At 67.7% G+C, this 225,248-nt stretch carries 228 protein-coding genes, 1 tRNA gene and 2 pseudogenes (2 of these 231 running past the window's edge); 131 read left to right on the top strand and 100 right to left on the bottom strand.

Translation table 11 applies throughout. From position 1 onward, the window contains the following. The 3 genes from lysS to clpC1 form a co-directional block, all read left to right on the top strand. A protein-coding gene (gene lysS, locus AWB94_RS14600; protein ID WP_062655966.1) for a lysine--tRNA ligase crosses the window boundary here: on the top strand, positions 1-337 show its end. It extends 1,199 nt beyond the left edge of the window; 337 of the gene's 1,536 nt are visible here — the last part of the coding sequence; its start codon lies beyond the left edge, outside the window; its stop codon occupies positions 335-337. Between the two features lie 128 nt (positions 338-465). After that, positions 466-807: a histone-like nucleoid-structuring protein Lsr2 gene (lsr2, locus tag AWB94_RS14595; protein WP_024455717.1), complete on the top strand. Its 342-nt coding sequence runs from the start codon at positions 466-468 to the stop codon at positions 805-807. 303 nt (positions 808-1,110) lie between these two features. Continuing rightward, positions 1,111-3,627, top strand: coding sequence for an ATP-dependent protease ATP-binding subunit ClpC (gene clpC1, locus AWB94_RS14590; protein WP_062655965.1), 2,517 nt, complete (start codon positions 1,111-1,113; stop codon positions 3,625-3,627). Between the two features lie 111 nt (positions 3,628-3,738). Here clpC1 and AWB94_RS14585 read toward each other — a convergent pair whose 3' ends face one another. Beyond that, positions 3,739-4,719 (bottom strand): alpha/beta hydrolase, encoded by a 981-nt coding sequence (locus AWB94_RS14585; protein WP_131805238.1) that lies wholly within the window; start codon positions 4,717-4,719, stop codon positions 3,739-3,741. Between the two features lie 264 nt (positions 4,720-4,983). Between AWB94_RS14585 and AWB94_RS14580 the strand changes: the two genes are divergently transcribed. From AWB94_RS14580 to AWB94_RS14570, 3 genes are read left to right on the top strand one after another with little or no spacing between them, the layout of a single operon-like run. Beyond that, positions 4,984-5,199 carry a CbtB domain-containing protein gene (locus AWB94_RS14580; protein ID WP_024451616.1) on the top strand — a complete coding sequence of 72 codons (216 nt, stop codon included), beginning with the start codon at positions 4,984-4,986 and terminating at the stop codon, positions 5,197-5,199. A gap of 3 nt (positions 5,200-5,202) precedes the next feature. Then, positions 5,203-5,997 carry a CbtA family protein gene (locus AWB94_RS14575; protein WP_062655963.1) on the top strand — a complete coding sequence of 265 codons (795 nt, stop codon included), beginning with the start codon at positions 5,203-5,205 and terminating at the stop codon, positions 5,995-5,997. Then, positions 5,994-6,545: a histidine phosphatase family protein gene (locus AWB94_RS14570; protein ID WP_062655962.1), complete on the top strand. Its 552-nt coding sequence runs from the start codon at positions 5,994-5,996 to the stop codon at positions 6,543-6,545. The genes AWB94_RS14575 and AWB94_RS14570 overlap by 4 nt, the downstream gene beginning before the upstream one ends. Here AWB94_RS14570 and AWB94_RS14565 read toward each other — a convergent pair. Continuing rightward, a complete protein-coding gene (locus AWB94_RS14565) occupies positions 6,542-7,906 on the bottom strand; it encodes a serine hydrolase (protein ID WP_084395063.1) in 1,365 nt (454 codons plus the stop codon). The two genes, AWB94_RS14570 and AWB94_RS14565, sit on opposite strands and share 4 nt — an antisense overlap. Beyond that, positions 7,881-8,198: a mycobilin-forming heme oxygenase MhuD gene (gene mhuD, locus AWB94_RS14560; RefSeq protein ID WP_024451612.1), complete on the bottom strand. Its 318-nt coding sequence runs from the start codon at positions 8,196-8,198 to the stop codon at positions 7,881-7,883. Before mhuD ends, AWB94_RS14565 begins: the two co-directional genes overlap by 26 nt. A 42-nt stretch (positions 8,199-8,240) precedes the next feature. Between mhuD and AWB94_RS14555 the strand changes: the two genes are divergently transcribed. Next, positions 8,241-9,023: an alpha/beta fold hydrolase gene (locus AWB94_RS14555; RefSeq protein ID WP_062656153.1), complete on the top strand. Its 783-nt coding sequence runs from the start codon at positions 8,241-8,243 to the stop codon at positions 9,021-9,023. Here the strand turns inward: AWB94_RS14555 and AWB94_RS14550 are convergent. Beyond that, positions 8,997-9,257, bottom strand: coding sequence for a hypothetical protein (locus tag AWB94_RS14550; RefSeq protein ID WP_062655961.1), 261 nt, complete (start codon positions 9,255-9,257; stop codon positions 8,997-8,999). The two genes, AWB94_RS14555 and AWB94_RS14550, sit on opposite strands and share 27 nt — an antisense overlap. A gap of 72 nt (positions 9,258-9,329) precedes the next feature. On the opposite strand from AWB94_RS14550, the gene AWB94_RS14545 reads away from it, so the two are divergent. Continuing rightward, positions 9,330-10,286: a GlxA family transcriptional regulator gene (locus tag AWB94_RS14545; RefSeq protein WP_062655960.1), complete on the top strand. Its 957-nt coding sequence runs from the start codon at positions 9,330-9,332 to the stop codon at positions 10,284-10,286. Here the strand turns inward: AWB94_RS14545 and AWB94_RS14540 are convergent. Beyond that, positions 10,256-11,206 (bottom strand): iron-sulfur binding domain-containing protein, encoded by a 951-nt coding sequence (locus tag AWB94_RS14540; protein ID WP_062655959.1) that lies wholly within the window; start codon positions 11,204-11,206, stop codon positions 10,256-10,258. The two genes, AWB94_RS14545 and AWB94_RS14540, sit on opposite strands and share 31 nt — an antisense overlap. Here AWB94_RS14540 and AWB94_RS14535 point away from each other — a divergent pair. Both AWB94_RS14535 and AWB94_RS14530 read left to right on the top strand, forming a co-directional pair. Continuing rightward, positions 11,205-11,825 (top strand): carbonic anhydrase, encoded by a 621-nt coding sequence (locus AWB94_RS14535; protein ID WP_062656152.1) that lies wholly within the window; start codon positions 11,205-11,207, stop codon positions 11,823-11,825. The genes AWB94_RS14540 and AWB94_RS14535 overlap by 2 nt on opposite strands. A gap of 71 nt (positions 11,826-11,896) precedes the next feature. Then, a complete protein-coding gene (locus AWB94_RS14530) occupies positions 11,897-12,706 on the top strand; it encodes a hypothetical protein (RefSeq protein ID WP_062655958.1) in 810 nt (269 codons plus the stop codon). A 1-nt stretch (position 12,707) separates the two neighbouring features. On the opposite strand, the gene disA is transcribed toward AWB94_RS14530, so the two are convergent. The 3 genes from disA to AWB94_RS14515 are packed head-to-tail and all read right to left on the bottom strand — an operon-like array spanning position 12,708 to position 15,859. After that, entirely contained in the window at positions 12,708-13,820 is a 1,113-nt protein-coding gene (disA, locus tag AWB94_RS14525; RefSeq protein ID WP_062655957.1) for a DNA integrity scanning diadenylate cyclase DisA, read from the bottom strand. Beyond that, complete coding sequence (gene radA / locus AWB94_RS14520) at positions 13,811-15,223, bottom strand: DNA repair protein RadA (RefSeq protein ID WP_201029517.1); 1,413 nt, start codon at positions 15,221-15,223, stop codon at positions 13,811-13,813. The genes disA and radA overlap by 10 nt, the downstream gene beginning before the upstream one ends. A gap of 42 nt (positions 15,224-15,265) precedes the next feature. Then, positions 15,266-15,859, bottom strand: a complete 594-nt coding sequence (locus tag AWB94_RS14515) for a copper chaperone PCu(A)C domain-containing protein (RefSeq protein ID WP_062655955.1) — start codon at positions 15,857-15,859, stop codon at positions 15,266-15,268. A 271-nt stretch (positions 15,860-16,130) separates the two neighbouring features. Here AWB94_RS14515 and carD point away from each other — a divergent pair, with 271 nt between their 5' ends. From carD to rlmB, 4 genes are all read left to right on the top strand, one after another. Continuing rightward, positions 16,131-16,619, top strand: coding sequence for an RNA polymerase-binding transcription factor CarD (carD, locus tag AWB94_RS14510; protein WP_024451602.1), 489 nt, complete (start codon positions 16,131-16,133; stop codon positions 16,617-16,619). 42 nt (positions 16,620-16,661) lie between these two features. Then, positions 16,662-17,138 carry a 2-C-methyl-D-erythritol 2,4-cyclodiphosphate synthase gene (ispF, locus tag AWB94_RS14505; RefSeq protein WP_062655954.1) on the top strand — a complete coding sequence of 159 codons (477 nt, stop codon included), beginning with the start codon at positions 16,662-16,664 and terminating at the stop codon, positions 17,136-17,138. A 61-nt stretch (positions 17,139-17,199) separates the two neighbouring features. After that, positions 17,200-18,633: a cysteine--tRNA ligase gene (cysS, locus tag AWB94_RS14500; RefSeq protein ID WP_109762092.1), complete on the top strand. Its 1,434-nt coding sequence runs from the start codon at positions 17,200-17,202 to the stop codon at positions 18,631-18,633. Beyond that, positions 18,633-19,574, top strand: coding sequence for a 23S rRNA (guanosine(2251)-2'-O)-methyltransferase RlmB (gene rlmB / locus AWB94_RS14495; RefSeq protein WP_062655953.1), 942 nt, complete (start codon positions 18,633-18,635; stop codon positions 19,572-19,574). Before cysS ends, rlmB begins: the two co-directional genes overlap by 1 nt. On the opposite strand, the gene AWB94_RS14490 is transcribed toward rlmB, so the two are convergent. From AWB94_RS14490 to mrf, 4 genes are read right to left on the bottom strand one after another with little or no spacing between them, the layout of a single operon-like run. Further along, positions 19,571-20,830, bottom strand: coding sequence for an SLC13 family permease (locus tag AWB94_RS14490; RefSeq protein WP_409365962.1), 1,260 nt, complete (start codon positions 20,828-20,830; stop codon positions 19,571-19,573). The genes rlmB and AWB94_RS14490 overlap by 4 nt on opposite strands. 7 nt (positions 20,831-20,837) lie before the next feature. Beyond that, a complete protein-coding gene (locus AWB94_RS34170; RefSeq protein WP_062655952.1) occupies positions 20,838-21,737 on the bottom strand; it encodes an MBL fold metallo-hydrolase in 900 nt (299 codons plus the stop codon). A 9-nt stretch (positions 21,738-21,746) separates the two neighbouring features. After that, entirely contained in the window at positions 21,747-21,998 is a 252-nt protein-coding gene (locus AWB94_RS14485) for a type B 50S ribosomal protein L31 (protein WP_062655951.1), read from the bottom strand. Next, positions 21,988-23,154: a ribosome hibernation factor-recruiting GTPase MRF gene (gene mrf, locus AWB94_RS14480; RefSeq protein WP_084395061.1), complete on the bottom strand. Its 1,167-nt coding sequence runs from the start codon at positions 23,152-23,154 to the stop codon at positions 21,988-21,990. Before mrf ends, AWB94_RS14485 begins: the two co-directional genes overlap by 11 nt. A gap of 105 nt (positions 23,155-23,259) precedes the next feature. Here mrf and rpmB point away from each other — a divergent pair, with 105 nt between their 5' ends. Genes rpmB through rpsR form a run of 4 tightly spaced genes read left to right on the top strand, consistent with a single transcriptional unit; the run spans position 23,260 to position 24,198 of the window. Further along, entirely contained in the window at positions 23,260-23,496 is a 237-nt protein-coding gene (gene rpmB, locus AWB94_RS14475; RefSeq protein ID WP_062655950.1) for a 50S ribosomal protein L28, read from the top strand. Further along, positions 23,496-23,660 carry a 50S ribosomal protein L33 gene (gene rpmG / locus AWB94_RS14470; RefSeq protein WP_024451593.1) on the top strand — a complete coding sequence of 55 codons (165 nt, stop codon included), beginning with the start codon at positions 23,496-23,498 and terminating at the stop codon, positions 23,658-23,660. The genes rpmB and rpmG overlap by 1 nt, the downstream gene beginning before the upstream one ends. Next, positions 23,660-23,965 carry a 30S ribosomal protein S14 gene (rpsN, locus tag AWB94_RS14465; protein ID WP_062655949.1) on the top strand — a complete coding sequence of 102 codons (306 nt, stop codon included), beginning with the start codon at positions 23,660-23,662 and terminating at the stop codon, positions 23,963-23,965. Before rpmG ends, rpsN begins: the two co-directional genes overlap by 1 nt. Continuing rightward, entirely contained in the window at positions 23,965-24,198 is a 234-nt protein-coding gene (gene rpsR / locus AWB94_RS14460) for a 30S ribosomal protein S18 (RefSeq protein ID WP_062655948.1), read from the top strand. The genes rpsN and rpsR overlap by 1 nt, the downstream gene beginning before the upstream one ends. On the opposite strand, the gene AWB94_RS14455 is transcribed toward rpsR, so the two are convergent. Both AWB94_RS14455 and bluB read right to left on the bottom strand, forming a co-directional pair. After that, on the bottom strand, positions 24,195-24,953 hold the full coding sequence (locus tag AWB94_RS14455) for a LamB/YcsF family protein (RefSeq protein ID WP_062655947.1): 759 nt from the start codon (positions 24,951-24,953) through the stop codon (positions 24,195-24,197). The genes rpsR and AWB94_RS14455 overlap by 4 nt on opposite strands. Beyond that, a complete protein-coding gene (gene bluB / locus AWB94_RS14450; protein ID WP_062656148.1) occupies positions 24,950-25,612 on the bottom strand; it encodes a 5,6-dimethylbenzimidazole synthase in 663 nt (220 codons plus the stop codon). The genes AWB94_RS14455 and bluB overlap by 4 nt, the downstream gene beginning before the upstream one ends. 22 nt (positions 25,613-25,634) lie before the next feature. Here bluB and AWB94_RS14445 point away from each other — a divergent pair, with 22 nt between their 5' ends. Further along, positions 25,635-26,447 carry a sulfurtransferase gene (locus tag AWB94_RS14445; RefSeq protein ID WP_084395060.1) on the top strand — a complete coding sequence of 271 codons (813 nt, stop codon included), beginning with the start codon at positions 25,635-25,637 and terminating at the stop codon, positions 26,445-26,447. Positions 26,448-26,458: 11 nt separating this feature from the next. Here the strand turns inward: AWB94_RS14445 and AWB94_RS14440 are convergent, their stop codons facing one another. Next, positions 26,459-27,613 carry a GTP-binding protein gene (locus AWB94_RS14440; protein ID WP_062655945.1) on the bottom strand — a complete coding sequence of 385 codons (1,155 nt, stop codon included), beginning with the start codon at positions 27,611-27,613 and terminating at the stop codon, positions 26,459-26,461. 80 nt (positions 27,614-27,693) lie between these two features. Here AWB94_RS14440 and AWB94_RS14435 point away from each other — a divergent pair, with 80 nt between their 5' ends. The 4 genes from AWB94_RS14435 to AWB94_RS14420 are packed head-to-tail and all read left to right on the top strand — an operon-like array spanning position 27,694 to position 31,466. Further along, a complete protein-coding gene (locus AWB94_RS14435) occupies positions 27,694-28,689 on the top strand; it encodes a metal ABC transporter solute-binding protein, Zn/Mn family (protein WP_234811739.1) in 996 nt (331 codons plus the stop codon). After that, positions 28,676-29,464 (top strand): metal ABC transporter ATP-binding protein, encoded by a 789-nt coding sequence (locus AWB94_RS14430; RefSeq protein ID WP_062655943.1) that lies wholly within the window; start codon positions 28,676-28,678, stop codon positions 29,462-29,464. Before AWB94_RS14435 ends, AWB94_RS14430 begins: the two co-directional genes overlap by 14 nt. Next, the gene (locus tag AWB94_RS14425; RefSeq protein ID WP_062655942.1) at positions 29,464-30,354 is read left to right on the top strand and encodes a metal ABC transporter permease; all 891 of its coding nucleotides are present in this window, start codon (positions 29,464-29,466) and stop codon (positions 30,352-30,354) included. The genes AWB94_RS14430 and AWB94_RS14425 overlap by 1 nt, the downstream gene beginning before the upstream one ends. Before the next feature lie 11 nt (positions 30,355-30,365). Beyond that, on the top strand, positions 30,366-31,466 hold the full coding sequence (locus AWB94_RS14420; RefSeq protein WP_062655941.1) for an Rv3575c family transcriptional regulator: 1,101 nt from the start codon (positions 30,366-30,368) through the stop codon (positions 31,464-31,466). Here the strand turns inward: AWB94_RS14420 and otsB are convergent, their stop codons facing one another. Together otsB and kstR are read right to left on the bottom strand one after the other, a co-directional pair. Then, positions 31,467-32,201 (bottom strand): trehalose-phosphatase, encoded by a 735-nt coding sequence (gene otsB, locus AWB94_RS14415; protein WP_062655940.1) that lies wholly within the window; start codon positions 32,199-32,201, stop codon positions 31,467-31,469. A 3-nt stretch (positions 32,202-32,204) separates the two neighbouring features. Next, complete coding sequence (kstR, locus tag AWB94_RS14410) at positions 32,205-32,867, bottom strand: cholesterol catabolism transcriptional regulator KstR (RefSeq protein WP_024451583.1); 663 nt, start codon at positions 32,865-32,867, stop codon at positions 32,205-32,207. 197 nt (positions 32,868-33,064) lie between these two features. On the opposite strand from kstR, the gene AWB94_RS14405 reads away from it, so the two are divergent. After that, positions 33,065-35,197: an acyl-CoA dehydrogenase family protein gene (locus AWB94_RS14405; RefSeq protein WP_062655939.1), complete on the top strand. Its 2,133-nt coding sequence runs from the start codon at positions 33,065-33,067 to the stop codon at positions 35,195-35,197. Here the strand turns inward: AWB94_RS14405 and AWB94_RS35800 are convergent. Beyond that, positions 35,192-35,794, bottom strand: a pseudogene (locus tag AWB94_RS35800) (TetR/AcrR family transcriptional regulator); the annotation flags it as partial. The gene AWB94_RS14405 and the pseudogene AWB94_RS35800 overlap by 6 nt on opposite strands. Before the next feature lie 70 nt (positions 35,795-35,864). Here AWB94_RS35800 and AWB94_RS14395 point away from each other — a divergent pair. After that, entirely contained in the window at positions 35,865-36,329 is a 465-nt protein-coding gene (locus AWB94_RS14395; protein ID WP_062655938.1) for an Rv1443c family protein, read from the top strand. Here the strand turns inward: AWB94_RS14395 and AWB94_RS14390 are convergent. Both AWB94_RS14390 and AWB94_RS14385 read right to left on the bottom strand, forming a co-directional pair. Beyond that, the gene (locus AWB94_RS14390; RefSeq protein ID WP_062655937.1) at positions 36,322-36,903 is read right to left on the bottom strand and encodes a hypothetical protein; all 582 of its coding nucleotides are present in this window, start codon (positions 36,901-36,903) and stop codon (positions 36,322-36,324) included. The two genes, AWB94_RS14395 and AWB94_RS14390, sit on opposite strands and share 8 nt — an antisense overlap. 37 nt (positions 36,904-36,940) lie before the next feature. Beyond that, positions 36,941-38,017 (bottom strand): ferredoxin--NADP reductase, encoded by a 1,077-nt coding sequence (locus AWB94_RS14385; RefSeq protein ID WP_272937614.1) that lies wholly within the window; start codon positions 38,015-38,017, stop codon positions 36,941-36,943. A 151-nt stretch (positions 38,018-38,168) separates the two neighbouring features. On the opposite strand from AWB94_RS14385, the gene hsaA reads away from it, so the two are divergent. From hsaA to hsaB, 4 genes are read left to right on the top strand one after another with little or no spacing between them, the layout of a single operon-like run. Then, positions 38,169-39,353, top strand: a complete 1,185-nt coding sequence (gene hsaA, locus AWB94_RS14380; RefSeq protein WP_024451577.1) for a 3-hydroxy-9,10-secoandrosta-1,3,5(10)-triene-9,17-dione monooxygenase oxygenase subunit — start codon at positions 38,169-38,171, stop codon at positions 39,351-39,353. Then, positions 39,353-40,228 carry a 4,5:9,10-diseco-3-hydroxy-5,9,17-trioxoandrosta-1(10),2-diene-4-oate hydrolase gene (hsaD, locus tag AWB94_RS14375; protein WP_062655936.1) on the top strand — a complete coding sequence of 292 codons (876 nt, stop codon included), beginning with the start codon at positions 39,353-39,355 and terminating at the stop codon, positions 40,226-40,228. The genes hsaA and hsaD overlap by 1 nt, the downstream gene beginning before the upstream one ends. A gap of 3 nt (positions 40,229-40,231) precedes the next feature. Beyond that, the gene (hsaC, locus tag AWB94_RS14370) at positions 40,232-41,140 is read left to right on the top strand and encodes an iron-dependent extradiol dioxygenase HsaC (protein ID WP_062655935.1); all 909 of its coding nucleotides are present in this window, start codon (positions 40,232-40,234) and stop codon (positions 41,138-41,140) included. Between the two features lie 7 nt (positions 41,141-41,147). Beyond that, positions 41,148-41,741: a 3-hydroxy-9,10-secoandrosta-1,3,5(10)-triene-9,17-dione monooxygenase reductase subunit gene (hsaB, locus tag AWB94_RS14365; RefSeq protein WP_062655934.1), complete on the top strand. Its 594-nt coding sequence runs from the start codon at positions 41,148-41,150 to the stop codon at positions 41,739-41,741. Between the two features lie 10 nt (positions 41,742-41,751). Here hsaB and AWB94_RS14360 read toward each other — a convergent pair whose 3' ends face one another. Further along, entirely contained in the window at positions 41,752-42,738 is a 987-nt protein-coding gene (locus AWB94_RS14360) for a hypothetical protein (protein WP_062655933.1), read from the bottom strand. Between the two features lie 131 nt (positions 42,739-42,869). After that, positions 42,870-43,769, bottom strand: coding sequence for a LysR family transcriptional regulator (locus tag AWB94_RS14355; RefSeq protein WP_109762086.1), 900 nt, complete (start codon positions 43,767-43,769; stop codon positions 42,870-42,872). A 74-nt stretch (positions 43,770-43,843) separates the two neighbouring features. Here AWB94_RS14355 and AWB94_RS14350 point away from each other — a divergent pair, with 74 nt between their 5' ends. From AWB94_RS14350 to AWB94_RS14340, 3 genes are read left to right on the top strand one after another with little or no spacing between them, the layout of a single operon-like run. After that, positions 43,844-45,187 (top strand): MFS transporter, encoded by a 1,344-nt coding sequence (locus tag AWB94_RS14350; RefSeq protein WP_062655932.1) that lies wholly within the window; start codon positions 43,844-43,846, stop codon positions 45,185-45,187. Further along, the gene (locus AWB94_RS14345; protein ID WP_062655931.1) at positions 45,184-45,930 is read left to right on the top strand and encodes a 3-hydroxybutyrate dehydrogenase; all 747 of its coding nucleotides are present in this window, start codon (positions 45,184-45,186) and stop codon (positions 45,928-45,930) included. The genes AWB94_RS14350 and AWB94_RS14345 overlap by 4 nt, the downstream gene beginning before the upstream one ends. Continuing rightward, positions 45,915-47,885, top strand: coding sequence for an acetoacetate--CoA ligase (locus tag AWB94_RS14340; RefSeq protein WP_201029516.1), 1,971 nt, complete (start codon positions 45,915-45,917; stop codon positions 47,883-47,885). The genes AWB94_RS14345 and AWB94_RS14340 overlap by 16 nt, the downstream gene beginning before the upstream one ends. Here the strand turns inward: AWB94_RS14340 and AWB94_RS14335 are convergent. Both AWB94_RS14335 and AWB94_RS14330 read right to left on the bottom strand, forming a co-directional pair. Beyond that, complete coding sequence (locus AWB94_RS14335; protein ID WP_062655929.1) at positions 47,866-49,185, bottom strand: DUF222 domain-containing protein; 1,320 nt, start codon at positions 49,183-49,185, stop codon at positions 47,866-47,868. The two genes, AWB94_RS14340 and AWB94_RS14335, sit on opposite strands and share 20 nt — an antisense overlap. A 30-nt stretch (positions 49,186-49,215) precedes the next feature. Then, positions 49,216-50,376: a pyridoxal phosphate-dependent aminotransferase gene (locus AWB94_RS14330; protein WP_062655928.1), complete on the bottom strand. Its 1,161-nt coding sequence runs from the start codon at positions 50,374-50,376 to the stop codon at positions 49,216-49,218. Between the two features lie 68 nt (positions 50,377-50,444). On the opposite strand from AWB94_RS14330, the gene hutH reads away from it, so the two are divergent. Further along, entirely contained in the window at positions 50,445-51,983 is a 1,539-nt protein-coding gene (hutH, locus tag AWB94_RS14325; RefSeq protein ID WP_109762135.1) for a histidine ammonia-lyase, read from the top strand. Here the strand turns inward: hutH and AWB94_RS14320 are convergent. After that, positions 51,976-53,433, bottom strand: a complete 1,458-nt coding sequence (locus AWB94_RS14320; RefSeq protein WP_062655926.1) for an aromatic amino acid lyase — start codon at positions 53,431-53,433, stop codon at positions 51,976-51,978. The genes hutH and AWB94_RS14320 overlap by 8 nt on opposite strands. 178 nt (positions 53,434-53,611) lie before the next feature. Here AWB94_RS14320 and AWB94_RS14315 point away from each other — a divergent pair, with 178 nt between their 5' ends. The 9 genes from AWB94_RS14315 to hutI are packed head-to-tail and all read left to right on the top strand — an operon-like array spanning position 53,612 to position 63,167. Next, positions 53,612-54,292: an IclR family transcriptional regulator gene (locus AWB94_RS14315; protein WP_036397624.1), complete on the top strand. Its 681-nt coding sequence runs from the start codon at positions 53,612-53,614 to the stop codon at positions 54,290-54,292. Next, positions 54,289-55,398, top strand: a complete 1,110-nt coding sequence (locus AWB94_RS14310) for an ABC transporter ATP-binding protein (protein WP_062655925.1) — start codon at positions 54,289-54,291, stop codon at positions 55,396-55,398. The genes AWB94_RS14315 and AWB94_RS14310 overlap by 4 nt, the downstream gene beginning before the upstream one ends. Next, positions 55,395-56,039 (top strand): ABC transporter permease, encoded by a 645-nt coding sequence (locus tag AWB94_RS14305; RefSeq protein WP_036397622.1) that lies wholly within the window; start codon positions 55,395-55,397, stop codon positions 56,037-56,039. Before AWB94_RS14310 ends, AWB94_RS14305 begins: the two co-directional genes overlap by 4 nt. Further along, a complete protein-coding gene (locus tag AWB94_RS14300) occupies positions 56,036-56,773 on the top strand; it encodes an ABC transporter permease (protein WP_062655924.1) in 738 nt (245 codons plus the stop codon). The genes AWB94_RS14305 and AWB94_RS14300 overlap by 4 nt, the downstream gene beginning before the upstream one ends. Further along, positions 56,770-57,693, top strand: coding sequence for an ABC transporter substrate-binding protein (locus AWB94_RS14295; protein ID WP_024451558.1), 924 nt, complete (start codon positions 56,770-56,772; stop codon positions 57,691-57,693). The genes AWB94_RS14300 and AWB94_RS14295 overlap by 4 nt, the downstream gene beginning before the upstream one ends. A gap of 26 nt (positions 57,694-57,719) precedes the next feature. Beyond that, positions 57,720-59,426, top strand: a complete 1,707-nt coding sequence (hutU, locus tag AWB94_RS14290) for a urocanate hydratase (RefSeq protein ID WP_024451557.1) — start codon at positions 57,720-57,722, stop codon at positions 59,424-59,426. Beyond that, positions 59,423-60,661, top strand: coding sequence for an allantoate amidohydrolase (locus AWB94_RS14285; RefSeq protein WP_024451556.1), 1,239 nt, complete (start codon positions 59,423-59,425; stop codon positions 60,659-60,661). Before hutU ends, AWB94_RS14285 begins: the two co-directional genes overlap by 4 nt. Then, positions 60,658-62,004 carry a formimidoylglutamate deiminase gene (locus AWB94_RS14280; protein WP_234811738.1) on the top strand — a complete coding sequence of 449 codons (1,347 nt, stop codon included), beginning with the start codon at positions 60,658-60,660 and terminating at the stop codon, positions 62,002-62,004. Before AWB94_RS14285 ends, AWB94_RS14280 begins: the two co-directional genes overlap by 4 nt. Further along, on the top strand, positions 62,001-63,167 hold the full coding sequence (gene hutI, locus AWB94_RS14275; protein WP_062655923.1) for an imidazolonepropionase: 1,167 nt from the start codon (positions 62,001-62,003) through the stop codon (positions 63,165-63,167). Before AWB94_RS14280 ends, hutI begins: the two co-directional genes overlap by 4 nt. Here the strand turns inward: hutI and ipdE2 are convergent. Genes ipdE2 through fadD3 form a run of 4 tightly spaced genes read right to left on the bottom strand, consistent with a single transcriptional unit; the run spans position 63,164 to position 67,738 of the window. Further along, positions 63,164-64,099 (bottom strand): acyl-CoA dehydrogenase IpdE2, encoded by a 936-nt coding sequence (gene ipdE2, locus AWB94_RS14270; RefSeq protein WP_062655922.1) that lies wholly within the window; start codon positions 64,097-64,099, stop codon positions 63,164-63,166. The two genes, hutI and ipdE2, sit on opposite strands and share 4 nt — an antisense overlap. A 3-nt stretch (positions 64,100-64,102) precedes the next feature. Beyond that, a complete protein-coding gene (locus AWB94_RS14265) occupies positions 64,103-65,056 on the bottom strand; it encodes an acyl-CoA dehydrogenase family protein (protein WP_062655921.1) in 954 nt (317 codons plus the stop codon). Next, positions 65,053-66,198: an acyl-CoA dehydrogenase family protein gene (locus tag AWB94_RS14260; RefSeq protein ID WP_062655920.1), complete on the bottom strand. Its 1,146-nt coding sequence runs from the start codon at positions 66,196-66,198 to the stop codon at positions 65,053-65,055. The genes AWB94_RS14265 and AWB94_RS14260 overlap by 4 nt, the downstream gene beginning before the upstream one ends. A gap of 1 nt (position 66,199) precedes the next feature. Then, positions 66,200-67,738 (bottom strand): 3-((3aS,4S,7aS)-7a-methyl-1,5-dioxo-octahydro-1H-inden-4-yl)propanoate--CoA ligase FadD3, encoded by a 1,539-nt coding sequence (gene fadD3, locus AWB94_RS14255; RefSeq protein ID WP_062655919.1) that lies wholly within the window; start codon positions 67,736-67,738, stop codon positions 66,200-66,202. 47 nt (positions 67,739-67,785) lie between these two features. Here fadD3 and ipdE1 point away from each other — a divergent pair, with 47 nt between their 5' ends. From ipdE1 to fadA6, 5 genes are read left to right on the top strand one after another with little or no spacing between them, the layout of a single operon-like run. Further along, the gene (gene ipdE1 / locus AWB94_RS14250; protein WP_062655918.1) at positions 67,786-68,934 is read left to right on the top strand and encodes an acyl-CoA dehydrogenase IpdE1; all 1,149 of its coding nucleotides are present in this window, start codon (positions 67,786-67,788) and stop codon (positions 68,932-68,934) included. Then, entirely contained in the window at positions 68,931-69,722 is a 792-nt protein-coding gene (ipdF, locus tag AWB94_RS14245; protein WP_062655917.1) for a (5R,7aS)-5-hydroxy-7a-methyl-1-oxo-2,3,5,6,7,7a-hexahydro-1H-indene-carboxyl-CoA reductase, read from the top strand. Before ipdE1 ends, ipdF begins: the two co-directional genes overlap by 4 nt. A gap of 45 nt (positions 69,723-69,767) precedes the next feature. Continuing rightward, entirely contained in the window at positions 69,768-72,398 is a 2,631-nt protein-coding gene (locus AWB94_RS36280; RefSeq protein ID WP_062655916.1) for a cellulase family glycosylhydrolase, read from the top strand. 57 nt (positions 72,399-72,455) lie between these two features. Next, complete coding sequence (gene kstR2, locus AWB94_RS14235) at positions 72,456-73,070, top strand: TetR family transcriptional regulator KstR2 (RefSeq protein ID WP_024451546.1); 615 nt, start codon at positions 72,456-72,458, stop codon at positions 73,068-73,070. Continuing rightward, complete coding sequence (fadA6, locus tag AWB94_RS14230) at positions 73,063-74,211, top strand: steroid 3-ketoacyl-CoA thiolase FadA6 (RefSeq protein ID WP_062655915.1); 1,149 nt, start codon at positions 73,063-73,065, stop codon at positions 74,209-74,211. The genes kstR2 and fadA6 overlap by 8 nt, the downstream gene beginning before the upstream one ends. 15 nt (positions 74,212-74,226) lie before the next feature. Here fadA6 and AWB94_RS14225 read toward each other — a convergent pair whose 3' ends face one another. The 3 genes from AWB94_RS14225 to AWB94_RS14215 all read right to left on the bottom strand — a co-directional run bounded on the left by AWB94_RS14225 (position 74,227) and on the right by AWB94_RS14215 (position 76,696). After that, complete coding sequence (locus AWB94_RS14225; protein WP_064961261.1) at positions 74,227-74,601, bottom strand: cupin domain-containing protein; 375 nt, start codon at positions 74,599-74,601, stop codon at positions 74,227-74,229. A 14-nt stretch (positions 74,602-74,615) separates the two neighbouring features. Next, positions 74,616-76,016: an NAD(P)/FAD-dependent oxidoreductase gene (locus AWB94_RS14220; protein ID WP_062655914.1), complete on the bottom strand. Its 1,401-nt coding sequence runs from the start codon at positions 76,014-76,016 to the stop codon at positions 74,616-74,618. Positions 76,017-76,108: 92 nt separating this feature from the next. Beyond that, positions 76,109-76,696 carry a type II toxin-antitoxin system RelB family anti-toxin gene (locus AWB94_RS14215; protein ID WP_062655913.1) on the bottom strand — a complete coding sequence of 196 codons (588 nt, stop codon included), beginning with the start codon at positions 76,694-76,696 and terminating at the stop codon, positions 76,109-76,111. Between the two features lie 348 nt (positions 76,697-77,044). Here AWB94_RS14215 and AWB94_RS14205 point away from each other — a divergent pair, with 348 nt between their 5' ends. After that, positions 77,045-78,034: a cation diffusion facilitator family transporter gene (locus tag AWB94_RS14205; RefSeq protein WP_036397608.1), complete on the top strand. Its 990-nt coding sequence runs from the start codon at positions 77,045-77,047 to the stop codon at positions 78,032-78,034. Positions 78,035-78,094: 60 nt separating this feature from the next. Then, positions 78,095-80,386 (top strand): FdhF/YdeP family oxidoreductase, encoded by a 2,292-nt coding sequence (locus AWB94_RS14200; protein WP_062655911.1) that lies wholly within the window; start codon positions 78,095-78,097, stop codon positions 80,384-80,386. 24 nt (positions 80,387-80,410) lie between these two features. Here AWB94_RS14200 and ipdC read toward each other — a convergent pair whose 3' ends face one another. Genes ipdC through echA20 form a run of 4 tightly spaced genes read right to left on the bottom strand, consistent with a single transcriptional unit; the run spans position 80,411 to position 83,839 of the window. Further along, a complete protein-coding gene (gene ipdC / locus AWB94_RS14195; protein ID WP_036397606.1) occupies positions 80,411-81,484 on the bottom strand; it encodes a (3aS,4S,5R,7aS)-5-hydroxy-7a-methyl-1-oxo-octahydro-1H-indene-4-carboxyl-CoA dehydrogenase in 1,074 nt (357 codons plus the stop codon). Next, complete coding sequence (gene ipdB / locus AWB94_RS14190) at positions 81,481-82,227, bottom strand: cholesterol ring-cleaving hydrolase subunit IpdB (protein ID WP_062655910.1); 747 nt, start codon at positions 82,225-82,227, stop codon at positions 81,481-81,483. The genes ipdC and ipdB overlap by 4 nt, the downstream gene beginning before the upstream one ends. Further along, entirely contained in the window at positions 82,224-83,093 is an 870-nt protein-coding gene (ipdA, locus tag AWB94_RS14185; protein WP_062655909.1) for a cholesterol ring-cleaving hydrolase subunit IpdA, read from the bottom strand. The genes ipdB and ipdA overlap by 4 nt, the downstream gene beginning before the upstream one ends. Further along, the gene (echA20, locus tag AWB94_RS14180) at positions 83,090-83,839 is read right to left on the bottom strand and encodes a (7aS)-7a-methyl-1,5-dioxo-2,3,5,6,7,7a-hexahydro-1H-indene-carboxyl-CoA hydrolase (protein WP_337349931.1); all 750 of its coding nucleotides are present in this window, start codon (positions 83,837-83,839) and stop codon (positions 83,090-83,092) included. The genes ipdA and echA20 overlap by 4 nt, the downstream gene beginning before the upstream one ends. Positions 83,840-83,917: 78 nt before the next feature. Here echA20 and AWB94_RS14175 point away from each other — a divergent pair, with 78 nt between their 5' ends. Together AWB94_RS14175 and AWB94_RS14170 are read left to right on the top strand one after the other, a co-directional pair. Continuing rightward, the gene (locus tag AWB94_RS14175) at positions 83,918-84,688 is read left to right on the top strand and encodes an SDR family oxidoreductase (RefSeq protein ID WP_036397603.1); all 771 of its coding nucleotides are present in this window, start codon (positions 83,918-83,920) and stop codon (positions 84,686-84,688) included. A gap of 15 nt (positions 84,689-84,703) precedes the next feature. Continuing rightward, positions 84,704-85,609, top strand: a complete 906-nt coding sequence (locus tag AWB94_RS14170; RefSeq protein WP_036397602.1) for an SDR family oxidoreductase — start codon at positions 84,704-84,706, stop codon at positions 85,607-85,609. 37 nt (positions 85,610-85,646) lie between these two features. Here AWB94_RS14170 and AWB94_RS14165 read toward each other — a convergent pair whose 3' ends face one another. Genes AWB94_RS14165 through AWB94_RS14155 form a run of 3 tightly spaced genes read right to left on the bottom strand, consistent with a single transcriptional unit; the run spans position 85,647 to position 87,685 of the window. Then, positions 85,647-86,126 (bottom strand): nitroreductase family deazaflavin-dependent oxidoreductase, encoded by a 480-nt coding sequence (locus AWB94_RS14165; protein ID WP_024451533.1) that lies wholly within the window; start codon positions 86,124-86,126, stop codon positions 85,647-85,649. A gap of 11 nt (positions 86,127-86,137) precedes the next feature. Beyond that, positions 86,138-86,512 carry a DUF8021 domain-containing protein gene (locus AWB94_RS14160; protein WP_062655908.1) on the bottom strand — a complete coding sequence of 125 codons (375 nt, stop codon included), beginning with the start codon at positions 86,510-86,512 and terminating at the stop codon, positions 86,138-86,140. Between the two features lie 9 nt (positions 86,513-86,521). Continuing rightward, entirely contained in the window at positions 86,522-87,685 is a 1,164-nt protein-coding gene (locus AWB94_RS14155) for a steroid 3-ketoacyl-CoA thiolase (protein WP_036397600.1), read from the bottom strand. Between the two features lie 122 nt (positions 87,686-87,807). Here AWB94_RS14155 and AWB94_RS14150 point away from each other — a divergent pair, with 122 nt between their 5' ends. The 8 genes from AWB94_RS14150 to AWB94_RS14115 all read left to right on the top strand — a co-directional run bounded on the left by AWB94_RS14150 (position 87,808) and on the right by AWB94_RS14115 (position 95,753). Further along, complete coding sequence (locus tag AWB94_RS14150; RefSeq protein ID WP_024451530.1) at positions 87,808-89,055, top strand: cytochrome P450; 1,248 nt, start codon at positions 87,808-87,810, stop codon at positions 89,053-89,055. 15 nt (positions 89,056-89,070) lie between these two features. Beyond that, positions 89,071-90,075 carry an acyl-CoA dehydrogenase family protein gene (locus tag AWB94_RS14145; protein WP_062655907.1) on the top strand — a complete coding sequence of 335 codons (1,005 nt, stop codon included), beginning with the start codon at positions 89,071-89,073 and terminating at the stop codon, positions 90,073-90,075. A 5-nt stretch (positions 90,076-90,080) separates the two neighbouring features. Next, entirely contained in the window at positions 90,081-91,244 is a 1,164-nt protein-coding gene (gene fadE29, locus AWB94_RS14140) for an acyl-CoA dehydrogenase FadE29 (protein WP_024451528.1), read from the top strand. Beyond that, on the top strand, positions 91,241-92,200 hold the full coding sequence (locus AWB94_RS14135) for a bifunctional MaoC family dehydratase N-terminal/OB-fold nucleic acid binding domain-containing protein (RefSeq protein WP_062655906.1): 960 nt from the start codon (positions 91,241-91,243) through the stop codon (positions 92,198-92,200). Before fadE29 ends, AWB94_RS14135 begins: the two co-directional genes overlap by 4 nt. After that, a complete protein-coding gene (locus AWB94_RS14130; protein WP_024451526.1) occupies positions 92,197-92,607 on the top strand; it encodes a MaoC family dehydratase in 411 nt (136 codons plus the stop codon). Before AWB94_RS14135 ends, AWB94_RS14130 begins: the two co-directional genes overlap by 4 nt. Further along, positions 92,604-93,764, top strand: coding sequence for a 17-hydroxy-3-oxo-4-pregnene-20-carboxyl-CoA lyase (locus tag AWB94_RS14125; protein ID WP_024451525.1), 1,161 nt, complete (start codon positions 92,604-92,606; stop codon positions 93,762-93,764). The genes AWB94_RS14130 and AWB94_RS14125 overlap by 4 nt, the downstream gene beginning before the upstream one ends. Positions 93,765-93,899: 135 nt before the next feature. After that, positions 93,900-94,994, top strand: a complete 1,095-nt coding sequence (locus AWB94_RS14120) for a hypothetical protein (RefSeq protein ID WP_062655905.1) — start codon at positions 93,900-93,902, stop codon at positions 94,992-94,994. Between the two features lie 6 nt (positions 94,995-95,000). Beyond that, positions 95,001-95,753, top strand: a complete 753-nt coding sequence (locus tag AWB94_RS14115; protein ID WP_062655904.1) for a hypothetical protein — start codon at positions 95,001-95,003, stop codon at positions 95,751-95,753. Here AWB94_RS14115 and AWB94_RS14110 read toward each other — a convergent pair whose 3' ends face one another. Continuing rightward, positions 95,754-96,614 carry an enoyl-CoA hydratase ChsH3 gene (locus AWB94_RS14110; RefSeq protein WP_062655903.1) on the bottom strand — a complete coding sequence of 287 codons (861 nt, stop codon included), beginning with the start codon at positions 96,612-96,614 and terminating at the stop codon, positions 95,754-95,756. Beyond that, positions 96,614-98,308, bottom strand: a complete 1,695-nt coding sequence (kstD, locus tag AWB94_RS14105) for a 3-oxosteroid 1-dehydrogenase (protein WP_062656143.1) — start codon at positions 98,306-98,308, stop codon at positions 96,614-96,616. The genes AWB94_RS14110 and kstD overlap by 1 nt, the downstream gene beginning before the upstream one ends. 73 nt (positions 98,309-98,381) lie before the next feature. Between kstD and AWB94_RS14100 the strand changes: the two genes are divergently transcribed. From AWB94_RS14100 to AWB94_RS14080, 5 genes are all read left to right on the top strand, one after another. Next, entirely contained in the window at positions 98,382-99,167 is a 786-nt protein-coding gene (locus AWB94_RS14100; RefSeq protein WP_062655902.1) for a 2-keto-4-pentenoate hydratase, read from the top strand. Between the two features lie 12 nt (positions 99,168-99,179). Beyond that, positions 99,180-100,097, top strand: coding sequence for an acetaldehyde dehydrogenase (acetylating) (locus AWB94_RS14095; protein WP_062655901.1), 918 nt, complete (start codon positions 99,180-99,182; stop codon positions 100,095-100,097). Continuing rightward, positions 100,094-101,149 (top strand): 4-hydroxy-2-oxovalerate aldolase, encoded by a 1,056-nt coding sequence (gene dmpG / locus AWB94_RS14090; protein ID WP_062655900.1) that lies wholly within the window; start codon positions 100,094-100,096, stop codon positions 101,147-101,149. Before AWB94_RS14095 ends, dmpG begins: the two co-directional genes overlap by 4 nt. 103 nt (positions 101,150-101,252) lie before the next feature. After that, a complete protein-coding gene (locus tag AWB94_RS14085) occupies positions 101,253-102,236 on the top strand; it encodes a permease (protein ID WP_062656142.1) in 984 nt (327 codons plus the stop codon). Continuing rightward, entirely contained in the window at positions 102,233-102,898 is a 666-nt protein-coding gene (locus AWB94_RS14080; protein ID WP_062655899.1) for a TIGR03943 family putative permease subunit, read from the top strand. Before AWB94_RS14085 ends, AWB94_RS14080 begins: the two co-directional genes overlap by 4 nt. Before the next feature lie 8 nt (positions 102,899-102,906). Here AWB94_RS14080 and AWB94_RS14075 read toward each other — a convergent pair whose 3' ends face one another. Beyond that, complete coding sequence (locus AWB94_RS14075) at positions 102,907-103,953, bottom strand: alpha/beta fold hydrolase (RefSeq protein WP_062655898.1); 1,047 nt, start codon at positions 103,951-103,953, stop codon at positions 102,907-102,909. Positions 103,954-104,124: 171 nt separating this feature from the next. On the opposite strand from AWB94_RS14075, the gene AWB94_RS14070 reads away from it, so the two are divergent. Next, complete coding sequence (locus AWB94_RS14070) at positions 104,125-106,230, top strand: RecQ family ATP-dependent DNA helicase (protein WP_062655897.1); 2,106 nt, start codon at positions 104,125-104,127, stop codon at positions 106,228-106,230. Here AWB94_RS14070 and AWB94_RS14065 read toward each other — a convergent pair. From AWB94_RS14065 to AWB94_RS14055, 3 genes are all read right to left on the bottom strand, one after another. Next, positions 106,192-106,869, bottom strand: a complete 678-nt coding sequence (locus AWB94_RS14065) for a GNAT family N-acetyltransferase (RefSeq protein WP_062656141.1) — start codon at positions 106,867-106,869, stop codon at positions 106,192-106,194. The genes AWB94_RS14070 and AWB94_RS14065 overlap by 39 nt on opposite strands. A gap of 53 nt (positions 106,870-106,922) precedes the next feature. Then, entirely contained in the window at positions 106,923-107,300 is a 378-nt protein-coding gene (locus tag AWB94_RS14060) for a nuclear transport factor 2 family protein (protein WP_234811737.1), read from the bottom strand. Between the two features lie 78 nt (positions 107,301-107,378). Next, complete coding sequence (locus AWB94_RS14055) at positions 107,379-108,344, bottom strand: IclR family transcriptional regulator (protein ID WP_062655895.1); 966 nt, start codon at positions 108,342-108,344, stop codon at positions 107,379-107,381. Positions 108,345-108,442: 98 nt separating this feature from the next. Here AWB94_RS14055 and AWB94_RS14050 point away from each other — a divergent pair, with 98 nt between their 5' ends. From AWB94_RS14050 to AWB94_RS13965, 19 genes and pseudogenes are all read left to right on the top strand, one after another. Next, the gene (locus AWB94_RS14050) at positions 108,443-109,570 is read left to right on the top strand and encodes a hypothetical protein (RefSeq protein ID WP_062656140.1); all 1,128 of its coding nucleotides are present in this window, start codon (positions 108,443-108,445) and stop codon (positions 109,568-109,570) included. Continuing rightward, positions 109,571-110,353, top strand: a complete 783-nt coding sequence (locus tag AWB94_RS14045; protein ID WP_024451492.1) for an SDR family oxidoreductase — start codon at positions 109,571-109,573, stop codon at positions 110,351-110,353. Positions 110,354-110,355: 2 nt separating this feature from the next. Continuing rightward, on the top strand, positions 110,356-111,501 hold the full coding sequence (locus AWB94_RS14040) for a sulfotransferase family protein (protein ID WP_062655894.1): 1,146 nt from the start codon (positions 110,356-110,358) through the stop codon (positions 111,499-111,501). A 143-nt stretch (positions 111,502-111,644) separates the two neighbouring features. Continuing rightward, complete coding sequence (locus tag AWB94_RS14035; RefSeq protein WP_234811736.1) at positions 111,645-112,394, top strand: response regulator transcription factor; 750 nt, start codon at positions 111,645-111,647, stop codon at positions 112,392-112,394. Positions 112,395-112,603: 209 nt separating this feature from the next. Continuing rightward, positions 112,604-114,226, top strand: a complete 1,623-nt coding sequence (locus AWB94_RS14030) for an ABC transporter substrate-binding protein (RefSeq protein ID WP_234811735.1) — start codon at positions 112,604-112,606, stop codon at positions 114,224-114,226. Next, positions 114,223-115,182 (top strand): ABC transporter permease, encoded by a 960-nt coding sequence (locus AWB94_RS14025; RefSeq protein ID WP_062655892.1) that lies wholly within the window; start codon positions 114,223-114,225, stop codon positions 115,180-115,182. The genes AWB94_RS14030 and AWB94_RS14025 overlap by 4 nt, the downstream gene beginning before the upstream one ends. Beyond that, positions 115,183-116,130, top strand: a complete 948-nt coding sequence (locus AWB94_RS14020) for an ABC transporter permease (RefSeq protein WP_062655891.1) — start codon at positions 115,183-115,185, stop codon at positions 116,128-116,130. Further along, a pseudogene (locus tag AWB94_RS36425) lies at positions 116,130-116,696 on the top strand (ABC transporter ATP-binding protein); the annotation flags it as partial. The gene AWB94_RS14020 and the pseudogene AWB94_RS36425, both read left to right, overlap by 1 nt. Before the next feature lie 123 nt (positions 116,697-116,819). Beyond that, on the top strand, positions 116,820-117,029 hold the full coding sequence (locus AWB94_RS36420; protein ID WP_432443933.1) for an ABC transporter ATP-binding protein: 210 nt from the start codon (positions 116,820-116,822) through the stop codon (positions 117,027-117,029). Next, entirely contained in the window at positions 117,019-117,828 is an 810-nt protein-coding gene (locus AWB94_RS14010; RefSeq protein ID WP_062655890.1) for an ATP-binding cassette domain-containing protein, read from the top strand. Before AWB94_RS36420 ends, AWB94_RS14010 begins: the two co-directional genes overlap by 11 nt. A 7-nt stretch (positions 117,829-117,835) precedes the next feature. Next, on the top strand, positions 117,836-119,224 hold the full coding sequence (locus AWB94_RS14005; protein ID WP_062655889.1) for an amidase: 1,389 nt from the start codon (positions 117,836-117,838) through the stop codon (positions 119,222-119,224). 18 nt (positions 119,225-119,242) lie between these two features. Further along, positions 119,243-119,437, top strand: coding sequence for a hypothetical protein (locus tag AWB94_RS14000; RefSeq protein WP_062655888.1), 195 nt, complete (start codon positions 119,243-119,245; stop codon positions 119,435-119,437). Positions 119,438-119,472: 35 nt separating this feature from the next. After that, complete coding sequence (locus AWB94_RS13995; RefSeq protein WP_062655887.1) at positions 119,473-120,879, top strand: Asp-tRNA(Asn)/Glu-tRNA(Gln) amidotransferase GatCAB subunit A; 1,407 nt, start codon at positions 119,473-119,475, stop codon at positions 120,877-120,879. After that, positions 120,879-121,346, top strand: coding sequence for an urease accessory protein UreE (gene ureE, locus AWB94_RS13990; protein WP_062655886.1), 468 nt, complete (start codon positions 120,879-120,881; stop codon positions 121,344-121,346). Before AWB94_RS13995 ends, ureE begins: the two co-directional genes overlap by 1 nt. Then, positions 121,339-121,989: an urease accessory protein UreF gene (locus tag AWB94_RS13985; protein WP_062655885.1), complete on the top strand. Its 651-nt coding sequence runs from the start codon at positions 121,339-121,341 to the stop codon at positions 121,987-121,989. Before ureE ends, AWB94_RS13985 begins: the two co-directional genes overlap by 8 nt. A gap of 22 nt (positions 121,990-122,011) precedes the next feature. Continuing rightward, positions 122,012-122,653 carry an urease subunit beta gene (ureB, locus tag AWB94_RS13980; protein WP_064961260.1) on the top strand — a complete coding sequence of 214 codons (642 nt, stop codon included), beginning with the start codon at positions 122,012-122,014 and terminating at the stop codon, positions 122,651-122,653. Continuing rightward, positions 122,650-124,356 carry an urease subunit alpha gene (ureC, locus tag AWB94_RS13975; RefSeq protein ID WP_062655884.1) on the top strand — a complete coding sequence of 569 codons (1,707 nt, stop codon included), beginning with the start codon at positions 122,650-122,652 and terminating at the stop codon, positions 124,354-124,356. Before ureB ends, ureC begins: the two co-directional genes overlap by 4 nt. Continuing rightward, the gene (gene ureG / locus AWB94_RS13970) at positions 124,353-124,958 is read left to right on the top strand and encodes an urease accessory protein UreG (RefSeq protein WP_062655883.1); all 606 of its coding nucleotides are present in this window, start codon (positions 124,353-124,355) and stop codon (positions 124,956-124,958) included. The genes ureC and ureG overlap by 4 nt, the downstream gene beginning before the upstream one ends. After that, positions 124,955-125,707, top strand: coding sequence for an urease accessory protein UreD (locus AWB94_RS13965; protein ID WP_062655882.1), 753 nt, complete (start codon positions 124,955-124,957; stop codon positions 125,705-125,707). The genes ureG and AWB94_RS13965 overlap by 4 nt, the downstream gene beginning before the upstream one ends. Before the next feature lie 2 nt (positions 125,708-125,709). Here the strand turns inward: AWB94_RS13965 and AWB94_RS13960 are convergent, their stop codons facing one another. The 3 genes from AWB94_RS13960 to AWB94_RS13950 are packed head-to-tail and all read right to left on the bottom strand — an operon-like array spanning position 125,710 to position 127,962. Continuing rightward, positions 125,710-126,405, bottom strand: a complete 696-nt coding sequence (locus tag AWB94_RS13960) for a sensor domain-containing protein (protein WP_084395057.1) — start codon at positions 126,403-126,405, stop codon at positions 125,710-125,712. Next, a complete protein-coding gene (locus tag AWB94_RS13955) occupies positions 126,344-126,814 on the bottom strand; it encodes a hypothetical protein (protein ID WP_062655881.1) in 471 nt (156 codons plus the stop codon). The genes AWB94_RS13960 and AWB94_RS13955 overlap by 62 nt, the downstream gene beginning before the upstream one ends. After that, on the bottom strand, positions 126,811-127,962 hold the full coding sequence (locus tag AWB94_RS13950; protein WP_062655880.1) for a 3-ketosteroid-9-alpha-monooxygenase, oxygenase component: 1,152 nt from the start codon (positions 127,960-127,962) through the stop codon (positions 126,811-126,813). Before AWB94_RS13950 ends, AWB94_RS13955 begins: the two co-directional genes overlap by 4 nt. Positions 127,963-128,060: 98 nt before the next feature. Here AWB94_RS13950 and AWB94_RS13945 point away from each other — a divergent pair, with 98 nt between their 5' ends. Next, entirely contained in the window at positions 128,061-128,597 is a 537-nt protein-coding gene (locus tag AWB94_RS13945) for a gamma carbonic anhydrase family protein (RefSeq protein ID WP_062655879.1), read from the top strand. Here the strand turns inward: AWB94_RS13945 and AWB94_RS13940 are convergent. From AWB94_RS13940 to AWB94_RS13920, 5 genes are all read right to left on the bottom strand, one after another. Further along, the gene (locus tag AWB94_RS13940) at positions 128,584-129,198 is read right to left on the bottom strand and encodes a hypothetical protein (protein ID WP_062655878.1); all 615 of its coding nucleotides are present in this window, start codon (positions 129,196-129,198) and stop codon (positions 128,584-128,586) included. The two genes, AWB94_RS13945 and AWB94_RS13940, sit on opposite strands and share 14 nt — an antisense overlap. Positions 129,199-129,270: 72 nt before the next feature. Continuing rightward, positions 129,271-129,702: a nuclear transport factor 2 family protein gene (locus tag AWB94_RS13935; protein WP_062655877.1), complete on the bottom strand. Its 432-nt coding sequence runs from the start codon at positions 129,700-129,702 to the stop codon at positions 129,271-129,273. 1 nt (position 129,703) lies between these two features. Next, on the bottom strand, positions 129,704-130,885 hold the full coding sequence (locus AWB94_RS13930; RefSeq protein ID WP_062655876.1) for a thiolase family protein: 1,182 nt from the start codon (positions 130,883-130,885) through the stop codon (positions 129,704-129,706). Continuing rightward, positions 130,885-131,943 carry a thiolase family protein gene (locus AWB94_RS13925; protein WP_062655875.1) on the bottom strand — a complete coding sequence of 353 codons (1,059 nt, stop codon included), beginning with the start codon at positions 131,941-131,943 and terminating at the stop codon, positions 130,885-130,887. The genes AWB94_RS13930 and AWB94_RS13925 overlap by 1 nt, the downstream gene beginning before the upstream one ends. 14 nt (positions 131,944-131,957) lie before the next feature. Then, on the bottom strand, positions 131,958-132,962 hold the full coding sequence (locus AWB94_RS13920) for a Zn-ribbon domain-containing OB-fold protein (RefSeq protein ID WP_062655874.1): 1,005 nt from the start codon (positions 132,960-132,962) through the stop codon (positions 131,958-131,960). Between the two features lie 59 nt (positions 132,963-133,021). Here AWB94_RS13920 and AWB94_RS13915 point away from each other — a divergent pair, with 59 nt between their 5' ends. Genes AWB94_RS13915 through AWB94_RS13905 form a run of 3 tightly spaced genes read left to right on the top strand, consistent with a single transcriptional unit; the run spans position 133,022 to position 136,018 of the window. Beyond that, entirely contained in the window at positions 133,022-134,053 is a 1,032-nt protein-coding gene (locus AWB94_RS13915; protein WP_062655873.1) for an LLM class F420-dependent oxidoreductase, read from the top strand. Between the two features lie 43 nt (positions 134,054-134,096). Beyond that, entirely contained in the window at positions 134,097-134,813 is a 717-nt protein-coding gene (locus AWB94_RS13910; RefSeq protein ID WP_062655872.1) for an acetoacetate decarboxylase family protein, read from the top strand. Further along, on the top strand, positions 134,810-136,018 hold the full coding sequence (locus AWB94_RS13905; protein WP_062655871.1) for a cytochrome P450: 1,209 nt from the start codon (positions 134,810-134,812) through the stop codon (positions 136,016-136,018). Before AWB94_RS13910 ends, AWB94_RS13905 begins: the two co-directional genes overlap by 4 nt. On the opposite strand, the gene AWB94_RS13900 is transcribed toward AWB94_RS13905, so the two are convergent. Then, on the bottom strand, positions 135,990-137,033 hold the full coding sequence (locus AWB94_RS13900; protein WP_062655870.1) for an NAD-dependent epimerase/dehydratase family protein: 1,044 nt from the start codon (positions 137,031-137,033) through the stop codon (positions 135,990-135,992). The genes AWB94_RS13905 and AWB94_RS13900 overlap by 29 nt on opposite strands. A gap of 118 nt (positions 137,034-137,151) precedes the next feature. On the opposite strand from AWB94_RS13900, the gene AWB94_RS13895 reads away from it, so the two are divergent. Further along, entirely contained in the window at positions 137,152-137,610 is a 459-nt protein-coding gene (locus tag AWB94_RS13895; protein ID WP_062655869.1) for a MarR family winged helix-turn-helix transcriptional regulator, read from the top strand. A gap of 87 nt (positions 137,611-137,697) precedes the next feature. Further along, a complete protein-coding gene (locus AWB94_RS13890) occupies positions 137,698-139,083 on the top strand; it encodes an MFS transporter (protein ID WP_109762082.1) in 1,386 nt (461 codons plus the stop codon). Here the strand turns inward: AWB94_RS13890 and AWB94_RS13885 are convergent. Further along, a complete protein-coding gene (locus tag AWB94_RS13885) occupies positions 139,058-139,537 on the bottom strand; it encodes a MarR family winged helix-turn-helix transcriptional regulator (protein WP_062655867.1) in 480 nt (159 codons plus the stop codon). The two genes, AWB94_RS13890 and AWB94_RS13885, sit on opposite strands and share 26 nt — an antisense overlap. Before the next feature lie 82 nt (positions 139,538-139,619). Here AWB94_RS13885 and AWB94_RS13880 point away from each other — a divergent pair, with 82 nt between their 5' ends. Further along, complete coding sequence (locus AWB94_RS13880; RefSeq protein ID WP_062655866.1) at positions 139,620-140,207, top strand: FMN-dependent NADH-azoreductase; 588 nt, start codon at positions 139,620-139,622, stop codon at positions 140,205-140,207. A gap of 3 nt (positions 140,208-140,210) precedes the next feature. On the opposite strand, the gene AWB94_RS13875 is transcribed toward AWB94_RS13880, so the two are convergent. Next, entirely contained in the window at positions 140,211-141,011 is an 801-nt protein-coding gene (locus AWB94_RS13875) for a crotonase/enoyl-CoA hydratase family protein (protein WP_062655865.1), read from the bottom strand. Between the two features lie 69 nt (positions 141,012-141,080). On the opposite strand from AWB94_RS13875, the gene AWB94_RS13870 reads away from it, so the two are divergent. Together AWB94_RS13870 and AWB94_RS13865 are read left to right on the top strand one after the other, a co-directional pair. Then, complete coding sequence (locus AWB94_RS13870; protein WP_062655864.1) at positions 141,081-142,739, top strand: medium/long-chain-fatty-acid--CoA/3-oxocholest-4-en-26-oate--CoA ligase; 1,659 nt, start codon at positions 141,081-141,083, stop codon at positions 142,737-142,739. Further along, positions 142,736-143,857, top strand: a complete 1,122-nt coding sequence (locus AWB94_RS13865; RefSeq protein ID WP_062655863.1) for an NAD(P)H-dependent flavin oxidoreductase — start codon at positions 142,736-142,738, stop codon at positions 143,855-143,857. Before AWB94_RS13870 ends, AWB94_RS13865 begins: the two co-directional genes overlap by 4 nt. A 3-nt stretch (positions 143,858-143,860) precedes the next feature. On the opposite strand, the gene AWB94_RS13860 is transcribed toward AWB94_RS13865, so the two are convergent. The 7 genes from AWB94_RS13860 to AWB94_RS13835 all read right to left on the bottom strand — a co-directional run bounded on the left by AWB94_RS13860 (position 143,861) and on the right by AWB94_RS13835 (position 150,919). Next, positions 143,861-144,370, bottom strand: a complete 510-nt coding sequence (locus AWB94_RS13860) for a DinB family protein (RefSeq protein WP_062655862.1) — start codon at positions 144,368-144,370, stop codon at positions 143,861-143,863. Next, a complete protein-coding gene (locus AWB94_RS13855; protein WP_062655861.1) occupies positions 144,367-145,920 on the bottom strand; it encodes a succinic semialdehyde dehydrogenase in 1,554 nt (517 codons plus the stop codon). The genes AWB94_RS13860 and AWB94_RS13855 overlap by 4 nt, the downstream gene beginning before the upstream one ends. Positions 145,921-146,079: 159 nt before the next feature. Further along, positions 146,080-146,799, bottom strand: coding sequence for an envelope biogenesis lipoprotein LpqN (gene lpqN, locus AWB94_RS13850; protein ID WP_062655860.1), 720 nt, complete (start codon positions 146,797-146,799; stop codon positions 146,080-146,082). A gap of 115 nt (positions 146,800-146,914) precedes the next feature. Then, a complete protein-coding gene (locus AWB94_RS34165) occupies positions 146,915-147,082 on the bottom strand; it encodes a hypothetical protein (protein WP_234811733.1) in 168 nt (55 codons plus the stop codon). 26 nt (positions 147,083-147,108) lie between these two features. Continuing rightward, positions 147,109-148,617 carry a long-chain-fatty-acid--CoA ligase FadD17 gene (fadD17, locus tag AWB94_RS13845; protein ID WP_062655859.1) on the bottom strand — a complete coding sequence of 503 codons (1,509 nt, stop codon included), beginning with the start codon at positions 148,615-148,617 and terminating at the stop codon, positions 147,109-147,111. Further along, a complete protein-coding gene (locus AWB94_RS13840) occupies positions 148,618-149,724 on the bottom strand; it encodes an acyl-CoA dehydrogenase family protein (RefSeq protein ID WP_062655858.1) in 1,107 nt (368 codons plus the stop codon). Positions 149,725-149,737: 13 nt separating this feature from the next. Beyond that, positions 149,738-150,919, bottom strand: a complete 1,182-nt coding sequence (locus tag AWB94_RS13835) for an acyl-CoA dehydrogenase family protein (RefSeq protein WP_062655857.1) — start codon at positions 150,917-150,919, stop codon at positions 149,738-149,740. A 198-nt stretch (positions 150,920-151,117) separates the two neighbouring features. On the opposite strand from AWB94_RS13835, the gene AWB94_RS13830 reads away from it, so the two are divergent. From AWB94_RS13830 to AWB94_RS13815, 4 genes are all read left to right on the top strand, one after another. Next, entirely contained in the window at positions 151,118-151,309 is a 192-nt protein-coding gene (locus tag AWB94_RS13830; RefSeq protein WP_062655856.1) for a ferredoxin, read from the top strand. 13 nt (positions 151,310-151,322) lie between these two features. Next, the gene (locus AWB94_RS13825; RefSeq protein ID WP_062655855.1) at positions 151,323-152,249 is read left to right on the top strand and encodes a 3-oxoacyl-ACP reductase; all 927 of its coding nucleotides are present in this window, start codon (positions 151,323-151,325) and stop codon (positions 152,247-152,249) included. A gap of 274 nt (positions 152,250-152,523) precedes the next feature. Next, positions 152,524-153,288 carry an MlaE family ABC transporter permease gene (locus tag AWB94_RS13820; protein WP_062655854.1) on the top strand — a complete coding sequence of 255 codons (765 nt, stop codon included), beginning with the start codon at positions 152,524-152,526 and terminating at the stop codon, positions 153,286-153,288. A 6-nt stretch (positions 153,289-153,294) separates the two neighbouring features. After that, positions 153,295-154,137 carry an MlaE family ABC transporter permease gene (locus AWB94_RS13815; RefSeq protein ID WP_062655853.1) on the top strand — a complete coding sequence of 281 codons (843 nt, stop codon included), beginning with the start codon at positions 153,295-153,297 and terminating at the stop codon, positions 154,135-154,137. Between the two features lie 7 nt (positions 154,138-154,144). Here the strand turns inward: AWB94_RS13815 and AWB94_RS13810 are convergent, their stop codons facing one another. From AWB94_RS13810 to AWB94_RS13800, 3 genes are read right to left on the bottom strand one after another with little or no spacing between them, the layout of a single operon-like run. Then, positions 154,145-155,308 (bottom strand): hypothetical protein, encoded by a 1,164-nt coding sequence (locus AWB94_RS13810; RefSeq protein WP_062656136.1) that lies wholly within the window; start codon positions 155,306-155,308, stop codon positions 154,145-154,147. Positions 155,309-155,315: 7 nt separating this feature from the next. Further along, entirely contained in the window at positions 155,316-156,551 is a 1,236-nt protein-coding gene (locus tag AWB94_RS13805) for a sulfotransferase family protein (RefSeq protein ID WP_062655852.1), read from the bottom strand. 11 nt (positions 156,552-156,562) lie between these two features. Continuing rightward, the gene (locus AWB94_RS13800; protein WP_062656135.1) at positions 156,563-158,014 is read right to left on the bottom strand and encodes a flavin-containing monooxygenase; all 1,452 of its coding nucleotides are present in this window, start codon (positions 158,012-158,014) and stop codon (positions 156,563-156,565) included. 47 nt (positions 158,015-158,061) lie between these two features. Between AWB94_RS13800 and AWB94_RS13795 the strand changes: the two genes are divergently transcribed. Beyond that, a complete protein-coding gene (locus AWB94_RS13795; RefSeq protein WP_062655851.1) occupies positions 158,062-159,009 on the top strand; it encodes an SDR family NAD(P)-dependent oxidoreductase in 948 nt (315 codons plus the stop codon). Between the two features lie 11 nt (positions 159,010-159,020). Here AWB94_RS13795 and AWB94_RS13790 read toward each other — a convergent pair whose 3' ends face one another. Next, the gene (locus AWB94_RS13790; RefSeq protein ID WP_062656134.1) at positions 159,021-161,153 is read right to left on the bottom strand and encodes an aminotransferase class III-fold pyridoxal phosphate-dependent enzyme; all 2,133 of its coding nucleotides are present in this window, start codon (positions 161,151-161,153) and stop codon (positions 159,021-159,023) included. A 17-nt stretch (positions 161,154-161,170) separates the two neighbouring features. Next, positions 161,171-162,556, bottom strand: coding sequence for a wax ester/triacylglycerol synthase family O-acyltransferase (locus AWB94_RS13785; RefSeq protein WP_062655850.1), 1,386 nt, complete (start codon positions 162,554-162,556; stop codon positions 161,171-161,173). Between the two features lie 91 nt (positions 162,557-162,647). Here AWB94_RS13785 and AWB94_RS13780 point away from each other — a divergent pair, with 91 nt between their 5' ends. Further along, complete coding sequence (locus AWB94_RS13780) at positions 162,648-163,178, top strand: nitroreductase/quinone reductase family protein (RefSeq protein ID WP_062655849.1); 531 nt, start codon at positions 162,648-162,650, stop codon at positions 163,176-163,178. On the opposite strand, the gene AWB94_RS13775 is transcribed toward AWB94_RS13780, so the two are convergent. Next, entirely contained in the window at positions 163,153-164,436 is a 1,284-nt protein-coding gene (locus AWB94_RS13775; protein WP_062656133.1) for a cytochrome P450, read from the bottom strand. The genes AWB94_RS13780 and AWB94_RS13775 overlap by 26 nt on opposite strands. Before the next feature lie 483 nt (positions 164,437-164,919). Between AWB94_RS13775 and AWB94_RS13770 the strand changes: the two genes are divergently transcribed. Then, positions 164,920-166,110: a cytochrome P450 gene (locus AWB94_RS13770; RefSeq protein ID WP_062655848.1), complete on the top strand. Its 1,191-nt coding sequence runs from the start codon at positions 164,920-164,922 to the stop codon at positions 166,108-166,110. A 1-nt stretch (position 166,111) separates the two neighbouring features. Here AWB94_RS13770 and car read toward each other — a convergent pair whose 3' ends face one another. Then, positions 166,112-169,591, bottom strand: a complete 3,480-nt coding sequence (gene car, locus AWB94_RS13765; RefSeq protein ID WP_062656132.1) for a carboxylic acid reductase — start codon at positions 169,589-169,591, stop codon at positions 166,112-166,114. A 582-nt stretch (positions 169,592-170,173) separates the two neighbouring features. On the opposite strand from car, the gene AWB94_RS13760 reads away from it, so the two are divergent. The 8 genes from AWB94_RS13760 (at position 170,174) to AWB94_RS13725 (ending at position 178,965) form a co-directional block, all read left to right on the top strand. Further along, positions 170,174-171,376 (top strand): MCE family protein, encoded by a 1,203-nt coding sequence (locus tag AWB94_RS13760; RefSeq protein WP_062655847.1) that lies wholly within the window; start codon positions 170,174-170,176, stop codon positions 171,374-171,376. Positions 171,377-171,440: 64 nt separating this feature from the next. Then, complete coding sequence (locus tag AWB94_RS13755) at positions 171,441-172,478, top strand: MCE family protein (protein ID WP_062655846.1); 1,038 nt, start codon at positions 171,441-171,443, stop codon at positions 172,476-172,478. After that, positions 172,471-173,529, top strand: a complete 1,059-nt coding sequence (locus AWB94_RS13750) for an MCE family protein (RefSeq protein ID WP_062655845.1) — start codon at positions 172,471-172,473, stop codon at positions 173,527-173,529. Before AWB94_RS13755 ends, AWB94_RS13750 begins: the two co-directional genes overlap by 8 nt. Beyond that, the gene (locus tag AWB94_RS13745) at positions 173,526-174,926 is read left to right on the top strand and encodes an MCE family protein (protein ID WP_062655844.1); all 1,401 of its coding nucleotides are present in this window, start codon (positions 173,526-173,528) and stop codon (positions 174,924-174,926) included. Before AWB94_RS13750 ends, AWB94_RS13745 begins: the two co-directional genes overlap by 4 nt. Further along, positions 174,923-176,095: an MCE family protein gene (locus AWB94_RS13740; RefSeq protein ID WP_062655843.1), complete on the top strand. Its 1,173-nt coding sequence runs from the start codon at positions 174,923-174,925 to the stop codon at positions 176,093-176,095. The genes AWB94_RS13745 and AWB94_RS13740 overlap by 4 nt, the downstream gene beginning before the upstream one ends. Next, positions 176,095-177,777: an MCE family protein gene (locus AWB94_RS13735; protein ID WP_062655842.1), complete on the top strand. Its 1,683-nt coding sequence runs from the start codon at positions 176,095-176,097 to the stop codon at positions 177,775-177,777. Before AWB94_RS13740 ends, AWB94_RS13735 begins: the two co-directional genes overlap by 1 nt. A 10-nt stretch (positions 177,778-177,787) precedes the next feature. Further along, entirely contained in the window at positions 177,788-178,480 is a 693-nt protein-coding gene (locus AWB94_RS13730) for an Rv1363c family protein (protein ID WP_062655841.1), read from the top strand. Then, positions 178,480-178,965 (top strand): Cas5 family CRISPR-associated protein, encoded by a 486-nt coding sequence (locus AWB94_RS13725; protein WP_062655840.1) that lies wholly within the window; start codon positions 178,480-178,482, stop codon positions 178,963-178,965. Before AWB94_RS13730 ends, AWB94_RS13725 begins: the two co-directional genes overlap by 1 nt. Positions 178,966-178,969: 4 nt before the next feature. Here the strand turns inward: AWB94_RS13725 and AWB94_RS13720 are convergent, their stop codons facing one another. The 4 genes from AWB94_RS13720 to AWB94_RS13710 all read right to left on the bottom strand — a co-directional run bounded on the left by AWB94_RS13720 (position 178,970) and on the right by AWB94_RS13710 (position 181,557). Next, entirely contained in the window at positions 178,970-180,412 is a 1,443-nt protein-coding gene (locus AWB94_RS13720; protein WP_201029515.1) for an alpha,alpha-trehalose-phosphate synthase (UDP-forming), read from the bottom strand. Between the two features lie 21 nt (positions 180,413-180,433). Beyond that, the gene (locus AWB94_RS34160) at positions 180,434-180,598 is read right to left on the bottom strand and encodes a hypothetical protein (RefSeq protein WP_109762076.1); all 165 of its coding nucleotides are present in this window, start codon (positions 180,596-180,598) and stop codon (positions 180,434-180,436) included. Positions 180,599-180,690: 92 nt separating this feature from the next. Then, positions 180,691-181,038 carry a hypothetical protein gene (locus tag AWB94_RS13715; RefSeq protein ID WP_062655839.1) on the bottom strand — a complete coding sequence of 116 codons (348 nt, stop codon included), beginning with the start codon at positions 181,036-181,038 and terminating at the stop codon, positions 180,691-180,693. A gap of 180 nt (positions 181,039-181,218) precedes the next feature. Continuing rightward, positions 181,219-181,557 carry a hypothetical protein gene (locus AWB94_RS13710; RefSeq protein WP_062655838.1) on the bottom strand — a complete coding sequence of 113 codons (339 nt, stop codon included), beginning with the start codon at positions 181,555-181,557 and terminating at the stop codon, positions 181,219-181,221. A 293-nt stretch (positions 181,558-181,850) separates the two neighbouring features. Here AWB94_RS13710 and AWB94_RS13705 point away from each other — a divergent pair, with 293 nt between their 5' ends. Then, positions 181,851-182,684, top strand: coding sequence for an SDR family oxidoreductase (locus AWB94_RS13705; RefSeq protein ID WP_062655837.1), 834 nt, complete (start codon positions 181,851-181,853; stop codon positions 182,682-182,684). A gap of 10 nt (positions 182,685-182,694) precedes the next feature. Here AWB94_RS13705 and AWB94_RS13700 read toward each other — a convergent pair whose 3' ends face one another. Both AWB94_RS13700 and AWB94_RS13695 read right to left on the bottom strand, forming a co-directional pair. Beyond that, positions 182,695-183,006, bottom strand: a complete 312-nt coding sequence (locus tag AWB94_RS13700; protein WP_062655836.1) for a DUF732 domain-containing protein — start codon at positions 183,004-183,006, stop codon at positions 182,695-182,697. Between the two features lie 120 nt (positions 183,007-183,126). Then, positions 183,127-184,299, bottom strand: a complete 1,173-nt coding sequence (locus AWB94_RS13695) for an XdhC family protein (protein WP_062656130.1) — start codon at positions 184,297-184,299, stop codon at positions 183,127-183,129. 133 nt (positions 184,300-184,432) lie between these two features. Between AWB94_RS13695 and AWB94_RS13690 the strand changes: the two genes are divergently transcribed. After that, positions 184,433-184,705 (top strand): hypothetical protein, encoded by a 273-nt coding sequence (locus AWB94_RS13690; protein WP_131805237.1) that lies wholly within the window; start codon positions 184,433-184,435, stop codon positions 184,703-184,705. Here AWB94_RS13690 and AWB94_RS13685 read toward each other — a convergent pair. The 3 genes from AWB94_RS13685 to AWB94_RS13675 all read right to left on the bottom strand — a co-directional run bounded on the left by AWB94_RS13685 (position 184,702) and on the right by AWB94_RS13675 (position 187,738). Further along, positions 184,702-185,169: a hypothetical protein gene (locus AWB94_RS13685; protein ID WP_062656129.1), complete on the bottom strand. Its 468-nt coding sequence runs from the start codon at positions 185,167-185,169 to the stop codon at positions 184,702-184,704. The two genes, AWB94_RS13690 and AWB94_RS13685, sit on opposite strands and share 4 nt — an antisense overlap. 2 nt (positions 185,170-185,171) lie before the next feature. Then, positions 185,172-187,277: a DUF4185 domain-containing protein gene (locus AWB94_RS13680; RefSeq protein WP_062655834.1), complete on the bottom strand. Its 2,106-nt coding sequence runs from the start codon at positions 187,275-187,277 to the stop codon at positions 185,172-185,174. Between the two features lie 95 nt (positions 187,278-187,372). Continuing rightward, a complete protein-coding gene (locus AWB94_RS13675; protein WP_062655833.1) occupies positions 187,373-187,738 on the bottom strand; it encodes a hypothetical protein in 366 nt (121 codons plus the stop codon). 72 nt (positions 187,739-187,810) lie between these two features. Here AWB94_RS13675 and AWB94_RS13670 point away from each other — a divergent pair, with 72 nt between their 5' ends. Both AWB94_RS13670 and adhP read left to right on the top strand, forming a co-directional pair. After that, a complete protein-coding gene (locus tag AWB94_RS13670; RefSeq protein ID WP_062655832.1) occupies positions 187,811-188,110 on the top strand; it encodes a type VII secretion target in 300 nt (99 codons plus the stop codon). 70 nt (positions 188,111-188,180) lie between these two features. Beyond that, entirely contained in the window at positions 188,181-189,242 is a 1,062-nt protein-coding gene (gene adhP, locus AWB94_RS13665; RefSeq protein WP_062655831.1) for an alcohol dehydrogenase AdhP, read from the top strand. On the opposite strand, the gene AWB94_RS13660 is transcribed toward adhP, so the two are convergent. The 3 genes from AWB94_RS13660 to AWB94_RS13650 form a co-directional block, all read right to left on the bottom strand. Further along, a complete protein-coding gene (locus AWB94_RS13660) occupies positions 189,239-189,643 on the bottom strand; it encodes an HNH endonuclease (RefSeq protein ID WP_062655830.1) in 405 nt (134 codons plus the stop codon). The genes adhP and AWB94_RS13660 overlap by 4 nt on opposite strands. A 42-nt stretch (positions 189,644-189,685) precedes the next feature. Beyond that, a tRNA-Thr gene (locus AWB94_RS13655) sits at positions 189,686-189,760 on the bottom strand. Positions 189,761-189,786: 26 nt separating this feature from the next. After that, the gene (locus AWB94_RS13650; RefSeq protein WP_062655829.1) at positions 189,787-190,815 is read right to left on the bottom strand and encodes a hypothetical protein; all 1,029 of its coding nucleotides are present in this window, start codon (positions 190,813-190,815) and stop codon (positions 189,787-189,789) included. 136 nt (positions 190,816-190,951) lie between these two features. Between AWB94_RS13650 and AWB94_RS13645 the strand changes: the two genes are divergently transcribed. Beyond that, a complete protein-coding gene (locus AWB94_RS13645; RefSeq protein ID WP_024453738.1) occupies positions 190,952-191,671 on the top strand; it encodes a response regulator transcription factor in 720 nt (239 codons plus the stop codon). Between the two features lie 59 nt (positions 191,672-191,730). Beyond that, complete coding sequence (locus AWB94_RS13640; protein ID WP_062655828.1) at positions 191,731-193,203, top strand: sensor histidine kinase; 1,473 nt, start codon at positions 191,731-191,733, stop codon at positions 193,201-193,203. Here the strand turns inward: AWB94_RS13640 and AWB94_RS13635 are convergent. Continuing rightward, positions 193,191-193,595, bottom strand: coding sequence for an HIT family protein (locus AWB94_RS13635; RefSeq protein WP_062655827.1), 405 nt, complete (start codon positions 193,593-193,595; stop codon positions 193,191-193,193). The two genes, AWB94_RS13640 and AWB94_RS13635, sit on opposite strands and share 13 nt — an antisense overlap. A gap of 82 nt (positions 193,596-193,677) precedes the next feature. Here AWB94_RS13635 and AWB94_RS13630 point away from each other — a divergent pair, with 82 nt between their 5' ends. Continuing rightward, complete coding sequence (locus AWB94_RS13630; RefSeq protein ID WP_062655826.1) at positions 193,678-194,901, top strand: bifunctional glycosyltransferase family 2/GtrA family protein; 1,224 nt, start codon at positions 193,678-193,680, stop codon at positions 194,899-194,901. On the opposite strand, the gene AWB94_RS13625 is transcribed toward AWB94_RS13630, so the two are convergent. Both AWB94_RS13625 and AWB94_RS36110 read right to left on the bottom strand, forming a co-directional pair. After that, positions 194,898-195,746: an LLM class flavin-dependent oxidoreductase gene (locus tag AWB94_RS13625; RefSeq protein ID WP_062655825.1), complete on the bottom strand. Its 849-nt coding sequence runs from the start codon at positions 195,744-195,746 to the stop codon at positions 194,898-194,900. The two genes, AWB94_RS13630 and AWB94_RS13625, sit on opposite strands and share 4 nt — an antisense overlap. After that, positions 195,743-195,874, bottom strand: coding sequence for a hypothetical protein (locus AWB94_RS36110; RefSeq protein WP_264021025.1), 132 nt, complete (start codon positions 195,872-195,874; stop codon positions 195,743-195,745). The genes AWB94_RS13625 and AWB94_RS36110 overlap by 4 nt, the downstream gene beginning before the upstream one ends. Positions 195,875-195,901: 27 nt before the next feature. Here AWB94_RS36110 and AWB94_RS13615 point away from each other — a divergent pair, with 27 nt between their 5' ends. Further along, entirely contained in the window at positions 195,902-196,882 is a 981-nt protein-coding gene (locus AWB94_RS13615; RefSeq protein WP_062655824.1) for an Lrp/AsnC family transcriptional regulator, read from the top strand. Here the strand turns inward: AWB94_RS13615 and AWB94_RS13610 are convergent. The 9 genes from AWB94_RS13610 to AWB94_RS13570 form a co-directional block, all read right to left on the bottom strand. Then, a complete protein-coding gene (locus AWB94_RS13610) occupies positions 196,879-197,724 on the bottom strand; it encodes an SDR family NAD(P)-dependent oxidoreductase (protein WP_109762124.1) in 846 nt (281 codons plus the stop codon). The genes AWB94_RS13615 and AWB94_RS13610 overlap by 4 nt on opposite strands. A 4-nt stretch (positions 197,725-197,728) precedes the next feature. After that, on the bottom strand, positions 197,729-198,145 hold the full coding sequence (locus tag AWB94_RS13605; protein WP_062655823.1) for a nuclear transport factor 2 family protein: 417 nt from the start codon (positions 198,143-198,145) through the stop codon (positions 197,729-197,731). A 26-nt stretch (positions 198,146-198,171) separates the two neighbouring features. Next, positions 198,172-199,305, bottom strand: a complete 1,134-nt coding sequence (locus AWB94_RS13600; RefSeq protein ID WP_062655822.1) for an NDMA-dependent alcohol dehydrogenase — start codon at positions 199,303-199,305, stop codon at positions 198,172-198,174. Between the two features lie 91 nt (positions 199,306-199,396). Next, positions 199,397-199,936, bottom strand: coding sequence for a nuclear transport factor 2 family protein (locus AWB94_RS13595; protein WP_062655821.1), 540 nt, complete (start codon positions 199,934-199,936; stop codon positions 199,397-199,399). 12 nt (positions 199,937-199,948) lie between these two features. After that, on the bottom strand, positions 199,949-200,155 hold the full coding sequence (locus tag AWB94_RS13590; RefSeq protein WP_062655820.1) for a ferredoxin: 207 nt from the start codon (positions 200,153-200,155) through the stop codon (positions 199,949-199,951). 5 nt (positions 200,156-200,160) lie between these two features. Next, positions 200,161-201,519, bottom strand: a complete 1,359-nt coding sequence (locus AWB94_RS13585; protein ID WP_062655819.1) for a lanosterol 14-alpha demethylase — start codon at positions 201,517-201,519, stop codon at positions 200,161-200,163. Continuing rightward, positions 201,516-202,376 carry an SDR family oxidoreductase gene (locus tag AWB94_RS13580; RefSeq protein WP_062655818.1) on the bottom strand — a complete coding sequence of 287 codons (861 nt, stop codon included), beginning with the start codon at positions 202,374-202,376 and terminating at the stop codon, positions 201,516-201,518. Before AWB94_RS13580 ends, AWB94_RS13585 begins: the two co-directional genes overlap by 4 nt. Positions 202,377-202,400: 24 nt before the next feature. Beyond that, positions 202,401-203,615, bottom strand: coding sequence for a cytochrome P450 (locus tag AWB94_RS13575; protein WP_062655817.1), 1,215 nt, complete (start codon positions 203,613-203,615; stop codon positions 202,401-202,403). Continuing rightward, positions 203,612-204,211, bottom strand: a complete 600-nt coding sequence (locus AWB94_RS13570) for a TetR family transcriptional regulator (protein WP_062655816.1) — start codon at positions 204,209-204,211, stop codon at positions 203,612-203,614. Before AWB94_RS13570 ends, AWB94_RS13575 begins: the two co-directional genes overlap by 4 nt. Before the next feature lie 201 nt (positions 204,212-204,412). On the opposite strand from AWB94_RS13570, the gene AWB94_RS13565 reads away from it, so the two are divergent. Genes AWB94_RS13565 through AWB94_RS13545 form a run of 5 tightly spaced genes read left to right on the top strand, consistent with a single transcriptional unit; the run spans position 204,413 to position 209,183 of the window. After that, the gene (locus AWB94_RS13565) at positions 204,413-205,882 is read left to right on the top strand and encodes an aldehyde dehydrogenase (RefSeq protein ID WP_062655815.1); all 1,470 of its coding nucleotides are present in this window, start codon (positions 204,413-204,415) and stop codon (positions 205,880-205,882) included. 12 nt (positions 205,883-205,894) lie between these two features. After that, positions 205,895-206,644 carry an SDR family oxidoreductase gene (locus AWB94_RS13560; RefSeq protein ID WP_062655814.1) on the top strand — a complete coding sequence of 250 codons (750 nt, stop codon included), beginning with the start codon at positions 205,895-205,897 and terminating at the stop codon, positions 206,642-206,644. A 31-nt stretch (positions 206,645-206,675) separates the two neighbouring features. Then, entirely contained in the window at positions 206,676-207,521 is an 846-nt protein-coding gene (locus AWB94_RS13555; RefSeq protein ID WP_062655813.1) for an NAD(P)-dependent oxidoreductase, read from the top strand. Further along, on the top strand, positions 207,518-207,967 hold the full coding sequence (locus AWB94_RS13550) for a carboxymuconolactone decarboxylase family protein (protein ID WP_062655812.1): 450 nt from the start codon (positions 207,518-207,520) through the stop codon (positions 207,965-207,967). Before AWB94_RS13555 ends, AWB94_RS13550 begins: the two co-directional genes overlap by 4 nt. Further along, positions 207,957-209,183, top strand: a complete 1,227-nt coding sequence (locus tag AWB94_RS13545; RefSeq protein WP_062655811.1) for a hypothetical protein — start codon at positions 207,957-207,959, stop codon at positions 209,181-209,183. The genes AWB94_RS13550 and AWB94_RS13545 overlap by 11 nt, the downstream gene beginning before the upstream one ends. Before the next feature lie 52 nt (positions 209,184-209,235). Here the strand turns inward: AWB94_RS13545 and AWB94_RS13540 are convergent, their stop codons facing one another. Then, on the bottom strand, positions 209,236-209,829 hold the full coding sequence (locus tag AWB94_RS13540; protein WP_062655810.1) for a TetR/AcrR family transcriptional regulator: 594 nt from the start codon (positions 209,827-209,829) through the stop codon (positions 209,236-209,238). A gap of 9 nt (positions 209,830-209,838) precedes the next feature. Next, on the bottom strand, positions 209,839-211,068 hold the full coding sequence (locus AWB94_RS13535; protein WP_062655809.1) for a cytochrome P450: 1,230 nt from the start codon (positions 211,066-211,068) through the stop codon (positions 209,839-209,841). A gap of 114 nt (positions 211,069-211,182) precedes the next feature. Between AWB94_RS13535 and purD the strand changes: the two genes are divergently transcribed. Next, complete coding sequence (gene purD, locus AWB94_RS13530) at positions 211,183-212,451, top strand: phosphoribosylamine--glycine ligase (protein WP_062655808.1); 1,269 nt, start codon at positions 211,183-211,185, stop codon at positions 212,449-212,451. A gap of 16 nt (positions 212,452-212,467) precedes the next feature. On the opposite strand, the gene AWB94_RS13525 is transcribed toward purD, so the two are convergent. Beyond that, positions 212,468-213,364 carry an alpha/beta hydrolase gene (locus tag AWB94_RS13525; protein ID WP_201029514.1) on the bottom strand — a complete coding sequence of 299 codons (897 nt, stop codon included), beginning with the start codon at positions 213,362-213,364 and terminating at the stop codon, positions 212,468-212,470. A gap of 80 nt (positions 213,365-213,444) precedes the next feature. Here AWB94_RS13525 and AWB94_RS13520 point away from each other — a divergent pair, with 80 nt between their 5' ends. Genes AWB94_RS13520 through AWB94_RS13510 form a run of 3 tightly spaced genes read left to right on the top strand, consistent with a single transcriptional unit; the run spans position 213,445 to position 216,698 of the window. Then, positions 213,445-214,053 (top strand): TetR/AcrR family transcriptional regulator, encoded by a 609-nt coding sequence (locus AWB94_RS13520; protein WP_024455013.1) that lies wholly within the window; start codon positions 213,445-213,447, stop codon positions 214,051-214,053. Positions 214,054-214,071: 18 nt separating this feature from the next. Then, the gene (gene purB / locus AWB94_RS13515; RefSeq protein WP_062656126.1) at positions 214,072-215,490 is read left to right on the top strand and encodes an adenylosuccinate lyase; all 1,419 of its coding nucleotides are present in this window, start codon (positions 214,072-214,074) and stop codon (positions 215,488-215,490) included. Beyond that, on the top strand, positions 215,487-216,698 hold the full coding sequence (locus AWB94_RS13510; RefSeq protein ID WP_062655807.1) for a cytochrome P450: 1,212 nt from the start codon (positions 215,487-215,489) through the stop codon (positions 216,696-216,698). The genes purB and AWB94_RS13510 overlap by 4 nt, the downstream gene beginning before the upstream one ends. 30 nt (positions 216,699-216,728) lie before the next feature. On the opposite strand, the gene AWB94_RS13505 is transcribed toward AWB94_RS13510, so the two are convergent. Both AWB94_RS13505 and AWB94_RS13500 read right to left on the bottom strand, forming a co-directional pair. Then, positions 216,729-217,589, bottom strand: a complete 861-nt coding sequence (locus AWB94_RS13505) for a type IV toxin-antitoxin system AbiEi family antitoxin domain-containing protein (RefSeq protein WP_062655806.1) — start codon at positions 217,587-217,589, stop codon at positions 216,729-216,731. A 95-nt stretch (positions 217,590-217,684) separates the two neighbouring features. Beyond that, positions 217,685-218,296, bottom strand: a complete 612-nt coding sequence (locus AWB94_RS13500) for a hypothetical protein (protein ID WP_062655805.1) — start codon at positions 218,294-218,296, stop codon at positions 217,685-217,687. 31 nt (positions 218,297-218,327) lie between these two features. Here AWB94_RS13500 and AWB94_RS13495 point away from each other — a divergent pair, with 31 nt between their 5' ends. From AWB94_RS13495 to AWB94_RS13470, 6 genes are read left to right on the top strand one after another with little or no spacing between them, the layout of a single operon-like run. Beyond that, positions 218,328-219,215 carry a phosphoribosylaminoimidazolesuccinocarboxamide synthase gene (locus AWB94_RS13495; protein ID WP_062655804.1) on the top strand — a complete coding sequence of 296 codons (888 nt, stop codon included), beginning with the start codon at positions 218,328-218,330 and terminating at the stop codon, positions 219,213-219,215. Next, positions 219,212-221,344: a S9 family peptidase gene (locus tag AWB94_RS13490; protein WP_062655803.1), complete on the top strand. Its 2,133-nt coding sequence runs from the start codon at positions 219,212-219,214 to the stop codon at positions 221,342-221,344. Before AWB94_RS13495 ends, AWB94_RS13490 begins: the two co-directional genes overlap by 4 nt. A gap of 48 nt (positions 221,345-221,392) precedes the next feature. Beyond that, a complete protein-coding gene (locus AWB94_RS13485) occupies positions 221,393-221,956 on the top strand; it encodes a TetR/AcrR family transcriptional regulator (protein ID WP_062655802.1) in 564 nt (187 codons plus the stop codon). A 26-nt stretch (positions 221,957-221,982) separates the two neighbouring features. Beyond that, positions 221,983-222,465, top strand: coding sequence for a glutathione peroxidase (locus AWB94_RS13480; protein WP_409365966.1), 483 nt, complete (start codon positions 221,983-221,985; stop codon positions 222,463-222,465). 59 nt (positions 222,466-222,524) lie between these two features. Next, positions 222,525-223,235, top strand: coding sequence for a DUF2334 domain-containing protein (locus AWB94_RS13475; protein ID WP_062655800.1), 711 nt, complete (start codon positions 222,525-222,527; stop codon positions 223,233-223,235). A gap of 30 nt (positions 223,236-223,265) precedes the next feature. Beyond that, the gene (locus tag AWB94_RS13470; RefSeq protein ID WP_062655799.1) at positions 223,266-224,906 is read left to right on the top strand and encodes an FAD-binding dehydrogenase; all 1,641 of its coding nucleotides are present in this window, start codon (positions 223,266-223,268) and stop codon (positions 224,904-224,906) included. Here AWB94_RS13470 and AWB94_RS13465 read toward each other — a convergent pair. Beyond that, positions 224,819-225,248, bottom strand: the 3' portion of a protein-coding gene (locus AWB94_RS13465) for a phosphatase PAP2 family protein (RefSeq protein ID WP_062655798.1). The gene runs 164 nt beyond the window's last position; the window shows 430 of its 594 coding nt (coding positions 165-594); its start codon lies beyond the right edge, outside the window — the gene reads right to left on this strand; its stop codon occupies positions 224,819-224,821. The genes AWB94_RS13470 and AWB94_RS13465 overlap by 88 nt on opposite strands.

Below are 225,248 nucleotides of genomic sequence, written 5' to 3'. Positions count from 1 at the left end.
GGTCGAGACGACCCCGCTGACCCGCGCTCACCGCAGCATTCCCGGTGTCACGGAGAAATGGGACCTGTATGTCCGTAAATTCGAATTGGCCACGGGTTATTCCGAACTCATCGACCCGGTGATCCAGCGCGCGCGGTTCGAAGACCAGGCCCGGGCGGCGGCCGCCGGTGATGACGAGGCAATGCGTCTGGATGAGGACTTTCTCGCCGCACTGGAGTATGCGATGCCGCCCACAACGGGCACCGGAATGGGTATTGACCGGCTGTTGATGGCATTGACGGGGCTGTCGATTCGGGAGACCGTTTTGTTCCCCATTGTGCGTAGGCACGGTAACTGATTGTGCGTAGGCACGGTAACTGAATCCCGGCCCTGCCGGCGTTGTTGAATGAATTCCGATCGTATGCAAATATTGGTTTGGGGTTCGGGGCACAACCGAGGCGGCCACAGAAGGGTCAGTGTGAGCTAATGGCGAAGAAAGTAACCGTCACGTTGGTCGACGATTTCGACGGCGAAGCGGCCGCGGATGAGACCGTTGAATTCGCTCTCGACGGCGTGAGCTACGAGATCGATCTTTCTTCGAAGAACGCGGCGAAGCTTCGTAACGACCTCAAGCAGTGGGTGGAGGCCGGCCGGCGCGTCGGCGGTCGGCGTCGTGGCCGTTCGGCCGGGTCGGGCCGGGGTCGCGCCGCGATCGACCGGGAACAGAGTGCCGCCATCCGGGAGTGGGCACGCCGTAACGGCCACAATGTGTCGACCCGCGGCCGCATTCCCGCCGAAGTCATCGACGCATTCCACGCGGCAACCTAATCGGTCGTTGCCAGGGCGGTTCGCGGGCCGAACCGCGCCCGGTCGTCCCGGCGCCGTCCGCGCGCCGAAGCTCTTTCGCTACCGGCGAACCGAAATCGGTATCGCGCGGGAAACGCTGGGTACTCCCTGCGCGTTACAGATGTGCACCACGGATGTGAGTCGCCGGCATTCTGCCCAAGCGCAACCAAGGCAACGCACCCGTCGGCACCGCCCATTAGAGTGGACGGCAGGCGCCATGTGTCGAGCAGCGCAAGCCGCGCCCCTCGTAGATAAGGCCCCAGCAGGAAGAGCAGGTAAGCACCGATGTTTGAGAGATTTACCGACCGTGCCCGCAGGGTCGTCGTCCTGGCACAAGAAGAAGCCCGGATGCTCAACCACAACTACATCGGCACCGAGCACATCCTCTTGGGCCTCATCCACGAGGGTGAAGGCGTGGCGGCCAAGTCGCTGGAGTCGCTGGGCATCTCCCTGGAAGGGGTGCGCAGCCAGGTCGAGGAGATCATCGGCCAGGGCCAGCAGGCGCCGTCCGGGCACATCCCGTTCACCCCGCGCGCCAAGAAGGTACTGGAGCTGTCCCTGCGTGAGGCGCTGCAGCTCGGCCACAACTACATCGGCACCGAGCACATCCTGCTCGGCCTGATCCGCGAGGGCGAGGGTGTCGCCGCGCAGGTGCTGGTGAAGCTCGGCGCCGAACTGACCCGGGTGCGTCAGCAGGTCATCCAGCTGCTCAGCGGCTACCAGGGCAAGGAAGCCGCCGAGGCGGGTACCGGAGGCCGGGGTGGCGAGTCGGGCAACCCGTCCACCTCGCTGGTGCTCGACCAGTTCGGTCGCAACCTGACCGCCGCCGCGATGGAGGGCAAGCTCGATCCGGTCATCGGCCGCGAGAAGGAAATCGAGCGGGTCATGCAGGTGCTGAGCCGCCGCACCAAGAACAACCCGGTGCTGATCGGTGAGCCCGGTGTCGGCAAGACCGCCGTGGTCGAGGGTCTGGCCCAGGCCATCGTGCACGGCGAGGTCCCCGAGACGCTCAAGGACAAGCAGCTCTACACGCTGGACCTGGGCTCGCTGGTCGCCGGCAGCCGCTACCGCGGTGATTTCGAGGAGCGCCTGAAGAAGGTGCTCAAGGAGATCAACACCCGCGGCGACATCATCCTGTTCATCGACGAGCTGCACACGCTCGTGGGTGCCGGTGCCGCCGAGGGCGCGATCGACGCGGCCAGCATCCTGAAGCCGAAGCTCGCTCGTGGTGAACTCCAGACGATCGGCGCCACCACCCTCGACGAGTACCGCAAGTACATCGAGAAGGACGCCGCCCTGGAGCGTCGTTTCCAGCCGGTCCAGGTGGGTGAGCCGACCGTCGAGCACACCATCGAGATCCTCAAGGGTCTGCGCGACCGGTACGAGGCGCACCACCGCGTCTCCATCACCGACGGCGCCCTGGTGGCCGCGGCGACGCTGGCCGACCGCTACATCAACGACCGGTTCCTGCCGGACAAGGCGATCGACCTGATCGACGAGGCGGGCGCGCGCATGCGCATCCGCCGGATGACGGCGCCGCCGGACCTGCGCGAGTTCGACGAGAAGATCGCCGACGCGCGCCGGGAGAAGGAATCCGCGATCGACGCGCAGGACTTCGAGAAGGCAGCGCGGCTGCGCGACTCGGAGAAGCAGCTCGTCGCCCAGCGGGCCGAGCGTGAGAAGCAGTGGCGTTCGGGTGATCTGGACGTGGTCGCCGAGGTCGACGACGAGCAGATCGCCGAGGTCCTCGGCAACTGGACCGGCATCCCGGTGTTCAAGTTGACCGAGGCCGAGACCACCCGCCTGCTGCGCATGGAGGACGAGCTGCACAAGCGGATCATCGGTCAGGTCGATGCCGTCCGCGCCGTTTCCAAGGCCATCCGGCGTACCCGTGCCGGCCTCAAGGACCCGAAGCGTCCGTCGGGCTCGTTCATCTTCGCCGGGCCGTCCGGTGTGGGTAAGACCGAGCTGTCCAAGGCGCTGGCGGAGTTCCTGTTCGGCGACGACGACGCGCTCATCCAGATCGACATGGGCGAGTTCCACGACCGCTTCACCGCGTCGCGGCTGTTCGGTGCCCCTCCGGGCTACGTCGGCTACGAAGAGGGCGGCCAGCTCACCGAGAAGGTGCGTCGCAAGCCGTTCAGCGTGGTGCTGTTCGACGAGATCGAGAAGGCGCACCAGGAGATCTACAACACCCTGCTGCAGGTGCTGGAAGACGGTCGACTGACCGACGGACAGGGCCGCACGGTGGACTTCAAGAACACCGTGCTGATCTTCACGTCGAACCTGGGCACCTCCGACATCTCCAAGGCGGTGGGGCTGGGCTTCTCCTCCGGTGGCGGCGAGAACAACTACGAGCGGATGAAGCTCAAGGTCAACGACGAGCTGAAGAAGCACTTCCGCCCGGAGTTCCTCAACCGTATCGACGACATCATCGTGTTCCACCAGCTGACGCAGGACGAGATCATCCAGATGGTCGACCTCATGGTCGGCCGGGTCTCCAAGCAGCTGGCGGCCAAGGACATGACGATGGAGCTGACCGACAACGCCAAGGCCCTGCTGGCCAAGCGCGGATTCGACCCGGTGCTGGGTGCCCGGCCGCTGCGCCGCACCATCCAGCGCGAGATCGAGGACGCCTTGAGCGAGAAGATCCTCTTCGACGAGGTGGGTCCGGGTCAGCTGGTGACCGTCGACGTCGAGGGCTGGGACGGCGAAGGTCAGGGCGAGAACGCCAAGTTCACGTTCTCGGGCAAGCCCAGGGCGTCCGCCGACGCCGACCTGGCCGCCACGGCAGCCGAATAGTCACAACGAAGATGCCCCCGGCAATGCCGGGGGCATTTTCGTTGTCGGGTGTGCGGTTTCATCCGCGACGCGCCGGCGCCGGCGGATGGAACCGCACAAACGGGTGTCGGATCAGCGGGCCCCGAGGGCCGGGCCGACCGTGGTGTTCCAGGACTCCTGCATCTCGGACTCGAACAGGCCCCAGGTGTGCGATCCGTCGGGCCGGACCACGTAGGTGACCGGCACGCCGGCGGCCTTCGCGGCGTCGGCGAAGGCCCGGGTGCTGTCGGCGACGATGCGCTCGATCAGACCGCCGGTGAAGTTCGGCCCGAACCCTTCCGGCAGCCGGTCCACGGCGCCGACATTGCCCGACCCCGACGCGGCCACGTAGACGGCGGTGCCCTTCAGCGCGGCCGCGTTGCGCGTCGGATCGTGTTGGATCCACAGCGGTCCGCCGCCGGGGCCCCACATGTTGTCCGCGCTCAGGCCGCCGCCCATCAGGGTGATGCCGACCTGGCCGGGATCGGCCGACGGATTGAGCATGCCGCTGTAGGAGGCGACGGCCCGGAACAGGCCGGGGGCCTGCACGGCGTAGTCGACCGCGGTGCCGCCGGTGCTGGACAGGCCGCCGACGGCGTTGCGCCCGTTGGTGTTGTACTGCTTGTTGATCAGCGGCGGCAGTTCGGAGGTCATGTAGGTCTGGTACTGCTTGTCGCCGTCGTTGACCCAGTTGGTCCACCAGCTGAACTGACCCCCCAGCGGGGACACCACGTTCACGTTCTTGTTGGCGAAGAAGCCCTGGATATCGGTCATGCCGAACCAGGACTTGGACCCGGGCGCGAAGTTGCCGCCGGGGTCGAGGTTGTCGCCGCCGTCGATGCCGGGCAGCAGGTAGAAGGTCGGGGCGCCCGAGGACCGCGCCTTGAACACGTCGTTGACGATCACCTTGTTCATCGCGGGCGAGTACACCGAGACCTTGTCCCAACGGTCGTTGACATGCTGGATATCGGTGATGTGCGGAGCATCGGCTGCCGCGGTGGGTGCGGCGACGAAGGGCAGGACGATGAAAAGTGCGAAGGCGCACACGCGGACTCGGCGTATGAGTTGGGTCACGGGGGTGAGACTAATGCATAGGAAACACTCAGGTTTGCCACGCTGACCAGGTATTTGCGTGCTCAACGAGTCCGTGCTAACGCAGGCCGGTAGGGATTTCCCGTACTGGGTGCGCCGAACAGGGCCGCTGTGCTTACTATGCGTGATGTACTCGACGGACGAGGAATCTGGTGTAAGTCCAGAACGGTCGCGCCACTGTGAAAGTCAGACCCGACTCCGTCACCAGCTTGGCGACTGGGACGCGAGATCCCGAAAGGACTGGACATGACTTCTGCTGAGGCACCCAAGACGAGGGTTCCCGCAATCGACCTCTCGGCCGCCCGCGCCGTGGTGTGGCTGACGGCGACCGCTTTCCTGGCACTGCTGGTGCTGTACTTCGTCGGGATGGACCAGGGCGCGACCTCGGTGTTCGGCAACAACACCTACGTGCACGAGTTCGTGCACGACGCGCGCCATCTGCTCGGCTTCCCCTGCCACTGAGCCATGGAAAAACACATCATCGGGCGCGGCCTGCTGGCCGGCGCCCTGGCCGGTGTGCTCGCCTTCGTCTTCGCGAAGATCTTCATCGAACCGGTGATCGGCCGGGCCATCGACTTCGAGGACGGGGCCGGCGCCGCCCATGAGGCCATGGCGGGGCACGCGGACGGCGGCCACGAGCACGGCGTCGAGGTGTTCACCCGCGGCGTTCAGTCCAATATCGGCATGGGCTTCGGCGTGCTGGCGTTCAGCGTGGCGATGGGTGCCCTGTTGGCCGTCGTGTTCTGTGTGCTCTACGGCCGGGTGAACCTGTCGGCTCGGGCCACCTCGGTCTTGATCGCGGGCGGCATGCTGGTGGCGCTGTGGGTGGTGCCGGCGTTGAAGTATCCGCCGAGCCCGCCGGCGACCAGCCTGGACGAGACGATCAAACAGCGCACCCTGCTGTACCTGTTGGTCGTGGTGCTCTCGGCCGCCCTGTTCGTCGGCGCGGTACTGCTGGGCCGACGGTTGGTGCCCCGCTTCGGTGCCTGGAACGCCACCTTGCTCGGCGCCGCCGGCTACATCGTCTCGATGGCCGTGGTGTTCCTCATCCTGCCTGGCATCCACGAGGTGCCCGGACCGATCACCGATGCCAGCGGGACGATCGTCTTCCCCGGATTCGCTGCCGAAGACCTGTACCAGTTCCGGCTGTATTCGTTGGGGACGCAGGTGGTCATGTGGGCCACCATCGGGCTGGTGTTCGGGGCGCTGGCTTCGCGGTTGCTGGAAGGCAAGCGCGCGCAGCGCACCGTCGCGGTGTGAGTGAGATCGTCCGGCTGACCCTGGTGTCGCATGCCATGACGGGCGCCATGGCGGCCGGGCGATTCCCCACCGACGAACCGCTCAACACGCTGGGGCAGCGTCAGGCAACCGACACCACGATCGATGTCGGTCCGACCGATATCGCGCTGAGTGGCCCGGAACAACGTGCGGTGCGGACCGCCGAACTGCTGGGTCTGCGGCCCCGGACCGAACCGGCGCTGGCCGACCTGGATCACGGTCGGTGGCGTGGCAGCGCCCTCGACGGTGTGGATCCCGCGGAACTGGCCCTCTGGCTCACCGATCCGGCCCGGGCGCCGCACGGCGGCGAGACGATCGTGGACCTGATCGGCCGGGTTGGTGCCTGGCTGGGCACCCTCACCGATCGGCCGGCCAGAGTGGTCGCCGTGACGCATCCGGCCGTGATCCGCGCGGCCGTCCTGACCGCCCTCGACGCGCCACCGAAGTCGTTCTGGCGCATCGATATCGGGCCGGTGAGCCGCACCGTGATGCACTTTCGCGGGCAGGCCTGGACGGTGCGCCGGCTCTAGCTGGGGTGTCCCAGCGCCCACATCTGCTTGATCACCGTCATCAACCAGCCGGCGGTCCGGACGCTGTAGAAGCGCGGCCAGTTGGTCTGCAGGCTCAGCACCCAGGCCTGGCCGGCGCGGTCCACCGCGTACCAGCTGAAGGTGAGTTCACCGGGCAGGTTTCCGGCTTTGGCGGCGATATAGGGCCATTGGTCGCGGTCCAGGTCGATCCCGGGGATGGCCGACAGGATGTCGCGTACCGGCGCGGCGGGCCCCACGGCCGCCGTTTGCAGTGCCGCGTGTACCCGGCAGATGTCCTCGGCGCTGCCGTACCACTCGGCGCCGTAAGCCGACGCGGGGGAGTGGGTACGCAGCGGATCCGGTTCGTAGGGGCGGGCACTGGTCTGCTTCAGCAGTTCGATCCGGCCGGCGGCGTCGGCATGCTGCCATTGCGTGCGCAGATCCGGCTCGCCCCAACCGATCGAGAACATCTCGTGCATCGTCGGGAACGGTGTCATGCTGGCCGGGTCGTGATGTCCGGCCTCGGCCAGCGCACGTTCCACCGCACCGGGCCCGAGCCGCTCGATCAGCAGATCGGTGGCCATGTTGTCGCTCGTGGCGATCATCTTGTCGGCCGCCTGCCGCACCGAGATGTGGGCGCCGGCGGGCAGCTTGTCGAATCCCGAGGATCCCAGCTTCTTGCCTTCGGTGGTGATGGTCAGCTGGTCGTCCCACCGCACGGTGCCCGCCTTGACGGCATCGGCGACCGCATAGAGCACGTACAGTTTGAAAATCGAAGCCAGCGGCAGGGATTCGGTGGTGTTGGTGCCGGCCACCTTCACGCATCTGCCGTTGTCGATCCTGGACAACTGGTAGGCGTACCGGGCGCCGGTCTTGGCCAGCACCGCATCGACGTCGGCCCAACTGTGCAGTGCCAGAGGCTGATTGGTCACCGTCATGCGGTCGACCAAGGTGGTGGTGTCGTCGGTGCGCAGCTCGATGTCCTGGCGTGCACCGTAGGACGTCACCACGTGCAGGGTGGCCGCCCCGGCGCCGATGTCCACACCGGCCAGGGTGTAGGGCCGGTCCCACCACATCATGTCCATCGTGGTACCGATGTCGTCGACCTGAGCAGGCACGGCAAGGGTTTTGACGCCGACCGGACCGATCGGCCAGTCCGAGTTGAGCATGTCCATCAGCTGTTTGGCCCGCACACCCGGCGGGGTGTTGGTGCTTATGACGGCGCGGCCCGCATTGGCGGGCGGCGTACTGCTGGGTGCGCAGCCACCCAGCGTCGCGGTGGCCAGGGCGAGGGTGCCGATCAGTGCCGTGAACCGGCGAACCGCCCCGGCACCGTCAGGACTGGGTGCCGGTCCCCGCAACGTCCAACACAACCTCGAACTCCAGCAGTGACGCCCCGGTGGCGACCGGGTTCTTCTGCTGGCCGGCGTGCGCTTCGACGGCCGGGCCGCTGGCCCAGGCCTGGAACGCCTCCTCGGACTCCCACTGGGTCACCACGAAGTAGCGGTTCTCGCCCTTCACCGGGCGCAGCAGTTGGAAGCCGAGAAAGCCGGGCTGGTTGTCCACGGCGTGTGCGCGGTGCGCGAAACGCTTCTCCAGTTCCGGGCCTGCGTCGGGCGGGACCTCGATGGCATTGATCTTCACGACGGGCATGCGACTCAGGTTACCCCGGTGCCCGCGCGGCAGGATGGCGGCATGCGCACCGCACTGCTGACCCCCAGAGGTGGTCCGGCCGAGCCGGCCGGACCACCGTTGGTGCTGGTTCACGGACTGATGGGACGCGGCAGCACGTGGTCGCGGCAGCTGCCGTGGCTGAGCCGGTGGGGCGCGGTGTACACCTACGACGCGCCGTGGCACCGGGGCCGCGATGTGGCCGACCCGTACCCGGTCAGCACCGAGCGTTTCGTCGCGGACCTGGGCGATGCGGTGGCCGAGCTGGGCCGGCCGGCCACCCTGGTGGGCCATTCGATGGGGGCGCTGCACTCCTGGTGTCTGGCCGCGGCCCGCCCGGAACTGGTGCACGCGGTGGTGGTGGAGGACATGGCGCCGGACTTCAAGGGCCGCACCACCGGGGCCTGGGAGCCGTGGCTGCATGCGCTTCCGGTCGAATTCACTTCGGCGCAGCAGGTTTACGACGAGTTCGGCCCGGTGGCAGGCCGGTACTTTCTCGATGCTTTCGACCGGACCGAGACCGGCTGGCGCCTGCACGGCCACCCCGCGCGGTGGATCGAGATCGCGGGCCAATGGGGCCTGCGGGACTACTGGGAACAGTGGCAGGCGGTCCGGGTCCCGGCGCTGCTGATCGAGGCCGGCGGCACGGTGGCCCCGCCGGGACAGATGGAGCGGATGGCCGAAATCGGTTACCGCACCACCTATCTGCGCGTGCCCGGCGCCGGTCACCTGATCCACGACGACGCTCCGGCGGAGTACCGCGGTGCCGTGGAATCGTTCCTAGCGACGTTCGCCGAGCACGCCTGAGGTGGGCCAGGACGGGGCCTGCTCGAACCGGGTGCGGATGGCGTCCAGGTCGTGATGCAGCCGGCTGGCGTCGGGGTCGGGGTCGGTGTCGAAGAGCCGGTCCCATGCCGAGGTGGGAACCCGGAACTGGTCGAGGTGCAGTCGCAGGATCCGCGACCGGTTGGCCAGCCAGCCGAGGGCGATGGCGAGCGCGAACGGAGCCAGCAGGATGAGGATGGCGAGTGCAACGGTCATGGCAGTAATTCTTCGACAGTCGATATCCAGCCGAACAGTGGCAGCGCTGCCCCGGTTGGATAAGATGCTGCCATGATTAAAAGCGTATCGGCGATGGTGCTGGACGGGCTAGCGGTTTTCGAGTTCGGCGTCATCTGCGAGGTCTTCGGGATCGACCGATCCGCCGATGGTGTGCCCAATTTCGACTTCAAGGTGTGCGGGCCGGTGGCCGGTCAGCCGGTGCGCACGTCGGTGGGCGCGCAGGTCACGCCGGATCACGACTTCTCCGCGCTGGTCGGTGCCGACCTGGTGGCCGTCCCGGCGGTCAGCACCCGGTACGGCGCCTATCCGGAGGTGGCGCTGGAGGCGCTGCGCGCCGCGTCGGCCGCCGGGTCGATCATCCTGACCGTCTGCTCCGGTGCCTTCGTCGTCGGCGCGGCCGGGCTGCTCGACGGGCGACCATGCACCACCCACTGGATGCATGCCGACGAACTCGCCATGATGTATCCCACCGCGCGGGTGGATCGCAATGTGCTCTTCGTCGACGACGGCAACCTGATCACCAGTGCGGGGACCGCCGCCGGGATCGACGCCTGCCTGCATCTGGTCCGGCGCGAACTCGGCAGCGAGGTGACCAACAAGATCGCGCGCCGGATGGTGGTCCCACCGCAGCGCGACGGGGGTCAGCGTCAGTACATCGACCAGCCGATCCCGATCCGGTGTTCGGAAGGTTTTGCCCCCCAGTTGGATTGGATCCTCGCCAACCTCAAGGAACCGCACACGGTGGCCACCCTGGCCGCCCGGGCCAGCATGTCGGCGCGCACCTTCGCCCGGCGCTTCGTCGAGGAGACCGGGACCACGCCCATGCAATGGGTCACCGACCAACGGGTGCTCTACGCGCGGCGCCTGCTCGAGGAAACCGATCTGGACATCGACCGGGTCGCCGACCGCTCGGGTTTCGGCACCGCCACGTTGTTGCGCCACCACTTCCGCCGGGTCATCGGCGTGACCCCCTCGGACTACCGGCGCCGGTTCGCGCGGGCCTCCTGAGGTTCGCCCTCGCCCGCCAGGGCGAACAGCCCGTCGGGCGTCTGCTCCACCAACCCGTCGACCAGCAGCGAGTGCAGCGCCCGGTCACGCTGCGCGGTATCCGACAGCCACGCGACGTCCAGCGCTCCCCGCGTCACCGGCGTCGCGCTGGCCCGCAGCACGTCGAGCAGCCGGCCCCGCACCTGCCGATCGGTGCCGGCGTACTTCTGCACCTTGCGCGCCGGCGCATCGGCAGGGTCTCTGGTGGGGTAGCCCGCCGCGCGCCATCCGCAACTGCTCAGCGGGCACAGCCCGCACTTGGGTGCCCGGGCCGTGCACACGATGGCGCCCAGCTCCATCAGGGCAGCGGAAAAGCGTTGTGCCACGACGTCGTCATCCGGCAGCAGGGCGGCCACGTCGTCGAGGTCGCGGGCCCGGGCGGGGGCTTCGTCGCGGCCGTGCACGGCCCGGGACAGCACCCGCCGCACATTGGTGTCCACCACCGGGACGCGCTTGCCGTAGGCGAAGCACGCCACCGCTCGCGCGGTGTAGGCGCCGACACCGGGCAGGGTCAGCAGGGTGTCCACGTCGTCGGGCACCACATCGTCATGCTCGGCGGCGATCGTCACCGCGCACTCGTGCAGGCGCTTGGCCCGGCGCGGGTACCCGAGCTTGCCCCAGGCGCGCAGCACGTCGGCGGGACCGGCGGCGGCGGTGGCCGACGGGGTGGGCCAGCGTGCGATCCAGTCCAGCCAGATCGGCTCGACCCGCGATACCGGTGTCTGCTGCAGCATGAACTCGCTGACCAGGATCTGCCACGCCGAAACGCCTGGTTGGCGCCATGGCAGCGGGCGCTGGGCGGCGCCGAACCAGGCGACCAGTTCGCCGGAGTCGATCGCCGGCCCGACGATATCCGTAGGTTCGGGCAGAATGTCGGTCATGCCCAACTCGAACCCGATATCCGCATGGAAGGCACTCAAGGAGGGTAACGAGCGCTTCGTTGCCGGGAAGCCCGAGCATCCCAGCCAGGGCGTCGCGCACCGCGCCAGCCTGACCGCCGCGCAGAAGCCGACCGCGGTCGTGTTCGGCTGCGGTGACAGCCGGGTGGCCGCCGAACTGATCTTCGACCAGGGCCTCGGCGACATGTTCGTGGTCCGCACCGCCGGGCACGTCATCGACTCGGCCGTGCTCGGGTCGATCGAGTACGCGGTGGCGGTGCTCAATGTCCCGCTGATCGCCGTGCTGGGCCACGACAGCTGCGGCGCGGTCAAGGCGACGCTGTCGGCGCTGGACGAGGGCGTGGTCCCCGGCGGCTATATCCGCGACATCGTGGAACGCGTCACCCCGTCGATCCTGCTGGGCCGCCGCGACGGACTGACCAGGGTCGACGAGTTCGAGGCCCGCCACGTCACCGAGACCGGCGCCCAGCTGATGGCGCGCTCGACCGCCATCTCCGACCGGGTGAACTCCGGCTCGTTGGCCATCGTCGGTCTGACCTACCACCTGGCCGACGGTCGCGTGGTGTTGCGCGACCACCTGGGCGACATCGGCGAAGTCTGAGAGCAAGCCGGAAACCGACACGCCGGGCCGCCTCGGACGGCACGGCGTGACACCGGCTTACCGTTGAGTTCGTGCTAGACGTAGAACCGCATGGTGGCCCCACACCGAGCCAGATCTACCGGCGCCGCCGGATCGCGGCGCTCGGTATCGCGGTCGTCGTCGTCGCCCTGATCGCCGGCATCATCGCGATCGTGGTGGCCAACAGCACCAGCTCGGGAACACCGACTCCGGACAAGACGGCGGCCAGCGGCGACAGCCCGGCCGCCGCCCCGACGCCGCTGCCGGGCGAGACGCCCGGCGTGAAGACACCCGTCGTGCCCGCCCAGCAGCCGCCAGCCCCGACGCCCACCCCGACCGCGGCGGTCACCCCGCCGCCGGTGCTCAAGGAGGGGGACGACTGCCCCGACTCCACGCTGGCGGTCAAGGGCATCACCAGCGCGCCCGACTACGTGATGGGCGACCAGCCCAAGTTCACCATGGTCGTCACCAACATCGGTCTGGTGGCCTGCAAGCGTGACGTCGGCGCGGCCGTGCTCTCTGCCTACGTCTACTCGCTGGACAACAAGCGGCTCTGGTCCAACCTGGACTGCGCCCCGTCCAACGAGACGCTGGTGAAGACCTTCAACCCGGGTGAGCAGGTGACCACCGAGGTCACCTGGACCGGGATGAGTTCGGCCCCGAACTGCCCGTTGCCGCGGGAACCGATCGGTCCGGGCACCTACAACCTGATCGTGCAGTTGGGCAATCTTCGGTCGGCACCGGTGCCGTTCATCCTGGCCGAGTCCAAGCCCGCCGATCCCGCCGCGCCGCCGGCCGATCCGGCGGCGCCCCCGGCCGAGCCCGCGCCCGCCGGGGATCCGGCGCCGGCACCGGCGGGATAGCTCAGGCCAGCTGGTCGGCGATCGTCGACTCGGCCAGCTGGGAAAGGCCCTCACGGATGTGCCGGGCCCACATCGAGCCGATACCGTCCACCGACTGCAGATCGCTGGCGCTGGCCGCCAGCACGCCCTGCAGCGAACCGAACGACCGCACCAGCAGGTCGACGTGTGCGAACTGCAGCCGCGGGATGCCGGCCATCGCCCGGTATCCCCGTGAGCTCATCGCCGAATCCTGTGCCTCGACCGTCGATGGATACCCGAAAACCCTTGCCAGCGCGGTGAAGTCGAGCAACTCATTGTCCGACAGCCCGTCCAGTTCCTCCAGCGTCGCGGTGACCTGGGCGGCGCTCGGCGGATCCGGGTTGGCGTGGTAGTCCCGCACGATCAGCTCCCGGGCGGTGTCGTTGTCACCGACCAGTTCTTCCAGCTGCAGTTGCAGCTGCCTGCCGTCGGTGCCCAGTTCCACCACGTCGGCGTCGATCTCCAGGCTGATGCGGCGCACCATCTCCATGCGCTGCACCACGGTCATGACATCGCGCAGCGTGACGAAGTCCTCGATCTCGGCCGTCGACAGCTGCCGGTTCACCTCGTCCAGGCGGGACTTGTAGCGCTCCAGGGTCGCGATGGTCTGGTTGGCCCGCGACAGGATGGTCGGGGTGTCCGGGACGACGTGCCGTTCTCCGGCGACGTACACGGTGACGATGCTCATCGAGTGGCTGACCGAGATCACCGGGTAGCCGGTCTGCACGGCGGTGCGCTCGGCCGAGCGGTGCCGGGTGCCGGACTCCTCGGTGGGAATGGACGGATCGGGCACCAGTTGGACGTTGGCGCGCAGGATGCGGGTGCCGTCACTGGACAGCACGACGGCACCGTCCATCTTGGACAGTTCGCGCAGCCGGGTCGGCGCGTACCGGACGTCGAGGGAGAATCCGCCGTCGCAGATCGCCTCGACGCTGTCGTCGTAGCCCAGCACGATCAGGGCGCCGGTGCGGCCGCGCAGGATGCGTTCCAGGCCGTCGCGCAGGTCGGTGCCCGGCGCCAGCCGACCCAGCGTTTCGCGCAGGGTGGGGCGCGCCAGATGCACCACCGTGCGGCCGGCCCTGGATTTCACCGCCATCGCGCCTCCTTGGACTGGCCGCCATTGTCCGTGATGGACTTCAGAACCTGCAATGCCTCCCCGATGTTGCCCGCGGTGGTGATGCGCAGGCCGGCGGGCACGTCGGTGACACCGGGCGGCACCACGGCATGCCGGAAGCCCAGCCGGGCCGCCTCGGCCAGCCGGCGCTCCATACCGGTGACCCGGCGCAGATCACCGGCCAGGCCGACCTCGCCGATGGCTACCACGGTGGCCGGGACGGGCAGGTTGGTCTGGGCCGACGCGACGGCCAGTGCCACGGCCAGGTCCGAGGACGGGTCGGTGAGCCGCATCCCGCCGACGGTGGACAGGTAGATGTCGTTACCGGCCAACCGCAGCCCGGCCCGCTTCTCCAGGACCGCGGTGATCATCGCGGCCCGCGCCGAGTCGATACCGCTGACCGCGCGACGCGGGGTGCCCTGCGCGGCGCTGCCGATCAACGCCTGCACCTCGCCGAGCAGCGGTCGTTTGCCGTCCATCGTCACCGTCACCGCGGTGCCCGGCACCGGGGCCGGCCGCTCATCCCGGAACAACCCCGACGGGTCGGCGACGCATTCGATCCCGCTGTCGCGCAACAGGAAACAGCCGACCTCATCGGAGGCGCCGAACCGGTTCTTGACGCCGCGCACCATCCGCAGCGAGGACGCGCGGTCGCCCTCGAAGTGCAGCACGACATCCACCAGGTGCTCCAGCGAGCGGGGGCCGGCGATGGCCCCGTCCTTGGTGACGTGGCCGACCAGCAGCAGCGACAGGCCCTCCGGTCCGGCGGCCTTGGCGTAGGACGTCAGCGCCGTGGTGACGGCGCGGACCTGGGTGACACCGCCGGTCACGCCGTCGGTCTCGGTGGTCGACATGGTCTGCACCGAATCGACCACGACCAGACTGGGCCGCACCGCCTCGATATGTCCCAGTGAGGTCTGCAGATCGGATTCCGATGCCAGGTACATCTCGTCGTGTGTGCAGCCGGTGCGCTCGGCGCGCAGCCGGATCTGGCCGGCCGACTCCTCACCGGACAGGTAGAGCGCGCGTTTGCCGGTGCGGGCCCACCGATGCGCGACCTCCAGCAGCAAGGTGGACTTCCCCACGCCGGGATCGCCGGCCAGCAGGGTGACCGAGCCGGGTACCAGACCGCCGCCGAGCACGCGGTCCAGCTCGCTGACCCCGGTCGGGAGATGTCGCGTCACCCCGGGGTCGATGGAGGTGATCGGGACCGCGGGTGAGGCCGGTGCGACGGCCCGCCGGATGGATTTCCCGTCGAGGGCGGTCAGCGTGGCCACCTCGTCGACGGTGCCCCACGTTCCGCAATCCGGGCAGCGTCCGACCCACTTCGGAGTGGCGTGGTTGCACTCGGAACAACGGAATTGCGAACGTACTTTCGAAGCCACGCTCAAACGGTAGCCGCCGGGGACGACAGAACCGTCAGATCGTCAGTGGGCGCCGTCCGTGTCGCTCTCGGCCTTCTCGACGCCCGCATTCGGCTCGCCGTCGCGGCGCGGGGTCTCGCCCGCCGAGATCGGCACGTTGACCGTGGTCTGGCCGGACTTCTCGAAGTTGAACGTGAACGGATAGGTCAGCCCGTTGGTGATCGGCTTGGTCAACGCGACCTCGGCCTTGACCGCGTCGGCGCGCTCGGCGGCGTCGAGTGCCTTCAGCTGGCCGTCCGGTTCGCCGACCACGAGCACGCCGCCGGCCGGGACGGTGCTGTCACCGGTCAGGGTGACGTTGCCGATATCGGAGGTGATGGACACCAACTTGTCGTTGACGTCGGCCGAGTTGTTGGCGGCGACCAGCAGCAGTTCGGCGCCCTCGCCGGGCTGCACGTAGTCGGTGACCTGGGGGGCGCGCAGATGCACATTGCGTAGCGCGATATTGCCGGCGGTCGCGGCCGCGCCGTTGACCGCAGGCTCCTGGTTGGCCGTCTGGGACACCTGGCCGGCGCCGCAACCCGTCAGGGCGACGCTGACGACCGCCGCACAAGCGGCGAGTCCGATGACGGACGCCTTGAAAGCTTTTGCAGCCACTGGAGCCTCCTGCTCGCCTTTGCGGTTCAGCCGTGCAATTCAACTATGCACAGTAGTAGGTCGCCATTGGGGGCGGTAGCGGAGGGCCTGGGACGGTGGAACCGGGGTGGATCACGGCCCCGTGCGACGCCGACAAAACGTTGCTGTGTTGCACGTAAAGGTCGCCGTGTCAACCCCTAGTATTCACTTGCTATGCCCCTGACCTGCATAGTTGGCACACGCACCCAGGCGCCCCGTGCTAAGATTGAGAAGTGAAAGGGGCTCTAATCTGATGATTTTCAAGGTCGGAGACACCGTCGTCTATCCACACCACGGTGCTGCGTTGATCGAGGCGATCGAAACCCGGACCATCAAAGGCGAGCAGAAAGAGTACCTCGTCTTGAAGGTGGCCCAGGGAGATCTCACAGTTCGAGTCCCCGCCGAGAACGCCGAATACGTGGGTGTGCGCGACGTTGTGGGCCAGGAAGGTCTTGACAAGGTGTTCCAGGTGCTGCGTGCACCGCACACCGAGGAGCCGACCAACTGGTCGCGCCGGTACAAGGCAAACCTGGAGAAGCTTGCATCGGGGGATGTGAACAAGGTGGCCGAGGTCGTCCGCGATCTGTGGCGCCGGGATCAGGAGCGCGGCCTGTCCGCCGGTGAGAAGCGAATGCTCGCCAAGGCGCGTCAGATCCTCGTCGGTGAGCTCGCGCTCGCCGAGAACACCGATGACGAGAAGGCCGAGACCATTCTCGACGAGGTGTTGGCCGCGGCTTCCTAAGTCGTTGATCTCGATGTCGTTGATTTCGATCAACAACTAGGCATGGAGTTGCCGCGCGTCGGTCTCGGTACCGACGTACATCCCATCCAGTCCGGACGACCGTGTTGGCTGTTGGGTTTGTTGTTCGAAGGGGCCGACGGCTGCGCCGGGCACTCCGACGGTGATGTCGCTGCTCACGCATTGTGCGACGCGCTGCTCAGTGCCGCCGGTCTCGGCGATCTGGGCAGCGTGTTCGGCACCGATCAGCCCCAGTGGCGTGGTGTCACGGGGTCCGACATGCTCCGTCATGTGCGTGGCCTGCTGCAGGCCGAGGGTTTCCGGGTGGGCAATGCCGTGGTGCAGGTGGTCGGCAACCGGCCGAAGATCGGGCCCCGGCGGGCCGAGGCCCAGGACTTGCTGTCGGGTCTGCTCGGCGCCCCGGTGTCGGTCTCGGCGACCACCACCGACGGGCTGGGGCTGACCGGCCGGGGCGAAGGGCTGGCAGCGATTGCGACGGCGTTGCTCGTTCCGGTCGAATAGGCCGGTAAGCTGGCCCGTCGTGAACGGAACGGACGGTGTGCCGAAGTGAGCGGTGCGAACGGTGTACCGAAGTGAGCGGTGCGAACGGTGTGCCGAAGTGAGCGGACTGCGGCTGTACGACACCCTGTCGGGTGGCGTTCGTGATTTCGTACCGCTGCGTCCCGGCCACGCGTCCATTTACCTGTGCGGTGCGACGGTGCAGGGGCTGCCCCATATCGGGCACGTGCGCAGCGGTGTCGCCTTCGACGTGTTGCGGCGCTGGCTGACCGCAAAAGGGTTCGACGTCGCGTTCATCCGCAACGTCACCGATATCGACGACAAGATCCTGAACAAGGCCGCCGACGCGGGCCGGCCGTGGTGGGAGTGGGCGGCCACTTTCGAGCGGGCGTTCACCGCCGCCTATGACGCGCTCGGCGTACTGCCGCCGTCGGCCGAACCGCGGGCCACCGGACATATCACCCAGATGGTGGAGTTGATCGAGCGGCTCATCGAGCGTGGCCACGCGTACGCCGCCGCCGGCGACGTCTACTTCGACGTGCTGAGCTACCCCGAGTACGGGGCACTGTCCGGGCACCGGATCGACGATGTGCATCAGGGTGAAGGCGCGGCCACGGGTAAGCGTGATCAGCGTGATTTCACGCTGTGGAAGGGCGCCAAGCCGGGTGAGCCGTCATGGCCGACGCCGTGGGGCCGCGGACGTCCCGGCTGGCACACCGAATGCGTGGCGATGTGCGAGTCCTACCTGGGGCCGCAGTTCGACATCCATGCCGGCGGCATGGATCTGGTGTTCCCGCACCACGAGAACGAGATCGCCCAGGCCAAGGCCGCAGGTGACGGGTTCGCCCAGTATTGGCTGCACAACGGCTGGGTCACCATGGGCGGCGAGAAGATGAGCAAGTCGCTGGGCAACGTGCTTGCGATTCCCGCTGTGCTGCAACGGGTTCGGGCCGCCGAGCTGCGCTACTACCTGGGCAGTGCGCATTACCGGTCGATGCTGGAGTTCTCCGAGAACGCGCTCACCGACGCCGCCAAGGCCTACACCGGCGTGGAGGAGTTCCTGCACCGGGTCCGCAATCGGGTCGGCGCAGTGGCGCCCGGCACCTGGACCGAGAAGTTCGGGGCCGCACTCGACGACGATCTGTCGGTGCCGATCGCGCTGGCCGAGGTGCACGCCGCCAGGGCCGAGGGTAATCGCGCGCTGGACAGCGGGGACCACGACGCCGCGATGGCGACGGCAGAGTCGATCCGGGCCATGATGGGCATCCTGGGCTGCGACCCGCTCGACCAGCGCTGGGAATCCCGGGACGAGACGTCGGCCGCGCTTGCCGCCGTCGACGAGTTGGTGCAGTGGGCGCTGGCCGGGCGGGCCGAGGCCAGGGAGAAGAAGGACTGGGCCGCCGCCGACGCGATCCGGGACCGACTGAAGGCGGCCGGTATCGAGGTCACCGACACCGCCGATGGACCGCAGTGGTCACTGCTGGAGGGAAGCAACTGATGGCCGGCAATTCGCAGCGCCGCGGCGCGGTCCGCAAGGCCGGCACCAAGAAGGGGCCGACGGTCGGCTCCGGCGGTGTCCGCCGGCGCGGTCTGGAAGGCAAGGGTGCCACCCCACCCGCGCACATGCGCCCGCACCATCCGGCCGGCAAGAAAGCGGCCAAGGCGGCACGGCAGGCCCAGGGCAGGCAGCGCAAGACCGACGAGGTGGAGGTGGTCCTCGGCCGTAACCCGGTGGTGGAGTGCCTGCGCGCGGGCGTGCCGGCAACCGCGCTGTACGTGATGCTCGGGGTGGACTCCGACGAGCGCATCACCGAATCGGTGCAGCGCGCAGCCGATTCCGGCATCGCCATCATGGAGGTCCAGAAGCACGACCTGGACCGGATCGCCAGCAACGGACTGCATCAGGGCTTGGCGCTGCAGGTGCCCCCCTATGCCTACGCCCACCCGGACGATCTGCTCAAGACGGCCCAGAGTGACAGCATGCCGGCCCTTCTGGTGGCGCTGGACAATATCTCCGACCCACGCAACCTGGGCGCGATCGTGCGTTCGGTGGCCGCGTTCGGCGGTCATGGTGTGGTGATCCCGCAACGGCGTTCGGCGTCGGTGAGCGCGGTGGCTTGGCGCACCAGTGCCGGTGCCGCCGCCCGGTTGCCGGTGGCCAGGGCGACCAATCTCAATCGCACGCTGAAAAGCTGGGCCGACGCCGGCCTGCAGATCGTCGGTCTGGATGCCGGTGGTGACACCCAGCTCGACGAATGGGATGCCTCCGGGCCCACGGTCGTGGTGGTGGGGTCCGAGGGCAAGGGCCTGTCGCGACTGGTCCGGGAGAACTGCGACGCCATCGTCTCCATCCCGATGGCCGGGCCGACGGAGTCGCTGAACGCCTCGGTGGCGGCCGGCGTGGTGCTGGCCGAGATCGCCCGCCAGCGCCGGGTTTAGAGTCCCAGCACCCGGGCTGCCGCCCACAGCGCCAGCACCCCGGCAACCAGGCACAGCGGGGTGGTCAGCACACCGACGCGGCTGAATTCCAGGAAGCTCGCCGACATACCTTCCCGTCGGATGATGTTGCGCCACAACAGGTTGGCCAACGACCCCGGATAGGTGGCGTTGGGTCCGATGTTGACGCCGAGCAGCACGGCCAGCACCGCGACCGGGCCGGCGACCGGGCTGGCGGCGACCACCGGCAGCAGCACCAGCACCGCGGGCAGGTTGTTCACCACGTTGGCCAACACCGCCGCCACGGCGGCGATCACCAGCAGGGCGGGCAACGACGTTCCCAGTGGCATATGGGCTTTCATGAAATCGCCAAGACCTTGCCGCATCACGGCGTCGACCACGACACCCAGGCACAGCACGAAGACCAGGAACGGCACGTCCAGGGCTTTCACGATGCCGGCCACGCTGGTGTGCCCGCGGGTCAGGCTGCGCACCCCGAGCACGACGGCACCGGCCAGCGCCGCCCAGGCGGGTGCGATATCGAGGGCGGAGGTGACGGCGAACCCGGCCAGCGTGAGCCCGAGGACGACGAGCGCGAACACCGGAACGCCGACGGTCTGTGGTGGATCGTCGGGGGGTGGCGGCGCGGTCAGTTCGCGCCGGAAGAGCAGGCGCAGCACCAGATATTCGACGGCGATGACCGCCAGCCAGGGCAGCACCATGACGGCGGCGAACATGCCGAACGAGATCCCGGCGGCGCCGAAGGCCAGCAGGTTGGTCAGATTCGACACCGGCAGCAGCAGCGACGCGGTGTTGGACAGGTGCGCCGTGGCGTAGGCATGCGGTTTGGGTGATACCGACATCGTGCGCGCGGTGGCCAGCACCACCGGCGTCAGCAGCACCACAGTGGCGTCCAGGCTGAGTACCGCCGTCGTCGCCGCGGCCAGCATGAACACCCCGCCCAGCAGGCGGCGCGGGTCGCCGCGGCTGAACCGTGCCATCACCGCACCGGCCGCACGGAACAATCCCTCGTCGTCGCAGAGCTTGCCGAGTACCAGCACCGCGGCCAGAAAACCGGTGACCGGCAACAACTCCCGGACTTCGGTCGTCGCCGACTCGGTCGTCGTCACCCCCGTCAGGAGCAGCAGCCCGGCGGCCGGGGCGGCCACGGCCACCTCGGGCCAGCGGTGCGGTCGCACCATGGTGAAGATCAGGACGAGCGCGAGCAGCGCGGCAGCGAACAGCAATGGGACGTTCAACGCGCGGTCAGCTCCAGGGATCCGTCGGCTGCCACAACGTCGGCAGGTGCAGACCGACGCCGTCCTGTTCGGCCAGCCCGCGCAGCACCCGCATGGACACGTCCAGGTCGTCACCGGCGTAGGGCAGCGCGCGCAGCGGGGCATCGAGTGGACGGAAGAAGTCATCCCAGTGGATCAGCACCACCCGGCGCGCCCCGACGGTGCGCACGGTCTCGGTCCAGTAGTCGATCAGATACCGCTCGGGCTGCAGTCCCAACTGCCCGACCCCGAGGTAGACGACCTCGGCGCGCTGCCCGGCCAGCGCGCCAGGGACGAAGCCGGCGCTGCCGACGATCAGCAGCCGGCGGTCCGACGGCCGGTGGTGCACCAGGGTGGACCAGGCCTCTCCGCAGCGGTAGGCCGATGCGCGCACCGGCGGGCGAACGGGTGCGGTGATCGGGCCGGGGAACCGGTCCGGCGGGCAGTGTTTGCCGGGGACGAGGGTGATGTCAAAAGCGCCGAGGCGCTCGGGTTTTCCGGGCACGGCGACCACGGTGCGGTCGTGGCCCAGGTGTGTCACCGACGCACCGCCGACCAACGCGGCCCCGGTGCGTTCGGCCACCACCGCGGAGTCCATCGCGTGGTCGAAATGCGTGTGCACCGGCAGGACGGCGGCCAGTGTGCGCACTCCCAGTCTGGCCAGGCAGCCGTCGATGCGCGGAGCGGACGGGGCGATGCGGCCCAGGCCCACCCGCAGCAGCGACGGCCTGCTGAAGAAGCCATCGGTCATGATCGCGGCGGCGCCGTCGTCGACCAGCAGCGTGGTGACACCGGCCCAGGTGACGGTCAGGGACGCCCGGCCGGCCGCGGGCAGATCGAAGAACCGCGCGTAGTCCGCGAGGTCCGGGCGGCCGGATTTGAGGCGCATGCCCCCACCCTAGGGGGTGGGGCGCACCCCATAGCGGCGGCGGAACTTCTCGACCTGGCCGGCGGCGTCGATGTGCCGGCTCGTGCCGGTCCAGAACGGGTGTGAATCGGCGCTGACGTCGACGACGATCAGCGGATAGGTGCCGCCCTGGAAATCGACTGTGCGATCGCTGATTGCCGTCGAGCGGGTCAGGAACATGGCGCCCGTGTTGGCGTCGGCGAACACCACGGGGTGGTAGTCCGGGTGGATGTCAGGTTTCATTGCGTGCCTCCTCGCTGGTGTCGGCGTCGGACGTCTCGCGCCAGTCGCCGAAGGGATCCGGGTAATGCGGCCAGTCCTGCGGGCTGGCCAGCTCGTCGTCGGTCAGGAGTGCCCGGTTCAGTGCGCCGGTGATGACATCGGGGTCGGCGCCACACACCAGGGCCGTCATCGCGATGTGCCGGTCGCCGAACCGGTCGTCCCAGATCGAGGCGGCCAGCGCGATACGCTCCGGGTCCACGTAGGCGCGCTCGCCGGGTTCCATATCGGCCAGCCAGGTGCCGCAGTGCCCCACCCCGAGGCCGCCGCCCGCCGATTCGATCCACACGACCGCATCGGGCTGGCTGGCCAGCCAGGCCCGGCCGCGAATGCGTACCACGCCGTCGAGGAGTTCGTCGATGGCGTGGTGCAGCCGTAACGGGTGAAAGGGCTTGCGGGAGTTGAACTCCAGCAGATGGACCGATCCCTCGGGGCGCAACGGTGGTTGGCCGGCCAACAGTGGGTCGTGCGGATCGTCGGAGCGGCCGCGCCGGGCACCGGAATCCAGGTTGGCCAGCGCCAACTCGACGTTGTCGGTGCCCACCGTGATCCGGGCCCGCGGGGTCAGCCGGCGCAGCACCGCGAGGGTCTGCGCATCGGGCTCGGTGAGTACCAGCACGTCGGCGAATTCGGCCTGGCCCACCACCACCTGCGCCACCGGGCGGTCGTCGTCGAGGTCGTCATCGCCCAGCGCGTCGGTCAGCCAGTTGCCGGTGTCGATCCCGGTCACCACGGCGGTGACGACCACGTCGCGGGCTGCGGGTCCGTCGATGTAGCCGGGACCGATGTGCAGCGGGGTGTGTTCGATCGCGTTGCAAAGTGATTCGGGGTCGGCCCATTTCGGCAGCTGGACGGCGATTCGGGTGACTTCTTGGCGCCGGTGCAGGCGACGCAGCAGCGGCAGCAGATCGGCGCGGATGGCGCAGTTCAGGCAGCCGGTCACCTCGATCGGCCATACCGAGATGAGCCGCCGCTGCGCGCGCATCTCGGTGATCTGCCGGATCGCGACGTGCCCTTCGATCGCATAGCCGACGCTGATCGTGCCCGGGGTCTGGATCAACGTGGCGGTCACGTCGTCCGCCGTCCCTTGACCCGCCACCAGCACCACTGGGGTCCGCATCCCGCCTCCACACTATTGATAATGATTGCCATTAACGTGTCTCGTACGTTACCGTGCCGAAGTCGACTTGTCGAAAATCATTTTCAATAGCCAGAGGAGGTTGAGGTGTCGGCGCACTGCCAAGTCACCGGCCGCGCACCGGGTTTCGGTAATCGGGTGTCCCATTCCAACCGGCGCACCCGCCGGCGCTGGAATCCCAATATCCAGCTCAAGACGTACTACCTGCCATCCGAGGACCGCCGGATCCGGCTGCGCGTCAGCGCCAAGGGCATCAAGGTCATCGACCGGGACGGTATCGAGGCCGTCGTTGCGCGGCTTCGCCGCAACGGGGCGAAGATCTGATGGCCCGCAACGAGATCCGCCCGATCGTCAAACTCCGGTCCACCGCGGGAACCGGCTACACCTACGTCACCCGCAAGAACCGGCGCAATGATCCGGATCGGCTGGTGCTGCGCAAGTACGACCCGGTGGTACGCCGCCACGTCGATTTCAGGGAGGAACGCTGATGGCCAAGACTTCAAAGATCGTGCGCAACGAGCGGCGCCGGGTACTGGTGGAGCGTCATGCGCAACGCCGCGCCGAACTCAAGGAGATCATCCGGCGGCCGTCCAGCAGCCCACAGGAACGGGCGCAGGCGCAGGCGCAGTTGCAGCGGATGCCGCGAGACGCCAGCCCGGTGCGGGTGCGTAACCGGGATTCCGTCGACGGCAGGCCGCGCGGGCATCTGCGGAAGTTCGGGCTGTCCCGGGTTCGGGTGCGCGAGCTGGCACACCGCGGTGAACTGCCCGGTGTACGCAAGGCGAGTTGGTGATGGCGAAGCAGCGAAAGCGGGTCGCAGCACCGGAGATCAAGCGGCCCAGGGTGAATCGGCTGAAGGCACTCGGTATCACCCATGTCGACTACAAGGACGTGGCGGTGCTGCGCACCTTCCTGTCCGAACGGGGCAAGATCAGGTCGCGCCGGGTCACCGGGCTCACCCCGCAGCAGCAGCGTCAGGTGGCGACCGCCATCAAGAATGCGCGCGAGATGGCGTTGCTGCCCTAATCGGTGAAGGCGGCCAGCGCGGTGCCGTCCTCGCTCAGGCGGTCGCGCACCGCCTGGGCGATGCGCACGGCATCCGGCGAATCGCCGTGCACACAGACCGATTCCACGGTGATCGGGATGGTCGATCCGTCGACGGCGGTGACCTGTCCGCGCTGCACCATCGAGGCCACCCGGTCGGCGATCCGGGCCGGGTCGTCCAGCACCGCGTTGGGTAACCGGCGCGACACCAGCTGACCGTCGGCGCGGTACGCCCGGTCCGCGAAAGCCTCCGGCACCGTGCGCAGGCCCAGCTCGGCCGCCGCGGCGAAGAATGCCGAGCCGGCCAGGCCGAGTACCGGTAGACCCGGATCGACGGCGTGCACCGCCGCGGCCACCGCGGCCGCCTGTTCCCGGTGCGTGACGATCGAGTTGTACAGCGCACCATGCGGTTTCACATAGGACACCGTGGCGCCGACGCTGTGTGCGATGGCCGACAAGGCCCCGATCTGGTAGATCACCTCGGCGCGCAGCTCCTCGGGCTCGGCGTCGATGAAGCGGCGCCCGAAGCCGGCGAGGTCGCGGTAACTGACCTGCGCACCGATGCGGACCCCGCGTTCGGCGGCGGCACGGCACGTGTGCACCAGCCGGGCCGGGTCGCCGGCGTGGAAGCCGCAGGCCACGTTCGCGCTGGTGACGATGTCCAGCATGGCGTCGTCATCGCCCAAGTGCCAGACCCCGAAGCCCTCGCCGAGATCGGCGTTGAGATCCACGCTCACGTCAGAAGTCCCGCTCGGCCCCAACGGTTTTCCGACACGAACTCCGGCAGCGGCCGCCCGTAGGCCCAGTCGTCGATCTCCAGGGACGGCCGCGGCGGGAAGTCGGGCACGGGGCCCAGGCACAGGATGGCCACCGGCTCGGCATCAGAGGGCATGTCCAGCAGCGCGGCCAGCCGGGCCGGATCGAAGAGCGACACCCAGCCCATGCCCAGACCTTCGGCGCGGGCGGCCAGCCACAGATTCTGGATCGCACAGGACACCGAGGCCAGATCCATGTGCGGCATGGTACGGCGGCCGAAGACGTGCGCCTGCCTGCCTTCACCGAGGGCCACCACGAACAGCTCCGCACACTCCAGGATGCCCTCGACCTTGAGCTCGAGGAACTCCTCGCCGCGGGCGCCCAGTGCGGCCGCGGTCTCCCGGCGCTCCTCGTCCACCAGGTCGTGCAGCTGCCCGCGCAGCGTTCGATCGGTGATCCGGATGAACCGCCACGGCTGCATCAACCCGACGCTGGGTGCGGCATGCGCCGCGGCCAGCAGCCGCGCCAGCACCTCGGCCGGCACGTCGGTGCCGGGGACGAACCGGCGCATGTCGCGGCGCTCTGCGATGGCCCGGTACACGGCCTGACGTTCGGTGTCGCTGAACGCGTGATCGGTCACCACCGCAGCCTAGGCTGGTCGGGTGAGCACGCGTGCGCAGGTTCTGATATCCGCGGCGGAACTAGCCGAAATGATTGAATCCGGTTCCCCGGTGGCCATTCTGGACGTCCGCTGGGAGCTGGCCGAGCCGGACGGCCGCGCGGCCTTCGAGCGCGGCCATCTGCCGGGGGCGGTGTACGTATCGCTGGAAGACGAGCTGTCCGACCACGGCGTCGCCGGTCGCGGCAGGCACCCGCTGCCCTCGGGTGCGGCCGTGCAGGCTGCCGCGCGTCGCTGGGGTGTGCGCACCGGGGTGCCGGTCGTCGTCTACGACGACTGGAACCGGGCGGGTTCGGCGCGCGCCTGGTGGGTGCTGACCGCCGCCGGTATCGGTGACGTCCGGATCCTCGACGGCGGTCTCGGCGCGTGGGGCGGCGAACTCGTCACCGGGCCGTCGTCGGCCGAACCCGGTGACGTGACCGTGCTGCACGAGGATCTCTATGCCGGTGCGCTCCCGACATTGACCGCCGCACAGGCCGCCACCGCCCCGGTCCTGCTCGACGCACGGGCGCCCGAACGGTTCCGCGGTGAGGTGGAGCCGGTCGACCCGGTGGCCGGCCACATCCCGGGCGCCCGCAATCTGCCGAGCACCGCGCTGCTGGCCCCCGACGGCACCTTCGCGTTGGACGCGCTGCCGCGTTTCGACGGGCCGGTCGGTGCCTATTGCGGATCCGGGGTGACGGCCGCCGTGCTGGTCGCGGCGTTGGCGGCGACGGGAGCCGACGCAGCGCTGTTCCCGGGATCGTGGTCGCAGTGGAGCTCCGACCCGGCCCTGCCCGTGCACACGGGGGACTGACCGGCGCCGGTTCAATGCGTATGCGTGACACCCCAGGCCGGCAGCGGATCGGGGAAGCGCAGCCAGCTCGGTTCACCTGCGGCCACCTCGTCGTCGGTCAGCAGGGCCGAATCGAGTAGGTCGCCGATCCGGTCCCGGTCCAGGCGCACGCCGATGAACACGATCTCCTGGCCCGGGGTGACGTCGGTGGACGACCAGTACTGTGCCGGTTCGATCACCAGATTGGGGCCCGCCTGCGACCAGATCGCGGCGATGGCCGGACGGCTGGCGATCCAGCAGAAGCCCTTGCTGCGCAGCAGCCCCCGCATCTGGTCCAGCGCCGCGGCCAACCGGTCGGGGTGGAAGGGACGGTCGGCGCGGAAGGTCATGGAGCCGATGCCGTACTCGTCGGTTTCCGGGGTGTGGCCGTTGGCGATCTCTTCGTCCCAACCCGGAACCTTCGCGGCCGCGTCGGGATCGAAGCGGCCGGTGTCCAGCACCTCGTCGAGTGCCACCACGCCGTGATCGGTGTGCAGCAGCCGTGCGGTGGGGTTGAGCCGGCGCACCACGGCTTGGACGGCGCCCAGCTGCTGGGCGCTGACCAGGTCGGTCTTGTTGAGCAGGATGACGTCGGCGAACTCCACCTGGTCGGTGAGCAGGTCGGCGATGTTGCGGCCGTCGCCGGGGCCGGCGACCATGTCGCGGTCGGCCAGCGACTGGCCGCGGGCCAGTTCGGTCAGGAAGGTGGACGCGTCCACCACGGTCACCATGGTGTCCAGCCGGGCCAGCCGGCCGAGGCTGAAGCCGTCGCCCGGGGCGAGCGAAGCGACGGGGGAACTTTCGAATTCCCAGCCGAACGTGGCCGCGACCGGCATGGGCTCGGAGATGCCGGTGGATTCGATGACCAGTTGGTCGAACCGGTTCTGTCTGGCCAGGGTGGCCACCGCCTCGACCAGGTCCTCCCGCAGTGTGCAGCAGATGCACCCGTTGGTGAGCTCGACCAGTTTCTCCTCCGTCCTGTCGAGGTGGCCCTGGCCGGCGATGAGGGCCGCATCGATGTTCACCTCGCTCATGTCATTGACGATCACTGCGACCCGCCGGCCCTCGCGGTTGGCCAGGATGTGGTTGAGCAGGGTGGTCTTCCCGGCGCCGAGGAAGCCGGACAGCACGGTGACGGGCAGCAGCATATGACTCCTTAATGAAAACGATTTTCAAGAAACATGATCCGATTGTGCGATGGTTAATGCAAACGGTTATCGTTATCGCCATGACCGCCCCGAAGACCCTCCGCACCGTGGCCACCGGCCTGGTGCTCGCCGTTCCGTTCGCCCTTGCCGCCTGCTCGGGCGGCGGCACCACCACGGCGACGACCTCGACCGCCGCCGCCTCCGGGGACTGCCCGACCACCCCGGTGAACGTCGTGGTCAGCGTCGACCAGTGGGGGCAAATCGTGAACAGCCTCGGCGGGGCCTGCGCGAAGGTGACGACGATCCTGGCCGGGTCGTCGGTGGACCCGCACGATTTCGAGCCGTCCCCGTCGGACGCCGCCACCTTCACCGGCGCCCAGCTCGTCGTCGTCAACGGCGGCCACTACGACGAATGGGCCAGCAAGCTGGCGGCCAGCTCCGCGCCCAACGCGCCCGTGATCAACGCCCTGGAGGCCGGCGGCATCGAACACGACGACTCGCACCCCGATCACGACGATCAGGACGGCCATGACCACGGCGACGGGGTGAATCCGCACGCCTGGTACAACCCGACCGCCGTGACCGCGGTCGCCGACGCGGTCACCGCCAAGCTCGGCGAGCTGGCCCCGCAGGCCAAGGACTACTTCGCGGCCCAGCGCAGCGCGTTCACCACCGCACTGCAGCCCTACGACGAACTGATCGCCAAGATCAAGGCCGGCGCGGCCGGCAAGACCTACGGCGCCACCGAATCCGTCTTCGACTACATGGCCGCGGCGGTCGGCTTGCAGAACAAGACCCCTGCGGGCTTCCAGGCGGCCGCGAGCAACGAGACCGATCCCTCCCCGGCCGACCTGGACGCCTTCCTGAAGCTGTTGAATGGCAAGGGTGTCGACGTTCTCATCTACAACACCCAGACCGAGGGATCGGTGCCCGAACAGATCCGCACCGCGGCGCAGAATGCCGGGATTCCGGTGGTGAACGTGACCGAAACGGTGGCGCCGGGCGCGAAATCATTCGAGGCTTGGCAGGTGGACCAACTCACCGCACTCGCCAAGGCCCTTGGTGTCCAGCCCTGACCCATCCGAATCCGAACCGCCCGCGCTCTCGTTCCAGGACGTCAGCGTCGTTCGCGGCGGCCGGCTGATCTGGTCGGAGGGCACGTTCGACGTGCCGGCCGGCGGCATCGTCGCCGTCATCGGCTCCAGCGGGTCGGGCAAGACCACCCTGCTGCACGCCGTGCTGGGCACGATTCCGGTCGGGTCGGGCACCATCCGGGTGCTCGGCAAGCCGCCCGGCGCCGCCACCGGGTTGATCGGTTATGTGCCGCAGAACTACGCCGTCGCCGCGGGTAACGCGATCCGGGCCTGTGACGCGGTGCTGCTCGGGTTGACCGGGAATCGGTGGGGGTTCGGGCGGGCCAGCGCCGCCGAGCGTGCCAGGGTCGCCGACGTGCTCGCCGCCGTCGACGCCTCGGAGTTCGCGCACCGCAGGCTGTCCCAGCTGTCCGGCGGGCAGCGGCAGCGCATCGCGATCGCCGAGGCGCTGGTGGCCCGCCCCCGGCTGCTCATCCTGGACGAGCCGCTGACCGCGCTGGACGTCCGCAATCAGCGCGATATCGTGCGGCTGCTGGCCAAGATCCGCGACGAACTCGGGGTGACCATCCTGGTGGTCGCCCACGATCTGAACCCACTGCTTGCCGTGCTGGACGGCGCGATCTACCTGCTCGACGGGCACGCGCATTTCGACACCACCGACGAGGTCGTCGACGCCGACCTGCTGAGCCACCTGTACGGCACCTCCATCCAAGTGGTGCACACCCCACAGGGCGACCTGTACGTCCGGAGTATCTGATGCAAACCACCGTGCTGGCGCTGGGCTACCAGGAGAACTGGTGGCAGATCCTCACGTCGGCGTTCATGCGCAATGCCCTGATCGGCGGCACCCTGGTGGCCCTGGCCGCCGGGCTGATCGGCTATTTCATCGTGGTGCGCAACAGTGCCTTCGCCGCACATGCGTTGGCGCACATCGGTTTTCCCGGTGCCACCGGAGCGGTGCTGCTCGGCCTGCCCGTCACCATCGGGCTGGCGACGTTCTGCATCGGGGGTGCGCTGGTGATCGGTGCGCTGGGCAAACGCGCCGACGAGCGGGAGGTGGCGACCGGCACGGTGCTGGCCGCCGCCACCGGGCTGGGCCTGTTCTTCAGTTCGCAGGCCACCAAGAGCAGCAGCACCGTCACCAACGTGCTGTTCGGGAATCTGCTCGCGGTGACCCATGAGCAGCTGGTGTCGTTCGGGCTGGCGGTGCTGGTGCTGGCCGTCGTCGTCGCGTTCGTCTACCGGCCGTTGTTGTTCGCCTCGATCAATGCCGAGGTCGCCGAGGCCAAGGGCGTCCCGGTGCGGGTGCTGTCGGTGGTGTTCATGGCGCTGCTCGGGCTGGCGGTGACGATGGCGGTCCAGGCGGTCGGCACCCTGCTGCTGTTCGCCCTGGTGGTCACGCCCGCGGCCACGGCGATCATGCTGGTGGCCCGGCCGGGACTGGCCATGCTGGCCTCCACGCTGCTGGCGGTGTTCTCCGTGTGGGCAGGGCTGGCGCTGTCGGCGATGTTCAACGTTCCGCCCAGCTTCGTCATCGTCACGATCGTCAGCATCATCTGGCTGGTGGTGTGGGCGATCGCCCAACGAACCGGAACGGATCGGCGAATCGCGCCGCCACACGGCCCTTCCGGGCTGCACGTCCACTAATCTCGGAGAGCATGTCCAGAAGCCCGGCGCCCAGGCGACGGGCCACCCTGGCCTCGTTGGCCGCCGAACTGAAGGTTTCGCGCACCACGATCTCCAACGCGTACAACCGTCCCGACCAGCTGTCCACCGAACTCCGGGAACGGGTGCTGGCCGCCGCCAAGGAGATGGGCTACCCCGGGCCCGACCCGGTGGCGCGGTCGCTGCGCACCCGCAAGGCCGGTGCCGTCGGCCTCATGATCACCGAACCGCTGCACTATTCGTTCAGCGATCCGGCCGCCCTGGATTTCGTTGCCGGGCTTGCCGAGTCATGTGAAGAGGCGGGGCAGGGCCTGCTGCTGGTGGCCGCCGGCCCCAACCGCAGCGTCGCCGACGGCACGGCCGCGGTGCTGTCGGCGGGGGTGGACGGATTCGTCATCTATTCGGCCTCCGACGACGACCCCTATCTGCCGGTGGTGCTGCAGCGGCACCTGCCGGTCGTCGTCGTCGACCAACCCAAGGATGTGCCGGGCAGTTCCCGGGTGTGCATCGACGACCGCGCCGCCATGCGCCAGCTCGCCGAACACGTTGTCGGACTTGGCCACCGCGAGATCGGCCTGCTGACCATGCGGCTGGGCCGGGACTGGCCGCACGACCATCCCACCCCCGCGGTGGCCCCACCCGAGCGGCTGAACTCGCCCCACTTCCACGTGCAGCGCGAACGCGCGCACGGACTCTTCGACGCGATGAAGGCGGCCGGACTGGACCCGGCGTCGGTCACCGTGGTGGAAAGCTACGACCACGGGCCCGCTTCCGGCGGGCAGGCCGCCGAGGTGGCGCTGGCCCGCAATCCGCGCATCACGGCGTTGATGTGCACTGCCGATGTGCTGGCGCTGTCGGCGATGGATGCCCTGCGGTCGCGCGGAATCTACGTGCCCGGCCAGATGACGGTGACGGGTTTCGACGGGGTGCCCGAGGCGTTGCGCCGTGGCCTGACCACGGTCGCGCAGCCCAGCATGGAGAAGGGCCGGCGCGCGGGTCGGTTGTTGCACAACCCGCCGCGTTCGGGCCTGCCGGTCATCGACATGCTGGCCACCGAACTGATGCGGGGGCGGACCGCGGGGCCGCCCGCCTGATCAGCGCCGCGCGGCAACCAGGAAGCGCAGCACCTCGGCGACGTCCTCCGGGGCCGGGACGCGGTAGCGGGCCAGGGTGTCGCCCGGCCCGACCTTGACCCCGATATCGGTCTCCCGCAGCCGGCGGAACGCCTTCTCGTCGGTGACGTCGTCACCGAGGAACACCACCGCGGTGGCATCGTGTCGCCGGCGTAGCTCATCCACCGCCTCGCCCTTGTCGGTGACGATCACCGCGAATTCCAGCACCGCCTTGCCGCTGGTGAGGTGCGCGTCCCAGGACCGGGCGGCGGCCCGGGCCGCCGCGAGCGCCGCGTCGCCGTCGGCCGGGTCGGCATTGCGGACGTGCAGGGCGACGCTGGCCGGTTTCGTCTCGACGGTCACCCCGGGCCGGTCGGCGGCGATGTCGCGCAGCGTGGCCGTGATGGTGGCCAGCAGGCCGGTGTCGATGTCGCGGACGAAGCCGGTGTCGAACTCCGCGCCGTGGCTACCGACGAGTGCCACACTGTCCGGCATCCCGGACAATTCCCGCAGCACGTCGCGCGCGCGCCCGGAGATCAGCGCGGCGGTGGTATCGGGCAGCGCCGACAGGGCGACCAGGGCCTCGGCCGCCGCGGGCAGCGGCCGGGCGTCGGCCGGGTTGTTGACGATCGGCGCCAGCGTGCCGTCGAAATCGGAGGTGACCAGCAGGCGCGGGGTCCGGGCGATAGCAGTCAGCGCGTGCTGCAGATCATCCACCCGTCAAACCTTAGATTGTTCCCCGTCGCCGATGAGCAACCGGACCGCCAGGTCCAGGCGTTTGCTGACGTCGGTCGCCGAAGCGCGCCGGGTCAGCCAGGCCAGCAGGTTCGACAGCCACACGTCGGAGATGACGCGGGCGATGTGGTACTGGTCTTCGGTCGGTTCGCCGTCGCTCATGGCGCGGGCGAACATCGAGTCCATCAACTTGCCGACGTGATCGACTTCACCCGCGGCCGACGCGTCGGCGAACACGAACGCGCGCGTCATGGCCTCGGTGAGCAACGGGTTGCGCTGCATCGACCGGTTGAGCCGGCCGACCATCATGTTCAGCCGCTGGTACGGCGTGCCGCCGGTGAGCGAGGCCCGGTCGGTCTTGGCGTCGATGCGCTCGAATTCCCGGCCCAGCGCCGACACCAGCAGATGCACCTTGGACGGGAAGTACCGGTACAGGGTCCCGACGGCGACATCGGCACGTTCGGCGACGGCGCGCATCTGGACCGCCTCGTAACCGCCCTTGGAGGCGATGGCCAGGGTGGCATCCAGGATGCGCTTGCGGCGCTCGCGCTGCGCTTCGGATCCCAGTTCGGATTCGGCGAGGACGGCCACCGTCGTCACCTGACGTGGTGAGTCAGAACCCGATCCGGGCTGTGCTGGTGACGACATTCGGTGAGCTGCTCCTTGGTAGTGCGATCTTGACAAAAAAGATACGCATGTCGACAGCTAATTTCCCACCTCCGAGCACCCTGCACAAGCGGCGTGTCCTGCCGTGATGGCGGTCGACTTGACGTTCGAACGCTGGCACTATTAGAACACGTTCTAGTGGGAAGCGTGGCCTTCCCGCCCAATGCGAGGAGTCGCCGGTGTCCGTGTTGTCGTCCAGGGCCGACACGTCCGAACAGTTTGCCGCCCGGGAACTCGTCCGGAGCTGGGCGGCCAGTTCCAACTCGATCACCGCGGTGCGCAATGTGGAACTCGGCGACCCGGCCGCCTGGCGGGGCCCCTACGACGCTTTCGCGCAACTAGGGGCCTTCGGTGTCGCGGTCCCCGAGGAGCACGGCGGCGCCGGCAGCGGTGTCGAGGATCTGCTGGGCATGGTCGACGAGGCGGCCGCCGCCCTGGTGCCCGGCCCCGTCGCGACGACGGCGCTGGCGACCCTGGTGGTCGACGACCCGGCGGTGCTGGAGTCGCTCGCCGCCGGCGAACGCAGCGCCGGCCTGGCCCTGGAATCGGACATCACGTACGACGGCGGCACGGCGTCGGGATCGGCGAAATGGGTGCTCGGCGCGGACGCATCGGGTGTGTTGGTGCTGCCGGCCGGTGCGGTCTGGATCCTGGTCGACGCCGCCGCCGACGGGGTGTGCATCGAGTCCCTGCAGGCCACCGACTTCTCCCGCCCGCTGGCCCGCGTCACGCTGACCGCCGCGCCGGCCCAACAGGTGTCCGCGCCCGCGCAGCGCGTGCGGGACCTGGCGGCCACCGTGTTGGCCACCGAGGCGGCCGGGCTGGCCCGTTGGTTGTTGCAGACCGCGACCGAGTACGCCAAGGTGCGCGAACAGTTCGGCAAGCCGATCGGCAGCTTCCAGGCCGTCAAGCACATGTGCGCCGAGATGCTGCTGCGCAGCCAGCAGGCCGCCGTCGCCGCCGCCGACGCGGCCGCCGCCGCCGCCGACGATCCCGACGGCAGCCAGCTCTCGATCGCCGCCGCTGTCGCCGCCGCGGTCGGTATCGAGGCCGCCAAGGAGAACGCCCGGGATTGCATCCAGGTGCTCGGCGGGATCGGCATCACCTGGGAGCACGACGCGCACCTGTATCTGCGTCGCGCCTACGCGTTGTCCCAGTTCCTCGGCGGCCGGTCGCGCTGGTTGCGCCGCACCGCCGAGCTGACCCGGGCCGGCGTCCGGCGCCAGCTGCACGTCGACGTGACCGAAGCCGAGGCGGTGCGTCCCGAGATCACCGCCGCCGTGGCCGATATCGCGGCACTGCCCGAGGATCAGCGCCAGCGTGCGCTGGCCGAGGCCGGCCTGCTGGCCCCGCACTGGCCCACGCCGTACGGCCGCAACGCCACGCCCGCAGAGCAGTTGGTCATCGATCAGGAACTGGCCGCGGCCCACGTGGCGCGTCCCGACATCTCCATCGGGTGGTGGGCGGCGCCGACCATCCTGGCGCACGGCACACCCGAGCAGATCGAGAAGTTCATCCCCGGCACCCTGACCGGTGACATCTACTGGTGCCAGCTGTTCTCGGAGCCGGGCGCGGGTTCTGACCTGGCTGCGTTGCGTACCAAGGCCGTTCGCGCGGAGGTCGACGGCACGAGCGGCTGGAAGCTCACCGGTCAGAAGGTGTGGACGTCCAACGCGCACCGCTCCAATTGGGGTATCTGCCTGGCGCGCACCAACCCGGACGCGCCGAAACACAAGGGCATCACCTACTTCCTGGTGGACATGAGCGCCCCCGGCATCGATATCCGGCCGCTGCGCGAGATCACCGGCGAGGCCCTGTTCAACGAGGTGTTCTTCGACGACCTCTTCGTCCCCGACGAGCAGGTCGTCGGCCCGGTCGACGGCGGCTGGCCGTTGGCCCGCACCACGCTGGCCAACGAGCGGGTGGCCATCGCCACCGGCGGCGCGCTGGACAAGGGCATGGAACATCTGCTCGGCGTGATCGGTGACCGCGAGCTCGACGGCGCCGAGGCCGACCGGCTGGGGACGTTGATCGTTGCGGCACAAGTGGGTTCGCTGCTGGACCAACTCATCGCCCGAATGGCGGTCGGCGGGCACGATCCGGGTGCGCCGTCCAGCGTGCGCAAGCTGATCGGGGTGCGCTACCGGCAGGGCCTGTCCGAGACCATCATGGATTCACTCGACGGTGCGGGCATCGTCGACAGCCCCGATGTGCGCTACTTCCTCAACACCCGCTGCCTGTCCATCGCCGGGGGCACCGAGCAGATTCTGCTCACCCTGGCCGGTGAGCGGTTGCTGGGGTTGCCGCGTTAGATACGCCACCAGCAGCCCGACGATCTCGTCCTCCAGTTGTGCAGGGTCGACGGGTTGGGCGATGAGCCGGTGCACCAGCGACTCGATGGCCGCGATCGTCATCCTGGCGGCCAGCACCGGATCGGCGACGGTCACCTCCGGGTGATGGCGCAGCAATTCGGCGGTGGCTGCCACCGCGTGCTGCTCGGCCTCGCGCAGCCGGGTCAGCAGCGCGGGGGAGCGCGGCGCCTCCTCGAACAACACCCGGTGCAGCGCGGGGTCGCCGCGATGGTTGTCGATGGTGGCCCGGACGAACAGCCGCAGCGTGTCCGACAGCCCGGCGGGCAACCCGGCGGCCGCCCGCTGCGCCAGTAGCGCCGCGCCGGCATCGATGTGGGCATCGGTCAGCGCGGCCAGGATGGCGTCCTTGTTCGGGAAGTACTGATACAGCGATCCGATCGACATATCCGCCGCGGCGGCAATGCGATTGGTGGTGCCCGCGGCATACCCGTGCGTGCCGAAAACATGAGCAGCCGCGTCCAGCACCCGCTGCCGGGTCTCGACCGAGCGGGCCTGTCGTGGCTGCTTGCGCGCTCGGAAGCGATCGGTCGGGGCCATGAAACCTCCTTGCTGCCTCCAGGACAAAAGCGAGTAGTCAGGCACCGCAGCGGCTTCCGAGAATGGAGGCATGCAGCGCGTACATGTCGAGACCATTCTGCCCACCGATGCCGATGCGGTGTGGCGCGCCATGCACTACCCGGTGACGTTCCGCTATGTGTGCCGGGGCCTGTTCGGCATGCCGGCCCTGGCCGGGCGCAGCGCACCGCTTCAGGTGGGTGAGCGCGGCACCGGCTGGTTGTTCGCCTTCCATGTGTTTCCCGCCTACCGGCACACCCTGGAGATCCGCAGTGTCGATCCGGACAGCCGCACCATCACCACCCACGAATTCGGCGGCGTACTCAAGAGCTGGGACCACACCCTGCATGTCGAACCCGTCACCGAATTGACTTGCCGCTACACCGATACCGTCGATATCGACGCCGGTGTGCTGACGCCGGTGGCGGTGCGCATCGCACGGGGGTTGTTCGCCTACCGGCAGCGACGCTGGCACCGGCTGGTGGCCCGGCACCTGAGGTCGGGACGGATCAGCTGACGGTGGTCTGTGCGCAGGCGCTCGGGGTGGTCACGTTCACCCCGCCGAACACCACCTGGATGTCGGAGCAGGCGATGAAGCCGCCCTTCAGGTTCGGCTGTCCCGTCTGCCAGTCCGTTTGCACCGAATCACCATCCACGGCAAAGCGTTCCATCGGTCCACCGCCGAAATAGGTCACCGAGACCTGGTAGTCGGAGATGGACTTGTACGCCTTGGACAGCACGTTGTCGTGGTTGGCGCCCTTGAGTTCGCGGGGCATCCCGGCCGGTGCGCTGTACCACGCGTTCTGGTAGACGTCGCGGTTGGTGCTGCGGATGGTGATGGTCTGCCGGGCCCAGGTGTCGCCGGGCAATCCGACGGGTCCGTCCGGGGTCAGCAGGTTGGCCTGGGTGTTGAAGAAACACCGCCCTTCCGGCCCCGCACAATTGGCCGTGACGTGCATTTCGACGGTCCCGTTCGGCGTCGGTATCGACGTGGTGGCGGTGTTCACCCCGGCGGCTGCCGTCGGGGCCTCGAGAACGCCGAGCGCGGCGACCGAGCATGCGGCCGCGAGCGCTCCCAGAAACTTCTTCACGGCTCTCCCTCCGGTCCGCCGAATGTTAGCCCGGGCGCTATTCGTCGTAGGTGACTTCCACGGAATCGGAGGTGGGCAGTGCCTGGCAGGCCAGGATCAGCCCCTCCTCCAGATCCGACGGTTCCAGCACGTCGTTGATCTCCATCTCGACATCACCGGACTTCTTGAGCACGGCGCAGGCGCCGCAGTGGCCCTCTCGGCAGGAGAACGGTGCGTCCAGGCCCTTGTCCAGCAGCACGTCGAGCAGCTTTGCCCGGCGCGGCCAGGTGACCTCCTGGGTCGTGCCGTCGAGGGTCACGATGGCGGTGGCCGGTCCTTCGTCGCTGTCGTCTTCTTGGATCACGACCGCAGCGAACGGGTCGGAGTCCAGCGATTTGAACACCTCGATGTGGATCCGGTCGGCGCCCACGGCCTTGAGGGCTTCCTCGGCGGCCGCCATGAACGGGCCGGGCCCGCAGATGAAGGCGTCGTGTCCGGCGTAGGGGCCCGCCAGGGCGGCCAGTGTCGCCGCGCTGGGCAGGCCCTGCACCGTTTCCAGCCAATGGATCACCGTCAACCGGTCCGGATACTTGGCCGACAGCTCGCGCAGGGTGGCGCCGAAGATCACCGAGTTCTCGTCCCGGTTGGCATACACCAGCACCACCCGCCCGTTGCCTTCGGACAGCGCGGATTTGCAGATGGCCAGCATCGGCGTGATACCGCTGCCGGCGGCCAGCAGCAGGAAATCGGTGTCCAAGGTCTTGGGCACGAAGGTGCCCGAGGGGGCCAGCACGTGCATACGCATGCCGGGGTGAGCGTTGTCGCACAACCAGTTCGACGCGTAGCCATCGGCGGTGCGCTTGACGGTGACGGTCAGCTGGTCGTCGGTGGACGGCGAACTGGACAGCGAATAGCAGCGGGCCACCGAGCCGGTGCGCTCACTGGGCACGCGCAGGGTGAGGAACTGGCCGGGGGAGTAGCGCAACCGGTCGGTCGGGATCGTGCTGCCTTCGGGCACCGTAAACACCAGTGAACGCGCGTCCGCGGTCTCCTCGACGACCCGGGCCACCTGCAGTTCGAGCACATGGCCGCCGAGCGGCTCATCGATCTGCGTGCCGAGCGGCTCATCGGTCACCCTGGGACCCCTTCCGTTGCCCAATAACTAGAACATGTTACAAAAACGAACTTGCGCAGGTCCAGCCGCTGAAAGAATGCCCTGCTCGACACAAATCGTAACGTGTTCTAACCTCTGTCTAGTGGTGGATCTCGATCCGGGAGGCATTTCAGTGACGTCCATTGAACAGCGTGACGTGCAGGCGGTCCTCGCCGGCATCGACGATCTGCTGCCGAAGCTGCGTGAACGCGCCCAACTGGCCGAAGATCAGCGCCAGGTTCCGTACGAAACCGTCAACGAATTGGACGAGATCGGCTTCTTCAAACTGCTGCAGCCCGAGCAGTGGGGCGGCCTGCAGGCCGACCCGACGTACTTCTACGAGGCGGTCCGCCGGCTCGCCAGCGCCTGCGGCTCGACCGGTTGGATCAGCTCGATCATCGGCGTGCACAACTGGCATCTGGCGCTGTTCGACCAGAAGGCCCAAGACGAGGTGTGGGGCGATGACCCGACCGTCCGGGTGTCCTCGTCCTACGCCCCGATGGGTGCCGGCACCGTCGTCGACGGCGGCTACCTGGTCAGCGGCGCCTGGCAGTGGTCCTCCGGCAGTGAGCACGCGACGTGGGCGTTCCTCGGCGGACCGGTGATCAAGGACGGCCGCCCCGTCGACTTCGGCAGCTTCCTGATCCCGCGCACCGAATACACCATCGACGACGTGTGGCATGTCGTCGGCCTGAAGGGCACCGGCAGCAACACCGTCGTCGTCAAGGACGTGTTCGTGCCGACGCACCGCTTCCTGTCCTACAAGGCGATGAACGACGGCACCGCGGGTGGCTACCAGAACAACACCGCGCCGGTGTACAAGATGCCTTGGGGCACCATGCATCCCACCACCATCTCCGCGCCGATCGTCGGGATGGCCTACGGCGCCTACGCCGCCCATGTGGAGCATCAGGGCAAGCGGGTGCGCGCGGCGTTCGCCGGCGAGAAGTCCAAGGACGACCCGTTCGCCAAGGTGCGCATCGCCGAGGCGGCCAGTGATATCGACGCGGCCTGGCGTCAGCTGATCGGCAATGTCGGTGACGAGTACGCGCTCCTGCAGGCGGGCAAGGAGATTCCGTTCGAGTTGCGGGCCCGCGCCCGTCGCGACCAGGTGCGCGCCACCGCGCGCTCCATCGCCTCGATCGATCTGCTGTTCGAGTCGGCGGGGGCCACCGCGCTGGTGACCGGTGCTCCGCTGCAGCGGTTCTGGCGTGACGCGCACGCCGGCCGGGTGCACGCCGCCAACGAGCCCGAACGCGCCTACCTGATCTTCGGGAACAACGAGTTCGGTCTGCCGCCCGCGGACACGATGGTCTGATGACTGCCATCTCGGAGATCACGTTCGAGTCGACGTCGCGGTACGCCGACGTCCAGGCCGGCGATCTGGCCATGCGACTGCACTATCACGAGGCCGGTGACCCGACGTCGCAGACCGTCGTGCTGTTGCACGGCGGTGGCCCCGGTGCATCGAGCTGGTCCAATTTCGGTCGCAACATCGCCGTGCTCGCGCAGACCTACCGTGTGCTGGCGATCGACCAACCCGGTTACGGCCTGTCCGACAAGCACACCGAACACGAGCAGTACAACCGGTACAGCGCCAAGGCGGTGCTCGGCCTGCTCGACAAGCTGCAGATCACGGGCCGGGTTCCGCTGCTGGGCAATTCGCTCGGTGGCGGCACCGCGGTGCGATTCGCGCTGGACTACCCGGACCGCGCGGGCAAGTTGGTGTTGATGGGGCCCGGCGGCCTGTCGGTCAATCTGTTCGCCCCCGATCCGACCGAGGGCGTCAAGGCGCTGGCCAAGTTCAACTACGAGCCGACGCGCGAGAACCTGGAAGCCTTCATCCGCATCATGGTGTTCGACCAGAAGCTGGTCACCCCGGAACTGGTCGAAGAACGCTTCAAGATGGCCAGCACACCCGAATCGCTGGCCGCCACCCGCGCGATGGGAAAGTCTTTCGCGGGACCGGATTTCGAGCTCGGCATGATGTGGCGCGAGGTGTACAAGCTACGCCAGCCGGTGCTGCTGATCTGGGGTCGCGAAGACCGGGTCAACCCGCTCGACGGCGCACTGGTGGCGGTGAAACAAATCCCGCGCGTGCAGTTGCACGTCTTCGGTCAGTGCGGACACTGGGCACAGGTGGAGAAGTTCGACGAGTTCAACAAGCTCACCATCGATTTCCTTGGGGGTTAGCGCATGAGCATCAAGTCGCTGGGGTACATGCGAATCGAGTCGACCGATGTGGCGGCATGGCGCGAGTTCGGGCTCAAGGTCCTCGGCATGGTCGAGGGCTCCGCCCCCGCCAACGCCACCCCGGGCGCGCTGTACCTGAGGATGGATGAGGTCGCGGCCCGGCTGGTCATCGTGCCAGGAGAGCACGACCGGTTGCTCATCTCCGGGTGGGAAGTGGCCGACGCACCCGCCCTGCAGAACTTGCGCGAAACGCTGTCGAAGGCCGGCGTCAGCTTCACCGAAGGCACCCGCGAGGAGAAGTCCGAACGTCGCGTCGAGGGCCTGATCCGGTTCACCGATCCGGCCGGCAACGTGCTGGAGGCCTTCCACGGCGCCCAGTACCTGGGCCGCCGGTTCGTCAGCCCGTACGGCCACAAGTTCGTCACCGATCAACAGGGTTTGGGGCATGTGGTGCTCACCTGTGACGATGACGCCGCGGCGCAGGCGTTCTACCAAGATGTGCTCGGCTTCCGGCTGCGGGACTCGATGAGCCTGCCGCCGCAGCTGGCCGGCCGCCCGGCCGACGGTGACCCCATCTGGTTGCGGTTCTACGGCTGCAACCCGCGCCACCACGCGCTGGCATTCATGCCGATGCCCAACCCGACCGGCATCGTGCACCTGATGGTCGAGGTGGAGAACGCCGATGATGTCGGCCTGTGCCTGGACCGTGCGTTGCGTCGCAACGTCAAGATGTCGGCGACGCTGGGCCGGCATACCAACGACAAGATGCTGTCCTTCTACATGAAGACCCCCGGCGGCTTCGACATCGAATTCGGTTGCGAGGGCCTGGAAGTCGAGGACGCGAATTGGGTCGCCAGGGAGAGCACCGCGGTCTCGCTGTGGGGCCACGACTTCAGCGTCGGTTTCAAGTAGCGGCCCGATGGCTCAGCCGATCGATCCGCGCACATTCCGTAATGTGCTCGGCCAGTTCTGTACCGGTGTCACCGTGATCACGACCACGCTCGACGACGTGCCGATCGGGTTCGCCTGTCAGTCGTTCGCAGCGTTGTCGCTCGATCCGCCCCTGGTGCTGTTCTGCCCCACCAAGCAGTCCCGGGCCTGGCAGGCCATCGAGGCCAGTGGCCGGTTCTGTGTCAACGTGCTGCACGAGAACCAGCAGCACGTGTCGGCCCAGTTCGGGTCCAAGGCGCCGGACAAGTTCGCCGGAATCGACTGGCGCCCATCCGAACTCGGCTCTCCGGTGATCGACGGCTCGCTGGCGCACATTGACTGTTCGGTGCACTCTGTCGTCGATGGCGGCGACCATTTCGTGGTGTTCGGTGCGGTCCAGTCGATGTCGGAACCGGCCGACGAGCGCTCGCGCGAGAAGCATGGGTCGCGGATCAAACCACGCCCTCTCCTGTTCTACCGCGGTGAATACACCGGTATCGAACCGGACAAGAACACCCCGGCGCAGTGGCGGGACGATCTGGAGGCGTTCCTCACCACGACGACCTCGGACACCTGGTTGTGACGGACTCGCACTAGTCCCCGGTGCGCTCCAGCTTGACGTCGAGCTCCACCTTCGCCGGGCAGTCGCCGGTGTAGTCCTGATACGACTTGCCCGCCAGCCCCAGCAGCGGGTCCTGGGGGCCTTGCGGCAGCGGAAGGTCGTCGCGCGAGGACTGCCGCACCTTGCCCACCCCGTCGGTGCAGTGCGCGTCACCGTCGGGGAAGTTGGCGGTGAAATGCCCGTCGCCGTAGATCATCACGAACAGGTTGTGGGTGTCGGGGCTCGCCATCAGCGAGACGCACCGGTCACCGGTGCGCAGGCAGAACGTCGTCGCATCGTAGGTGTGTGACGGGAACACCTCTCCGGTCTCGGGGTAGGTCTGGGTGTAGACGTAGGTACCGCGCAGTGCCGCACCGCGCGACGTCTTCAGCGGTGGCTGGGTAGCCGGGTCCGGCGGCTGGGTGCTGTTGTCGGTGCCGCGGGTGGGCGTCAGGTTGATGGCCCGTTTGTTGGCGCACAGTGCCGGCGCGGTGGCCCAGGTGTATTCACCGCCAAGTGAACCATCGATCCGGGACTGCAGTTCCATGATGGTCCAGCCCTGCACGTCGATGTCGGCGTCGCCGACCTTGCACTTGTCCGGCGCCTCGCGGACCATCAGCCAGTCGCCGCCGACGTAGTCGAACACCAGGGTGTCCCGGGCCGGCTCGCCGGGCTTGCGCGGGTCGACGACGGCCACCGTGGCGACGCAACCGCCGCCGTCGTGACATACCGAGCGCGCCACCCACGTCTCGGTGCGCGCGGTGCCGGGCACCGGTTTTCCGTCCGGCGTGGCGGTCGGGCCGATATCGACCTTGAATGTGCCGTCGAGCGCCGGGCCGCTCTTCGGTGCGGCGGTCTGCTTACCCGGCATGCCCACCGTGAACAGACACGCGGCGAAACCGCCGAGCACGGTGGCGACCAAGGCCGCGGCGGCCAACAACTTCACCAACGTGCGTTGTGCACTCTTGCTCAATGCCATCGCGCTACAGGATGCCATCCCGGAACGCCGTCAGTTGCCGATATGTGTTCCCGCGAAGTCGATGACGGTGGCGGCCACCCCGCAGTGCGCTCCGGCGAACCCGGGGATGCTCGACGATCGCGGTCAACTGCTCACCGCGCACCCAGCAGGACGTCGCGCTGGGCTGTCACCTGTTCGCGCAGTGCCTCCACCACGGCGGATACCTCGGGCCTGCGCAGGGTTTCGGCCCTGGTGACCAGCCAGTAGGTCAGGCGCGCGGAGATGGTGTCGGGCAGCACCCGGACCAGGTCGGGCCAGCGGTCGGCCATGAAGCACGGCAGCAGGCCCAGCCCGGCGGCGGCCCGCGTCGCCTCGACGTGGACGAAGACGTTCGTCGAGGAGACCGATTCGCGCATGGCCGGCGCGAAGTTGGTGGCCAGGTCCAGGTCGTCCACCTGCAGCATCGAATCGATGAAATAGACCAGTGGGTGTTCGGCCAGTTCGTCGGCCGAGGCCGGTGTGCCGTGGGCGGCGAGGTAGGACCGCGAACCGTACAGACCCAGGCAGTAGTCGCCGAGCCGGATCGGCAGCGCGCGGCGGACGGTGGGTTCGCCGACCACGATCTCGATGTCGACGCTGGAGCGCTGCAGGCTGGCCCGCCGGGTGGTGGCGACGATCTCGACGGCCACGTCGGGATGCCGGCGCTGCACCTGCGCGGCGGCCGGCGCCGCGATATAGGCGCTGAATCCGTCGGTCGCCGAGATGCGCACCACGCCGGCGAGGCTGGGTGAGCGGTCCGGTCCGCCGCCGACCGAGTGCACCGCCGCTTCGACGGCTTCGGCGGCGGCGAGGACCTCACGACCGCGGTCGGTGAGTTCCCAGGTGTCGCCGACCCGCACCAGTACCCGCGCTCCGATGGCTTGTTCGAGCGCGGCGATACGCCGGGAGATGGTGGTGTGGTTGATGCCCAGCTGCTCGGCCGCGGTGACATAGCGCCCGGTGCGGCCGACGGCCAGCAGGATCAGCATGTCGTCGGCGCTCGGCGCGGTCATATCTGCATATTTGCAGACCCGCCCTGCGGATATGGGCATTGTGCCCGTCTCTGCGTGCATGAATACTCGCCACCATGTGTGCTGCCGATCACAATCCGTATACGCCGACCGGGCTCAAACGTGTCGTCACCGCGTCCATGGCGGGCACCGTCGTGGAGTGGTACGAGTTCTTCCTGTACGGCACCGCGGCCACCCTGGTGTTCAACAAGTTGTTCTTCCCTCAGGGCGGCAACGACCTGGATGCCATCATGGCCGCGTTCGCCACGTACGCCATCGGCTTCCTGGCCCGGCCGCTCGGCGGCGTCGTGTTCGGGCATTACGGCGACAAGTTCGGCCGCAAGAAGCTGCTGCAGTTCAGCCTGATCCTGGTCGGCCTGTCTACCTTCCTGATGGGCTGCCTACCGACCTTCGCCCAGATCGGTTACGGCGCACCGGTCCTGCTGGTGACGCTGCGCTTCATCCAGGGTTTCGCGGTCGGTGGCGAGTGGGGTGGCGCGGTGCTGCTGGTCGCCGAGCACAGCCCCGCCCGTAGCCGCGGATTCTGGGCCAGCTGGCCACAGGCCGGTGTGCCGGCGGGCAATATGCTCGCCACCGTCGTGCTGCTGGTGCTCTACGGCACGCTGACCGACACGGCCTTCCTGTCGTGGGGCTGGCGGGTGGCGTTCTGGTTGTCGGCCGTGGTGGTGCTCGTCGGCTACTACATCCGTACCAAGGTCACCGACGCCCCGATCTTCCTTGCGGCTCAACAGGAGGCCGAGGAGATCAAGGCCCGCTCGTTCAGTGCCATCGAGGTACTCAAGAGGTACCCGCGCGGTGTCTTCACCGCGATGGGGCTGCGGTTCGGTGAGAACATCATGTACTACCTGGTGGTCACCTTCTCGATCACCTATCTGAAGGAGCACGTCCACGCCAACACCAGCGACATCCTGTGGTGGTTGCTGGCCGCCCACGCGGTGCACTTCGCCGTGATTCCCACCGTGGGCGCGCTCTCGGACCGGTACGGCCGGCGCCCGGTGTATTTCGCGGGAGCCGTCGGGGCGGCCTGCTGGGGCTTCTTTGCCTATCCGATGATGGACAGCGGCAGGTTCCTACCCGTGGTCGTGGCGATCACGTTGGGCCTGGTGATCCATGCCTTCATGTACGCGCCGCAACCCGCCATCATGTCCGAGATGTTCCCGACCCGGATGCGGTACTCCGGTGTCTCCCTGGGTTATCAGGTCACCTCGATCGTCGCCGGCTCGCTGGCCCCGATCATCGCGGTGTGGCTGCTCAAGACCTATGGGTCCTCGGTGCCGATCGCCATCTACCTCGCCGGCGCCGCGGCGATCACCCTGGTGGCCGTGTACTTCGCCAGGGAGACCAAGGGCATCGACCTGGCCGAGGTGGATCGCGCCGATGCGAAAGCGGTTGCCGCGTGAGCGATCTGACCGGGCGCACCGCTCTGGTCACCGGCGGAGCGAGCGGTATCGGCGCGGCGTGTGCGCGTGCGCTCGCGGCCCGTGGGGCGCATGTCACCGTCGCCGACCGCGATGGCGAGGGCGCCGCCGAACTGGCCCGTGAGATCGGCGGGACGGCCTGGGGCGTGGATCTGCTGGACGTGGCCGCCCTGGAAGACCTGCGGCTGCAGACCGACATCCTGGTCAACAATGCCGGGGTACAACGGGTGGCGCCGATCCAGGATTTCGCACCGGCGGATTTCCGCGCCATCCTCACCCTGATGGCCGAGGTGCCGTTCCTGCTCGTCCGCGCCGCGCTGCCGCACATGTACGCCAACGGATTCGGCAGGGTGATCAACCTGTCGTCGGTGCACGGGCTGCGTGCCTCGGAGTACAAGGTGGCCTATGTGACGGCCAAGCACGCGCTGGAGGGGCTGTCCAAGGTCACCGCGCTCGAAGGTGGCCCGCACGGCGTCACGAGCAACTGCGTCAACCCCGGCTACGTGCGTACCGCCTTGGTGGACAAGCAGATCGCCGATCAGGCCCGCACGCACGGAGTGGACGAACGACAGGTGCTCGAGCAGATCCTGCTGAAGGAGAGCGCCATCAAACGCCTGGTGGAGCCGGCGGAGGTGGCCGATCTGGTGGCGTGGCTGGCCTCACCGAGCGCCGGCATGGTGACCGGGGCGTCCTACACCATGGACGGCGGATGGAGCGCACGGTAACCGGAGCGACGCCCGCGTGTCATAGGCTCGCCCATGTGACGACGCCGCAGTGGGAACCGACGCCGGCCGGCATCGAGGCCGCCCGGATCACCGATTTCGCGCGGTTCGCCGGCCGGCCCCGCGATTATCCCGCGCTGTGGCAGTGGTCGGTCGACGAGCCCGCTGAGTTCTGGGGCACGCTCTGGCGGTACTTCGAGCTGGGCGATATCGCCGGCGAGGTGCTGGCGGGCTCCGATATGCCCGGCGCGCAGTGGTTCCCGGGCACCACGCTGAACTACGTCGACCAGATCGCCCGGCAGGCGCGCACCGACCGGCCGGCCATCCTGTGTATCGGCGAGGACGCCCCCGACGTCGAACTGTCCTGGACCGAGTTGCTGGGCCGCACCGCCGCCTTCGCGGCGACTCTGCGCGGCCTGGGTGTCCGCCCCGGCGAACGGGTGGCCGGGTATCTGCCCAATATCGCCGAGGCCGTCATCGCCTTCCTGGGCGCGGCCAGCATCGGGGCGGTATGGAGTGCGTGCGGCCAGGACTACTCGGCCAAGGCCGCACTGGACCGGCTGGGCCAGCTGGAGCCGGTGGTGCTGGTGACGGCCGACGGTTACCGGTTCGGCGGCAAGGTGCACGACAAGAGTGCCGATGTGGCCGAGCTGCGGGCCGGCCTGCCCGGTCTCAAGGCGACCGTGGCCGTATCGCGGTTGGCCCCGGTGCCCGCCGGGTGCCTGGACTGGGCGCAGGCCAGCGCGCCGGGCGCCGACGAGCTGGAGACCACCGCCGTGGACTTCGACCATCCGCTGTGGATCCTGTTCTCCTCCGGAACGACCGGCTTGCCCAAGGGCATCATCCACGGGCACGGTGGGGTGCTCGTCGAGCACCTCAAAGCCGTTGCCCTGCAGAGTGATATCGGCCCCGAAGACACCTTCCTCTGGTTCACCAGCCCCAGCTGGATGATGTGGAACTTCCAGGTCGCCGGCCTGTTGGCCGGCGCCACCATCGTCTGTTATGACGGCAGTCCGGCGCATCCTGCACCGGATGCGTTGTGGCAGATCGCCGCCCGGCTCGGGGTCACCGTGCTGGGCACCAGCCCCGGGTATGTGCTCGGCTGCGCCAAGGCCGCGGCGGTACCGCGCACCGATCATGATCTGTCCGCGTTGCGCACCGTGGGCATCACCGGTTCTTCCCTGCCGCCGTCGACGTCATTGTGGTTGCGCGACAACGTGGGTGAGCGGGTCCAGGTGGCCTCGATCAGCGGTGGCACCGACGTGGTGTCGGCGTTCGCCGGCGGCGTCCCGACGGTGCCGGTGTGGCCGGGCGAGCTGTCCGCGCCGTATCTGGGGGTGGCGCTGGACGCGTGGGACGAAGCCGGCCGGTCGGTGCGCGGAGAGGTGGGGGAGCTGGTGGTCACCAAACCCCTGCCGTCCATGCCGGTGGCGTTCTGGAACGACCCGGACGGCAGCAGGTACCGCGACGCCTATTTCACGATGTATCCCGGGGTGTGGCGACATGGCGACTGGATCACCATCACCGACCACGGCAGCGTCATCGTGCACGGCCGGTCGGATTCCACGCTCAATCGGCACGGCATCCGGATGGGCAGTGCCGACATCTATCAGTCGGTGGAGCGGCTGCCCGAGATCGCCGAAGCCCTGGTGATCGGTGTGGAGCAACCCGATGGCGGCTACTGGATGCCGCTGTTCGTGGTGCTCGCCGAGGGTGCCGGCCTCGACGATGCCCTGGTGCGCAAGGTGAACGAGACCATCCGCTCGGAGGTGTCGCCCCGGCATGTACCCGACGAGATCATCGTGGCTCCCGGTATTCCACACACCCGGACCGGCAAGAAACTCGAAGTGCCCGTCAAGAAGCTGTTCCAGGGAGCGGACGCGGCTCGGGTGGTGGAACGCAGCGCCGTCGACAATCCCGATCTGCTGGATTGGTATGTCACGCAGCGTCGAACATGACCAGATCGATACTGAGCCGGCCCTCGGTGATGCTGATCCGTCTTCGGATCGGTGGCCCCGGTAGTGGCGGGGCGATCGACCGGTAGACGGCTCCGGTCGGAGTGGTGAAGTCCGCTCGGTGGCGACCGTCTCGCTCCGTCGTCCGGACCCGCCAGCCAGGGGCTTCCTTGGCATAGTTGCAGGCCTCGCATTCACCGAGTCCGTTGAGCGCGCTCGTGCGGCCGGACTCACGGTGAGGTTGCGCGTGATCGTGGTGACGGATCGGGGCGTCGCAATACGGGGTGCGGCAGGTCTGATCACGCAGCCCGATGAGGGTGGCCAGCCCTTTGGGGAAGATCCGCGAGCGCGATTCCATCGCGACGAGCTGCCCACTGTCGGGGTGCCGGTAGAGGCGCCGCAGGGTGGTCTTGACGGTTTCGTCCATCGCCGCGTCGCCGACGATCTTGCACGCGAATCCGGCTGGCACCGGGCCGTAGCCGTCCAACCAACCGGGCTCGTCGTCGTCCCCGGCCAAGGTGGTATCCGCCATCACCAGATTGAGGGCAACCGGAACGGGCGCATCGGCGGGGCGCCCGGTGACGCGCTCGACCACCGTGTCGGCCATCACCTGGCCGCGGGAGCGCCCGTCGAACGTGGTATCCGCCTCTCGTTTGAGGCTGGCGTACACCGCCACTCCTTGCGCGACGGGCAACAACACCGTCACATAGGTCATCGTGTCGGGTGCGGGACGGATCCACACGCAGCGCTCCTCGGCCGCCTTGGCATTGCGTTCGACCACGGCTTCCGTGTCCAGCCGCACGGTGATCTTCTTCGCCTCGGCCGCGATCCGCTTGTCGCCCCAGCCTTCGAGCTTGGATGCATCACTGCACAACTCGGCGTCGAGCTGTCTGCGGTGCTCGACGGACAGACACGCAGATTCACGCACGATCAGCGTCGCACGCCATTCGGTGAGCACCCCGCGTTCCAGTGCCGCCAAGGTATGCGGCATCTCGCGCACCAGCGCCGTCGCCAGACCGAGATGCTGGCCACCACGTTTGGGAGCGACGCGGCGGGCCAGGGCCACTTCGCTCGCCAGCCCGCGACCGCGCTTCTTCTTCGGTATGCCCGCGGCCATCTCCGCCGCATGGCGCTTCGTTGCCCAGGCCTCCGTTGCGCGTGCCTGCGCCGCGGCGGCGGCCGCTTTCAGCCGTTCGAACTGCTCGACGAGCCCGCGCAGCGTCGCCTCGTCGGCGTCGGCGTATGCATCGACATCGGTATCAACACCGGCACCGATACCGAAATCGAACACACTTTCGAACATGGTTTGACTGTACGCCCACCGTCCGACAAGTCAGGTCAGCCAGGACCCCATCCGGGTCAGGGCCTCGGTGATCTCGTCGGCAGCCCCTGCAAAGGACAGCCGGACGAACGACCCGCCGTGCACGGTGTCGAAATCGACCCCTGGGGCGATGGCGACCCCGGTGTCGGCCAGCAACCGCGCGCAGAAGTCCAGTGAGTCGTGCGAGTACCGCGAGATGTCGGCGTACACATAGAACGCGCCATCGGCGGGGGCCAACCGGTCCAGCCCGATCTCGGGCAACCCGCGCAACAACAGGTCCCGGTTCACCGCGTAGTCCTGGACCAGGGCGTCGGCGGTGGCCAGCGACTCGGGATCGAAGGCGGCAACGGCGGCCAACTGCGGCAGGGTGGGTGGGCAGATGGAGAAGTTCCCGGTCAGACAGTCGACGGCGCGGCGCAGCGGTTCGGGCACCAGCAGCCAACCCAAGCGCCAGCCCGTCATCGCGAAGTACTTCGAAAAACTGTTCACCACAATGGCATTGCGCGACGTCTCCCACGCGCAGCTGGTGGCCGGGGCACCGGGATAGACCAGGCCGTGGTAGATCTCGTCGCTGACCAGTTGCACCCGGTTGGCGTCACACCAGCGGGCGATCGCCGCGAGATCGGCCGGGGCGATGACGGTCCCGGTCGGATTCGCCGGGCTGGCGATGATCAGCCCCTTCACCGGCGGGTCCAGCGCCTCGAGCATGGCCACCGTCGGCTGGAACCGGGTCTCCGGTCCGCACGGCACCTCGACCACCTCGCAGCCCAACGCCGACAGGATGTTGCGATAGCAGGGGTAGCCGGGACTGGTGACCGCCACCCGGTCGCCGACGTCGAAGCACGACAGGAATGCCAGCAGGAAACCGCCGGTGGAGCCGGTGGTCACCACCACCGCATCGGGTTCCACATGCAGGCCGTACCGGTGCTCATACGACGCGGCGATGGCCGCGCGCAGCTCCGGAATGCCCAGGGCGACCGTGTATCCGAGATTGTGGTGGGTCAGCGCCTCGGCGGCGGCCGCACGCACCGGTGCCGGCGCCTGCGCGCTGGGCTGACCCGCCGACAAATTGACCAAGTCCCCGTGCGTGCGCTGCCGCTCGGCGGCCGCCAGCCACACGTCCATCACATAGAACGGCGGGATACCGGCGCGCAGTGCCACGGGGTTGGTCATCTGAGCCAGGCTAGAACACCTGGCCCCCATATCGGCCGGCCGGTCGGTGGTGCATGCACAATCATCGGATGGTTCAGGTTGTGGTGGGTGTCGGCCCCGTCAGTGCCGACGACGTCGTGCGGGTGGCGCGTGATGACGCGGCTACGGTGCTCGCCGACGATGCGGTGGCCGCGATCGCCGCGAGTCGGGCGCGCATCGAAGCGCTGGCGAACAATCCCGTCCCGGCGTACGGCATCTCCACCGGCTTCGGGGCGCTGGCCACCCGGCACATCCCACCAGAATTGCGAACGAAGCTGCAGCGCAGCCTGATTCGCTCGCATGCCGCAGGATCGGGGCCGGAAGTCGAACGCGAGGTCATCAGGGCGATGATGTTGCTGCGGCTCTCGACGCTGGCCACCGGTCGCACCGGGGTCCGACCGCATGTCGCCCAGACGTACGCCGCGCTGTTGTCCGCCGGGCTGACGCCGGTGGTCTACGAATACGGCAGCCTCGGCTGCTCCGGTGACCTGGCGCCGCTGTCGCACGTCGCGCTCGCGGTCATGGGTGAGGGTCATGTCCGCACCCGTGACGGTGCGCTGCTGCCGGCCGCGGACGCCCTGCCTGCGCACGGGCTGGAACCGGTCACCTTCGCCGAGAAGGAAGGCCTGGCCCTGATCAACGGGACCGACGGGATGCTGGGCCAGCTGGTGCTGGCGCTGGCCGATCTCGACCGGCTGCTGGTGCTGGCCGATATCGCCGCGGCAATGAGCGTCGAGGGCCTGCTGGGCACCGACCGAGTGTTCGCGGCACATCTGCAGGCCTTGCGGCCCCAGGCCGGCCAGGCCGTCGCGGCCGCGAACATGACGCGGATACTGGCCGGATCACCCATCGTCGCCAGTCACAGCGGACCGGATTGCCCGCTGGTGCAGGATGCCTACTCGTTGCGGTGTGCACCCCAGGTCGCCGGCGCCGCGCGTGACACCGTGGCGCATGCCCGCATCGTCGCCGACCGGGAATTGGCCAGCGTCGTCGACAATCCCGTCATCACCGACGGCGGCACCGTCGAGTCCAACGGAAACTTCCACGGCGCCCCGGTCGCCTATGTACTGGATTTCCTCGCGATCGCCGTGGCCGACCTGGCCAGCATCAGCGAGCGGCGCACCGACCGCTTCCTGGACGCGGCGCGCAACCGCGGCCTCAACGCGTTCCTGGCCGACGACCCGGGAGTCGACAGCGGACACATGATCGCGCAGTACACCCAGGCCGCCATCGTCTCCGAACTCAAACGTCTGGCCCAGCCCGCGAGCGTCGACTCGATCCCGTCGTCGGCCATGCAGGAGGACCACGTCTCCATGGGATGGTCGGCGGCCCGCAAACTGCGCAAGGCCATCGACGGGCTCACCCGGGTCTTGGCCATCGAAGTGCTCACCGCCGCAAGAGGAATCGAGATGCGGGCACCGTTGCGGCCGGCGCCGGCGACCGCGGCGGTGATCGCCGCGGTGCGTGATCGGGTACCGGGCCTCGGGCCGGATCGCCACCTGGCGCCGGAGATCGAAGCGGTTGTCGAATTGGCAAGGGAGGCAAGCTTGGTGACCGCCGCCGAGGCGGTCGTCGGGCCTCTCAGCTGAGCGGATCACCGGCGGGGACGAGGCGTCCGAGGTCATCCAGCAGGGCCTCGGCCGCCGCGAGGTCCCCGCGCAGGTCCCGGTCCGCGTCATCCCAGGGCAGATCCGCAACGAGGGCCAGAGCCTGCCCGGCAACACCGGTGAACCGGCGGTGCAGACCGCGCTGCCGCAGCAGCCGCAACGCCCCGACCAACTCGCAGCACAACAGCACCCGGTAGGCGGCCACCGACCGCTCCAGCTGAAGGGCGCTCTGGGAGGCGAACGTCGCATCCTCCTCCATGCCCCGCGACAGCACGAGTGTCCCGACGGAGGCGGGCTGCGCGGCGGCCCGGATCTCCGCGATGGCCCCGGCGGCGACGTATTCGACCATCATCACTCCGGACGAACCGTCCTCGGCGACGGCCAGAAAAGCGTTGCGGCCATTGGTCTCCGGGTCGTTGAGCATTCTGATCCGGGAGTGCGTGATCGGCGCGGTCAACGCCAGCGCCAGCGTGGTGCCGTCGAGTTCCAGGGACAGAGCTGCCTGGTAGAACGCCCCGTGATGGACCACCTGATCGCCGTCGATGTCGAACAGCGGATTCTCCTGGGCCGTGTTGAGCGTCCTTTCCAGCTGTCCGACAAGAGCTTTCAGCGTCGCCACCACGCTGGCCTGGGCGACGGGGTAGACGCGCAGCCCGTATGGATCCTGGATGCGGGCCGGCCGATGGTCGGGGTGCCCGGCGCCGGTGAACAACGACCGCAGGCGGGCGGCCAGCGCGTCCACCTCGGGTGCGGCGGCCGCGCGTGCGGCCGGGGCGGCAAACGCTGACGGGTTGCCGTCCAGGGCAAGGAAACTCAGCATGTAGATGACACTCGATGCGCGTTCCAGCCGGATCAGTTCGTCGGCGGCCAGGCAGCTGCGGCCGACGGTCAGTGCGCTGCTGCTCATGAACGGCAGCGCGCTGTCCGCGCCCCACGGCGGCATCGCGACCAGCGGTCCGGTGGCCGGCCGCTCACCCATCAAGGTCAGCGCGGTACCGGCCAATGCGGCCAGATCGCCGGTTCCGATCGAAGCGTAGTGCCGCAGTTCGGGCAGGGCGTCGTCGTTGAGCATGCGCTCGAGGCCGCCCAGGATGTGCGGATCCAGCCCGGCTCCCGGGATGCACAGCTGGATCAGGCGGACGGCCAGCATGGCACGCACGGTCCGGTCATCCAGCGGATCACCCGCGTCTGCGGCGTGACTGCGCAGCAGGCGCAGCCCGTAGTCGTCATCGTCGGGTGCCACCGGTGTGCTGCGATTCGCCCCGACGCCGGTGGTGCGGCCATAGGTGGCGAAGCGCGAACTCAGCTCGGCCGCCTGGCGATGCGCCCGGGTCACCGCGTCGAGCACGGCCGGCGCCACGCAGACCTGATCGCGACGGTCCGCCAGCGTCACGACGTCGGCAATCGTGCCCGCTCCGGTCAGCACAATCATGTAATTCTCCTCGTTCTCTACCGCAGGCGGGCGATCGGTCCTATCATCGCCGAAGCTCCAATATTTCCGCTAGATGGAAATCAAATTTTACTTAGTGGCAACAGCGGGTGTCCTGATCGAAACGTCGAGGCCCTAGTTTTCGGTGTCGAGGACAGCGCATCGAGGAGAGGAGGTCACGGTGGCCGAAGCATCCACGCGGACCGTCGAACGGGCGCTGGCACTGCTCGCAACCGTGTGTGAGACCGGCGGCACGAACCTTGTGGACAGCGCGCGGGAATGCGAGTTGGCGCCCAGCACCGCGCTCCGGTTGTTGCGGACGCTCGAAACGACCGGCTTCGTCAGCAAGGACGAGTCCGGCAACTATCGGCCGGGCGGGCGCATCATCCAGCTCGGCGCCCAGGCGTTGAGCAACGAGTCGTTGATCGATCTCGCCAAACCCACCATGGACGCCCTGGTTGCCGAGACCGGCGAGTCCGCCTACCTGTCGGTGCGGGGACACGGCCACACCGCGCTCTACCTCAACATCGTCGAAGGCACCCACTCGGTCCGGCACGCCAATTGGGTGGGCAGGACCGTACCCCTGGACGCCTCGGCCGCCGGGCACGCACTGCGCGGCGACGTCCCCGCCGACGGCTACGTCGTGGTGGAGCGCGGCGTCGAAGCCGATGTCACCGCGATCGCATGTCCCGTGCGCTCGGAGGCTCGGATCGTCGGGGCGCTCAGCCTCGTCATCCCGAGCTATCGGCTGACCGCACCGGAAACGGTGCGGTACGGCCAGATGCTGGTCTCGGCCGCCGCGGAGGTCTCCGCCCGGCTGAGCGGACCCACCAAATCAGGCCCCCCGGAAAGACAGTCATGATCACATTCGACACCGTCTCCAAGGTGTACCCGGACGGCACCGTCGCCGTCGACAAGCTGACGCTCACCGCGCCCAACGGCAAGATCACCGCACTGGTCGGCCCGTCCGGCTGCGGCAAGACGACCTCGATGCGGTTGATCAACCGGCTCATCGAACCCACCTCCGGCACCATCGAACTCGACGGCGTCGACACCCAGTCCCTGGACCGGGTGGCGCTGCGGCGCAAGATCGGCTACGTCATCCAGAACGCCGGGCTGTTCCCACATCGCACCGTGGTCGACAACGTCGCCGCACTGCCCCGGCTGCTCGGCGGCGGAAAGAAGGAAACCCGTTCGGCCGCAATGGAACTGTTGGAGCGGGTGGGCCTCGACGCCAAATTCGCCCGACGGTATCCCTGGCAGCTGTCCGGCGGCCAGCAGCAGCGCGTGGGCGTGGCCCGGGCGCTGGCGACCGATCCCCCGTTCCTGTTGATGGACGAGCCGTTCAGTGCCGTCGATCCGATTGTCCGCAACCAACTGCAGGACGAATTCCTGCGTCTGCAGGCCGACATCTCCAAGACCATCGTGATGGTCACCCACGATATCGACGAGGCGCTCAAGCTCGGCGACCAAGTGGTCGTGCTTCGCGAGGGCGGCACCCTCGCGCAGGCGGCGTCCCCAGCCGAGCTGCTGGCCGCCCCCAAGGACGCCTTCGTCGCCGACTTCGTCGGCTCGGCCCGGGGGTATCGGGCGCTCGGCTTCCACACCGGCGACGACCGGCTGCCGCTGCAGCAGGAGCCGACCATCACCGTGGGGCAGTCCATTTCGACGATTCCAGCGGGTTCGGGACGGTGGGTCCTCGCGGTCGACGCGCACCGGTCACCGATCGGTTGGGTCGACACCGCCGCGGTGTCCGGCGACACCGTGCTCGACAGCGACGTCAACCTGTGCGCCACCACCGCACGCCGTGGTGACCCGTTGCGCGACCTGCTCAACGCGGCCTTGTCCAGCCCGAGCGGACGTGGTGTCGTCACCGACGACGCGGGTGTGTTGCTCGGCACGGCCACCGATCACGACATCGTCGACGCGATCCGACGGGCCAAGGAAGCCAGGTCGGTCTCGGCATGAACTGGATCTCGTCGAACATCGACCGCATCATCGCGCTGACCGTCAGCCACACCTGGCTCACGCTGGTCCCGACGGTGCTCGGGCTGCTGCTGGCCCTGCCACTGGGCTGGTGGGCGCACCGCTCGGGCCGCGGCTACGCCGCCATCGTGGGCACCGCCGGCCTGCTGTACACCATTCCGTCGCTGGCGCTGTTCATCATCCTGCCGGTGATCCTCGGAACCAAGATCCTGGATCCGGTGAACATCGTTGTCGCACTGACCTTGTACACCCTGGCGCTGTTGGTCCGTGTGGTGGCCGACGGTCTCGGTTCGGTACCGCACGACACGGTCGCCGCCGCCGAGGCGATGGGCTACCGCGGTTGGCAGCGCCTGCTGCTCGTGGAACTCCCCGTCGCGGTACCGGTGATCGCCGCCGGGTTGCGGGTCGCGGTGGTGTCCAACGTCAGCATCGTCACGATGGCCGCCCTGCTGGGCATCCCGCAGCTCGGATCGCTGTTCACCCAAGGGTTTCAGCTGCGGCTGTACGCTCCGCTGATCACCGGTGTGGTGCTCTGCGTGGTGCTCGCCGTCGTCTTCGACGGGCTGATCATCTGGCTGAACAAACTGCTCACCCCCTGGCGGCAGCGGACGGTGACGTCATGAACATCGTCGGCTGGTTCACCGATCCGGCCAACTGGACCGGCGCGGGCGGCATCCCCATGCAGATCGGGTACCACCTGCTGTACTCGGCCATGGCGCTGCTGGTGGCGCTGGCCATCGCGGTTCCACTCGGCATCATGATCGGCTACACCGGCCGTGGTGAAGCGGTGGTGGCCGGGTTCGCGAATGCCTTGCGCGCGTTGCCCTCCCTCGGCCTGCTGGTGTTGCTGTTCCTGGTCATCTCACCGGTGGTGGCCGGCAAGCTGGTGTACGTCCTGCCCACCATCGTGGTGCTGGTGCTGCTGGCCGTTCCGCCGATCCTCACCGGAACGTACGCCGGCATCCAGGGCGCCGATCCGCACGCGGTGGACGCCGCCCGCGGCATGGGCTTCACCAGAACCCAGATCCTGCTGCGCGTGCAGTTGCCGTGCGCGCTGCCGCTCATGGTGTCCGGTGTCAGAAGCGCCACGCTGCAGATCGTCTCGACGGCCACCATCGCGGCGTATCTGGGCCTGCAGGGCCTGGGCAGGTTCATCCTGGATGGCCGGGCAACGGCCAGCTTCAGCGAAATGGCCGGCGGCGCCATCCTGGTCGCCGTGCTCGCCATCGTGCTCGAATTCACCTTCGCCTGGATCGGCCGGCTCATCGTCTCACCCGGCCTACGCCGGGTCAGCACCGAATCCACGTCACCCGTCGAAACCTCAGTAACCACCGTCACCTTGGAGAAGGCATCATGAACAAGCGCAGCATCCTCTCGATCGTCGCCGCCACCGCAGTGCTCGCGCTCAGCGCGTGCGGGGGCGGTGGGGGCGACCCCCTCTCCGGTGACGGGAACAACACCGGATCAGCCGGCTCGCAGATCATCGTCGGGTCCGCTGACTTCACCGAGAGCCAACTCATCGCCAGCATCTACTCACAGGCGTTGCAGGCCAAGGGCGTCGGCGTCAAGGAGCAGTTCAACATCGGCAGCCGCGAGGTGTACATCCAGGCCCTCAAGGACGGATCGATCGACCTGGTGCCGGAGTACTCGGGAGCGCTGCTCAGCTACCTGGACCCCAAGTCCACCGCCGCGACCAAGGACGCCGTCACCACCGAACTCAAGAGCAAGCTGCCCGCCGGGATCGCCATGCTGACCCCGTCGAACGCCGAGGACAAGGACGTCGTCGCCGTCACGCAGGCCACCGCGGACAAGTACAAGCTGAAGACCATCTCCGACCTGGCGCCGGTCGCCGGGGAGCTGGTGCTCGGCGGGCCGGCGGAATGGAAGACGCGACAGCAGGGTGTGGTCGGCCTGCGCGACGTGTACGGACTGAACTTCAAGGACTTCGTCAGCCTGGACGCGGGCGGAACGCTGACCATGACGGCCCTGACCAACGGTCAGATCCAGGCCGGTGACCTGTTCAGCACCGATCCCGGTCTGAAATCGAATCACCTTGTCGCCCTCGAGGACGACAAGAACCTGTTCGCCGCGGAGAACGTGGTGCCGGTGATCAAGGCGGGCAAGCAGAACGACACCGTGACCAAGACCCTCGACGCGGTGTCGGCGAAACTCACCACCGACGACCTCATCTCGATGAACGCGGAGGCCGCGACCGGTGCCAACCTCTCCGACATCGCCAAGAAGTGGCTGGCCGGCGCCGGCATCAGCGCACAGTGAACGACTCTCTCGTCAAAGGAACTGCAGTGACCGATTCCAAACCCCATTCCGTGACCGGCCCCCGTCCCGTCCGTGCCCCGCGCGGCACCGAAATATCCTGTCGCGGTTGGCAGCAGGAAGCCGCCCTGCGCATGCTGATGAACAATCTCGACCCCGAGGTGGCCGAGCATCCCGAGGACCTCGTCGTCTACGGCGGCACCGGCCGCGCGGCGCGCAGCTGGGAAGCCTTCGACGCCATCGTGCACACGCTGCGCTCGCTGGCCGATGACGAGACCATGCTCATCCAATCCGGCAAACCCGTCGGCGTCTTCCGGACCAACGTCTGGGCGCCGAGGGTGTTGCTGGCGAACTCGAACCTGGTCGGCGACTGGGCCACCTGGGAGCAGTTCCGCAAGCTGGAGGCCGAGGGATTGATGATGTACGGCCAGATGACGGCCGGCTCGTGGATCTACATCGGCACCCAGGGCATCCTGCAGGGCACGTTCGAGACCTTCGGCGCGGTGGCGCGCAAGTTCGCGGCCTCTGGCCGCTACGAGCACAGCAACGGAACCCTGGCCGGCACCATCACGCTGACGGCCGGGGTGGGCGGGATGGGTGGCGCCCAGCCGCTGGCGGTCACCATGAACGAGGGTGTGGTGATCTGCGTCGACTGCGACGAGAGCCGGATCGACCGGCGCATCGCCCACCGCTACCTGGACACCAAGGCCGCCGATATCGACGAAGCCCTGGCGATGGCGATCGAGGCCCGGGATGCCAAGCGGCCGTTGTCGATCGGTTTGGTGGGCAACGCGGCGGCGGTGTTCCCCGAACTGCTGGAACGCGACGCGCCGATCGACATCGTCACCGACCAGACCTCCGCCCACGACCCGCTGTCCTATCTGCCGCTGGGCATCGACTTCGAGGACATGAAGAAGATGGCCGACAAGGACCCCGCCTACTTCACCGAGCAGGCGGAGCTGTCCATGGCCAAGCATGTCGCGGCCATGGTCGGCTTCATGGACAAGGGTGCCGAGGTGTTCGACTACGGCAACTCCATCCGCGACGAGGCGCGTAAGGCCGGCTACGACCGCGCCTTCGCCTTCCCCGGTTTCGTCCCGGCGTACATCCGCCCGCAGTTCGAGGAGGGCCTCGGACCGTTCCGCTGGGCCGCGCTGTCCGGTGACCCCGCCGATATCGCCGCGACGGACCGGGCGATCCTGGAGTTGTTCCCGGACAACGCCCATCTGCGTCGCTGGATCACCATGGCCGGTGAGAAGGTGGCGTTCGAGGGCCTGCCCGCACGGATCTGCTGGCTCGGATACGGCGAGCGGCACCGGGCCGGGCTGCGGTTCAACGAGATGGTGGCCTCCGGTGAGCTGTCCGCGCCACTGGTCATCGGCCGTGACCACCTGGACTCTGGATCGGTGGCCTCGCCGTACCGCGAGACCGAATCCATGCTCGACGGTTCCGACGCCATCGCCGACTGGCCGCTGCTGAATGCGTTGGTCAACACCGCCTCCGGGGCCTCCTGGGTGTCCATCCATCATGGTGGTGGTGTCGGCATCGGGCGCTCGATCCACGCCGGCCAGGTGTGTGTGGCCGACGGCACGGAGCTGGCCGCACAGAAACTCGAGCGGGTGCTCACCAACGATCCGGGAATGGGCGTCATCAGGCACGTCGATGCCGGCTACCAGCACGCCGCCGACGTGGCACGCGAACGGGGCGTGCGCATTCCGATGTGGGAGAACGCGTGACATCGTCCGGCACCTCGTTCGACAAGCTGTGGCCCGCCATCCTCGACGTCGGCCGCAACCCGGCCAACGGCGGCTATCGCCGGTTCGCCTGGACGGACGCCGATTTGACCCTGCGGGAGTGGTTCACCGGCGAGGCCGCGCGGCGCGGCATGGATGTCGAGGTCGACCGCAACGGCAACCTGTGGGCCTGGTGGCTGCCGCCGGGCTGGTCCGGTGATCCGCGCGACGCGTTCGTGACGGGCTCACACCTGGACTCGGTGCCCGACGGCGGCGCGTTCGACGGGCCGCTCGGCATCGTGTCGGCCTTCGCCGCGATCGATATCGTGCGCGAGCGCGGTGTGGTGCCGGCCATCCCGGTCGGGGTGGCGGCGTTCTCGGACGAGGAAGGCGCCCGGTTCGGGGTGGCGTGCGTCGGATCACAACTGTCCACCGGCGCGCTGAGCGCCGACCGGGCGCGCGGTCTGCGCGATATCGACGGAATCACGTTGGCGGAGGCCCTGACCCGGGTGGGACGCGATCCCGCGCACCTGGGCCCGGATCCCCGGCTGGTCGAGCGGGTGGGCGTGTTCGTCGAACTGCACGTCGAGCAGGGCCGGGCGCTGGATCTGGTCGACGCCCCCATCGCGGTGGCCTCGTCGATCTGGCCGCACGGCCGGTGGGAGTTCACCTTCGACGGTGAGGCCAACCATGCCGGCGCCACCCGGCTGGTCGATCGCCGTGACCCGATGCTGGCGTTCGCCTCCTCGGTGCACACCGCGCGGGCGCAGGCCGCCGCGCATCATGCGGTGGCCACCTTCGGCAAGGTGATCGTGGCCCCCAACGGGGCCAACGCGATCCCGTCGCAGATCCGCGCGTGGCTGGACGCCAGGGCCGCCGACGAGACCACCCTCGGCGCGTTGGTCGAGGCCATCTCGGCGGAAGCGCAGCGGCACGCCGAGCGGGAATCGGTCACCCTGGACGTGATCGCCGAATCGATCACGCCGATCGTCGAATTCCCGGACGGCCCGCGCACCCGGCTGACCAAGGCGCTGCACCACCTGGGCGATATCCCGGTGCTGCCGACGGCGGCCGGCCACGACGCCGGCATCCTGTCCGCCCAGGTGCCCACCGCCATGCTGTTCGTCCGAAACCCGACCGGAGTGTCGCACTCACCCGCCGAGTACGCCGAGCCGGCGGACTGCAATCGCGGCGCGATCGCCCTGGCCGACGTGATGGCCGACTGGGTCACCCGGTGACGGTCACCTGGTGGTGCGAGCACGCCTGGCTGGACGACACGGTGCAGCCGGATGTGCTCATCACGGTGGACGACGGGCGGATCACCGCGATCGCGGCGGGCGCTCCGCCACCGGACGGATCGAAACGGTTGGCCGGCTTGGTGATTCCCGGCATGGCCAACGCCCACTCGCATGCCTTCCACCGCGCGCTGCGGGCGCGCACCCAACGCGACCGCGGATCGTTCTGGACGTGGCGTGACCTCATGTACCGGGTGGCCGATCGCCTGGACCCCGATCGGTACCGGACCCTGGCCCGCGCCGCGTACGCCGAAATGGCGCTGGCCGGCATCACGGCGGTGGGGGAGTTCCACTATCTGCATCACGACACCGGCGGCCGGCGCTACGACGACCCGAACGCGATGGGGCACGCGCTGATCGAAGCCGCCGCCGATGCGGGGGTGCGGTTGACCCTGCTCGACACCTGCTATCTGAGCTCCGCACCGGACGGCGCCCCGCTGCACGACGGACCCCAGCAGCGGTTCGGCGACGGCAGCGGGGCGGGGTGGGCCGACCGGGTGCAGACGCTGCACGACCAGACTCGCTCCCGGCCCGGCGTTCTCGTCGGCGCGGCGCTGCACTCGGTGCGCGGCGTCCCGGTCGGCCAGATGCCCGACGTGGTCGAGTGGGCGGCGACGCACCGGGCCCCGCTGCATGTGCACTCCTCGGAGCAGCGCGCCGAAATCGAACAATGCCGGGCCGTGCACGGGCGCACCCCCACCGCGGTACTACGCGATGCCGGTGTGCTGGGCCCGCGGACCACCGCGGTCCATGCCACCCACCTGACGGCCCAAGACATCACCGACATGAGCGCCTCGGCCACCGGTGTCTGCTTCTGCCCCACCACCGAACGGGATCTCGGCGACGGGATCGGCCCGGCGCCGGCCCTGCTCGCCATGCCCGGGCCGTTCAGCCTGGGATCCGACAGCCACGCCGTCATCGACATGTTCGAGGAGGCCCGCGCCGTGGAACTCGATGAACGGCTGGCCCGGCAGGAGCGCGGCGTCATCGGCGCACCCGCCTTGCTGCGCGCCGCCACCACCGACGGTCACCACACGATCGGCTGGACCGACGCGGGCGTATTGCAGGTCGGGGCGCGCGCCGACCTGGTGGCGGTGGACCTGCATTCGGTACGCACGGCCGGTGGCGGTGCCACCGCGGAGACGGTCGTGTTCGCCGCGTCGGCCGCCGACGTCACCGACGTGGTGGTCGACGGTGCGGTGGTGGTCGCCGACCGCAAGCACGTCCGCGTCGATGTGGCCGCGGAATTGCACGCGGCGATCGCCAACCTGCTGGAGGACGCATGACCATCCTGTACGACGGCATCGTCGAACTGATCACCAACGATCCGGCCCAGGGTGACGGCAGCGCCCTCGGCGTGATCGGCGACGCGGCCGTGCTGGTCAGCGGTGACACGATCGAATGGGTCGGCCCGCGCGCCGATGCGCCGGCCGCGGATCACCATGTCGACTGCGGCGGTGTCAGCGTGGTGCCCGGGTTCGTGGACAGCCACGCGCATCTGGTCTTCGCCGGTGAACGGTCCGCGGAGTTCGCGGCCCGGATGAGTGGGCGGCCCTACGCCGCAGGAGGTATCGCGACGACGGTGGCGGCGACCCGGACGGCCGACGACGCCACGCTGTCGGCGGGCGTGCGCCGGCTCGCCGGTGAACTGGTCGCCGCCGGGGTGACGACGTTCGAATGCAAGAGCGGATACGGCCTCAACGTCGAGGACGAGACGCGTTCGCTGGCGGTCGCCCGCGAATACACCAGCGAGACAACGTTTCTCGGGGCCCATGTGGTGCCCGCCGAGTACCGCGATGATCGCGCCGGCTATGTCGACCTGGTCACCGGTCCGATGCTGGATGCCTGCGCACCGCTGGCCCGCTGGATCGACGTGTTCTGTGACCGCGGCGCTTTCGACGTCGACGAATCCCGCGCCATTCTCACCGCGGGCATCGAGGTTGGCCTACAGCCGCGGATGCACGCCGGTCAACTCGGTCCCAGCGCGGGCATTGCGCTGGCGGTGGAACTCGGCGCCGCCTCGGTCGATCACTGCACCTATGCCACCGCCGCGGACATCGAGGCGCTGGCCGCCGGCAGCACCGTCGCCACGCTGTTGCCGGGTGCGGAGTTCTCCACCCGCGCACCGTGGCCGGACGCCCGCAGGATGATCGACGCCGGCGTGACCGTCGCCATCGCCACCGACTGCAACCCCGGGAGCTCCTTCACCACCAGCATGCCGTTCTGCATCGCGGTGGCGGTGCGCGACATGAATTTCACCCCAGCCGAGGCGCTGTGGGCGGCGACCGCCGGCGGCGCGGCCGCACTGCGCCGCGACGACGTCGGCATGCTGGCGCCCGGTAAGCGGGCCGACTTCGTGTGCCTGGACGCGCCGTCCTATATCCACCTCGCGTACCGGCCGGGGGTGCCGTTGATCCGGGATGTGGTGCGGGCCGGTCAGCCGGTCTAGAACACCTCGGCTTCCAGCCGGCGCAGGTGCTCGCGGGGCGGCCCCAGCAGCTGCGCGCTGCCGTGGGCTCGCTTGAAATACAACTGGATATCGTGCTCCCAGGTGATCGCGATACCACCGTGCAGCTGGATCGCCTCGGCGGTGACCGTCGAGAGCGTCTCGCTGGCCATGAACCGGGCCAGCGCCGCGGCGGCCGGTGAGGGTTCGGCGATCGCATCGTTGACGACGGCGCGCGTCGCCGACACCCGCACATACAGATCGGCCATCCGGTGTTTGAGCGCCTGGAAGCTGCCGATCGGCCGGCCGAACTGCACCCGATCCTTGGTGTAGGCCACCGTCAGATCCAGCGCCCGGCTCGCGGCACCGACCTGCTCGGCGGCCACCAGCAGGGCGGCGGTATCGGCCAGGCCAGGGTCGGCGCCGAGCGGGCTGGTCTCTCCGGGGGTGACGGCCGACAGCCGGCGGGTCAGGTCCATGGTGGTCTTGGCCTGAGCGGTGAAAGTGTTCCAGCGAGTGAGGTTCTCGCCGTCGGCGGCGATCACCACGTCGGCGATGTCCCCGTTGACCACGAACTCGGGATCGAACACCACGGCACCGATCGAGGCGCCTTCGGCGAGTCCCTCGAGCGGCTCGTGCTCACCGGCGGCCAGCAGGGCCAGCTCGGCCAGCGTGGTACCGAGCAGCGGGGTGGGCACCAACGCCTTGGCCAGCTCCTCCAGAACCACTGCCGCGTCGGCCAATTCACCGCCGGCGCCGCCCAGTTCCTCCGGTACCACCAGCGCGGCTGCCCCGACCTGCTCACACAACAGCTGCCAGAGCTGTTCGTCGTAGCCGCGTTCGGATTCCATCGCCGCGCGCACGGCTTCCGGTCCCGCGTGCTTGTCGACCAGCGCGGCGACGGTGTCGCGCAGCAGCTCGCGTTCTTCGCTCATGGTTTAGAGGGCCTCCAGCAGTCGACGGCGGTGCAGGGTCGGATCACCCCAGGCCGAGCGCAGTGCCTGCACCCGCAACAGCAGCAGCGACAAATCGTGCTCCTGGGTGAAGCCGATGGCGCCGTGCGTCTGCAAGGACGAGCGGGCGGCCAGCAGCGCGGCATCGGCGGCGGCCACCTTGGCGGCGCTGACATCGCGCGCGGTGTCCGGCGATGCGTCGGCCAGGGCCAGCGCCGCGCCGTACACCAGTGGGCGGGCCAGTTCGACGGCGATGTGCACGTCGGCCAGCTTGTGCTTGATGGCCTGATAGGAGCCGATGATCCGGCCGAACTGGCTGCGCTGCGTGGCGTATTCGACGGACTGGTCCAGCATGGCCTGCCCGGCGCCGACCAGCTGGGCTGCGGTGGCCAACACGCCGAACTCGTAGGCGCGGGCGGTGTCGGCCGGGCTCGCGGCGCCGGATGCGGTGACGTCGAACAGGGTGCGGGTCGGATCGACCGACTCGTGGCCGGCACCGGCGGTTGCCTCGCTGACCTGACCGTCGGCGGCCAGCAGGGTCAGCCCCGCCACGTCGGCGTTCACCGCGCGCGGCACCGCGGGTGGCTGGGCCACCGTCGCGATCAGCTCACCCGAGGCCAACCCCGCGCCGCGTTCGTCCTCGGCGAGCAGGACCGGGGCGACCGCGATGGATTCGGTCACCGGTCCGGGCACCGCCCAGTAGCCCAGCCGCTCCATGGCGACCACCAGGTCCACGGGGTGCGCGTCGATGCCGTCGAACTTCTCGGGCACCAGCAGTGCGGTGACACCCAGGTCGGCCAACTGGGCCCACACCTTGCGGCCGGGGGTGGTGTCCCCGGCGGCCCAGGCGCGCACCGCGGCGGGCACGTCGGCCGCTCCCAGCGCGGCGTCGATGCTGGCGGCGAAATCGCGCTGCTGTTCGTCGAGTTCGAAGTTCATTTGCTCTTCCCCCCGGAGACCTCACGCGGCAGCCCGAGCAGGCGTTCGGCGATGATGTTGCGCTGAATCTCGTTGGTGCCGGCGTAGATCGGCCCGCCCAGGGCGAACAGCAGACCTTCGGTCCAGGAGTCGACGATCTCGGCGTCGGCGCCTTGCATGTCGAGCGCGGTCTGGTGCAGTGCGACGTCGAGGTCCGACCAGAACACCTTGGTCACCGACGATTCCGCGCCCAGCTCACCACCACCGGCCAGCCGGGTGACCGTACCGAACGTGTGCAGCCGGTAGGCCTGGGCCTTGATCCAGGCGTCGGCCACCCGATCGGTGAACGCCGGGTCGCGGTCGGATTTCCACAGCGCGACAAGCCGTTCCGCCGGCGCCAGGAACCGGGCCGGGCTGCGCAGCGACATGCCGCGCTCATTGCTCGACGTGCTCATCGCCGCCCGCCAGCCGTCGTGCACCCCGCCGATGACGTCTTCGTCGGGCACGAACACGTCGTCCAGGAATATCTCGCCGAAGCCGGTGTCCCCGCCGAGCTGTGCGATCGGCCGCACGGTGACACCGTCGGCCTTCAGGTCGAACATGAAATACGTCAGGCCCTTGTGCCGCTGGGCTTCCGGGTCGGAGCGGAACAGGCCGAAGCCGCGCTCGCCGAACGGTGCCCGGGAACTCCAGATCTTCTGACCGTTGAGCAGCCAGCCGCCGTCGGTCCGGGTGGCCGTCGACCGCAGAGAGGCCAGATCGCTACCGGATTCGGGTTCCGACCAGGCCTGCGCCCAGATCTCCTCGCCGCTGGCCATTTTCGGTAGCACCCGGTCCAGCTGCTCCTCGGTGCCGTGCGCGAACAGGGTCGGCGCCAGCATGGAGGTGCCGTTGGCGCTGGCCCGCCCCGGTGCGCCGGCGCGGAAGTACTCCTCTTCGAACACCACCCACTGCAGCAGGGTGGCGTCCCGGCCACCGTACTTCTTCGGCCACGCGATTACCGACAGCCCGGCGTCGAACAGGACCTTGTCCCACCGCCGGTGCTGCTCGAACCCCTCGAGGGTGTCGTAGGACTTGGTGGGGAACGCGTCCCGGTTGGCGGCGAGAAACTCCCGGACCTCGGCCCGGAACGACTCGGTCTCCTCGTCGAAATGCAGATCCAACTCAGTTCCCTCCGCCCATCTCACGCAGCATCGGTTTGACCACTTTGCCTCCTGGGTTTCGCGGCAGAACGTCGAGGAAGGCCACCGACCGGGGCACCTTGAAATTCGCCAGATGCTTACGGGCGTAGGCGATCACCGCGGCCTCGTCGAGTTGTGTTCCGGGCTTGGTCACCACGAAGGCCTTGCCCACTTCACCGAGCCGGTCGTCGGGCACCCCGATCACCGCCGAGTCGGCGACACCGTCGAGGCGCGCCAGCACCTGCTCGATCTCGGCGGGGTAGACATTGAACCCACCGCAGATGTACATGTCTTTGAGGCGGTCGGTGATGGTCAGGTTGCCTGCCGCGTCGAGGGTGCCGATATCGCCGGTGTGCAACCAGCCGTCGGTGTCGATCGCGGCGGCGGTGGCCTCCGGGTCGTCGAGATAGCCGAGCATCACGTTCGGCCCGCGCAGCAGTACCTCACCCGATTCGCCAAGGCGCAGTTCGAAGTCGGCGATGGGCCGGCCGCAGGTGGTGGCGACGGTGACGGCGTCGTCGTCGGGCCGGCACATGGTGCCGAAGCCGCTGGCCTCGGTCAGGCCGTAGGCCGTGAGCACGATGTCGATGTCCAGCTCGGACTGCATCCGCTCGATGAGCACCACGGGCACCACCGCCGCGCCGGTCACCGCGAACCGCAGCGAGCTCAGGTCGTAACTGCTGCGGCTGGGATGGTCGAGCAGCATCTGGTAGATGGTCGGGGGGCCGGGCAGCACGGTGATCTTGTGCTCGGCAACCGCTTTCATGGCCTGCTCGGGATCGAAGGTCAGCTGCGGGATCAGCGTGGCCCCCGTCTGCAGGCAGGCCAGGATGCCGGCCTTGTAGCCGAAGTTGTGGAAGAACGGGTTGATGCACAGGTAGCGGTCGGCGCTGGTGACCTGACCGCAGGCCGCCCAGGCGGCCGAGGCGTCCAGCGACTGCCGGTGCGCGCAGCGCACACCCTTGCTGCGCCCGGTGGTACCCGAGGTGAACAGGATGTCGGAGACGTCGTCGGGGCCCACGGCGGCGGCGCGGGCGTCGACCGCGGCCAGCGCCTCTTCTGTGTCGCCGTGCGCCACGAACCCATCCCAGGTGCCGTCGTCGGCGTCGATGGGGATCCGGACGATATGGCGCAGCGCCGGCAGCGCGGCCCGGTCGAGTTGCGCGGTGCGGTCGGCGCCGAGGAACTGCCCGGCGGCGAACAGCAGCGGGGCCTGCGTGCGGGCCAGGATGTCGGCCGCTTCGCTGGCGGTGTAGCGGGTGTTCAGCGGGACGACGATGGCGCCGGCGTAGTGCGTGGCCAGCGCGGCGACCACCCAGTGCCAGGTGTTGGGGGACCAGATCGCGACCCGGTCACCGGGCTGCACACCGTGTTCGATCATGGCGCCAGCCGCCACCCGGACCTCGTCGCGCAGCTGCCGGTAAGTGAGGCTGCATTGGTCGGTCACCACCGCGTCATGGTCGGGAAGCCGCCCGGCCACCCGATCCAGCACCGCTGGAACGGTCCGCGGTTCGCTCGTCATTGACGCTCCTCTAACAAAGCAAGTGCTTGGTAGGTTAGCCTACAAGGGTGATAGAGGTCGAGGACTTCCGGGCCGAGGTCCGGCAATGGCTCGCCGAGAATCTCGTCGGCGAATACGCAGCGCTCAAGGGCCTCGGCGGTCCCGGGCGGGAGCACGAGGCCTTCGCGGAACGCCGCGCATGGAACCAACATCTGGCGGCCGCCGGCCTCACCTGCCTGGGCTGGCCCGAGGAGCACGGCGGCCGCGGCCTGACCGTCGCGCACCGGGTGGCGTTCTACGAGGAGTACGCCAAGGCCGACGCCCCCGACAAGGTCAATCACCTCGGTGAGGAGCTGCTCGGACCCACCCTGATCGCGTTCGGCACCCCCGAACAGCAGCAGCGTTTCCTGCCGGGCATCCGCAACGTCACCGAACTGTGGAGCCAGGGCTATTCCGAGCCCAATGCCGGCAGCGACTTGGCGAACGTGTCGACCACCGCGACCCTGGACGGTGACGAATGGGTCATCAACGGGCAGAAGGTGTGGACCTCGCTGGCGCACTGGGCGCAGTGGTGCTTCGTGGTGGCCCGCACCGAGAAGGGGTCCAAGCGGCACGCCGGCCTGTCCTATCTGCTGGTGCCGCTGGATCAGCCCGGCGTGCAGATCCGCCCGATCATCCAGCTGACCGGTGACTCGGAGTTCAACGAGGTGTTCTTCGACGACGCCCGCACCGAGGCGTCGCTGGTGGTGGGGCAGCCCGGCGACGGCTGGCGGGTGGCCATGGGCACACTGACCTTCGAGCGCGGCGTGTCCACCCTCGGCCAGCAGATCCGTTATGCCCGTGAGCATGCCAATCTGGTCGAGCTGGCCAAGCGCACCGGCGCGGTCGACGATCCGCTCATCCGGGAGCGGCTCACCCGATCCTGGACCGGGCTCAAGGCCATGCGGTCCTACGCGCTGGCCACCATGGATGTCGAACAACCAGGCCAGGATTCCGTGTCAAAGCTGTTGTGGGCCAACTGGCATCGCGAGCTCGGTGAGATCGCCATGGACGTCCGGGGCATGGCCGGGCTGACGCTGCCCGGCGGCGAGTTCGACGAATGGCAGCGGCTGTACCTGTTCTCCCGTTCGGACACCATCTACGGCGGATCCAACGAGATCCAGCGCAACATCATCGCCGAGCGGGTGCTCGGCCTTCCCCGAGAGGCAAAGGGATGACCGACCTTTCAGTTGCACCGCAGGAGATCGAGGGACATGGCTTGCTGACGGGCAAGGTGGTCCTGGTGACCGCCGCCGCGGGGACCGGCATCGGGTCGACGACGGCGCGGCGCGCCTTGCTCGAGGGCGCCGATGTGGTGGTCTCCGACTACCACGAGCGCCGGCTGAACGAGACCAGGGACGAACTGGCCGCACTCGGCCTGGGCAAGGTCGACGCGGTGGTCTGCGACGTGACCTCCACCGAAGCCGTCGACGCGCTGATCACCCAGGCGGTGGCCGCGGCCGGCCGGATCGATGTGCTGGTCAACAATGCCGGCCTCGGTGGTCAGACACCCGTCATCGACATGACCGACGACGAGTGGGATCGCGTCCTCAATGTCACGCTGACCTCGGTCATGCGCGCCACTCGGGCCGCGCTGCGCTACTTCCGGGAGGCCGGGCACGGCGGCGTCATCGTCAACAATGCCAGCGTGCTGGGCTGGCGCGCACAGCACTCGCAGTCGCACTACGCCGCCGCCAAGGCCGGAGTGATGGCGCTGACCCGTTGCAGCGCAATAGAAGCCGTCGAATACGGGGTACGGATCAACGCCGTGTCGCCCAGCATCGCCCGGCACAAATTCCTGGAGAAGACGTCGTCGGCGGAACTGCTGGACCGCCTCGCCGGTGACGAGGCTTTCGGCCGTGCCGCCGAACCGTGGGAGATTGCGACCACCATCGCCTTCCTGGCCAGCGACTACTCCAGCTACCTGACCGGAGAGATCATCTCGGTGTCCAGCCAGCGCGCCTGACCATTCCGCCAATTTCCGGCCCGGTGTCGGTTAGCGTGCGAATTCATGCAGCAACTCTCGGCGTGGATGGGTGCGGGCCTGGTCACCGCCGGTGTGTCGGCGGCGATGCTGGCCGGTGCGGGTGTGGCCGCGGCCGACACACCCACCGGATCCGACACCGGAACCTCCTCGGCGAGTACCAGTGAGTCGAAGACCGACGAGTCCAAACCGGCTGACACCAAGACTCCGGCTGACACCAAGACACCCAAAACGGAAACCGACGGCCAGGATTCACCCAAACCGCCGACCACGCATCGCAAGAAGAAAAAGGCCGACGCCCAGACGAGGGCCTCCTCGGCCACCACGGCCGAGCCCGCCACCCCCTCGATGCGTGCCACCTCGGTACCCAAAGAGCCAGCCACCCCGGCTATTTCGGCCTACGCGGCCCCGCTCGCGGCGGCGAGCGGCAACGCCGTGCCGCGGGTGCCGGCGGTGGTCGGGCTTGTCCAGTCCGTCGTCACCGGGGTCGCCCGCCAGGTGCGGGTCATCGTCAACGGGGTCAGCGCGGTCACGGTGGCGGTGGTGCGCGCCGCGCAGACCGTGGTCACCGGCCCGCCGCCGAAGTCGTCGGCCGAAGCATTCCAGCGTTTCGTCTACGCGCCGGTTCACACGGTGGCCGAGGCCTGGATCGATACCGAGCTCGGCCGTCAGGTCAACGGTGTCATCAACAGGGCCGCCGGATCGTACGTGATCGGTGACGGAGCCGACGGCACCGCAGCGCATCCCGACGGCGGGGCGGCCGGTTGGTTGCTCGGCGACGGCGGCAAAGGCTGGAACAGCACCGAAGCCGGGGTGGCCGGCGGGGCCGGTGGCAAGGCCGGACTGCTCGGCAACGGCGGTGAGGGTGGCAACGGCGGAACCGCGGCGGCCGGCGGCCGCGGTGGCGCCGGTGGTCTGCTGATGGGTATCGGCGGCGACGGCGGAGACGGTGGGACAGGCCAGGTCGGCGGTGCCGGTGGATTCGGCGGCGACGCAACCGGTTTGGTGTTCGGCATCGGCGGTGCCGGCGGGGACGGTGGTGCCGGACCCGATGGCGGCAGGGGCGGCAACGGTGGGGACGGCGCGCGGCTGCTCGGCAGCGGTGGCGACGGCGGGGATGCCGGTAAGAGCGGCGTGGGCGGAACTGCCACCACGCTGCCGGCCCTCGGTGGTGCCGGCGGCAATGGCGGCCTGCTCGGAACACACGGGGACGTCGGGCATTTCGGGACCGGCACGGCGATCCCGGGGAGTTCGGGCACGGGCCTGTCCGCCACCGGAACCTGGATCACCAACAGCGACGGGCAGGTCGTCATCCTGCACGGCGTCAATGAGGTCTACAAGATCGCGCCCTATGATCCGGCCGCCAGCGGCTTCAGCGAGGATGACGCGGAGTTCTTGGCGGCCAACGGGTTCAACGTGGTGCGCCTGGGTGTCATCTGGGCGGCGGTGGAACCCGAACCCGGCGTCTACGACACCGCTTACCTGGCGTCGCTCGAACAGACCGTGCAGATGCTGGCCGATCACGGCATCTACACGCTGCTCGACATGCACCAGGACCTCTACGGTGGCACCTTCGCCGGTGAGGGCGCGCCCGAGTGGGCGACGCAGACCGGTGGGCTGCCCAACCAGAACTTCGGTTTCCCGGGCAGCTACTACCTGAACCCCGCCATGAACTACGCCTGGACCCGGTTCTGGAACAACGCCGAGTCGCCGACCGGGCTCGGGTTACAGGACGCCTACGCCCAGATGTGGGAGAACGTCGCGAGCCACTTCAGCGGCAATCCGGCCGTGATCGGGTACGACGTGATGAACGAGCCGTTCCCCGGCTTCTCCTGGCTACCGACGCTGCTGGGTAGCCCGCACTTCGGATACCAACAGTTGACCCCGTTCTACAACCAGGTGATAGCGGCCATCCGGGCCGTCGACCCGACCACGGCGGTGTATATCGAGCCGGCCAACCCGGCGGTCTCCGAGATCCTGGACATCCTCGGCTTCCCCACCATGCTGGGCACCGTCGACGACCCGAATGTCGTGTTGGCATTCCACGATTACTGCGGCGGGCCCAGCCTGAGCGCGCTGTGCGGATACATCGCCAAAGCCCTGGCCCGCGGCGCGCACGACTACGCCGAGCACCGCGATATCCCGGCGTTCATGAACGAGTTCGGGGCCACCAGTGCCAGCGGTGATCTGACGGCGCAGCTGCGCGCCGCCGACCGCTACCTGATGAGCTGGGCGGTGTGGGCCTACACGGGTAAGGGCGATATCACCACCAGCGGAACGCACGACGGTGAGGCGCTGGTCTATGACCCGGCGTTGCCGCCGACCGGTGACAATGTCAACACCGGCAATCTGAAGCTGCTGTCGGCGCCCTATCCGCAGGCCGTGTCGGGCACCCCGACGTCGTGGAGTTACCGCGACGGCACCTTCCGGTTCAGCTACTCGACCACCAAGGCCGACGGTTCGGGGAGCTTCCCGGCCGGGGCGCAGACCACCATCTCGGTGCCCGCCGTCCAGTTCCCCGACGGGTATCAGGTGAGCGTCACCGGCGGGCAGGTGGTCTCGGCGCCCGGGGCGGCGCAACTGGTCATCGCCGCCGACGGGGCGGGCGCGGTGAGCGTGGTCGTGACGGGTGCGGGGGTGACGCCGGCATCGGCATGAGCCAAGCCATCAACCACATATTCGACCTAGCAAGCGCTTGGTTGCTATGCTGCGGAGATGGGGACGGAACCGCCCGGTCAGCCGGCGAGCAGGCGTGACGAGCTTCTCCAGCTCGCCGCGACGATGTTCGCCGAACGGGGCCTCAAGGCGACCACGGTTCGCGATATCGCCGATTCCGCCGGCATCCTGTCCGGCAGTTTGTACCACCATTTCAAGTCCAAGGAGCAGATGGTCGAGGAGGTCCTCCGGGACTTCCTGGATTGGCTGTTCGCCAAGTATGAACAGATTGCGGCCTCCGAGGACAGTCCCCTGGAACGACTCAAGGGACTGTTCCTGGCGTCGTTCGAGGCGATCGAGCACCGGCACGCGCAGGTCGTGATCTACCAGGACGAGGCCAAGCGGCTGTCCGCGCTGCCGCAGTTCGACTTCGTCGACAAGCGCAACCGGGAACAGCGCAAGATGTGGCTGGACCTGCTGAATCAGGGCGTCGCCGACGGATCGTTCCGGCCGGACCTCGATGTCGACCTGGTCTACCGGTTCATCCGCGACACCACCTGGGTGTCGGTCCGCTGGTATCAGCCGGGCGGACCGCTCACGGCCGAGGAAGTCGGCCGGCAATACCTGGCCATCGTTCTCGGCGGCATAACGAAAAAGGAGATCAGTCATGGGTGAGGCGTACGTCATCGATGCCGTTCGCACCGCGGTGGGCAAGCGCGGGGGATCGCTGTCCGGAGTACATCCGGTCGACCTGGGGGCAGCCGCCTGGCGCGGACTGTTCGACCGCAATGATCTGGATCCCAGTGCCGTCGACGACGTGATCGCCGGCTGCGTGGATGCCATCGGCGGCCAGGCCGGCAACATCGCCCGGCTGTCGTGGCTCGCCGCCGGCTACCCCGAGGAAGTTCCAGGGGTGACGGTGGATCGCCAGTGCGGATCCTCGCAACAGGCCATTTCCTTTGGCGCCCAGGCCATCATGTCCGGCACCGCCGACGTGATCGTGGCCGGTGGCATGCAGAACATGAGCCAGATCCCGATCAGCTCGGCGATGATCGTCGGTGAACAGTTCGGCTTCACGTCACCGACCAACGAATCCAAGAGCTGGCTGCACCGCTACGGTGACCAGGAGATCTCGCAGTTCCGCGGCTCCGAAATGATCGCCGAGAAGTGGAATCTGTCCCGCGAAGAGATGGAGCAGTACGCGCTCACCAGCCATCAGCGCGCACAGGAGGCCATCCGGGCCGGCTACTTCGAGAACGAGATCATCCCGGTCGACGGATTCGTCACCGACGAAGGCCCGCGCGACACCTCGTTGGAGAAGATGGCCGGGCTCAAGACCCTGGTCGAGGGTGGCCGGCTCACCGCGGCGATGGCCAGCCAGATCTCCGACGGTGCCAGCGCGGTACTGCTCGCCTCGGAAAACGCCGTGAAGACGCACGGGCTCAAGCCGCGCGCCCGCATCCACCACATCAGTGCCCGCGGCGCGGACCCGGTGTACATGCTCACCGGTCCGATCCCGGCCACCCACTACGCGCTACAGAAGACCGGGTTGTCCATCGAGGACATCGACACCGTCGAGATCAACGAGGCGTTCGCCCCCGTGGTTCAGGCGTGGCTGAAGGAGACCGGCGCGGATCCGGCCAAGGTGAACCCGAGCGGCGGCGCCATCGCGCTGGGCCATCCGCTCGGCGCCACCGGTGCCAAACTGTTCGCCACCATGCTGAACACGTTGGAGCGCACCGGCGGTCGTTACGGTCTGCAGACCATGTGTGAGGGCGGCGGCACCGCCAACGTGACCATCATCGAACGGCTCTGAACGCCCGGCCGGCGGTCAGCCGTCGACGATGACGAAGGACTTGCGGATCGTCTCCCGGACGACCCAGGTGCCACGCCATCCGCGCGGCAGGACCAGCAGTGAACCGGGACCGATGTCGGCGGCGGTCCCGTCTTCGCCGGTCACCGTGCCGTACCCCGAGATGATCTGGCACACCTCGGTATTGGCGCTACGGTCGGCGGTGAACTCGCCGGGTCCGCATTCCCAGACCCCGGTGGACAGGGTTCCCGCCGCCCACACGTCGAGGGTGGCTTCCAGCTGATTGCTGCGGCTGGTCGGCTTGGGTTCCGGTGCGGGCAGTTCGGTCTCCGTGACGTGCACGTGGCGCAGGCCCACCGGGCTGTGCGGGTCGCTCGGTTCGACAGGCCCCATGCGGTCCTTCGCCCTCAACGTCCGGTGATCATGTTGGCGATACGGGCAATCCGGCTGGTGGCCGGGAGATCACGCTCGCTTTCCCGCCGATCGGCCATCCGGTACAGCACGTACATGCTCTGCACGCCCAGCCACCGCAACGGTTCCGGTTCCCAACGGCGGACGCGGCGGCCCACCCACGGCAGCCGGGTCAGCTCGGTGTCATGGCGCAGCACCAGGTCGGCGAGGGTGCGGCCGGCGAGGTTGGTCGTGGTCAATCCGCTACCGACATAGCCGCCGGCCGTCCCCAGACCGGTCACCGGATCCAGGTCGACCGTTGCCGTCCAGTCCCGAGGCACACCGAGCACCCCGCACCACGCGTGCACGATGGGAACCGACCGCGTCGCGGGGAACATGTCGTGCATCAACTCGGTCAGCGCGTGGACCGTCCAGTCCTGGGTGGCGCCGTCGATATCGGTGCGCGAGCCGTACCGGTAGGGAATCCCCCGCCCACCCAGGGCGATCCGGTTGTCGGCGGTGCGCTGGGCGTACATGTACCCGTGCGCGCAGTCCCCGAGCAGTTCCGCGCCGCGCCAACCGATCTCGTCGGATGCCTGCGCAGGCAGCGGCGCGGTGATCACCATCGAGGAGTTCATCGGAAGCCAGTCGCGTCGCTGCCCTTCCAGGCTCGCGGTGAAGCCCTCCAGACAGCGCAGCACCACCGGCGCCCGGACCACCCCGTGGTCGGTGACGGCGCGGCCCTGCTCGATCCGGGTGACCGTGGTGTTCTCGAAGATCGTGACACCGGCGTCCTCGACGACTCGGGCCAGGCCCAGCACCAGTTTGGCGGGTTGCACCCGCGCGCAGTGCGGACTGTACAAGCCGCCCAGTGCGCCGGCGACCTTGATGCGCTCGTCCAGTTCGTCACGCGACAATGCGACGAAATCCTCCGGCTCTGCACCCCATTGCTGTTCGTAGCGCAGGGTCTCGTACATCCGGCCCAGCTGCGCGCGCGACCGGGCGACCTCCAGCAGGCCGTCCTTGACGATATCGGCGTCGATCCCTTCGGCCTCGGTGACGGCGATGACGTCGTCGACGGCAGTCCGCATGGCCCGCATCAGGTCGGCCACACCCTCACGGCCGTGCGTCGCCGCATAGGCATCACGGTTGCCTGCCAACTCGGCCGACAACCACCCGCCGTTGCGGCCGGAGGCGCCGTATCCCGCGAACTCCTTCTCCAGGATGCTGATACGCAGGTCGGGCTGTTGCCGCTTGAGGTAGTACGCGGTCCACAGACCGGTCAGGCCCGCGCCGACGATACACACGTCGGCCTCCTGGTCGCCCGGTAGCGCGGGCCGCCGCTCGGGGAGACCGATCGATCGGTACCAGTACGACACACCACCATTGATGAACTGCGTCGGGGTGTCGGAAGGCATCTGGGAAGGCACCTCGGATGGCACTGATGTACTCCTGTTCGTCTTCGTCACGTAAGCCGGTGCGGCAGAGCGCCCTCGCCGAGGGGCACTCCTCATATCGTCGGCGGGCTGACGATCCAGAGAAGTTCGGCGCGTTCGGCGCTGTGGTTGTGGACGGTGTGCGGCACCGAGGTCCGGTATTCGGCACTGTCACCGGCCTCGAGCTGATGCATCGCCCCGTCCAGCTCGAGCACGATGCTGCCGGCGATGACGAGCATGATCTCCTGCGAGTCGTCGTGCACGTAGGCGTCTCCCGCGCTGCCACCCGGGGCGAACTCGGCGACATAGACCTCAAGATTGCGCAAAGGCTTCTGGGACAGCAGGTATTTGGCGCTGGTATCCGAGACGTGGATCTCCGGCCGGTCCCGCCTGCGCAGGATGCGGGCGCCGTGCGCATGGTGGTCGGTGAACAGGTCGGGCAGCGTGACACCGAGTTCCTCGCACAGCCGGCGCAGGGTCCCGACGCTGGCGTTGACCTGACCGCGCTCCAGCTGGCTGAGGAAGCCCGCCGACGTCGCGGCCCGGCCGGCGAGGTCGCGCAGAGTCAACTTGCGGGCCAACCGGAATTCGCGGATCCGCGCACCCAGATCGGATTCCGCCGTCGCGGGGGTCGCGGCGACACCCGCGTCCCCAGATTGCATCAAGGTGAGACGTCCGTTCGTGGTTGCAAACAATGCATTCTGTATCACTAAACAAAGTGTTCGTCGAACGTATGGCATCGATGGCGGTGACGCAACCCCGACGACGGAATCGGCATGACCACGACCGCATCTGTCGCTCAGATGATTCGCATCGACGATGGTCGTTGGACCTGCTCACGCCGCCCTGGTGTCATGGAGGGCATGAAACGAACCCTGATCCGTGCGGCCGGGATCGTCGTGCTGGCCGCCGTCACCGGCGCGGCGTGCGTGCTGGAGGCAGTCGCCGCCTGGCCGATGCGCTGACATCGGTCCGCCGTTCGGCCGTAGGCCTCGGCGCTAGGGTTGAGCATGGGCAATTCGGGGGAGAATTCCGCAGCCGATGCGGTTCAGAACGAGAGCCTGCTGACCGTCGCCGTCGCGCTCGGCGCGAATGTGCTTATCGCCGTTGCCAAGACCGTTGTCGCCGGGCTCACCGGGTCGGCGTCGATGTTGGCCGAGTCCGCGCACTCGTGGGCCGATACCGGCAATGAGGTGTTCCTGCTGATCGGTACCCGCCGGTCGATGAAACCGGCCGATGCCGACCACCGGCTGGGCTATGGCCGCGCCGGTTATATCTGGTCGATGTTCGCGGCCTTCGGCCTGTTCACGGTCGGGGCCGCGGTGTCGGTCTGGCACGGCGTGCAATCACTCGGCGGTGAATCGGAGGCGACCTCATATGGCTGGGCGTATGCGGTCCTCGGGGTCTCCTTCGTGCTGGAGGGCACATCGTTTCTGCAAGCGTTGCAACAGACCAGATCCGGTGCCGCGCAACGCCGTATCCATCCGTTGCGGTACGTCCGGGTGATGTCCAACCCGATGTTGCGCTCGGTGTTCGCCGAGGACCTCTCGGCGTTGATCGGCATCGTCATCGCCGCGGCGGGCATCCTGGCCCATCAGCTCACCGGGGCCGCGGTCTGGGATGCCGTCGGCTCCATCCTGGTGGGCGTCCTGTTGGGCGGGGTGGCGCTCTTTCTCATCGGCCGCAACATGGACTTCCTGACCGGTGAAGCCGTCACCCCGCTGGCCCGCAACACGGCGCTGCAAGGCCTGCTGGACCACCACGATGTCGAGCGGGTCAGCTACCTGCACATGGAATGGGTTGGTGCCGATCGGATCTACCTGGTCGCCGCCGTCGACCTGGTCGGGGATGCGGCGGAATCCAACGTGGCCGCCCGGTTGAACGCCATCGCCGACGAGCTGCAGTCGCGGCCGACCATCGTGCGGGCGGTGCTGACGCTCACCCGGCCCGGTGACACCACCGATCTGCGCCCGGGTGAGCTTCCGGACTGGTATCGCTGACCGATCACGAATTCTCTCCGACGGTAGGCATCGGCGCTCGACGTCGAGCAGACTGGGGTCATGACCGACCGAGGGACCGAGGACAGCGACACCGACCGGCACCGCCCGGAGTTCCACCCCTATCACCACCCGGCCGCCGGCTGGGGAGCCGCCGTCAGCGTCACCAAGTTCCTGGCACGTGAGCGTGAACCCTTCGACGGACCCCGCGCCATCATGAAGATGAACCACGAGGACGGTGGGTTCGACTGTCCCGGCTGTGCGTGGCCGGACGACCTCAAGGGCCTCAAGCTCGACATTTGCGAGAACGGCATCAAACACGTCACGTGGGAGATGACGCACAAGCGTTGTGGGCGGGAGTTCTTTGCCGCGCATACGGTCTCGGAGCTGGCGAACTGGAGTGACTTCGCGCTGGAAGACCAGGGCCGGCTGACCGAACCGATGGTCTACAACCCGGATACCGACCACTATGAGCCGATCGGCTGGGCGGATGCGTTCGCCTTGGTCGGCGCCGCCCTGGCCGGCCTCGACGATCCGAACCAGGCTGCCTATTACACATCGGGCCGACTCGGCAACGAAGCGACCTTCCTCTACCAGCTGATGGCCCGCGAGCTGGGGACCAACAATCTTCCCGACTGTTCGAACATGTGTCATGAGGCCAGTGGCCGCGCGATGCAGGCCGCGCTGGGCACCGGTAAGGGCACCGTGGACCTGGCCGACTGGGAGACGGCCGACGCCCTGTTCGTTCTCGGGGTCAACGCCGCGTCCAACGCGCCGCGGATGTTGACCGCGCTGTCCGAGGCCTATCGCCGCGGCGCGCAGATCGTGCACATCAACCCGCTCGTCGAGGGCGGCGCCACCAGGACCATCATCCCGCACGACTTCCTGCGGATGGCGACGTTCAAATCGACCAAGACCAGCACCTTGAACCTGCAACCCAGGATCGGCGGCGATCTGGCCCTGATCCGTGGCATCGCCAAAGTCGTTCTGGAACAGTCGAAAACCGACCCCAAGGCGCTCGACGCGGAGTTCATCGAACGCTTCACCGCCGGATTCGAGCAGTACCGTGACGTGGTCGAAGCCACCTCATGGGACGAGATCGAAGCGAAATCGGGCGTGTCCGAGCGCGATATCCGCGCTGCGGCCAAGATCTACCGGGACGCCGACCGCAGCATCATCAGCTGGTGTCTGGGCGTCACCCAGCACGAACACGGCGTCGACACCGTCCGCGAGATCGTCAACCTGCTTCTGCTGCGGGGGAATCTGGGCCGGGAAGGCGCCGGCCCGTCGCCGGTACGCGGCCACAGCAATGTGCAGGGCAACCGCACCTGCGGTATCGATCACCGACCCACCGAGGAATTCCTGGACAGGCTGGCCGAGGTCTGCAAGATCGACCCGCCCCGCGCGCACGGACTGGACACCGTCAGGACCATCGAAGCCATGCACAGCGGCGCACTGAAGGTGTTCGTGGGTATGGGAGGCAATTTCGCCGCCGCCGCACCCGACACCGAATACACCTATGCCGGGCTCCGGAAATGCGAGCTCACCGTGCAGGTCAGTACCAAACTGAACCGTAGTCACGTCGTCCACGGCCGCCGTGCGCTGATCCTGCCCTGCCTCGGCCGGACCGAGAAGGACCACCAACGCTCGGGCGTGCAGTCGTCGTCGGTGGAGGATTCGATGAGCATGGTGCATCTGTCCCGGGGGACGAAGAAGCCCGCATCCCCCGAGCTGATGTCGGAGCCGGCCATCATCGCCGGTATGGCGGCGGCGGCCCTTCCCGGCAGCGCCACCCCGTGGCAGTGGTACGTCGAGGATTACGACCGGATCCGCGACACGATGGCCAAGGTGCTCGACGGATTCGAGGACTTCAACAGGCGGGTCCGCCTGCCGCTGGGGTTCCGGATCAAGCAGCCGGCCCGCGAACTCGTCTTCCTGACTCCCTCGGGCAAGGCCGAATTCTGGGCGCCCCCGCTGCCCGACGACGGTGTCGCCGAAGACAGCCTGATCCTTGCGACACTACGGTCGCATGACCAGTGGAACACCACGGTGTACTCCGACAATGACCGCTACCGCGGTGTGAAGAATCTGCGCACCCTGGTGTTCATGAACGCCGAGGACATGGCCGACCGCGGAATCCGGGAATTCGACGAGGTCGATATCGTCGCCACCGCACGTGACGGCAGTACCCGATCGCTGCGCCGGTACAAGGCCATCCCGTACAGCATCCCCCGGGGGAACGCCGCCGGCTATATGCCGGAGATGAACGTGCTGTGCGCCATCGGCGACTACAGCACGCAAAGCGATCAGCCGATCATGAAGAACATCAAGGTCCGGGTGGAGCGCTCGGGCTGACCCCGGCGACGAGCGCCGCCGGAGTCAGGCCTGGATGTACTTGGCGGCCGACTCCAGATGTTCGATCGCCTCGGCGACGATCGCCGGGACCAGTTCGGCGCAGGTCGGCAGGTCGTCGAGGATGCCGGCCACCTGGCCCGAGGCCAGCACGCCGGCCTCGGTGTTGCCCTCGACCAGCCCGGCCTTGAGCAGCATCGGGGTGTTGGCCGCCATCACCACCTGCGACCAGGTGAGGTCTTTGCCGTGCCGCATCGCCAGACCGTCGGTGATCATCGACTTCCAGGTCATGCCGGACATCTTCTTGAACTTCTGGGCGTTGGCCACCGCGGCGGCCAAACCCCGTACCGGCGAACCGCTTTCCAGCTTCTCGACCAGGCCGGTGCGCAGCACGCGGTGCGGCATCCCGTCCACCCGGGTGGACACCACGGTGCCGTCCAGCGCCGCATCCAGGTAGCGGCGCTTGACCGCGTCGGGCACCGTCGAATCCGCCGTCAGCAGGAAGCGGGTGCCCATCGCGACGCCGGCCGCGCCGTACGTCAAGGCGGCGGCGAGTCCGCGACCGTCGAAGAACCCGCCGGCGGCCACCACCGGCATCCCGGTGTCGGCGACCGCGTCGAGTACCGACGGCAGCAGCAGGGTGGTGGCGATCGGACCGGTGTGGCCGCCGCCCTCACCGCCCTGCACGATCACCGCGTCGGCACCCCAGCTCGCCACCTTCTTGGCGTGCTTGGCCAGCCCCACCGACGGAATGACCACCACGCCGGCGTCTTTGAGCTTGGCGATCAGGTCGGGCTTGGGGGCCAGGGCGAAGGAGGCGACTTTGACTCCTTCGCGGATCAGGAGGTCGACGCGGTCGTTCGCGTCGCCGGCGTCGGCACGGATGTTGATGCCGAACGGTTTGTCGGTCGCGGCCTTGACCTTGGTGACGGCGGTCCGGAGTTCCGCGAGCGTCATGGTCGCCGATGCCAGGATGCCCAGGCCGCCGGCATTCGAGGTCGCGGACACCAGCCGGGCGCCCGCGACCCAACCCATCCCGGTTTGGACGACGGGGTGCTCGATGCCGACCAGTTCGGTCAACGGGGTCTTCAAGCTGGTCACAGCTTGACCTCTGTGTCCCGCAACGACTTCGGATCGATCACCTCACGCAGCAGGCGCTGCTCCTCGGTATCGGGCAGTCGGGTGGTCTCGGCGTCGCCCAGGCCGTGCACCTCGAACGAGGTGTTCTCGGCGACCTGTTCGGCCTCGACGCCGGGATGCAGCGACACGGCCCGCATCTGGTGCTCCGGACCGTTGAAGTCGAACACCCCGAGGTTGGTCACCACCCGGTAGATGTTGGCGAACCGATAGGCGGGGTTCTTCGGATCGACCTTGTCCCAGCCGATTCCGGACACGATATCGACCTTGTCGGTGAACACGCGCTTGGAATGGTTGCCCACCCAATAACTGGTGGCGTGGTTGATCGAGTTACCGGGCGCGCCGCGCACCCCGAACATCTGGCGAGTCGGGTGCTGGATCGGCCCGAACGCCGACAGGTTCTGGTTGCCGTACCGGTCGATCTGGTTGGCGCCCATCACCACGTGGCGCTTGCCCCAGGCCAGGGTCTCGAAGACTCGGTTGAACGGCATCCAGCCCTCGATCGCGGCGGCCGCACCGATGGCCGGGGTGTCGGCGATGATGCGCGCCTCACCGTCGGTCAGCACGATGTCGGGGGAGAAGGTCAGCCGGGCCAGCCGGGCACCCACCGACACGATGGTGGTCATCGGCGACACCATGATCTCGCCGGCATCGCGGAACAATTCGGCGCACGCGACGGCGCACACCTCGGCACGGGTGGTGGTCATCGGTTGGCCTCCTCGGCGAATTTACGCACGGCGGCTTGGTAGTCGTCCTCACTGCCGGACAGGTACGTCGTGACGAACTGGGCCCAGGTTTCGGCGGAGCCCGCGGCCTCGGCGTAGTGCCGCTGGAACTTCTCAGCCCGCCGGTAGTCCGGCTCGTTGGTGGTGAAGTGCGCACCGCCCGGTGCCTCGACGACGGCGTCGACCATCATCCGGTTGATCAGCAATGCCTGCGGCGGAACGGCTTTCACCAGTTCGTCGGTGGAGACGATGCGTTCCACCGACAGCAACCGCCGCTGCGCGGACATCAGGAACAGGTCGTCGAAGTAGGGGTCGATGCCGGTGTAGGCGGCATTGCCCCGCTCGTCGCCGAGGTTCATGTGCACGAACGCCGCGTCCAGGTTCAGCGCCGGCATGGCGATGAGTTCCTGGTCGTCGTAGGGAGATTTGACGGTCTTGAGTTCGTCGCCCCAGAAGGTACGGACATCGCTGCCCAGGCCGGCGCGGATCGGCAGGAACGGCAACCGCTGGGCGGCGGCCTGTAGGCCGCAGCGCAGCATGCCCTCGTCCATTTCGCGGGCCTCGATGGCGCCGGTGGTGCGGGCCTTGGCGAACCACGGATCGTAGAACGGCGGCGAGTCCAGCGACACGAAGCCGTAGTACACCCGCTTGACCTTGCCTGCCGAGCACAGCAGGCCCAGATCGGGGCCGCCGTAGGTGACGACCGTCAGGTCCGTCACGTCGGTGCGCAGCAGTGCGCGGACGAAGGCCATCGGCTTGCGCCGGGAACCCCAGCCGCCGATGCCGATGGTCATGCCGCTCTCGATGGATGCCACGGCGGCATCCAATGTTGTTATTTTGCTGCTCATTTCGACCCCTTGTCGGTACCGGCGAAGGCATCACGGTGCTCGTCGGACACGCCGGCGAGGTTGAGTTCGAAGGTGAACCCCTGTTCCATCCGGTATCTCGCGTTGACCGGCTGGACGTCGATGAAGTTCAGCGCCTCCTTGGCGGCCCGGATCACCCGGGTGTCCTTGTTGGCGATATCGCGCGCGACCCGCAGGGCCGACTCGTCGAGGTCGGCGCGCGGCACCACCTCGTGTACCGAGCCGAAGTGGTGCAGGGTTTCGGCGTCGACGGTGGCGGCGGTGTAGAACAACCGGCGCATCAGGTGCTGGGGCACCAGGCGGGACAGGTGAGTGGCGGCCCCGAGGGCGCCGCGCTCCACCTCGGGCAGCCCGAACTTGGCATCGTCGGAGGCGACGATCACGTCGGCGTTGCCCACCAGTCCGATACCACCGCCGACGCAGAAGCCGTTGACGGCGGCCACCACCGGCACCTCGCATTCGTACACCGCGCGGAAGGCGTGGTAGCAGCCGCGATTCGCGTCGATCAGGGCGGTGAAGCCCTCGGTGTTCTGCATCTCCTTGATGTCCACGCCGGCGTTGAAGCCCCGGCCCTCGGCTCGCAGGATCACCACGTGGGTGCTGCGGTCGCGGCCGGCGGCGGTGATGGCGTCGCCGAGTTCGAACCAGCCGCGGGAGGGGATGGCGTTGACCGGCGGGTAGTTGACGGTGACCGAGACGATGCCCGGCTCGACTGTCTCGGTGGTGATGGTCTTCGCTTTTTCTGACACGGTCACTTCCTGAAGGGGTCGCTACCTAAGCAAGCACTTGCTTGGTACGCTAGCACAGTGACCGACGCGGCTGGAATCAATCTGCAACTGGCGGGCCGGGTGGTCCTGGTGACCGGCGGGGTGCGCGGGGTCGGCGCCGGGATCAGCTCGGTGTTCGCCGCCCAGGGCGCCACCGTCATCACCTGTGCGCGCCGTCCCGTCGAGGGTCTGCCGTACGAGTTCCATGCTTGCGATATCCGCGACGACGAATCTGTCAAGGCCATGATCGACGCGATCGTCGCGGCGCACGGCCGCCTCGACGTCGTGGTCAACAATGCCGGCGGCTCCCCGTATGTGCTGGCCGCCGACGCCTCGGCGAAATTCAGCACCAAGATCATCGAGCTGAACCTGATCGGCGCGCTGTCGGTATCCACCCACGCCAACGCCGTCATGCAGGCCCAGGGCAGCGGCGGGTCGATCGTGAACATCTCCAGTGTCAGCGGGCACCGGCCCACGCCGGGCACCGCCGCCTACGGGGCGGCCAAGGCCGGCATCGACAACCTCACCTCCACCCTGGCCGTCGAATGGGCGCCCAAGGTCCGGGTCAACTCGGTGGTGGTCGGCATGGTCGAGACCGAGCAGTCCGAACTGTTCTACGGCGACGCCGGGTCGGTGGCCGCCGTGGCCGCCACGGTCCCGCTGGGCCGGTTGGCCAAGCCCGCTGACATCGGTTGGGCCGCAGCCTTTTTGTCATCCGAAGCAGCGTCGTATATCAGCGGAGCCACGCTCCAGGTGCACGGCGGCGGGGAGCCGCCGACCTACCTGGCGGCGTCCAGCGCCAACAAGTAAAAGGAGAGAACAACAATGGGTTTGCTCGACGGCCGCGTGGTCATCGTGACGGGCGCCGGCGGCGGCATCGGCCGCGCGCACGCGCTCGCGTTCGCCGCCGAAGGCGCGCGCGTGGTGGTCAACGACATCGGTGTGGGCCTGGACGGGTCGCCGGCCGGCGGTGGCAGCGCCGCGCAGGCCGTCGTCGACGAAATCGTCTCCGCCGGAGGCGAAGCCGTCACCAGTGGTGCGAACGTCGCCGACTGGGCGCAGGCCGAGGGCCTGATCCAGACCGCGGTCGACGCGTTCGGTGGACTCGACGTCCTGGTCAACAACGCCGGCATCGTGCGGGACCGGATGTTCGCCAACACGTCGGAAGAGGAGTTCGACGCCGTCACCGCCGTGCACCTCAAGGGACACTTCGCCACCATGAAGCACGCCGCCGCGTACTGGCGCGCGCAGTCCAAGGCCGGTAACACCGTCGACGCCCGCATCATCAACACCAGTTCCGGGGCCGGCCTGCAGGGCAGCGTCGGGCAGGCCAACTACAGCGCCGCCAAGGCGGGCATCGCCGCCCTGACCCTGGTCGCCGCCGCCGAGATGGGCCGCTACGGCGTGCGCGTCAACGCCATCGCGCCCTCGGCGCGCACCCGGATGACCGAGACGGTGTTCGCCGACATGATGTCCACGCAGGACCAGGATTTCGACGCGATGGCTCCGGAGAACATCTCGCCGCTGGTGGTGTGGCTGGGCAGTGCCGAATCCCGCGACGTCACCGGCCGGGTGTTCGAGGTCGAGGGTGGCGTCATCCGCGTCGCCGAGGGCTGGGCGCGTGGTGCCGAGATCGACAAGGGCGCCCGCTGGGACCCGGCCGAACTCGGGCCGGTGGTCGGCGACCTGTTGGCCAAGTCGCGGACCCCGCTGCCGGTGTACGGCGCCTGAGCGGCGGCCGTCGGTCCCCGGCGCGGCCGGGGGCCGGTTACGCCGGGTCGCAGATGACGATCGGGATCTTGCGGTCGGTGTAGGACCGGTAGTTCGCGAAGTCGGCGTACATGGCGTCCAGCTTGGGCCAGTACTCGTCGCGTTCGGCGTCGGTCGCGTCGCGTGCGATCAGGTTCAGCTTCTCTTTCTTGGTCTGGAAGCTGATGTTCGGGTTGGCCTTCAGGTTCAGGTACCACATCGGGTTGGTGGCGCGACCGCCCTGCGAGGCGACCAGGACGATCCGGCTGCCCTCCTGCAGGAAGAGCAACGGACTGTCCCGCAACTCTCCGGTCTTGCGGCCCGTCGTGGTCAGGATGCCGACCTCGGCACCGCGCAGGAACTTGTTGGCCAGCTTGCCGCCGGACTTCTTGAACAGCCAGGTCTGGGCTCGCGACATCCACTTGATCGCGGTGCCCGTGGCCGGGGCGTTGAGCCGTTCGACCTGCTTGGCATTGAGTGGGCGAGGCGGAGTGGCCATGTCTGCGGTCCCTATCGGCCGATGAAGGGGGTGAGTTTGGCGTTGATGTGGTGGATCAAGCCATCGGATTCCGGGATCAGGAACGTCTCGTCGACGTGCGAGCACACCCGCCGGCCGAGCAACCGCGGCTTGGTCAGCACGTCGAACCGGGCCCGCACATGATCACCGTCGACGGAGAACTCCGGCGGCGTCGTCGCCTCGATGATCTTGAACTGCGGGCCGTTGTTCAGGCTGCGCCGCAAGTGATCTCCGGAGCGACCGGTCTTGACCCCCATCTCGATGCGGATACATCCCGGCGCGAACGGCACCTCGTCGGCGCGGTGGGTGACCAAGGCATCGATGTACGCCTGCGCCGCTGCGATGCGGTCTGCTTCCGTAGCTGGCACCGGCCGGACTCAGATCCGCTCGATGATGGTGCCCGTGCTCAGCGCCCCGCCGGCACACATGGTGATCAAGGCGGTGCTCTTGCCGGTGCGCTCCAGCTCGTGCAGGGCCGTGGTGATCAGCCGGGCCCCGGTCGAACCGACCGGGTGGCCCAGCGCGATGGCGCCACCGTTGACGTTGACCTTGTCCATGTCGGCGCCGTGCACTTGGGCCCAGGACAGCACCACCGAGGCGAACGCCTCGTTGATCTCGACCAGGTCGATGTCGCCGAGCTTCATCCCGGCCTTCTCCAGCACCCTGGCCGTGGACTGCACCGGTCCGTCGAGGTGGTAGTAGGTTTCGGCGCCGACGTTGGCCTGCGCGACGATGCGAGCACGGGGCTTGAGGCCGAGCGCGCGCGCCTTGTCCTCGTCCATCCAGAGCACCGCCGCCGCGCCGTCGGAGATCTGCGACGACGTGCCCGCGGTGTGAATTCCGCCGTCCAACACCGGCTTCAGCGACGCGAGCCCCTCGGCGGTGGTGTCGCGCAGGCCCTGATCGCGGGTCACCGGCGCCCATTCGGCGGTCGGTTGCTTGTTCTCGTCGAGCACCGGGGCGGAGATGGGCGAGATCTCGCGGTCGAAGCGGCCCTCGGCCCAAGCCTGCTTGGCCTTGAGCTGGGAGGCCAGGCCGAGGGCGTCGATGTCGGCGCGGGTGATGCCGCGGCGCTTGGCAATCCGCTCGGCGGCCTCGAACTGGTTGGGCATGTCGATATCCCACGACGACGCCCGGATCAGGCTGCGGTCCGGGCCGGCGTTGGCGCCCAGGCCGACCCGGCTCATCGCCTCGATGCCGCACGCGATGCCGATATCGATGGCGCCGGTGGCGATCAGGCCGGCGATCAGGTGGTTGGCCTGCTGGGCGCTACCGCACTGGCAGTCGATCGTGGTGGCGCCGACGTGCTCGGGCAGGCCCGCGGTCAGCCAGCCGACGCGGGTGATGTTGTTGGACTGCTCGCCGTACTGGGTGACGCAGCCACCGATGACCTGTTCGACGTCACCGGCGGCAATCCCGGCCTTGTCCACCACGGCCTTCTGTACCGCGCCGAGGAGTTCGGTGGCGTGCAGGCCGGACAACCAGCCGTTGCGCTTCCCGATCGGGCTGCGGGTGGCTTCGACGATGACAGGATTACCCATGTCGTCAGGCTAGAACACGTTTCATTACTCTGACAAGCGACGATGCCACCGTGCCTTTTATCTGCGGTGGAGGCATGTTTTACTGGCACTAGAACACGTTGCATTCGTAGGAGCGCAAACTCATGCCATGCCCAATCTCGCCCGACTTCGACTTCCTCGACGCCAGCCTCAACCTGGAACGGCTGCCCGTGGAAGAACTCGCCGAACTGCGTAAGTCCGAGCCCGTGCACTGGGTCGACGTGCCCGGTGGCACCGGTGGGTTCGGTGACAAAGGCTACTGGCTGGTCACCAAGCACGCCGACGTCAAAGAGGTGTCCAAGCGCAACGACATCTACGGCAGCTCGCCCGACGGCGCCATCCCGGTGTGGCCGCAGGAGATGACCCGGGAAGCGGTCGACCTGCAGCGGGCCGTGCTGTTGAACATGGACGCCCCGCAGCACACTCGGCTGCGCAAGATCGTCTCCCGCGGGTTCACCCCGCGGGCCATCGGCCGGCTGGAGGCCGAACTCGCCGAGCGCGCCCAGAAGATCGCGCAGACCGCCGCCGCCGAGGGCTCCGGCGATTTCGTGGAGCAGGTGTCCTGCGAGCTGCCGCTGCAGGCCATCGCCGGACTGCTCGGTGTTCCGCAGGAGGACCGCGACAAGTTGTTCCGCTGGTCCAACGAGATGACCGCCGGCGAGGATCCCGAGTACGCCGACGTCGATCCGGCCATGTCGTCGTTCGAACTCATCAGCTACGCCATGAAGATGGCCGAGGAGCGGGCCAAGAACCCGACCGAGGACATCGTCACCAAGCTGATCGAGGCCGATATCGACGGTGAGAAGCTCTCCGATGACGAGTTCGGCTTCTTCGTCGTGATGCTCGCGGTGGCCGGCAACGAGACCACCCGCAACTCGATCACCCACGGCATGATCGCCTTCTCACAGCATCCCGAGCAGTGGGAGCTGTACAAGAAGGAACGCCCGGAGACCGCCGCCGACGAGATCGTCCGCTGGGCCACCCCGGTGTCGGCCTTCCAGCGCACCGCGCTGGAGGACACCGAACTGGCCGGCGTGCAGATCAAGAAGGGCCAGCGGGTGGTGATGTCCTACCGGTCGGCCAACTTCGACGACGAGGTCTTCGAGGATCCGCATGCATTCAACATCCTGCGCAACCCGAACCCGCACGTCGGCTTCGGCGGCACCGGCGCGCACTACTGCATCGGCGCGAACCTGGCCCGGATGACCATCAACCTGATTTTCAACGCGGTCGCCGATCACATGCCCGACCTGAAGCCCATCGGTACGCCCGAGCGGCTGAAGTCCGGCTGGCTCAATGGTATTAAGCATTGGCAGGTCGACTACACCGGTAAGTGCCCGGTCGCGCACTGAATTAGGAGTACACGGGTGGACTTCGCACCGAACCCGGAGCAACAGGCCGTCATCGATGTGGTGACGTCTGTGCTGGATCGGGACAACAGTTGGGACGCACTGGTTTCCGGTGGCGTACTTGCGCTCGCCGCACCGGAGCGCCTCGGCGGTGACGGTCTCGGACTGCTCGAGGTGGCGACCGCGCTGACCGAGGTCGGCCGGCACGGCACCATCAGCCCGGCGCTGGCGACGCTCGGTCTCGGGCTGGTGCCGCTGCTCGACCTGGCCTCCGCCGAGCAGCAGGATCGGTACCTGGCCGGGGTGGCCAAGGGAGCGGTGCTGTCGGCCGCCCTCAACGAGCCGGGCTCGTCGCTGCCCGAGCGGCCGGCCGTCACCTTCACCGGCGGCCGGCTCAACGGCACCAAAATCGCTGTGCCCTACGCCGAATCGGCCGAGTGGCTGGTGGTGACCGCCGACAGTGCCGTCGTCGTGGTACCCCCGACGGCCGCCGGCGTGAGCCTGGTCAAGACACCGGCGGCCAACGGCTCCGACGAGTACGTGGTGACCTTCGCCGACGTACAGGTGCCGCCCGCCGATGTGCTTCAGGGCGCGAGCACGCACCGGGTGAACCAGTTGGCGCTCGCGAGCACCGGGGCGTTCGCCGCCGGCCTGGTCGCCGGTGCGCTGCGGCTGACCGCCGACTACGTGGCCACCCGTGAGCAGTTCGGCAGGCCGTTGTCCACCTTCCAGACGGTGGCCGCGCAGCTGTCCGAGGTCTACATCGCCTCGCGCACCATCGATCTGGTGTCCACCTCGGCGGTCTGGTTGTTGTCCGAAGGGCTGGACGCCGATGACGACCTGGCCATTCTGGGTTACTGGGTGACATCGCAGGCCGCCCCGGCGATGCGGATCTGCCACCACCTGCACGGTGGCATGGGCATGGACATCACCTACCCCATGGACCGCTACTACTCGTCGATCAAGGACTTGACCCGGCTGCTCGGCGGTCCGACGCATCGTCTCGACCTGGTGGGAGCGTAGAGCACATGTATATCGAATTGACCCCCGAGCAGCGGGCGCTGCAAGCCGAACTGCGGCAATACTTCTCGAATCTCATCACGCCCGAAGAAGCCGCGGCGATGGAGACCGACCGCCACAACGAGGCCTACCGGGCCGTCATCAAGCGGATGGGTTCGGACGGCAAGCTGGGCGTGGGCTGGCCCAAGGAATACGGCGGCCTGGGTTTCGGGCCGATCGAACAGCAGATCTTCGTCAACGAGGCCAACCGCGCCGACGTTCCGCTGCCGCTGGTCACCCTGCAAACCGTGGGGCCGACGCTGCAGGTGTACGGCACGGAGGAGCAGAAGAAGAAGTTCCTTCCCGGGATACTGTCCGGCGACATCCATTTCGCCATCGGCTACTCCGAGCCCGACGCCGGCACCGACCTGGCCTCGCTGCGGACCACCGCCGTCCGGCATGGTGACGAGTACGTCGTGAATGGGCAGAAGATGTGGACCACCGGCGCGCACGACGCCGACTACATCTGGCTGGCCTGCCGTACCGATCCGTCGGCGGCCAAGCACAAGGGCATCTCGATCCTCATCGTCGACACCAAGGATCCGGGCTACAGCTGGACCCCGATCATCCTGTCCGACGGCGCCCATCACACGAACGCCTCGTACTACAACGATGTCCGCGTTCCCGCCGACATGCTGGTCGGTGAGGAGAACGGCGGCTGGAAGCTGATCACCACCCAGCTCAACCACGAGCGGGTCGGCCTAGGTCCGGCCGGGCGCGTCGCCGGCATCTACGACCAGATCAAGACGTGGGCCTCCAAACCCGGGTCGGACGGTGTCACTCCGATCGAGCATGATGACGCCAAACGTCTGCTCGGCCAGATCAAGGCCATCTGGCGGATCAACGAACTGCTCAACTGGCAGGTCGCGGCGTCCGGTGAGACCATCGCCGTCGCCGACGCGGCGGCGACGAAAGTCTTCTCCACCGAACGGATCCAAGAGGTCGGTCGGCTCGCCGAGGAACTGGTCGGCAGGTACGGCAACCCGGCCGATCCGGAGACCGCCCACCTGCTGGACTGGCTGGACAAGATGACCAAGCGCAATCTGGTCATCACCTTCGGCGGTGGCGTCAACGAGGTGATGCGGGAGATGATCGCGGCGTCGGGTCTGAAGGTCCCGAGGGTTGCCCGATGAGCGATCTGCAGAAGGGGATCGAGGAGATCCTCGCGTCCGGACGCGGTGAACCCACCATCGCGCGAGATCCGGTGAACCAGCCGATGATCCATCACTGGACCGATGCGATCGGCGACAAGAATCCGATCTACGTCGACGACGAGGCGGCAAGAGCGGCCGGCCACGACGGTATCGTCGCGCCGCCGGCGATGATCCAGGTGTGGACCATGATGGGGCTGGGCCGCACCCGGTCCGACGACGATCCGTTGGCCCGCGCGATGAAGCTGTTCGACGACGCCGGATATGTCGGCGTGGTCGCCACCAATTGCGACCAGACCTATCACCGCTACCTCCGGCCCGGCGAGCAGGTCGCGATGAGCGCCGAGATCGTCAGCATCATCGGCCCCAAGCAGACCGCACTGGGCGAGGGCTACTTCATCAACCAGAAGATCCGTTGGCATGTCGGCGACGAGGAAGTCGCCGACATGGACTGGCGCATCATGAAGTTCCTGCCAGCCGCCAAGCAGGCGCAACCCGAGGCGGCGGCGATCCCCGAGGATCTCGACCCGGACAAGCTGATGCGCCCGTCGTCGTCGCGTGACACCAAGTTCTTCTGGGACGGCGTCAATGCCCACGAGTTGCGTATCCAGCGCCGCCCGGACGGCACGCTGCAGCATCCGCCGGTGCCCGCGGTGTGGGCCGACAAGGATGCGCCCGCCGATTACGTGGTCGCATCGGGCAAGGGCACGGTGTACAGCTATGTGGTGCACCACGCCCCGAAGGTGCCCGGCCGCAGCCTCCCGTTCGTCATCGCGCTCGTGGAACTCGAGGAGGGCGTCCGCATGCTCGGCGAACTGCGCGGGATCGAGCCAGATCAGGTGAAGATCGGATTGCCGGTGCGCGCAACGTATCTCGACTTCCCCGACAGTGACGTCAGCCCGGCATGGACCTTGTACGCATGGGAGCCGCAAGCATGAGCCGCACGGTCGACGCCATCGAGGTCGGCACGAAGCTGCCCGAACTGCAGATCTACGGCGACCCGACATTCATCGTGTCCACCGCCATCGCCACCCGCGACTACCAGGACGTGCACCACGACCGGGACAAGGCGCAGGCGAAGGGATCCAAGGACATCTTCGTCAACATCCTCACCGATACCGGTCTGGTAGGGCGCTATGTCACCGACTGGGCGGGTCCCGACGCCGTCGTCAAGTCGATCAAGCTGCGACTCGGCGTGCCCTGGTATGCCTACGACACCATCACTTTTCGGGGTGAGGTGACCGCGACCGACGGTGACGTGGTGACGTTGAAAGTGGTGGGCAGCAACAGCCTGGGCGATCACGTCATCGCCACATCCACGGTTGCGTTGGGAGGCACGCAGTGAGCCTGTCGGGTAAGGCGGCCATCGCCGGTATCGGCGCCACCGACTTCTCCAAGAACTCCGGGCGCAGTGAGTTGCGGCTGGCCGCCGAGGCGGTGCTCGACGCTCTCGATGATGCCGGGTTGTCGCCGTCGGATGTCGACGGTCTGGTCACCTTCACCATGGACTCGAACCTGGAGACCGCGGTGGCGCGCTCGACCGGGATCGGTGACCTCAAGTTCTTCAGCCAGATCGGCTACGGCGGTGGCGCCGCGGCCGCGACCGTTCAGCAGGCAGCACTGGCCGTTGCCAGCGGGGTGGCCGAGGTCGTGGTCGCCTACCGCGCGTTCAACGAACGCTCGGAGTTCCGGTTCGGCCAGGTGATGACCGGCCTGACGGTCAACGCCGACTCCCGCGGGGTGGAGTACAGCTGGTCCTATCCGCACGGGCTCAGCACGCCCGCCGCGTCGGTGGCCATGATCGCGCAGCGCTATATGCACGAATACGGCGCCACCAGTGCCGATTTCGGCGCCGTGTCGGTGGCCGATCGCAAGCACGCCGCCAACAACCCGAAGGCGCACTTCTACGGCAAGCCGATCACCATCGAGGATCACCAGAACTCGAGGTGGATCGCCGAACCGCTGCGGCTGCTGGACTGCTGCCAGGAAACCGACGGCGGTGTCGCCATCGTCGTCACCACCGCCGAACGGGCCAAGGATCTCAAGCATCGGCCGGCGATCATCGAGGCCGCCGCGCAAGGCGCCGGCACCGATCAGTTCACCATGTACTCCTACTACCGGGATGAGCTCGGTCTGCCCGAGATGGGTTTGGTGGGCCGGCAGCTGTGGGAGCAGAGCGGGCTGTCACCCGCCGATATCCAGACGGCGATCCTGTACGACCACTTCACCCCGTACACGCTGATCCAGCTGGAAGAGCTGGGTTTCTGCGGTAAGGGCGAGGCCAAGGATTTCATCGCCGGCGGCGCCATCGAGATCGGCGGGCGGCTGCCCATCAACACCCACGGGGGCCAGCTCGGCGAGGCCTACATCCACGGGATGAACGGCATCGCCGAGGGCGTGCGGCAGCTGCGGGGCACGTCGGTGAACCAGGTCGACAATGTGGAGCACGTGCTCGTCACTGCGGGCACCGGGGTGCCGACCTCGGGGTTGATCCTGGGCTGACCTGCGGCAGCACCGCGGCCGCCAGCCCATGGCGACAGGGTGTCCTACCCGGAGTGCAATGAAGTGTTCGGCAACGGGCCGACGGCGCGGTAATCTCGATATCGCTGTTCAGATGTGCTCGAGGGGGGCCTTGGCATGGGCATGCAGCCCGATATGAGTCCGTTCGGCTCGCAGACGGTGACGGGACCGGGCTGGCCGAACGTCGACGAGGATGCGCTGGGTGCTGCGGCCGCGCAGTACGAGGCGCTGGCGGCGAAGATCACCGGGACGGTGGTGCCGCAGCAGCAGGGCCAGCTGATGAAGCTCGCCGACGCCTGGCAGGGCGGATCGGCCGTCGCCGCGGCGGGTGAGGCGACCACCATCATCGGCGGTCACGAGTCCAATGGCGCCTTGGCGGCCGCCATCGCGGCCAAACTGCGCAGCATGGAGGCCGCCGTGGTCGCCACCAAGACGCTGGTGAACACCATGGCCGAAGAGACGAACGCCGAGTGCATGGCCATCCAATCCATGCCGGTCAGCAATGTCCAGGAGCTGGTCCAGGCCAGGATCAAACTCGGCCTGTCGCAGAACACGGCCACCGTGACCGCCAATGCCACCGAACTCGCCAACACCATCGGTGCACCACCGAGCCTGCCGGCCTCGGGTCCGCCCGCGGTCGGTGCGCAGCAGTTGGCCGGTCAGGATCCGCAACAGGCGATGCAGATGCTCAGCCAGATGGGGTCCATGCTCACCCAGTTGCCACAGCAGCTGGGACAGGCGCTCGGGCAGGCCCCGCAGCAGATGATGCAGCCGCTGCAACAGCTGACACAGCCCCTACAGCAGCTCACCTCGATGCTCGGCAAGGGTGGCTCACCGTCGGCCGGCGGCGGGCCGTCGCCCTTTGCGGCGTTCTCCAACCACCCCCTGGCGGGTGGTTCCGGTGCCGGCGGTGGGGCCGGGATGGTACGTGCGGCGGGGCTGCCCGGCGCCGGTGGCGGATCGGCGCAGACGCCGCTGATGGCCGGTCTGGTCGGCAAGACGCTGCCGGTGGCGGTCGCCCCGGCCGAGGCCGCGGCCGGGGCCATGGTGGGCGGTGTCGCGCCGGTCGCCGCCGGTGGAGGCGGCATGGGCGGTGGGCCGATGGGCATGATGGGCCAGCGCGGCGGCGAGGGCGGGGGAGTCAAACAGGGGCTGGCACTACCGCCGTCACTGGATTACGGGGAAGACGAGGTCGACGACGATGAATGGTGATCGACGATGACGAGTCCGCTGGAGAAACCCGAAGGGCTGAACTGGGACGCGGCGTCGGTCGAACTGCCGCCGATGCCGACCATCCCACCCGGTGCCGACGCCATGAGCATGACCATCGCGGCCGTCCTGCCGACCCTCGAAGCATCCCTGACGGCCAACGTGTCCGCGGTTGAGGCGAAGGAGAACATGTTCTCCGGCAAGGTGGGCGCGGCGCAGTCGGCGTACCAGAACGCCGACGAGTCCGGTGGCCAGTCGGTCGGCCAGCTGGGCAGCATGCTCGGGCAGATGGGCCAGATGAGTCAGCTGGCCCAGACGCCGATGCAGGCCGCCGGCAGCCTGGGCGGGCAGACCGGCAGCTTCGGCTCGATGATGCAACAGGCCATGGGCAGCGCGGGTCAGGGCGGTGGCTCCGGTTCCGGTGCCGGCGGCGGCGCCGGCGGGCTCGGTTCGCTGGGATCGATGGGCTCGCAGCTGGCCGGCCAGATACCGCAGGATCAGGGCCGTCCCGACGAGCGCCAGCAGCAGGATCAACGTGAGCAGCAGCTCAACGAGCGGCAGGCGCAGCAGGACCACCGCCAAACCGAACAGGATCAGCGCGAACACCAACTGGACCAGCGGCAGGCGCAGCAGGACGCGCGGGACGCGGCGCCCCAGCACGGTGCGGCCGGGCCCGCCCCCGGTGCCGCCGGTCCGGCGCCGGTGTCACCGCACGAGCACGGCCGACCGGCCGGTGGCGAGGACCTGTCCCGCCGGGTGTGATCAGGCGGGAACGAGTTCCACCCCGGACAGCACCACGGTGTTGTCCCGGCTGGGTGCCGTCAGTTGCCCGACGAGCTTGCCGTCCTGCTTCCAGATGTCGGCCCGCAGCGTTTCACCAGGGATGACGGTGCCGGCGAACCGTGCCCCGTAGCTGCCGACCTGCGTGACGTCGCCGTCGAAGAAGTGGTCGACGATGGCCTTGCAGCCGATGCCGTAGGTGCACAGGCCGTGCAGGATCGGCCGGTCGAAGCCGGCCGCCTTGGCGAACGCGGGGTCCGAGTGCAGCGGATTGCGGTCCCCGCACAGCCGGTACAGCAGCGCCTGCTGGGGCAGCGTCGGCAGCGCGATCTCGGCGTCGGGGGCCCGGTCGGGCAGCTCCACCGACGTGGAGGGTCCCCGCTCGCCGCCGAATCCGCCCTCACCGCGGGCGAAGATGGACCGTTTGGTGGTCCACAGCACGGTGCCGGATTCGTCGGTCACGGTGGATTCGCTGACGATGACGGCGGCCTTGCCTTTGTCCCAGATCTCGGTGAAGCGTTGTTTGGACCAGGCTTTGCCGCTGGTGGGTATGGGACCGGGCACGGTGACGCCCTCGCTGGCGTGCAGCACCTTGGACAGTTCGATGTCGATACCGGGAAACTGCACCGTCGGCGCCTTGGTCATGTGGAAGCTGGCCGCGACATTGCCGAAGGTGGGCAGCACCCGCGGGGTGTTGTCGGCCAGATAGCGCAGCTCGCGTTCGTCCATCGGGTCGGCGCCTGCCCCAAGGCCCAGGTGGTAGAGCTGGATATCGCTGCTGGTCCAGGAGAATTCGATCGGATCCAGGTCGGCGGCGAGAGCCTTGTCGACATCGATGGGCACTAGCGGGCCTTTCCTGCTACGGCGAGGGCGGCGAGGTAACCGAATGTCATGGCGGGCCCGATGGTGCCGCCGGGTCCGGGATAGGTGTGGCCCATCACCGGCGAGCTGACATTGCCCGCGGCGTAGAGCCCTTCGATGATCGAGCCGTCGTCGCGCAGGGCGCGGCCGTGCACGTCGGTGCGGATACCGCCCTTGGTGCCCAGGTCACCCGGCACCATCTTGGCCGCGTAGAACGGCGCGTGCTTGATCTCACCGAGGTTGGGGTTCGGCTTGTTGGTGGGATCACCGTAGTAACGGTCGTAGGCGCTCTGGCCGCGGTGGAAGTCCTCGTCCACACCGGTGCGGGCGAATCCGTTGAACCGCTCGATGGTGGCGCCGAGGGCCGCAGCGGGCACGCCGGTCTTGTCGGCCAGTTCGGCCAGCGTGTCGGCCTTGACCACGACGCCGGACTCCAGCCACTTCTTAGGGATGCGCTGTCCCGGCTGCAAACCCGCGAAGATGTAGCGGTCCCGGTACTGCTGGTCGAACACCAGCCAGGCCGGCACGTTCTCGCCAGGGCCGGGGCCCTGGCCGTACTCGCCGCCGTACATGTGGTGGCAGGCCTCGACATAGGGCATCGACTCGTTCATGAACCGCTTGCCACTGAGGTTGACGATGATCGACCCGGGAGAATTGCGCTCCGACAGGGCGAACCACGGCGCATCGACCAGGGGCACCGTCGGGCCCCACCACGAGTCCTCCATGATTTCCAGTGCGGCGCCCAGCTTTTCGGCGGCCAGGATTCCGTCGCCGGTATTGGCCTTGGCCCCGACGGTCCATTCCGTGGTGATCGGCTGTCGCTGGTACTTGGTGCGCATCTCCTGGTTGTGCTCGAAGCCGCCGCATCCGAGGATGACCCCTTTGTGGGCTCGGATCAATTGCGGCTCAGCCGATTCCGGGTCCCCTGCGGCGCGGACATAGATGCCGCGGACCACCCCGTCTTCGACGTACAGATCCGTCAGCGCGGTGTTGAGCAGCACCGGTACCCCGGCTTCGCGCAGGCCGATGCGCAACGGGGCGATCAGCGCGCGGCCCATGCCGACGAGATTCTTGCCGGTGGCGTTGGCCCACACCGACCGCACGCCGACCTTGATGCTGCGCAGCACACCGCGCGGGTGCCGCTTGAGCTGGTTGAGTCGGACGTAGTCCTGCTGCAGCACCACCATGTTCATCGGGACCTTGCCGTAGGGCGGTTCCAGGCCCGACTCGTCGGGGCCGAGCTTCTTGGCGTTGAACGGCTTCGGTTCCACCGAACGTCCGGTGGCCTTGCCGCCCGGCGTCTCCGGGTAGTAATCGGAGTAGCCCGGCACCCAGCACAGCTTCAGCGGAGAGTTCTTCAACACGAACGACAACATCTCCGGACCCCGGTCCAGGTAGGTGTCGATCTTCTCGGCGGGGACGACATCGCCGATGATGGCGTGCAGGTATGTGCGGGCGGCATCGGCGGTGTCTTTGACCCCGTCACGCCTGAGGACCTCGTTGTTCGGGATCCACACCCCACCGCCTGATCGCGCGGTGGAACCGCCATAGTGCGGAGCCTTTTCAACGACTACTGTCGAGAGGCCCTGGTGAGCAGCGGTGAGGGCGGCGACCATGCCGGCGGCTCCGCTTCCCACCACGACGACGTCGAACGCACCGTAACCCTGTCCTGTCATGTAGAACACGTTATAGAATTGCCCGGCCGGTGGACAACTGTGCCGGTCAAAGATGTGAGGGGAATTCACCGAGATGCTGAGTGCGCAGGTCCGCGACGAACTCGCGGCAGATCTCGCCCACGCCGAGCGCAGCAGAGTCCCGACCACGCCGTTGACCGACCGCTACCCCGATATCGACGTGGTGGACGCCTACGAGATCCAGCTGATCAACATCCGGCAGCGGGTTGCCGAGGGCGCCCGCGTGATCGGGCACAAGGTGGGCCTGTCGTCGGAGGCCATGCAGAAGATGATGGGCGTCGACGAGCCCGACTACGGTCACCTGCTGGCCGATATGGAAGTTTTCGAGAACAGCCCGGTCAAGACGGCGAACTACCTGTACCCGCGGGTGGAGGTCGAGGTGGGCTTCGTGCTGGCCGACGACCTGCCCGGTGCGGGCTGCACCGAGGATGACGTGCTGGCCGCGACGGCCGCCTTCGCGCCGTCGATCGAGCTGATCGACACCCGCATCACCGACTGGAAAATCAAACTCTGCGACACCATCGCCGACAACGCCTCCTCGGCCGGCTGGGTGCTCGGGCCGGAACGGGTGTCGCCCAAAGATATTGACATCAAGAACATCAACGCGGTGCTCAAACGCAACGGCGAGGTGGTGGCGGAAGGCCGCAGCGACGCGGTCCTCGGCAATCCGGTCACCTCGGTGGCCTGGCTGGCCCGCAAGGTGGACAGCTTCGGCGTCCGCCTGAAGGCCGGCGACATCGTGCTGCCCGGTGCCTGCATGCGTGCGATAGATGCACGTCCGGGTGACGATTTCGTAGCAGATTTCGACGGACTGGGTTCGGTCCGACTGAGTTTCGAATAGGGGACGTTTGCAATGGCCGATAAGGCGTCAGTGGCGATTGTCGGGTCGGGCAACATCAGCACCGACCTGCTGTACAAGTTGTTGCGTTCGGATTGGTTGGAACCGCGCTGGATGATCGGGATCGACCCGGAGTCCGAGGGGTTGGCCCGGGCGCGCAAGCTGGGCCTGGAGACCAGCCACGAGGGCGTGGATTGGCTTCTGGCCCAGAGTGAATTGCCGGATCTGGTGTTCGAGGCGACCAGTGCCTACGTGCATCGTGACGCCGCGCCGCGGTACGAGGCGGCCGGTATCCGGGCGATCGATCTGACCCCGGCGGCGGTGGGTCCCGGGGTGATCCCGCCGGCGAACCTGCGGGCACATCTGGATGCGCCGAACGTCAACATGGTGACCTGCGGCGGGCAGGCCACCATTCCGATGGTCTATGCGGTCAGCCGCGTGACCGAGGTGCCGTATGCCGAGATCGTGGCGTCGGTGTCCAGCGCATCGGCGGGTCCGGGCACCCGGGCCAACATCGACGAGTTCACCAAGACCACCAGCGCCGGTGTGCAGAACATCGGCGGGGCGGCCAAGGGCAAGGCGATCATCATCTTGAACCCGGCCGAGCCGCCGATGATCATGCGCGACACCATCTTCTGCGCCATTCCCGAAGATGCCGACCACGCCGCGATCACCGCGTCGATCAAGGATGTCGTCGCGCAGGTGCAGACCTACGTGCCGGGTTACCGGCTGCTCAACGAACCGCAGTTCGACGAGCCGTCGGTGGTCAACGGCGGCAACCACGTCGTCACCATCTTCGTGGAAGTGGAAGGTGCCGGGGACTACCTGCCGCCGTACGCTGGAAATCTGGACATCATGACCGCCGCGGCCACCAAGGTCGGCGAGGAAATCGCCAAGGAGCGCGTCGCGGCTACCGCTGGAGGTCAGGCATGAGCACCGCCGATATTTTCTTCAACCCGATCTGGGACGTCCGGATGACCGACACGTCGCTGCGCGACGGGTCGCACCACAAACGTCACCAGTTCACCAAGGATGAGGTCGGCTCGATCGTCGCCGCGTTGGATGCCGCCGGGGTGCCGGTCATCGAGGTCACCCACGGCGACGGCCTGGGTGGGTCGAGCTTCAACTACGGATTCTCGAAAACCCCTGAGCAGGAACTGATCAAGCTCGCCGCCGAGACCGCCACGCAGGCCAAGATCGCGTTCCTGATGCTGCCCGGGGTGGGCACCAAGGAAGACATCAAGGAAGCCCAGAACAACGGCGGTGAGATCTGCCGGATCGCCACCCACTGCACCGAGGCCGACGTCTCGATCCAGCATTTCGGGCTGGCCCGCGAACTCGGCCTGGAAACTGTCGGGTTCTTGATGATGAGCCACACCATCTCCCCGGAGAAGCTGGCCGCCCAGGCCCGCATCATGGCCGATGCCGGCTGCCAGTGCGTCTACGTCGTGGATTCGGCCGGTGCGCTGGTCCTCGACGGGGTCGCCGACCGGGTGGCCGCGCTGGTCGCCGAACTGGGCGACGACGCGCAGGTGGGCTTCCACGGCCACGAGAACCTCGGCCTCGGGGTGGCCAACTCCATCGAGGCCGTCCGCGCGGGCGCCAAGCAGATCGACGGCTCGTGCCGGCGGTTCGGTGCCGGCGCCGGCAACGCGCCCGTCGAGGCGCTGATCGGGGTGTTCGACAAGATCGGCGTCAAGACCGGCATCGACTTCTTCGATATCGCCGACGCCGCCGAAGAGGTCGTGGCCCCCGCGATGCCGGCCGAGTGCCTGCTCGACCGCAACGCGCTGATCATGGGCTACTCCGGGGTGTACTCCAGCTTCCTCAAGCACGCCATCCGCCAGTCCGAGCGCTACGGCGTGCCCGCGCATCAGCTGCTGCACCGCGCCGGGCAGCGCAAGCTGATCGGCGGTCAGGAAGACCAGCTCATCGACATCGCCCTGGAGATCAAGCGCGAGCAAGAGGCCGCCGCCAACGCCTGATCCCCACCCCGCCCAATTGAACAATCGGGCGAAAAAGCGCGAGAAGAACCCGGCAGAACGTCGATTTGGGTAACTACCAGCCGGCACCGGCAAGATGGGGCGCATGGCCACCGCTCCGACCACACGCCGCCGGGCGGGTTCGCTGGAACTGCTGCTGGTCGGCCTCATCGCGCTGGCCTTGTCGGCGAGCGTCGTCAGTGACCTGCTGACGACGCACCCCCGCGTCGCCGCGGCCGCGACCATCTTCTGCGGTGTGTTCGTCCAAGCGTTGCCGTTCCTGGTGCTCGGCGTCATCGTCAGCGGACTGGTCGCGGCGTTCGTCACCGCCGAGCGGTTGCAGCGCTGGCTGCCGCGCCGGCCGGTGCTGGCGGTGGCCGCCGCCGGCGTGGGCGGGGCAGCGCTGCCCGGTTGCGAATGCGGTTCGGTCCCGGTGGCGCGCCGATTGTTCAGCCGCGACACCGGTGGGGCGGCGCTGACCTTCATGCTCTCCGCGCCGGCGATCAACCCGGTGGTGCTGGTGGCCACCGCGGTCGCGTTCCCCGGTCAGCCGCAGATGGTCGTGGCCCGCTGCGCCGCATCGCTTCTCACCGCGGTCATCATGGGCCTGCTGTGGCAGCGGTGGGGCCGCACCGACTGGGTGACCCGCACCCTGCCGATCCCGCATGACGACGCGGCGCCGCGCTGGGCGGTGTTCACCGGCGCGGCCCGGCACGACTTCCTGCAGTCCGCCGGCTACCTGGTGCTCGGCGCGGCGGCCGTGGCGCTGTTACGGGCGTTCGTGCCGGCGTGGGTGTTCGGCCACATCGCGGACAACCTGGTGGTGGGCATCGCGATGATGGCGGCGCTCGCGGTGGTGCTGGCGTTGTGCTCGGAGGCCGACGCCTTCGTCGCCGCCGGGTTCACCATGCTGCCGTTGCTGCCCCGGCTGGTTTTCCTGGTCGTCGGTCCGGCCATCGACGTCAAGCTGTTCGCCATGCAGGTCGGCATGTTCGGGCGCGCGTTCGCCATCCGGTTCGCGCCGGTGACGTTGCTGGTGGCGACGACCAGTGCCGTCGTCGTCGGACTGCTGGTGCTGGGGACCGCATGAGCCGGGTCACCCAGAACACGCTGGTGCTGCTGACCGGGCTGAGTGCCGGTCTGCTGGTGTACAAGGGCACCTACCTCAACTTCGTGAAGCCGGGCCTGCTGCCGTGGTTGATCGCCGCCGCGGTGCTGCTGGTGGCCCTCGGGCTGGCCGGCTTCGTCGCCGACGCCCGGCACGGCGCGGACGAACACCATCACCACCGCAGCATGGCCTGGCTACTGCTGATCCCGGTGGCGCTCACCGCTTTTGTGGCGGTGCCCGCGGTGGGCGTGGTCGGCGCCACCCCGGAAACCCTGGCGGCCGCCCAGCCGCAGAAGCGGGCGTTCCCGCCGTTGCCGGCCGACGGTACGGTGTCCCTGCCGGAACTGCTGATGCGGGCGGCTGCGGACTCGACGAACAGCCTGGACAACCGAACGGTCACCACCACCGGTTTCACCATGGGTGCTGACCTGGCCCGGGTCGTCATCATCTGCTGCGCGGCGGACGCGCAATTGGCTCGAGTTCACTTGTCCGGCAACATGTCCGAGCATCCCGAGGACACCTGGCTGCGGGTCGAGGGCCGCGTCGTGCCCGGTACGTCGAATCCGGCCACCAACTTCGTCCCGACGCTGGAGGTCGCCCGTGCCACCCCGATTCCCAAACCGGCCAACACCTATGCGTACTGAGCTGCCGGTCAGCTGGGCGTGTATCCCGGTTTGGCCAGCAACTCGCGCAGACCCGCGTCGATGAAGTCGGTGTCGACGGCATTGCTGCCACCACCGGCGAAGTGTCCCCAGATGCCGGGAATCACCCGGACTTCACCGTGCGGGATGAACTGACTGGCCCACTGCTCGTCCTCTGGCGGGAAGTACAGGTCCTTCTCCGCCGGCATTGCCAGCAGCGGGCAGCGGATCGATGCCAGCGCCTTCTTCACGTCACCCCCGAAACCCGGTGTGTTGCCGACGTTTCCGCTGTGCCAGGTCCCGATCATGGTGATCAGGTTGTTGGGGTCGCGTCCGTCGCGGAAGAAGCCCTCCCAGAACCCGTACAGGAAGTCGTCCAGCGAGGTGTAGCCGAGCTCGCGCCAGGTCTCCTCCCAGTAGAACGCCTGCGAATAACCCCAGCCCGAGTAGACGCGGGCGAAGGCCCGCAGTCCCTTGATCGGCGGCTTGGCGGGATCGTAGTCGCCGCCGGCGAAGGCGGCGTCGGCCGACAGCGCGGTGACCAACGACTCCAGGAACACCTTGTTGTGCGGTGCCGTCGCGCTGGAGCCGCAGAACGGAGCGGCCCGCTGCACCATCTCGGGGTGGCTCACCGCCCACTGATACGTCTGCCCGGCACCCATCGACCATCCGGTGACGAGGGAGATCGAAGAGATCCCGAAATTCTCGGTGACCAGCCGGTACTGCGCTTCGACCTGGTCGTAGAACGTGACGGCCGGAAAGCGGGGGCCGTCATAGGGGGCGGGGGTGTTCGACGGCGAGGACGACAGACCGTTGCCCAGCATGTTCGGGATGACGATGAACCGGTCGCCGGGATCGAGGGCGCGGCCGGGCCCGATGAGCCATTCATTGTTCGTATGCCAGCCGGAGTACCAGGTCGGGTAGACGACGACGTTGGACTTGTCGGCGTTGAGGGTGCCGTAGGTCTTGTAGGCGAGCGTGGCACCGCGCAGGGTGTGGCCGTTCTGCAGGGTGAAGTCGCCGAGTTCGAGGTACTCGGCATCGGTGGGTGCGGGCATGGGCGGTCCTTTCGGCGACGGCGGTGCGGCGAGGACGGCCCGTCGCGCGGCGTTTATTGCCATTTGGAAGTAAAAGCAAACCTACACGCAGGGCGCGCGGCGTCAAGCGGAAACGTCCGGCTCACGGGAGCGGTGTGTCCGGGCCGCTGGGTCGCCCGGCATCATGGGTGCATGGCAACACGCGGCGAGGCGCAGGCGATCCTGGAACAACTCGCCGGCCCGGACGCCGTGCTCCGCGACGATCAATGGACGGCCATCGAGGCGCTGGTGGTACACCGGCGGCGCGCGCTGGTGGTGCAGCGCACCGGCTGGGGCAAGTCGGCGGTGTACTTCATCGCCGCCAAACTGCTGCGGGCCGCCGGGCGTGGCCCGACGGTCATCGTGTCGCCACTGCTGGCGTTGATGCGCAACCAGGTGGCCGCCGCCCAGCGGGCCGGGGTGGCCGCCGCGACCATCAACTCCAGCAATGTCACCGAATGGGACGCTGTGCACCAGCGGGTGGCCGCGGGCGAGCTCGACGTGCTGCTGGTCAGTCCGGAACGGTTGAACAATCCCGACTTTCGCGATGCCGTGCTGCCCGCGCTGGCCGCCGATGCCGGACTGGTCGTGGTCGACGAGGCGCACTGTGTCTCGGACTGGGGCCACGACTTCCGCCCCGATTATCGCCGGATACGCACGCTCGTCAGCGAATTGGGTTCCGACATACCGGTTCTGGCCACCACCGCGACGGCCAACGACCGGGTGGTCGAGGACGTGGCCGCGCAGTTGGGCGTCGGCGTCGGCGGTGCCGGCAATGTACCGGGCGGGGACGCCGGCACAGTCGTGCTGCGCGGTGGGCTTGATCGTGAGTCGCTGCGGCTGTCGGTGGTGCAGGCCGGCGGCCCGGCGCAACGCGCGGCATGGATTGCCGCGCAGCTGGAGTCGCTTCCCGGCTCCGGCATCATCTACACCCTGACGGTGTCGCAGGCCCACGACATCGCCACCCTGCTGCGGGAGCGCGGGCATCAGGTCGGCGCCTACACCGGGTCGACCGAGGCCGCCGAGCGCGAACAACTCGAGGCCGACCTGCTGGCCAACCGGGTCAAGGCCCTGATCGCCACGTCGGCGCTGGGCATGGGATTCGACAAACCGGACCTCGGGTTCGTCGTGCACCTGGGCGCACCGTCCTCGCCGATCGCCTACTACCAGCAGGTGGGCCGCGCCGGGCGCGCCACCGCCAGTGCCGAGGTGATCCTGCTGCCCGGGCGTGAGGACGCCGACGTGTGGCGGTATTTCGCTTCGGTGGCCTTCCCGTCGGAAGCCATGGTGCGCAAGGTGATCGGTGCGCTGGAACCGGACCGCGCACTGTCCACGGCGGCGCTGGAGCCGCTGGTCGACCTGAACCGGTCCCGCCTGGAGATGGTGCTCAAGGTGCTCGACGTCGACGGTGCGGTCCGCCGGGTCAAGGGCGGCTGGATCGGCACCGGGCAGCCGTGGGAGTACGACGAACCGCGCTATCGCAGGCTGGAGGAAGCCCGGCAGCGGGAGCAGCAGGCCATGCTGGACTACCAGTCGACCACGGACTGCCGGATGACCTTCCTGCGCCGTCAACTCGACGATCCCGAGCTGACCCCCGAGCACCGATGCGGGCGGTGTGACAACTGTGCAGGCCCGCGATACGCCTCGACGGTGGACGTCGCGGCGGCCGAGTCGGCGCGGGCGCAGTTGATGCGTCCCGGGGTGGAACTCGCCCCGCGCAAGCAGTGGCCCACCGGCCTCGCGGCCATCGGTGTCGAGCTGTCCGGGCGCATCCCCGACGGGCCCGAACCCGGCCGGGTGATCGGCCGGCTCACCGATCTCGGCTGGGGTGCCCGGCTGCGGCGGCTGCTCGACGAGCCGGATGGCGACGTTCCCGACGACCTGGTGCAGGCGGCCATCGAGGTGCTCAAGGCGTGGGACTGGACGACCCGACCCACCGCGGTGCTGGCCATGGATTCGGCCACCCGTCCGCTGCTGATCCGTTCGATGGCGGCGCGGCTGGCGCAGATCGGCCGACTGACCGACCTCGGCGTGCTCGGCTACCGGCCCGGACACCGGCCGGTCACCGCGGCCAATTCGGCGTACCGGGTCGCGGGCTTGCGGGACGCCTGGGAGCCGCCCGTCGAGGTCGGCGCCGGACCGGTGCTGCTGGTCGACGATTTCGCCGACACCGGCTGGACGCTGACCATGGCGGCCCGGGTGGTGCGCCGGGCCGGTGCCTCAGCCGTCCTGCCGTTCGCGTTGGCCGCGGTGCGTTGAGAACCCCAGCTGATCGGCGACCGCATCGACGCCAGCCAATTGGATATCGCTGCGCCGGACGGTCTTCCAGGTCTGTCGGCTCATCGCGAACGTGATGATCAGGTCGTGGCGGTCACGGCGGGGTTCGACCGCATCACCGGTGCGCGTGTAGGGCAGCGAACGGGTGACCGCCAGCGATGCCGCGTTGTCATGCCACACCCGGGTGAGGGCCTGCTGCGCGCCCAAACCCGCGAAGATCAGGTGCAGCGCGGCCTGGCGCATCTCCTTGCCGATGCCGCGGCCCTGGTGGGCACGGCCCAGCCATGATCCCGTCGTCACCGTGCGGCGCTGTGGGAAGTTCTCCGCGTGCACCGTGCACACCCCGACCGGCCGGCCACCGGCCAGCACCGCCAACGGGATGTCCCAGTGCTCGGGTGTGACCTCGGCTCGGCACCGCCAGAAGTACTGCAAGGTATTGCGTTCCAGCTGTGGTGACTCGACGTCGGTCCAGGGCTCCGAGAACGGCATGGTGGCGGGGTCGTGGATGCCGCGGGCGGCCAGCACCGCCAACTCGGTGGCCAGCTCGTCGGTGATGTAACGCAGGGCCAGGCTCGGGGTGGTCACCTCCAGTCCCGACAGAGGCCAGATCAGATCTGCCATGGCTGTCATCGCAGCACAGAAAGCGGTTCAGGGGAAACGATTTTCGGCCGCGGCTAGAGAATCTTGATATCGGTCGCCGGGTCCCATACCGCACGCATGCTGGCGATCTTCCCGTCTTCGCCGAAGGTCATGATGTCGATCGGCTGCACCTCATAGCCGTTCCCGGCGGTGCTCACGCGCAAGCGGAACTCGAAGACCGCGGTGTCCCCGGCCACGCGGCTCCACAGCAGTTCGGACGTGGTCTCCTCCATGGCGGCGATCACGCCGTAGAACTCGACGAAGGCCGCTCGGCCGATCTTGAGTTCGGAGCCGACCGGATCTTCGATGGTGGCGTCGGCGGCGAACAGGTCCGCGACGGCCTCGGGCTGGTGGGCGGCGACGAGTTCGACGTACCGCTGCACGGCGTGCCGGATCTGGTCTGCGGATGCCACGGGCGTCTCCTCCGGGGATAGATGCTGGATCGGCACGACCATACTCCAGTGCATTAAATGTATGGTCGCGGCGGATCGTCAGTCCGGTGCGATACCGCCCAATTGCGCCGTCAGCGCGCCGGCGGTGGCCATCACGGCCCGCGCCCGCCGGGTGATCTCGCGGTCGGTCAGCGCGTGGCCGACCTGCAGCGAGACGACCATGACCTGGCGCCGGTGGTGGTCGAACACCGGGGCGGCGATGACGCTGACATCGTGGCGGGTGTGGGAATCCTCGTCGCCACTGTCTGCTCTTCGCGCAAGCGGCTCATCGCTGCTGTCTGCTCTTCGCGCAAGCGGCTCATCGCTGGGCAGGTATACGCGCTCGCCGATATCCGACACCAATTCGCCCAGCAGCGCCCGTAATTCGTCGGGCAGTGTGCTCGACATCCCGGCCATCAGGGCGTAGAGCCGTCGTCCGCCGGGAGTGAGACGCTCCACCAGGTAACCGGTGCGGCGGCATTCGGCGATCACCCGTTCCAAGCGCTCGCTGTCGGTGCGCAGGGGGATGGTCGGCTCCTTGGCCAGCCACTCCCGTACAGCCCGCTCATCCCACAGCACGAACATCAGCCCGACCGGCGGGGCGAATGGATAGCTCTGGCCGACCCGCACCGCCGGCGGGGTGCCCACCGGTGCGACGAGCTCGAGCAGGGTGATCCGGTCGTCCACGACACCCGACAGTGCCGCGGTGCCGGCGAAGGTCTCGCTCAGCCGTCCGAGTTCGGCGCGCGCGGCGGGGCTGACCCGCAGCGATTCCTGTGCCGTGTGGCCCAGCGCGATCAACGCGGGGCCCAATCGGTAGGTCTTCTCGGTCGCTTCGCGCACGAGATAGCCGGCGTCCGCGAGCGTCGTCACGATGCCCAGGCAGGTGGGCTTGCTCAGCCCGACCCGGCGGGCCAGCTCGGACAACCCGAATCGGTCGTGGGGATGGCGGGCCAGGAAGTCCAGGATCGCCACCACCCGGGCCGTCGGCGGTGAGGCGCGGCCGGCCGGTTCCGGCAGTGGCATGGCGACCCCTTCGTTGACGCGAATTAGAACGCGTTCTAGTCTCAGGTCGGAAACTCTACCAGCGCGGTCCAATATTGGAACGCGGGGAACGGATGGAGATGTACGCACAACCATTCCTGGACGCCATCGCCGAGGCCGAGCGCCTGGTATGCGAGGCGCACTTCATCGAGACCGAGGCCGACTTGATGGAAGGTCTCCAGTACCTCGCGGGCGGCATCTCGGCCTGCACCCACATCGCGTTCGACTACGACCGGGACCACCCGTTCCTGCATACCGGCACCGGTCCGTTCAACAAGATGGGCCTGGACAATCCGGACACCATGTACTTCGGCACCCGAGTGCACGCCGGCCACGAGTATGTGGTGACGGGACGGCGCGGGACCACCACCGACGTCAGCTTCCAGTTGCTCGGCGGTGAATACACCGACAAGGTGGTGCCCGACAGCGAGACCGCGTTCGACGACCGCAAGCTCGACATCGCCGATGACGGCACCTTCGAATGGCGGTTCACCCCAGCCGCGCCATCGCAGTTGGTGATCCGTGAGGTCTACAACGACTGGTCGGCCCAGCGTGGCTCCTTCGCCATCGCGCGGACCGACACCGCGGGCACGGCGCCACCGCCGCTCACCCGTGAACTGATCGAGAAGCGTTTCGCGGTGGCGGGCGCGCAACTGGTGCAGCGAGTCAAGACCTGGCTGCAGTTCCCCAAATGGTTCTATGACAATCTGCCGGTCAACACGCTGACCGCCCCGCGGCTGACACCCGGCGGCTTGGCCACCCAGTACTCGTCGGTCGGGCACTACGACATCACGCCGGAGGAGGCAGTCCTCATCACGCTGCCCGTCACCGACGCACCGTACCTGGGCTTCCAGCTGGGTAGCCTCTGGTACATCTCGCTGGATTACATCAACCACCAGACCTCGCTGAACGGCACTCAGGCCCAGCCGGATCCGGACGGCAAGATCCGCATCGTGGTCTCCGATGCGAATCCCGGGGTGACGAATTGGTGTGAGACCCTGGGGCACCGCAAGGGTTATCTGCAATTCCGGTGGCAGCGGGTGTCGCGTGAACTGACCGAAGCCGACGGTCCGACCGCCGAGATCGTGGACCTTGCCGAGGTGCCGGCAAAGCTGCCGTACCACGACTCGAACAAGATTTCCGACGACGACTGGCGGGCTCGGATCGCGCTGCGACAGAAGCAAATCGGCGAGAGAATGGTGGGTTAGATGTCCGGACTGTTGCAAGACAAGGTGGTCGTCATCAGCGGCGTCGGGCCGGCGCTGGGCACCACGCTGGCCCGGCGTTGCGCCGAGGCCGGCGCCGACGTGGTGCTGGCCGCGCGCACCGTCGAGCGCCTGGACGATGTCGCCAAGCAGGTCACCGCGCTGGGCCGACGGGCGGTGGCAATCGGCACGGACATCACCGACGACGAACAGGTCGCCAATCTGGTGTCGGAATCGGTTGCCGCATACGGCAAGATCGACGTCCTGATCAACAACGCGTTCCGGGTGCCGTCGATGAAACCGTTCGCCAAGACGAGCTACGAGCACATCCGCGAGACCGTCGAGCTCACCGTGTTGGGGGCGCTGCGGCTGATCCAGGGCTTCACCCCCGCGCTGACCGAGGCCAAGGGGTCGGTGGTGAACGTCAACTCGATGGTGGTCCGGCACTCCGATCCCAAACAGGGCGCCTACAAGCTGGCCAAATCCGCGCTGCTGGCGATGTCCCAGTCGCTGGCCAGCGAACTCGGCGAGGCCGGTATCCGGGTGAACTCCGTTCTGCCCGGCTATATCTGGGGTGGCACTCTGCAGAGCTACTTCGAGCATCAGGCCGGCAAGTACGGCACCACGGTCGACGAGATCTACAAGGCGGCCGCGGCCAACAGCGACCTCAAGCGGTTGCCGACCGAGGACGAGGTGGCCTCGGCCATCCTGTTCATGGCCAGCGACCTGTCCAGCGGCATCACCGGGCAGACGCTGGACGTCAACTGCGGAGAGTACAAGTACTGATCATGAGTCAGAGAACCAACGTAGGCACCGTCGAAGACCTGCACGCGTCGGCCGTCAAGGCTTGCGGCCTGCACGATTTCGGCCCCGACGACGACAACTACAAGGAGGCGCTGGCGGTCCTGCTGGACGCATACCAGCGCGATGCCGACCTCACCGAGTTGGGCAGCAAGATGCAGCGCTTCTTCGTCAGGAATGCGTTGGTCGCCCGTTTGGTTTCCGAGGGGGCGTTCAAGCAGTACCCCCACCACGCCGACGTGCCGATCGAGCGACCGATCTTCGTGACCGGACTGCCGCGTACCGGCACGACGGTGATTCATCGACTGCTCACCGCCGACCCCGCGCACCAGGGCCTGGAGTTGTGGCTGGCCGAATTCCCGCAGCCTCGGCCACCGCGGGAAACCTGGTCTCAGAACCCGGTTTTCGCGCAACTCGACGCCCAGTTCAGCAAGGCGCACGAGGAGAACCCGGATTACACGGGGCTGCACTATATGACCGCCGACGAGGTGGAGGAATGCTGGCAGCTGTTGCGGCAGTCGCTGCACTCGGTGTCCTACGAGACGTTGGCGCACATTCCCACCTATTCGCGGTGGCTGGCCCGGCAGGACTGGACCAAGTCCTATCAGCGGCATCGCCGCAACCTGCAACTGATCGGCCTCAACGAACCGGAAAAGCGCTGGGTACTGAAGAATCCCAGTCACCTGTTCGCGCTCGATGCGTTGTTCGCGACGTATCCCGACGCGCTGGTGGTGCAGTGCCACCGGCCGGCCGAGACGATCATGGCGTCCATGTGCTCGCTGGCCCAGCACACCACCGAGGGCTGGTCGAACACCTTCCGGGGTGAGGTGATCGGGACCGACTCGATGGAGACCTGGTCACGCGGACTGAAACTCTTCGAGGCCGAGCGGGCCAAGCATGATCCGGCGCAGTTCTGCGATGTCGACTATTTCGAGTTCGTCAAGGACCCGATCGGCGCGGTGGAGGGCATCTACCGGACCTTCGGGATCGAGTTCACCGACGCGGCGCGCCAGGCCATGCAGGACAGCCACGCCAAGAGCCAGCAGGGGCCGCGCGCGCCCAAGCACACCTATTCGCTGGCCGACTACGGGCTGACCGCCGAGCAGGTGAAGGAGCGGTTCAGGGGGCTGTAGCATCGCGGCGATGCTCGACGAGTGTGGGCCATCTCACGCCCGGCCGCTGTTGCCTTAACGACGCGGAAACAGTTCTCGAACCTTCCCGTCGTGCGCGCGTTGTCCACTTGGGAGGCGGACAGACGCTGTGGACGGAGAACGACGTGGCTACTCGGATCGACACGCGGGATTACGCGTCGATCGCGGCTGACATGGTGTCCACCGACACCTCGGTGCGGGTGCGCGGAGCGATCGACTTCCTTCGCCTGGAGGCGCGCTGCGACACCTTCCTGCTGGCCTACAAGACCCCGGGCGTCAAGGGCTTCAGCCTCATCGACTCGGTGGGCTATTCGGATGCGACGGCGCGGTACCTGTCCTCGGACATCCAGGCCAAGCCGGAGTTCCACAAGCAGTTCGCCGACCATACCCGGATCTGGGACTGGGACGACGTGCCGGAATTTCCGGACTCCTACAGCGGGGCCAAGGTGCTGCGCCCCGAAGGCTTCTCGAACGGGTTCCTGATGGTGCTGCACGACGATGCGGGTGATGTCGTGGGCATCTGCCAGGGCAACATGGCCAATTCCGAGTTCTCGGCCCGCAGCCGTGGCATCGTCGAGACGGTACGGCCGCTGTTCACCAAGTACGTCGGCAAGATGAAGGTCCGGGCCAACGCCCGCCTGACACCGCGCGAACAGGAGATCCTGGCGCTGGTGCGCGGTGGCCTCTCGAACGCCGAGATCAGTCACCAACTCTTCCTCTCGCCCCGCACTGTCGGCACCCATGTCGAGCGGGTGCTGCGCAAGCTGGGGGTGGCCAATCGGGTCGCGGCGGCGGTGCACGCCACCGAGCTGGAACTCGTGGACCAGCACCGCGCCGGTGCCGGCGCACCGGTGGGGCGCGCCGCGGGTTTCTGAGCGTTCCCGCCGGCCCTGGTCCCGTCCCGTCTTTGTGCTGCGCGCGTAATAGTGCTGTTCTGCAGTGCAATTCGATCGAGGCCCAGATATCGGTAAGTTGACGGATACCGCGTGGCCCGTCGCCTCCCTACGGTGTTCTCAGGACATCGCCGGACATCACTGCCCGCCGTGGCGCGGTGGGGCCGGTCCCGAATGCGGAGGCGTCACGGATGGCACAGGATCGACCGGCATTGCGGCGCAACCTGAAACGAATCCTGTCCGTCGCCGTCATCGCGCTGCTCGGCATCGTCGTCGCGGGATGCGGGCGCGGCCCCGTCCGGACGGGCAATGTCATGGTCATCGCCATCGAGTCCGAGGCCGACATCCTCGATCCGCAGGTCGCCGGCGGGTGGGTGTCATGGCGCATCAACCGGCAGATCTTCGAGCCCCTGGTCGACGAGGATCTGTCGATCCCGTCGTCGGAGGCGCGAGTGCCCCCGCTGCGCCCCGGGCTCGCCGAGTCATGGGACGTGTCGGCCGACGGCCTGGACTACACGTTCCACATCCGGCCCAACGTGCGGTTCCACGACGGAACACCCCTGGACGCCCAGGCGGTCGAATACAACATCCGCCGCATGTGGGACAAGGGATCCCCGATGTACTCGGCGCGGGCGGCAGGGCAGACGAACTTCGTGTGGAAGTTCGTCGACTCCGTGCACACCATCGACGACCACACCATCAAAGTGCACCTGAAGCAGCCGTTCTCGGAGTTCCTGCGCATGCTGACCCAGGGCGGCAACGGGTCCACCGCCATCATGAGCCCCACCGCGCTGCAGAAGTACGGCGCCGATATCGCCGACCACCCGGTGGGAACCGGGCCGTTCATGTTCAAACAGCGGATCCGCGGCGAACGCATCGACCTGGTCCGCAACGACGACTATTGGGGGACCAAGCCACAGATCGCCGGTGTGGTGTTCCGGCCGCTGCCGGATCCGTCCGCGCGCACCGCGGCGTTGCGCTCCGGTGACGTGGACATGATTGCCGTACCCAACCCCGACAGCATCGACAACCTCGTCGCCGAGGGCTACCGGCTCTCCGAGGGCATCCCACCGCACACCTGGTACCTGTCGTTCAACATGCGCAATCGCTTCACGTCGATCCCGCAGGTCCGGCAGGCCATCAACCTCGCCGTCGACCGTGAGGGCATGGCGCGAGACCTGTTGCGCGGCTCCGTGAATCCCGCCTACGGCGTGCAGGCGATGTCCGCGGGCGGGTACGTGGAGCGGCGCGACGCCTACGAACGCAATCTGGACAGGGCCCGCAAACTGCTGGCCTCCGTCGGCCTGCAGGACGGATTCGACACCACGCTCATCACGTCCACCGACGGATCCGGTCAGATCATGCCGGCCCAGATGGCCGAGTTCATCCAGCAGAACCTGGCCTCGATCGGGGTCAGGGTCAAGATCCAGACGCAGGAATGGATCTCCTATCTCGGGGTGTGGGCCAGGGGGATGGCCGATGACGTCGGGATGGCGCAGATGTCGTGGGGGATGACCAGTCCCTACTGGCTCTACATTGCCACCTCCTCTGAACTGCAGGCGCCCAACGGGCCCAACGTCGGCTACTACAGCAACCCGCGTCTGGACGCGGCGATGAACAACGCCATCACCTCGATCGACCCGGAGGAGGCCGACCGGTGGTGGCGGGCGGCCAACAACATCGTCAGCGACGACGGTGCGCTGGCGCCGATCGTCAACGACAAGGCGCCCTACATCCTGGCCCCGTACGTGTCCGGGTTCGTCTCGGCGAGCGAGGAGTGGTACGACCTGACCGGAGTGAGGCTGGAGAAATGACCCGTGTAATCGGAAGTCGGTTGCTGTCAACGGTTCTCGTGCTGTTCGGGGTCAGTCTAGTGGTCTTCCTGCTGCTGCAGCTGGTCCCGGGCGACCCGGCCGTCACGATTCTGGGAACGGGCGCCACCGCCGAGTCCGTTGCCGAACTGCGTTCCTCGCTGGGGCTGGACCGGGCTCTGCCGATCCAGTTCTTCGACTACCTCGGTGGCCTGGTGCAGGGCGACCTGGGCCGGTCTCTGACCGTCAACGCACCGGTCACCGACATCATGGTGCCGCGTTTCGTGAACACCATGATCCTGACCGGCGCCGCGCTGCTGCTGTGCATCGTGATCGCGGTCCCGCTCGGTGTGATCGCGGCCCACAAGCAATACAGCCTGTTCGACCGTGCCTCCATGGTGATCTCACTGGCCGGCGCGAGCGTCCCGGTGTACTGGTTCGGGCTGCTGCTGATCGGCGGGTTCGCGATCACACTGGGCTGGCTGCCCAGCTCGGGGATGTACAACCCGCGCTTCCCCGGCGGTCTCGGCGATCTGCTGGCGCACCTGGTGCTGCCCGCCATCGCGGCCGCCCTGGTGCCGCTGGCGGTCATCGCCCGCATGACCCGCAGCGTGATGATCGACATCCTGGCCCAGGACTACATCCGTACCCTGCGGGCCTCGGGGCTGTCCACCCGCTCGGTGCTGTGGCGGCACGCCCTGCGCAACGCGCTGCCACCGATCGTCAACATCACCGGTCTGCAGGTCGGCTACCTGCTGGGCGGTGTGGTGTTCGTCGAGGTCGTCTTCGGGTGGCCCGGACTGGGGCAACAGCTCTACACCTCGATCACCCAGCGTGACATCCCGGTGGTGCAGGCCGGCGTGCTCTTCATCGCGCTGGCCTTCGTGATCATCAATCTCGTCGCCGACACGGCAGTCGGGCTGCTCGATCCCCGGACCAGAAGGAAAGTGGGAGCGTAGATGAGTGCACTCGCAGAAGCCGTCGGCGCCGGACGGCCCCTGATCGGGACGCGGCGCCGGCCCGCGGGCGGGCAGATACCCGCCCGCGCCGAGGCCCCGAAACCCCAATGGCGGCTTGCCGTTCGGGCCTTCAGCCGGGACAAGATGGCGGTGCTGTCGCTGGTCGTGCTGGTGGTGGTCACGTTGGCGGCGATCTTCGCCCCGCTGCTCACGCCGTACAGTCCGGTGGCCGGCGATCCGGTGAACCGGCTCGCCGGTGTCGGCACCGAGGGACACCTGCTCGGCCTGGACGGGCAGGGACGCGACATCTGGACCCGGCTGCTCTACGGCGGCCGTAACTCGCTCACCGTCGCCGTGGTCCCGGTGCTGGTGGTGTTCCCGCTGGCCCTGCTGATCGGGCTGTTCGCCGGCTACCGTCGAAGCCGCGCGGGCGAGGTGCTGATGCGGGTGCTCGACGTCCTGTTCGCCTTCCCGCTGGTGTTGCTGGCCATCGCCCTGTCCGCCGTCCTCGGTGCCGGGCTGGGAAACGTCATGCTCGCCATCGGCATCACCCTGGTGCCCTACATGGCCAGGGTCGCCTACACCGCGACCGTGCAGGAGGCGTCCAAGGATTACGTCGAAGCTGCCCGGGCCTACGGCGCCAATCCGCTGCTGCTGATGTTCCGGGAGTTGATGCCCAACGTCGTCGTCCAACTGATGGTGTACGCGACGACGCTGTGCGGGCTGATGATCGTGGTGGCCTCGGGCCTGAGCTTCCTCGGCGTCGGCGTCATCCCGCCCACACCGGACTGGGGCATCATGACCGCCGACGGCAAGAACGTGCTGTTGGAAGGCATCTACCACGTCGCGACCATCCCCGGTCTGTTGATCCTCGTCGTCTCCCTGGCGTTCAGCCTGATCGGCGACGGTGTCCGCGATGCCCTCGACCCCAGGAAGCAGACGAACTGATGACCGCACAGATGGCGCTGGACGTCAGGAACCTGTCGGTGGACTTCCACACCGACGGCGGAACCGTGCACGCGGTGAAGAACGCGAACATCGCGGTGCGCGAGGGCGGAATCCTGGGACTGGTGGGCGAATCCGGCTCGGGGAAGTCGGTCACCTCACTGGCCGTGCTGCGCCTGCTGGGCACCAGCCGGGCCGAGATCACCAGCGGGGAGATCCTGTTCCGCGGCGAGAACCTGCTGGACAAGACCGAGAAGCAGATGTGCGCCATCCGCGGATCCCATATCGGGATGGTGTCGCAGAACGCGCTGTCGGCGCTGGACCCGTCGTTCACCGTCGGATCACAGCTGATCGAGGTGATCCGCCTGCATCAAGGGGTGGACAAGGCGACTGCCCGGGTCAAGGCGTTGGAGGCGCTCGACCTGGTGGCACTGCCGGATCCCAAGCGCCGGATGAAGTCCTATCCGCACGAACTGTCCGGCGGTCAGCGCCAGCGCGTCGTCATCGCGATCGCACTGGCCTGCCGGCCCGAACTGCTGCTGGCCGACGAGCCGACCACCGCGCTGGATGCCACCGTCCAGAAACAGATCCTCGACCTGCTGCTGGAGATCAACGCCGAGCTGGGCACCTCGATCCTGTTGGTGACCCACGACTTCGGTGTGGTGGCCCACGTGTGCACCGACGTCACCGTGATGCGCCGCGGTGACGTGCTGGAGACGGGCACCGTCGAACAGGTCCTGAAACGGCCGCAGCACCCGTATACCCAGGGACTGATGCGCGCGGTGCCGCGCCTGCACCTCGACGAGAACACTCGGGCGGTACCACGGGCCGACCGCAGACTCTTCGAATTCCACGCCGAGGACACCGCCGACACGGCGAAGGCGGCCGCCCATGTCGCCTAACGATCCGCTGGTCGCGGTCAGGAACCTCACCAAGGTGTTCACCGTCCGCGGTGACGACGGGAAACGTGCAGAGTTCGTCGCCGTCGACGCCGTCAGTTTCGACGTGCCGCGTGGCCAGACGTACGGCCTGATCGGTGAATCCGGGTCCGGCAAGACCACCACCGGCCGGATGGTGCTCGGCCTGGAGAAGCCGACGTCGGGTTCGGTCACCTATGACGGCAACGAGCTGGTCGGGCTGTCCGACCTCGATATGCGCAAGTACCGCAAGCACATCCAGATCGTCTTCCAGGATTCCGGCTCGGCCTTCAATCCCCGGCGCAGCGTCGGGGCACAGATCGCCTACCCCCTGACCCTGTTCCGGATGGCCTCGCCGGCGGAGGCGAAGGCCAAGGTGCTCGACCTGCTGGACCGGGTCGGGATGCTGCCGTCGCACTACGACCGGTACATCCACGAGTTCTCCGGGGGGCAGCGCCAGCGGCTGGGCATCGCCCGCGCCCTGGTCACCGACCCCGACTTCGTCGTCCTGGACGAGCCGACCGCGGCGCTGGACGTCTCCGTGCAGGCGCAGATCCTCAACCTGCTCAAGGACCTTCAGCGTGAACGCAAGCTCACCATGTTGCTCATCACCCACAATCTCGCCCTCGTCGAGCACATGTGCGAGCACGCCGGCGTCCTCGACCACGGCAAGCTCGTCGAATCCGGACCTGTGGACAGGCTGCTCACCGATCCGGGCGTCGACATCACCCGCAGGCTCGTCGACGCGGTCCTGGAACCGGAACTGCCGGTAGCTGCGAGTTAGGAGAAGCATGACCGAAACGCTGACCCCGCAGAGCATCCCGGACCTGCGGGCCGGCATCGACCGCGGCGAGATCGACCCCGTCACGCTGGTCCGCGGTGCGCTGGCCCGCATCGCCGAGACCGAGGACCGCATCCAGGCCTTCGCCGCGGTGTTCGCCGACGAGGCGCTCGCCGTCGCCCAGTCCCAGCACGAGGCGGGGGTGCCGGCCGGGACGTTGACCGGAATACCGTTGGTGGTCAAGGACATCTACGATGTCGGCGGCCACCGGACCGGAAACGGCTCGCCGGGTACGCCCGAGCGGATTGCCGACGCCGACGCCGAGGCGGTGCGCCGGCTGCGCGAGGCCGGCGCGATCATCCTCGGCAAGGCCACCACTCACGAATACGCCTACGGGGTCAACACCCCGCCCACCCGCAATCCGTGGTCGACCGATCGCATCCCGGGCGGATCCAGCGGCGGCACCGCTGCGGCGATCGCCGCCGGCGTGGTCACCGCCGGGCTCGGCACCGACACCGGCGGCTCGATCCGCATCCCCGCCGCATTGTGCGGTGTCGCCGGGCACAAGCCGACCTACGGCATGGTCAGCCGGCGCGGGGTGAGCGCGCTGAGTTCCACCCTGGATCACACCGGACCGCTGGGCCGGAGCGTCGCCGATGTCGTGGCGCTGCTCCAGGTGATCGCCGGGCACGACCCGGCTGACCCGTTCAGCAGCACCGCGCCGGTCGGTGACCTGCGCGCCGAATTCGGCCGCGGTCTGGCAGGTCTGACGATCGGCGTCGCGCAGACGTACTTCTGCGACCGGCTGGAGCCCGACGTGGCGGCCGCCTTCGAATCGGCCGTGCGCACCCTGGAGACCGCGGGTGCCGTCATCCGCTCGGTCGAATTCCCGGATGCGGCCTTGAGTTCGGATGTGGTGAAGGTGGTCTGCGGGGTCGAGGCCGCCGCATGGCACGACGCGCAGACTGGTACCGACCAGACGCGGTTCGGGGCAGATGTCGTCGAGGCGCTGGCGGCCGGCAGGGCCTACCGGGGTGTCGAGTACCTCGCCGCACTGCGCGCACGCGACGCCGTGATCGCCGGCATGGACGTCATGTTCGGTCAGGGTATCGATCTGCTGGTGTCCCCGACCATCCCGATGACCGCGCCGCCGTTCGGCGCCACGGAGCTGCTCTTCGGCGGTGCGCCCACCCCGATCCTGTGGGCCGTCAACGCGCTGACCGTTCCCGCCAACGTCACCGGGATGCCCGCACTGACGGTGCCCGCCGACTTCGGGTTCGACGGCCTGCCGATCGGACTGCAGTTCATGGGCAGGCCCGGCGCCGATGCCACGGTACTGGGCGCCGGGCACGCATTCGAAGCGCTGGCAGGCATCGTCGACACCCCGCTACCCCTGTAGAGAACCGAGGAGATCCGCATGAGCACAGCAGGTACCCCGTCCGCCGAGGAATTGGCGGCGGTGTTCGCCTACGCCGGACTGACCGTCTCGCCGGAACGGATGGCCGAGAACTACCCGACGTATTCGTCGACACTGGCCGTGATCCGGCAGGCGTCGGCTCCCGTTCTCGGCGAAACCGTTCCCGCCGTGGGCTTCACGGCCAGCTGGGACTGACACCCGAGAGCAGAACGAGGAAGGACACGCACGTCATGGACCTGTACGAACTACCCCTGATCGACGTCGCCGAGAAGATCCGCACCCGGGAGGTGTCGCCGGTCGAGGTCGCCCGGTCCGCGCTGGCCCGTCTGGACGAGGTCGAACCGCGGCTCGGTGCGTTCGTCACCGTCACCGCCGACCTCGCGCTGCAGCAGGCCAGGACCGCCGAGAAGGAGATCGCCGACGGCGGCTACCGCGGCCCTCTGCACGGGATTCCGTTGGGGGTCAAGGATCTCTACGACACCGCCGGCGTGGCGACCACGTCGAGTTCGGCACAGCGCGCCGAGAACGTGCCCACCATCGACTCGGCGGCGGTGGCCAAACTGTACGACGCCGGGATGATCCTGATCGGCAAGACCCACACCCACGAATTCGCCTACGGCGCCACCACACCGACGACCGGCAACCCGTGGGCGCCGGACCGCACACCCGGCGGGTCCAGCGGCGGGTCCGGAGCGGCCGTCGGGTCCGGTGTCGTGCACGTGGCGCTGGGCAGCGACACCGGTGGTTCGATCCGCATCCCCGCCGCGCTGTGCGGGACAGTCGGGCTCAAGCCCACGTTCGGGCGGGCCTCCCGGGTCGGCGTGGCGTCGCTGTCGTGGTCACTGGACCACGTCGGCCCGTTGAGCCGCAACGTCATCGACGCCGCGCTGACCATGGCCGCGATGTCCGGGTACGACCGTCGCGACCCCGGCACCGTCGACATCCCGGTGCCCGACATGGTGGCCGGTATCGACGCCGGGGTGGCCGGCACCCGGATCGGTATCCCCACCAACTACTACACCGAACGCGTGGACCCCGAGGTGGCCGCCGCCGCGGCCGCCGCGGCGGCCACCCTGGAAGGTCTCGGCGCCGAGCTCGTGGAGGTGACGATCCCACTGCCCGAGCACGTACTGCCCGCGGAATGGGGGATCATGACGCCCGAGGCGACGGCGTATCACCATGACCACCTGAGGGATTCGCCGGAGAAGTTCACCGACGAGGTGCGCGCGCTGCTGGAGACCGGGGCCGCGCAGCTGGCCACCGACTACATCAACGCGCTGCGGTTGCGCACCCTCATCCAGGCGGCGTGGAAGGACATGTTCGCCTCGATCGACGTGCTGTTGGCGCCGACGGTGGTCGCTCCTGCGACGCTGCGGTCCGACCCGTTCGTCACCTGGCCGGACGGCACCGTCGAGCCCGCCACCGCCGCCTATGTGCGGTACTCGGCGCCCGCGAACGTCACCGGACTGCCGTCGCTGTCGCTGCCGTCGGGATTCTCCACGGCCGGCCTGCCGCTCGGTGTGCAGATCATCGGAAAGCCGTTCGCGGAGCCGGAGATCCTGCGGGTCGGCCACGCCCTGGAGGGTGCGACCGACGTGGTCGGCCGGATCGCCGCGGTCACCGCGCAGGTGGCGTAGTGCCGGGAGCAGTCGGGCTGCGCGTGGTCGAGAAGATCGCCGGTTGGGAGACCGACCCGGTGATCGCCGAGCGGCTGCACGCCCTGGCGCACCGGCAGGCCGTGGAGTACGTGCACCTGGCGGTGCCCGATCTGGACCGCAGCCGGCTGCGGGTCACCTCCGATGCGGGTGCCGACTATGCGGTGGCCCTGCCGCGCGGCACCGCCCTTGCCGACGGTGCGGTGCTGGTGCTCGACGACGAGCGCGCCGTCGTCGTGCGGGCCGGTGCCGCCCGGACACTCGAGCTGGTACCCGGCGATATCGCCGCGGCGCTGCGCCTGGGGTATCTGGCCGGGCACCTGCACTGGAAGGTGGACCAGCACGGTGAGCGGCTGCTGGTGCACCTACAGGGACCCGAGGCCGACTACACGTCGCGCATCTGCGAGCTGCTGGACACCGGCCGGGTCCGGCGGTGCGGCGATGGCTGACCACGCCGCACTGGTCGCCGCGATCCGATTCGCCGACAGCGCGTTTCCGTCCGGGGGTTTCGCGTTCTCGTCCGGGCTGGAGGGGGCCCACCGGGACGGGCTGATCGGCGACGAGGACGGTGTCACCGCCTACGCCGCCGAGCAGCTCGACGGGCGGTGGCACCGCGGTGAGCGGGTGATCCTGCGCCGGGCATGGGCCGAGCCGGTCGGGGCCGACCGGCTCGCCGAGGCGTCGGCGACGATGTCGGTGCTGCGGCAGGCCTCGCGTCGCGCCGGCGCCGCCACCCTCACGACGTTCGCCGCATTCACCCGCGGTGTGGCCGGCTACCGGGCGGCCGTGTCGGCCGGTGACACCCCCGGGCATCTGCCCGTCGCCCAGGCGGTGTGCCTGCGGGCTGCCGGGCTGGACCTGCAGACCGCCGAGGCCGTCACCGCTTGGCAGGCGGTCAGCGGGATCACCGGGGCCGCGCTGCGGCTCGGGATCTGCGGCCACCTGGGCGTCCAGCGGGTGCACACCGCACTGACCCCCCTGCTGGTCGACATCCTGCACCGTGAACCGCCCGCCTGGCCCGCACCGTTCACGGCGTTCGCCGACATCGCCGCCCAGCGTCGCACCCCCGGGGTGCGACTGTTCGCCAGCTGACCGGGGCCGGATTGGAGACCGAATGAACCTGACCCCCACCGAGATCGAGCGCCTGATGATCTTCGGCGCGGCCGAGATGGCGCGGCGCAACCTGCGTGAGGGCCTGCGCCTGAGCCACCCGGAGGCCGTCGCCCTGCTCGTCGACGAGGTCATGCTCGCCGCGCGCAAGGACATGAGCTACGCCGAGGTCGTCGACCACGCCGCGCAGGTGCTGACAAGTGACCAGTGCGAGCCGGGTGTGCCCGACATGATCGGCATCGTCACCATGGACGCGCCGTTTCCCGATGGCACCAAACTCGTCACCCTGATCGACCCGATCGCCCGCGCCGCCGGCGACATCCGGCCCGGTGAGGTGCTCGTCGGCGACCAGCCGGTGGCCCTGTTCGAGGGGCAACCCCGCGTGACCCTGACCGTCGTGAACCGCGGCGACCGCGATGTCCAGGTCCGCAGCCAGACCCACTTCGTCGAAACGAACCCCGCCCTGGAGTTCGACCGCCGCGCGGCATGGGGGCACAAACTGGCCATCGCGTCCGGGGCCGGCGTGCGCTTCGAACCCGGGATACCGGTCGAGGTGACCCTGGTCCCGATGTCCGGTGACCGTGTCGCCCAGGGCTTCTCGGGTCTGGTCAACGGACCGTTGGACGCCGGGGTGGTGAACACATGACCTCCATCGACCGCGCGGCCTACGCCCGGATGTTCGGCCCGACCACCGGTGACCGGGTGCGGCTGGCCGACTCAGACCTGTTCGTCGAGGTGGAACACGACCACACCGTCCCCGGCTACGAACTGCTCAGCGGCGCGGGGAAATCCGTCCGCGACGGCGAAGGTTACCGACCGTCGACACTGCACGCCGACGGCGCCCTGGACTACGTCATCATGAACGCGCTCATCGTCGACGCCGTCACCGGGATCGTCAAGGCCGACATCGGGATCCGCGACGGACGGATCGTCGGGATCGGCAAGGCGGGAAATCCCGACACGATGCCCGGTGTGACCCAGGGGATGGTGGTCGGCACGTCGACGACACCGATCCCCGCCGAGGGCATGATCGTCACCGCCGGTGCCATCGAGACGCACGCCCACCTGATCTCACCGCAGCAGACCGAGCACGCGCTGTCGACCGGGACGACGACTCTGATCGGCGGTTCGCTGGGGCCCTCCTTCGAGGTCGCCACCGGCGGCCCGCGCAATCTCGCGATGTTCCTCAGGGCGGGGGAGTACTCCCCGATGAACTATGTGCCGTTCGGACGCGGGTCCTCCGACCCGGCGGCCGTGCTGGAGATGGTGGCGGCCGGCGCCGGGGCGGTGAAGATCCACGAGGATTTCGGGGCGTCGCCGGAGATCATCGACAAGACGCTGGTGGCCGCCGATTCCGCGGACTTCGCCGTGCATCTGCACACCGATTCGATCAACGAGTTCGGGTTCTCCGAGACGACGATGGCGACCATCGGCGACCGGACGATCCACCTGTACCACGTGGAGGGTGCGGGCGGCGGGCACGCTCCGGACCTGATCCGGTGCGTCAGCTACGAGAACGTCATCCCGGGCACCACCAACCCCACCAACCCCTATACCCTCGGCGGCCTCGACGAGGGGGTGCCGATGACGATGCTGGCGCACCTGATGAACTGGGAGGCGCCCGAGGACATCGCCTTTGCCGAGGCGAGGATCCGGCCGCAGACCATGGTGGCCGAGGATTTCCTGCACGATATGGGGGCCATCTCGATTTTCGGCAGCGACACCCAGGGCATGGGCCGCGTCGCGGAGAACATCGCCAACTGCTGGCAGCTCGCCGCGGTCATGAAACAGCGGATCGGCCGCCTTCCTGAAGAGACGACGGCGGCAGCCGACAACGAGCGGGTGAAGCGCTACATCGCGAAACTCACCGTCAACCCCGCCATCTCGATCGGCGTCGAGGAGCACATCGGGTCGGTGCAGGTGGGCCGGGTTGCCGACCTGGTGATCTGGCATCCGGCGTTCTTCGGGGTCAAACCGGCGGTGGTGCTCAAGAACGGGTACATCGCGTGGGCCGCGCTCGGTGACGCGGCCGGGTCGGTATCGTCCTCGGAACCCATTCTGGCGAGGGCGAATTGGGCTTCGCTCGGGGACGCAGCCGCGGACGCCGGGTTCATCTTCATGTCGGCGCTGGCGATCGACGCGGGTGTGCCGGAGAGGCTCGGGCTGCGCAAGAACGTGCTGCCCATCGCCTCGGTCCGCGGGCTGCGCAAGAAGGACATGGTTCGCAATGCCGAGCTACCGCATGTCGAGGTGGATCCCCGCACCTTCGAGGTCCGTGCCGATGGCGTGCTGCTGACCGCCGAACCCGCTGCGACGGTGCCATTTTCGCGGAAGTATCTGCTGCGGTGACGGCCGCACGCGTGGGTATCGGCGGACCCGTGGGGTCGGGTAAGACGGCCCTGGTGGAGGCCCTGCTGGCCGAGTTCGCCCGCCGCGGGCGGGTGGTCTCGGTGATCACCAACGACCTCGTCACCCACGAGGACGCCGAACGGGTACGGCGCTCGGGGCTGATCGACCCGCAGCGGGTGCGCGCCGTCGAGGCCGGCGGATGCCCGCACACCGTGATCCGCGAGGACCCGTCGCTGAACATGGCAGCCGCCGACGAGTTGGAGGCGCAGTTCCCCGACACCGAGGTGATCCTGCTCGAGTCCGGTGGGGACAATCTGGCTTCGACGTTCTCCCGGGACCTCGTCGACTACTGGCTGTTCGTCATCGACGTGGCCGGCGGCGACGACATCCCACGCAAGCGCGGCCCGGGGGTGTTGCGCTGCGATCTGCTGGTGATCAACAAGGTCGACCTGGCCCCGCATGTCGGTGTCGATCTCATGTTGATGCGCACGGAGGCCGACGCGGTGCGCGAAGGGCGTCCGGTGGTGGCGATCAGCGCCCGCGGCGGCGCGGGTGTCGACACCGTCGCCGACATGCTGGACCGGGAGGTGCTGTTCCTGTGACGGCCGCGCTCGACCTGGCGTTCGCGTCGGTCGGGGGACGGACGGTGCTGACCCGGCGGCGCTACCGCTGGCCGCTGTTGGTGGGGCGGGTCTTCGATGACGCCCGGCGCCCGGGTGGCGGGGTGCTGACGGTGCAGAACGCCGCGGGCACCGTCATCCCGGGTGATGTTGTGCACCAGCATTTCTCGGTGTCCGACGGCGCGGTGGTGACTGTTCGGGGGCAGGGCGCCACGCTGGTGAGCGGTACCCCCGGTGGCGCGGAGGCGGTGGAGGAGGTCACGGTCACCGCGGAGGCCGGCGGTGAGGTGATGTTCGTGCCCGCCCCGCGGATCCTGACCCCGCGTGCGCGGTACCGCCAGCATCTGCGGGTCGAGCGCACGCCGGGTGGGCGGGTGGTGCTGGTCGACGCGGTGGTGCTGCATCCTGACTGTGGCGCTGGGAATTTCGGGGCGTACAACTCTGTCGTCGAGATCCGCGACGATGTCGGGGAACTGCTGGCGTTCGACGCCCAGTCGATCGACGCGATGCCCCGGGTGCCGCGCGCACCGACGGCCTTCGGCACCGTCTACGTCCTGGGAGCATCGCCCACCGGCCTCGAGGCGGTGGTGGCGCGGTTGCCGGCCTACGGGGCCCTCACCGAACTGCCGAACGGCACCGGGTGGGCGGTGCGGATGGCGGCGCCCGACGGTGGTGTGCTGCGGGCCGGTCTCGCGGCGGTGCTGGAATCGCTTGTACCGGTGTTGAGCTGAGCTCACGCCTTGCTGTTGGCCAGCGCCTCGATGCGTTTGAGTGCGTCCTTGGCCAGCGCGCCGACGTCGTAGCCGTTCACCGGACCACAGGTGGTCAGCTCGACGGCCGCGTTGTGCGCGGCGACGAAGGCGTTGTCGCACGCCCAGTCGGCGCCGTGAAACGACCACACCACGATGGCCGGTGACCGCGCATCGGTCGACGCCGGCCCCATGGTGAACCGGTACGCGCGGCCCTTCATGTCGGTGACGGTGAAGGGTGTGTCCCGGCAGGACGCCAGGGTGGCACGTGCCCCGTCGACGGCGGCCCTGGGATCGAAGTCCGAGGCGTAGACGGCGACGATCTCCTCGACGTACACCTCGTGGCCGTCCGTCGTGACCCAGTGTCCACCGTCGGTGGCGGCCGGATGGTGGTCGACGATGAACGGGGCGTCCTGCTCACGGGCCACGCCCGCGCAGGAGTGCGGTTCGACGGTGACGAACCTGTTGCCGTCCTTGTCCTGGGCGTGCTTGCTGAGCAGGTCGCCGACCTGGCTGGCCAGGATGGGCCCCACCCGCGGCGCCGAATGCGGTACCGCGGTGTCGATGACGCGGGTACATCCGGTCAGGTTGGCTATCAGCCCGGCCGCGACGACGCAGCTAGCCGTCGCCAGGCGACGGCGCGCTCGACATTTCTTCCAGACAGCCTTCCGCGATGGCATGCCTGATGCTATCGGTCAGCTTGGGGCAGGACCGGGCGCGGGCGGGATCGCCACCGGCGGCCCGGATCTCGCTGAACACGGCGCACCGCTGGGTGGCCTCGCTGTTCCACTGCACCGAGGTGTGCTCGGGGCCGAGCTTCTTCACCTGCACGGCGACGTGGCAGAACCGGCAGTCCACCGACACCAGGCCCGACGTCAGGTAGCGTTCCCGATCGCGTGCCGTGGCTTCCCGCACGGCGGCGGCCCGGCGTGGATCGTCGGCGAAATCCGGTGCCTTGGACCACGACCCGGCCGCGGCCTCGCTCTCGGCCGGCTGGCCGTGATCGTCATCGTGGCCGAGCAACTCCAGCATCGAGCGGGCCAGATCTTCGACATCCGGTGTCCGGGCCCGCTCGTTGTGGGTGGTCATTGGGTCGGTTGGGTCGCGGCTTCGTTCCGGCGCTTGAGGTTCTCCTCGACCTCGACATGCCACTTCTCGTTGGCGGCCGTGGTGTCGACCTCCATCTCGAACCGGTCGGTCATGTCCGGGGTGATGTCCGCGACGTCGACGTAGAACTGCTGGTACCACCGGCGCATCTGGTAGACCGCGCCGTCCTCCTCGACCAGCAGCGGGTTGTCGATGCGGGTCTTGTGCTTCCAGATCTCGACGTCCTGCAGGAAGCCCTTGCTGACGCCTTCGGTGAACACCCGGGCCAGTTTGTCGGTGGTCTTCTCGTCCAGACCCTTGGGCTTCTCGACGATGACGCCCCACTGCAACATGAACGAGTCCTGGGTGACCGGGTAGTGGCAGTTGATCAGGATCGACTCGGCCTTGAAACCGCCGTAGTTGTTGTGCAGCCAGTTGATCATGAACGACGGCCCGAAGTAGCTGGCCTCGGAATCCAGGTGCGCCTCGCCATACGAGGTGCCCAGGTCGCTAACGTCGGGCCGGCCCACGTTGTGCAGGTACTGCGAGGCGATGTGGCCCTCGAAGACGTTCTTGAAGTAGGTCGGCAGTCCGAAGTGGATATAGAAGAAGTGCGCCATGTCGGTGACGTTGTCGATGATCTCGCGGCAGTTGGAACCCTCGATGAGCATCGAGTTCCACCGCCAGTCCGTCCAGTCGTCACTGGCGAACTCGGGGATCTCCGGGATACGCACCTCGGGCTGCGGCGGATTGCCCTCGTGGTCGTGCCAGACGAACAACAGGCCGCCGCGGACGTCGGTGTGCCAGGAACGGGTGCGGGCCAGCCGCGGCGTGCGCTTGGCGTAGGGGACCAGCTTGCACTTGCCGTCGCCACCCCAGCGCCAGTCGTGGAACGGGCAGGCCACCTCGTCGCCCTTGATGGTGCCCTGCGACAGGTCACCACCCATGTGCCGGCAGTACCCGTCGAGGATCTTGAGCTCACCCTTCGAGTCGGGGAAGACCACCAGTTTGGTGCCGAACACCTGCACCGGATGCGGCTTGCCGTCCAGGAAATCCCGCACCGGCCCCAGGCAGTGCCAGCCGCGCGCATAACGATCTGGCAGGGCGCCGGTGTCGATCTCCCTGATGCCGGCGGCTGATTCGGTACTCACGGCGGGCCTCCCGTATCGGTCTCTCTAACTAGAACACGTTACAGTTTTGGCCCTCCATCGCGCAACGCGGGCATGCCTACCTGCGGTATATGTGAACCATGCCTCTTTACGAGTTCGAGGGTCGGGCGCCCGTCGTGGACCCGGGCGCGTTTGTCGCCCCGACGGCGACCCTGGTCGGCGACGTGCACGTCGCCGCGGGAGCATCGGTCTGGTTCAACGCCGTGCTGCGGGCCGATTACGCGCCGATCATCATCCGGGAAGGGGCCAACGTGCAGGACGGGTCGGTGCTGCACGCCCCACCGGGAATCCCGGTCGACGTCGGCCCGGGGGCGACCATCGCGCACGGTTGCGTCATCCACGGCGCGCATATCGGCAGCAATGCGGTGATCGCCAACCACGCCACGGTGCTCGACGGCGCGGTGATCGGGGCGCGCACCCTGGTCGCCGCGCACGCGCTCGTGGTCGGCGGGACGAAGGTTCCCGACGAGGTCTTGGTCACCGGTGTCCCCGCCAAGGTCAAGGGGCCGATCGCCGGTACCGGCGCGCAGACCTGGGTCCAGACCAACGGCGAGGCCTATCAAGACCTGGCGCGCCGCTACCGCGACGGCCTCACCGAGGTACTCACAGCGCAGTAGCCAGGCCGGTGCGCAGGGCGATTGCCTGCATCTTGCCGACGTTGGTGACGAACTGGTCGGTGGTGGGATCGCCGAGTGCACTCTGGAACTCCAGCCGGACCAACGCCCGGTCCACCGTGAAGAACATCAGCGTGACCGACTTGTCCTCGTCGGGTTTGGCGCCCCTGACGACGATGCCGCCGTTGCCGATGGCGATGGGCTGCGGCGTGCCGCCGGCCACCAGCGAGGGCAGTGTCGCCTGGGCCTGTTTCAGGGTGGCCGCGGCGGTCGCGGCGTTGGGGTAGATCAGCACCACACTGCTGATCGCCCGGGTGTCCTCGTCGTTGACGAAGAAAGCGCTCGCGCCGGGCACCCCGTCGGGTTGGGACTGCACCGACTGCTGGTGGAAGGTGTCCTCGGTGTCGCTCAGGTCCTCCGCGGTGACCAGGAGCTTCTGGTAGTCCGGTGCCGCCTTGGGGGACGACGGGGCAGTCGTGCTCGTCGAGGTGGGCTGTGCCGGGAAACCGGGAAGGCTGGTCGCAGCGGGGCTGCTGCCGTTGGTGCCGGCGCACCCGCTGACCAGGACCGCAATGAGAACGGTTGGGACTGCGAAGCGAAACAATGTGCTCTGTCACTCGTGGGGAAGGTTGACCTCGGAACTACCGTCAACCGTACAGAGCCCGAGTGGCCGGCCTCAGTCGGCGGCCTCAGCGGGAGTGGCCGTGCTCGCTGCCCGGTCCACTTCCCAGTACGCCCGCAAGGCCACCAACTCGCCCTGGGCGTTCACCCGATAGGTGAACACGCCCTCGGTGGTGATGCGGTGTCCGCCCATCGTGGTGACGATGCTGCCGATGTTGGCCTCCTCGTCACCGCACTGAAAGGTGTCGACGAAGCGGAACTCCAGGTTGTCGGTCGGCGCGATCGCCTTGTCCCAGAACGCCGCGATCGCCTCCTTGCCGCGGTGCCCGGTGCCCTCGGGGTCGAAGAACGACGGCCCGATCGGATCCTGCACCACCGCGTCGTCGGCGAACACCGCCAGCCACGCATCCTTGTCGCGCGCGGCCACGGCGGCGCGGGAGCGCTTGCCCGCGAGGTGGGCGGGATGCCCGGGATCGGTGATCGCCATGTCAGCCCTTCGGTGCCGGCTTGTCGGCGCCCACCACCCACATGGAGTAGTACTGCGCACCGCCGCCGTAGGCGTGGCCGAGCGCCTTACGGGCCCCGGGCACCTGGTGGTCACCGGCCTTGCCCATCACCTGGATGGCGGACTCGGCGAACCGGATCATGCCCGAGGCGCCGATCGGATTCGAGGACAGCACGCCGCCGGAGGCGTTGAACGGGATCCGCCCGCCGATCGCCGTCTCGCCGGCTTCGGTGAGCTTCCAGCCCTCGCCCTCGGGGGCGAAGCCGAGGCTTTCCAGCCACATCGGCTCGTACCAGGAGAACGGGACGTAGACCTCGGCGGCGTCGATCTCGTCGATGGGGGAGGTGATGCCGGCATCGCGCCACAGCGCGGTGGCGGCATCCCGGCTGGCTTGCGGGTTCACCTGGTCGCGGCCGGCATATGCCAGGGGCTCGGTGCGCAGCGCGGTGGCGTGCACCCAGGCGACCGGGTGGCCCTTGGCGAGGTGCGCTTCGGCGGCTTCCTCGTTGCCGATCACCATGGCCGCCGCGCCATCCGAGGACGGGCAGGTTTCGTCGTAGCGGATCGGGTCCCACAGCATCGGCGAGGACATCACCTTCTCGACGGTGATGTCGGGCTGATGCAGGTGCGCCAGCGGATTCTTCGCCCCGTTGAGGCGGTCCTTGACGGCCACGATGGCGCCGATGTGGTTGGGGGCGCCGGAGCGGCGGATGTAGGCGCGGATATGCGGGGCGAAGTAGCCGCCCGCTCCGGCGCCCACCGGCTTGGTGAACGGCACCGGAATGCTCAACGCCCACATGGCATTCGACTCCGACTGCTTCTCCCACGCCATCGTCAGCACGCGTTTGTACTTGCCGGACTGCACCAGGCTGGCCGCGACGATCGCGGTCGAACCACCCACCGAGCCGGCGGTGTGCACCCGGATCAGGGGCTTACCGGTGGCCCCGACACAATCGGCCATGAACAGCTCGGGCATCATGACGCCCTCGAAGAAGTCGGGCGCCTTGCCGACCACCACGGCGTCGATATCGTCGAAGGTGGAGTCGGCGTCGGCCAGCGCCCGGTCGATGGCCTCGCGCACCAGGCCGTTCATCGACACGTCATGGCGCTTGGCCACGTACTTGGTCTGCCCGGTGCCCAGCACCGCGGCGAGCTTCTTGGTCATCAGTTCTTGCCCTCCAGGACGGCAACCAGGTTCTGTTGCAGCGCAGGCCCACTCGTGGCGTGCGCCAGCACGCGCTGCGCGGAGCGAGAGAAGATGTGCTGTGCGGCGAAACCGATCCGCTCCAGACCCGCCGAGAACATCGGATTGGCGGCCAGGGCGCCACCCGACGGGTTGATCTTGGTCTTGTCCGTCAGCCCGATCGCTTCCTTGAGGATCAGCTGCTGGTGGGTGAAGGGCGCGTAGATCTCGGCGACGTCGATCGAGCCCGTATCGCCGTTCGTGGCCGCCTGCGCCGAAGCCGCCGTCGACGGGGATACCGTCAGGTCGCGGGCGCCCAGGATCGGCGTCTCGATTCGGTGCTCGAATCCGGTTATCCAGGCCGGGTTTTCGCGCAATTCGCGGGCCTTGTCACCGGCCGCCAGCACGATGGCCGACGCCCCGTCGGTGATCGGGGCGATGTCGTGGCGGCGCAGCGGATCGGCGAAGTAGGGCCGGGACAACAGGTCGTCAATGCTGCCGGTGACCTCTTCCCGGTCGGTGCGGCCGCCCGCGGCGTAGGAATCCAGCGCCACCTGGGCCATCTGTTCTGCCGTCCACTTACCGGCATCCAGCCCGGCCCGCGCCTGCAGGCCCGCCATCGACACCGAGTCCGGCCACAGCGGCGCGACGGTGTACGGATCGGTCTGCAATGCCAGCACCCGGCGCAACGTGCCCGCCGAGGACTTGCCGAAGCCGTACACCAGCGCGGTCTCCACCTGGCCGGTGAGCAGCTTGATGTAGGCCTCGTACAGTGCCCAGGCGGCGTCCATCTCCACGTGGCTTTCGTTGATCGGCGGGATGGCGCCGATCGAGTCGATTGCCGAGATGAACGAGAAGGCCCGTCCGGCAAGGTAATCCGACGATCCGGAGCACCAGAAGCCGATGTCGGTCTGCTTGATGCCGAGTTCTTCGTAGAGCTGGTGGAAACACGGCATCAGCATCTCGACGCCGTTGGTGGTGCCGTCGGTGCGGCGGACGTGGGGCGCGTGCGCGAAGCCCACCACTGCGATATCGGTCATGTGCGTGCAGCCCTTTACAGGTGGTGCTTGTAGGAGTCGTAATCGGCGTCGGGTTCACCGGTGGGCTTGAAGTAGTCGATGTTGTCGATACCGAGCCCCCATTCCTCGCGCGGCTTCCACACCGCCTGCACCCGCATGCCCATCCGCACGTCGGCCGGGTCGATCTCGGTGACCAGATGCAGGAACGGGATGTCGGCCCCGTCGAGCAGCACGTACGCCGCGACGTACGGCGGCTTGATGCGCTGCCCGGTGAACGGGATGTTGATGATCGCGAAGGTGGTGACGGTGCCCCTGTCGGGCAGTTCGATGAACTCGTCGAGTTCCAGGCCGGTCGCCGGATCGGCTTCCTTCGGAGGGAAGTACACCTTGCCGGGCTCGCCGTCGCGGCCACGACGGGTCCGGGCACCGAGCAGCTTGCCCTCTTCCAGAGCCTTCAGGAAGGTGGTCTCGGGCAGCGACGCGGTGTGCTGGATCTCGATGAAACTCGGGGCCACCTGCACGGTGACGGGCTCGCGATCGTCGGGCGCGCCCTCGGGCTCGGGATCTTCCCCCGGCAAGAAGTACGCGATATCGGTGATGGCACCGACGGGCGCCTCGACCCAGTGTGCGTGCACCCGGGCGCCGGTGCTGATCTCGTCGGCCGAATCCACCGCGACCGCGTGCAGCAGCGGGGTGTCGGCGCCGTCCAGTGTGATCAGGGCCCAGGCGAACGGCCGGTCCAGTGGCTGACCTTCCAACGGGGTGGACTGCCACGTCCAGGATTGCACCGTCCCGACGCTGCTGACCGGTACCACCTCGGTCAATGGCTGATAGGTGACGGGGTCATACTCAGCGGGCGGGACATGTACCCGGCCGTCCGAGCCGCGCACACCGACGATTCGCCGTTCCCGTAACGCGGTGAAGAACTGGGACAGCCGAGGTCCGACTGAACGGGTGTAGTCGAATGAGAGCCTCAGCGGAGCTGACAGGGGCCGCTCATGCTTGTCGATCTGCACCGGGCTGCTTTGGCCTGTGGTCACGGCATCGAGTAGAACAGGTTCTAAGAATGGTTTCAACCATGGGTCGGAAGGTGGGCTAAATGAAACTGGGTTTGCAGCTTGGTTACTGGGGCGCGCAGCCGCCGACCAACCACGCCGAACTCGTCGCGGCGGCCGAAGAAGCGGACTTCGACACCGTCTTCACCGCCGAGGCATGGGGGTCGGATGCCTACACTCCGCTGGCCTGGTGGGGCCGGGAAACGAAGCGGATGCGGCTGGGAACGTCGGTTCTGCAGTTGTCGGCGCGCACGCCGACCGCACTGGCGATGGCCGCCCTCACCCTGGACCACCTCTCTGGCGGGAGGCATATCGTCGGGCTCGGTGTGTCCGGCCCGCAGGTGGTCGAGGGCTGGTACGGCGCGAAGTTCCCCAAGCCACTGGCCCGCACCCGGGAGTACATCGACATCCTGCGCCAGGTGTGGGCGCGCGAGGCGCCCGTGCACAGCGACGGGCCGCACTACCCGCTGCCCGTGACGGGGGAGGGCACGTCGGGACTGGGCAAGAACCTCAAGCCGATCACCCACCCGCTGCGCGCGGACATCCCGGTGATGCTCGGTGCCGAAGGTCCCAAGAACGTCGCGCTGGCCGCCGAGATCTGCGACGGGTGGCTGCCGATCTTCTACTCGCCGCGCATCGCCGGCATGTACAACGAGTGGCTGGACGAGGGCTTCGCCCGGCCCGGGGCGCGGCACACCCGGGAGACCTTCGAGATCTGCGCGACCGCGCAGGTGGTGGTCACCGACGACCGGCCGGCCATCATGGAACTGATGAAGCCGCACCTGGCGCTGTACATGGGCGGGATGGGCGCCGAGGACACCAATTTCCACGCCGACGTCTACCGCCGGATGGGTTACGCGGAGGTCGTCGACGACGTCACCAAACTGTTCCGCAGCGACCGTAAAGAGGAAGCGGCCAAGATCATCCCGGACGAACTCGTGGACGACTCGGCGATCGTGGGCGACCTCGACCACGTCAAGCAACAGATCAAGGCGTGGGAGGCCGCCGGCGTCACCATGATGGTCGTCGGCGCGCGGTCGGTCGAGCAGATCCGGGACCTCGCCGCCCTGGTGTAGACACATCTTGCACGTTGTCTAGAACACGTTCTAGATTCGATGTGTGACGCAACACACCATCGCCGGCACCGTCCTGACCATGCCGGTGCGGGTGCGCACGGCACAGCAGCACATGGCGATGTTCTCGGTGGACGCCGACGCGGCCCAGCGGATGATCGACTACAGCGGCCTGCAGGTCTGCCGGTACCGGTCCGGCAAGGCCATCGTCGTGCTGATGCTGATGCATTACCTCGACACCGACCTGGGTCAGTACTACGAGTACGGCACCAACGTGATGGTCAATCCGCCGGGATCCCGTGCGACCGGTCTGCGGGCGCTGCAGTCGGCCGGTGCCTTCATCCACCACCTACCCGTGGACCAGTCGTTCACGCTGGAGGCCGGCCGGTCCATCTGGGGTTACCCGAAGGTGATGGCGGATTTCGACCTCCGCAGCGGGCCTCGCTTCGCCTTCGACGTCAGCATCGACGGCCGGTACGCCGTCGGTATGGAGTTCCGGCCGGGTCTGCCGATGCCGTCGAGGTTCACCTCGGGCACCCGGGTGCACCCCACGTACTCCCATCTCGACGGCATCACCCGCAAGACCGCCGGCGAGATGCGCATGACCGGCGTGCGCTATCGGCCGGGCGGCGCCACGGTGCGCCTCGGCGATCACCCCTACGCACGCGAACTCGCCGATCTGGGCTTCCCCAAGCGCGCGCTGTTCTCCGGCTCGGCGGCGAACGTCGACATGACTTTCGGTGACGCCGAGGAGATCTCGTGACAACAGTGCTCGCCAAGCCCGACGTCGACCTGGCCGACGGCCGTTTCTACGCAGACGGCCCGGCGGCCCGCGCGGCCTACCGGTGGATGCGGGCGAATCAGCCGGTGTTCCGGGACCGCAACGGTCAGGCCGCGGCCGCCAGCCATCAGGCGGTGCTGGATGCCGAGCGCAATCCCGAACTGTTCTCCAGCGCGGGCGGGATCCGGCCGGACCAGCCCGGTATGCCGTACATGATCGACATGGACGACCCCGCGCACCTGGTGCGGCGCAAGCTGGTCAACGCCGGGTTCACCCGCAAGCGGGTGATGGACAAACTGCCGTCCATCGAGCGGCTCTGTGACACCTTGATCGACGGCGTCTGCGAACGGGGCGAAGCGGACTTCGTCCGTGACATCGCCGCTCCGCTGCCGATGGCGGTGATCGGCGACATGCTCGGCGTGCTGCCCGAAGAGCGGGAGATGCTGCTGCAGTGGTCGGATGACCTGGTGTGCGGATTGTCTTCGCACGTCGACGAATTGACCGTCCAGAAGCTCATGGACACGTTCGCCGCCTATACCGCGTTCACCATGGACGTCATTGCCAAGCGGCGGGCCGAACCCACCGAGGACCTGTTCTCCGTACTGGTGCACTCGGAGGTGGACGGGCAGCGGATGAGCGACGACGAGATCGTCATGGAAACCCTGCTCATCCTCATCGGCGGCGACGAGACCACCCGGCACACCCTGTCCGGCGGCACCGAACAGCTGCTACGGCACCGCGACCAGTGGGAGTCGCTGGTCGCCGATGCCGATGCGCTGCCCGGCGCCATCGAGGAGATGTTGCGCTGGACCTCGCCGGTGAAGAACATGTGCCGCACCGTCACGGCGGACACCGACTTCCACGGCACGCCGCTGCAGGCCGGCGAGAAGATCATGCTGATGTTCGAGTCGGCCAACTTCGACGAATCCGTGTTCGAGAACCCGGACCAGTTCCATATCGACCGAAACCCGAACAGCCACTTGGCTTTCGGATTCGGTTCGCACTTCTGCCTGGGGAATCAGCTGGCCCGGTTGGAACTGCGGTTGATGACCGAGCGGGTGCTGCGCCGCCTGCCCGACCTGCGGCTGGCCGACGGTGCCGACGTGCCGTTGCGGCCGGCCAATTTCGTCAGTGGCCCCGAGTCGATGCCGGTGGTGTTCACTCCGGTGCCGCGGATGCTTGGCTAGGTTCGTCGGCGGCCGGCCCGGTCGACACCGATCGGGCCATCTGCAGCATGCCCGCATCGAAGCCGACTCGCGGTCGGTAGCCGAGGTCGGTGCGGGCGGCGCTGATGTCGTAGCTGCGGTCGCGGCCCATGATGGTGATCAGCCAGTTGTTCAGCGCGGGCGCGGTGGGCCTGCGCAGCAGCCGGGCGCCGGCGTCCAGCACGGCCGCGATCGGCGCGGCGACAGCCACGGGAACGCTGCGGCTGCCGGAGACGTCGACGCCCTGGGTGGCCATCAGCGCGGTGAAGAAATCGCGAATCGGCATCGGCTGTCCGTCGGTGACGTAATAGATCCCGCGGTCGCGACCGCGGGTGAGCGACAGGGTGACGGCCTCGGCGAGGTTGTCGACGTGGACCTGGTCCATGATGTGGCGGCCGTTGTCCAACCACATCCACTGTCCCTTGGCCGCCCTGTCGACGGCGTCGGCGATGGTGCCGATGCCCGGTCCCCAGATGAACGGAGGGCGCAGGATGACCAGGCTCATCCCCGGTGTGGGGGTGCCGCGCAGCGCTCGCTCGGTCTCCAGTTTGACCCGGCAATAGGCGATGTTGGGCGTGCCGTCGTCGGTGTTCTCGTCGACGACGCTGGCGCGCTGGCTGCCCAGGGAGACGCCCGCGGCGCTGATGAGGACGAATCGGGACACGCCCGCCTGTGCGGCGGCGGCGTGCAGGGCGATGGTCGGTTCGAGGTTGTCGGTGCGGAAACCCGCGTCGGGACCCCAGAAGTCCATCCGGGCGGCGGCGTGCACCACGGTGTCGACCGTGCGTAAGTGCTCCAGCCACGCCGGGGGTGGGGTTGAGCCCGACCCGGACAGCTCGGCGAGGTCGCCGCGTACCGCTTCGGCGCCGGCCTCGGTCACGGTCTCAGCGCTGGCAGCCGAGCGCGCGAGCGCCAGCACGGTATGGCCGTCGGCCCGCAGGCGGCCGATCAGATGTCGGCCGACAAAGCCACTGCCGCCCGTCAGGAAAATCTGCATGGAAGACTCCTCGTTCAGGCCTCGATGTATCAGCGTAGATGCATCGAGATAGATACATCTATACCAATAGATTGGCATCGATACACTTTGCTGTCAAGAGAGGTCACGGAGGACTGCGTTGGGGGCGAATCGATCGGGCGGCGACCAACCCACGGCCGTCGAGCTTGCGGACGCGTTCGGGCGGGTGGCGAAGATTCTGGCCAGGGAATTCGACGAACGCCTCGCCGAGGTCGGTGTTTCTTTCCCGCGGTCCCGTGTGCTGGCTGAGGTGGTCCGTTCCGGGCCGGTACGCGTCACCGACGTCGGCTACGCGGTCGGCATTGCTCAGGGCACCGCCTCCACGCTGCTCGACGCGTTGGTGCGGGAAGGCCTCGTCGTCCGGGCCGAGGACTCGGCGGATCGGCGGGTGACCAAGATGGTCGCCACGCCCAAGGGTGTGCGGCAGGCCGAACTGTGGCAACGGGCCTACCGGGCGGCCGCGGAGGATCTGTTCGCCGTACTGCCGCGCTCCCGCTGGGCCGACCTCGTCGACATCATGGCGATCCTCGGCGGCGGCCGGGCCGCGCCATCCCGCTAGATCGAACGCGTGCTGGGTAAGAGCCCGGCAAGAAATCGGCCGCGTTTCGGGCAGAGCCTTCACCCGGACCGGTCGCGGCCGCTAAAGATGGGATCCATGACCACATCAAAGGATCGGGCGGATGCGCGGGCAGACACCCGCCGGGCCATCTGGAACACCGTCAGGGGATCGTCGGGCAACCTGGTCGAGTGGTACGACGTCTACGTCTACACCGTCTTCGCGACGTACTTCGAGAAGCAGTTCTTCGACGAGGCCGACCAGAATTCGACCGTCTACGTCTACGCGATCTTCGCCGTCACCTTCCTGACCAGGCCGCTGGGCTCGTGGTTCTTCGGGCGGTTCGCCGATCGTCGCGGCCGGCGCGCCGCGCTGACCATCAGTGTGTCGCTGATGGCGCTGTGCTCGCTGGTGATCGCCCTGGTGCCCGGCCGAGAGAGCATCGGGGCGGCGGCACCGATCATCCTGATCCTGTGCCGGCTGGTGCAGGGTTTCGCCACCGGCGGGGAGTACGGCACCTCGGCCACCTACATGTCCGAGGCGGCCACCCGTGAGCGGCGCGGCTTCTTCTCGTCGTTCCAGTACGTCACGCTGGTCGGCGGTCACGTGCTGGCGCAGTTCACCCTGCTGATCATCCTCACCACGCTGAGCACCGAGCAGGTGCACGAATTCGGTTGGCGCATCGGGTTCGCCATCGGCGGTGTGGCCGCCATCGTGGTGTTCTGGCTGCGCCGCACCATGGACGAATCGTTGTCGGCCGAACAGCTGGAGGCGATCAGGGAAGGCAAGGACGACACCGCGGGATCCCTGCGGGTGCTGCTCACCCGTTACTGGAAGCCGCTGCTGTTGTGCTTCCTGATCACCCTCGGTGGGACGGTCGCTTTCTACGCCTACAGCGTGAACGCGCCGGCCATCGTCAAGGCCACCTACAAGAACGAGGCGATGACGGCCACCTGGATCAACCTCGTCGGCCTGATCTTCCTGATGCTGCTGCAGCCGGTGGGCGGGCTGATCAGTGACAAGGTGGGGCGCAAGCCGCTGCTGCTGTTCTTCGGCATCGGTGGCGTCGTCTACACCTACGTGCTGTACACCTATCTGCCACAGACGCATTCACCGATGCTGTCCTTCCTGCTGGTGGCCGTCGGTTATGTGATTCTCACCGGCTACACCTCGATCAACGCGCTGGTGAAATCCGAACTGTTCCCGGCCCGAGTTCGGGCCCTCGGTGTCGGAGTGGGCTACGCGCTGGCCAATTCGGCTTTCGGCGGCACCGCGCCGCTGATCTACCAGGCGCTCAAGGCGCGCGACCAGGTGCCGCTGTTCATCGGTTACGTGACGGTGTGTATCGCGGTGTCGTTGCTGGTGTACGTGTTCTTCCTGAAGAACAAGGCCAGCACCTATCTGGACCGCGAGCAGGGCGATGCCTTCGCGGCGGCCGGCGGTGACGATCTCAGTGATCTTCGCCGGTACAGCTGACGGCGGGCGGTGTCTCGGGTTTGCCCGCCGTCACCTCGGCGGCCCGCTGCAACAGGTCGTGCAGGGTGCTCAGCTCGTCGTGGGTCAGCGCGCTGAACATGTGTTGCTCCATGGTCGCCAGCACCTTCTCCACTTCTGCGAGCCGGGCGGCGCCGGTTTCGGTGACGACCACCGTGTGCCGGCGCCTGTCCTCGGGGGAGCGTCGACGCTCGGCCAACCCAGCGGATTCCAATTCGTTGAGCAGGATCACCACATTGGTCGGATCGATACCGAGGGAGTCGGCGAGCCCCGCCTGGCCCTGCTCGCCGAAATCTCGGAGCAGGGTGAGCGCGATGATATGCCGGGTCCGGAGGCCGACCTTGGCAATCTCGGCCTCCGCGGTACCGCGCAACCGCCGCAGAACCAGGTCCAACAGCGGTCCGAGCAGCAACTCCTGGCGCGGCGGCGTGCTCACGGCGTGAGTCTACGGGAATTCACCGGTCGCCAGTAGTGTATAGATAGTTAGTGAACCGTTGACTATCTATTGGGAGTCGATCATGTCGAATCTGTTGCACATCGATTCATCGGTGCAGGGCGATCGGTCGGTGAGCCGTCGCCTCACCGCACGCGCCGCGGAACGCTGGCTGGCCGCGCACCCCGGCGGCACCGTCACCTATCGGGACCTGGCTGCCGATCCGCTGCCGCACCTGGATCCGGCGACGTCGACCTCGTTGAGCGAGGCGTTGATCGGTGAGATCACCGCCGCCGACACGATCGTGCTCGGCCTGCCGCTCTACAACTTCGGGCCGCCGAGCACGGTGAAGGCGTGGGTTGACCACATCGTGACGGCCGGCCTGTCCTTCGACCCGGCCACCGGCGCCGGGCTGCTGGGCGGCACCGACTTCGTAGCGGTCGAGACGCGCGGCGGTGGGTACGGTCCGGGCACGCCTCGTGAAGGGTGGGATCACGCGCAGACGTGGCTGACCCACGGGGTGTCGCTGACGGGCCTGCAGCCCCGCTTCGTCGTCGTCGAGTTGACCATGGCCGAAGTCAACCCGGCCATGGCTGAGTTGAAACCCCTTGCCGCGCAAAGCCTTGCCGACGGTGAGGCGCAGATCGATGCGCTCTGGGCGCCGGCGGGTTGAGCCCTACTTCATCTTGAACTGCGGCGCCCGCTTCTCTTTGAACGCCAGCGGGCCTTCCTTGGCGTCCTCGGACAGGAACACCGCGATGCCGTTGGCGGTATCGGGCTTGAACGCGTCCAGCTCGTGCATGCCCTCGGTCTCGCGGATGGTCTTGAGGATCGCCTGCACGGCCAACGGGCCGTTGTTGTTGATCACCTCGGCGATCTCCAGCGCCTTCTCCAGCGCGGTGCCGTCGGGCACGACGTAGCCGATCAATCCGTAATCCAGTGCCTGCTGCGCGGTGATGTGCCGACCGGTCAGCAGCATGTCGCAGGCGATCGTGTACGGGATCTGGCGCACCAGGCGGACCGCCGAGCCACCCATCGGGTACAGGCTCCACTTGGCCTCCGAGATGCCGAATTTGGCGCTCTCCCCGGCGACCCGGATGTCGGTGCCCTGCAGGATCTCGGTGCCGCCCGCGATCGCCGGGCCCTCGACGGCGGCGATCAGCGGTTTGGTCAGCCGGCGGCCCTTGAGCAGCGCGTCGATGCGTGACGGGTCGTAGCTGCCGTCCTTGAACGAGTCGCCCGGCGGCTTCTTGGTGGCACCCTTGAGGTCCATGCCGGCGCAGAAGTAGCCGCCGGCGCCGGTCAGGATGCAGGTGCGGATCTCGGGATCGTCGTCGACGCGGTCCCAGGCCGCGGCCATGATCGAGAGCATCTCGCCGGAGAGGGCGTTACGCGCCTCCGGGCGGTTGAGCGTCACGATCAGAGTGTGTCCGCGCTGCTCAATGAGGGCGTCGGGCCCTTTCTCGGTCTCACTCACCTGTCGCGTCCTCCATGCAATGTAGCCCCAGACTTGTCTCGAAATGTAACACGTTCTAGTTTAGGTTCCGTGGCCCTGAATATCGCCGATCTCGCCGAGCACGCCATCGACGCTGTGCCAGACCGTGTCGCCCTCATCAGTGGCGACGAAAAACTCACCTACGCCGAGTTGGAGGAGAAGGCGAACCGATTCGCTCACTACCTGCAGGCGCAAGGCATCCAGAAGGACGACAAGGTCGGCCTGTACTGCCGCAATCGCATCGAGATCGTCATCGCGATGCTCGGCATCGTCAAGGCCGGCGCCATCCTGGTCAACGTCAACTTCCGCTACGTCGAGGGCGAACTGAAGTACCTGTTCGACAACTCGGACATGGTCGCACTGGTGCACGAGCGCCGCTATGCCGACCGGGTGGCCAACGTGCTGCCCGAGACGCCGAACGTCAAGACCGTGCTGGTCGTAGAGGATGGCACAGAAGGTCCGGCCGACGACTTCCTCAAATACGGCGGCGTCGAGTTCTACTCCGCCATCGCCGAGCACTCCCCGGAGCGCGACTTCGGGCCGCGCAGCGCGGACGACATCTACCTGCTGTACACCGGCGGCACCACCGGCTTCCCCAAGGGTGTGATGTGGCGGCACGAGGACATCTACCGGGTGCTGCTGGGCGGCACCGACTTCGCCACCGGTGAACCGCTCCAAGACGAGTACGACCTGTCCCGCCAGGCCGCGGCCAACGGGCCGATGGTGCGCTACCCGATCCCGCCGATGATCCACGGTGCCACCCAGTCGGCCACCTGGATGGCGCTGTTCTCCGGCGGCACGGTGCTGTTGGTTCCGGAGTTCAACGCCGACGAGGTATGGCAGGCCATCCACGACCACAAGGTCAACCTGCTGTTCTTCACCGGTGACGCGATGGCCCGGCCCTTGCTGGATTCGCTTCTCGCGCACCAGGACAACGGCAATCAGTTCGATCTGTCCAGCCTGTTCCTGCTGGCCAGCACCGCCGCCCTGTTCTCCACCAGTCTCAAGGAGAAGTTCCTCGAGCTGCTGCCCAACCGGGTCATCACCGACTCGATCGGCTCCTCGGAGACCGGCTTCGGCGGCACCAGCGTGGTGGCCAAGGGTCAGTCCCACACCGGCGGCCCACGGGTGACCATCGACAAGAACACGGTGGTGCTCGACGAGGACGGCAACGAGGTGGTGCCCGGGTCGGGCGTGCGCGGCATCATCGCCAAGCGCGGCCACATCCCGGTGGGCTACTTCAAGGACGAGAAGAAGACCGCCGAGACGTTCCGGACCATCAACGGTGTCCGCTACGCGATTCCCGGCGACTACGCCACCGTCGAGGCCGACGGCAGTGTGACCATGCTGGGACGCGGCTCGGTGTCGATCAACAGCGGCGGCGAGAAGATCTACCCCGAAGAGGTGGAGGCCGCGCTCAAGGGCCACCCCGACGTATTCGACGCGCTGGTGGTGGGCGTGCCCGACGAGCGCTTCGGCAATCATGTGGCCGCCGTGGTGCAGCCCCGCGAGGGCACCCGGCCGACGCTGGCCGACCTCGACGCGTTCGTACGCACCGAGATCGCGGGATACAAAGTGCCGCGCAGCCTTTGGCTGGTCGATGAGGTGAAGCGGTCGCCGGCAGGTAAGCCCGACTACCGCTGGGCCAAGGACGTCACCGAAGAGCGCCCGGCCGACGAGGTGCACGCCAAACACGTAGGAGCGAAATGAGAACCGAACTCTGCGACAAGTTCGGGATCGAATACCCGATCTTCGTCTTCACCCCGTCGGAGAAGGTGGCAGCCGCGGTCAGCAAGGCCGGCGGTCTCGGCGTGCTGGGCTGCGTGCGGTTCAACGACGCCGACGACCTGGAAGAAGTCCTGCAGTGGATGGACGCCAACACCGACGGTAAGCCGTACGGGGTGGACGTGGTGATGCCGGCGAAGATCCCCACCGAGGGCACTGCCGTCGACATCAACAAGCTGATCCCGCAGAGTCACCGCGACTTCGTCGCCAAAACCCTTGCCGATCTGGGTGTTCCGCCGCTTCCCGAGGACGAGGAGCGCAACGAGGGCGTGCTGGGCTGGCTGCACTCGGTGGCGCGCAGTCACGTCGACGTGGCGCTCAAGCACCCGATCAAGCTGATCGCCAACGCGTTGGGTTCCCCGCCGGTGGATGTCATCGAGCAGGCGCACGCCGCCGGTGTCCCGGTGGCGGCGCTGGCCGGTAGCGCCAAACACGCGCTGCGCCACGTGGAGAACGGCGTGGACATCGTCGTCGCGCAGGGGCACGAGGCGGGCGGACACACCGGCGAGATCGGATCGGTCGTCCTGTGGCCGGAGATCGTCGATGCGCTGGACGGCAAGGCGCCGGTGCTGGCGGCCGGCGGCATCGGCACCGGCAGGCAGGTGGCCGCCGCGCTGGCGCTGGGCGCCTCCGGCGTGTGGATGGGCTCGGCCTTCCTCACCTCCGCCGAGTACGACCTCGGCCACCGGGAGCCCGGCGGCACGTCGACCATCCAGGAGGCGCTGCTGCGCGCCACCACCGCGGACACGGTGCGCCGCAAGATCTACACCGGCAAGCCGGCCCGGCTGCTCAAGACCAAGTGGACCGAGGCCTGGGACGCCCCGGACGCGCCGGAACCGCTGCCCATGCCGCTGCAGAACATCCTCGTCAGCGAGGCGCACCAGCGGATGAACGAGTCGGACAATCCCGACACGGTGTCCATGCCGGTCGGTCAGATCGTGGGCCGGATGAACGAGATCCGTCCCGTCGCCGACATCATCGCCGAGTTGGTGGCCGGGTTCGAGCAGGCCACCAAGCGGCTGGACGGCATCGCCGGCGGCTAGCGCTCAGATGCCCCTGGCCCCGTCGATGCGTTCCCTGATCAGATCGGCATGACCGCAATGGCGGGCGTACTCGGCAATCATGTGGGTGTAGATCCAGCGCAGCGTCACCGCAGCGCCCATGAAGGGGCTGGTGTCGTCGAGTGCCCGGTCGGCGCAGTTGGCCTTGGCCGTGGCGATCTCGTCCTGCCAGGTCCGGTACACCGTCGCGAACGAGGTGTCGGGAGTGACGTCGAAGCCACCGGAATGCCCGTCGGGGGAGCGTTCGCCGTAGATCGGTGGAACATCCTCGCCCAATAGCACCCGACGGAACCAGTTGCGCTCGACCTCGGCCGCGTGCTGCATCAACCCCATCAACGTCAGTGTCGACGGTTCGGCACTGGCGGTGCGCAACTGGTCGTCGGTCAGGCCGGAGCATTTTTCGGCCAGGGTGCCGCGATAGAAGTCGAGCCACCCCTCGAGGTTGGTACGTTCGTCCGCGTCCAGCGGGGGTCTGGTCCGTTCGGTATCGCTCACCGGCCGGGGAGCTTCTGCACCGCTTGGATCATCGGGGTCAGCGCCTTCTGCCACCAGGCCGACGGAATGCCCAGCGGCGGATCGAGATTGAGCACTCGCGCGGTGGACACCGTCTGGGATTCCGTGTACTTGAGGATCCCGTCGGCGCCGTGGCGGCGTCCGACACCGGAGGCCTTCATGCCGCCCATCGGCGCGGCCGTGCTGCCGAACGCCAGCGCGTACCCCTCGTCGACGTTGACCGTGCCGGCCTGTAGCCGGGCCGCGATCGCCTCGCCCTCGGCTTTGGTGCCGGCCCACACGCTGGCGTTGAGACCGTATTCGGTGTCGTTGGCCTTGGTGATCGCCTCGTCGACCGAATCGACGGGGTAGATCGACACCAGCGGACCGAACGTCTCGTTGCGGCCGCATTCCATCTCGTCGGTGACGTCGGTGAGCACCGTGGGCTCGTAGAACAGCGGGCCGATATCGGGGCGGGCGTTGCCGCCGGCGATCACCTTGGCCCCCTTGGCCTTTGCGTCGTCGACATGCCCGGACACCGCCTTGATCTGGTCCTCGGAGATCAGGCTACCCATATCGGCGTTGAAGTCGTAGGTCCCGGCCAGCCTCATCGCCTTGACCTGCTTGGCGAATTTGGCGGCGAACTCGTCGGCGACCGCCCGCTCGACGTAGATCCGCTCGATGGAGATGCACAACTGCCCGGCGTTGGAGAAGCAGGCCCGGGTGGCGGCCTTGGCTGCCACGTCCAAGTTGGCGCCCTTGGTGACGATCATCGGATTCTTGCCACCCAGTTCGGCGGAAAAACCGATCAGCCGGCGGCCGCATTGCTCGGCCAGGTTCCGGCCGGTGGCGGTGGACCCGGTGAACATCAGGTAGTCACAACTCTGCACGATCGCGGTGCCGACCACCGAGCCGGGGCCCGGCACCACCGCGAACAGATCACGCGGCAGACCCGCCTGGTAGAGCAACTCGGCGTTGGCCAGCGTGCAGTACGGGGTCTGGCTGTCCGGTTTCACGACGACGGCGTTGCCGGCCAGCAGGGCGGGGATGGAATCCGAGATGGACAGCGCCATCGGGTAGTTCCACGGCGAGATCACCCCGATCACGCCCTTGGGATGGTGGTTGACCACCGTCTTGACGATCCCCGGCAGCAGGCCCTGCACCCGCTTGGTGCCCAGCAGTTTGACCGCCTCGCGCGCGTAGTAGCGCGCGTTCAGGATCACGTCGACGATTTCTTCCTGCGCGGCCGAGCGGGCCTTGCCGGTCTCGGCCTGTGCGACGTCCATCAGGAAGTCGCGGTTGGCGATCACCAGATCGCGGAACCGCTCGATGATCGCGGACCGCTCGGCGACCGGCTGCGTGGCCCACTTCTGCTGTGCGGCACGGGCTTTGGCGAACGCTGCGGTCACGTCGTCGGCGGTGCCGACCGGGATGGTGGTCAGCTCGCGTCCGGTGAACACCTCCTCGATCGGCTTGGACGGGCGCGCATCGATGTCGGCGATGGCGACCAGCTGGCGCAGTCGTGCGAAGTCGGCGGCTGATGGAGCGGGCATGGCCGACCCTCCCTTACTGATGAGTAACTAGCGGTTAAGGCCAACCTACTCGGTACCGGCGGTCACGCAAAGAGTGCTTGCCGGATTCGTGCACGACGGATCCCGACGAGACGACGATGCCCCCACGGGCACAGCCATGGAGGCATCGTCACCGTCGGGTCAGGGGGTGATGGTGGTTCCGGAGTCGATGGCGTCGGTTGCGGAGGCCACGATGTCCATCTGATCCTCGAGGCCGTCGGCGTTGAGCTGCAACACATACAGCCCGTCGCTGCCGGGGATCACCACGGTCTTCTGCGCCACGATCTTCCGCTGGCCGTCTTGGACCCAGGTGCCGCCGAGCTGGAAGGCCGGGTACTCGCCCAGCGTGCTCGTGGCACCCTCGTTCAGCGGTTCGTAACCGGACAGGTTCTGCAGCTCACCCGGCGCCAGGTCGAGGATCTTCTGCGGGTCGACATTGCCCGTCAGTTTCGACACGATCGCGACGACGCTCGGGGTGTACTCGGCGGCTTCCGGACCGGTGTAGACGATGGCGCCGTAGGCCCAGTCCGGGGTGTCGGCCCCGGCGGTGTCCCAGCCTTCCGGCACCGGCAGGTCGATGGTCGGCGATCCCGGATCGCCGCGCCTGACCTGCGTCTCCTGGATGTCGTTCTCCTTGATGTAGCTCGCGATGGTCTCGTGCGGGCCGGTCGCGTCCTCGTCGCGCGGGGCCACCTTGGGTTTACTGGTGGCCGACTTGCTGGTGGTGGTCTTCTCCGAGGACGACGCGGTGGTCGTCTCACTGCTGCTGGTCGCGGTCTTGGTATCCGAACCGCAACCCGACAGGACGACGGCGAGGGCGGTGGCCGCTGCCGCCAGGCCGGTGAGCGCAGATGCTCTCATGACATGAGCTCCTTGAAGGTCAAAGTTCTTTCCAATGCAATTACGGCAAAGGTCACCGTCGTGCATTTCCGATCGGAAGCGTAGCCCAGTCACGCGTTCACCGTGCTGAGTAGAACTACTCGAATTCGCCGGCGCGAAAACATGGCCCAAGCGGGCACGATCCCATACGATGATTGGCCCTGATCAGCGCGGTTCCGGTGAGCTTTCCGCGGTCGACATAAATGGTCTGTGCCGTCAGATAACCGGATGAATTCGATGCCGAGAATATCGCCGCGTGTGCCATTTCATCGACATCGCCGTCGCGCCCCGTCAGGGCACGGTCGGCCGTTCGATGGCGTGCACGGGATCAGCGCAGTCGGTCGCCTCGGCCGACAGCGCACGCTTGAGCACCTTGAACGTTTCCGTGCGGGGCAGCGCGGTGCTGACCCGGACGAACGACGGCCACTGTTTGGGGCCGAGATCGGACTGTGCAGCGAGGAACGTGACGAACGCGGTGGTGTCGAACGTCGCGCCGGGTGCGGGCACCACGGCCGCCATCACCCGGTCGCCCACCACCGGGTCGGGGATGGGGTAGACCGCCGCCTCGGCGATCTCGGGATGCCGCAGCAAGATCCGCTCGATCGGCGCGGTGCCGAGGTTCTCGCCGTCGACGCGCATCCAATCACCAAGACGCCCGGCGAAATAGACGAAACCCGCCTCGTCCCGGTAGGCGAGGTCACCGGTGTGGTACACCCCGCCCGCCATGCGTTCGGCCTCGGCCTCGGGAGCGTTGTAGTAGCCGCGGAACCATCCGGGTCCGGTCGGGTTGACGATCTCGCCCACCACGCCGGGCGGGCACGGTCGCCCGGTCTCCACGTCCACGATGGCCACCTCGTCGGTCAGCGGGCCCAGCGATCCGTCCGGGGTGTCCGGGGTGCGTGCGATCGCCACACCGCCTTCGGTGGAACCGAATCCGTCGATCACCCGCACACCGAACCGGTCGGCGAAGCGGATCAGGTCCCGCGGTGCGCCCTCGTTGCCGTAGAGGTACTTCAGCGGGTTGTCCGCGTCGTCGGGTTGCGCCGCGGTGGCCAGGATGTAGGACAGCGGTTTGCCCACGTAGTTCGCGTAGGTGGCGCCGTAGCGGCGCACATCCGGGATGAACTGCGAGGCCGAGAATTTGCGCCGCAACGCGATCGAGGCGCCCGCGGCCACGGCGACGGCCCAGCCCGCCATGATCGCGTTGGAGTGGAACAGCGGCATGGCCAGGTAGCAGGTATCGGCCGGGCCGAGGCCGAACCGTTCGGCCAGCATCCGGCCGGGGAAGGCCACCTTGTCGTGCGTGACGCGGACGGCCTTGGGCTCGCCGCTGGTGCCGGAGGTGAAGATCAGCATGAACAGGTCGTCGGGGGAGCACTCGGCGAAGGTCACCGCGGCGCCGGCGTGGCCGGCCAGTTCGGCCGCCCATTGCGGGGATTCGATGTCGATATGGTCCACACCGTCCGGCAGTTCCGCGCCGGCGTCGGTGAGCACGACCTGACAGTCCGCGCGTTCGACATCGCGGGCCAGCGCCGCGCCGCGGCGGGTCGGGTTCAGGCCCACCGGCACCAGGCCCGACATCCCCGCGGCGACCAGCACGGTGGAGAAGAACGGCGTATTGCCCAGCAGCACACCGATATGCGGGGGGCGGTCCGGGTCGAGCCGGGCCCGCAGGGCGGACGCCAACGTCGCCGCCGCCGCGATGTGGTCCTGCCAGCTGGTGAACTCGTCGCCGTAGTGCACGCCGCGGTCGGTGACGCCGACCAATGGCGCCAGTAGGGCGCCAACGGTGTCGGCCATCTATACCGGCGTGCCGGACAGCTCGCGCCCGATCCGCAGCAGCTGCCCGGTGGCCCCGCCGAGGGTGAACTCGGTTTGCTTGGCGGCCAGGAAGTAGCGGTGGATCGGGTGATCCATGTCGATGCCGACACCGCCGTGCACGTGCACCGTGGTGTGCGCGACGCGGTGGCCGGCGTCGGCCGCCCAGAATGCGGCGCTGGCCACGTCGATATCCGCGGGGAGATCCTCGGAAAGGCGCCAGGCGGCCTGGGTGAGGGTCGAGCGCAACGCCTTGACGTCGATGTAGCCGTCGGCCAATCGTGCCGACACCGCCTGGAAGCTGCCGATGGGCCGGTCGAATTGTTCGCGCTCACGCGCGTAGAGGGCGGTCAGCTCCAGCGCCCGCTCCAGCACGCCGAGCTGGAAGGCGCTGCGACCCAAGGCGCTGTGCACCGTCAGCCAGTCGAGTACCTCGTGCCCGCCGACGATCCGGGCGGCGTCGACGGTGGTGCCGCCGAATTCCAGATGTCCGACGCTGCCGTGGCCGGTGGTGTCCAGGGTGCTGACCGTGACGCCGGGGTCGTCCGCGGCGATGAGGAACACCTGTGTGCCGGAGGCCGTTTCGGCGGGGACCAGGAACGCGTCGGCCACCGGGCCGTAGGGCACCTGGGTACGTGTCCCGGTCAACCGGAAACCGGGTCCGGCAGTACTTTCGGTGGCGGCCTGAACCGGCCCCTCACCCATCTCACCGTCGAGGGCCACCGTGACGATCTTGGCGCCGTTGACCGCGGGTGCGGCCCAATCTTGTTGCAGGGCTGCGGAGCCGAACCTGGCCAGCGCGCCGGCGGCCAGCACGGCGGATTCCAGATAGGGCACCGCGGCCAGCTGGCGCCCCAGTGCGGTCAGCACGGCGGTCTGCTCGAGCACGCCGAATCCGCCACCGCCGACGGATTCCGGTGCGGCGGTGGAAAGTACGTCGGCGTCGATCAGTTTGCCCCACAGCTCGCGGTCGAAGCGTTGCTCGAGCCCGTCGAGGGCGCGCTGGTGCTCGGGGGTGCACACCGACTCGGTGATGGTGCGGACCAGGCCGCCCAGATCGGTCGAGGCCTCAGTAGGGGTGAAGTCCATGTGAAGTCTCCTCTTAACGGTTCACTCGGGGCAGGCCGAGCGCGACCATGCCGATGATGTCGCGCTGGATCTCGTTGGTGCCACCGCCGAAGGTCAGGATGAGGCAGGAGCGGTGCATCCGCTCCACGCGGCCGCGCAGCAGTGCGCCGGGCGATCCGGTGCGCAGCGTCGCCGAGGTGCCGAGCACCTCCATGAGCAGCCGGTAAGCCTCGGTGGCCAGTTCGGTGCCGTACACCTTGGCCGCGGATGCATCGGCGGGGGAGGGCGCGACGTCCTCAGCCGACGCGAGCTCCCAGTTGATCAGCTTGAGCACCTCGGCCTTGGCGTGCACGCGGGCCAGGTTCAGCTGCACCCATTCCGAGTCGATCAGCCGCTTGCCGTGCACATCCTTGGTGTTCTGCGCCCACTCACGAACCCCGTTGAGCGCCACGAAGATCGGCTGGGCGGACACCAGGGCGACGCGCTCGTGGTTGAGCTGGTTGGTGACCAGCTTCCAGCCGGCGTTCTCCTCGCCGACCAGGCTGCTGACGGGAACGCGCACATCCTGGTAATAGGTGGCGCTGGTGTCCACGCCGGACATGGTGTGCACGGGTGTCCAGGAGAAGCCCTCGGCGGACGTCGGCACGATCAGCATCGAGATCCCGCGGTGCTTCTTGGCCTCCGGGTTGGTGCGCACCGCCAGCCACACGTAGTCGGCATACGCGATCAGGCTGGTCCACATCTTCTGGCCGTTGATCACGTACTCGTCACCGTCGCGCACCGCGGTGGTGCGCAGCGACGCCAGGTCGGTGCCGGCGCCCGGCTCGGAGTAGCCGATGGAGAAATGCAGTTCACCGGCGGCGATCTTGGGCAGGAAGAACTTCTTCTGTTCCTCGGTGCCGAAGTGCATGATCGTCGGCGCCACGCTGTTGATGGTCAGGAACGGCACCGGCACGTTGGCGATCGCGGCCTCGTCGTTGAAGATCAGGCTCTCCATCGGTGTGCGGGCCTGGCCGCCGTATTCGGTGGGCCAGTTCAGCGTGAGCCAACCGTCCTTGCCCATCTGCGCGACGGTCTCGCGATAGACGTTGCCGCGCCCCATCTCGCCGTCGCTGGCGGCCAGCGCCTCGGCCCGCTCGGGTGTCATCAGTTTGGTGAAGTACGCCCGCAGTTCACGGCGCAACTCCTCCTGCTCGGCGGTGTAACCGATCCGCATGTCGATGTCCTCACTGTCGGGCTGGGCGGGGATGCCTCGGGAAATGCATGGTGGAATTGGAGGTGCTCACGGGCACCTTTTCCCAACCGGTTGTAACACGTTCTAGTCTTGGGGTCCAGGGCGGTATGGTTAGCCGGCACGGCGGCAGGACCGCACGGGCCTTGGACATGGAGTGCATGAAGGCACGAGGAGGTTGTCATGCGTGTGGAAGTCGACCGCGATCGTTGCGAAGGCAACGCGGTATGCGTGGGTATTGCCCCCGACCTGTTCGATCTGGATGACGACGACTATGCCGTGGTCACGGCGGACCCGGTACCGGCAGACCAGGAGGACCTGGCCGAGCAGTCCATCGCCGAATGCCCGCGCGCAGCCCTGATCCGAAAAGACTAGAGGTATTCATAAATTGAGTTCATCAGCTGAGAGTTCCGCCGCGCTCGACCTCTCCGGCAAGGTCGCCGTGGTGACCGGCGCGGCGGCCGGGCTGGGCCGGGCCGAGGCGATCGGGCTGGCCCGCGCCGGCGCCACCGTGGTGGTCAACGACATGGCCGCCGCGCTGGACAACTCCGACGTGCTCGACGAGATCGCCGCGGCCGGGTCCAAGGGCGTGGCCGTCGCCGGTGACATCAGCGCGCGCAGCACCGCCGACGAGTTGGTGTCCACCGCCGATGGCCTCGGCGGCTTGGGCATCGTCGTCAACAATGCCGGCATCACCCGGGACAAGATGCTGTTCAACATGTCCGATGAGGACTGGGACGCGGTGATCGCGGTGCACCTGCGCGGGCACTTCCTGCTGACGCGGAACGCCGCGGCGTATTGGCGGGCCAAGGCCAAGGAGTCCGCCGACGGCCAGGTGTACGGGCGCATCGTCAACACGTCGTCGGAGGCCGGGCTGGCCGGACCGGTGGGGCAGGCCAACTACGGTGCGGCCAAGGCCGGGATCACGGCATTGACGCTGACCGCCGCCCGGGGGCTGAGCCGGTACGGGGTGCGGGCCAATGCCATCGCGCCGCGGGCCCGTACCGCCATGACCGCCGACGTGTTCGGCGACGCGCCGGAGCTGGCCGACGGTCAGGTCGACGCGCTGTCGCCCGAGCACGTGGTGACCTTGGTGACCTACCTCTCCTCGCCGGCGGCCGATGCCGTCAACGGACAGCTGTTCATCGTCTACGGCCCGACGGTCACCCTGGTTGCCGCACCCACGGTCGCTCAGCGATTCCAGGCCACTGGTGACGCCTGGGACCCGGCCGAGCTGAGCTCGGCACTCGGAGGTTTCTTTGCTGAGCGCGATCCGGAAATAGGATTCTCGGCTACTGCGCTAATGGGTTCTTGAATTCGAAAGCAGCGTATCCGCGCCGTCGGCAGCCACTAGAACACGTTCTAGAATGATGCCGGTCACACACGTCCTGACCAGCAAAAATAAGATGTTTTGGTGAAGATTGCCGTTCTTTGACACTGTGAACGTGTTCTAGTTACTATGAGCCCGCTCACTAAGGGCAGCGCGCAGACCAGGGGTGGAAAGGCCGCCGGAGCGAACGGATACCCGCTATATTCGGGCTCTTCGCCAACGCGGCGTGCTCATCCCTCAACCGAGAACGGAGCCGAGGTTGATCGAACAGCTTGCGGCTCCGGCGCGAGCCGTGGGTGGGTTCTTCGAGATGACCATCGACACCTTCGTCAAGATGTGGCAGCGGCCCTTCCAGTTCCGGGAGTTCCTCGACCAGACCTGGATGATCGCCCGGGTGTCGCTGGTCCCGACGCTGCTGGTGTCCATCCCGTTCACCGTGCTGGTCGCCTTCACCCTCAACATCCTGCTGCGTGAGATCGGCGCGGCCGATCTGTCCGGGGCGGGAACCGCCTTCGGCACCATCACCCAGCTCGGCCCGGTGGTGACGGTGCTCGTCGTGGCCGGCGCCGGGGCCACCGCCATCTGCGCGGACCTGGGTGCTCGAACCATCCGCGAAGAGATCGACGCGATGCGGGTGCTGGGCATCGACCCGATCCAGCGGCTGGTGGTTCCTCGCGTGCTGGCGTCGACGTTCGTGGCGCTGCTGCTCAACGGCCTGGTCTGTGCGATCGGCCTGGCGGGCGGCTACGTGTTCTCGGTGTTCCTGCAGGGCGTGAATCCGGGTGCGTTCATCAACGGGCTGACCATCCTGACCGGACTGGGCGAATTGGTGCTGGCCATGTTCAAGGCGGTGCTGTTCGGTTTGATGGCCGGTCTGGTCGGCTGCTATCGCGGCCTGACGGTGCAGGGCGGCCCCAAGGGTGTGGGCATCGCGGTCAACGAGACCGTGGTGTACGCCTTCATCTGTCTGTTCGTCATCAACGTCATCCTGACCGCCGTGGGCGTCCGAGTGCTGGAGCGGTAGGCCGCCATGAGCTATGACGTGACGCTTCGTGTGCGCCGCTTCTTCCGCGGCGTACCGCGAGCCGTGGACAGCGTCGGTGAACAGGCGCTGTTCTACGGCGAGACGATGCGCTACATCCCCAACGCCGTCACCCGCTACCGCAAGGAGACCATCCGGCTGGTCGCCGAGATGACGATGGGTGCCGGCGCTTTGGTGATGATCGGCGGCACCGTCGGGGTCGCGGCCTTCCTCACCCTGGCCTCCGGTGGCGTCATCGCCGTGCAGGGGTATTCATCGCTGGGCAACATCGGTATCGAGGCGCTCACCGGCTTCCTGTCGGCGTTTCTCAACGTACGCATCGTGGCACCGGTCATCGCCGGTATCGCCCTGGCCGCCACCATCGGTGCAGGCACCACCGCGCAGCTGGGTGCGATGCGGGTCGCCGAGGAGATCGACGCGGTCGAAGCGATGGCGGTGCACGCCGTGTCGTATCTGGTGTCCACCCGGCTGATCGCCGGATTGATCGCGATCGTCCCGCTGTACTCGCTGTCGGTGCTGGCCGCGTTCTTCGCGGCCCGGTTCACCACCGTGTTCATCAACGGGCAGTCGGCCGGTCTGTACGACCACTACTTCAACACCTTCTTGATACCCACCGACCTGCTGTGGTCGTTCCTGCAGGCGATCGTCATGTCGATCGCGGTGATGCTGGTGCACACGTATTACGGATACAACGCCTCCGGCGGGCCGGTCGGGGTGGGTATCGCCGTCGGCCAGGCCGTGCGCACCTCGCTGATCGTCGTCGTGACCATCACCCTGTTCATCTCGCTCGCCGTGTACGGCGCGTCCGGCAACTTCAACCTCTCCGGGTAGGGCCGAATCAGCCGAGCATCCGGGTGGCCACCGCCCATTGCCGGGCCGCGATGCGCGCCTTCCACTGCGCCGCCGTGACGGTGCTGTCCGCGTAGAACGGCAGCGAGGTCGGCAGCGAACCGACGTCGACCACCTCCGCACGCGGACCGTCGGCGGGACCGATCTCGCGGTCGCAGCGTTGCCACCGGAACTTCATGAAGCCACGGCGATGCCCGACGGTCTCGATCCAGTTCGCCACGCCGGGGTTCTGCTCGCTGATGACCAGCCGGATGTTGCCGTCGGGGTCGACGTGCGACTGATGCGCGTTCAGCGATGTCTGATGGTTGATGTAGTCCAGCGACACGTACCACGTGCTGCCCAGCTGAAAACCTTGGTAGGGCGCATTCGACCGGGGCACCGTCACGACGAGCGCCTGGTGCGGCTCAAGCTCGAAAAACCCCACCGAGGAGAACTGTGTCGTGAGGCCGCCCGGTGTGACCCGGGGTGGTTCGAACACGTTCGGCGGGTTGTTGAGGTAGAACCACTGCGGAAATTGCAGCCAGGTCTTGATCCGATTGATCAGATGCATTCCGGCGGCGGTGTACCGCCCCGCGATGAAGTCCTCGGTGAACGCGGGTGCCGCGGCACCGACGGAGTCGGCGCGGCCGACGGCGACGGTCCCGCGACGCTCGGCCCAATCGTTGTAAGCCTCGCGCACGATGAGCTGGGCCGGTCCCGGACGCATCGCCAGATGACCGGAACAGCCGTCCACCGGTTCGGCGCCGATGCTCATCCGGAAGCTGCCGTCGTCGGTGATTTGCAGGCTGCGGTCGTCGAAGGCGTTCAGGTTCCCCGGCACCGAACTGTCACTGTAGGAACCATCCAACAACTGGAAGTTCAGATCGACGGTGCTGCCCCGGGTCCCGCTGAGCACGTAGCTGTGACGACCGTCGAGCTGCGTCGCGAAATACAGGAAATCGGGATTGTCGAGCCCCATCTTGGTGAATGGCCCGGTGCCGCTGAGCAGCATCGGATGCTCCTCACTGAAGTTGAACACCAGGTGCAACGATGCGGCGATCCCACCGGCGAGATACTGAAGCCCCTCCAGCACATCGGATTCCGATTCGATATGGGGCGCGGACCGAACGAGTCGCTCCGCCTCTGCGATGGCGTCTGCGAACGGTCGGGTCAACGGGTCGTCATGTGGCACGGACACCTCCGGGTTCGTGACCCACCGCGAAATGAGCGGCATAACGGTGATAGGCGTCGTCGACCTGCGCCACGCTGAGCCCGAACTGCTCGAGGCTGTATTCGTGGGTGCCGTGCCGATTCTGGGGTTGCTCGTCGAGCGCGGCGGCCATCGCCTGGCGGGCAGCCGGTGTCACCGCTCGCCCCTCCGCTCGGTAGATCGCCTCGACGACGCCTATCGGGTCCGCGAGCAGGTCCCGGTAGTACACGTCGACGAAGGTGGCGGTGGCAGTACGGCGGACTGTCATGGCGCGCTCGATCATCGCGGCATTCTTCGCGAGCCAATACCGGGCCAGCCGCTGATGGTCCACCCGTGCGCTGAACAGCGCTTGGTAATGGGCCAGCATGCTCGATGAGGAGGCCGTGGTCTGGGCCGGGTCTCGGTGCGCCCACACCACCACGGCGCAGGGGAAGGTGCGCAGCAGGACGTCGAGGTGCTCCAGATGCGCAGGTGATTTCAGCACCCAGCGTCCGCGCGGTTTCTGCCAATCCAGGACCTGCAGCAGCAACCGGTGCAATGCGTATGCAGCGGTCATGTCCTCACCGGTCAGCCACCGCCCGTACGTCGGGACGTGGAACATGACCTCGGCCATCTGGCTGTGTAATGAGTAATCGAGCAGTAGTACATCTTCTTCCGGCGCCGCCGCCTCCGCCGCGTGAATCGCGAAGAACTGCGGTTGCAGATAGCGCAGTACCCGTTCTTCCTTGGCGGCCAATGCGACTCGGGCATCCGGACGTCCTGGAACCTGGTTCGGGTCGGGGAGGGGGTGGGCGCCCTCCCACGAGCGCATGGAGCCCGCCGCGGGATCGGCGGCCAACAGCCGGTGCAGCAACGTCGTCCCGGTGCGCTGTAGCCCGACGATGACGACCGGGGGTGGTACCGGTCGGGCCGCGATCTCGGGATGGCTTTGCAGGAGCCTGCCCAACCGCAGCCGGGTGGCGAGCATCCGCCTGAGCCTCACCTGGACCATCTTGCGGCCCATGAAGCTCAGGTCGGCTTCGGCTCGCAATGACGCGGTGAGCACATCGAGCGCTTCGTCGAGGTAGGCATCCTCGACCCAGTCGATGCCCGTCACCCGGCTCGCGGACTCGCGCAGCCACCCGGCGTCCAGGCTCGGCACCGCCCCCAACGCGGTGAGCGGTACGCCGAGACTGTTGATTGCCCGGACCGGCCAGCGGGCCGCCATGTCGACGGTAGTCACGACAACCGGATGTGGGTGTCAGCAACCGGCTGGACCTTCGCCATCCAGGAATCCCGGTAATAGTTCATGCTCAGCCGCCATGGCGGTTTCGAACCTTGCCGCGGCAGGGTGTCCAGCACCCGCTGCACATAACCCGGCCGGTATTGAGTGAACGGTTCGAGCTGCACCGACTCGTCGAGATGCGGAGTGGCGCACGATATGTCGTTCTCGGCCATGTGGTTGAGCAATCTGCTCACGTACCGGGACACGATATCGGCCTTGAGTGTGTAGGTGGCCGCTTGATAACCCACCGTGAATGCAAAATTCGGCACGCCGTCGAGCATCATGCCCTTGTAGCAGACCGTGTCGGTGAGATCGATCGGCCGGTCGTCCAGGTACAGGTCGACCCCGCCGAAGAGCCGCATGTGGAAGCCGGTCGCCGTGACCACGATATCGGCCGGGATGTGTTCGCCGGTGCTGAGGAACAGGCCGTCCCGGTCGAAACGGTCGATCTCGCCGGTGACCATGGTGAGGTCGCCCCGCCCGATCGACTTGAACAGATCACCGTCGAGGATGAGGCACAATCGGTTGTCCCAGATCTTGTACCTCGGCCGGAAATGCTTGTCCACGTCGTAGTCCGGTGGCAGCTCGCGTTTGGTGCGTCCGATGATGGCTTCGCCCATACGCTTCGGGACCTTCCGGGCCATGTAGAGCGACAACGTCATCATCGACACGTTCTTGACCCTGATAACCGAATACGCTGCCCGCCGGGGGAGCCAGCGCAGCAGGAGGTTCGCAAACCGGTCCCGGCGCGGCCGGCTCACCACGTAGGTAGGTGACCGCTGTACCAGGCTCACGTGACCGGCTTCCTCGGCCAGCCGGGGTGCCAGGGTCATCGCCGTAGCGCCGCTGCCGATGACGGCTATGCGTTTGCCGGTGACCGTGAGGTCATCGGGCCATTGTTGTGGGTGCACCACCGGTCCTGCGAACTCGTCGATTCCGTGGAATTCCGGAAGGTAGCCGCCGTCGTAGCGGTAATAACCGGTGCAGGCCATCAGGAAGGAGCAGGTGAGCTGTCGCGGACCATCCGGGGTGTCCACTTCGACGGTCCATCTGTTGTGCCGTGAGGACCAGCGCGCAGCGTGCACGTGGTTGCCGAATCGGATGAACGGCGTGATGTTCTCCTGATCTGCAACCTGTTTCAGATACGACAGGATGACCTCACCGCCGACGATGGCGTCCTCCCTGGTCCACGGAGCGAAGGAGAAACCGAGCGTGTACATGTCAGAATCGCAACGCACCCCGGGATACCGGAACAGGCTCCATGTTCCACCCAGCTCCGAACGGCCCTCCAACACAACCATGTCCAGGGCGGGGCAGTGCTTTCGCAGATGCCAGGCCGCACTGATACCCGCGATACCGGCACCCACCACGATAACGTCGACATGTTCGGGTTCTGCGCTGTTCATCTGATCTCCGGTGGGTTCGGGCGCCATTGGCCGTACTGTGCTGAGGTATGGACGAACAGGCTCCCAGGCGTTCCCTGGTGCTGACCGGCCCGACCTCCGGGCTCGGTTTGGCGTTGGCCCAGCGGATCATGGAGTCCGGCTCGCATCACGCGATCTTCCTGTGCCGCAACGCCCAACGGCGAGCCGAACTGCTTGCGCGACTGGGGGACCGGTATGCGCACTACGTGGTGTGCGACCTGTCCCGTCTGGACACCGTCCGGGAAGCGGCCGGACAACTGACTGACGTGTTGCGGTCCGGTGGACTGCCGCCGCTGGGTGCCGTTGTACTCAATGCCGCCGTGCACCCCGGCGCACGGTCTGACACCACAGTCGATCGCCTTGACGCCACGTTCGTCACAAATCTCGTTGCGCCACACCTTCTTCTGGCTCGTCTGTCGGCATGCGTCGACGAGCGCGGCGACCTGACGATAGTCTTCGTGGGGTCCGGGGCGCAGGCGCGGCGCCGGTGGTGGACAGGATTGCCTGCGCCGGCGACGGTGCCGCTCACCGTGGCACTGCAACCCGGGTCGATGCCGGGTCCGCAGGCCTACGTCGCCAGCAAGCGGGCCACCGTTGACCTGTGCCGTGCCTACGCCGAACGCGCTCCGCGCCGGTTCACGATCCTCGCCTACGAACCAGGGATCATGGCCGAAACCAACATCGCCCGTAATCTGAACTGGCTGTCGCGCTGGTCGTTTCGCCACGTACTCACGAAATTCGGCCGTTGGGACGGGTTCAGCACAGCCGTCCGATCCGCCACCTGGTTGCACGACCAACTCACCGACACCGATCTGGCGCCGGGACTTCGATACGCGAAAATCGACCGCTACCGGCCGTGGCCGTCCGCGGTCTCCCCGGAGGGGGTCAGCACCGTCTTCGACGACGCGAACGCAGCCGCCGGAATCGACGCCGACATGGCCGCACCGTGGTGGTGGAAGCCGTCGCCCTTCAGCTGAGTTCGGCCATGTCATGTCCGTTGCCCTATCGGTGCCCGAACGCGAAGGCGGTGAAACTGCCGACGCGCCGCGAAGGCGGCCAAACCGGCCAGGTTGCGCAGCAGGTTGGCATAGACGGTGGCCGCGGTCACGCCGTCCAAACCGGACTCCAGGCGAGCGACGGCCTGTTCGGCGGTTCCGGTCGGGGGGAACAGCGGCGGAAAGAACCGTCCGCGACCCAGGATCACCCGGCATCGGCGCAGGATCAGGTCCTCGAAGGCCTGGCCGAGTAATTCGCCCATCACACCGTTCTCGCGAAACGGGAAGTGCCGCGAATTGGTGATCAACCGTATGTGGGTGCCGTGGCCTTGTACCGACTCGTACAGCGGTGACCGCGCGGCGAGCCGTTCCAGGCCGTCGCGCAGCGTTTCCCGTTCGCTGCGCCTACGCTGTTGGGCCTCCTCGGTATTGACGCTGCGCAGCGCGTGCCAGGCCACATGGGCACCGAGATTGTTGCGGTAGCGGTGCCGCAGCTCGTCGACAGCTTCGGCGTGGTTGTGGCGAGCCGCTTCGATCACCGCACGGGTGGTGAGGGTGGCGGCCATCGGGATCATCATGTCCGACAACGGCTTGGCGATCGTGGCGATATCCGCGACACCCGGCAGCCAGGACTGCTGCAGCAGAAAGGTGTCCGCGCTGCGCCACACACCGGTCAGCACTTCGTCGACACCGACCAGGAACCCCGATTCGCGCTTGTGTTCCCCGACGATCTGTAACAGCTCGTCGGGGATCCCCTGGCACGACATCCCCTGGATCAGCTCGCACCACACTAAGCCCACGTCGCGATCGGCCAACACCGAGGCGAGCCGGGAGGCTGCCCCCGCACCGAACGGATCGATGAAAACGACGTCCGGGTAATAGGGTTCGAAGGCACCGTCGATACTGGCTGACCGCTGCGGACCGTATCGGCTCACGTTTAGGGTCGCGGCCGTCTTGCCCGAGAAGTTGCCGCGAAACGTCACGATCCGAGGCCGGTCCGGGTGTACCATCCGCGCGAGATACAGCGCGTTTTCGACGCTGGTCGCCCCGCTAACCGCGGGAAGCGTCACATCGAATCCGCTCAGCTCGAACAGCAGCCGTTCCAGGCGGCCGGTGTAGTCGACCGTCTCATCGTGTCCGGTCAACTCGGCGGCGATATCGGGTGGATTGTGCCCGCGCAGGTTGGCGCCGTTTCCCAGCGCACAGTCCAGCAGGCTGTCGCCGTCCCGCAGGGTGATCCGCGCACCGTAGGCTTCGGCGAAGTCGAAGTCCAGCCCGAACGCCTCCATCAGGTCGGCGGCAGACGGATTGGCGAACCGGCGAAAATAGTCGTTGCGCAGCCGGCGCGACCCGGCGATCTCGGCGAGCACCCGGTCGCGCTCGGCGCTGAGATAGCCATGTTCGCGCAGCGTGGCCATCACCAATGTCAACGAGCTGGCGTTCGCCGCGAAGGTCGACGTCTGAGCCATGGCATCCAGCGGGTTGTCCCACACCCGATAGGCCGACGGTGACATCGTGTAACAGCCGAAAGGCACCTGGAAGTCGGTCAGGTTCTCGCCGAAGACGTAGACGTCGCCCTCAACGAGGCGCCGGGCCAGCTCCTCGGGCTCCGGCAACGCGCGGCTTTCGGCCACCACCCGGAGCATTTCGCGTCGCTGCGCTACGGCCATCAGTTCGGCTGCACCATCGTCGGCGTCCAGTACCACCAACGCAGCCCACGCCTCCGCGGTGAGTGCGTCCATCGCGCCCGTCGACGAAGAAACGAAGCGGACGTGCCGGACCATGGCCGTCTCCGCCGCTTCGGTGAGCGGGTCGAAATATCGGCGCAGCCGATCGCTCGGATCGAACACCAGGATCCAGGCCTGGGGATCCGGGCTCCCCTCGAGCTTGCTGGTATGTCTGACAAGTCGGATGGCACCCGATAACGCTTCCTCAAGGGAGTTGGCGTAATAGGTGACGTGATCACCGTTGCCTGGCAGCAGTTCGTTGACGAGATAGCCGACCTGGGCACTCTCCACGGTGATGGCCAAGCCGGAGACCAGGATGTTGGGACGCTTGCTCCGGTTGAGCCCGACAAGGGTGCCGATGGTCGCTTCGGTGGCTCCACGATACCGATCCGGGCACATGGTGGTCTCCTTGCCGATCACTCGGCGGTGGCCGCTGCGGCGTCGAGTGCTGCGCTCAATTCCCGCAAAGCGACCGGGAATCCGGCGACCAGATCGCCCAGCCGTGGAACGATCTCCGGGCACGCGATCAGACCGATGTTGAGCCGGTCGTCGTGGGATGCGACCGTCATGAACAACGCACCGCCGTCGAGTGGCGCCCCGAAGGGATAGAACGCCGCTACCCGCGCGCCGGCGAAGAAGAGATTCTCATGGCGGCCGCCGATGTTCGACAGCACCAGGTTCTGCATGACACGGTGCCGATCAGCCAGTCTCAACCGCGAGTAGCACCGGAACAACAGACCCCAGTAGCGGGCGCTGAAATCGAACCAGTCGTGAATACGCCCGGGGCCCAATGCCTCCGCATGCCGTTTGGCGGCATCGGTGATGACGGCGATCTCGCGAGCTCGTTGTACGGGGTCCTCGGTACGGGTCTGCAGGCTGGTCAGCAAGCCCGTCGTCCGGTTCCGGCCGTGCTGCCCGGGTTTGTCGTGCACCGACACCGGGACGAATGCCCGGAGCGGGCGATCGGGCAGTTCGTGGCGACTCAGGAGGTACTGGCGCATGACGGTGGCGGTCAACGCCAGCATCACGTCGTTGAGCTTCACCCCGAGCCTGCGCTTGACGTCCAGCACCTCGTCCATCGGCAAGCTGGCCCAGGCCAGGTTCCGGTTGGGCGTCAGAGTCGTGTTGAAAGATGTTCTGGGTGCGGACATCGGGGCGGGTACGCCGGCCGGCAGCGGAGGCACGTCGCGGTGCCGGCGGGCTCGGACCGCTTCGGCGATCATCCGGCCCAGATTGACCGGTTTCCTGACCATGGTGCGGGCCCCGGCGAGGGCGATCGCCGCCGGCCGGGCCACCCCGGCGTCGCGGACCACCGCATACTCCGTGGCCGCGGTGCCGCAGAGTTGGCCGAGTTGGGAATTGCCACGCACCCCGTCCAGGCTGGCGTTGTGGCGTTTGATCAGTACCGCGACATTACCGTCGGCCAAGCCCTCCATAATGGTGATGGTCCACAGCGGATACCGCTGATCCAGCGGTGTCGAGGCGATCGCCGAACATGCCTGGGCCAGTTGCTCCTCGGTGCCCGGGGCGGGGATCACGACACGGTGCACGTGCCGGTCCAGGTCGAACGACTGATCCTTCACCCAGAAGGGGTGCCCCAGGTTGTACCAGGGGTCGAATGCCTTCTCGGTGTATGTGGGTATCTCCCGAATCCTCTCGGCGAGCCAGGTGCGTACCGTGTCGAACCGGTAACCGCCGGGCATGGTCGATGTGTCGAGGATGATCACCCCGCAACCCTGGTGGTAGTGCGTCGGGGTTTCCAGGTACAGGAAGCTGGCGTCGTATCCGGTCAACTGGTCCATCCGGAATTCCCCTCATCTCGGTCGTACAACGTGAGCCTCGAGCGTTATCGTGATGGCGACGGTGGTGATCGTGAGAAGCATTGGAGGACAAATGGTCTCGTCGGAGGAGTCGCAGCCCGAGCGTGGCGGGATCGTCGGGGTGGTCCGGCGGGCAGTGCTGGCCGTCGGCCACCACGACTGGGCCGCTCCGATCCGGCGGTCCTCCGTGGCTGCTGATCGCGTGCTGTACCGGATCACCCGTGGGCGGTGGACGGTCACCGCGGTGTCCCGGATCCCCGCCGTGACGCTGATGGTATCGAACGCGCGTGGTGCCGTCGTCGTCGTTCCGCTGCAGTACCTGGCAATCGGCGGACACCGGTACATCGTCGGCACGAACTGGTCGCGCCCCAACCATCCGCTGTGGACGTCATGGCTGATGAACCGGCCGGAGTGTCGAATCAACATCGGTGGAGACGAAACAGACTGCACAGCAACGCTGTTAGAAGGACAAGCGCGTGACACCGTATGGCGGCAGATCCTGCAACGGTCGCCGTACCATGCCGATTGCGAACGCAAGTCCGGCCGCCAGCCCCGGGTGTTCAGGCTCGATTGCACCGTCACTGCCGCGCACCGACGACATTGACGGCGAACCTCGGCGATGGCGAACTCGATGAGAGCCGGTTGGTCAGGCGGTACGACGGCGAGGTGAGCCGCAGCTCGCGGCGTGCGATGATGCGAGCGAGTGTCAGTTGCATCAGCGCCTCGGCCAACCCTTTGCCGATGCACATGTGCGGTCCCCGGCCGAATGGTGAGTAGGCGCCCGGACTGCGGTGCGGGACCGCCGACGACAGGTATCTGTCGACGTCGAACGTCATGGGATCCGGATAGTGCTCGGCCAGGAAGTGCGGAACCGTCGTGCCGATGAACACGTGCTGACCACGCTTGACGAGGCGACCGTGGAACTCGAAATCCCGCGCGGCGACGCGGATGAGGAACGATGCGATCGGATACAGTCGCATTGCTTCTGTCACCGCGCCGTGCAGTACGGGTGTTGCCTGGAACAAGGTGTCGTGGGTCAGGTCTGGCTCCCGGAACAGGTCATCGACCTCTGCTCGGATCCGGTCCAATACCTGAGGATGCTTGAGGATCAAGTACAACGCGAACGTCGCGGTCGCCGAAGTTGTTTCGACACCTGCGAAGTACGGAAGGACACAGTGGAACAGCATATTGCGCTGGCTCGCCCCGCCGAGGCCGTCGCCGCAGGAATCCAGGATGTCGCGCAGCAGGATCGACCGGTCGGATGCACCGGAGTTGCGGGCTCGGCGTGCCAGCGCGATGGCCGACGTGGCTACCATGTTCACCCGCGATCGCGCGCCGACGTAGCGGGGAAGACGCAACATCGCCTTCGGAATGTGTTGTACCGGAGCAATCTTGAGGATCTCTCGGGTGACCAACGCGATGTCGTCGATCTCGGCATCGGTCGGGCGCACCCCGCCGACGAACGTGCCCACCTGGGCGATCGAAAGTTTCTGCATCGCCGGGAGAACCTGCACCGGCCGGCCCGGGCGCCAATGCTTGTCCACCGCTTCGTCGATCACGTCGACGGCCTCGGCGTAACGGCCGGCCACCGCCTCACGTGAGTAGCCACGCTGCAGGAGTGTGCGCCACTGCTTGTGCGGATCGCCGTCCACCGCGACCAGGGAATCCTTGCCGCCGAACTCTTCTTCCACGAATCGCCAGGAACTGCCCACGGTGAGGCATTCGCGGCCTTGTTTGCTGCTCATGAAGTTCGCCGCTTCGGTACCGGCCAGCACCGTATATGTCAGGTACGGCGTTTTCAGATCGAACACCGGACCGTGCTGTCGGTACTTTTCGAAGAGGTAGAGGGTGGGGTCCAGCATCAGGCCCAGGGTGTCGCCCAATCGAGGTACCACTGCCGACACCGCCCGCGCCGCGCGTAGCCGAGGCGGGCTCACGTAGTTGGTGCTCGACTCGGGAAACGAAACGCCGGATTGCAACACCTGTCCATCCCCCCTGGGCGTGGCGCGCTGATGATCGAACCCTGAGTCGCCGGCAGAACAGCGTTGCCGGCGACGATGTCGTCATGTTAGAACGTGTTACCGTTCGTTGCCAAGGAATCGGCGCAAGGCAAGTGAGGGAAACGGCCCGCATTGCAGGTCGGTGGACCACCATCGGTTGACAGATAACGTTCCCTGCACCCAGGGTATGGCCATACACTGCGCAGATGGGCCGTAGGAGGACGGGAGCAGCAATCGCGGCTGCGGTGGCCCAATGTCGCTGATCGCCTGATGTGACCGCTTCGTCGTGCTTATTCTGATCACCGAAGTCAGACTAGACAGCGTAGCTGTATTCCGGGGGAGTCGATGACTGCTGAACCGCGTACCGAGCCGCCGAGGCTTCCATTTCCGCGTGATGGTCTGTTCGTGCCCTCGCCCGAACACCGGCGGCTGCAGGCCGAGGGGGCCGTTCATCCCGTGCTGACGGCAGTCGGTGACCCGGCCTGGCTGGTGACCGACCATGCGACTGTCCGCGCGCTGTTCGACGACGATCGGGTTGGACGGTCGCACCCAGAACCCGAAAAGGCGTCGAGGACGGGAAAATCCGCCTTCTTCGGTGGCCCGATCGGTGATTTCGCGAACGAATCAACCGACCACGCGCGCGGGCGTCGGTTGATGCAACCACATTTCGCGCCGAAGCAGATGCGGGCGCTGGCCGGCCGGGTTCGTGAACACACCACCGAGCTGCTGGGCCGGATGATCGAACAGGGTCCGCCCGCTGACCTGTATGAACTTGTGGCACTGCCCCTTCCGATGGTGGTGCTGTGTGAGTTGCTCGGTGTGCCACACGAGGACAGAGACGACTTCCGCGAGTGGACGGCCGCGGCCACCAACACGAAGGACAACGCACTGTCGCAGTGGGGGATCGGCCAGCTTTTCGGGTATGGGCTGCAACTCGTCGACCGCAAGCGCGCTGAACCTGCGGACGATGTCATCTCGCGGTTGTGTGCCATGGACGCGGTGGCCGATCACGAGATCGCCTCTCAGTCGATGGCACTGCTGCTCGGCGGTCACGAGACAACGGTCGTGCAGATCAGCCTGGCCACTCTGCTCCTGCTGACCAACCGGGACCAGTGGCAGGCATTGGTGGACCGGCCGGATCTGGTACCCAACGCGGTCGAGGAGACACTGCGGGCCTCCCGGACCGGAGGTGGCGAGATTCCCCGGTACGCCAGGGAAGACTTCGAGATTGCCGGTGCCCGGATCCGCGCCGGTGACCTCATCCTGCTCGATGTGGGTGCCGCCAATCACGATCCGGCGGTGTTCGATTCTCCCGACCGGCTGGACATCACACGCGCCACCGCGTCGCATGTGACCTTCGGCTACGGTGCGCGGTATTGCGTCGGCGCTCCGCTTGCCCGGTTGCAGATCACCGAAGTCCTCACCCAACTTGTCGCACGACTGCCCACCTTGCATCTCGAGCGAGACCTGTCGGAACTGCCCATGCGGGGTGACAGTCTCACGGGCGGCTTCTTCGAGCTGCCCGTGACATGGTGAGTCAGGCCTGAAGCACGCCGAGCCGGGTCAGGTCGGTGGCGTACTTGAGCACCAGTTCCCTTGACACCGGCGGGATTTCGCCGCCACCGAGGCCGTGGTCAGCTACGGCGGAGCGGAAGCGGTCGGAAGTAAACGCAGATCCGGCCATCGCCACACCGGGCGTGGTGAATGCGCTCGGCAGGTTCAGCAGGCTGTAGTGGCGAACATGTTCGGGCACATCCCGAAGACTCGTCTGCACGCGTGCAAACCACTCGCCGTAATCGGCGATGCGGTGGATGCGAAAACCCGCCTCGGCAAGCCAGTCCACGAAGGTGTCCAACGACACGGCGTCTCGGTGCGGATTGACCACGTTGAAGGTGTGCAGCCCCGTCGACTGACGGATCCGGACCGTCGCTTCGGCAACGAAGTCAACCGGAAGACCGTCGAAATGGGCGGTCGCGGGATCGCCGGTATAGAACGACCCGGGTGCCAAGCCGGTGCTCAGTACACTGGCCAGCAGCCGGCTGACGACATCGGGCGCGTTGATCTGCCCGACAAAGGTCCTGTGCGCCAACAGCATGTTGCAGCGGAACACCGAAACAGGCAATCCGCACCGCTGATGTGCGTCCCGGCAGAGTACCTCCCCGGCCCACTTGCTGACCGCGTAGCCATGGGCGTACGAGTCACTCAGATCGTGGTAGGCGCTGACTGCGCGGATGTCGGCGTCCTCGTCGGCCATCTGCCCGTCGGCGGTGATGGCGGCGGCGACGGTGGACACGAAGGTCACCGGCTTCAGCCGGTGGGTGATGGCGAGCCGCAGCACCTCGGCGGTGCCGGAAACGTTGGGCCCGAACAGCTGCCGGTACGGCAGCAGGTGGTTGACCAGTGCCCCGGTGTGCACCACGGTGTCGACGTCCTCGGCGAGCCGGTCCCAGTCGTCGTTGTGCAGCCCGAGCCGCTCGGCAGCCAGGTCACCGGCCAGTACTTCCAGATGGTCACCTGCCAGCTCGGTGAATCGTTGCGCCAACGCATCATCGGTGGCGGTGGCAGCCTCGATCCGCCGGCGGGCGTCGGCATCGGAGCTGCCCCTGGCTATGCAGATCACCCGTCCACCGACGGCGGCCAACCGTTCCATCCAGGCCAGGCATTGGAACCGGCCCAGAAAGCCGTTCGCGCCGGTGAGCAGAACCGTATGCGGCCGATCGGCCGGCCGCCCTGCCGCACGCGCACGTACCAGGAGTTCTGGATCGATGAACTTGTCCAGCGTCAGATCGCTGGCGAAGACGCGTCCGGTGCCCACCCCGTGCACCGACGTAAACGTCGGCGTCGCAGACTGCCGGTCCGAGCGCGCCGAGATCCGGTCGGCGAGTCGGGACAGATCGGTGGTGGGATCGATGATCTCGGCCACCGGCACATCGACTCCGAAGACATCCTCCAGCAGCGTCGAGAGCGACAGTGCCGACAGGGAGTCACCGCCGAGGTCGATGAACCGGATGTCTTCGACGGTGTCATCGGACGGCAACTCCAACGTCACCTGGACCGCTCGTTTCACCGTATCCAGCACGCTGCGGTCGGCGCTGCCGGACCGCAGGTCGCGGAGACGCTCGGCGGCCCGGTCCGACAACTCGGTGTACAGGCGCTCCAGCCGGGCGCCGTAACGCGCCGTCAACCGCGGACGGGCCGGCTTGTTCGAGGTGGTGAGCAGACCGTTCTCCGTCGTGAAGGGTTCTGGCTCGATGAGGAAATCGCGTGGGACCTCCCACGAGTCGAGGCCGGCCTCACGGCCGATGTCGTTGAGCGCCAGACGGATCCGACGACGCAGCGCGGCGTGCGGAGCGTCGCCGAGCTCGGCATCGGGCACCACCACAGCGAGCAGGAAGGATTGCTCACTGTTGCCGTACACGAATATCTGCCGGATGAGGGGATGGCCGCTGAACGCGGCCTCCAGTTGCGATACCGCGACGAACTCGCCCTGGGCGAGTTTGAGGACATTGTTGCGGCGGTCGACGTACATCAGGCGGTCGGGGGCGATCTCGGCCATGATGTCGCCGGTGCGGTAGTAGCCGTCCTCGTCGAATGTGTGCGCGGTGAGCTCGGGCCGTTTGAAATAGCCGGCCATCGCGTTTTCGGTCTTCACCAGGAGCTCGCCGCGAGGGTATGGCTTGTCGGTACCAAAATAGCCCAACTCGGGCACGTCGACCAGCTTGTAGTCGATGACCGGCGGGCGTGACACCACCCCGTCGATGGTGACGCCGACGATCTCGGTCGCCCCGTAACTGATGACCAGCGGCGCATCGAGGAGATCCTCCATCAACTCGTGCATCGCCGCCGACAGCGGTGCGCTGGCGCAGCTGGCCCACAGATATCGGCCGCCGAGCAGGTCATTGCGCACGAATTCCTTGGCACCGTGTTCGGCGGCGGAGCGGTCCATACCGTCGCCGACGCGGCGCGCCACCTCGCCGTGGTAGCGGTGTGCGATCATCTCGCAAACGCGCGGAACCAGCGGCAACGAGGTCGGGCGGATGATGGCGAGATCGTCGAACAGCGTGGAAAGGTCGCCTTTCGTGACGAAATAGTTCGTGCCGCCGCCCGACAGTGTGGTGTAGAGGAAACCGCGCCCGTAGAAGTGGCTCATCGGCATGTACGTCAGGCCGATCGCCGGAGCGAGCGACGCCGAGATCCATGCCATCGCGCACATCCGCTCGGTACAGATGGCGGCCTTCGGGCTGCCTGTGCTGCCCGATGTGTAAAGCAGGGCCACCATCGGGTTCTCGTCGTCTTCGTGGACGTACGGGGTGACGACGGGATGCCGCCCGCCCCGCTCGATGAGGGCCGCAAGCGTGACGACCTCGACGGTGGTGCGCCGCGCCAGCGCGGCGGTGGCGGCTTCGAGCACCTCGCGCTGCTCGTCGACCTCGGGTAGGTAGTCGAAGACGACGATCTGCCCAGGCGAGTGTCCACCGCCGAGTACGGCCTCGACCGCGAGCCCGAGTGCGTCGATTCCGGCGCATAGGACCGTGGGCTCGACCTCCCCGAGCATCGCCGAAAGGTCGGAACGCGCGCCGGTGGCAGGCAGCGGCACCGCGACCGCACCCATCCGGATGCATGCCAGATCCAGCACGGTGTAGTCGATGCCGGGGGAGCCGACCGTGCACACGAAATCGCCGGCGTTCACGGCTGCCGGCCCGTTGTACCGCCAGGCGCTGGCGACAACGCCGGTCCGGCGCCAGAGCTCGGCATAGGTGATGGTGTCGAAATGATCGAGGAACTCGCGACGTGTGCGTCCGTCCTCCCCGGTGACGAGCCGATGGGCTCGCCGGCCGAGAGCGGGCCGATCCCGATAACCCTCCATCACTGCGGCCACCATCGGGGCGATGTGCATGCCGGGGGCTTTCACGGTGTCAGCGATCGCGGGCACTGGCATCGCCGCCGCGAACTGCTGATCCGATCCGAACAGGCCCATCAGTTTGGCGGTGATGCGCTCGAGATCGGCAACGCCCATCGTCTTGTTTTCCGTCATGGGGGTTCTGCCTTCTCGGGATCGCATGCTGCGCAGTCACGGAAATCGCCAGGGGCGCTAAGCAGCGTGCCCGCTGCACACGCGCGTTGTCAATGACTCGATATCCGGTGCAGCGCCCACCTCGTCGTTTGCTGAACGAGACGGCCTGCCGATCGTCACACGGTGGTCCACAGCGTCCGTCGGTCAATGAGAACGCGTTCCAATTTCTCAGCCACCGCCGACGGCATCACCTGGGAGTTCACGTGAAATCGCCAGCACTTGCCGGAATTGTTCCGATGAACACGTTCTAGTTAGTATGCTGTCGGCGATATGGTGGACGTGGGTCGGGCAAGGGGGGCGTGTGAAAGCCAGACAACCCCACTGGGGCTTGCCTTGAGTGACGCCACCGTGCCGGTGACGCAACCGCCGGGCGGAGGATCCAGCGGAAGCTCGCCGTCGGTGCGGATGCTCGATCCGTGACACAACCGGCGCACAGTTCGGCCATCTCGAGCAGTGAGCCGTGCGCGTCCGATACCTTGAATCTTCCCCGAACCCGACCGGACCCCGAAGCACGCGAGGACGTTCATGGCAAACGGTGACGCCAAGCGCAGTCACGTCAGGATCGCCGCCGCGATCCTCGCCGTAATCGTCGCCGCCGCGGTGCTGTTCACCTACCTGTCCTATACCGCGGCCTTCACCCAGACCGTCACCGTCACCGTCACCTCGCCACGGGCCGGCCTGGTGATGGAGACCGACGCCAAGGTGAAGTTCCGCGGCATCCAGATCGGCAAGGTCACCCACATCGCCTATGCCGGTGACCATGCCAAGCTGACCTTGGACATCGATCGCAGCCAGATGCGGTTCATCCCGTCCAACGCCGCGGTGAAGATCGGCGGCACAACGGTTTTCGGCGCAAAATCGGTCGAATTCCTGCCGCCGCCGCAGCCGCGGAGCACCCCGTTGCAATCCGGGGCGAACATCGAGGCCAGCAGCGTCCAGCTGGAAGTCAACACCTTGTTCCAGACGCTGACCGACGTGCTGCACAAGATCGACCCGGTCAACCTGAACGCCACGCTGACCGCACTCGGTGAAGGCCTGCGCGGGCACGGGGATGATCTCGGCGCCACCATGGCGGGCCTGAACAGCTATCTGGCGCAGCTCAATCCGAAATTGCCCACTCTGCAGTCCGATATCGCCAAGGCCGGTGTGGTCGCCAACATCTACAGTGACGCCGGCGCCGATCTGGCCACCGTGCTGGACAATGCCCCGAAGCTGGGTAAGACGATCGTCGACGAACAGGACAACCTGAATGCCGCGCTCCTGGCCGCCACCGGCTTCGCGGAGAACGGCACCGCCACACTGGCCCCGGCCGCCGACGACTACATCGCCGCCATCCAGCGGCTGCGGGCGCTGACCAAGGTGTCGGCGGACTATTCCCCCGAATTCGGCTGCCTGTTCAAGGGAGTCCGGAAGGCCAACGACACCTTCGCACCGGTCATCGGAGGTATCCGCCCCGGCCTGTTCGTGGCGGCGAACTTCCTGCCCGGTTCGCCGGCCTATACCTACCCGGAGAGCCTGCCCATGGTGAACGCATCCGGCGGCCCGAACTGCCGCGGTCTGCCGGACGTGCCGACCAAACAGTTCGGCGGCAGCTGGTACCACGCGCCGTTCCTGGTGACCGACAACGCCTACGTGCCCTACCAGCCCAACACCGAGGTCGCGTTCAACGCTCCGTCGACGCTGCAGTTCCTGTTCAACGGTGCCTACGCGGAACGGGATGATTTCTGATGATCAGGTTGCGCCGCGATGAGCGCCTGCGCGAATACCCGATGCTCAAGAACGTGGGCTGCTGATGGGCAGCGAGAGGCGAACACTGATCAACGTTGTCGTCTTCACGGTGGCGATGCTGCTGGTTGCCGCGGGACTGGTGGTGGTCTTCGGCCAGTTCCGGTTCGCCTCCAGCAGCTCCTACCACGCGACCTTCGCCGAGGCCTCGCGGCTCAAGGCGGGGCAGGACGTGCGCATCTCCGGTGTGCCGGTGGGCAGCGTGAACGCGGTGAAGCTCAATCCCGACAACACCGTCGACGTGGCGTTCGACGTCGACAAGCGCTACCAGCTCTACACGTCGACCCGTGCGGTGGTGCGTTACGAGAACCTGGTCGGTGACCGCTACCTGGAAATCACCTCGGGCCCAGGGGAACTGCGCAAGCTCCCGCCCGGCGCCACCATCGCGCGGGAGAACACCCAGCCCGCACTGGATCTCGACGCGCTGCTGGGTGGTCTGCGGCCCGTCCTCAAGGGGCTGGACGGGAACAAGGTCAACGAGGTGAGCAATGCCGTCATCGAGTTGTTGCAGGGGCAGGGCGGGGCCATCCAGAACCTGCTGGCCAACACCAGCTCGTTCAGCCAGAACCTGGCCAACCGGGACCAGCTCATCGGCGACGTGATCAACAACCTGAACACCGTGTTGGGCACCGTCGACGCCAAAGGCGCGCAGTTCAATGCCAGCGTCGACGAACTGCAGAAGCTCATCACCGGCCTGGCCGAGGGACGCGATCCGATCGCCGGAGCGATCGGACCGCTGGCCTCGGCCGAGAACGACCTGACCGAGATGCTGCAGGCCTCCCGCCGACCGGTGCAGGGCGTCATCGAAAACGCCCGACCGTTCCTGCAGCGGGTCGACGAGCGCAAGGCCGATGTCAACAAGGTCATCGAGCCGCTCGCCGAGAACTACCTGCGGCTCAACGCGCTGGGCGCGTACGGCTCGTTCTTCAACATCTACTACTGCTCGATCCGGATGAAGATCAACGGGCCGGCGGGCAGCGACATCCTGATCCCGTTCGGCGGTCCACCGGACCCGACCAAGGGGAGGTGCTCGGCCAATGGCTAATCCCAAGGGCAACAACCCGCTACGGACCGGAATCCTGGGCATCTTCGTGGTGGTCTGCCTGGTGCTGATCTCCTTCGGCTACACCGGTCTGCCATGGTGGCCGCAGGGCCGCAACTACGAGGCCTACTTCACCGACGCCGGCGGCATCTCGCCGGGCAACGACGTCGCGGTGTCCGGTATCAAGGTCGGCAAGGTCACCTCGGTGGCCCTGGCGGGCGATCAGGCCAAGGTCGGTTTCACCGTCGATCGCAACATCAAGGTCGGCAACCAGAGCCTGGTGGCCATCAAGACCGATACCGTGCTGGGCCAGAAATCGCTGTCGGTGACCCCGAAGGGCAGTGGTGACTCGACGGTGATCCCGGTGGGGCGCACCACGACTCCCTACACGCTGAACACGGCGCTGCAGGATCTCGGCGGCAACGTCAGCGCCCTGGACAAGCCCAAGTTCGAGCAGGCGCTGCAAACCCTGACCGACACCCTGCGCGACGCCACGCCGCAACTGCGCGGCGCGCTGGACGGCGTGGCCAGTTTGAGCCGCAGCCTCAACAAACGCGACCAGGCGCTCGAAGAGCTGCTCCGGCACGCCAAGAATGTCTCGGACACCCTGGCCCAGCGAGCCGATCAGGTGAACAAACTGGTCACCGACGGCAACCTGCTGTTCGCCGCCCTGGACGAACGCCGCCAGGCCCTGAACACGCTTATCGCCGGCATCGACGATGTCTCACATCAGCTTTCGGGGTTCGTCGCCGACAACAAGCGTGAGTTCGAACCGTTGCTGCGGCGCCTCAACGCCGTGATGGCCAACCTGCTGGAACGGCGCGAGCACATCAGCGAGGCGCTCAAGCGCCTGCCGGGCTATGCCACCGCATTGGCCGAGGTGGTCGGCAACGGCCCCGGCTTCAACATCAACCTTTACGGCCTGCCGCCGGCGACCATATCCGAGGTGTTGCTGGACACCTACTTCCAGCCCGGCAAGCTGCCCGACAGCCTGGCCGACATGCTGCGCGGCTACATCTCCGAACGCCTGATCATTAGGCCTAAATCACCATGACACAATCGGATTCGACATCGAAGCGCGCACCCTGGTTGCGTGCTGCCCTCGCCGCGGTACTGGTGGCCCTGCTCGCCATCGGGGTGTACGTGGTGTGGCCGAGCCGCGGCGGGCAGAAAGTGGTCGCCTACTTCCCCACCGCGGTCGGGCTGTACCCCGGTGACGACGTCCGAGTGGTCGGGGTGCCGGTGGGGCGGATCGATGCCATCCAGCCACGCGCCGACGATGTCAAGATCACCATGACCCTGGATCCGGGCATCAAGGTTCCCGCCGATGCCAGAGCCCTGATCATCGCGCCGAACCTGGTGTCGGCCAGGTTCATTCAGCTGACCCCGGCCTTCACCGGCGGCGAAGCGCTGGCCGACGGCGCCCAGATCGGGCTGGACCGAACCGGTGTGCCGGTCGAGTGGGACGAGGTCAAGGAGCAACTCACGGCGCTGTCGGCCCAGCTCGGACCGAAACAGAACGGCGTACAGGGGCCGCTGGTGGCCGCGGTCAACCAGGCCGCCGACACCTTCGACGGCAACGGTGACTCGTTCCGCGAGGCGCTGCGCGAGCTGTCGCAGACCGCGGGCCGGTTGGGCGACTCGCGCACCGACCTCTTCGGGACGGTGCGCAATCTGCAGGTCCTGGTGAATGCCTTGGCCAACAGCAACGAACAGATCGTGCAGTTCACCAGCCACGTGGCATCGGTGTCCCAGGTGCTGGCGTCCAGCTCGCAAGACCTGGACGCCACCCTGGGCGCTCTCAACCAGGCACTCGTGGACGTCAAAGGGCTGCTGCACGATTCGAACAAATCGTTGATCGATTCGGTGGGCAAGCTGGCCGACTTCACCCAGATCCTCAACGACCACAGCGATGACATCGAACAGATCCTGCACGTCACGCCCAACGGGCTGGCCAACTTCTACAACATCTACAACCCCGCCCAGGGCACCGTCGGTGGTCTGCTGTCACTGCCGAACTTCGCCAATCCGGTGCAGTTCATCTGTGGCGGCACCTTCGATGTCGGCGCGTCGGCCGACAACTACAAGCGCGCGGAGATCTGCCGGCAGCGGATGGGGCCGGTGTTCAAGCGCATCGCGATGAACTATCCGCCGGTGCTGTTCCATCCGATCGACAGCATCACCGCGTACAAGGGGCAGATCATCTACGACACGCCCGCGACCGAGGCCAAGGCCCAGACCCCGGTGTCCTATCTGCAATGGCAACCGGCGCCCGGTGTCACACCGCCGACGACCGGTCCCGACGGGAACCTCAGTGACCTGATCCTGCCGCCGCCCGCGGTCCCCGGGCAGATCTCGCCGGCGGGGCCGGTGCCACCGGCGCCGCCGATGGGGGCGGGTCCGCCGCCCGGTCCGGCCCCGGCGGCCGCACCGCAGGGAGCCGGCGGATGAGGCGACTCAGAACGGCGACGCTGCGCACGACCGCCCTGGGATCCGGCGCGCTGCTGGTGGCCGGCTGCTCCTTCGGCGGGCTGAACTCGCTCGACATGCCGGGTACCGCGGGCCACGGTCCGGGGTCCTACACCATCACTGTGGAACTGCCCGATGTGGCGACCCTGCCCCAGAATTCGCCGGTCATGGTCGACGACGTGACCGTCGGCAGCGTGTCGGGTATCGACGCCGTGCAGCGGCCCGACGGTACCTTCTACGCCGCGGTCAAGCTGTCACTCGACGGTGATGTGAACCTGCCGGAGAATTCGACCGCGACCGTCGCGCAGACCTCGCTGTTGGGCTCCCAGCATGTCCAACTGGCCGCCCCGGAGGGCAAGGCCGTCGGGAAGCTGAAGCAGGGCTCGAACATCCCGCTCGGCAGCATCGGCCGCTATCCGACCACCGAGGAAGTCCTGTCCTCCTTGGGTGTGGTGGTCAACAAGGGCAATCTCGGTGCGTTGCAGGACATCACCGACGAGGCGTACGCGGCGGTCGCGGGGCGCACCGGAAGCTTCGCCGGGCTGCTGCCCCGGTTGGCCGAACTGACCTCGTCACTGGACCAGCAGACCAACGACATCATCGCCGCGGCGGACGGGCTGAACCGATTCGCGTCCATGCTGGCCCGCAGCAGGGACAACCTGGGCCGCACCCTGGACACACTGCCCAACGCGTTGAAGGTGCTCAACGACAACCGGTCCAACATCGTCGATGCGTTCCGCGCGCTGCAGAAGTTCGCCACGGTGGGGGCCCGCGTACTTTCCGAGACCAAGGCCGATTTCACCGCCGATATGAAGGACCTCTTCCCGGTCATCAAGGCCTTCAACGACAATGCCGACGACGTCATCGTGGATCTGGAACTGTTGCCCACCTTCCCGTTCCACTACAAGTACCTGCGCAACGCGGTGCGCGGTGACTATCTGAACGTCTTCGTGACGTTCGACCTCACCGTGCGGCGCTTCGGCGAATCGATCTTCACCACGTCGTTCTTCGACCCGAACATGAAGCATCTGAACGAGGTGATCAATCCGCCGGACTTCCTGACCGGCGCCATGGCCAACCTGTCCGGACAGGCCGCCGACCCCTTCAAGATCCCGCCCGGCACGGCCACCCAGCACGGAGGTACTCCGTAATGCTGGACCGGTTGACGCGACTTCAGTTGTCGATCTTCGCGGTGGTCACCGTGCTGACGGTGACTGCGATCTCGGCGTTCTATCTGCACGTCCCGGCGGCGCTGGGGATCGGAACCTACAACGTCACCGCGAATTTCGTGGCCGGCGGTGGGTTGTACCCGAACGCGAACGTGACCTATCGCGGCGTCACGATCGGCCGGGTCGAATCGGTCGGGCTGACCAACGACGGCGTCGTGGCGCATATGCGGCTGAACACCGATACCGACGTGCCCGAGAACGTCACCGCCACCGTCAAGAGCGTGTCGGCCGTCGGCGAGCAGTACATCGACCTGGTACCGCCCGGAAACGGGGAGGCGGCGGCCAAGGCGTTGTTGCGCAACGGTTCCAGCATCGGCGTCGAACGCACCGCGATCGGCCAGGACATCGCCGGTCTGCTGAAGCAGGCCGATGACCTGGTGAGCAGCATCGGGGACAGCCGCATCCAGGAACTGCTCAAGGAAACGTTCAAGGCGTTCAACGGATCCGGTCCCGAGCTGGCTCGGCTCATCCAGTCCTCGCGCCTGCTGGTCGACGAGGCCAACGCCAACTACGGCCAGACCAGCCAGCTGATCGACCAGGTCGGCCCGTTCCTGGACGCCCAGATCCGGGCCGGTGCGGACATCAAATCCACCGCCGACGGCCTGGCCCGGCTGACCACCGAGGTGGCCAACGCCGATCCGCAGCTGCGATCGGTGCTCAAGACGGTCCCGGGCGCGGTGGCCGAAGCCAACACCACCTTCGCCGGTATCCGGCCGACCTTCCCGATGCTGGCCGCCAACCTGGCCGACTTCGGCCGCATCGGCGTGATCTACCACAAGTCGATCGAACAGGCACTGGTCATCTTCCCCGCGTTGATCGCCGCACTGAACACCGTCGGTGGCGGGCTGCCCTTCGACGAGGGCGGCAAGCTGGACTTCAAGGTCGACCTCGGCGATGCGCCGCCGTGTGTGACCGGCTTCCTGCCGCCCACTCAGATCCGCTCACCCGCCGACACGACGTTGCGCGATCTGCCCAACGACCTGTACTGCAAGACCGCGCAGAACGATCCGTCGGTGGTACGTGGCGCCCGCAACTACCCCTGCCAGGAATTCCCCGGCAAGCGGGCACCGACCATCCAGTTGTGCCGCGATCCGCGCGGATATGTGCCGATCGGGAACAACCCGTGGCGCGGCCCGCCGGTTCCGTACGGAACCCCCGTCGAGGACGGGCGCAACATCTTGCCGCCCAACAAGTTCCCGAACATCCCGCCCGGTGCGGACTACGACCCGGGTCCACCCGCGGTGCAGCTGCCACCCGGCGTGGAGCCGGGTCCGGGCCCGGCGCCCAATGCGCCGTTCCCGCTGCCGGTGCCGCCCAACGACAACCCGCCCGCGCCGCCGGGCACGTTCTACGCGCCGCCGGATCAGGTGGTGCCGCCATACGGGCGCCGGCCACCGCCGCCGCCCGCCGATGCGCCACCGCCGCCGTTGCCCGCCGAGGCGCCGCAACCCCAGGCCAGTGCTCCGGCGAGCACCACCTACGATCCGAGGACCGGTGTGTTCGCGGACCCATCGGGCGGCACGGGGGTGTTCGCCTCCGGATCCGACAAGTTCTCACCGGCGGAGAACTGGGTAGATTTGATGATGGCGCCCAAGCAGGTTTAGGCAGGTCTAGATGGTTGAGGAACAGGTTTCGGCGGACGGGCCGAAGCCGGTCCGGCGGCGTGCCTCGCGCGCGGCGGGACCCGCGGGTGGCACCCCGGCGCCGGCACCTGACCCGGTGGTGGTGAGCGCGCCCACCGGCGGGCGGGGCGGTAAGCCGAAGAAGGCGGTGTCGCTGCCGCGCCGGCAACCCAACCGCGGCCGAGTGGCGCTGGTCTCGGCGGTCGCCGCGGTGCTGGCCGCCGCCGTGCTCGTCACCACCGTGCTGGTGCTGCTCAACCAGCATCGGCATGCCGACGCCGTGATCGCGCGCCAGCAGCGCTTCGTGGACACCGCAGAGCAGACGGTGCTGAACATGTTCAGCTACAACCAGAACAACATCGACGAGAGCGTGAACCGCTTCGTCGACGGCACCAGCGGTCCGTTGCGCGACATGATGAGCCAGGGCAACAACGTCGACAACCTCAAGGCCATCTTCCGGGACACCCAGGCCAGTTCGGAGGCCGTGGTCAGCGGTGCCGCGCTGGAGAAGATCGACGAGGTCGGGCGCAACGCCGCGGTGCTGGTGGCGGTGCGGGTCACCGTGACCGACCTCGACGGTGTCAACAAGCCGTCGCAGGCCTACCGGATGCGAGTCGTCGTGCACGAGGACGACAACGGCCACATGACCGGATACGACCTCAAGTACCCCGAGGGTGGAAACTGATGCGCGGCAAGCTCATTGCCCTCGTGGTGCTGGTCTTCGCGGTGGGACTGGTGGGCCTGTCCGCGGTCGGTGGTGCGCTGTATTGGGACCGCACGCAGAACCGGGCGGTGCAGGCCGCCAGCGACGCGCTGCCCGCGCTGGCCACCGAGCAGATCCCGAAGGTGTTCGGCTACGACTACCAGACGGTGGAACGCAGCCTGACCGAAGCGGCGACACTGCTGACCCCCGATTACCGGCGTGAGTTCGAGGACCGCGCCGCCAAGGACATCATCCCGCAGGCCCGTGATCGCCAGGTGGTCAGCCAGGCCAACGTGGTCGGTGCCGGAATGCTGGCGGCTCAACGGGATTCGGCCTCGGTGCTGGTCTTCATGAATCGGACCGTCACCGACAAGTCGAAGCAACCGGTGTATGACGGCAGCCGCCTTCGCGTCGACTATCAGAAGATCGACGGGAAGTGGCTGATCAACTACATCCAGCCGGTGTAGCCCGTCAGGCGCTGCGGGCGGTGGCCAGCGCATCCAGGAACGAGCGCGCCCACCGGTCGACGTCGTGCGCGAGCACCTGGCGGCGCAGTGCTCGCATCCGCCGCCGGCCCTCTTCCGGTGTCTGGGTCAGCGCCTGCTCGATGGCTTCCTTCACGCCGTCGGTGTGGTGCGGGTTGCACAGGTAGGCCTGGCGCAATTCCGCAGCCGCGCCGGTGAATTCGGACAGCACCAAGGCACCGCCGAGATCACTGCGGCACGCCACGTACTCCTTGGCCACCAGATTCATCCCGTCCCGCAGTGGGGTGACGAGCATGATGTCGGCGGCGACGAAGAAGGCGATGAGTTCGTCCCGCGGCACCGGGCGGTGCAGGTAGTGCACGACGGGCCGGCCGACCTCGCCGTACTCACCGTTGATGTGGCCGACCTGGCGTTCGATGCCCTCGCGCATCTCGATGTAGCTCTCCACCCGCTCACGACTGGGGGTGGCCAGCTGGACCAGCACGGTGTCCGTGCGGTCCGCGCGTTTGTCGGCGAGCAGGTCGGCGAACGCCTTGAGCCGGACGTCGATGCCCTTGGTGTAGTCGAGGCGGTCCACACCGAGCATGATCTTGCGCGGGTTTCCGAGCTCAGAGCGAAGCTGCTTGGCGCGCTGACGGATTCCGCGGTCGCGCGCCTTGGCGTCGAGTTCGGCCGAATCGATGGAGATGGGGAAGGCGCCGACCTTGACGGTGCGGAAACCCACCTGCACCTCGCCGAACCGGGACCGCACGCCGACGGTTCCGCGCGAGGTGTTCGCGCCGACCAGCCGCCGGGCCAGGATGAGGAAATTCTGCGCCCCGCCGGGCAGGTGGAAGCCGACCAGGTCGGCACCGAGCAGGCCCTCGATGATCTCGGTGCGCCACGGCATCTGCATGAACAGCTCGACCGGCGGGAACGGGATGTGCAGGAAGAACCCGATGGTGAGGTCCGGGCGCAACTTGCGCAGCATCTTGGGCACCAGCTGCAGTTGGTAGTCCTGTACCCACACCGTGGCTCCGGGGGCCGCCGCCTTGGACGTGGCTTCGGCGAAGCGCCGGTTCACCTCGACGTAGCGTTCCCACCATTCCCGGCGGTACTCGGGTTTGACGATGACGTCGTGATACAGCGGCCACAGCGTGGCATTGGAGAAGCCCTCGTAGTACTCGGCGACATCCTCGGCAGACAGCCGCACCGGGAAGAGCTGCAGCCCCTCCTGGACGATCGGCTGCTCGTCACTGTCAGGGACACCGGGCCAGCCGATCCAGGCGCCGCGCTGTTTGCGCAGCAACGGCTCGAGGGCGGTCACCAGGCCGCCGGGGCTGCGTTTCCAGGTGGTCGTGCCGTCGGGCAGGCGCACCTGGTCGATGGGGAGCCGATTGGCGACCACGACGAAGTCGGAGGTGCCCTCGACGGGTGTGGAGTCGGTCAAATTTCCGTCTCCGGCCACCACCTACGCCTCTTGCTTCGCCGGACCGATACCGAGCATGGACAGGAACATCCGACATTCGTCGGCATCGGCGGCGTAGGCAGCCACGACACGACGCGCCTGGCTGGCGGTGTCGTCGGCAACCGGCTCGACTTCGCCGATATCGGCGGTCTCAGATTTTGCAGGCATCCTCTTACTCTAGGTGACCCGGTACGGCGCACGGCGCCAGGCCGGGTCACCGGCCAGTTCCGGGACGCTGGGTCCAAATGACGGGACCTGAGTTACGGGCTGGAGCTGACGCTGGTCTCCGGCTGCTGGAACTGCGGCGCATTCTCGGACAGGCCGATGCACTCACCCGAGTTGTGGCCGGTGCAGGGGATCCCCCCGATGGCCGGTAGGTCGGGGTTGCCCGGGATGGAGCTGAACGGTGTCGCCGGGGAGTTGGGCACCGTGTGCGGCAGGCAGCTGCCCGTGAACAGGTCTTCTTCCTCACCGGAGTCGCACGCCAGCACCGGGCGGTCGGCCGGGCCGACGGTCGTGATGGCGGCGACGACCGGGGCGGCGGCCACCGCGACCGCGAATCCGCCGGCAAGGATCAGTCGTGGAACGGAAAACTCGAAGCTCGCCATCGTCACGCTTTCTGTAGTTATTGACAGAGACGTCGGACAGATTCTAAGGAAGCTGTCAGAAATCTGCATGAGATCGATGAGTTGCCTGGGAGTTTGTTTCTCGTGGGACATCGGATGGCACAAAAGCGGCCGGGACGCCCGTGTCTGGGCGTCCCGGCCGGATGATGTGATGTGGCTTCGCTACGGGCTGGAGCTCACACTGGTGCGCGGCTCCACGAACTGCGGCTGATCCTCCGACAGGCCGATGCACTGCCCGGAGTTGCCGCCGGTGCACGGGACGCCGTCGATGGAGGGCAGCCCGCCCGGCGAGGTGTTGCCGAATTCCGGTGAGTTGGGGACCAGGTCGGGCGTGCAGGAGCCGGTGAAGGTGTCCTCGGACTCGCCGGTCGGACACACGGCAAGAGCGGGTCCGGCGGGCGCCTCGAGGGCGAACGCCGCAAGCGCGGGTGCCGCGAAGACCGCCGCGGCGAAGCCGCCGGCAAGGATCAGTCGACGGGCAGGAAAGGCGAATGTCGCCATGGCGTCACGCTTTCTGTGATTTGCTGGCCGGTTTTTCTCGGCCGGGCGGGGTCGGGGTCGGATGTGAATCCTGGCCCAAGAATACGCTGACGAGGGCGAAAAAGCCTGGCAGGACGGCGAAATTCAGTCCGCGACGCACCAATGCTGTGCGCAGTCTGCACGATAGCTGTGACATCGCTGAGTCCGTGCATTGCTGTACGGCTGGGAGGCGGCGTGGTTCGATGACGAGAACGTGTTCTAGTTCTGGCGCACAAGCGCGCACGTTGATACGCACGCTCTACGGAGGGATCGCGGTGCAGCTTTCGTTGGCGGATCGCACGGTTCTGGTGACCGGCGGTGGCAGCGGTATCGGTAAGGGCGTCGCTGCCGCGGTGGTCGCCAGCGGCGGCAACGCAATGCTGGTGGGCCGCAACGCTGCTCGACTCGCCGCCACGGTCGACGAGATCACCGCCGCCGGTGGGGCGGACCGGGTCCGCTACGAACCGGCCGATGTGACCGACGAGGACGAGGTGGCCGGCGTGGTGGACGCCGCCACGGCCTGGAACGGCCGGCTGCACGGCGTCGTGCACTGTGCGGGTGGGTCCTTGACCATCGGCCCGCTGACGCAGGTGGATTCCGAACTGTGGCGCCAGACCGTGGACCTCAACGTCAACGGCACCATGTACGTGCTCAAGCACAGCGCCAGGGCGATGGTGCGAGGCGGCGGTGGGTCGTTCGTCGGCATTTCGTCGATCGCGTCGAGCAACACCCACCGCTGGTTCGCGGCCTACGGCCCGAGCAAGGCCGCACTCGACCACTTGCTGCAGTTGGCCGCCGACGAACTCGGGCCGTCGTGGGTGCGGGTGAACAGCATCCGGCCGGGATTGATCAAGACCGAGATGGTGGCACCCATCCTCGATTCCCCGGAGATCAGCGCCGACTACGCGAGCTGCACCCCGTTGCCGCGTCCCGGGGAGGTGGCGGACATCGCCAACGCGGCCGTGTTCCTGCTCAGCGATGCGGCCGCGTGGATCACCGGTCAGTTGATCAACGTCGACGGCGGGCATTGCCTGCGGCGGGGGCCGGACATGTCCTCGATGCTGGGCCCGGTCTTCGGCGAGGACGCCCTGCGCGGTGTCATCGACTGACCACCGCTGATCAGGGCAGGTATTTGGGGCAGTACATGCGCAGCGCCGCGCCACCGAACTTGGTGGCCTGATCGTCGGACAGGTCGGTCTGGTTCTTGATGCTGTACAGCGCGTAGGACAGCGGCTTGCCGCGGAACAGCACCCCGCAGGCCGAGTGCGCGACACTGATCGCCTTCGCGTCGCTGCCCACGTTGATCTTGAGCTGGTCCAGGGCCATCAGGAACTGCTGATCGGTGCTGTCGTCGGCCGCGGCCGGAACCGCAAGGGCGGTCATGGCGCCCGCGGCGAGGAGTGCCGCGGCCAGGGTGCGCTTGATCGTCATCGGTCTTCCCATTCCGTCTGCATCGGTCCGGAGTCTGCCCGCAGGTGCTGCGGGCGAGCGTCGTGAGGAGTATCGCCGGAGCCGGCGCCCACGTTACGGCCGGCCCCGGGCCATCCGTGGCTACGTGGTGCTGGTCATGGGCGGGCGGCCGGCCAATTCGTGGTGGATTCTGCCGTCGACGGCGGTCAGCGGGCGGCCACCGCCGCCCCAGCGCCGCGCGATGATCTCGGCCACGATGGAGACCGCTGTCTCCTCCGGCGTCCGGGCGCCCAGATCCAGCCCGATCGGGCTGGACAGCCGGTCCAGGTCGGCCTCGTTCAGTCCGGCCTCCACCAGTCTGGCCAATCTGTCCAGGTGGGTGCGCCGCGATCCCATGGCGCCCACATAGCCGACCTGCGGTAGCCGCAGCGCCACCCCCAGGGCGGGCACATCGAACTTGGGGTCGTGGGTGAGCACGCAGATCGCGGTGCGCCCGTCGATCTCCCCGAGTTCCTGCTGCCCGCGCAGATACCGGTCCGGCCAGTCGACCACCACCTGATCGGCGGCGGGGAAGCGGGCCGGGGTGGCGAACACCGGGCGGGCGTCACACACCGTGACGCGGTAGCCGAGGAAGGCGGCCTGCTGGGCGAGGGCGGCGGCGAAGTCGATCGCGCCGATGATGAGCATGCGCGGCCTGGGCGCGTAACTGGCGACGAACACCTCCATTCCGGTATCGGTCACACCGGAGCTTTCGTCCAGGCGCTCGCCGTCGGGCCCATAGGACAGCACCGCGGTGCGGCCGGCCACCAGCAGTCCCCGGGCGTCGTCGACGACTGCCGCATCGGCACGCTCGGACCCCAGGGTGCCCAGATGCCGGTCGGGATCGACGACCAGCCGCCGGCCCAGCCGGGACCGGTCGGGGTGGGCGATCACCGTGGCCACCGCGATCGGCCGGTGCGCACCGATCGCCTCGGCGACCGCCCCGAGTTCGGGAAACGTCTTCTGCGACACCGGCTCCACGAACACGTCGAGTAAGCCGCCGCAGGTCAGCCCGACAGCGAAGGCATCGTCGTCACTGATCCCGTAGCGCTGCAATTCGGGACGTCCGGCGTCGACCACCTCGGTGGCCAGTTCGTACACCGCGCCTTCGACACAGCCGCCCGAGACCGATCCGGCCACGCTGCCGTCGGGTGCGACCACCAGGGCGGCACCGGCCGGGCGCGGCGCGGACTTGATCGTGCGCACCACCGTGGCCAGCCCGGCGGTGCCGCCGGATCGCCAGATGGCCATCAGGTCGTCGAGAACCTCGCGCACCATCTGGAGTTTAGGGGCAGGCGGCCATGCCGGCGCTGACGGCGGTGCTTGCCGGTTCAGCGCCGCGGGAATTTCGCCGCGCCGCCGGGCGTCGGTTAATGGGTGGGTCGGGGATGTGTTCGACCGATTGCAGATGGTGTTGGAGGTTGTGATGAACGGGCTGCGCAAGTTCGCCACGGGGGCGGCGATCGTCGGCGCATTGGGAATGGGCGCACTGGGTGTGGGTACCGCGACGGCCACCGCCGCGGCACCGTCGGCGCCGTTTGCCGAAGACCGCGGTTGGGGGCACGGCCACGGTGACGACTGGCGCTGGGACAACGGCAGGCATCGCGGCTGGGACTACGGGCCGGGTATCTATCTGCCGTGCGTGACGGGTCCGTTGGGGCACGTCACCGTGTGCCCTTAGCCGGTACGCGTCCATAGGCAGTGCCCGGTCATCGTGATATCGAACAGGCTGGGCAGTACTTGAAATGAAAGTGGCTGGCCGGGTTCACCTTTCGCGGTGACGGGCGGGCCGACCACGCCGGCGCTGACCACCGCATGCTGGGTGGCGGCGCATTGGGCTTGCGGGTCCAGTGGCGTCGCCGTCCAGGCGCCGGAGCTCAGATTCGGATTACGCAGGCCTTCGCCGTGCAGGGCCATGGGAGGCCCGAAGCTGACCCAGCGATCGCTGGGATCCCCGGGTGCGGTGAGGGCCTGCCACCGCGAGTCCTGGCACACCAGCGGCAGGGACCGCCCGTACGGCAGCGTGGCGGCACCGCCGAGATCGGGTGTGCATGGGGAGTCCTGTTGTGGCACAACGGGGTCGGCCGAGGCGATGGCCGGAACGGCCAGGGCGGTGGCGAACAGGACGAGCAGCCGGGCCAGCATGGTCACAGCTTGGTCAGGTCGGTTTTCATCAACATGACGTTGTACTCGCTCCACAGCGACAGGTTCCAGTACAGGTCGGTGCCCGTGCCGGCCGTGGACGGCGACCACGGATGCAGCATCGGGGCGTAGATCCCGCCGTTCTGCTGCGTCATCAGTACCGTCGGCGCCGACCAGGTGCCCGCTGGGCTGTCGGCCGTGCGCAGGATGATGTTGTTGAACTGGTCGGCGTGCAGCGCCACGTACTTGTTCAGCGTCTGGTTGTACTGCACCGACATCTCACTGACCTGGTTGCCGGGTTTGGCGATGCCGCAGGCCCCCTTCTCCTGGCCGAATACCGGGCTGGCCTTGGACGGGTCGTTCTTGTACCAGCCGGCGGGATAGGCACCGATCCCGAAGATCCCGCCCTTGCTCCCCTTGCTGTAGAACTCGTACTTGCTGGCGTCGAGGATGTCCTTCTCCAGCACCCGCGACACATAGGCCGAACCCTGCCTGCCGTTGGGCGTGCCGTAGGAATAGACGTAGCCGTCGCCGGGACGCACCAGCGCGGCCTGCTGAAACTTGGCGTTCCCGCCGAAATTGGTGCGCACGCTCTTGGGGGCGATGTACCAGTTCTCGCCGTTGTCCTCGGAGTAGGCGATCGCCGAGTAGTTGGTGGTCCACTGTCCCGCAGCGCCCCACTGTTTGACGGACATGAAGCTGAGATACTGCGTCGCACCGTATTTCGTGCCCGGGGTGGGCACCGAGATCCCGGCGGTGGGGATCAACGTCACCCCGGTGGGCAGTCCGGCGGGAAGGCGCTCGGGCAGGATGATCTGGCGGGCGTAGGTCTCGCCCCACAGTGGCGCCCCGCCGAACATGTTGCCGTTGAGCCATTGGCCGTTCGGAATGCTCATCCCGTTGGACAGATCGGTGTCGGAGCTGCGGAACAGCGTGTTGAGGCGCCAGGTGCCCGTCATGTTGGGGCCACCGAAGGTGTCGCCGAACGCGATGAGGACCTGGTGCTCGTTGATCGGGGTGCTCGGGTCGTCGGCAATACCGTTGTCCCACATGGTGCCGACGTCGGTGCCCCAGATGCCGAACCGGGTGTAGGTGTCGTTCGGGACGAAGTTGCCGGTGACCCAGTCGACGAAGCTGGTCGACGGGCTCAGCTGCTGACCGGGGTAGGGGAAGCCGGGGCGCGGATTCATGGCGGCCGCGGCCAGCGCCAGGCTGGTGGTATCGGTGGCGACGCCGCCGGTGGCGGCCGCGCTCTTCGGGTTGATCGCGGTCAACAGGTTCTCCACCTCGCGGCGGGCGAAGGCCAGCAGCGTCCAGCCCAGCACCGGCTGGGCCGGCGAGTTCGGTGCGAAACTCAGTGCCCAGTCCAGTACCCCGGACACCGCCTTGAGCACCGTGGTGACCGGTTTGCGCAGCACGTCCGGGATGGGCACGGGTGCCGGGGCGGCCGACGTGGGTGACGTGGCCGCCGCCAGCGACCGTGCGTTGGCGAAGACGGCAACCGAGGCGGCGGGTTGCACCGTGGCCGACACCGCCGCGGTCGACGTGGTGGACGTCTTCGACGCGGCGGGCGAGGGGTCCGCGGCGGCCGGGGTCTTGGCGGTCTTGTCCTCGGCGGTGCTCTTGGTTTCGGTGGTGCTCTTGTTCTCGGTGCGGGCCGTCTTCTTGGGTTTGGCCGGTTTCGGGGCCTGCTTTTCCGGCTCCGGGGATTCGGTGTCGGACTCCGGCTCGGGCGCTGTCCCCGGCTTGGACTCGGTGTCCGGTTTGGTCTCCGGTTTGGTCTCGGGGTCCGGCTCGATTTCGGGGTCCGGTTTGGTGGACGTGCCGGTGTTGGTCTGGGCGCTGACCCCGGTGGTCTTGGTGCCGGCCGGCTCCGTCGACGTGGTGCCGGGGGGCCTGGTATCGGTAGGCTTGGTGTCGCTGGCCTTGGTGTCCGTTGCCTTGGCGCCGCCGGTCGTGCCGCTGGACGAGGATTGCGTGCCCGCGGACTGACCGCCGGACGTGCCGGTGTCGTCGGCCGCCGCGATCCCGTGACCCGTCGCGATCGCGGTGCCCACGCCCAGCGCCACCGCCAAACCGCCGACCCGACCGATATGCGCTGCTGCGCCCATGCGTGCGTCCTCCGTCAATCGCCCGGGGCGGTCAACCCGTTTGTGCAACCCCACCCATATTCGCAGCGGCGACAATATTTGTTACGCCGAACCACTCAGTCACTCAGTCCGGCTTCGCGGAGCGCCTCCTCGTAGAGCCCGATCGCCTCGTCGATCCCGGCATCCACCCAGGCATCCACCGCCGCAACCCGATCGGCGACCAGCTGGACCTGGTTGACCCAGGTCTCGAAGCCGGGATCGCGGCGCAGCGCGTCGATCTGGCCCGTGCTGCCCTGGATCAGGAAGAAGCCGCCCAGTTCGGGGCTCTGTGGGCGCAGGATGACCGTCTCGAATCGTTCGATCCGGCCGTCCCGCGCTGCCTGCTGCAGGTAGTCGCGTGACTTCTTCAGCAGGCCCAGCGCGGTCGTCTCGCGGCCCCGGGTCGGCAGCCCCCACGCCACCCAGAATGCGGCCTCGGCCATGACGGTTCCTCCTTGTCCGGAGCCGGGAAGAGGTGCGACCCGGTACTCCACGCCGACCTTAGACTGGACCGCATGACCGCACCGCTGCATGTCGATCCGGCGGCCTTGCAGGCCGCGGCGGCGGCGCAGTCCGGTGTGGCGGCGACGGTGGCGAATCTCGATATCGGCGCCGCGTTGGCCGGGGCGGCCGACGGGATGACCGATATGGCCTCGGGTGCGGCCAGCCGATTCGCCGCTGAGGCGCTCGACTCGGCGGCGGACACTCTGCATGGTGGATTGATCACGTACGCAAGCAGTTTGACGGCCGCGGCGGCGGCCTATCAGCAGGCCGACGAAGAACTCGGCGGCCGGCTGGGCGACTCCTTGCGCTGAGGGGCCTTTGGCCGGCGATCGGGGCCCAAAGACCCTACTGGCTGATCTTTTTCCGGACTGGAATGTCCTCATGACCAGCACCTTGCACACTCCCGCCGACTCAGCCACCACCAATGTCATGCATGCCGCCGTCGTCACCGGCTTCGGTGAGCCACTGCAGGTGGAACAGCTTGATCTGCCCACCCCCGGCTACGGTGAGGTACTGGTCAAGCTCGAAACCTCCGGCGTGTGCCACACGGATTTGCATGCCGCACATGGTGATTGGCCCGTCAAGCCGACGCCTCCCTTCGTTCCCGGGCATGAGGGGTGCGGCACCGTCGTCGCGCTCGGCGCCGGCGTCGACGACCTGAAGGTCGGTGACAAGGTCGGCAACGCCTGGCTCTGGTCGGCCTGCGGCCGCTGCGAGTACTGCCGTACCGGGTGGGAAACCCTCTGCGAGAGCCAGCGCAACGGTGGCTACACCGTCAATGGCAGCTTCGGCTCCTTCATGCTGGTCGAAGCCGCCCACGCGGCCCGCATCCCCGACGGTGCCGACCCGCTCGAGGTCGCACCCATCCTGTGCGCCGGCGTCACCGTCTACAAGGGCCTCAAGGTCACCGACACCCGGCCCGGCCAGTGGGTGGCCATCTCGGGCATCGGCGGGCTGGGCCACATCGCGGTGCAGTATGCCCGGGCCATGGGCCTGCGGGTGGTCGCGGTGGACGTCGACGACACCAAGCTCGCCCTGGCCACCCGCCTCGGTGCCGAAGTCACCGTCAACGCCCGGACCGCCGACGTCGTCGCCGAGGTGCAGAAGGCGACCGGCGGGGTGCACGGTGTGTTGGTGACCGCGGTGCACCCGCAGGCCTTCGGGCAGGCGATCGGGCTGGCGCGCCGCGGCGGCACGATCGTGTTCATCGGGCTACCTCCCGGCGAATTCCCGGCCCCGATCTTCGACATCGTGCTCAAAGGCCTGACCATTCGCGGATCGATCGTCGGCACCCGCCAGGACATGGCCGAGGCTCTGGACTTCTACGCCCGTGGCTTGATCCACCCGACCGTGCACACCGCGCGACTGGAGGACATCAACGACGTGTTCGCCCGGATGGAGGCCGGCCAGATCGACGGCCGCATCGTGATCGACTACCGCTAGTACGACAGTCCGTCGGCGTAACGCTGCCTGCGGTAGCTGCGGCCGTTGCCGCGGTTGCGGCTCTTGTAGGTGGGCAGTTGCGAATCGCAGTTCGGGCACACCAGGCGGAGGTTCTCCCGGCGGTTGTTGGTGGGGTTGCCGTCGATGTGGTCCAAGACCAGGACCAGAGGCAGCCCTTGCCAGGTGCTATCCCCGCCGCAGATCGCGCAGCAGCCAGATTGGGCTTCGGCGAGGTACGTGCGGATGTAGTGGCCTGGGAGAGAACCGGTCCTGCCTTCGCCGGACTCCAGCCAGAGGTTCGTTCGTGCGGCACGTCGAGAAGAAACCTGACATGGGTTACTGCAGTAGAGTTTTTGGCTGCGCCGGGTGAGTTCTACGCCGCAGCCCAGGCAGAGTCTCATGGGCCGAACTTACGGGCAGGCACCGACAAGTCGGATGCCGTGTGGAGCCCCCGGTCAGGATTGAACTGACGGCCTTCCGCTTACAAGGCGGGTGCTCTACCACTGAGCTACGGAGGCAGTGGAACGTCGTACAGCTTAGCGGGTCAGTCCTCGTGCTCGATGACCCGTTGCGAGGTGACCGGGCGAGGCGTGGCACGCCGGCCCCGTTGCCGCGGCAGCGGGATCCGGCCGGCGATATTGCTCAGCGGGTTCACCACCTGACTCAGCGTGATGACCGCCTCGTGCAGTGCGTCGATGGTGGGGGCGAGCGCTTCCAGTCCCGGCGTCAGCCGGTTCAGGGTGTCCGCGACGTCGGCCAGTTTGAGCAGGGGACCGTCCGGGTCGGTCAGCGTGTCGAGCAGGCCGCCCTCGGCCAGCAACTTGTCGGCCACCCCGTCCTCACGCAGCACCCGTTCGATGAGCCCGTCGTCGGCGAGCAGCTGGTCGGCCAGGCCGCCGGGGGCGATCACGCGGGACAGGGCCCCGCTGTCGGTGGTGAGTCGGTCGATCAGCCCGCCCTCGGCGGTGACCTGTTCGACCAGCCCACCGGGCGCCAAGGCGCGACCCACCGGCCCGTTCTCGGCCAGCAGTTGGTCGGCGACACCGTCCGGGCGCAGCGCGCGCTCCACCACGCCGTCCTCGGCGAGCAGCCGGTCGGCGAGACCGCCAGGGGCGATCACCCGGGACACCACGCCGCCCTCGGCGGTCAACCGGTCCATCAGCCCGCCCTCGGCGGTGACCTGGTCGATCAGGCCGTCCTTGGCCAGGGCGCGAGCCACCGGCCCGTTCTCGGCGGTGAGCCGGTCCAGCAGGCCGCCGGGGGCGGTGAGCTGGTCGACCATGCCGCCCGGCCGGAGCAGCTGGTTGAGCGGCCCGTCCTGCGCCAGCGCTCGCCCCAGCGGGGCGTCGTCGTCCATCAGCCGGGCCAGCCGGTTGGCACGGTCCACCGCGTCATCGAGGCCGAGCATGCCGGCGAAGGAGGTGGCCCCGCCGCTCATCGCGGCCGGATCGTTCAGCGAACGCTGCACCGTCTTGAGCGTGCCACCGGCTATGCTCAGTCCCAGGTCGGCAACGGCAAGCCCAAGGCGCACCGGAGCCGTGGCTAACTGCACGACGGTGTTGCCGAGGTTCATGGCGCCAGTCTAGGTCCGGGCGCGCGGGGCGCGGGGCCAGTCCAGGGCGGTTACCCTCACATCGGACTCCCAGGTTCCCAGGAATCTCACAGTTGATATGCAGGTTGAGTTCAAACGGCGGGTGGACAGTAGTTGTATGGCTATGGCGGCGGTACCTGAAAGCATTCCCGAAGCACGGATCCTCGTGGTGGACGACGAGGTCAATATCGTCGAGCTGCTCTCGGTGAGTCTGAAGTTCCAAGGGTTCGAGGTGCATACCGCGTCCAACGGGCCGGCTGCTCTGGACAAGGCCCGCGAGGTCAAGCCGGATGCGGTGATCCTGGACGTGATGATGCCCGGCATGGACGGCTTCGGGGTGCTGCGTCGGCTGCGGGCCGACGGTATCGACGCCCCGGCCCTGTTCCTCACCGCACGGGACACCCTGCAGGACAAGATCGCCGGGCTGACCCTGGGCGGGGACGACTACGTCACCAAACCGTTCAGCCTCGAAGAGGTGGTGGCCCGGCTCCGGGTCATCCTGCGGCGCACCGGGCGCGGTATCGAGGAACCGCGCAATGCCCGGCTGACGTTCGCCGATATCGAACTCGACGAGGACACCCACGAGGTGTGGAAGGCCGGTGAGCCGGTCTCGCTGTCGCCGACCGAGTTCACCCTGCTGCGTTACTTCATCATCAACGCCGGCACCGTGCTGTCCAAGCCGAAGATCCTCGACCACGTGTGGCGCTACGACTTCGGCGGCGACGTCAACGTCGTCGAGTCCTATGTGTCCTACCTGCGTCGCAAGATCGACACTGGTGAGAAGCGGCTGCTGCACACGCTGCGCGGGGTCGGCTACGTCCTGCGCGAACCGCGCTGATTGCGCCGACGATTCGGGAACAGCCGGACGGCCGGGCCATCCCGGCCAACAATGAGTACATGACCGACAATCGCCGGCGCGGCGTGCCGCTGCGGGTTGGCCTGGTGGCCGCGACCCTGGTGCTGGTGGCGTTCGGGTTGCTCGCCTCGGGCGTCGCGGTCACCTCGATCATGTCGCACACCGAGGTGGACCGGATCGACCAGACGCTGCTGGACGCGTCCCGCAGCTGGGCGCAGGCGCCCCGCCGGATGCCGACCCAGCCCACCGAAGATCCCAACCCGGCCCGGCCGCCGTCGAACTTCTACGTCCGGGGGATCGGCCCCGACGGGCACATCTGGATGGCGGTCAACGACCGCGACGCCGAACCCGACCTGCCCGACGACAACAATGTCGGCCCGGTGCCGGTGACCGTCGGGTCCGTCGACGGGTCGCGCGTGGAGTGGCGCGCCATGACGGTCCGCGGCCCGCACGGTGAGCTGACCACTGTTGCGATCGACCTGTCGGAAGTGCAGTCCACCGTGCGCGCGCTGATCTACGCCCAGGTCGGTATCGGCGTGGCCGTGCTGTTGGTGCTGGGGGTGGCCGGCTTCGCCGTGGTGCACCGCAGCCTGCGGCCGCTGGTGGAGGTCGAGCAGACCGCGGCCGCCATCGCCGCGGGCGAGCTGGAACGTCGTGTGCCGCAACGTGATCCGCGCACCGAGGTGGGCCGGCTGTCGCTGGCGCTCAACGGCATGCTGGCCCAGATCCAGCGCGCCGTGGCCTCCTCGGACGCCTCGGCCGAGCAGGCGCGCGGTTCCGAGGAGCGCATGCGTCGCTTCATCACCGACGCCAGCCACGAACTGCGCACCCCGCTGACCACCATCCGCGGCTACGCGGAGCTGTACCGCCAGGGCGCGGCGCGGGATGTGGACATGCTGATGGGTCGTATCGAGAGCGAGGCCCGCCGGATGGGCCTGTTGGTCGAAGACCTGCTGTTGCTGGCCCGCCTGGATGTGCAACGGCCCTTGGAACGCAACCGGGTGGACCTGTTGGCGCTGGCCAGCGATGCCGTGCACGATGCGCAATCGGTGGCCCCCGCCCGGCGCATCCGGATGGAGGTGTTCGACGGTCCCGGCACGCCGGAGGTGCTCGGCGACGAGGCGCGGCTGCGCCAGGTGCTGAGCAACCTGGTGGCCAACGCCCTGCAGCACACCCCGGAATCCGCGGGCATCACGGTGCGCGTCGGCACCGACGGTGATCATGCGGTGCTGGAGGTCTGCGACGAGGGGCCGGGGATGAGTAGTGAGGACGCCCAACGGGTCTTCGAACGGTTCTACCGGGCGGACTCGTCACGCACGCGCGCCAGCGGCGGCACCGGACTCGGGCTGTCCATCGTCGATTCGCTGGTGTATGCCCACGGTGGGACGGTCTCGGTGCAAACCGCTCCCGGACACGGCTGCGAGTTCCGGGTGAACCTGCCGCGCATCGCCGAAATCAGCACTGCGGCCGCCCCGATAGCCGAGCCCACCCCGGATGCGGCTCAGGTGAGCTGAGCCAGCGCCGCCTTGATCCTGGCCTGCGCGTCGTCGAGCGATTCCGGTGACGGGTTGCGGTCCACGTTGGCGAACCCGAAATCGCTGAGGTTGCGCGCCGGGAACACGTGCACGTGCAGATGCGGCACCTCCAGCCCGGCGATGATGAGGCCGGCTCGTTCGGCATCGAACGCCCTCGTCACCGCCTTGCCGATCAGCTGGGACACCGACATCACCTTGTCGAACACCGCGGGATCCAGGTCCTGCCAGTTGTCCACCTCGGCCCGCGGCACCACCAGGGTGTGGCCCTGCGTCATGGGTTCGATGGTCAGGAACGCCACCACCTCGTCGTCCTGGTAGACGAAACGGCCGGGGAGTTCCCCGTTGATGATCTTGGTGAAGACGGTCGCCATGGGTACCGAGCATAGCCACGGTGCAGCAAGCTCCCAGGGGCACGGCAGTGCCGTGGCAGCTTGTTACGCGAGTGTGAACGATATGACGGAGCTGGCTCGCGCCCAGGCTGACGGAGGCCGGTTCCGGGATGCGCAGGACACCCCGGTTCTCGACATCGTCATCCCGGTCTACGACGAGGAGCGGGCGCTGCCCGCTTGCGTCACCCGGCTGCATCGCTACCTCACCGAGCAGGTGCCCTACCCGACCCGGATCACGGTGGCCGACAACGCCAGTACCGATTCGACGCTGGCGGTGGCCCGGCGGCTGGCCGGCGAACTGCCCGGCGTCGAGGTCATCCATCTGGACCGCAAGGGCCGCGGTGGCGCGCTGTACACGGCATGGATGACCTCACCGGCCATCGTGGTGGCGTACATGGACGTCGACCTGTCGACCGGTCTCTCGGCGCTGATGCCGCTGGTGGCTCCGCTGATCTCCGGACATTCCGATGTGGCCATCGGATCGCGGCTGGCCGCCTCGGCCCGGGTGGTGCGCGGACCGAAGCGTGAATTCATCTCCCGCTCATACAATTTCATTCTCCGGGGCGCCCTCGGTGCGCAATTCTCCGATGCGCAGTGCGGATTCAAGGCGGTGCGCGCCGACGTCGCCCGGCAATTGCTGCCGTTGGTGGTCGACACCGGCTGGTTCTTCGACACCGAACTGCTGGTGATCGCCGAACGGGCCGGCCTGCGCATCCACGAGGTCCCGGTCGACTGGGTCGACGACCCGGATTCCCGGGTCGACGTCATCGCCACGGCGATCGACGACCTCAAGGGCTGTTGGCGGGTCGGTCGAGCGCTGGCATCCGGTGCGCTGCCCCTGCGCGAGTTGCAGACCACCCTCGGGCGCGAGCCGCTGGTGCCCGGCGTACCGCCCGGCTTGGTGGGGCAGCTGGCCCGGTTCTGCATCGTCGGCGTCATCAGCACCATCGTCTACGCCCTGCTGTTCATCCTGCTGCACGCGGCGATGGGTGCGCAGGCGGCAAACCTGACGGCGTTGCTGCTCACCGCGATCGGCAACACGACGGCCAACCGGGCGTTCACCTTCGGCATCCGCGGGCGCACCGGTGTGGCCCGGCACCAGGCCAGCGGTCTGCTGGTGTTCCTGTTCGGGCTGGCGATCACCAGCGGGTCGCTGCTGGTGCTGCACCACTTCGGGTTGACCAAGGACAAGGCCGTGGAACTGTCGGTGCTGGTGGTCGCGAACCTGGTGGCCACCCTGGTCCGGTTCGTCGCGCTGCGCCGGGTGTTCGGGGTACACCGACGCTAGAGGATCGTGTCGGCGAGACGGTCGAGCTGGTCGAGCCCGGCGGTCGTGGGGTGGAACAGCAGCCGGTCGAACCCGAGATCCCGATACCGTCGGACCGTGTCGCGGGCCTCGTCGGGGGAGCTGACCATATCGTCGACATTCACCTGCGCGTACTCGGGGCTGAATCCGTAATACCTTGCCAGGTGCGCCTTTCCGGCGGCGACGGTCTCGTCGGGTCCGAGCCCGAAATTCACCGACGCCTGGAGGTACGGGCGGCCGCTGCGCCCGGCGGCCGCCCAGCCGGACCGGATGCGGGCGACCAGTTCGGTCTGGATGCCGTAGTGACGGACGGCGCCCGCGGCCCAGCCGTCGCCGACGGTGGTCACCCGCCGGACCGTGGCGGCCGACCGTCCGCCGAACAGCAGTGGAACCGTTACGGGCGCAGCACACAATGCGGCATCACCGCGACCGGTCCACAGCCGGCGCAGCTGCTCGATCTGCTCGTCGAGGATCTTGCCTCGTCGCGCGAAGGCCGCTCCGGTGCTTGCGTAATCGTCGGGCCGGTTGCCGACGCCGAGGCCGACGACGAGCCGCCCGCCGGATATCTGCGCCACGCCGGCGATCTGCTTGGCCAGTGGAACCACCGGATACACTGGGGCGAGAAGGACATTCGTCACCAGTGTCATGCCGGTGGTGGTGCCGGCCGCGGCAGCCAGCGCGATCAGCGAGTCGAGACCGGGGTAGCACAGCCGGTCGATGGTGGACAGCGATTCGAATCCGCGAGCTTCGGCGCGGCGCGCCCACTCCGCGATGCTCGCACCCGGGACCCCGGCGATGTGGTTCGGCAATCCGATTCCCAGTTTCACGGCATGTCCTTCGTTTCGAGGGTGGCGAGCACGGTGTTGTCGGTGAGATTCATGGCGTCCAGCATCGGCCGCTGCCGGGCAAATACGCCACGAGTGTGCGGCGGATCGGCAAAAACGGGCAACGACACGGCACTGTACGTAGTGTTATCGACACCATGGAGGTCCTGGACGGTCATATTCTGCATGCCCTGCAGATCGCGCCGCGGGCGCCGTTCCGGCGGATCGCCGAGGTGATCGGCGCCGGTGAGCATACGGTCGCCCGGCGCTATCGGGCGCTGCGCCGCGGCGGTGTACTCAGGGTGATCGGAGTGGTGAACCCGAGGGTGTATGGCGAGTGCCAGTGGATCGTGCGGGTGCACGCCAAACCGGACAACGTGCCCAAGCTGGCGGAGGCGTTGGTGCGTTGGCCCGAGGTGACGCACGCCAACGTGCTGTCCGGCGGTACCGAGCTGATCTGCGTTGTCCGGGCCCCGATCGGTGATACCGGCGACGGGTTGCTGCACCGGTTGCCCCGCACATCGGCCGTGCTCGATGTCCGAGTGGACCTGGTGCTCAACGTGTTCGGGCAGACATCCAGTGCCCACTGGACCGGCTACGGCCGCCCCCTCAGCGCGGAGCAGATCGCCGCGCTGCAACCGGCGGCGAGCGCACGCCCGAACCGACCCGGCACACCGTCGCCCGATGACCAGCGGTTGATCGACGCTCTCGCCGACGACGGGCGTATCTCGGACAGCGCGCTGGCCGCACTCACCGGATGGTCACCGGCGCGGGTCAAGCGCCGGCTGGCGGCACTACAAGATTCCGACACCCTGTCCTACGACCTCGATGTGTTACCCGAACTGCTGGGATACCGGCTCAACGCGACAATCTGGATCGCCACCTCGCCGCGACATCTCACCGTGGTGGCCGAGCAGATCGTGGCGCACGACGAGGTGGCCTCGGTCGTCGCGGTCAGCGGTTCGGCCAACCTCATGGCCGTGGTGATATGTCGCGACGTGGAGCACCTCTACCGCTACCTGGCCGAGCGACTGGCCACCGTCGAGCACATCCAGACCTATGACGTCGGCATCCGCAGCAAGCGGCTCAAACAGGTCGGTTCGCTGATCGCCCACGGCCGGCTGATCGGGGCGAGCTAACCGCCGATCAACCGCTGCACGTCGTCGATCGTGTACGGCGTGGTGTCCTTGTGATCCCGGTAGGCGATGAAACCGGTCTCCGGACGGGCGAATTCACCGATGAATCCGCCGGCCGCGATGAAGATGCGGCCGCTCACGTCCTTGGCCAGATCACTGACCAGATACCCGTAGGTGGGGGCGACATATCGCGGCGGCGCGGCGTCCAGCGCGCCCTGGGCGCTGAGGTCGTCGAGCAATCCGCGCCGATTCAGCTCGGCGATGTGCCGCTCGTAATCGGCACCCTCCGAAAGTCGGGTGCGGGCACCCGGACAGACGACATTGGCCCGCACGCCATGCTCTTTCAGCTCGGCGGCGATGGCCAGGGTCAGCCCGTTGACGCCGCCCTTGCCCGCCGGGTAGCCGGTCCCGCCGTAATCGCCGAGGAACGCGAACGAGCTGGTGTTCACGATGGCACCGCCCCCGTGCCGAACCATGTGCGGTGCGGCGGCCCGGCACGTCTCGAAGGCCGTCAGCAGGTGCGCGTCCAGTAGCTCGCGGAACTGCGCCGAGGTCACGTTCAGGATCGAAGATCCGGCGGGCTCGGCGGTGCCCGCGCAGTTGACCAGGATGTCGATGCGGCCGTGGGCGGCCACGCACGCATCGATCAGTTCGTCGGCGACCGCCGGGTCGGACGGTGAGCCGGCGATACCGAGCCCCGAAACTCGTTGGGCGGCGGCCTCGGTGGCGTCGGCATCCCGGCCGTTGAGCACCACCGACGCGCCCTCGGTGGCCAGCAACTCGGCGACGGCCAGACCGATCCCGCGGGTCCCGCCGACCACGACGGCCGCCCGCCCGGCCAGCAGCACGCTAGTCGGCCTTCGCCTCGGTGAACTCCATCGCGTCCATGTTCCAGTAGCCGCGCAGGTTGGTGATCAGGCCCGCGTCGTCGACCCGGTAGGTGAACACCCCGCGCACGCTGGCCACGAAGCCGTTCGGGAATTCGGTGCGCAGCACCAGGATGTAGGCGATCTCGTTGGGCGAGCTGGACGGGAACGTCGCCTCGCGGGTCACCGTCAGCTGGTTCGGCCCGATATTGGTGTCGTAGAACTCGGCCAGGGCTTGCTTACCGCGCACCCCGGTGCCGTCGGGGTTGGTCACCGCCACCCCGATGGGATCCTCGACCAGGACGTCGTCGGCCATCAGAGCCAGCCAGCCCTCGCGATCACCGGATTGCACGGCGCGCCAGGAGGCCTGGGACGCGCGCACGACGGGGGGTTCGGACATGGCTCTCCAAACGCACGGGTCAGGGGTCAGCGATCGGCGTCGGTGTAACGGATGACGCCGCGGATGTTGCGGCCTTCCAGCATGTCGGCGTAGCCGTCGTTGATCTGCTCCAGCTTGTACTGCCGGGTGACCATGTCGTCGAGGTTGAGCCGGCCGGCCTTGTACATCGACAGCAACTGCGGGATGTCGTGATGCGGGTTGCCGCCGCCGAAGATGGTGCCCTGCAAGCGCTTCTGCAGCAGGGTCAGCATCGACAGGTTCAGTTTGACGTCGTTGCTGGCCATGTTCGCCACGGCGGTGGCCACCACGGTGCCGCCCTTGGCGGTGATGTTCATGTAGTGGTCGATGTCTTCGCCCTTGAGCTCGCCGACGGTCACGATCGTCTTGTGTGCCATCCGGCCCTGGGTCACCTCGGCGACCCCGGCCATCGCGCTGAAGATATCCGGGTAGGCATGTGTGGCACCGAATTTGAGTGCATTGTCGCGTTTGAACTCGACGGGGTCGACGGCGAAGATGTTGCGCGCGCCGGCGGCGAGCGCACCCTGCAGCGCGCCGGTGCCGACACCGCCGACACCGACGATGACGACGTCGTCGCCGGGGCGCACGTCACCGCTGCGCACCGCCGAGCCGTAGCCGGTGGTCACACCGCAGCCGACCAGGCAGGCGACCTCGAACGGGATGGACGGGTCGATCTTCACGACCGAGCTCTTGTGCACCACCATGTAGGGGCTGAAGGTGCCCAGCAGGGTCATCGGGATGACGGGTTGACCGTTCTTGACGGCATGGATGCGATGGGTACCGTCCGAGACCGATGTGCCCGACAGCAGGAGGGCGCCGAGGTCACACAGGTTGCGCAGGCCCTCCTGGCATGCCGGACATTCACCGCAGGACGGGATGAACGACAGCACCACGTGATCGCCCGGGGCGAGGTGCTCGACGCCGGGGCCCACCTCGGTGACGATGCCCGCACCCTCGTGGCCGCCGAGCACCGGGAATCCCGCCATCGGGATATCGCCGGTCACCAGGTGATGGTCGGAGTGGCACATGCCCGAGGCTTCCATCTGGATCTTGACCTCGTCCTTGACGGGATCACCGATCTCGATTTCCTCGATCGACCACGGCTGGTTGAATTCCCAGATCAGAGCGCCTTTGGTCTTCATATCTCCTGCTTTCGACGAGAGCCTCGAGCTCAAGACTAGAGGCTCTAGTTAGCCACATCACACTACCCCCAAGCAACCGCTTGGTGGTGATTCACCAGATGGGCACCGGAGCTTGACCGAGGGGGTAGTAGCCGGGCAACTTCTCGCCCGCCAGCGACCGCTCGATGCGCTTCTGCATGGTCGGGGTGAGGTCACCCGAGGTGATCAGGTCCATGAACGCCTTCTGCACGTGGCCGAAGTCGAAGAAGTCACGCTGCCACTCGATGAGCAGCTGATCGTCGAGCCGGAACCAGCTGCCGCCGATACCGTAGATCTCGTCGGTGGTCCCGTCGGACTTCCTGGCGATCTGCTTCCAGAATCCGACGATCTCGTTCTGCTTCTCGTCGATGAGTACCTTCTGGTACTCGTACACCCAGTTCTCCAGGCCCTCCATCTCCAAACCGAGCGCGACATCGCGGATCTCGTCCCGGCCGATGCACATGACGTCTTCCTTGGGGCCGATGTTCCAGCCATAGGTCGCGTCCGCGGCGTAGAAGTCCGCCAACGGTTTCCAGTCGCCGGCCGCCTCCGCGTCCTGGTTGGCCTTCAGCCAGCGTTGCGACCAGTCCTCTAGTTGCTCACGTGACGCCATTGTCGTTGTCTCCTAGTTCTTTTCGATCAGTGATAAAGCACGGGTGGGGCACATGTCGATGGCCCGCTCGACGTCCTCGCGGAGGTCGTCGGAGGGTTCTGGGTCGAGGATCTCGACGACACCGCGTTTGGGCACCTGGAAGACATCCGGGGCTTCCAGTTCGCACATCGCGTGGCCCTGGCACAGGTCCTCGTCGAGTTCGATTCGGTAGCAGCCCATCTGGGTCAGGCTTTCACGCGCTTGCGGTAGCGGACCTTCGCGGGCCGGGCCAACTGGACCACCATCTTGGAGTGGTCGTTGCGGTAGGTCTCCGGAGGCTGGGCCATCTCGAACTCGTATTCGCGCAGCAGAACCGAGAAGATCGCCTTGATCTGCATCTGCGCAAACGCCGCGCCCACGCAACGGTGCCGGCCGGCGCCGAACGGGATCCACGTCCAGCGGTTGACCAGGTCTTCTTGCCGCGGTTTGTGGTAACGATCCGGGTCGAAGACGTCCGGGTTCGGGAAGTCCTCGGGGATCCGGTTGGAGATCGCCGGTGAGGCGGCCACCATCTGACCCTTGTGGATCGGGTGCCCGACGACTTCGAACTCGTCCTGGGCCACCCGCATCAGGATGATCAGTGGCGGGTGCAGGCGCAGGGTCTCCTTGAGCGCATTGTCGATGTTCGGAATCTGGCGCAGTGCATGGAAACTCACCTCCTGCCCATCGGAGTACAGGTCGTCGAGCTCGGCTTGCACCTTGGCGTAGAACTCGGGGTTGCGCAGCAACTCGATCAGCGTCCACGACGAGGTGCCCGAGCTGGTGTGGTGCCCGGCGAACATCAGTGAGATGAACATGCCGGTGACCTCGTTGGCGGTGAAGCGGGGGTTGCCCTCCTCGTCCTTGATCGAAACGAGCACGTCGAGCAGGTCGCGATCACTCTTGTCGGTGGGCGGGTTGGCGATTCGGCCGTTCATCACCTCCTGTACCAGCTCCACCAGGCTCGCCCGGGCCTCGTCGCGGATGCGGAAGCTCTCGATGGGCAGGTACGGGTCGACGTAGCAGAGCGGGTCCGTGCCGCGCTCGAGCAGGTGGTAGTAGTTCGCGAAGCGCGAGTCCAGCTGGTTGCGGAATTTCAGGCCGATCAGGCAGGCCGTCGAGGTGTAGATGGTGAGCTCGGCGAAGAACTCCAGCAGATCGATTTCGCCGGTGTCGCCCCAGTTCTCGATCATCCGGCGGACTTCGTTCTCGATGGTGGCGGCGTGACCTTTCATCTGTTCGCCGCGCAGCGCGGTGTTGTGCAACATCTCCGCGCGCCGCTCGGGATCGGCGTCGAACACCACGCCCTCCCCGAAGATCGGCGTCATGAACGGATAGGCCTCGGCCTGGTTCAGTTCGCTGTCGGTGGACCGGAAGAAGAACTCGTTGGCCTCCGATCCGGTCAGCAGCACCACCTGCTTGTCGGCCAGCTGGAACCAGCCGGCATCGCCGCATTCCGCGCGGACCCGTTGCATCAGCCCGATCGGGTCGGTGCGGAACTCTTCCAGGTGGCCGTGCTCCTCCTCGCCACCTGAAACGCGTTCTACTTCCTTGAGTTCGGTCACCGTGCCGACTCCCCTCTCGCTTCGCTCGTGCCCGCCGGAGGCATCCCTTCTTCACCCAGCGCGAGCTTCTGGCGGTCTTTGACGTCGGCCAGCGGGGCTTCGGGCTGCAGTTCCATGTTTGCGATGAAGCCGCCGCGCGGTGTCTCGGCGACGAATGTGATCGCCCGGGCCAGGTCGTCCGCGCGCAGGAAGTAGTCGTGGCGCGCCTGGCCCCACTTGGCCCAGTCCTCGAGGGCGGGCCCGATCAATTCGGCAGGCAGGCTCCAGCCCATCGAGGTCTTGGTCGGGCCGGGATGCACGATGGACGCCCGCACACCGGTGCCTTCCAGTTCCATCTGATAGTTGTTCACCATCGCGACCAGGGCTGCCTTGGCGGCACCGTAGGCGCCCATGTGCGGGCGCTGGCGCAGGGCCACATCGGATCCGACGAAGATCAGGTCGCCGCGTTGCCGTTCCAGCATGCCGGGCAGCACCGCGGTGGCCACCCGGTTGGCGCCGATCAGATGGATCTGCACCTGTGACTCGAACTGCTCGGTACTGATCGAGTCGAGCTTGCCGAAGTACGTGTCACCGGCACCGGCGACCAGCACCTCGATGTCCCCGAGTTCCGAGGTTGTCTGCTCGACGGCGGCTTTGACCGAGTCCGGGTCGGTGACGTCCAGGTGCACGGCGATGGCTTCGCCGCCGTCGGCGCGGATCTTGCCGACGATGTCCTGTAACTTGTCCACCCGGCGTGCTCCCAGGGCAACCGGAAAACCGTTGCGGGCCAGACGGATCGCGGTGGCTTCACCGATTCCGGAGGAGGCGCCGGCGACCAGGGCCGGCCGGCGTTCGGGCAGGGGTGCAAAACGAGGCATGCGTGTCGATACCTTTCGAGCCTGTCAGCGGTGCTGGACGGTGATCGGGAGATGAGCGAATCCGCGGACACTGCTGGAATGGACGCGGACGGCATTGGCCTCGTCCACCTCGTATCCGCGGATGCGCTTGAACAATTCGGTGAGCGCCACCCGGGCCTCCATGCGGGCCAGATGCGCGCCGAGGCAAAAATGGGCACCACTGCCGAAACTCACCAGCTTGGGCCCGATCTCACGGTCGATCCGGTATTCGTCGGGATTGTCGAACACGCGCTCGTCGCGGTTGGCCGAACCGATCAGCAGTATCAGCACGTCGCCGGCCGGAACCGTGGTGTCGTAGTAGGTCTGGTCTTCGACGACGAGGCGGGCCAGGATCTGGCTGGAGGCGTCATAGCGCAGCGTCTCTTCGACCCACGGCACGATGAGGTCGTGGTTGTCGAACACCGGTGCCAGCTGGTCGGGAAACTTGGCGCCCCAATAGGCGGCGTTGGCAAGAAGTTTCGTGGTCGTCTCGTTCCCGGCGACGACCATGAGGAACAGGAATGCCATGATCTCGTCGTCGGTGAGCCGGTCCCCGTCGACCTCGGCATCCACCAGTGCCGACGTCAGATCGTCGGAGCGGTTCTTGCGGCGCTGTTTGACCATGTCGGCGTAATAGACCAGCAGCTCCCCGGAGGCAGCGATCGCGGATTCGGGGACGTCGGCGACACCGTCCTCACGGTGCATCACGCCGTCGGCCAGGGCGCGGATACGCACCCGGTCCTCATCCGGCACGCCCATCAGCTCGGAGATCACGTCCATCGGCAGCTTGCCCGCGAAATCGTCGACGTAGTCGAAGGTGTCGCGCTGCAGGGCAACATCGAGATGCTGCACCGCGATCTCGGTGACCCGACCCTCCAATTCCCGGATACGCCGCGGCGTGAAGCCTTTCGAGACCAGCGTGCGCAGGCGCAGATGGCCCGGATCATCGAGGGCAAGAAACGACATCACCCGGTGCGCTTCATCGTTGCGGGAGATCGGATCCAGGGACACGCCGTGTTTGTTCGACAGGGTGACGCTGTTGCGGAAACCGGCGACCACGTCCTTGTGCCGGGACAGTGCCCAGAACTTGAGCTCCTCGTTGTGATACAGCGGAGCCTCGTCGCGCAACCGGCGATAGTAGGGGTACGGATCCTCGTGGAAGTCGTAGTCGTACGGGTCGAGGATCGGCTCGATGATCCCGCTTGACGTGGGGCTGTTCATGAATTTTCTCCCAGGATGAGCCCGACCGAGTAGGTCAATCGGTCGGCGATCTGGTGGTAGGTGAACGCGCCGCTGCCGGCGTTGACGAGAGCACCGAAGAAGGTCATCTCGAGGGCGGAGACGACGCGCGGGTCGGCATCGGGGCCGACCGCCGAACGGATGCGCTTGTGGATTTCGGCCCCGATGCGGTCGCGGACCGCGCGGACGGCCGGGTCGCTGCCACCGCCCAACAGGGCGGTGGTGCACGCGGCCGCGACTTCGGGTTCGTCGGCGACGACCATCGTCAGGGCGCGTACTGCTTTGTCGACGCGGCTGGCCATCGGGTCGTTCACGTCGGTGAAGTACGGCACCTGCTTGACCAGGTCCAGGTAGACCTCGGCGATCAGGTGGTTCTTCGAGGAGAAGTAGGTGTAGGCGGTGGCGGGGGCGACCTTGGCGCGCGCTGCCACCGCGCGCACGGTCAGGTCTGCGTAAGAGGATTCGCGCAGCATCTCCACCCCGGCCGACAGAACCTTGCGGAAGGTCTCTTCCTGGCGCCGGTTGCGTTGCATCTCCCCGGCCTCACTTGTGGCAGCCGCCACGGCATCGCTGGACACATGTCCAAGTTAGTCGACGCGGGCTTCTCGGGGCAAGTTGTTGCCGTGAATACGCATGTAAATGGCCATGGGTGGCTCCATGGCCGATCCCGGTCTTGCTACCGCGATGTAGGTCCGGTTATGGTTCGAATGAACGCTGTCGGACAGTTGTCCAGGAAAGGACCCGTCCAGGACAGCCCGACGGAGGTAAAGGAAGTGCGGATGTCGCTGATCGCCGACCGCGAAAGCCGACTACTCATCGACGGCAAGCTCGTCACCGGAAACGGCGGGACCTTCCAGACGATCAACCCCGCCACCGAGGAAGTCCTCGGCGTGGCGGCCAATGCCGACGAATCCGACATGTCGGCCGCCATCGGCGCGGCCCGCACCGCGTTCGACACCACCGACTGGTCGACCGATACCGAGCTGCGGGTGCGTTGCCTGCGCCAGTTGCGGTCCGCAATGCAGGAGCATGTCGAAGACTTGCGAGAGCTGACCATCTCCGAGGTCGGCGCGCCACGCATGCTGACCTCCGGTGCTCAGCTGGAAGGTCCGATCGAAGACCTGGCATTCGCCGCCGACACCGCCGAGGGCTACGCTTGGCACACCGATCTGGGACACGCGACACCGCAGGGGATTCCGACCAACCGGACCATCGCCCGGGAAGCCGTCGGCGTGGTCGGCGCGATCACCCCGTGGAACTTCCCGCACCAGATCAACCTGGCCAAGGTCGGGCCGGCGCTGGCCGCCGGCAACACACTGGTCCTCAAGCCCGCACCGGACACCCCGTGGGCGGCCGCGGTGCTCGGTGAGCTCATCAGCGAGCACACCGATTTCCCTCCCGGCGTGATCAACATCGTCACCTCCGACGACCACGGCGTCGGCGCGTTGTTGTCCAAGGACCCGAGGGTGGACATGGTGTCGTTCACCGGGTCCACCGCCACCGGCCGCGCCGTGATGGCCGACGCCGCCGTCACCATCAAGAAGGTGTTCCTCGAACTCGGCGGCAAGTCCGCATTCCTGGTGCTCGACGATGCCGACCTGAACGGCGCCTGCGCGATGGCGGCATTCACCGTCGCCATGCACGCCGGACAGGGCTGCGCGATCACCACCCGCCTGGTGGTGCCCCGGGTGAAGTACGACGAGGCGGTCGAGGCCGCGGCGGCGACGCTCGGCGGTATCAAACCCGGTGACCCGAACAGCAGGCGCACCGTGTGCGGGCCGGTCATCTCGGCGCGGCAACGGGACCGGATCCAGGGCTACCTGGACTCGGCGATCGCCGAGGGCGGCCGGTTCGCCTGCGGGGGCGGACGCCCCGCCGAGCTGGACAAGGGGTTCTTCATCGAGCCGACCGTCATTGCCGGCCTGGATAATTCGGCCAAGGTGGCCCGTGAGGAGATCTTCGGCCCGGTGCTGACCGTCATCGCCCACGACGGCGACGACGACGCGGTGCGCATCGCCAACGACTCGCCCTACGGGTTGTCGGGCACGGTGTTCGCCGGTGACGACGCCCGCGCGCAGGCGGTGGCGGCCCGGCTGCGGGTGGGCACCGTCAACGTCAACGGCGGTGTCTGGTATTCGGCCGACGCACCGTTCGGCGGCTACAAGCAGTCCGGGGTCGGCCGCGAGATGGGCGTGGCCGGCTTCGAGGAGTATCTGGAGACCAAGCTCATCGCGACGCTGGCAAACTGAAGGAGAACCACAGTGGGGCAATTCGACAACAAGGTGGGCATCGTGACCGGTGCCGGCGGCGGCATCGGCCAGGCTTACGCCGAGGCGCTGGCGCGCGAGGGCGCGGCGGTCGTGGTGGCCGATATCAACGTCGAGGGCGCGCAGAAGGTCGCCGACGCCATCTTGGGTGAAGGCGGGACCGCGCTGGCGGTGCGGGTCGACGTATCCGACCCCGAGTCGGCCAGGGATATGGCCGCACAGACGCTTTCGGAGTTCGGTGGCATCGACTATCTGGTGAACAACGCCGCCATCTTCGGTGGCATGAAGCTGGACTTCCTGTTGACCGTCGACCCGGACTATTACAAGAAGTTCATGAGCGTGAACCTCGACGGCGCGCTGTGGTGCACCCGCGCGGTGTACAAGAAGATGGCCAAGCGTGGTGGTGGCGCGATCGTCAACCAATCGTCCACCGCCGCTTGGATGTACGCCAACTTTTACGGGCTGGCCAAGGTCGGCATCAACGGCCTCACCCAGCAGCTCTCCCGGGAATTGGGCGGCCAGAACATCCGCATCAACGCCATCGCCCCCGGCCCGATCGACACCGAGGCCAACCGAAGCACCACGCCGCAGGAGATGGTCGCCGACATCGTCAAGGCCATCCCGCTGTCGCGGATGGGCCAGCCCGAGGACCTGGTCGGCATGTGCCTGTTCCTGCTGAGCGACCAGGCCAACTGGATCACCGGGCAGATCTTCAACGTCGACGGCGGACAGATCATCCGATGAGCGCTCGCGCGAAGAGCAGACGGCACGGCTCATGAAGCTCGGGTACATCGGCCTGGGCAACCAGGGCGCGCCGATGGCCAAACGGCTGGCCGACTGGCCCGACGGGCTGATCGTCTACGACGTGCGGGTCGAGGCGATGACCCCGCTGGCCGAGTTGGGTGCGATTCTGGCGGACGACGTCGCCGGCGTCGCCGCGGCCGATGTCATCAGCGTCACGGTGCTCAACGACGCGCAGGTGCGTGACGTGGTCGCCGAGCTCGGGCAGCACGCCGCCGCCGGCACGGTCATCGCGATCCACTCGACCATCGAGCCGAACACCGCGGCCGAATTGGCCGAGCGACTGGCGCCCAAGGGGATTCACGTCGTCGACGCCCCGGTCAGCGGAGGTGCTGGCGCGGCCGACAAGGGCGAACTGGCCGTCATGGTCGGTGCCACCGACGAGGCTTATGAACGAGTCAAGCCGGTGTTCAAGAAGTGGGCGTCGTTGGTGGTGCGCGCCGGCGAACCCGGGGCGGGCACCCGGATGAAGTTGGCCCGCAACATGCTGACCTTCATCGGATTCGCGGCGTCCTGCGAGGCCATGGCACTGGCCGAGGCCGCCGGCATCGACCTGCAGAAGCTGGGCCGGGTGGTCCGGCACAGCGACGCGCAGAGCGGTGGCCCGGGCGCCGTCATCCTGCGCGACGACACCAAGCCACTGCATCCGGATCATTGGCTGTACCAGATGTTCACCCACACCCGCGGTCTCGCCGAGAAGGACCTGACGCTGGCCCTCGGGCTGGGTGACGGTCTGGGAGTGGACCTTCCGCTGGCCCGGGTGGCGCTGGACCGCCTGGCCGACGGGCTCGGCGTGCCACACGAAGGAGCAAAGCAATGAGCACAGACGATCGCCGCCAGCTCGGTCTGCGCAAGATGAACGAGGTCTACGGTTGGGAGATGCCCGATATCCAGGGCGACCCATACTTCGACCTCACCGTGGAACACCTGTTCGGCACCATCTGGACGCGGCCGGGATTGTCGATGCGCGACAAACGCCTGCTGACCCTGGCCGCGGTGACCGCGGTGGGCAACTCGGATCTCGCCGAGATCCAGATCAATGCCGCGCTGCACAACGAGGAGCTGACCGCCGACGAACTCAAAGAGGTGTCGGTCTTCCTGACCCACTACCTCGGATTCCCGTTGGGCTCCAAGCTGGACGGCGCGGTCGCCAAGGTGGTGCGCAACCGGAAGAAGGCCGCCGAACGTGGGGCAGGCGAAGACAAGAAAGGCAATGTCGACGCCGCGGTGAAGATGCACTCCGGGGGCAGTATCGATGAACAGTAGGTACGCGGCGCTGACCCGTGACGAGTTGGCGACCCTGGTACCCGAATTGCTGCTGATCGGCCAGCTGATCGACCGGTCCGGGATGGCCTGGTGCATCAGCAGTTTCGGCCGCGAGGAGATGCTGCAGATCGCCATCGAGGAGTGGGCGGCCTCCAGCCCGCTCTACACCAAGCGGATGCAGAAGGCGCTCAACTACGAGGGTGTGGACATCTTCACCCTGTTCAAGGGTCTGCAGCTGGACATCGGTGCGCCGCCACAGTTCATGGATTTCCGCTATATGGTGCACGACCGTTGGCACGGCGAGTTCTACCTGAACCATTGCGGGGCACTGCTGGACGTCGAACCGATGGGCCCCGACTACGTCAAGGGCATGTGTCACGACATCGAGGACCCCACCTTCGACGCCACCGCGCTGGCCACCAACCGGAAGGCGCAGGTCCGGCCGATCCACCGGCCGCCCCGTACGCCGTCGGACCGGCACCCGCATTGTGCCTGGACCGTCACGATCGACGAGTCCCATCCGGAGGTGCCGTTCATTCCCGAGCTCGAAATCGTGGCCGCCACCCATGCTTACACGTGTGAGTTGGATCCGATCGACCCGAATGACGAAGGCAGCGCCGACTATTCGGGTGAGCTGCTCGCCGACGTCGACTTCTCCGCGTTCTCGCACTCGGCGCTGGTCCGGATCGCCGACGAGGTGTGCCTGCAGATGCATCTGCTGGTCAAGTCGTTCACGATCGCGGTGGAAAAACGGGCCAAGGACGATGCGGCGCTGGCCCGGTCGATTCGGACCAAACAGCTGATCGGTATCGCCGGGGTGGCTGCGGCCCGAATCCACAAGGCGCTCAAGCTCAGCGACGACGCCAAGGGGGCGTTGCGGGTGCTCGAACTGCACCCGCTGCTGAACCCGGCGGCCTACGTGTCCGCCCGTGCGGATCCGGACTTCGTGCACGTACGCCGCTCACCGGCCCATGAGGACGGTGCCTGGATCTCGCTGGTGTCACCGGTGGCCGACGCGCCGCTACAGGCCATCGTTGCTGCGGTCGACCCGCACCTGCGCGCGGAGATGTCCGGCACCGAGTCGGACTGGACCGTACGGGTGATCACGACCGACACCGCGGCCAAGAAGCTCCCCGAGATCGAGGTCTGCGAATTCAGCGGTGGCGCATCCTGGGTGTTCGAGGAGCGCAAGTCGTTGCCGCTCACCGTCGTCTAGCGATGTGTGGAGCCGCACCCGTAATCATTACGGGTGCCGCTCCACACATCGCTCAGCGGCGCAGCGCCGGCGCGACCCAGCGCCGCAGATAGTCGCGCAGCCGGGCGCCGGTGCGCGGCGGCCGGCCCGGGTCGATGACGAAGGACTGGATGATGCGCAGCAGGTACTCGGCGAGCTCGTCGAGCTCATCGTCGTCGAAACCCGCTGCGCTCCAATCGACGTCGAAGCGGCGCACCACCGATTGCGCGAACTGCAGGGCGATATCGGAGGTCACCGACTCGGTCAGCACCGGTGTGCGGCCCGGTGCCAGCAACAGCCCGACGTGTTTGTCCTTGGGCACCCACTCCAGCGCGGTGGCGATGGCCTCGACGGCGGCGTCCATCGGATCGGTCATGCCCTGGATGTGGGCGGCGAGGCGCTCCAGGAAATCGGCGGCCGCGACGACGCCGGCCTGCACCAGCAGCGCATCGGTGCTGGGGAAGTACCGGTACACCGTCTGTCTGGTGACGCCGAGGGTGCGGGCGATATCGGCGATGGAGAAGTCGGCCCCGCGCTCGTCGATGGCCTTGCCCGCCGCGGCCAGGATGCGCGCGACGGCCTCCTCGTCGGATGCCGGGGCGTCGCCGGACCAGCCGTGGGTGCGCACCCGGGCAGCTTACTGGTAGGCGACCTGCAGGTTCTTCACGCCGTTGATCCAGCCGGAGCGCAGCCGCTGTGGTTCGGCGAGCTTCGAGATGTCGGGAATCTGGTCGGCGATCTCGTTGAACATCAGCTTGATCTCCATCCGGGCCAGGTTGGCGCCGATGCAGAAGTGGGCACCGTTCCCGCCGAACGCCAGGTGCGGGTTCGGGTTGCGCAGGATGTCGAACCGGAAGGGGGCGTCGAACACCTCTTCGTCGAAGTTGGCCGAGCTGTAGAACAACCCGGCGCGCTGTCCCGCGCCGATCGCGACGCCACCCACTTCGGTGTCCACCAGCGCGGTGCGCTGGAAGCAGTGCACCGGGGTGGCCCATCGGATGATCTCCTCGATCGCGGTGTCCGGCCGCTCGCGTTTGAAAAGCTCCCACTGGTCCGGGTTTTCGAAGAACGCGTTCATGCCGTGCGTCATCGCGTTGCGGGTGGTCTCGTTGCCCGCGACGGCCAGCAGGATGACGAAGAACGCGAACTCGACCTCGGTGATGGACTCCCCGTTGGTGTCGGCCTGGACCAGCCGGGTGACGATATCGTCGGCCGGACATGCCCGGCGCTGCTCGGCCATGGTGTACGCGTAGCCCATCAACTCCGCGTTGGCGGTGGTCGGATCCGCGTCGAAATCCGGGTCGTCGGTGTTCATGATGCAGTTGGACCAGTGGAAGATCTTCTCCCGGTCCTCCTCGGGCACGCCGATCAGGTCGGCGATGGCCTGCAGCGGCAGGCCCATCGCGATGTCGTCGACGAAGTTGCCGGTGTCCTTCTCCTTCGCCGCGGCCACGATGGCGTGCGCCGATTCGGCCAGTCTGTGCTCCAGAGCGGCCACCGAGCGCGGGGTGAACAACCGCGACACCAGCTTGCGCAGCCGGGTGTGTTCGGGTGCGTCGTGATTGATCAGCAAGGCCTTGGTGAGCTCGAGCTGATCGGCGGTGATGCCGTCCGGCAGGCGCATGACCGCGCCCTTGGAATTGGTGGACCAGATGTCGCCGTTGCGGGAAATGGCCTTGATGTCCTCGTGCCGGCTGATCACCCAGTAGCCGCCGTCGCCGAAGATCGATTCCTGCTGCTCGTTCCACCAGACCGGCGCGGTCTTGCGCAGCGCGGCGAACTCGGTGACCGGAATGCCGCGCAGCAGGACGTCGGGGTCGGTGAAGTCGATCCGGTCGCCGAACGGGCAGGCATTTGCCGTGGTCATCGGTGTCCTCCTGTGACGTAGCGCACTCGTTGTCACGACCATACACTGTAATGTCAAGTGTATGGCCGCGGCTTTGGTGTCGGCGCCGAACGTGGGCCGATAGGGTGGGCACTCGTGCGCGTCCTCGTTATCGGATCCGGTGCCCGTGAACACGCCCTGCTGCTGGCCCTGAGCCGCGATCCGGGCGTCGACTACCTGGCCGTGGCGCCCGGTAACGCCGGTACCGCCGCGGTCGCCGAGCAATACGACGTCGACGCGACATCGGGGGAGGCGGTCGTCGCGCTCGCGCAGCGGCTGAACGTCGACCTGGTGGTCATCGGCCCCGAGGTGCCCCTGGTGCTCGGCGTCGGCGACGCGCTGCGCAAGGCCGGCATCGCCACCTTCGGTCCGTCCAAGGACGCCGCCCGCATCGAGGGATCCAAGGCGTTCGCCAAGGACGTGATGACCGCGGCCGGGGTGCGGACGGCCACCAGCGAGATCGTCGACAACCCCGCTCACCTCGACGCGGCGCTGGACCGGTTCGGCCCGCCCGCCGGTCAGCAGGCCTGGGTGGTCAAGGACGACGGATTGGCCGCCGGTAAGGGTGTCGTCGTCACCGCCGACCGGGACACCGCCCGCGCACATGCCGCCGAACTCCTCGAGAGCGGCCACCCGGTGCTGCTCGAATCGTTCCTGGACGGTCCCGAGGTGTCGCTGTTCTGCGTCGTCGACGGTGCGACCGTGGTGCCCCTGCAGCCCGCGCAGGACTTCAAGCGGGTCGGCGACAACGACGCCGGCCCCAACACCGGCGGGATGGGTGCCTACACGCCACTGCCCTGGCTGCCGGCCGAGGTGCTCACGCAGATCGTCGAAGAAGTGGTGAAACCCGTTGCCGCCGAGTTGGTCTCACGTGGCAGTGCGTTCTCCGGGCTGCTCTACGCCGGCCTGGCCATCACCTCGAACGGCCCCGCCGTCGTCGAATTCAACTGTCGCTTCGGCGATCCGGAGACCCAGGCGGTACTCGCCCTGCTGGACTCCCCGCTGGGGACACTGCTGCACGCCGCCGCCACCGGCACGCTGGCCGCCCAGCCGCCGCTGCGGTGGCGCGACGGGGCGGCCGTCACGGTCGTCGTCGCCGCCGAGAACTATCCGGGCCGGCCCCGCGTCGGCGATGTGATCACCGGCTCAGAGGCCGAAGGTGTGCTGCACGCCGGTACCAGCCGGCGTGACGACGGCGCCATCGTGTCCTCGGGGGGCCGGGTGCTGTCGGTGGTGGGCACCGGCGCCGACCTCGCCGCGGCACGGGCCGACGCGTACCGGCGGATCGAGTCGATCCGGTTGCCCGGCAGCCATTTCCGCACCGATATCGGGCTGGCCGCGGCCGAAGGCCGGATCTCGCTCTAGCGGGCGAAGCCCGGATCTAGGCGACGAGCAGCGGGCCCAGCCAGGCCGCCTCGGCCGGCAGCTGCGAACTCCAGAATCCGGCGTCGTGACCGCCGGGGGAGAAGCCGCCCGCCGGCGGCGTCGGCAACTGGGCGATGAACTGCCGGGTCGCCGACGCGAACGGGTCGCTGTCGCCGATATCGATGCGGATCGGGATCTGGCCGAGCGCGGGCAAACCCCACACACTGTTGGCAGCGTAATCCTCGGCGCCGTCGAAGGCTCCCGGCGCGGCCGCCCCGGGCGACGTCCACAACGCCGGGCTCACCGCGCAGATCGCCGCGGTACGCGCCGGGCCCAGCCGCGCGCCGAGCAGCAGCGCGCCGTACCCGCCCATCGACCAGCCCAGGAAACCGACCCGGGAGGTGTCCAGTCCCTGGTCGGCCAGCATCGGGATGAGTTCGTCGAGCACCATCGCGCCGGCGTCGTCACCATCGGCACGCTTGTGCCAGTAACCCCCGCCGCCGTCGACCGCCACCACCGCGAACGGCGGGATGCCGGTCGCAACCGCCTGCGCCAAACCGTCCTCCACCCCGCCGGCCATCACCGTGGCGGCGTCGCTGCCCTTGCCGTGCAGGGCGATGACGGGCCGCAGCGGCGCCGTCTGGCCGGGCGGGCGGGCGATGGCCCAGTTGGTGGTGATTCCACCGCGGGCCGCCGACACGAACGACCCGGAGACATACGTCGGCGCCGGCTGCTGCGGGACGGGCGGCGGGGCGAGCGGGGCACCCACACTCGTCATCGCCACCGGCGGGGCGGCGGTGTCCGGGGCGCTCACCGCGGCGCCCAGCGCGTAGGCACCGGCCGCACCGGCGGCCGCACCGAGGCCCAGCCGCAGAACCGTCCGGCGAGTCACGTCTGGCATGCGGGCCATCATGCCATCGGACGTGCACCGAACTTGTGGAGTGGCTTGGTGATTGCCTAAAACCCCCATACAGCAGGCCCTTTGCTGGCAGCATGCAAGGCGTGACGGCGGCAGTGACTCCCAAAGGGGAACGGCGGCGGGGCGCTCTTGTGAGCGCCGCCGCCGATCTGCTGTGCGAAGGCGGTATCGACGCGGTGCGTCATCGGGCAGTAGCGCGACGGGCCGGTCTGCCGTTGGCGTCGACGACCTACTACTTCTCCTCACTGGAGGATCTGATCGCCAAGGCCGTCGAACATCTCGGCGCCCGCGAGGCCGAGCAGATGAAGTCACAGGTGGCGACGCTGTCCCGGCGCAAGCGGGGCGCGGAGTCCACGGCCGACCTGCTGGTCGACCTGCTCGTCGGCGACGACCCCGGCTCCCGGGTGCCCGAACTCATCTCCCGCTACGAGCGCTACATTGCCTGCGCCCGGCAGCCCGAACTGCGCGATATCCAGCGCCGGATCCTGCGGCAGCGCACCGATGCCGTGGTCGAGGTGGTGGAGCGGTCCGGGCGAACGGTGCACGCCGAACTGCTCACCGCGATGGTGCGGGCCGTCGACGGCGCGGTGGTCGCCGCCCTCGTCGACGACGGGGATACCCCACGCGAGACCGCCCGCGCCACCCTGATGGATGTGATCGACGTTCTCGCCCCGTTCGACTGACTCGTAAGCTGTGTGGTCGTGAGCATCCCGAATGTCCTGGCCAACCGCTACGCAAGCGACGAGATGGTGGCCATCTGGTCACCCGAAGCCAAGATCATCGCCGAACGCCGGCTATGGCTGGCGGTGCTGCGGGCGCAGGCCGAACTGGGCGTGCCGGTGCCCGACGGCGTCGTGGCCGACTACGAGCGCGTGCTGGACAACGTCGATCTGGCGTCCATCGCCGCGCGCGAACGCGTCACCCGCCACGACGTGAAGGCCCGTATCGAGGAGTTCAACGCGCTGGCCGGCCACGAGCACGTGCACAAGGGCATGACCAGCCGCGACCTCACCGAGAACGTCGAACAGCTGCAGATCCGCCGATCGCTGGAGTTGGTGTTCGCCCATGGGGTGGCCGTCGTGGCGCGGCTGGCCGAGCGCGCCGTGCTCTACCGCGACCTGGTGATGGCGGGGCGGTCGCACAACGTCGCGGCACAGGCCACCACGCTGGGCAAACGCTTCGCGTCGGCGGCCGAGGAGACGCTGGTGGCATTGCAGCGGCTGCGCGAACTCATCGACCGCTACCCGCTGCGCGGCATCAAGGGCCCGATGGGCACCGCGCAGGACATGCTCGATCTGTTCGACGGCGACACCGAGCGGCTGGCCGAGCTGGAGCGCCGGGTTGCCGAATTCCTCGGGTTCGCAGACGTTTTCACCAGCGTCGGGCAGGTGTACCCGCGCTCGCTGGACCACGACGTCATCTCGGCTCTGGTGCAACTGGGGGCGGGGCCGTCGTCGTTCGCCCACACCATCCGGTTGATGGCCGGGCACGAACTGGTCACCGAGGGCTTCGCGCCGGGGCAGGTCGGATCGTCGGCCATGCCGCACAAGATGAACACCCGGTCCTGTGAGCGGGTCAACGGCCTGCAGGTGGTGCTGCGCGGCTACGCGTCGATGGCCGCCGAACTGGCCGGTGCGCAATGGAACGAGGGCGACGTGTTCTGTTCGGTGGTGCGCCGCGTCGCACTGCCGGATGCCTTCTTCGCCATCGACGGCCAGACCGAGACTTTCCTCACGGTGCTCGACGAGTTCGGCGCCTACCCCGCGGTGATCCAGCGCGAGCTGGACCGCTACCTGCCGTTCCTGGCCACCACCCGCATCCTCATCGCGGCCGTCCGGGCCGGGGTGGGACGGGAAGCCGCCCACGAGGTCATCAAGGAACACGCCGTCGCGGTGGCGCTGGCCATGCGCGAAAAGGGTTCGGAGCCAGACCTGTTGGACCGGTTGGCAGCCGACCCGCGGTTGCCGCTGGACCGGGTTGCGCTCGACGCCGCACTGGCCGACCGCGCGGCGTTCAGCGGCGCGGCCTCGGCACAGGTCGACACCGTGGTCGGCGCGGTCGACGAGCTGGTCAGCCGCTACCCCGAGGCGGCCAAGTACACCTCGGGTGCCATCTTGTGACCCTGGCGGATCTGACCGATCTGGACAACTTCGCCCATGGGTTCCCCCATGAGCTTTTCACCGTGCACCGCGAGCAGGCGCCGGTGTACTGGCACGAGCCCACCGAACACACCCCGGACGGCGAGGGCTTCTGGTCGGTCGCCACGCACGCCGAAACCCTTGCCGTGCTGCGTGATCCGGTCACGTTCTCGTCGGTCACCGGCGGCACGCGGCCCTACGGCGGCACGTTGTTGCAGGACCTGGCCATCGCCGGGCAGGTGCTCAACATGATGGACGATCCGCGGCATGCGCAGATCCGCAAGCTGGTGTCCTCGGGCCTGACGCCGCGGATGATCGCCCGGGTCGAAGAGGATCTACGCGTGCGGGCCCGTCGGTTGCTGGATGCCGTGCAGCCGGGTGAGCCGATCGATTTCCTGGTCGAGGTGGCGGCCGAGCTGCCCATGCAGATGATCTGCATCCTGCTGGGAATCCCGGAGTCCGAACGGCATTGGCTGTTCCAGGCGATCGAGCCACAGTTCGATTTTGCTGGCCGCAGCGCCTCGGTGGGCCAACTGACGGCCGAGGAAGCCGGTTCACGCATGTACGCCTACGGTATGGAGCTGATCGCGGCCAAACGCGCCGAGCCGGCCGACGACATGCTCTCGGTGGTGGCCAACGCTGCCGACGCCGCACTATCCGATCTTGAGCTCTACCTGTTCTTCAGCCTGCTGTTCAGTGCCGGCGCCGAGACCACCCGCAACGCGGTGGCCGGCGGGCTGTTGTCGCTGATCTCCCATCCGTCGCAGTGGGCCGCCTTACACGCCGATATGTCGTTGCTGCCCGGCGCGATCGAGGAGATGGTGCGCTGGACCACGCCGTCCCCGTCGAAGCGGCGCACCGCCACCAAGGACGTGTCGCTGGGTGGCTGCGCCATCGCGGCGGGGCAGAAGGTGCAGGTGTGGGAGGGCTCAGCCAACCGCGACGCCGCGGTGTTCGCCGACGCCGATGTCTTCGACATCACCCGTAAACCGAACCCGCACTTGGGTTTCGGCTACGGCGTGCACTATTGCCTGGGCGCCAACCTGGCCCGGCTGGAGTTGCGGGTGATGTTCTCCGAACTGCTCGCCCGGTTCTCGGGTGCCCAATTGGTGGCCCCGGTGGAGTGGACGCGCAGCAACCGGCACACCGGCATCCGGCATCTTTTCGTGCGATTTGTGCACGTTTCGTAACGGCGAGCGTGACAAAACGTACACGAATCTCTAGTGGCCGATGGCGTGGCGGATCTCGGCGATCACCCGGTCGGGATACTCGGTCAGGTCGAGCCAGGTGAACCGCAATACTTGCCAGCGCATCAGCGAGAGGTCGTTCTGTTTCACCCGATCACGCTGGAAGTCCTCCGCCTGGCTGTGAAACGGGAGGCCGTCGACTTCGATGGCCACGCGCGCGGCGGCGAACAGCACGTCGACCTCCCAGTTCCCGACACGCTGATTCGCCTTCCACCCGGTGATCCCGTTTTGTCGCAAGAGCTTCACCAAAATCCGCTCGGCCTCGGAGTGCGCGCCGCCGTCCGCCGACTGCAACAACCTACGAGCGGCCGGAGAACCGTGCCTGCCCTTGTGCAACAGATGAGCTCGCCACAGCTGCCCGAGTTCGACGAGATGGCGTTGCATCGCGGTGTCGACGACGCGCATCCCGCCGCCTTGCCTGACCGCTGCTTCCACCACCGTCAGCGGCAACGTTGTCAGCCGGAGTCCACGTCTTTCGACGATGTCACTCGGGGCGAGATCACGACGCCTCCCGCGCACACCAGGGCGCTTCGGATGGTTGCTCACCCTGGGAACCGTCACCTCCACGATCTCCGGGGCGTATTTCGTGAGGTCATGCCACCAGGCTGCCGCGAGACCCGTCGCGGCAGCGGCGTCCCCGTATCCCCAGACCGCCGCCCGGACCCGAGCCGCGTCGGTGAACGGCCGGTCGTCGACGAAGTAGACGCCCGGCGAACAGCGTCGCCAATGGCCTGAGCGCACGCGGCGATGGACCGCCTGACGATTCATCCCGATGGCGCCGGCCTGGGCAAGCGTGATGACCCCGTCGTGGTCCCGGAGGAGCGCGTCCAGCATGACGGTTCTGACGCGGTGGCCGCTCTTGCGGTTCCACTTCGCACGACTTGTGCACGTCCTGTCACGTCAGGCGTTACGGAACGTGCACAAATCGCTCAGGACCGGAGACGTATGCCGGCGGCGTGCAGTTCCAGCAGGGCCAGCCCGCGGATCGCCATCCGGTCATCGCGGCGCCAGGCGCCGATCGGGTCGGGGTCGATCGCGGTGAGCTTGGCCAGCGGCCGGTTGGCCAGTGCGCGCATGGCCAGCAGCTCCTGGCCGGCGTGGCTGGAGGCCAGCGTCAACACCATCAGCTTGCGGCGGAAGAACCGCACCCGCAGGAACAGCCAGGGCATCGCCACGGCCAGGATCGGCGTGGCCGCCACCGCCAGCGCCAGCACCCAGGCCAGCCAGCTCGCGGTCATGTCGAGGCTGTGCCCGGCGCCGGCGATCTCATCCGCGGCGCGGCTGGCCGCCTTCAGTGGCCCGGCCAGGGTCCCGCCGATCAGCGGCACATTGTCGGTGCTGTCGCCGGCCGAGGCCAGGTTGCCCGACACCCCGTCGGCGCCGCTCTGCACCTGGCGACCCACTTCCGAGATGGTCGCCACGGCCGCGTACACCGCCCCGCCCACCATCACCCAAACGACAATCCAGAGGATGACGGCGATATCGCTGACCAATTGGGCCAGCAGCCGGCCGGGCTTGGTGGCATAGGGGAGGTAACGCATGACTTCAGATCCCAGCACATAGGGTGGGCGGATGCGCCCCGCTCTGACCGACTACCGGCATCTGGCCAGCGGCAAAGTTCGCGAGCTGTACCGCATCGACGACGATCACCTGCTGTTCGTGGCCTCCGACCGCATTTCTGCCTTCGACTACGTCCTGGACACCGAGATCCCCGACAAGGGCCGGATCCTCACCGCGATGAGCGTGTTCTTCTTCGACCACTTGGGCGTGCCCAATCATCTGGCCGGCCCGCCCGACGACGACCGCATCCCGGCCGACGTGCTCGGTCGCGCGCTGGTGGTGCGCCGGCTGGAGATGCTGCCGGTCGAATGCGTGGCCCGCGGCTATCTGACCGGATCGGGACTGATCGATTACCAGCAGACCGGCGCCGTGTGCGGTATCGAGTTGCCCCCGGGACTCGGCGAGGCCAGCAAGTTCGCGCAGCCGATCTTCACCCCGGCCAGCAAGGCCGAACTCGGTGACCATGACGAGAACATCGCCTTCGACGCCGTCGTGAAGCTCGTCGGCGAACAGCGGGCCGCCCAGTTGCGCGACCGCACCCTGGAGATCTACTCCAAGGCCGCCGACCACGCGTTGAGCAAGGGCGTGATCGTCGCCGACACCAAGTTCGAGTTCGGGGTGGATGCCGACGGGGAGCTGGTGCTGGCCGACGAGGTACTGACCCCGGACTCGTCGCGGTACTGGCCGGCCGACACCTATCAGCCGGGTGTGGTGCAGCCCAGTTATGACAAGCAGTTCGTCCGCAACTGGCTGACCGGGCCGGACTCCGGCTGGGACCGGCACGGCAACACCCCGCCGCCACCGCTGCCCGCCGAGATAGCTGCGGCCACCCGGGCACGTTATATCGAGGCCTACGAACGCATCTCGGGCCTGAGCTTCGGCGATTGGATCGGCGCATGAGCCAGTCGGATCTCACCGCGCCGGTTGCCAAGCGCGTGGAGAAGCGCCGCGAACACCACGGCGACGTCTTCATCGACCACTACGAGTGGCTGCGTGAGAAGGACAATCCCGAGGTCATCGCGCACCTGGAGGCGGAGAACGCCTACGCCGAGCAGGTCACCGAGCAGCTGGCGCCGTTGCGGCAGAAGATCTTCGACGAGATCAAGGCTCGGACCAAGGAAACCGATCTGTCGGTCCCGACCCGGCGCGGCAATTGGTGGTATTACGCGCGCAGTTTCGAGGGTAAGCAGTACGGCGTGCAATGCCGTTGTCCCATCGCCGATCCCGCCGACTGGACGCCGCCGGAGCTGGACGAGAACACCCCGATCCCCGGTGAGCAGATCCTGCTCGACGAGAACGTCGAGGCCGAGGGCCACGACTTCTTCTCCCTCGGTGCAATCAGTGTCAGCATCGACGGCAACATCCTGGCCTATTCGGTGGACGTCAAGGGTGACGAGCGGTACACCCTGCGGTTCAAGGACTTACGCACCGGCGATCTGTACGAGGATGTGATCGCCGGGATCGGTGCCGGGGTCACCTGGGCGGCGGACAACCGCACCGTCTACTACGTGACGGTCGACGACGCGTGGCGGCCGGACACCGTGTGGCGGCACCGGCTGGCGGCGGGACTGCCCGCCCAGCGGGTGTACCACGAGCCCGACGAACGCTTCTGGCTGGCCGTCGGGCGCACCCGCAGCGACAAGTACGTGCTCATCGCGGCGGGCAGCGCGGTCACCACCGAGGTGCGCTACGCCGACGCGGCCGACCCCGAAGCGGAGTTCACCGTGGTGCTGCCGCGCCGCGACCTCGTCGAATACTCGGTGGAGCACGCCGTCGTCGGTGGCGAGGACCGCTTCCTCATCATGCACAACGACGGCGCGGTCAACTTCACCCTGGTCGACGCGCCGGTCAGCGACCCGGCGGCGTTCCGTACCCTCATCGAACGCCGCGACGACGTCCGGCTGGACGGGGTCGACGCCTTCGAGAAACACCTCGTGGTCAGCTACCGCCGCGAGGCGCTACCCCGAATCCAGTTGTGGCCCATCACCGCCGACGGTTCCTACGGCGCCCCCGAAGAGATCGCCTTCGAGTCGGAGCTCATGTCGGCCGGGCTGTCGGGCAACCCGAACTGGTCCTCGCCGAAGCTGCGCATCGGCGCGACCTCGTTCGTGCTGCCGGTGCGCATCTACGACCTGGACCTGACCACCGGCGAGCGCACCCTGCTGCGCGAGCAACCGGTGCTCGGCGACTACCGGCCGCAGGATTACGTCGAACGCCGGGACTGGGCCGTCGCCGAAGACGGCGCCAGGATCCCGATTTCCATCGTGCACCGGGTCGGGTTGCCTTTCCCGGCGCCGGCGTTGCTCTACGGCTACGGCGCCTACGAGTCCTGCGAGGACCCGCGCTTCTCCATTGCCCGGTTGTCGCTGCTGGACCGCGGCATGGTGTTCGCGGTGGCGCACGTGCGCGGTGGCGGTGAGCTGGGCCGGCCCTGGTACGAGAACGGCAAGATGCTGCACAAGCGCAACACCTTCACCGATTTCATCGCGGTGGCAGAGCATCTGGTGGACACCGGCCTGACCCGCCCGGAGAATCTGGTGGCCCTGGGCGGCAGCGCCGGCGGTCTGCTGATCGGCGCGGTGACCAACCTGGCGCCGCAGGCGTTCGCCGGGGTGCTGGCCCAGGTGCCGTTCGTGGACCCGCTGACCACCATCTTGGATCCTTCCCTGCCGCTGACCGTCACCGAATGGGATGAGTGGGGAAATCCCTTGGAGGACAAGAACGTCTACGAGTACATGAAGTCGTATTCGCCGTACGAGAACGTCGAGGCCAAGGATTATCCGGCCATCCTGGCCATGACCTCACTCAACGACACCCGTGTCTACTACGTGGAGCCGGCGAAATGGGTTGCCGCGCTGCGACATGTCAAGACCGACGACCACCCGGTGCTGTTGAAAACCGAGATGGCGGCCGGGCACGGCGGCATCAGTGGACGCTACGAACGCTGGAAGGAAGCCGCTTTCCAGTACGCCTGGCTACTGGCCACCGCCGACCGTGAGCACTACGGCAGCGGCCAGGTGGACGGCTAGGTTCGCGTCACGGTCCGGAACTAGACGCTGTCAAGATACGATGGCCGGGTGACCAAGCGGACGTACCACCATGGCGACCTGCGGGCGGTCATCCTCGCCGAGGCGGCGGCGCTGGTCGCCGAGCGCGGTGCCGACGGGATCTCACTGCGCGAGCTGGCCCGGTCGGCCGGCGTGTCGCACGCCGCGCCGGCGCACCACTTCACCGATCGGCGCGGACTGTTCACCGCGCTGGCCGCCGAGGGGTTTGCGCTGCTGACCGCGGCGCTGACCGGGGCCCGCCCGCAATTCATCGACGCCGCCAAGGCATACGTGCGGTTCGCGCTCGACCATCCCGGCCACTACGAGGTGATGTTCGACAAATCGCTGTACGACGAGCGCGATCCCGAGGTGGTGGCCGCCGCCGCCGCGGCAGGCGCGGAACTCGACCGGGGGGTCGGCACCCTGGCCGACCCGCACGCCAAGGCCGACCCGGCCGGCGCCGCGCTGGCCGCGTGGTCGCTGGTGCACGGCTTCGCGCAGCTGTGGCTCAACGATGCCATCGACAAGACGCGCACCACCGGTGATCCGATCGCGACCGTCGAGAGGCTGGCGGCGATCCTGTTCGACGGCTAGCGTCGGGTGTCGTGAGCTCAGGACACATCAAAGACCTCCCGCTGACCACGTTGTCCGGCACGCCCACCACGCTGGCCCACTTGTCCAGTGGCGCAACACTGGTCGTCAACGTCGCCTCCCAATGCGGCCTCACCCCGCAGTACGGCGCGCTGGAACGACTGGCCCAGACCTACCGCGACCGTGGCCTCACCGTCGTCGGGGTGCCCTGTAACCAGTTCATGGGACAGGAACCGGGTACCGCCGAGGACATCCAGACGTTCTGCTCGACCACCTACGGTGTCACCTTCCCGTTGCTGGCCAAGACCGACGTCAACGGTGCCGACCGGCACCCGCTCTACGCCGAACTGACCAAGGCTCCCGACGCCGACGGCGCGGCCGGCGACATCCAGTGGAACTTCGAGAAGTTCCTGCTGGCGCCCGACGGGGCGGTGGTCAACCGGTTCCGGCCGCGTACCGAACCGGATGCGTTCGAGGTGATCGCGGCCATCGAAGCGGTTCTGCAGAAATAGACAACTTGCGTCCGGGTGTTCGCAACCGTCGCGACACCTGACGTTGCCACACTGGTGGCGTGGCAGGAGAACTGATCGTCTCCATATCCGGCATCAGGAATCGCACCCTGACCGAGGTGGCGGCGTTCTGCACCGAACTCGACACCCGTGGGGTGCCGGCGTCGCTGATGGTCGCGCCGCGGCTCAAGGGCGACTACCGGCTGGACGATGACCGCGACACCGTCGACTGGCTCACCCGGCGTCGCGGCCGCGGTGACGCGATCGTCCTGCACGGTTTCGACGAGGCCGCCACCAAGACCCGGCGCGGGGAGTTCGCGGTGCTGCCCGCCCACGAGGCGAACCTGCGCCTGATGGGTGCCGACCGAGTGCTGGAGCACCTGGGCCTGCGCACCCGGCTGTTCGCCGCACCCGGCTGGAACGTCTCGCAGGGGACGCTCACCGCCCTGCCGCGCAACGGATTCCGGTTACTGGTCGGTCTCTCCGGCATCACCGATCTGGTGCGCGACACCACCGTGCGGGCCCGGGTGCTCGGCATCGGGGAGGGCTTCCTCACAGAGCCGTGGTGGTGCCGCACCCTGGTGCTCTCGGCCGAGCGCAGCGCGCGCCGCGGCGGCACCGTGCGCCTGGCGGTGTCGGCCCGCCAGCTGCGCAGCGACGGGACCCGCCGGGCGATCCTGGATGCGATCGATCTGGCGCTCATGCACCACTGCCAGCCGACGCCGTACCGCTGGGCGGCGCCGGCCGCGCTCACCAAGCCGGATGCGGCCTGACGCTGCGGCCTTCGGGATAACGTGGGCGGCATGGATGCCGACGTCATCGTGGTGGGTGCGGGACTGGCCGGGCTGGTCGCCGCCTGTGAGCTGATCGAGCGCGGCCGCCGCGTGCTGATCGTCGACCAGGAGAACGCCGCCAACATCGGCGGCCAGGCGTTCTGGTCGTTCGGCGGGCTGTTCTTCGTCGACAGTCCCGAGCAGCGCCGGCTCGGCATCCGGGACAGCCACGAACTGGCCCTGCAGGACTGGCTGGGCTCCGCCGGATTCGACCGCGCCGAGGACCACTGGCCGCGGGAATGGGCACACGCCTACGTCGATTTCGCCGCCGGGGAAAAGCGCGCCTGGCTGCGTGCGCGCGGGCTGCAAACCTTCGCGTTGGTGGGCTGGGCCGAGCGCGGCGGCTACGACGCCCGCGGACACGGCAATTCGGTGCCGCGGTTCCACATCACCTGGGGCACCGGGCCGGCGTTGGTGGACATCTTCGCCCGCCGCCTGCTCGGCCACTCCGCCGTGCGGTTCGCCCACCGGCACCGGGTCGACGAACTCATCGTGGAAAACGGTGCAGCCGTCGGGGTGCGCGGCGCGGTGCTGGAACCGTCGACCGCCGGACGCGGCGTCGCGTCGTCACGGAACACCGTGGGCGAGTTCGAGTTCCGGGCCCAGGCCGTCATCGTGGCCAGTGGTGGTATCGGCGGCAACCATGACCTGGTACGCAAGAACTGGCCGGCCCGGATGGGCACGCCACCGGCGACCATGCTCTCGGGGGTGCCCGAACACGTCGATGGGCGGATGATCGGGATCGCCGAAGCTGCAGGAGCGCAGGTCATCAACTCCGACCGGATGTGGCACTACACCGAAGGCATCACCAACTACGACCCGGTGTGGCCCAACCACGGCATCCGGATCCTGCCCGGGCCGTCGTCGCTGTGGCTGGACGCCACCGGCAAACGCCTGCCCGTTCCGCTCTATCCGGGCTTCGACACGCTCGGCACGCTGGAATACATCGCCTCCACCGGCTACGACTACACCTGGTTCGTGCTCAACGCCCGCATCATCGCCAAGGAGTTCGGCCTGTCCGGGCAGGAGCAGAACCCCGATCTGACCGGGCGCAGCGTACGTGCCGTGCTGGCCCGGGGTCGTGACGGCGGACCGGCGCCGGTGCGCGCCTTCGTGGACCGCGGCCCGGACTTCGTGACGGCACACTCGTTGCGGGAGCTGGTGTCCGCGATGAACGGCGTCGACGGTGTGGTGCCCCTGGACTATGCCACGGTGGAGGCCGAGGTGACCGCGCGCGACCGCGAGGTGGTGAACCGCTTCACCAAGGACGGGCAGATCACCGCGATCCGCGGGGCGCGCGGCTACCTGGCCGAGCGGGTGGCCCGGGTGGTCGCGCCGCACCGGCTGACCGATCCCAAGGCCGGCCCGCTGATCGCCGTCAAGCTGCACATCCTGACCCGGAAGTCGTTGGGCGGCTTACACACCGACCTGGAGTCCCGGGTGCTCACGGCCGGCGGCGGTACCTTCGACGGGTTGTTTGCGGCCGGGGAGGCCGCCGGCTTCGGCGGCGGCGGGGTGCACGGCTACCGCTCGCTGGAGGGCACCTTCCTGGGCGGCTGCGTGTTCTCCGGCAGGGCCGCGGGCCGGGCCGCCGCCCGGGACACCGCCTGAGGCCCGGCCGCCAGCACCGCCAGGCACACCATGGCGGTGGCCCACAACCAGCCACCGAAGATGTCGGTCAGATAGTGCAGGTCGGTCGCGGCCATGCCCAGCCCGCCGATCACGCTGACCACCACGGCCAGCGCCACCCGCCACCACGCATATCCGATGGCCAGGACCAGCATCGCGGTGACGGTAGTGACCACCGTGGTGTGCCCGCTGGGATAGGCGTACGCCCACGTCGTGCCGTTGCCCTTGGACCGGCCGAACAGTCTCTTGAGCACCCGGGATCCGATCAGCGCGACGGCCGGGCACAGCGCCACCACCACCGCGAGGCGCCAGCGTCGCCGCCAC

Source organism: Mycolicibacterium canariasense, assembly GCF_002101555.1.
Classification (GTDB): domain Bacteria; phylum Actinomycetota; class Actinomycetes; order Mycobacteriales; family Mycobacteriaceae; genus Mycobacterium; species Mycobacterium canariasense.
This window is presented reverse-complemented; position numbering and strand designations above follow the sequence as displayed.

Bases quoted from the DNA above. Each gene is read 5' to 3' on its own strand.
- lsr2 (WP_024455717.1), top strand. From the start codon at position 466: ATGGCGAAGAAAGTAACCGTCACGTTGGTCGACGATTTCGACGGCGAA.
- clpC1 (WP_062655965.1), top strand. From the start codon at position 1,111: ATGTTTGAGAGATTTACCGACCGTGCCCGCAGGGTCGTCGTCCTGGCA.
- AWB94_RS14580 (WP_024451616.1), top strand. From the start codon at position 4,984: ATGACTTCTGCTGAGGCACCCAAGACGAGGGTTCCCGCAATCGACCTC.
- AWB94_RS14575 (WP_062655963.1), top strand. From the start codon at position 5,203: ATGGAAAAACACATCATCGGGCGCGGCCTGCTGGCCGGCGCCCTGGCC.
- mhuD (WP_024451612.1), bottom strand. From the start codon at position 8,198: ATGCCCGTCGTGAAGATCAATGCCATCGAGGTCCCGCCCGACGCAGGC.
- AWB94_RS14555 (WP_062656153.1), top strand. From the start codon at position 8,241: ATGCGCACCGCACTGCTGACCCCCAGAGGTGGTCCGGCCGAGCCGGCC.
- AWB94_RS14550 (WP_062655961.1), bottom strand. From the start codon at position 9,257: ATGACCGTTGCACTCGCCATCCTCATCCTGCTGGCTCCGTTCGCGCTC.
- AWB94_RS14545 (WP_062655960.1), top strand. From the start codon at position 9,330: ATGATTAAAAGCGTATCGGCGATGGTGCTGGACGGGCTAGCGGTTTTC.
- AWB94_RS14535 (WP_062656152.1), top strand. From the start codon at position 11,205: ATGCCCAACTCGAACCCGATATCCGCATGGAAGGCACTCAAGGAGGGT.
- AWB94_RS14540 (WP_062655959.1), bottom strand. From the start codon at position 11,206: ATGACCGACATTCTGCCCGAACCTACGGATATCGTCGGGCCGGCGATC.
- disA (WP_062655957.1), bottom strand. From the start codon at position 13,820: ATGGCGGTGAAATCCAGGGCCGGCCGCACGGTGGTGCATCTGGCGCGC.
- carD (WP_024451602.1), top strand. From the start codon at position 16,131: ATGATTTTCAAGGTCGGAGACACCGTCGTCTATCCACACCACGGTGCT.
- ispF (WP_062655954.1), top strand. From the start codon at position 16,662: ATGGAGTTGCCGCGCGTCGGTCTCGGTACCGACGTACATCCCATCCAG.
- rlmB (WP_062655953.1), top strand. From the start codon at position 18,633: ATGGCCGGCAATTCGCAGCGCCGCGGCGCGGTCCGCAAGGCCGGCACC.
- AWB94_RS34170 (WP_062655952.1), bottom strand. From the start codon at position 21,737: ATGCGCCTCAAATCCGGCCGCCCGGACCTCGCGGACTACGCGCGGTTC.
- AWB94_RS14485 (WP_062655951.1), bottom strand. From the start codon at position 21,998: ATGAAACCTGACATCCACCCGGACTACCACCCCGTGGTGTTCGCCGAC.
- mrf (WP_084395061.1), bottom strand. From the start codon at position 23,154: ATGCGGACCCCAGTGGTGCTGGTGGCGGGTCAAGGGACGGCGGACGAC.
- rpmG (WP_024451593.1), top strand. From the start codon at position 23,496: ATGGCCCGCAACGAGATCCGCCCGATCGTCAAACTCCGGTCCACCGCG.
- rpsN (WP_062655949.1), top strand. From the start codon at position 23,660: ATGGCCAAGACTTCAAAGATCGTGCGCAACGAGCGGCGCCGGGTACTG.
- rpsR (WP_062655948.1), top strand. From the start codon at position 23,965: ATGGCGAAGCAGCGAAAGCGGGTCGCAGCACCGGAGATCAAGCGGCCC.
- AWB94_RS14440 (WP_062655945.1), bottom strand. From the start codon at position 27,613: ATGCTGCTGCCCGTCACCGTGCTGTCCGGCTTCCTCGGCGCCGGGAAG.
- AWB94_RS14435 (WP_234811739.1), top strand. From the start codon at position 27,694: ATGACCGCCCCGAAGACCCTCCGCACCGTGGCCACCGGCCTGGTGCTC.
- AWB94_RS14425 (WP_062655942.1), top strand. From the start codon at position 29,464: ATGCAAACCACCGTGCTGGCGCTGGGCTACCAGGAGAACTGGTGGCAG.
- AWB94_RS14420 (WP_062655941.1), top strand. From the start codon at position 30,366: ATGTCCAGAAGCCCGGCGCCCAGGCGACGGGCCACCCTGGCCTCGTTG.
- kstR (WP_024451583.1), bottom strand. From the start codon at position 32,867: ATGTCGTCACCAGCACAGCCCGGATCGGGTTCTGACTCACCACGTCAG.
- AWB94_RS14395 (WP_062655938.1), top strand. From the start codon at position 35,865: ATGCAGCGCGTACATGTCGAGACCATTCTGCCCACCGATGCCGATGCG.
- hsaD (WP_062655936.1), top strand. From the start codon at position 39,353: ATGACTGCCATCTCGGAGATCACGTTCGAGTCGACGTCGCGGTACGCC.
- hsaC (WP_062655935.1), top strand. From the start codon at position 40,232: ATGAGCATCAAGTCGCTGGGGTACATGCGAATCGAGTCGACCGATGTG.
- hsaB (WP_062655934.1), top strand. From the start codon at position 41,148: ATGGCTCAGCCGATCGATCCGCGCACATTCCGTAATGTGCTCGGCCAG.
- AWB94_RS14360 (WP_062655933.1), bottom strand. From the start codon at position 42,738: ATGGCATTGAGCAAGAGTGCACAACGCACGTTGGTGAAGTTGTTGGCC.
- AWB94_RS14355 (WP_109762086.1), bottom strand. From the start codon at position 43,769: ATGACCGCGCCGAGCGCCGACGACATGCTGATCCTGCTGGCCGTCGGC.
- AWB94_RS14350 (WP_062655932.1), top strand. From the start codon at position 43,844: ATGTGTGCTGCCGATCACAATCCGTATACGCCGACCGGGCTCAAACGT.
- AWB94_RS14340 (WP_201029516.1), top strand. From the start codon at position 45,915: ATGGAGCGCACGGTAACCGGAGCGACGCCCGCGTGTCATAGGCTCGCC.
- AWB94_RS14335 (WP_062655929.1), bottom strand. From the start codon at position 49,185: ATGTTCGAAAGTGTGTTCGATTTCGGTATCGGTGCCGGTGTTGATACC.
- AWB94_RS14330 (WP_062655928.1), bottom strand. From the start codon at position 50,376: ATGACCAACCCCGTGGCACTGCGCGCCGGTATCCCGCCGTTCTATGTG.
- hutH (WP_109762135.1), top strand. From the start codon at position 50,445: ATGGTTCAGGTTGTGGTGGGTGTCGGCCCCGTCAGTGCCGACGACGTC.
- AWB94_RS14320 (WP_062655926.1), bottom strand. From the start codon at position 53,433: ATGATTGTGCTGACCGGAGCGGGCACGATTGCCGACGTCGTGACGCTG.
- AWB94_RS14310 (WP_062655925.1), top strand. From the start codon at position 54,289: ATGATCACATTCGACACCGTCTCCAAGGTGTACCCGGACGGCACCGTC.
- AWB94_RS14305 (WP_036397622.1), top strand. From the start codon at position 55,395: ATGAACTGGATCTCGTCGAACATCGACCGCATCATCGCGCTGACCGTC.
- AWB94_RS14300 (WP_062655924.1), top strand. From the start codon at position 56,036: ATGAACATCGTCGGCTGGTTCACCGATCCGGCCAACTGGACCGGCGCG.
- AWB94_RS14295 (WP_024451558.1), top strand. From the start codon at position 56,770: ATGAACAAGCGCAGCATCCTCTCGATCGTCGCCGCCACCGCAGTGCTC.
- hutI (WP_062655923.1), top strand. From the start codon at position 62,001: ATGACCATCCTGTACGACGGCATCGTCGAACTGATCACCAACGATCCG.
- ipdE2 (WP_062655922.1), bottom strand. From the start codon at position 64,099: ATGAGCGAAGAACGCGAGCTGCTGCGCGACACCGTCGCCGCGCTGGTC.
- AWB94_RS14265 (WP_062655921.1), bottom strand. From the start codon at position 65,056: ATGAACTTCGAACTCGACGAACAGCAGCGCGATTTCGCCGCCAGCATC.
- fadD3 (WP_062655919.1), bottom strand. From the start codon at position 67,738: ATGACGAGCGAACCGCGGACCGTTCCAGCGGTGCTGGATCGGGTGGCC.
- ipdF (WP_062655917.1), top strand. From the start codon at position 68,931: ATGACCGACCTTTCAGTTGCACCGCAGGAGATCGAGGGACATGGCTTG.
- AWB94_RS36280 (WP_062655916.1), top strand. From the start codon at position 69,768: ATGCAGCAACTCTCGGCGTGGATGGGTGCGGGCCTGGTCACCGCCGGT.
- kstR2 (WP_024451546.1), top strand. From the start codon at position 72,456: ATGGGGACGGAACCGCCCGGTCAGCCGGCGAGCAGGCGTGACGAGCTT.
- fadA6 (WP_062655915.1), top strand. From the start codon at position 73,063: ATGGGTGAGGCGTACGTCATCGATGCCGTTCGCACCGCGGTGGGCAAG.
- AWB94_RS14225 (WP_064961261.1), bottom strand. From the start codon at position 74,601: ATGGGGCCTGTCGAACCGAGCGACCCGCACAGCCCGGTGGGCCTGCGC.
- AWB94_RS14220 (WP_062655914.1), bottom strand. From the start codon at position 76,016: ATGCCTTCCGACACCCCGACGCAGTTCATCAATGGTGGTGTGTCGTAC.
- AWB94_RS14215 (WP_062655913.1), bottom strand. From the start codon at position 76,696: ATGCAATCTGGGGACGCGGGTGTCGCCGCGACCCCCGCGACGGCGGAA.
- AWB94_RS14205 (WP_036397608.1), top strand. From the start codon at position 77,045: ATGGGCAATTCGGGGGAGAATTCCGCAGCCGATGCGGTTCAGAACGAG.
- AWB94_RS14200 (WP_062655911.1), top strand. From the start codon at position 78,095: ATGACCGACCGAGGGACCGAGGACAGCGACACCGACCGGCACCGCCCG.
- ipdB (WP_062655910.1), bottom strand. From the start codon at position 82,227: ATGACCACCACCCGTGCCGAGGTGTGCGCCGTCGCGTGCGCCGAATTG.
- ipdA (WP_062655909.1), bottom strand. From the start codon at position 83,093: ATGAGCAGCAAAATAACAACATTGGATGCCGCCGTGGCATCCATCGAG.
- AWB94_RS14170 (WP_036397602.1), top strand. From the start codon at position 84,704: ATGGGTTTGCTCGACGGCCGCGTGGTCATCGTGACGGGCGCCGGCGGC.
- AWB94_RS14165 (WP_024451533.1), bottom strand. From the start codon at position 86,126: ATGGCCACTCCGCCTCGCCCACTCAATGCCAAGCAGGTCGAACGGCTC.
- AWB94_RS14155 (WP_036397600.1), bottom strand. From the start codon at position 87,685: ATGGGTAATCCTGTCATCGTCGAAGCCACCCGCAGCCCGATCGGGAAG.
- AWB94_RS14150 (WP_024451530.1), top strand. From the start codon at position 87,808: ATGCCATGCCCAATCTCGCCCGACTTCGACTTCCTCGACGCCAGCCTC.
- fadE29 (WP_024451528.1), top strand. From the start codon at position 90,081: ATGTATATCGAATTGACCCCCGAGCAGCGGGCGCTGCAAGCCGAACTG.
- AWB94_RS14135 (WP_062655906.1), top strand. From the start codon at position 91,241: ATGAGCGATCTGCAGAAGGGGATCGAGGAGATCCTCGCGTCCGGACGC.
- AWB94_RS14130 (WP_024451526.1), top strand. From the start codon at position 92,197: ATGAGCCGCACGGTCGACGCCATCGAGGTCGGCACGAAGCTGCCCGAA.
- AWB94_RS14120 (WP_062655905.1), top strand. From the start codon at position 93,900: ATGGGCATGCAGCCCGATATGAGTCCGTTCGGCTCGCAGACGGTGACG.
- AWB94_RS14115 (WP_062655904.1), top strand. From the start codon at position 95,001: ATGACGAGTCCGCTGGAGAAACCCGAAGGGCTGAACTGGGACGCGGCG.
- kstD (WP_062656143.1), bottom strand. From the start codon at position 98,308: ATGACAGGACAGGGTTACGGTGCGTTCGACGTCGTCGTGGTGGGAAGC.
- AWB94_RS14100 (WP_062655902.1), top strand. From the start codon at position 98,382: ATGCTGAGTGCGCAGGTCCGCGACGAACTCGCGGCAGATCTCGCCCAC.
- AWB94_RS14095 (WP_062655901.1), top strand. From the start codon at position 99,180: ATGGCCGATAAGGCGTCAGTGGCGATTGTCGGGTCGGGCAACATCAGC.
- dmpG (WP_062655900.1), top strand. From the start codon at position 100,094: ATGAGCACCGCCGATATTTTCTTCAACCCGATCTGGGACGTCCGGATG.
- AWB94_RS14085 (WP_062656142.1), top strand. From the start codon at position 101,253: ATGGCCACCGCTCCGACCACACGCCGCCGGGCGGGTTCGCTGGAACTG.
- AWB94_RS14080 (WP_062655899.1), top strand. From the start codon at position 102,233: ATGAGCCGGGTCACCCAGAACACGCTGGTGCTGCTGACCGGGCTGAGT.
- AWB94_RS14075 (WP_062655898.1), bottom strand. From the start codon at position 103,953: ATGCCCGCACCCACCGATGCCGAGTACCTCGAACTCGGCGACTTCACC.
- AWB94_RS14070 (WP_062655897.1), top strand. From the start codon at position 104,125: ATGGCAACACGCGGCGAGGCGCAGGCGATCCTGGAACAACTCGCCGGC.
- AWB94_RS14065 (WP_062656141.1), bottom strand. From the start codon at position 106,869: ATGGCAGATCTGATCTGGCCTCTGTCGGGACTGGAGGTGACCACCCCG.
- AWB94_RS14055 (WP_062655895.1), bottom strand. From the start codon at position 108,344: ATGCCACTGCCGGAACCGGCCGGCCGCGCCTCACCGCCGACGGCCCGG.
- AWB94_RS14050 (WP_062656140.1), top strand. From the start codon at position 108,443: ATGTACGCACAACCATTCCTGGACGCCATCGCCGAGGCCGAGCGCCTG.
- AWB94_RS14045 (WP_024451492.1), top strand. From the start codon at position 109,571: ATGTCCGGACTGTTGCAAGACAAGGTGGTCGTCATCAGCGGCGTCGGG.
- AWB94_RS14040 (WP_062655894.1), top strand. From the start codon at position 110,356: ATGAGTCAGAGAACCAACGTAGGCACCGTCGAAGACCTGCACGCGTCG.
- AWB94_RS14030 (WP_234811735.1), top strand. From the start codon at position 112,604: ATGGCACAGGATCGACCGGCATTGCGGCGCAACCTGAAACGAATCCTG.
- AWB94_RS14025 (WP_062655892.1), top strand. From the start codon at position 114,223: ATGACCCGTGTAATCGGAAGTCGGTTGCTGTCAACGGTTCTCGTGCTG.
- AWB94_RS14020 (WP_062655891.1), top strand. From the start codon at position 115,183: ATGAGTGCACTCGCAGAAGCCGTCGGCGCCGGACGGCCCCTGATCGGG.
- AWB94_RS36420 (WP_432443933.1), top strand. From the start codon at position 116,820: ATGCGCCGCGGTGACGTGCTGGAGACGGGCACCGTCGAACAGGTCCTG.
- AWB94_RS14010 (WP_062655890.1), top strand. From the start codon at position 117,019: ATGTCGCCTAACGATCCGCTGGTCGCGGTCAGGAACCTCACCAAGGTG.
- AWB94_RS14005 (WP_062655889.1), top strand. From the start codon at position 117,836: ATGACCGAAACGCTGACCCCGCAGAGCATCCCGGACCTGCGGGCCGGC.
- AWB94_RS14000 (WP_062655888.1), top strand. From the start codon at position 119,243: ATGAGCACAGCAGGTACCCCGTCCGCCGAGGAATTGGCGGCGGTGTTC.
- AWB94_RS13995 (WP_062655887.1), top strand. From the start codon at position 119,473: ATGGACCTGTACGAACTACCCCTGATCGACGTCGCCGAGAAGATCCGC.
- AWB94_RS13985 (WP_062655885.1), top strand. From the start codon at position 121,339: ATGGCTGACCACGCCGCACTGGTCGCCGCGATCCGATTCGCCGACAGC.
- ureB (WP_064961260.1), top strand. From the start codon at position 122,012: ATGAACCTGACCCCCACCGAGATCGAGCGCCTGATGATCTTCGGCGCG.
- ureC (WP_062655884.1), top strand. From the start codon at position 122,650: ATGACCTCCATCGACCGCGCGGCCTACGCCCGGATGTTCGGCCCGACC.
- AWB94_RS13960 (WP_084395057.1), bottom strand. From the start codon at position 126,405: ATGCCATCGCGGAAGGCTGTCTGGAAGAAATGTCGAGCGCGCCGTCGC.
- AWB94_RS13955 (WP_062655881.1), bottom strand. From the start codon at position 126,814: ATGACCACCCACAACGAGCGGGCCCGGACACCGGATGTCGAAGATCTG.
- AWB94_RS13945 (WP_062655879.1), top strand. From the start codon at position 128,061: ATGCCTCTTTACGAGTTCGAGGGTCGGGCGCCCGTCGTGGACCCGGGC.
- AWB94_RS13935 (WP_062655877.1), bottom strand. From the start codon at position 129,702: ATGGCGATCACCGATCCCGGGCATCCCGCCCACCTCGCGGGCAAGCGC.
- AWB94_RS13930 (WP_062655876.1), bottom strand. From the start codon at position 130,885: ATGACCAAGAAGCTCGCCGCGGTGCTGGGCACCGGGCAGACCAAGTAC.
- AWB94_RS13925 (WP_062655875.1), bottom strand. From the start codon at position 131,943: ATGACCGATATCGCAGTGGTGGGCTTCGCGCACGCGCCCCACGTCCGC.
- AWB94_RS13915 (WP_062655873.1), top strand. From the start codon at position 133,022: ATGAAACTGGGTTTGCAGCTTGGTTACTGGGGCGCGCAGCCGCCGACC.
- AWB94_RS13900 (WP_062655870.1), bottom strand. From the start codon at position 137,033: ATGCAGATTTTCCTGACGGGCGGCAGTGGCTTTGTCGGCCGACATCTG.
- AWB94_RS13890 (WP_109762082.1), top strand. From the start codon at position 137,698: ATGGGATCCATGACCACATCAAAGGATCGGGCGGATGCGCGGGCAGAC.
- AWB94_RS13880 (WP_062655866.1), top strand. From the start codon at position 139,620: ATGTCGAATCTGTTGCACATCGATTCATCGGTGCAGGGCGATCGGTCG.
- AWB94_RS13865 (WP_062655863.1), top strand. From the start codon at position 142,736: ATGAGAACCGAACTCTGCGACAAGTTCGGGATCGAATACCCGATCTTC.
- AWB94_RS13855 (WP_062655861.1), bottom strand. From the start codon at position 145,920: ATGCCCGCTCCATCAGCCGCCGACTTCGCACGACTGCGCCAGCTGGTC.
- lpqN (WP_062655860.1), bottom strand. From the start codon at position 146,799: ATGAGAGCATCTGCGCTCACCGGCCTGGCGGCAGCGGCCACCGCCCTC.
- AWB94_RS34165 (WP_234811733.1), bottom strand. From the start codon at position 147,082: ATGGCACACGCGGCGATATTCTCGGCATCGAATTCATCCGGTTATCTG.
- fadD17 (WP_062655859.1), bottom strand. From the start codon at position 148,617: ATGGCCGACACCGTTGGCGCCCTACTGGCGCCATTGGTCGGCGTCACC.
- AWB94_RS13840 (WP_062655858.1), bottom strand. From the start codon at position 149,724: ATGGACTTCACCCCTACTGAGGCCTCGACCGATCTGGGCGGCCTGGTC.
- AWB94_RS13835 (WP_062655857.1), bottom strand. From the start codon at position 150,919: ATGCGGATCGGTTACACCGCCGAGCAGGAGGAGTTGCGCCGTGAACTG.
- AWB94_RS13830 (WP_062655856.1), top strand. From the start codon at position 151,118: ATGCGTGTGGAAGTCGACCGCGATCGTTGCGAAGGCAACGCGGTATGC.
- AWB94_RS13815 (WP_062655853.1), top strand. From the start codon at position 153,295: ATGAGCTATGACGTGACGCTTCGTGTGCGCCGCTTCTTCCGCGGCGTA.
- AWB94_RS13805 (WP_062655852.1), bottom strand. From the start codon at position 156,551: ATGGCGGCCCGCTGGCCGGTCCGGGCAATCAACAGTCTCGGCGTACCG.
- AWB94_RS13800 (WP_062656135.1), bottom strand. From the start codon at position 158,014: ATGAACAGCGCAGAACCCGAACATGTCGACGTTATCGTGGTGGGTGCC.
- AWB94_RS13795 (WP_062655851.1), top strand. From the start codon at position 158,062: ATGGACGAACAGGCTCCCAGGCGTTCCCTGGTGCTGACCGGCCCGACC.
- AWB94_RS13790 (WP_062656134.1), bottom strand. From the start codon at position 161,153: ATGTGCCCGGATCGGTATCGTGGAGCCACCGAAGCGACCATCGGCACC.
- AWB94_RS13785 (WP_062655850.1), bottom strand. From the start codon at position 162,556: ATGGACCAGTTGACCGGATACGACGCCAGCTTCCTGTACCTGGAAACC.
- AWB94_RS13780 (WP_062655849.1), top strand. From the start codon at position 162,648: ATGGTCTCGTCGGAGGAGTCGCAGCCCGAGCGTGGCGGGATCGTCGGG.
- AWB94_RS13775 (WP_062656133.1), bottom strand. From the start codon at position 164,436: ATGCTGGACCCCACCCTCTACCTCTTCGAAAAGTACCGACAGCACGGT.
- AWB94_RS13770 (WP_062655848.1), top strand. From the start codon at position 164,920: ATGACTGCTGAACCGCGTACCGAGCCGCCGAGGCTTCCATTTCCGCGT.
- car (WP_062656132.1), bottom strand. From the start codon at position 169,591: ATGGGCGTTGCCGATCTCGAGCGCATCACCGCCAAACTGATGGGCCTG.
- AWB94_RS13760 (WP_062655847.1), top strand. From the start codon at position 170,174: ATGGCAAACGGTGACGCCAAGCGCAGTCACGTCAGGATCGCCGCCGCG.
- AWB94_RS13755 (WP_062655846.1), top strand. From the start codon at position 171,441: ATGGGCAGCGAGAGGCGAACACTGATCAACGTTGTCGTCTTCACGGTG.
- AWB94_RS13750 (WP_062655845.1), top strand. From the start codon at position 172,471: ATGGCTAATCCCAAGGGCAACAACCCGCTACGGACCGGAATCCTGGGC.
- AWB94_RS13745 (WP_062655844.1), top strand. From the start codon at position 173,526: ATGACACAATCGGATTCGACATCGAAGCGCGCACCCTGGTTGCGTGCT.
- AWB94_RS13740 (WP_062655843.1), top strand. From the start codon at position 174,923: ATGAGGCGACTCAGAACGGCGACGCTGCGCACGACCGCCCTGGGATCC.
- AWB94_RS13735 (WP_062655842.1), top strand. From the start codon at position 176,095: ATGCTGGACCGGTTGACGCGACTTCAGTTGTCGATCTTCGCGGTGGTC.
- AWB94_RS13730 (WP_062655841.1), top strand. From the start codon at position 177,788: ATGGTTGAGGAACAGGTTTCGGCGGACGGGCCGAAGCCGGTCCGGCGG.
- AWB94_RS13725 (WP_062655840.1), top strand. From the start codon at position 178,480: ATGCGCGGCAAGCTCATTGCCCTCGTGGTGCTGGTCTTCGCGGTGGGA.
- AWB94_RS34160 (WP_109762076.1), bottom strand. From the start codon at position 180,598: ATGCCTGCAAAATCTGAGACCGCCGATATCGGCGAAGTCGAGCCGGTT.
- AWB94_RS13715 (WP_062655839.1), bottom strand. From the start codon at position 181,038: ATGGCGAGCTTCGAGTTTTCCGTTCCACGACTGATCCTTGCCGGCGGA.
- AWB94_RS13710 (WP_062655838.1), bottom strand. From the start codon at position 181,557: ATGGCGACATTCGCCTTTCCTGCCCGTCGACTGATCCTTGCCGGCGGC.
- AWB94_RS13700 (WP_062655836.1), bottom strand. From the start codon at position 183,006: ATGACGATCAAGCGCACCCTGGCCGCGGCACTCCTCGCCGCGGGCGCC.
- AWB94_RS13690 (WP_131805237.1), top strand. From the start codon at position 184,433: ATGGTGTTGGAGGTTGTGATGAACGGGCTGCGCAAGTTCGCCACGGGG.
- AWB94_RS13685 (WP_062656129.1), bottom strand. From the start codon at position 185,169: ATGCTGGCCCGGCTGCTCGTCCTGTTCGCCACCGCCCTGGCCGTTCCG.
- AWB94_RS13680 (WP_062655834.1), bottom strand. From the start codon at position 187,277: ATGGGCGCAGCAGCGCATATCGGTCGGGTCGGCGGTTTGGCGGTGGCG.
- AWB94_RS13675 (WP_062655833.1), bottom strand. From the start codon at position 187,738: ATGGCCGAGGCCGCATTCTGGGTGGCGTGGGGGCTGCCGACCCGGGGC.
- AWB94_RS13670 (WP_062655832.1), top strand. From the start codon at position 187,811: ATGACCGCACCGCTGCATGTCGATCCGGCGGCCTTGCAGGCCGCGGCG.
- adhP (WP_062655831.1), top strand. From the start codon at position 188,181: ATGACCAGCACCTTGCACACTCCCGCCGACTCAGCCACCACCAATGTC.
- AWB94_RS13660 (WP_062655830.1), bottom strand. From the start codon at position 189,643: ATGAGACTCTGCCTGGGCTGCGGCGTAGAACTCACCCGGCGCAGCCAA.
- AWB94_RS13650 (WP_062655829.1), bottom strand. From the start codon at position 190,815: ATGAACCTCGGCAACACCGTCGTGCAGTTAGCCACGGCTCCGGTGCGC.
- AWB94_RS13645 (WP_024453738.1), top strand. From the start codon at position 190,952: ATGGCTATGGCGGCGGTACCTGAAAGCATTCCCGAAGCACGGATCCTC.
- AWB94_RS13640 (WP_062655828.1), top strand. From the start codon at position 191,731: ATGACCGACAATCGCCGGCGCGGCGTGCCGCTGCGGGTTGGCCTGGTG.
- AWB94_RS13635 (WP_062655827.1), bottom strand. From the start codon at position 193,595: ATGGCGACCGTCTTCACCAAGATCATCAACGGGGAACTCCCCGGCCGT.
- AWB94_RS13630 (WP_062655826.1), top strand. From the start codon at position 193,678: ATGACGGAGCTGGCTCGCGCCCAGGCTGACGGAGGCCGGTTCCGGGAT.
- AWB94_RS13615 (WP_062655824.1), top strand. From the start codon at position 195,902: ATGGAGGTCCTGGACGGTCATATTCTGCATGCCCTGCAGATCGCGCCG.
- AWB94_RS13605 (WP_062655823.1), bottom strand. From the start codon at position 198,145: ATGTCCGAACCCCCCGTCGTGCGCGCGTCCCAGGCCTCCTGGCGCGCC.
- AWB94_RS13600 (WP_062655822.1), bottom strand. From the start codon at position 199,305: ATGAAGACCAAAGGCGCTCTGATCTGGGAATTCAACCAGCCGTGGTCG.
- AWB94_RS13595 (WP_062655821.1), bottom strand. From the start codon at position 199,936: ATGGCGTCACGTGAGCAACTAGAGGACTGGTCGCAACGCTGGCTGAAG.
- AWB94_RS13590 (WP_062655820.1), bottom strand. From the start codon at position 200,155: ATGGGCTGCTACCGAATCGAACTCGACGAGGACCTGTGCCAGGGCCAC.
- AWB94_RS13580 (WP_062655818.1), bottom strand. From the start codon at position 202,376: ATGCCTCGTTTTGCACCCCTGCCCGAACGCCGGCCGGCCCTGGTCGCC.
- AWB94_RS13575 (WP_062655817.1), bottom strand. From the start codon at position 203,615: ATGAACAGCCCCACGTCAAGCGGGATCATCGAGCCGATCCTCGACCCG.
- AWB94_RS13565 (WP_062655815.1), top strand. From the start codon at position 204,413: ATGTCGCTGATCGCCGACCGCGAAAGCCGACTACTCATCGACGGCAAG.
- AWB94_RS13555 (WP_062655813.1), top strand. From the start codon at position 206,676: ATGAAGCTCGGGTACATCGGCCTGGGCAACCAGGGCGCGCCGATGGCC.
- AWB94_RS13550 (WP_062655812.1), top strand. From the start codon at position 207,518: ATGAGCACAGACGATCGCCGCCAGCTCGGTCTGCGCAAGATGAACGAG.
- AWB94_RS13545 (WP_062655811.1), top strand. From the start codon at position 207,957: ATGAACAGTAGGTACGCGGCGCTGACCCGTGACGAGTTGGCGACCCTG.
- AWB94_RS13535 (WP_062655809.1), bottom strand. From the start codon at position 211,068: ATGACCACGGCAAATGCCTGCCCGTTCGGCGACCGGATCGACTTCACC.
- AWB94_RS13525 (WP_201029514.1), bottom strand. From the start codon at position 213,364: ATGATGGCCCGCATGCCAGACGTGACTCGCCGGACGGTTCTGCGGCTG.
- AWB94_RS13520 (WP_024455013.1), top strand. From the start codon at position 213,445: ATGCAAGGCGTGACGGCGGCAGTGACTCCCAAAGGGGAACGGCGGCGG.
- AWB94_RS13505 (WP_062655806.1), bottom strand. From the start codon at position 217,589: ATGCTGGACGCGCTCCTCCGGGACCACGACGGGGTCATCACGCTTGCC.
- AWB94_RS13500 (WP_062655805.1), bottom strand. From the start codon at position 218,296: ATGCGTTACCTCCCCTATGCCACCAAGCCCGGCCGGCTGCTGGCCCAA.
- AWB94_RS13495 (WP_062655804.1), top strand. From the start codon at position 218,328: ATGCGCCCCGCTCTGACCGACTACCGGCATCTGGCCAGCGGCAAAGTT.
- AWB94_RS13490 (WP_062655803.1), top strand. From the start codon at position 219,212: ATGAGCCAGTCGGATCTCACCGCGCCGGTTGCCAAGCGCGTGGAGAAG.
- AWB94_RS13470 (WP_062655799.1), top strand. From the start codon at position 223,266: ATGGATGCCGACGTCATCGTGGTGGGTGCGGGACTGGCCGGGCTGGTC.